The following is a 230,686-nucleotide window of genomic DNA, read 5'->3' on the forward strand; positions in this document are numbered from 1 at the left end:
ACATCGAGTAGACAAGGGGAATTTCACCCCAAGCCTCTCACAGAACCGTGCTTGAAAGTCTCCCCTCACACGGCTCTTGTTGTACAAATCTAAGCGATAATGTTTATCTGAGAAAAGTTCCAATGGTAAAACAAAGTAGGAAATTGCTTTCTTACCGTTGCCAACCATTTGTACCCTTTCCTAATACTGGTTTTATAACGCTTATACCTTTTCCTTGCCCACCAAACTAATCGTTTACTTAGTAATCGAAAGACTTTTGTAAGTTCATACATCTTAAATTTACCATAGTAACGCACCCATCCCCTAATCATTGGATTAAGGTATTGTGCCACTCCTACAATGCTTTTAAACGTAAGTTTATTTACCTTGAGTTCTTCGAGCTTGTCTGCGATTCGTTTTCTTGAACTAATACTTATAGCACAATCATAACCTAAAAATAGCTTTCTCTTTTTCTTAGAATAAGCTGTTCTTGGTTGAAAAGAGTATCCCAAAAAATCAAATCTGACCATTGGGTGATTTTCTTTTCTTCTGTAATCTCGGCAATAGACAATTTTTGTCTTTTTAGGATGTAATTCTAATCCTACCGATTCCATTCTTTGATGTACTAATTGCAGTATTTGTTCCGCATGAGCTTTTGTATTACAGTGTAATATCACATCATCGGCATAACGAGTGAAAACTACATTTTTGTCTACCTTTTCCAACCATGTATCAAAAGCGTAATGCAGAAAAAGATTTGCCAGTAAGGGACTGATTACTCCGCCTTGTGGCGTTCCTTTTCCTTTCCTTTGGGTCAGTTTTCCAGACTTTGTAACAACGGGTGCTTCCAGCCATCGTGTGATGTAGAGTTTAACCCAATTTTCAGGTACATGTTTCTCTACTGCAAGCATCAGTTTGTTATGGTCTATATTGTCAAAGAAACCTTTGATGTCTAAGTCAATTACCCAGTTTTTCTTCCAACAGTTCTCTCTTACCCTTGATAATGCTTGATGAGCACTTCTCTTTGGTCGATAGCCGTAAGAATTTGGACTGAATACTAACTCTAATCTTGGTTCAAAAAACATTTTAACCACCATTTGCCCTACTCTGTCACTAATAGTGGGTATACCCAATTTACGGATTGTACCGTCTTTCTTTGATATCTCTACTTCTTTGACAGGTGGGGGGAAATAACTCCCTGATGCCATCCGATTCCAAAGTTTGTAAAGGTGTTTACTGCGGTTGGCATCAAATTCTTGCATACCAATAGCATCTATTCCCGCACTTCCTTTGTTGGAACGCACTTTTTGATAAGCCTCCCAAACCATTAGGCGACTTATCGGTATTGATTTTGTTTCATTCCATAAATTCATCCTCACATTTTGTAAGTTGATTCGTAAAATGCAACTGTACAACTTAACCCCTTTGCTCCAGTTTCATTACAAAACCTTCTTCACTACTACGGATTAATCTGCCTCTGCTTATAACTTCGGTATTCTATCTCTCGATTGTTTCGATTGTATATTTCCCTTTGACTTGTAGCGAATCCTAATGCGGTAGCCTTACACAAGTCTATCATTCATAAGCAGTTTCCCAAGTTCCGTAAATAAGCCTGAATAAAGTTCTTGCCATCTGAATGACGCCAGTCTTACAGAAAATAAATAGGTTATCTCTGTAATTAATAGTATCAATACTATTACTTTTCACTCCATATCATACTTCGTAGCTTTTGACTGGAGGTTCCTACTTCTCGACACCTCTTCAATGGTTCACTTTAGTTCAACTCCTTTATTCGTACCTGCTAATCTCCAGGACTAGATTCTCCTAAACGCTCAATACCAAGACTATTAATCAAAGCACCTTTAGGTGGTTTAAAGCCATCGCCTATACAACGACTCTGATGGACCTACCATCATCTTAATTACAGCATTCAACCATTTTATTTATTGCCATGGTTGATTCTTGGCACACTATGATTAGTACAGGAATAAAAGTGAGTTTTTGTTTCCGTTTAAGCGATTAGCCGAATCTTTTTGTTTGTTTTTATTTTTTTTTGTTTATAAGCCAAAAGACTTAGCGGACATTATAAATATACATAGACCTTAACTAAAACCCGTATTAATTATAGCCATCGTTGGCAATAATTAATTTGCACTCAGTAATTCAGAAACATCACTTGTCAGATTGACTAGAGCCTGTTCAACTTGTGATTCTTTTAGAGAACTTAGTGCTTCGTCAGGTGGATTCACAGATTGAAATTCTGATAGGTTTTTATCTTTTGTAAATAAGCAAGGTCTAACTATTAAGGGTAAAATTCTTGTTCCATTTTCTTTTGCGTTTCTTAATAAAGTAGGAAGTTCATCACTACGAACGAAGTCAGAGGCTAAGAAGTCTGTAGAAATAATAAGTATAGCAATTCCTGAATCGGTAAGAGCATTTTCAATTTCAACCTTCCATTTATCCCCTGATTTAATTCTTGTATCATCCCACAAATCAAAAGAATGGTCATTATGTTTTAAAACTTTTAGATTTGTTTGGACTTTTGTTAGCCATTCCTTGTCTTTGTGCGAATAACTTATAAATATTTTATTTTTAACAACCTGTTTAGTTTTCATTTTTGCTACGCTGTTTTTACTTAATATCGTTGCCTTTTGTGCATTTTTAAGATAATTTATTGAGTTTCCTTTTAACTTTGTTAAGTCCAAATACGTCCTATCAATATTATTAGAGTTTTGTAAATTTCCGAAGCAATAAATTGCTTTTAATGCACCAAGACTTTCAGCAATCGATTTTTTAGGAAATGTTTTTAGATTTAAATTGTTTAGCCATAGATTCTTTAGTGCTTCTAGCCTTAGAACCTCAAGTGGAAAAATTTCAAAATCATTTTTAGACAAGTTCAATTCTTGAAGTTTTTTTAGATTATCAGTTGTTGCAGGTAATTTTGATATTTTATTGTTAGCAATTTGTAGCACCTTAAGTGCTTCTAAATCTCCAATTTGTTTAGGTATTGTTTTAATTTTATTGTTATTAAGATTTAATACCTTAAGTCTCTTCAGGGAACAAATTTTCGAATAAAAGTTAATAATAGAGTTGTTCGATAAATCAAGGAGTTCTAAATATTTCATTGACTCAATTTCCTTCGGTATTGACTTAATTTTATTATTACTTAAATTTAATTTTTTAAGATTTTTAAGTTCAAATATTTCTTTAGGAAACTGAGATAAATTTTGATTAGATAAATCTAATTTTGATATTTTTTTTGAAGGAATGTTAATCATATGAAGTTGAAATCTTTATTCTCTAAATATACTTTTAAAATTATATATTTGTTCTACCCTTAGGAGGAAAGGGGATTAATAAATTAACTGAGGAGATACTAATAGCGGTTTCATGCATAATATGGTGAAAAAATCTAGATGTATTTAGATTTCGTGTTTTTACTATATACTCAGTCGTTTCGACAACCTCACGATAGATATTTATAAATATTTACCCGAGCCGTCTAATGACACTCGGGTTTTTTTATAATTACCCACAACGGTCTTGTGGTCGAGTAGACAAGGGGAATTTCACCCCAAGCCTCTCACAGAACCGTGGTTGAAAGTCTCCCCTCACACGGCTCTTCTAATTTAGTATACAAATATAAGCTCATCCTTTTTCAAGTTGGCAAATTGTAAATTAAAATTAGCTCATCCCTTTGCTCCAGTTCCATTACACTCCCGATCGCTATCGGGATCAACACTACTACGAATGAGTCCGCCACTGCTTATAACTTCTCCCATTACCTAACGGGACTATCTCTCGATTGTTTCCATTGTATATTTCCCTTTGACTTGAAGCGAATCCTAATGCGGTAGCCTTACACAAGTCTATTAACTTCGAATCAATAGTTCTTTATTTATAGTTAAATATTTCGTATATTTATAGATGGAAAAAATAGACTTAAGGAGTGTTTCTGATCAGGAAAGAGGTATAATTCGAAGGGATGCTGTAAAAATGATAAAACGTGGAGATAAAAAAAAAGACATAGCTCTGTTTTACGGTGTTCATGTAAATACTGTTAGAGATTGGTGGAAGCTTTACAATAAAGAAGGTCATAAATCTTTGTCATATCAAAAACGAGGAGTCAAATCAGAAGATCGAAAACTACTCAATAAAGATCAAGAAGCTGCAATCCAAAAAATGATTATTGATGTAATGCCCGATCAACTAAAGTTAGATTATGCTTTGTGGACTACAAGGGCAGTAAGGGATTTGATAGCAAGAGAGTTTAGTATTACAATCGGAAGAAGAGCTGTCGGTAATTATCTCAACGCTTGGGGATTCACGCCTCAAAAGCCAAAAAAGAGAGCTTATGAACAATGTTCCAAAAAAGTTCAAAAATGGTTAGACGAAGAATATCCAGCAATAAAAGAGAAGGCAAAACAAGAGAAGGCAACTATTCATTGGGGGGATGAAACGGGTGTAAAAAACAATAATCATCATGGACGTTCCTATGCTCCAAAAGGAAAAACTCCTGTTAAAAAACATATGTCGAAGCGGTTTTCAATCAACATGATTTCTACAGTTACAAATCAGGGTTTAATTCAGTTTATGATATATAAAGAAAATATGAACTCAGATGTATTTATTCAATTTTTAGAACAGCTCATCAAATCGCAAGAAACCAAAGTATTCTTAATCCTTGATAATTTACGAGTCCATCATAGTAAAGTTGTAAAGAAATGGGCGGAAGAAAATGGCGAAACCATAGAACTATTTTACCTGCCATCATACTCACCTGAGCGAAACCCAGATGAATATCTGAATTGCGATTTAAAGTATGGACTCTCGGATAAACCGGCACCAAAAACACAAGAAAAAATGAAAGAAAATTTAGAGAATCATATGAAAATGCTTCAAAATGATAGCGAAAGGGTAGCAAAATATTTTAAACATGAGAGCATCAAATATGCTGCATAAAATTAAAGATCTTTAAGTGCGAGGTTAATATCATCCATAAGCAGATTCCCAAGTTCCGTAACTAAGCCCAAGTAAAGTTCTTGCCATCTGAATGATCCCGAAAGATATTGGGACCTTACAGAAAATAAATAGGTCATCTCTGCAATTAATAGTATCAATACTATCACTTTTCACTCCGTATCGCCCCCTCGCGCCTGCCGGCTCGTTCACTAAAAATGTCCTCGGGACATTTTCTTTACGTTCCGCCCTTTAGCTTTTGACTGAAGTAGCAACTTCTCTGCCTGCCCCTTTTTTCGGGGACACCTCATCGATGGTTCACTGAAGTTTATCCTGAACTTGACGAAGGGTTCAACTCCTTTACTCATACCTTGCCAACCTCGTGGACTAGATTCTCCTAAACGCTCAATACCAAGACTATTAATCAAAGCACCTTTAGGTGGTTTAAGGCCTCGCCTATGCAACGACTCTGATGGATCTACCATCATCTTATCTACAGCATGAAGCCAGTTTAATGCCATAGCTGATTCTTTCCACACTATGGCAAGTAGGGCTTGAAACGTACTTATTTTCCGATTAAGCACTTAGCCAAATTTACAATTTTTCGCTTTTATTATTTCTTCTATAAACGCCAAATTAAAAATTTAGCGGACTTTATTAATAAGCACAGACCTTTCGGTTTAGCACAAATGCCCTATGTTTTATACATTGTTACCCACTAGCTTTTATCCGTAAACTAGCTAGCGTTGGCAGAAGCGATACTCTTTAACAAGTTTTGGCTCGTGCGGTTGGCTTTTGAGCGACTTGGCAATGTGTATGGCTTTGTGCGTTGGCTATTACACTCTGGTTAATTCATCCATTAATGCTCTACGCTGTGGATACTGTTTCCTAAATAATTCTATCAACTCATTTACTTGTTCATTCCCACCTAGTTTTTTCATTCTACGTAAATATCTACAAGCTGTTTGGTAGTGATTTCGCCCAATATATTTTTCTACATAATTCGTAATTCTTTCGCTGTACAACTCAATTAATTCTGGAGAATAGCCTTTTGATAAATACTGTTCATTTTGTTGGATGTTTTCCATTGAAAGATTTTGTTTAAGCATAATAAACAATCTATCCCACCATTCTTCTTTTATGTAAATATTTCGTGTTAACTCATTGTAAGTCCATCTGCTTTTAGGGGTTACCTCTTTTATTATTTTTTCTAAAAATGAATGCCAGTTTTTATCCTCAACATTCTCTTTTAAAATTTGATAATAATCTTGTTCAGGATGAAAATTGTCAATAAAAAGAAACCTTGAATATTCAATGATTTTTGAAGTTTCCTTTTGTGATTGAGCAACTTTCAGTAACCAATTATACCAAACCTTAACCAATCCTGGTTTATCTTTTTCGTCAGATTTAATTCCATCTTCGGAAAGTTTTATTACTTTTTCAAAGTTCCCATTTGCAAATGCCTTTTCTATCTCTTGTTTTCTGATGGATGAGTTTGATATATGCTTATTGATGTACGTTTCTACTTCTTTTTTATCTTTAAACTTTCTTAATAGGTCTAATTTAAGAGATTGAGCTCTTTCTCCTTCATAATCTCCATTAACAGTATCTAAGCAATCAAGAATAATATCTGCATCACCTTCTTTCTCAATTAATTCACAAGCAATATGAAGCATTCCTAAATGCCAATCCCAGCCTTCAAATAGTTTATGCTTAAAAGCAGTAATACAATATTTAAAGATTCTCTCTATTAATTCTTTTGGAAGTTTCTCTTTGGTCAAATTAGAAAGCAACTCCATGGCAGATTCTATAAAATAACCTATATCTCCATTACTATCATCTCCATACTGAAAAGCTTCTGTCATTTCTTCCAATACAGCGGTACTGATGAAGAATACATTTTCAAAATTATTATTTACCAAATACTTTTGGGCGTTTTCTAAAAATGGTTCTGTGGTATTGACAACATATTTCATATCTGACCAGTCTATCCAACCTTCTTTTCCTGCTGCTGTTTGTAAAATAGAATGAATCTGTTTTTGATAAAATTCTTTGGATTGATCTTGGCTTAAATGACCAAAGGATGCTAAAAAGTAATTTCTGAATTTCTTGTCTTTTTTGCTATTTTCCTGTACAAATTCTATTAATTCTTTATGCGAAATTGCCTTTAACAATTCTTTTACTTGTTGCGGAACGGATTTTGTCTTTTTCTTTTTTGGCTTTGAAATCTTTGTTTCATTTAATTCCAATTTATCTTGTTGCAAATGAAAAATTACTGCAACTACGTGTTTACAAATAGGACCTATATCATAAGGGCAATCGCAATTATGAACTACAATAGTATTATTTCGAATCTCTAATTGGACGGTGTACTCCTCCGTACTCGAAACAGTGGCTTCATATTCTCCGTTTGAAATTTCTGAAAAATCGGTTATTGCTCCTCCTTTAAAATAGGATAAACCTCTTTTTAGGATTTTTTCATCAATGAGTTGCTCAAATTCGTTTAAAGGTATTTTCATTTTTGAATATGGAATGGTTATTTACTCTGATTTTAGAATTGGATTTTTTTCTAAATCATAAATATTTTCTGATATTTCAACTCGAAACCAAAGGGTAAACATTTTATAATTACGCTTTTGAGGCCATTCTTTTTTGTTGGTGTGCCATTCACCTAATTCCATCATAAAGAATTTATCGAATTTCTTTTTCAACCATTTTTCTGGTTCATTAATGGAATCATCAATTAAATAAGTTTTTGTTTCTTTAAAATCTTCATCAAAATCTTCTTCTGGGTTTAAATTAGAATACCAGTCTAAAAAAGGCTGTTGCGGCCTTAGGGTAATTGCAGTTCGGTTAATATAATTTTCTTCAAAATCATCTGAGGTACTCTCATTTTCTAAAGAATCCATCATATTAGCCAAATAAGCGTCTTCTTCTTGGGTCACAATACTTAGAATGGGGTCTTTACCTGCTTCAACTTCTTTTAATTCAAAATCTACTATAAAATGTGTAAAGGCTTTGTACTTTTTTGTCTTATGAGCTATCATTTTTTTTAATAATGAAATATTTTCACCTTCTTTTGTTATTGAATCCATTGCTTCTTCAATATTCTCTTTTGGCATAATAGCATTTATATTCGCCATATTCCAAGCATTTATTGCAAATTCAAATATTTCTTCAGTGTATTCTGTATCTATAAATTCATTGGCAAAGGGTGTCATAAACTGTTCTAATAGTTCAGAATATTTTACACCTTTATTTGGTACTAGCTTGCTTCCAAACATATTAATCACTTTATTTTTCATCTTTTTTTATTTTAAAATGCATTAAACTTATCTCCCATAGCGTGTTTTAAATTCCATTTTTTGGTGGTGTCTAAAGCACGCTCGAGTACAATTAACTTTTGGTCTATGTTGGCTTTGAAATGCTCTACAGTTTCATCTTCAATAATGACGTCTAAACAAATTAAAGTCTCTTTGTTTCCATCTGTAGCAAATAGCATCTCATTCTTTTTAAATTCGGCTTGCTTCGTTAACGTATAATTGAGTTTAAAACCGTTTTTTATTAATATTTCAGTAACCAATTCGTCTCGGTTAAAAGCATTTACCAATTGTGCTTCTTTGTCTTTAATGTACTTTTTAAGCAGCTCAATATTCTCTTCTTCTGTTTTTTCAGGGTCTGGTGCAAACTCTACTCTTGTAAAGTTTGATTTTTGAAGTTTGAATACTTTAAAGCCAAGGGGCTTTAGTGGTAAGTCATTAGTTGATGAGTCGTTAGTAAATAAATCTTTAGTCTCCTTTAACTTATGACTTTCAGACTTACGACTAAGTTCTATTTTTTCTATCACTCGTTTGTTACGTTCAATAGTAATGTCCCATTCTCCCATTCCACAACCGTGAAGTGAGATTAAAAGTCCGAAACAAAATATTTTAACGATGTCTTTCAATTTGTAAACTGGTGTTTTTTTATTCTGAGTAACATTTTTTCAATTATCTAAAATCAATTACTTATGTTTATTATTTTCAGATGCATTTTCCTTTTTTTCGAGGCCCAAAAGTTACCTTAAAGTAATTATTTTCCTTCCCGAAAAAAGAGAAATTACCCCCAACGTATAGATAAAACAACACGTTGTGTTATCCACTTTGTCTAAAGAATAAACTTAGTGATTTTTTTATTGTCTTAAAAGTCTTAACATTAAATACCTGTTTTAATAAACAGTGAAATCTCGGAGGTAATTAATCTACCTCTCAAATCACAATAGTAGAATACACTCTATTATAAATACTTCAATACTACCCTAGTAACATTTATAAATATGACATTTTATAGCTACTAATAGGTGAATTACTAGTTGATTAATGACATGCCATGGCTTTATAATTATCTTGGATAGGGAGACCCGCGGGTTAACAGAAAACCATTGCTTCACCGTTGGTTATAAAGTTGAAAGTTTCTTTTTTGTCTAGATAGGCAGAATAAAAACAAAAAAAGACTCAGAGATTTACAAATGCGAATCTCTGAGCCTAGACTTCTAATGTTTCAAATTAAAATAATAAAGAGTTGTTTTTTACCAAAGTTCTTTGCTGGCTTTTTGTGCTTTTCTTATTTCATTGTCACGATTACTTTTCCAACAGTTCTACCAATTTCAAGGTGTAAGTGAGCATCTCCCATCTTTTCAAAAGCAAATGTTTTAGAAATATGCGGTTTTATAGCTTCACTTTCCAGCATGTTTTTAAGAGTGTTCATATCATCTCCATTGGATTGCACCATAGTGAAGGAAACGTCAACATTGCGTTCTTTTGCTAATTTCAAAATTTCATCAGAGAAGTCAGCTGTTGGTAATGAAATAATTGTGCCTCCTTTTTTTGTAACTTTTATTGAATTGAGTAGAATATCTCCATTAAACATATCCAGCACAAAATCTACATCTGTAAGAATTTCTTCAAATTTTCGAGAATTGTAATCTATATGCTCGTCAGCACCAAGTGATAGTATAAAACTCTTATTTTTTGCAGAACTTGTAGAAATTACATAAGCACCTAATGATTTTGCAATCTGAATAGCAAAATGACCCACGCCACCAGAACCACCATGTATTAGTACGCGATCACCTTTCTTAACTCTTGGTTTTAATGTTTGTAAAGCGGTTAATGCAGCCAAAGTTGTAGCTGCTGCTTCATTGAAAGATATGTTTTTAGGGATTTTAGCCAATTGATCTTCAGGTGCTGCCACAAATTCTGCATAAGCCTTACCACTTCCTGGAAAGTTAATCATGCCAAATACATTATCTCCAATTTCAAATTTTGTTACATTATTTCCAATAGCAACAATAGCTCCAGATATATCCCATCCTATAATAGCTGGGCGTTCTGCTCCATTTAATGAATTTAGGAAGTCTTCAAGAACTCTTATTTTAAAATCTACAGGATTAATACTTATTGCTTTTACTGAAATAAGAACTTCATTTTCTTTTATTTCTGGTTTTTCAATATCCTTAATTATAAAATTTTCTACACCGCCTGCTTGTTTTAATACTATTGCCTTCATTTTTTTTATTTTATATTTGTACTATTGTTTTTATAGTTGCAAAATTAAGTATAGTTTTTAGTTTGCACAATAACGGTCGGAAAGGATAGTTTAAAATTTATTTAAAATAAGGAATTATGCATTTAATAAAAGGAAAAGAATATCCTTGCCATTCAAGTGTTACCATGGCATTAATAGGTGGTAAGTGGAAAACGGTAATATTATTTCATTTAATAGAAAAGCCGTTGAGGTATAATGAACTTAGAAAAGGAATGCAAACTGTTACGGAAAGAACACTCAGCTTGCAATTAAAAACTTTACAAGAAGATGGGATTATTAAAAGAAAAGTGTTTTCTAAAAAACCACCTTTAAAAGTCGAATATTCTCTAACCGAATTTGGAAAAACACTGATCCCTCTTTTGACATCTATAGCTAATTGGGGAGATTATGTTACTACAAAGTTTTTAAAATAATATTTCTATCTTAGATGTGCTTGTTACTAAATTGTATGGATTTAGTGATTTTCTTATCGTCCTAAAAGTCTTAACATTAAAAACATACTTAAATAAATGGTGAAATCTCGGAAGTAATTAATCTACCCCTCACATCATAATAGTAGAATAGACTCTATTATAAATACTTCAACACTACCCTAGTAACATTTATAAATATGATGTTTTATAGATACTAATAGGCAAATTACTAGTTGATTAATGGTATGCAATGGCTTAACAATTAGCTTGAATATGTAGACTCGCGGGTTAATAGAAACCCGTTGGTTATAAAGTTAGGTTTCTGTTTTGCCTAGACTACTAGTGTTTCAAATCAAAGTAGAAAAGAGTCGTTTTTTACCTCAGTTCTTTGTTGTCAGTATTAATTCTTTTTATCTTCTCCAGTACTTGTCGTACTTTATCTTGATTTAGTGGTTTTTCTATATAATCTACCACACTGCTAAATTTGCTTGCCTGATTCTTGTCCTTTTGGCGAATGGATGAGGTAAGTATGACCACTTTCATATGCATGCACAAAATCTCTTTTTCTGCTCGGGTAAGAAAAGAAAAACCATCCATAACTGGCATATTTAGGTCTAAAAACACTAAGTCAGGACAGTCCTCTTTTTTTAATCTGTCCAAAGCTTGTTTACCATCGGTGACTGTGGTGATATTGTTAAAGCCCATTCTTGTTAGTACCTTTTTTGATAAAAAATTTCCAATATCGTTATCGTCTACTAATAGTATATTTGTCTCAGTCATAACCTAAGTAAATTTTAAATGTTGTGCCTTTGTTTATTTCGCTAGTCACCTCAATGGTCCCTCCATGTGATTCTACAAGTGAATTGACAATGTACAATCCAATCCCGCTGCCTTCAACGTGTGTATGCTGCCGTTTGAAGAGTCTAAATATATTGTCCGTTGAACTACTTAAGTCCATACCCAGACCATTGTCTTTGATAATAAGGTAACTGCCCTCATCTTTCTGCATTGTCTTAATCTCGATAAGTGACACTTTATTCGGTTGTCTGTATTTGATTGAATTTCCGATCAAATTTTGTAAAATACTTTGAAGATAAAGCTGTGGATAGTATATGTCTGGCGCCTTAGAAAAGTCTGCTCGAATTTTCACCTTAGCCTCCTTAATTTGTGCAGCGAGGCTTTCTGTTACGACATTGAATACCTTTCTAAATTTGAGATGCTCATTATTGGGAAGATGAGACTCCTGTATTGCAATAACCTCATTTAAAACGTAAACGGTATTGCTTATGCTTTCAATAGAGGTAATGACCTTGTCAAATAGCCCCTGACAGTTTTTTTTTATACAGTCTGTTTCGCCAATAAACTGAATAAGTGACTGAAGGTTGGTGAGCGGCGATTTCATATCATGAGCAGCTATAAAGGTCAGTTCTTCCAATCGTTGATTCGTTTTGAGCAGTTCCCTCTCTGTTTTTTTTAATGCTGTGATGTCACGAGTAACTATCGCAAGACCTTTTCCTGTCATAAAAGCTCGAACGCTAAATTGTTTTTTTCCAAATTTTTTAGATTGGCATACATCCTCACTCATAAACGGATTGCCGCCGCTTATAACTGCTTTGTATGCCTTCAAGCGGCCGGTTCTTTGAACGTCTGGGAAAAGTGATTTTAGATTCTCACCAATGATTTGCTTGCGGTTCATTTTCATTAGCTCTAGACCCGCATCATTAATTTCCAGTAGATTAAATTTCTCATCGTATAATGAAATTGAGTCAGGCGAATTTTCTATAAAATCTTTTAAAATTTTCATGTTTGTTCAATAATGACTTGCTGCTAAAAATATTTAGCTTAGGAGACTTGTAGATACAAATTAAAGCATTTTTATATAATTTTGTGCATTTTTAAGTAATTTTATGGGAAACAATTGGTGATTATTTAGAAAAAAAAAATTAAATATAACACAAACTCCTCCAATTTCCCCTTACTGGCAAATCCCAGATCAGTCAACAAATCACATAGAGAACCCCCCTGAGCCTGCCTATGTGTTAGCCTATCGGCATGCCGTATGTTTAATTATTATATGAAGTTAAACCAAGGCTAAAGTACTTTATCAATTGTCCTATTCTTTTAAAATTTGCATGTTAGATGGAATATATTTGGTAATCTCAGACAAGAACTACTGAATAAAAATATTAATTATATATCACTTCGAATTTTGAATGACAAACTCACTAATATCGCCTAATACCAAATTAGACCTTTAATGACGCAATAAATCGTTTCTTTTCCGCCTGCTTTTCATCAAAAATAATTGCCGTAGCTAAGGCTATGCTAGTTATTTTTGATTTCAATCAATCAGTCAAAAAATAATTCAATTTATTCATACGGCATTATAAATATAATTTGGTATAAGATATCTTTGACGAATGCTCGCTTTCCAAATAATTTTAGTTTAACTAAAAAGCCAACCCCTGGATGCATAGCATTAAAATGTTTACTCTTCAATAAACTGTGTGTTGCTTCTGGAGATATTTTCAAGTGGTAATTATCCTTATTATTTGTTAAAAAAATACGCTCATAAGTTTGATGAGATTCTTCAAAGTCAACATTCAAATCTTCTGCACCAAATGCACCAAAAACAGGGCATCGAATATTTTTTAAATCTTGCTCTGCGTCACTTGAAATATTTTTTTTGACAAAATAAAATCGGTCTTCGCTCATAAAGTCACACTCCTCTTCTTGTTCATTTTTACATTCTTCTTTCTGGTATGCTACATAGTCGGGATAAGTACTAGTAGCATTAAAAAGATTAAAATCAACTTCATTCTGTTTTACTTCTGCTTCAATCGCCTTCTCGTTAGCACCTTCTAGCTTCATTCTTGTTCGAGTTAAATAGTTGCTTTGTCGTTTCCAATTAATCGCACCAGAGACGCTAATGATAAAATCAGGATAATCTGATAAGGTCGCTACTTTCGGCATTACCCATCCTGCTTGACTAAAGCCAATTAATCCTATAGAAGAAAAATTAAAACGAGTATCTGCTTGAATAAAGTCAATAGCGGCAATCACTTCATTTGCTCGGTCTTCCATGGATTGATTGAGCCATTTTCCTGTACTTTGCCCTATGCCTTTTTTATCCCAAGACATACTAGCAATACCTTTTTCAGCTAATTCATTCCAGATATGTTCGTAATAGCCATAGGCATCACGTTCTAGTTCTCCGTCGCCATGAACAAAGATAACTAAAGGGGTTTTCTCTTCAAGGATATATTTTTTCTTGGGTAAATTCACGACTCCTTCAATGGTGTCAGATTGAAATTGAAACTGGATAACTTGACTTTGATAATTCGTTTTCCCCCACAAGAAATTCATGGCAACTAAAGGTATAATTATGAAGGAAATTATTTTTGATATTTTATTCATTGTATAAATTCAAGTAATAAATACAACTTTTTAGAAACATTAATTTAAAGTAATTAAACTTTCAATAACGCACAGAGCATTTTTTTTATTTTGCTATTATCTTTTTCTCATTCTGAATAAAAATAATACTATTAAAATGTATATGCCTTAATAATCAATGGTGCTTATTTTCATTTTTATAGCTTTACATATCATGCTTCAAATTCAATTAGTTGATGTGTCATTACGGATAAGAACATTCTATGTATGAGACCTTTTATCAAAATAGGATATCATACCAAATTAGACCTATAATGTCGCAATAAATTGTTTCTTTTTCGCCTGCTTTTCATCAAAAATAATTACCGTAGCTAAGGCTATGCTAGTTATTTTTGATTTCAATCAATCAATCAAAAAATAATTCAATTTATTCATACGGCATTATAAATATAATTTGGTATCGATCCCAGCACATTGAAAAATTCTGTTAACTATGGCTTGCCTTCTTAATTTTTTAAAGCAGCAACTAAATCAAGCGTTAACTCTATTCTTTTTCGGTCACTGAATTTTTAAATTTTAATTCTATTTTTAAAAAAGGTTTTAACAAAGCTAGCAGTAAGACCATAAATTTTTAAATCCATTCGTCTACACTTAAAAGCATTTCATCTAAGGATAACTTGTGATTGAACAAACCTCAACATTAATTTTTTAAAAATAGAGTAGCTTTATCTATTAAACAATAATTTTAGATATGCTAAAAAAAAAAATAAACGTTTTATTGGTTGAAGACAATATTATTGAGGTGATGAAAATGGACAGAACCATTTCATTATTGAAGTTAAAGCATAAAATAACCAAAGCGAAAACGGCAGATGAAGCCTTCGAAATTTTAAAACAAAAAGAGAGTTTTCCAGATATTATTTTATTAGATCTAAATATGCCAAAAATGAGTGGCATAGAATTTTTATCAATCTTAAAAAGCAACGACAGTTTAAAGCACATTCCAACCATAATTTTGACAACATCAGACAATGAAAAAGATTTAAATAAATGCTACAAAATCGGTGTTTCTGGATATATCTTAAAGCCTTTAAAGTATGAAGATTATGTTAAAAAAATAGAAATAGTGTTATCTTACTGGTGTATAAATGAATTAAAAAAATATTAAATAAGAAAGGCTAAGTCTTTACTAAATCCTTAGACTTGGTTGATGAAAAATTAGTTTCGAAAATAGTTAGCCTGAACATCCAATAGTGTGTAAATCATATGCACTCAGAAACACATAAGTTTGTCCTAATTCAAAATTACCTATCTTTATTATTGAAGAAAAATTGGAATTTATAAACCAATTGGGGTAAATGCATCATTTTGGACTTTAATTAATCCATGAAAAGTTTTAACACTAAAGTAGCATCGCTACTTGTGTTATGGAAAAAGTCCTGAGGCAAAAATTATCATTAACAAAAAATTAATGAACCAAAACAAAATTGACATATTACAAAGGGATTTAAAAAAAGAAAAAATCGCAAGAAAAGCGGCAGAAAAAGTAGTAGAAAATAAATCTAATGATTTATTCCTTTTAGAGGAACTAAAAAAAAGAAACTTAGAGTTAGAAAACCTTTTAGAGCAAAAATCTTCTCAATTAGAAGGTGTTTTCGAAAATATTAATGACGCTTACATTTTAATGGATATGTCCGGCAATATTCTAAAAATGAATGACATTGCTATTGCCTTTTTTGGATATAATATTGAAAAAGAAAAGCTTAATGTTTGTGATTTAATTTATCACGAAGATTTAGAATATGGATCTAAATCATTTGTTACTTTAAAGGAAGAGGGATTATTCACTAATTACAGGACAAGAGTTCTAACGAAAGATAAGCAAGTAAAATGGGTGCAAATTAATGGAAATCTTATTGTTGATAAGGAAAATAAACCCACTGGTGCACAAGGAATTATTAGAGATATTACCTCTGAAAAGAGAGCTGAAGATTTATTGAATGAATCTGAAAACAGGTTATCATCTCTTATTAAAAATTTAGATAGTGCTGTATTGCTAGAAGATGAGAATAGAAAAATAATCTTAACGAATAACAAATTTTGCGAACTGTTCAATATACCTATTTCGCCAGATTTACTAAAAGGGGAAGACTGTGCTACTGCTGCAAATGACAGTAAAATTTTATTCAAACAGCCAAAAGAATTTATCTCTGGAGTAACAAGCCTCTTAGAAAAAAAACAACAAGTTTTAGGAGATGAATTAATTATGGCTGATGGAGAAATCTTAGAACGAGATTTTATTCCAATCTTAAATGGAAGTGTATACAAAGGGCATCTTTGGACCTATAAAAATATAACTTTACGAGAAAAATACAGAGAGAGTCTAGAAGCCGAAAAAGAAAATTATAGCAATATTATTGCGAATATGAATCTTGGAATAGTAGAGTTAAATACTAATGATGAGATTTTATTGGTCAATCAAAGCTTTGCTCAAATGTGTGGGTACTCCCAAAAAGAACTTCTGGGTAAAAAAGCTAAAGACGTATTTGAACTGTTAAACGAAGCCGATCCTACAAAAATAGAAATGGATAAACTCGGAAAACGTGAATCCAACTCTTATGAACTTAAAATAAAAAATAAGTCTGGTGCTATTAGAAATTTGTTGGTAAGTCGCACACCTAACTTTAATATTAATGGAGAGGTTATTGGCTATGTAAGAATTTATTTAGATGTTACAGAGGCCAGAGAAAATGCAAACTTAATTCAAGAAAAAAAAGAGGAGTTGGATATTATTGTACATAATTCTTCCATAGGTATAGCTTTAACTCGGCATGGTCGAATCATAAAAACAAATGCTGCACTTCAAAATATGCTAGGATTTTCTGAGGAAGAATTAAACACCTTTGCAATAAAAGATTTATCCTTTGCCGAAGATTCCCCCTCTTTTAAAAAATATATCAATCAGATTACTCTAGATAAAATCAATAATTTTACGTTCACAAAAAGATATAAAAAGAAAGACGGCACAATTATTTGGACAAAGACTGATGTTAATGTTGTAAGGGACAAGGATAGAAATATAAAGCACCAAGTCACTTTTATTGAAGACATTACCTCACATAGAGAAAAAACCCTAATCATTGATTTAATAAATAATCTTACCAAATCAATATTAGGTAAAACAGATATCATTGAGATTGCTTGGGAAATTGTAAATAATATTGCAGCGTACTTGGATACTGACGATTGCGTTATTTATTTGGTGGATCACGAAAAAGAAACGACAGAACAGATAGCAGTTTATGGAGCTAAATTGAACAATGACAGTCAAATTATCAATAAGTTATATCTTCCAAAAGGAAAAGGAATCGTAGGAAGTGTTGCTAAATCGGGGAAGTCTCAACTCATAAACGATACCTCTAAAGATGACCGTTACGTCATAGATGAAGAAAGACGTTTTTCTGAAATAACCGTACCTATTATGAGTAACGGTATTGCTATTGGAATTATTGATTCTGAACATAAAGATAAAAATCACTACACGCAAGAGCACATTAAAACACTCGAGAGTATTGCCGGTTTGGCAGCAATAAAATTAAGAACAGCCATAAGCATAAGAGAGCATAAAAAAGTAGAAATACGAAATGAACAGCTACTTAAAAAGTTAGAAGAAAGCAATAATGAATTGAATGAATACGCCCATGTGGTCTCTCATGATTTAAAATCACCTTTACGAAGTATCGATGCCTTGGTGTCTTGGATTAAAACCGATAACGCAGATTTATTAAATGGAAATACACTTCAGAATTTCAATTTAATTGAAGACACCTTAGAAAAAATGGAACTATTAATTTCAGATATTTTATACTATTCTAGTATCGACGCGATAACTTCAAAAAAAAGTAATGTAAATTTAAATAGTGTTGTAGAAGACTTGCAAAAAATTCTTTTTATTCCAAAAAACATATCCGTTCAAATACTTAATAAATTACCTGTCGTAAGAGGTGAGAAAACTAAATTTCAACAACTTTTTCAAAACTTAATTAGCAATGCCATTAAATTTAATGATAAGGACAAAGGCCTTATTCAAATAGATGTTTTAGAAAATAAGTCATTTTATCAATTTTCAGTAAAAGATAATGGAATTGGAATTGAAAGCAGGTACCTGGATAAGGTTTTTAAATTTTTCCATTCATTAAAACCAAGTAAGGAATCATCAGGTATTGGGCTTTCCATTGTGAAAAAAATAGTTGAACTCTATCAAGGCAAGATTTGGATAGAATCTGAACCAAAGATAGGAACGACTTTTTATTTTACATTAAAAAAATAATTATGGAAAAACCCAACTTAGACTATGTAGAAAAACTGGCAAGAGGAGATGAATCTTTAAGGAAAAAGCTCATCGATATTATAAAAAATGAGTTTCCTGAAGAAAAAGAAGCGTATTATAAAAGTTTAAAAGATAAGGACTTCAAAAAAACAGAAGAGAATGTTCACAGACTTAAACATAAAATTATTATATTGGGACTTGAGGAAAGTTATAAAATAGCCAATAAATTTGAACATGATCTAAGAGAACTTAATTTGGGCAGAGTTAAAGATTTTGATAAAATTTTAATAGCTATTTCATCTTACTTGAAAACTATTTAGGTCTTATGGATTGTATTATCGTTGATGATGAACAGATGGCAAGAGTTATTATTAAAACTCTTTGTGACGAGATAAAATTTTTAAAAGTTGTTGGTGAATTTTCAAACGCAATGCAAGCGATTAAGTTTTTGAATGCAAACGAGATAGACCTCATTTTCTTAGATATCCATATGCCAGATTTTAGTGGTGTAGACTTTATTAAAACATTAAAAAACCCTCCAAAAATAATCTTAACAACTTCAGATTCACAATTTGCCATTGAAGCTTTTGAGTATGATTTTATCGTAGATTATTTACTAAAACCTATAGAGTTAGCACGATTCCAAAAAGCGATTCTAAAGGTCCAAAAACATGAACCTACCTCAAACGAGGTAAAATTAGATTCAGAAATAAAGAACGATTTTTACGTTAATATTGATAGGAGACTTATAAAAATACATTTGGAGAGTATTTGTATTGTAGAAGCAAAAGGCGATTATATCCATATAAAAACAGAAGAAAAAAATTATGTAGTCCATTCTACACTAACAAGGATAGAAGAAAAACTACCGAATTCATTATTTTTAAGAGTACACCGCTCTTTTATTATTAATGTTAAGAAAATTGTTGATATAGAAGATAATACTGTTGTTATAAAAAGAGAAGTCATCCCTGTAAGCCGATCTAAAAGACCTGAATTAATGAAACGCTTGGATTTATTATAACATTTCGCCAATGCTTAATTAGTAAAGACCAAAAGAAGCCTCTATAGTTTTTAGATTTTTAGTAAATACCTAAATCATAAAAAATAGTGTTTATCACACTACCTATAGATACTACTTCTATAGATTTTAATCTTTATCAAAACATCAATTTTGGTATAGCAGCTAATTTTAGTATTTGATAATAGCCTTTTGCTGTTTATTTTTTTAGGCAGGATTATAAGATGCTGATATGCCTTTTGATTTATAGTATTTTAGTTTTTATTTATACCAAAATAAATAATCCTCGGGGCATTCTCACGGGGCATTTAAAGGGCTTTTTTTGATTGATGAAAACCAGCTGTTTTCAAACTTTCCTCAAAACACGAGGCAAGCCTCTGGGAATTAAACTCAGCTGAAATTAAAACAAAATCAGGAGTAGTATCTAACGGTACAGAAGCTGCTTCAATTCTAGGAATTTTTATATGCTTTTCACCACACTGCTTTGTCGTAAATAGCTATTCCTCTTTCTTCAGATGAATTAGATTCTTTGTTTTACAGGAGACACTTCGGAAATCGGAAGGTTGAAATAAAATGTTGTTTCTACATTAGGAATGCTTTTTAAATAAACTTGTCCATTATAATGAGAAATAATTTTTTTAGCCATGCTTAATCCAATTCCTGCGGATTTAGTGGATTCCATTGCTTCAAACATGTTGAATATTTTCTTGTGGTATTTTTCGTGTATTCCAATCCCATTATCTGTGATTGAAAAAACATAATCTTTCTGGGTAATATCACAGGCTATTTCAATAAAACCGGTTTTTTTATCAATATGGTTTAGAGCATTTCCTATTAAGATTTTAAATACTTTTTCCACCATATTTTCGTCAACAAATAAGGTAGGTAATTCATTTTTTATTTTAATTGTTACAGCAGACGGTTTATGGATTTCATTTATAATCCGTTTTACAATAGTATTACTATTTACTAATTTGTTTTTAAAAGTAGCCGACGTGATATTGTTATAGTGTTCTAGTTTTGCTAATAGTAGATCCATTTTTTCTATTCTGTCCTCCATCAATTGAAAGTTGATAGTAGAATCTTGAAAATTATTAGTTTCATCCCGATCCTCTTGAGACCAAGTTAATAGATCTGAAATATTTCTTAAAGAAGATTTTAATTCATGTGAAATTAAATGAGAGTAATTATCTAGTTCATTTTTCTGACTTTGAAGAATCTTAGATAATGCTCCAGTTTTAGCACTAATAGTTTGGTCTATTATTAATTTTTTCTTAATTTTATTTTTAACAGCATTCAGCAGATCGTCTACATTTGTAGGTTTGGTTAAATAATCTTCAGCACCTAGATTCATCCCAATTCTAATATCTTCCTTTTCTGCTTTTGCTGAAAGGAAGATTAATGGAATACTCACCGTTTTATTATTTGTTTGTAGTTTTTCAAACATTTCAAAACCGTTAAGCTCTGGCATAAGTATATCTGAAACAATAAGATCTGGCTGCTCTTTTAGAGCTAATTCAAAACCGATTAATCCGTTTTCAGCCTGAAAAACCTCATAACCCTCCATGAGCAGGATATCATAAATCTCCTCTCTTATCGCTAAGGTGTCTTCTACAATTAATACTTTATACATGTTGTTTTTTTAAAATCTTTATAATAAAGGATGTTCCATTTCCGAGGGTACTATTCACAATTATCTTTCCTCCTATTGCATCTATTGCTTCTTTTACAATTGTTAAACCAAGACCTGTTCCCTGGATTAAATCAACATTCTTTCCTCTAGAAAAAGGCTTAAAAATAGTTTTAAGCTCTGATTTGGAAATTCCTATTCCATAATCTGTTATCGTAATAACGGTGTATTTTTTTTCGGAGGACAATGCAACAGTAATATTTTTAGTGGTTGGAGAATACTTTACAGCGTTACCGATTAAGTTGATGAAAATGTTTCTACCTGATTTTTCATCAATAAAAATATCAGTCATTTTTAGACCTTCGGCATCAATTAGTTTGATATCGTGTGATTTTTCACAGGCGCTAGAAACTTCGTCAATTATTTCAGACATAAAGTCTCCAATATTTATATCTACAGGATGTTGTATAATTTTACCTGCTTCGGCCTTACCAACAATTAAAATATCGTCTAGTAGTTTTGTCATATGCAAAACCTGATCTTCAATTTTGTCTAGTTTTTTTTGTATTAAAATTGGCTCCATTTTAGACCAGTATTTTTTAATAGAGCCTGCAGCAAAATTAATTGATGATAACGGAGTTCTAAATTCATGTGAGGCCGTTGAAACGAATCTCGATTTTAACTCGTTTAATTCTTTTTGCTTTTCTAAGGCTTGGTTTAATTTTAAGGTTCTTTCATTTACCTTCAATTCTAACTCGTTACGATAACCATCCAACTCAGTGATATCTTGTCCTACTCCTAATACACCCGTAATTTCTCCTTTAGCATCTCGACGCGTACTTGAATTTAATAATACCATTACACGCTGTCCATCTTTAGCAAATAGCGGGAATTCATAGTTGGCAGTTTCTTGACCAAGCAACGCATCGTCCAATACTTTTTTAACCGACTCCCTATACTCTTTGGTGATGTAGTTTTGCACCAAATCTTTCCCTAATACTTCGTCTTTTGTAAATCCAGTAATTTTTTCAGAAGTCTGGTTCCACTCATTGACGAGTCCTCTACTATCAATTCCAAAAATAGGAGCATTCGCAGTATCAATTAACAATGTCAAATCATGCGCGACATGTTCCATTTCAAAGCGGTAAACTTCAAGTTCAGTTTGATAGGCAAGTTCTTTGTTAGCAAGGATAAGTTCATTTGCACGTTTTTGCTTCTCTTTATTGGCCAGAACTAACTCGTCAGCACGTTTTTGTTTCTCTTTGTTGGCTAGAATTAATTCATCTGCCCTGTTATCTTTCTCTTTATTCTGAAAGGCAAGTTCGGTATTGGCGATGGCTAATTCATCCGCACGTTTTTGTTTCTCTTTATTCTGAAAGGCAAGTTCAGTATTGGCAATGGCTAATTCATCTGCACGTTTTTGTTTTTCATTATTCTGGAAAGCAAGTTCGGTATTGGCAAGTATTAACTCATTTGCACGTTTTTCTTTTTCATTATTCTGGAAAGCAAGTTCGGTATTGGCACTATTTAAATTATAGATATTTTCTTGTAACTCTACTCTCTTTTCTTTGAGTAAGTACTCAGTTTTAGAGCGTTCTTTTTGTTCTTTTTTAAGATTTTTTTTTAATTCAATTTTGGCCTTTTCAGCTTCTGTAATGTCTGACATGGAGATACCAACTCTATTTTTGGAAATTTTCCATGCAGTAACGCGATAAAACTTATCATATGCAGCGCCATAACTTTTAAATCTAATTTCCTCTCCTGTTTTATCAACACTAGCAAAAGAAGTAAACCAATTGTCTTCTATGACATCAACGATTGAGGATATTTTTTTGTTTACTAATTGCTCCTGGGTTTTACCAAAAAACTTTGAGAAACAAATATTTGTTGCCCGATTATAGAAATCGATAGGTTGACCGTCCGTATCATAAATAAGCTCTATGACATTAACCATGTCTGCCATATTATCAAAGAACTCTTTATATGACAGCTCTTTTGAAGAAACAATAGCATTTTCTTTTAACGCAATGAGCTCCATTTCCAGTTCTTTATACGACGGTTTACTCATAATTTTATAATTTTAAATTAAACCTAGTACGCTTTTGTTTTTATAAGTTTATTTACTTTCTGCTCACACTATTATAACCCGTTATTTCTCAACCCAACTTTAAACAAAAGGGCTACACACTGACAAAAGGCAAATAACATTAATCTACTAAAATTAATATTATTTACCACAGTACACACACATAATTTAGTAGAAAAGTATATTTCGTTTTTCTAGTATCTGCCTTATAGGCTAGACCTATATTTATTTCGATTTTATCTTTGGTTTCTACCAAGACTTTAGTAATCCTAAGATCATTACATTCTTGTTCTATAGTCCATTCATCGACATTTAAATGCATCTCATCTGTATAAAACGTGTAATTCATAGGACGTAATAATTTATGATTAAGAAATTATTTATTTTCACTCATTAAAATTATTTTATCAATTTTGAAAACAAATTATATGTCTAAATAAGCATTTATGATTTCCCACGATATTCCACTGAATGAAAGTGAAAGGTTGAAAAGTTTATATAAATATAATATTTTAGATACTTTACCTGAAGAGGATTTTGATGCCATTACAAATATTGCTGCTAGTATTTGCAAGACCCCTATTTCACTCGTCTCTATTATTGATAAAGACAGGCAATGGTTTAAATCTCATCACGGATTAAATAGCACAGAAACACCAAGAGATATTTCTTTTTGTTCCCACAGTATTTTAACTCCAAATGAATTATTTATTGTTAACGATGCTACAAAAGATGAACGCTTTTATGATAATCCACTAACTACAAATTACCCTAACGTTATTTTTTATGCAGGGGCTCCATTAAATAGTTCAGACGGTCATTGTTTAGGCACTTTATGTGTTATTGATAAAACAGCGAGAAAGCTAAATAAAGATCAGAAAGAGAACTTAAAATTATTAGCAAAACAAGTCGTTAATTTATTGGAGTTAAGGAGAAAGAACGCAGAATTATCGCAGGCAAATGAGGAGGTTTTAAGGTTAAATAAACAATTAAGTGCATTTGCTTACAAGTTATCGCACGACATCAAGACCCCAATAAGTGGAATAAAGCATCTTTCTGAGATAATACAGGAAGATTATGCCCTCGCATTAGATAGTAAAGGAAAATCGTGGCTCGCGCTAATTTCTTCTAGCAGCACCTATTTATATTCTTTGGTTGAAGGAATGTTGAATTTTACAAAATCTACAAATGCTGAAATAGTTTTTGAAACGTTTAATTTTCAAAAACTACTCGAACAAATTAAATCATCTTGTAATTGGGAGCATACATATATTATCAACTATACTAATTGTAATATTACTTTAAAACAATCAAAAATAGCTTTCATTCAAATATTTCAAAATCTACTCTCTAATAGCATAAAGTTTGTAGGTGAATCGCAATCTATTATTTCTATTTCTTTAGAGGTTGACTCGAAATTTTACAAGATAATTTATAAAGATAACGGTCCTGGGATTGATAAAAAATACCATAAAAAAGTATTTGAACTTTTTGAAACTTTAGAGAAGAGCAGTAGTACTGGAATTGGTCTCCCTACTGTTTCAGATCTATTACAAAGGTTAGAAGGAAGTATTGAAATAGAAAGTCCAAAAGAAAAGAAATTAGGAATTGAGTTTTGTATAAAAATTCCAATTATAAAAGATTGAAAGTGATCTCTTTTTAATCTTTTATTTAACATCTAATTTAAGGAGCAAATTATAGCATAAAAATTGGCGTGTCATCTCTGCTACATTTTTCAATGATAGAATTTACATATATCCTGCTTGTTTTATAATACCCCTAGCATTTTTTATTCTCTAAACCGAACTATGTTTTTATTGAGATTCATTTTAGAGGGGCTTAAGTTTAAGAACATAGGAAATGCTTTATGAATAAAACAACTAGATCACTTATGCGAAAATTAATTTTTATAATAGCTAGGTAACACACTATTCCTGCTTTTGGAAACTCTAGAAAATTGACTTCCGGTGGTTATTCAAACTAAATTGCTGACCTCGGATATGTTCAAGTCGGGGTGTCGAAAAAATGTTTAGTGTGTACATATTTCAGGACGTGTCATTATGGTTGTTAACTGTCGAGTTTTACAATAGTGTATAAGATTAGTTGAGTAGTTTAAGCTTCGTAAACCTCTTGAGGTATCAAAAGGCATTGCCATGTGAAAAAGGTATTGGTATAAAATAAATCAGTGGAATACATCTTTGTATAAACTCCTAATTATTAAAAAAACGCTCAAGTCAAACAAAGCCTATAGAATCCTTAGGGATCATATAAGCGGTGTTTGACGAATCTTAAATAAAGAAACCTTACACCTTAGCTTGACAGGTATACTCATCGGTAATAAAGCGCCTTAATTACCCCATACACTGTTCATCTGCAAAATCTTACCCTCTAACTATCCTCTAATTACACTCAACGAATATTAAATTAATTTATCCTAAAAGTTTTTAGTTTTAAAAAATGATAAAATATAAAAACCATGAAAACAATTATTCTCTCCATCGCTATTATCGCATATAGTTTTAGTTCTATAGCGCAAGATGAACAGCCACCAATAGATATCTATCTTGGCACGGCAGCTAATTTTATACTGTTTACAGGAGCTGGAGCAGTCGCCAATACTGGAGTTTCTGAAATTACTGGTGATGTTGGATCACACGCAGGAGCGATAGCTGGGTTTGGACTACCTACAGTTTTAAATGGAACTATACAAAACACAAATTCTATTACTGCGCAAGCTTTATTAGATTTAGCAGCAGCCTGCGTTCAACTTCAAAATATACCAGCAACCATAACAGACCACAGTGGAATTTTTGGAAGTCTAGAAGGGGAAACTATTTATCCCGGAGTTTATAGTAATGCTGCTGCAGTATCACTTACTGGAACGCTAACTCTAGATGCTCAGGGAGATCCTGATGCTATGTTTATTTTTAAAATTACAGGAGCGCTTAACTCGGTTGCTGGTGCTACAGTTCTTTTGGCCAATGGTGCCTCCTCTGAAAATGTGTATTGGATTGCCGTTGGTGCACTTGCTTTGGGTGCAAACACAACTATGAAGGGAACCGCAATAGCATATCCTGGAGCTGTTTCATTAGGAGCAGGTGCAAGTATAGATGGAAGCTTATACTCTACAGTTGGCGCGATCGCAATTAATTCAACAGTTGGAACAAAACCAACCTATAATACTCCGTTTGGTTGTGATATAAATGCTTATCTATTTCAGGACAACGATGTATACACTATAGATTTAGCATCAGGAAGTTCTTATGAAATTGCAACGGATATTACTACAGGAGATATAAATGCAACGGGGTACAATCCAGTAGACGGATATATCTGGGGATCTTTAAGTTCACCTGAAAAAACGATAGTGCGTGTTGGTAAAAATTTCAATACAACTAGTTATTATATAGATGAATTACCAAGTAGTGATACAAAGATTGGAGATGTAAGTGCAGATGGTATCTATTATTTAAAAGGAGAAGATACTACCTATTATAAAATAGACCTTAATCCTAGTTCTGCAGATTTCGCTCAACACCAATCGACAGAAAGCTTATCTCAAAACATAAGTATAGATGACTGGGCTTTTAATGCTGTTGATGGAAATTTATACGCAATAGAGAAAATCTCGAATATTTTATACCGCATTGACCCTTCAGATGGAAACGTACAAACTATGGGTGAAGTACCTATCTTATCTGGATCAACCTATACCTATGATGCAGTCTATTTTGATGTAGATGGTCGTTTCTACATCTCAGCAAGTGAAATAGGAACTATATTCGTAGTGCAAGATGTTCAAGATCTAGATGGCTCAAACGCTATAGATTCTAATCTGTTTGCCTTTGGACCTTCAAGTTCAAATAGCGATGGAGCACGTTGTCCAACAGCTCTTGTTGCTCAAGAAATTTGTGATAACGGTATAGATGATGACGGTGATGGTTTAATTGACTGTGAAGACCCTTCCTGCTCTGGGTATGGAAGTTGTCCCATAATAGAATCGAATACCTCTGGAGGTAATGATGGTGGTTTAGAAAGCAACAATCGACTGTCCGATAAGATTAGTCAAAGAAATTATAATCGAGCAAAAATCAATTATAGATTTGATAGAGGTGTTGCTAGACGAGTCTCAAAATCATCAAATTATGCGAAAAGAAGTCCAAATTCAAATTTTCAATTGCAAAACTTCATTCCACTCACAGTGATTGATGAAGATTATGTTATCGATTCCACTCCTATAGATTTATTAGGAATCACTAATGCAGTAGACGTATATTCTGTTGATTAGATTAAAAATGAAGAATCTATAGCGTCTGTTCTAGCTTTAAAAACTGAAAATGGTGTTTATGAACACACAAAATATATTTGTGATCGGTTATTAGGAGCCGAACTAATTTCTGTTTCGACTATAGAAATAAATGGGCATAGTTTTATTAAATCTATCATTAGAAACACAAATAATTCTAGTGAGTTTGTCTTAAGCCTTTCGGCAAAAATTACGAATAACGAAAAAAATTTTTCAATTGAAAGCCACTGGAATATAGATCAATATGAAGAAAACATCACCTTTTATAATTTTCAAATTTGGTCCAATTCAATAGATAATTTATTGTTGTTAGGACAAGAGGTTCTTAACTTATTAGATATTGAAAAACCGATTTCTGAGTATAATAATTCAACACCTCCAACTGTTTTTGTTAGAAAAGGAAAGTATTTTAATGGAAACTTAAAGTTGCAAATTGTGAATACTAATGCAAGTGAGACGATTTCTTTTGCAGCTGGATTAAGACAAACTGAAACAAGTACAGTCGAAAATATGACGTCTTCAATTGATTTAAACAAAGGTAACTAATCAGTCTACCCGTTGAAACTCAAATTTAGCGATAAGCGCTAATTCATCCAAGACATTTAGCCCATTTTTAATTATGGTGTCTATGACAGATCGTATTTGCGCAAAATTTTGTGCGGCTTGTTCAATTTTAAATTGACCAGATATTTTTTGTTTTACCTTTACATTTCTAATAGCTCTTTCAGAGGCATTATTGTCTGCTGGCACATTTTCTAGGAAAAGAAAGGTGAATAAATGCTGTCTTTCACGCCGCATCCGTTTATAAAAGCTAAAGAGTTCTTTATGAGTTTTATCAGGCGGTTTTTCTAATAAGCATTGGAGTTTTTGAATTATTTTTGCGCGCTCAATGGTGTACTCTTTATTTTGAAATGGCAGTGTTTTTTTAAGTTCTAAAGCATCATAGAGAAGTTTAGAAAAATCAAGACCCCAAGTAGCAGATTTATATTTTAGATTCAAGTAATTTAATCTGCGCTGCAAGTGAGGCAAACAACTTTGATGATTTTTAGCAAACGTGTTTAGGTGTGGTTTCCATCCATCATGTACTAGTGTACTATTGGGAAATCCATTTGGAAAATGAGTTGTTACCGTTTCGCCTTTTCTGTTTCTTGAATGCGTAATATAGTTAGATTAGGGTTTGCCAAGTCCAAAACCAGTGTTTGCTTCTGTTTACTTTCACCCCTGTTTCATCTGCACAATAACTGTACTATTTGCAGACCCTTTGTTTTATAATTTCATAAATTGGTTTTGTTTTATCGGAAAAACGATTTAACAAACAATGAATTCCACCTTCACTAATATGGATGTTAAAAACAGCGTTAAAGACTTCTTGCATTCTTGCAAAAGGCAAGAATTGACGCGCATGAAAATAAGCGACAAGTCCTTCTATATTTTCGCCATAGCTAATAGAAGTGTTTACTCCAGATGGAAAGTCTGCGGTAGATGTACATCCACAATTACAAATTTTACTAAAAGTTTGATATTCTTTAAAAACAGCCTTGATAGGCGGAATATCAACTATTTGACGGGATTGTTCTTTCTGTGGAGAAAAGTCTTGTAATGCGTTTCCACAAGAAGTACAATAATCGGGTACTAATTCTATAATCTCATCGGGATGAGCTGTCATCTCTAAAGTTTTGCCTTTTCGTCCTTTTTGACCGCCTACTTTTCGATCAGATGATTTGCGCAAACTTTGATTTGGTTTAGGATGGTTTTCATCCTTTGAAGGAGGCATAGAGCTGTTGCGACTGTTTTTTGGATTTTCGTAGGTAAATAATTTATCCTTTAACTGTCTATTCTCTTTTAACAGTAGCTGATTTTGCTTTATGATACCTCGGTTCTCTTTAATTAATCCTTGATTCTCTTGGATCAATGCTTGGTTCTGATTTGCCAAGCCTTCAAGTTCATTTACTTGTCTAGCGAGAGAAGTAAACGTCGCATACAACTCTTGATATGTTGGCTTTATTGACAAAAAACAGTTTTATTCAAAGTACCTACAATACAGCTAAAATAGCGGTGTAAAAAACCACGAGTTATCAAGAAAACAAAAGAAGTTGTTAACTGATATGGATAAAATCAATGTTTTTCCAATTTGAAAAAAAACAGAAACAAAATCTTGTTAATAAGACAATTAAAAATGTTAATAACCTAAGGACTTCCTAAAATAACCATCCGAAACTTAGTACTGATTAGTTACAAACAAAGATTATATAATCGATTTAGAGTTTCCGACAGGAAGTTTATTTGACATTGGTTTTAGAATTAGTGATGGTTTAGCGACACCAGATGATTTATTTATGTCTGATGGACCTTGGGGATATGATGATTCTGCTGTAAGTTCGAATATTACTGCTTTTTTAATTGAACCTAATGAAATCATTTTTGAAGCTGATGAGTTTCCGGTTGAAAGAAATGTATCTCTAAAAGCAATAACAAGTGAATATGTTGCAGTATACAGGGCATTAACGCCTCGATTTAATCCAGTCAATTTATCAGATTTTAACAGTCTTAAACTAAATGCAAAAGGGACAGGGAGCCTACAAATAACATTTGTTAAAAAGAGTATCCTTAAGTGGGAAGATCAGTACAAAACAACGATTGAATTAACTGATGAGATTCAAGATTTTCATATTTCTTTTTCAGATATTCAATCTATACTAGAGTCTGAATTAGTCTTAGATGATTTGGTTACTATTGTATTTACTATGATTTCTGAAAATGGAGAAATGGTCGAAAAAGGGATGACCCTTGAAGATATTAGATTTTCAGTAGAAAACAATGAAATCACTACTACTAATGATTTTAATAAATTACAAGCCATCCCTAATCCAATGGGATCGAATACCAGTATTTATTTTGCTTCAAATCAATCTGAAGATATCATATTCATGGTATATGACCAAACAGGGAAACTAGTCTTACAAAACAATTTTAAGACTTCTGTAGGCAAAAACCAACTCATATTCAACAGACAAAGTTTAAAGAGTGGGTTATATATCTGCCTGATAAAAAACTCAATAATCAATTACAGTCCGCTAAAATTATTAGTTAAATAAATGGCTTATAATGAAGAAAAAGGGCAAAAGAGAAATCTTTCGCCCTTTTTCTTTATTATAATTTAAGGTGAAAGACTGTTTTACGTGCTACAGTTGTTTTAAAACCAGTTTATAAAAGGCTTATACCAAATTAGACCTATAATGACGCAATAAATCGTTTCTTTTTCGCCTGCTTTTCATCAAAAATAATTACCGTAGCTAAGGCTATGCTAGTTATTTTTGATTTCAATCAATCAAAAAATAATTCAATTTATTCATACGGCATTATAAATATAATTTGGTATTAGAAATAAACTCAAGACCCTTGTCATGTCTTGCCTCTTAATTTTTTCTATTCCTACTTATAGAGTTTTTAATGTTTCGACAACAACCCTTACCAAATAGGATAGCCCTTCATTTATAACAAATACTTTATGGTTGCAATCGTCAATCACATTAAAAAGAAGCACCTTTCTGGAATTGGTATGGGCGCCACTCATAAAATTCCCAGGGGAACATTCATTGACTTTTGAAGCTCTTTCTAAAGGTTGTTTTACGGGTTTAACCAAGTGCCTTATTTGCTTAAACCTTAAACTGATTTTCATCTCACGATCCAAACCTAAGACTCATTTTCTGTTCCATTTTAGGTCTTCACTACGAATTTTTTGATCCTACTCATCATACCTCTTGAGAGGTATGACTCAGTGAGCTATTGTTCTCTTCTTCATGCTCTTATAAATGCTTTAATTGCTGTTGCTCCATTCCTCCACATTTCTTTGGCTAATAGCAGAATAGACTCTTATCGATTCCTAGTTCTCTCGATAGATCACCTACACCTATAACTCATTTATTTTCATAGAGATATCATATGTTTTGACTCTCACTAAATTTGCTGACATTCATTCTGATGGTTTGAATTTAAAGTTGGTAAATTCAAACCCACTCGGAATGAATGTCCTGTTTTTAGCGTAGGCTAGAATAAGATTATCATTTAACACTGTAAAATAAAAGTATATTTCTTCGCCTTTGCACTTGTAGTAGGTGGAATCGAAAGAGGTTACAAGTATTTCAGCAAGTAATAGGGGAGCAGTCGCTAATAAAGTAGCTAACAAGATCAAAATTTTAACCTCAACAGGCTAGCATTTCTGGTTACTGTACAATTCTTTGTTTTAAGCTGGTATTTGTAGATGGTAATGTTCCATTTAATCATTGAATTTCCTAAAGTCTTATTTGAGTAAGTAACTTTTTTATAGAGGTTATATCTACTTTCTAAAAATGGGCTTTTTAAATAAAAACCATTTAAACCGTAACCCAGTTTCTACAAATGTAAAACCTGCAGCCGTTGCAGATGCAATATTACTATTCGTTCCATATAGGTTTACTAGACAACGATCTGAAAATTTATACCCTACTTTACCATGCAGTCTATAGGTGCTTTGGCTATCATAATCTTCTATATACTGCAATCCAAAAGCCACAGTTAACTCATAAAACCACTCCTTAGGTTTAGCTATTACTTCATCTTTAATCAAATTGACAAAAATTTCACCTGCATTAAATTTTTCTGGACTAAAATAAATAGTTGGAACTTGATTTTTAAAGGTGATGTATTGATAATTTAATCCCACTTTCAAAATTGGTTTACTCAATAGGTTGTAATATAAAGAAGTGAAAAACAGGTTTCTGATATTGTCATCATTTTGTGACGTAAAATAGTACTGTGTAAACAAACCTAATTTAAAATTAGTGCTTAAATTATAATTTACAAAAAAATTATTCATCACAATTTCTCGGTCTAATAATTCCGCATTAAAATTTTGAATTTCACGATTATAATTTAAATCTAATGTTTGTAATTTAAACGGCTTTATGTTAAGAGAAAGATTAGCTAAAAGTTGATTGTACTTGTTATTTTTAGAATCTACAGAAATAATCCCTGCTGTACCTTTTAGAGTTGCGTTTGGTAAAATTTGATATGATATTCCACCATTAAAATCATATGAAGTAGCATTATCATCAGTCACATTATTATCTGTGGTTCTGTAATTATAGCTTCCTAACAGTTTAAATTTAGTTGAGAATGGAATTTCTACCCTATTTTTAACAGCAAATGCTTTGTTATCTCCATTATCAAAGGTATATGAAGCTTTAATTTCGTAGAAGGGTGTAAAGGTAGTGTTGAGGTTTCTTATAAAATTTAATGCATCTTTTTGGTTGTCATAAAAAGTCAATGTGTTTTCGGCAGATTTATAGGCATCATCATAATGTCCTAAGGCTTTTAAGGCATTTGCTTTTCCTAAGTTACCATCAAAAGAAGTGCTGTCATTTTCTAAAACTCGATTGTAATCTTTTAGGCTATTTTTAAAATTGCTTTTGTAAATATTTAAAGTTGCTTGTAAAGCTAAAATCCAATTTTTATTTGGTTGTTCTTTTAGTAAAGCGTCGATTAACTCTTCAGACTCATTATATTTTTTATTCCAGATCAAGGCTTGTATGTAACGCTCTTGTGTTTGTTTTATATCTGATGTATTTTTTAGAATGGGTAGGCTATCGTATGCTTTTTGACTTATAATTAAAGCCTCTTTATTCTTGCCGTTTAAGTGTGAGACTAAGGCTAAGCCATTTAACGCTGCTACTTTATTATCAAGATTTTCTGCTAACAACTCATAAGTTGCTTTGGCATCGTCTAATCGATTGGCAATTAAATACAAGTTTGCTAAGTTTAATAAGGTAGCTTTATCATTATTAAATAGGATTAGATTTTCTTTTAACAAAGCTTCAGCTTCATCATACTGTTGAGCTTGTTGTTTTTGGTAGGCATAGCCTAAATACATGTACTTTTTAGAGTTTAATGCATTTGGATTTCCTGGTAAAACGGCTAAGGCTTTATTCACATAAAGCAAAGCGCCTTCATATTCTTTTAAATTGGACAGTGTGTTCGCATAACTTAATAAGGCTGGAAAACTTTTAGGATCTTCTTTCACCAATCCTTTAAAATAGGTTTTGGCTTTTAGGAAGTTACTATTCCATAATAAGGCCTCTCCATAATTTAATTTCACTTCAAAATCTGAAGGGTAATCCGCTAACAAATCGGTGAAAAGTGTCTTGGCGTCCTCTGTTTTTCCGTTTAGTCCAATAGCACGACCATAACACAACCGTGCAGTCTTATTATCTGGGTATCCTTCCAAGATACTTTCGAAAAATAGTTCAGCTTGCAGGTATTCACCTGTCTCTAAATAAGTATACCCTTCTTGCATATCTTGAGAGAAAATAGAATAAGAGACGAAAAATAATAATATGTAAGGTTTCATTTTCATTGGGATTTTTATACACTGTAAGTTAGGCATTCGCATTCAATCATTTATCTACAGAAACGGTCTACTCGTCGAAATTTAGAAGTTACCTAGGGATATCTAGAAGATATTTGTATCAGAAATCAGAATACTAATCCTAAAAAAGAAACTATTATGGCATTACAAATTTTAGAAAAAAACGGAATTTTTGAAGCATACGGGAATTTAAATACTCATACTTCACGCTCATTTATTGTACATTTTGAATATTTGATGACTACCTTAAAAGAGGTAACTATAAATATTGATAAAATAAAAGCAATCGATGCCAGTGGAATTCGAGCGTTAAGAACACTTTTTGCTATTTCTTTAAAAAATAATAGAATATTACATATTATTGGAAAAGGGTATAAAGATATCTATGCGGATACTAGTAAAACATTTGCTATTTAAGAATAATAAAATATCAGACAAAGATGTATTTAGTTTCAGTTTTAAAAAGAAATCGCATTTCTCAAGAGCATTTATTTATGTTCAGTGTTTTGGTTGTAAATGGAGGGAATTATCTATATAATCTTATCCTTGGTCGTTTATTAGGTCCAGAGCAATTCGCAGATGCTGCAGTATTAATTACATTTTTATTGGTATTATCTTTTGTAGCGATGAGTTTTCAACTAGTGACTGCTAAATTTTCAGTTGTTTTTGAAAACAATTTGTTTGCAAGTTTTATTTCAAAAGTATATAAGAATGCCATTATAGTAGGAATTAGTCTTGGGGCTATAATTATTATCTTCTCAAAACAATTACAAGACCTATTTAATACTGCATCATCAACTATGTTTGTTGTTTTTGGGATAGGGGTACCACTCTATTTCTTAATGAGTGTAAATAGAGGGGTGTTTCAAGGAAAAAAAGCATTTAAACTCCTATCCATTACCTATCAGACTGAAATGTTAAGTAGGTTGCTAATCACACTAGGCTTGTTATTCTTATTTAATATACAATCATCACTAGTCATCGCTATTGGAATTTTAATTTCTTTCGGTTTTGGTTTAATCCCCTTTAAGTTTGAAAATCTAAATTTTAAATCTTCTAGTGTTATTGAAGCTAGTCATTCAAAATTAGTAAGAAACTTTTTTATAATCACAGCATTTTATGAATTCACTCAAATCATAATTAATAATAGTGATATCCTTTTAGTCAAACATTATTTTGAATCTTACGAAGCAGGATTATATGCCTCATTAGCCTTAATTGGTCGTATTGTATATTTTATTGCTTGGATGTTTGTTATGCTATTATTACCAACAGTTGTTCAACTTAAAAAAGAAGGAAAGCCTACTGCTCCAATTTTATTTAAATATGTAGGTTACATAGCGACTATAGCTTCCGTTATTGTTTTATGCAGTTCATTATTCCCTGAAACTGCAATTACTCTATTGTTCGGGAAAAGCTATATAACAATAGCTCCTTTGCTATGGAAATATGCTCTAGCAACTGGATTATTTGCTGTCTCAAACATATTTGCATATTACTATTTATCATTAGATAGATTTATGCCTGTAGTCTTTTCTGGGATTTTTGGAATGCTTCAAATGGGGCTTGTCATTTTCTTTCATGACAGTTTAGAACAAGTAGTCCATATGCAAATTATAGCGATGATATGCTTACTCGTTTTCCAAATTATTTATTTCGTTTTAGATTCTAAAATGAAATAAACAAAAAGATAAATCTAAGATTCTACTCCATTCACCTTCGGCAAAGAGTATCCCATCTAATGTTCTCAATTTTACTAAACTTTATAACGCAAATTTATATCATAATAAAAACGAGCCTTATGAAATTAGCAATAGTAACAGCATACCCGCCAAGCAAGGTCACCTTAAATGAATATGCGTATCACTTGGTAAAGCACTTTAGACAAAAAGAAAGTGTTACAGAAATAGTATTATTAACTGATAAAACCAAGGGTGAAAAAGACATTTCTTTTATCGAAGAAGGTTGTAAAATAACAGTTAAAGAGTGTTGGGAATTTAACAGCTATTTAAACATAATCACTATAACAAAAGCTATTGATTACGCGCTTCCTGATGCCGTATTATTCAACTTACAGTTTATGAAGTTTGGCGATAAGAAAATCCCTGCTGCTTTGGGTTTACTGTTGCCTATCGCCTGTAAATTAAAGCGTATCCCAAACATCGTATTATTGCATAATATCTTAGAAGAAGTTGATTTGAAGTTAGCTGGTTTCACGTCGAATAAATTATTGCAAAAAGTATATGAATTCATAGGAACTACCTTGACGAGGTTAATATTACAATCAGATTCAGTTGTCTTAACGATGCAAAAATATGTTGATGTTTTAGAGAAAAAATACAAGGCTAAAAATGTTTCTTTTATTCCACATGGATCATTTGATGTTTCAAAAGAGAAACCAGATTTTTCAATTACAAATAGACCCTTACAAATTATGACTTTTGGAAAATTTGGCACTTATAAAAAGGTGGAATCTCTAATTGAAGCTGTTGAAAAGGTCAGAAAAACAACAGGCTTAGATTTAGAAATTGTTATAGCAGGAACAGACAATCCAAATGTATCGGGTTATTTAGCGAGAATCCAAGAGGAGTATAAACATGTACCACAATTAAGATTTACTGGCTATGTCGAAGAGCATGAGGTCTCTACGCTATTCAAAGAAAGTGATATTGTTGTATTTCCATACACATCTACAACAGGAAGTTCTGGTGTCCTACATCAAGCCGGTAGTTATGGTAAGGCAATTGTAATGCCAGATCTAGGTGATTTAGCCTTATTAGTTAAACACGAAGGGTACCAAGGTGAATTTTTCGAACCTAATAGTATTGAAAGTTTAGCATTAGCGATTGAAGTTTTACTAACAAATAATGAACATAGACTAACTATTGCTAAGGCAAATTATAAAGCTGCAACAGCTTATCCAATGGAAAAAATAACCGACATGTATATGGATAAATTTTATCAAATTAGTTGTAAAAAAGTGACTAAGAAATTAATGGTGCCCGAATCTGTTTCTATTGACTAATGAATTTAAAAGCGGCCTTTTTTGTTCCCTTACTATCTATGAATCCAAATCGCTTTTGAACATTTTTACGCCAAGGAAGACTCCCTACAACAGCCTTTGGTACTGTTTCAAAATCATATAAAGTCCAAGACATAAATTGTAAATTATAGGCTGCAATTATCTCTTGGGCTTTTTTATGATAGTTGGCTTGATCTTCTTCAGAGCTGCCAAAGGGTTTCCAAATACCAGCATAAGAAGACATGCCAAATTCTTGAAGTACGATAGGTTTCTCGCCTACTTCTTTTTTAAGGTTTTCAATTGCTAAGTCTAAGGTTTTTATGTCTTCATAATAATGAAACGAAACAATATCTACTTTATCTTTTAAAATAGAGGCACTTTGCACATTAGACCAACCGATAGTTACAGGATGGTTTGGGTCTATGGATTTAACTAAATCAATCATAGTATCAAGCCATGAAATAACATTGACTTTTCCTCTTGAATCAAAATCTAAGTTTGGCTCATTTTTTATATCCCAAGCAACAATTGCTTTATGATCTTTTAATCCAGATATAATTGTTTTGGCATGACGCCTATTCAATGTCCAGTTCAAAACCGAATAATCACCATAAAAATCAAAAAGAGTTACAACAACTTTTAAACCATTTTCTTCAGCAGCATCTAATGTTAGCCTTAATTTTTCTAGTTTTTCTTTGTCAACATCAGCCTTACCAAAATCATCGTATTGCACAAAAACACGAATAGAATTTAAGCCGCTATCTTTTATGATTTTAAAATCCTTAGAAATAGTGCTTATTAAAAAAGCCTCTCCAAACATGTCCCAAGGGGTTGCTTGAGGATAGTAATTAATTCCTTTAATGTTTAGGTGTTCTGCGGCTATTAGATCAGGTTCGGTTTTAAAACGTTCACTTCTTTCCTTAACAAAATGTCTAATTCTCCAAAAACCATCTTCTAATAAAACTATAATTTTATATGTAGATTTTTCTGTAGTTTCTAATACCAGTTTTTCATCTTTAAAAACACGTTTATATTCTATCACATCTTTATCTGTAATAACTGCTAATTGACCATCTTCACTAAAGAATTCTAGTGTTGGATGGTGATTTAAAGTTGTAGATTCAACCGTAACCTTTTCCTTGGCATTTAATTCTATAAAAGCGAAAATATTTTCACGAGCATTATCTGTATAATAGTCTTTAATGCCAAAGGTTGTGTTTGTTTTATAAGCCACGAGTTTTACATACCAGGCATCTAAATAATCATTTTCTATTTTTTTTAAAACCTCTTCATCCATCGGCCTGCCTTCGTTATTTAATGGCGACCAAGTAACTTCAGGAATATATTGCTCTATTTTTTCTAATTTAACATGTAGCATACTGCTTCTATCTGCTCCAGTATTTAAATAGGCAAATAATGAACTAAGACCCGAGATAATAATTATAATAATTAGAACGTAGGAAGGAATTAGAATGCTGCGTATTATATTTTTATTTAGGTTTATCATAGTATTTTAGAATTAAATGTTTTTTCTAAACCTGCAGTTTTAACGACTATAGTATAGTTGTCTTTTTTATAGATATCTGGTTTTAAATTAAAATTCACCAATCCTTCAAACGAAGTTTTAGTTTCAGTTTTAAAAAGTGTATTGTTTTTATAAATTAAAAGTTTGACCTGAAATCCGTCTGGAATTATTTGCTTCATAAAGCTTTGAAGAGGGCCTACTGTTATTTCTCTATTGTTTTCTGAAAACACAACCTCAAAGTCTTTAATAACCTGCTTGTACCTCAAAATAATTAATTCACTTTCAGCGATTCCGTCAACATATGCTTTAACACTCCACTCCGTTTCATAATCGGGATGAATCATTTTAGAAGTAGCAATTCCATTAATAGTAGCCCCTGAAGTTTTTAAAATATTCCCTTTTTCATTGGTAATAAAAAAAGTGACATAGGTGGCATCGCTAACAATATTGTTGTGTTGATCAACTAGAATAGAAGTAGAAAATGTTGTCACCTGATTTCCATCTGCGTAATCATGGGGACGTGTAGCAGAAATTTTAAAATCGATTGGAATTGCTGGAAAAACAGCAACTGAAAATTCTTTAGAATTAATGCCCAATGCTTCAGAAGATACCAATAGGCGACCACTTTCTTTTTGAGAATAAATGGTCTTATAAGAGATTAAATCTTTAGTAAAAATCTCTTCATTTTTTTCTGAATTTAAAAACTGATGCTTTGCTAGAACAAGTGTGTTCTCAGGAAAGGGATTGTCTAAGGAGTCTGTTGGGATAACAACTAACATTGTATAGTCCGTTCCTCCAGCTTCAATACTTGGAGGCCCAATATAGGTTTCCATCGATGAAACTTCTTTTTTTGGATGTATCTGGAATTTACCAGACACTGATGAATCTTCATAAATTAGTTTCCAATTCACGAGTCCAATTTTGCTGCTTATATTAAAGGGTATATCATATATCAGGAATTTGCTTTTATATGTTGGAACTATCAAAGTAGAACCATAACTGCTTGAACAATATAAAAGAGGCGCTTTTTCTCTTGAAGTTGAGAATTTTAATGCTATGCGACTTCCTGCTTCAAATTCTGTTTGAGTGGTTTCCAAAGTAAAATTTTGGGTGACCTCACTATTTTGTATCAGCGTAAATGATGATGATAAAATCAGAGCTAAAAGAGAGAGATATGTATATTTATTTTGCATTAATTTGGATTACCAATATATGAGTTTGTTTCTATTTTTATATAACTAAAATCTGGATGCTCAATTTTTTGTAATTCGGCATCAGTATGATTTTCAATTCTATTTGGTATTATTTTATTTGAAATAGATTCGTTAGGTAGACCATTTACAAAAACATTCGCCATTCCATCATTGATAATTTTTACGCTACCCTCTTTTAAAATTTGATATTCAAAACCTTTTTTACGCTGTTGTCTTATCCCTTCTTTCATAAATAAATGATCTACCCAAAGCATTGTTTTGCTCTCGTCATAATATGTGATTAAAAGCTGTGGAACTGTAACTTCTTGAGTTCCGCTATTAAATAGATTTCCATTAATAATTTTACCATTAATAATTACTTCACTCATCGCTATATTTTTATAGAGATCAGATCCTGACACATTTCCAGCTGCTTGCAAATTAAATTTTGTGGGTTGCTCGTCCAAATCTACAGGTGTAAATTCATCTGGATTAAATGTATCTGGAATAGAGTCCTCCGTTTTTGACCATGCGATACCCTCAAAATTAATTCTAAAAGAACTTGATTCTTTTGGTAACAACTTGTGCTTTACATGATATTTAGCATTGTATACAGCTAGCGATTTATCATCATCATTATATAAGGTGCCCTTTAGCACAACATCTGCAGGGACATTATCTATATTTTGGATTTCGCCAATTATTGCATAATGATTTTTATACTTTACAAGTTTGGCGGAGAGCACTTCTAGAACTGGCTGTTTTAAAACATCTTCATGATGGGTTTGCTCAGTTGTTACTCTTCTCCTTCCTTGATTAAAAAAACTAGTATTATTGCTTGAATAAAACTGGTCTGGGGGTAAATCCGTATCCAAACTAACAGGTAATATATACCATTTATTATTGTGTTTTGATAATGATTTATAATCAACACGATTAATTTTCTCGAGAGGAGTTATCCAATCTGTTGTTACTTTTGCGGTTGCCAAACTATCATTTCTATTTGTGATAACTGTTTCAATGGCGTCAAGTTTTGCATAACTACTCAATAAACCATCAGTGACCGCATTTTCAAGCATATATTGAGCAATTGTAATATTACTTTCAGGATCGATTAAACTATAAGCTTTTTCAAATTCTTTAAAATCTAAAGCATCGTAATATGCAAGTATTACATTTTCTGGAATACGTTGCGAATCATTTTTTAAATAGAATTGATAGACACTATAAAAAACAATCGCCGCTAAAATAATTGACCAATAGTGTGTAATCTTAAGAATAGAATTTGAAAACTTAGAGTAGCTATTCGAATGGTTTAAAAACGCAGTATTTTTTTTTGGCCGTGTCTTTAATGCATTAATCAATGGCATTTGAATGTTTAAGATAAATGTTATTAAAACCACTGAAAAAGGCAAAATTCCCCAACTAATTTTTTGCCATTTAGCGACATCCTCTTTATATAGAATTGAAGAAACTGGCGCTATATTTAAGCGTTCCCAAACCATAATTCCATTTTGTAATTGCCGTAATCTTTGCCAACCAGAGAAATAAAGAATAGGGTCATAGAATTTATCGTTTGAAAAAATATACTTGAGATTGTATTTTTCTGGTGTTGTTAAAAACTGCTGTAATGAACCAATCCCCGCGACACCTTTAAACTTCGAATTCTCCAAGCGTTCAATAGGCCTAGTTGTTAATTCTGGCAGTCGTCTTGCAGAATGGTAATTTCCATCTACAGTCATTGCATTCGTTTGCGCACTTAACCAAGCCATTTGATCACCAAAACCTAAAGTTAAGAAGCGCCATTTATGATGATCATCCTGATTTAGAAAATTAACAATAGGTAGCATCTTTATTTTCTGCGGTTGTAGTGGCCTAAAATACCCAAGACTCATAGTGAAAATAGTCATAAATATAAATAATCCTGCAAGTAGCCCTCCAAAAATCCGATGGTAAATAGACCCGAATTTCGATTGAATGAGTTCTTTCAAATCCCCTTCAATAAATCGGTATGCAAATTCACCTAATAGTGGTAAAGACATAATAGAAGCCCAGAAAGTAAATCTATCTAACGTAAGTATATTAAATGCTGTTTCACCTAAAATCAGTCTTGGGATAGGTGTTGTTCCTCCTGTTCCTAAAATAGTTAGTATAGTTATAGATAGACCAAAAAAGAGATAGCGTTTACTATAAAATCTAAAAAATATGTAAGGCAATAGGATGAGTAAAATTCCCCAAGGAATTAAAAAGAACACTAGTCCAGAAGATGTAATCTCTAAAAAATTATCCCGTGACCCGTGCGGAATTGGAACTTGTGTTATTGGATTATTTTTAGAATTAATCCAATAGGGTAGGATGCACCCAATAATAATAATTAAAGAGGCTATTCCAAAAGTAATAATCCTTTTAAAGAGTTTAAAGAAATTATTTAAAAAAACTTTAAAAGTAACTTCTTTCATTGATTTTACTTCCTCTCTAGAAACATCCATAATGACCATTCCTATTAACGGAAAGATAAAAAACACCATCCCAAATATTGGTGTCACATGATGAGAAGTAACCGTAACGGCAACTAAAGATAACGAAGTTGCTAAATACCAGAGTTTCCCCGTTTTTAGCCACGAATAGATTTCAGGTAAGGCATGCAGTAAAAGTGAAATCCCTATAATACTTGGGAGTTGACCAAATATGTGAAGTGTTTCTACAAAAGAAGATGAAAATACAGCCAATATAGAAGCATAACCTGCAACCGTTCTGTTTGATGTGATTAATAAAGAGAAACGATAAATACCTGTTATAAAAAGTAATATCGATAAAAGTGCAACTGTAAATAAGCCAAATTTTAAACCACCAATGAGAGATAATAATCCAATAGATTGATGCACTAATGGCGGGTAACTCATTACGGTAAACCCAGTATACCATTTGTAATTCCATGGTTCAAACCAACTATTTGCATAATGATCCGCAAAAAAAACATGTATCAATGCATCATACGTAGTTTCTAAGGTAAAAAAAATAGAGGTACCATGAAAAGCTAATCCTAAAAGGATCGCTACAATTAAATATTTATTTGATGCTTCTTTCATTTATTCCTTTATAATGGCAATAACCTAAATATACATAATTTTAATAGCGATTCGATTTTAACTATCTATAGAAAACTACTCTTCGCCTATACTTAGTGATAGGTTAAACTAAATAAGGATTTTAGGAGAAGCTTACAGCCTACTTTTAAACTATGTGAAACAAAAAAACATTTTTATCATGAAAGTTTTAGCAATAGATGATCAACAATTAGTTTTACTTCCTTTACAAAAAGGAATGGAAGAGTTAGGCTACGAAGTAATAATAGAAACTGATGCTTTTAAAGCAATTGGATATTATAATTCTTTCAATCCAGATTTAGTGATTGTTGACATAAATATGCCAAAAGTTTCAGGTTTAGAAGTCATAAAACATATAAGAAGCAAAGAAAACTCTCAAATACCAATAATGGTTTTATCGGGTGACACACAAGATGAAACCATCACAGAAGGTTTTGAATTAGGAATTAATGACTATATGAAAAAGCCTTTAAGCTTAAATGAAATTAGTGCACGTGTAAAAAGATTAATAGGCGCTCCTAAGGTTAAAAATACAATTTCAAAAAGTGATGTTATAATTCAGGAGCGTTGTGTAGGAGTCGTGATTCCTTGCTATAACGAAGAAGAACGTTTACTAAGTACCGAATTTACAGACTATATAAATAAAAACTCTGGATATCATTTATGTTTTGTTAATGATGGAAGCACCGACAAAACATTAGAAATTCTTAAAGAATTACAAAAAGGAAGAGAAAATTTTATTACCGTTTATGACTGCAAAAAAAATGGAGGAAAAGCTGAAGCTGTACGTTTAGGAATGCTTCATATGGCTACTAAAGAAGATTTAGATTATATCGGTTTTTTAGATGCCGATTTATCTACAGATTTAGCTGATTTTGATGATTTGGTAAAAACAATAGAGCATTCAGAATTTAAAATAGTAAGTGGTTCTAGAATTGCAAGAATGGGCGCAAATATTACTCAAGAGTCTGCAAGAAAGATAATAAGTCTGACCATTAATTTTTTCATTAGAAAAATATTATGGCTCTAGTTTAATACAGCTATTATATGTATATTTAGATTATGAACATAGATAATCTAAAAGAGGAAATACTATCACTATCCACTCTAGATCGTGATAATCTGTTAAAGGATATTACAGATTCACTTGAGCATAATCAATTGGTTGAGCGGGCTTCCCGTCGCCATATTTTAGATAATAAAATGGGCGGATGCCCACATTGTTTACATGAAAAATATGTTCGTTTTGGAGTTGACAAAGGCTCGCAGCGCTATAAGTGCAAGTCTTGCAATAGAAGCTTTACTGAATATACTGGCACTTGGATGGCGGGACTTCAAAGAAAGGATATGATTTCATCTTATTTAAGTCTTATGGTTCAAGAAAAAAGTTTAGATAAAATAAGTTCAGAATTAGGCATCAATAAAAAGACAGCCTTTGATTGGCGTCATAAGATATTAGCTTCATTCGATACTAAAAATGACGATGACCAAGACAACTTTACAGGTATTACAGAGAGTGACGAAACCTTTTTCCTAAGATCAGAAAAAGGTATGGAGGTAAAAGATAGGGAATCAAGAAAAAGAGGCGGTAAGTCTAAAAAGAGAGGTATAAGTAAAGATCAAGTTGCGGTAATTGTAACACAGGATAGAAAATCAACATTAGACCTTAGCGTGGCTAAACTCGGTCGAATAGGAAAAGTAGATATAGAAAATGCTATCGGTAAACGTGTTATAAAGGATATAACCATATTGTGTAGCGATGCCCATCACAGTTATAAAGGGTTTGCCAAAGATAGCGAAACAGAGTTCCACATCGTAAATGCATCAAAAGGAGAAAGAGTAAAAGGAAAGTATCACATACAACACGTTAATTCTACTCACAATAGAGTTAAAAAATGGATTGAAAATACCTTTTGGGGAGTATCAACAAAATATCTACAACAATATATGAATTGGTATCGAATAAAGGAAAATATAAAGTCTAGAAGCGATAGAGCCAACGCCTTTGTGGAAGAAACAATTGCTCTAGGTACATTGAAACGGTATAATCAAATCGAATCTAGATATGAAAACTTAATATCAACGCAGACCTAAACTAGAGCCAATATTATCAATGGATTTTAAAGACACACAATGTGGTGCAAAAATCTTTCATAAGGATGTTATAAATATTGCTTTCCAGAAAAAGTTTGTGACAAAATGGATTTTTGACGTTGAAATTTATAAAAGGATGAGTCTTTATTATGGATTAAAGGAAGCAAAAACGATGCTTTGTGAACAACCCTTAAAAAGATGGATCCATGCGGATGGTTCAAAATTATCTATAAAAGATTCAGTAAATATTGTTGGTAAACTAGCACAAATAGCCTGGGTATATAGATCGAAACAACCATTAAATCATCTACAGCAAGCGAATTAGACGCTGTAAAATAATAAGTTCGGTTAATAAAAAATGAGGATAGGCATTATTGTCATAGTGCACAATGAAGAAAATGACATCAATAAATAGTTATTCAGTAAACGGATAAAAATTCAAACTTAATCTTGGGATTAATATAATTGAAAAAATATTAATCCCAAGATTAATAACTGCAAGTGGTATTATACCAAATTAAATTTATAATGTCGTATAAAATCAGTTTATTTTTCACTTTTTAATCATCATAAAATAGAACCGTAACTATGGCTATGCTTATATTTTCGTCCTCAACTAAGTAAAAAACCTTTGCTGAGCTACGTCGTAGTATAATTCAAATTTTTGATATAACATTTAAAAACTAAATGGGTATAACTACAAGAACTCTTCTAATCTCAATTAATAATACTGTTTTTGATTTGACAGATGCTGTTTTCATTATGCTGTATTTTACTTTTAATTGAAACTAAAATTTTTAAATAGTCCTTTTGATGGATATGCACTAGTTCCACTTGGCAATTGAAGATTCAGAATCATTTCTAGGGTTTCAGAAACGCTACTACTTTAAGGGATATATTCTTTGTTATTTCATTGACTACTTCTCCAGTGTGCAAAGTTGTTTTGTTTTCATACCTCTTTTTGCAATTCTCAATATAAAGATCCACGATATCAATAACAGAACCGATAAATTCATTTTTGAATCGAGTGGATTGCAACCATACTCTAATAGGTCGTTAATATGCGCCATCTTAATATTGGCATACTTTATTCTCTCTCTTCCTTGTTCTCAATGAATTTAACTCTACGTCTAAATCTTCTCATTTTTCTCGTCCCCTTTGGTGGGCTTCCAGTAAAAAACAATGATCTAGTTTTCTTCTGATTGTTTTTTGAGTTTTACTGGCTTAAAATCTAGGTAAGGAGTGCGCCCGTTTGTCTTTTTGTACTTCTTTAATTTTTGCATTTTCTTTCAGTTTTTTAGGCTAAAAGAGGTTGTCGAGTGACACGAAAGTAGCTCAGTTATTAAGAAAAAACCCCTAAAGCCTTAGCAATAGGGGTTTTAATCTGTACCTAGGGCGGGAATCGAACCCGCACATCGTAAAATACTGGGTTTTGAATCCAGCGCGTCTACCAATTCCGCCACCTAGGCATTTGGAAATGCGAAAATATGAAATTATTTCTTTTCTCATCGAAAATAGTGCTGTTATTTATCCCCAACTTCAATTATTTATTTAAATTTGCAATCCATAAAATCAGATATCCTCCAAAAGGTCAATTAGTTATGGCAGACTTAGAAAAAGTAGCAAAAATTTTCGCTTGTTCACAAAGCAAAACTCTAGCAAAATCCATTGCAGAATCCTATGGTATTCCATTAGGGAACATCAATACAATGCATTTTAGCGATGGAGAGTTTCAACCTTCTTTCGAAGAAAGCATAAGAGGCTCCAGAGTATTTATTATTGGCTCTACCAATCCTAACGCGGACAACTTGATGGAGATGCTCCTGATGTTGGATGCAGCGAAGCGCTCTTCGGCAAGACATATTACGGCTGTCCTACCCTATTTTGGTTGGGCTCGACAAGACAGAAAAGATAAGCCAAGAGTTCCTATTGCTGCCAAAATGGTGGCTAAAATGCTAGAAACTGCTGGAGCAACCCGTATTATAACTATGGATCTTCACGCAGACCAGATCCAAGGCTTTTTTGAAAGACCTGTAGATCATCTCTATGCCTCTACTGTCTTTTTACCCTATCTCAGAAGCCTCAACTTAAGTGATCTTACAATAGCTTCACCAGACATGGGAGGATCCAAAAGAGCTTATGCCTATTCCAAGTTTTTAGAGAGTGATGTCGTTATCTGTTACAAACAGCGGGCAAAAGCCAATAAGATTTCCCATATGGAATTGATTGGTGACGTCACTGGTAAAAATGTAGTGTTAGTCGATGATATGGTAGATACTGCAGGAACTTTGACCCATGCTGCCAATTTGATGATAGAGCGAGGTGCAAAAAGTGTAAGAGCAGTATGCTCACACCCTGTATTATCTGGGAATGCTTATGAAAAGCTAGAAGAATCCAAATTAGAAGAATTGATTGTCACGGATAGTATTCCGTTAAAAAAAGACAGTCCAAAAATAAAAGTACTTAGCTGTGCAGATTTGTTTGCAGATGTGATGAAAGCCGTCCATTATAACAAATCCATCAGCGGTAAGTTTTTAATGTAGTTTAATTTAATTTAATTTTTATGAAATCGATTACGATCAATGGATCTAAAAGAGAAAGCGTAGGCAAAAAAGCTACGAAAGCCTTACGTAATGCTGGAGAGGTCCCTTGCGTTATTTACGGGGGGGATAATATCGTGCATTTTGCTGCGTCAGAAGTGTCGTTCAATAAGTTGATTTACACACCCGATGTGCACACAGTAGTTGTAGATATAGATGGTAACAAGACTACCGCTGTACTTCAAGATATCCAATTCCACCCTGTAACAGATGATATTTTGCACATTGATTTCTACGAGTTCAGTGAAGGACAGGAAATCACTATGGAAATTCCTGTTCATTCTGAAGGAAGTCCTAAGGGAGTGAAAAATGGTGGTGTTTTAAGATTTAACTTAAGACGTATGATGGTAAGAGGTCTTGCAAAAAACCTCCCAGATTTTATCTTAGCAGATGTAACTCCGCTTAAAATCGGACAAAAAATGTATGTCACAGCGGTAGCAAATGAAGGTTACAAAATCATGCACCCAGACAATACAGTAATTTGTCAAGTGAGAACATCTAGAAATGTTTCGCTAATCGACGTTGATGAAGACGAAGAAAGCGAAGAAGGAGATGAAAATGCTGCTGAAGCTAGCAAAGAATAAATCTTAAGCTTATATTTTATAAAAAGCATCCTGTTTTTTCAGGATGCTTTTTTATTTTTACCAAAAATTGAATGAGAGCTTTTTTTGCCAGACTTTTAACCAAGGATAAAAAAGAAGAGGAAAACCCTATGAAGAAATTTTTGATTGTTGGTCTAGGTAACCCCGGCCCAAAATATGAAAATACCCGACACAACATCGGATTTAAAATTCTGGATACCTTGGCAGAAAAAAAAGAAGTGAGTTTTGAACCAGATAGGTATGGAGATAAAGCTGAAGTCTCTTTTAAAGGGCGTAAGTTTATTCTCATAAAACCTAGTACATTTATGAACCTGAGTGGTAAAGCGGTAAGGTATTGGCTCGAAAAAGAAAACATCGCCATAGACAACCTTATAGTGATCACCGATGACCTTAACCTCAACTTTGGGATTTTTCGCCTTAAGGCAAAAGGAAGCGACGGTGGACATAATGGTCTTAAACATATCCAAAGCATACTCCAAACTACTCAATACCCGCGATTCCGATTTGGAATAAGTGATGAGTTTTCCAAAGGAAAACAAATTGATTATGTACTAAGCAATTGGGATGAGGAGGAAAAAACCCAACTCAAAGAACGCTTGGATGCCTCTGCAGAGTTAATTTTATCTTTTGGAACCGCAGGAATCCATAATACTATGAACACCTTTAATGGAAAATAGATACGTGTGAAAATTTACAATAATGTTTCAGAATTTGATTCTAGTATTCAAACGGTAGTGACCATTGGAACCTTTGATGGGGTACACATGGGTCACAGAAAGATCATAAAACGCCTTATTGATTCTGCAGAAAACGGTCACTTGCAAACTGCCCTACTCACCTTCTACCCTCATCCTAGAATGGTCTTGCAACAAAGCGAAGATCTGAAATTGATCAATACCATTGAAGAAAGAAAATTGATCTTGGAGGAAACTGGCTTAGAACACCTCATCGTACACCCCTTTACTATGGATTTTTCAAGACTTTCTGCCAGAGAATATGTCGAAGAGATCTTAGTGAAATCTTTAAATGCTAAAAAAATAGTGATAGGCTACGATCATCACTTTGGAAGAAATAGAACTGCAAATATCGAAGATCTTAAGGAATTTGGTAAAGAGTTTGATTTTGAAGTTCTTGAAATCTCAAAACAAGATATCGAAGATGTAGCCGTGAGTTCTACCAAAATTCGCCGATCCTTGGAAGATGGTGATCTTGAAAGTGCCAATACATATCTTTCCCTTCCTTTTTTTCTCTCTGGAGAAATCGTAAGAGGAAAAGGACTTGGAAAAAATATGGGATATCCAACTGCTAATATGGACATAAAAGAATCTTATAAACTCATCCCCAAACAAGGGGTTTATGTGGCCGCATCTGTCATAAACGGCGATAAGCACTTTGGTATGATGAATATAGGGACCAATCCCACCGTTGGCGGAAAAGACCGCAGCATAGAAACCTTTTTCTTTGACTTGGACAAGGACTTATATGGGCAACACCTTCATATCCAATTGCTGAAACGCATACGAAGTGAGGTAAAATTCGATGGATTAGACGCCTTGATTGAAGCTATGAATGCCGATGAAGTCTTTGCAAAAAACTACATAAAGGTCTTCACTAATGAATAAAACCCTGTTTAAGCAAGTTGATAATTCTCCGCTCATCGTATTTAGAATTATTTTTGGTTTGCTTATTGCCTTAGAAGCTTGGGGAGCTATTGCTACTGGTTGGGTACGCAGAACCCTAGTTGAACCTAAGTTTACCTTCAACTTTATAGGATTCGATTTTTTACAGCCTATTCCAGAGCCCGGGATGTATATTTACTTTGGACTCATGGGGTCCTTTGGCATCTTAATCATGCTTGGAGTCAAATATAGATTGAGCATAATTGCCTATACTGTGTTGTGGACTTGCGTCTACTTAATGCAAAAAACCTCATACAATAATCACTATTACCTTCTTATCCTCCTCCTTATTTTTATGTGTATTGTTCCTGCACATACTTACTTTTCTTATGATGCTAGAAAAAATCCGAATCTGAGGTCTATAAAAATGCCCAATTGGGTCGTCCTATTTTTAATAGCTCAAGTCTGGATTGTGTATACCTATTCAAGTCTGGCAAAATTTTATCCAGATTGGTTAGATGGGACCTTTCCAGAACTTTTAATGAAAGGGCGAGCACATTATTGGCTCATTGGAGACCTCCTCCAAGACCAGTGGGTACATGTGTGCATCACTTATTTTGGCGTTTTATTCGATTTACTCGTCGTTCCTCTACTCTTATGGAAGAGAACCCGAATAACTATCTTCTGGATCAGTGTATTCTTTCATCTCTTCAACAGCATCGTGTTTCAGATTGGAATTTTTCCCTACATGTCGCTGGCATTTTCAGTATTCTTTTTCCCAAAGCAATATATCCAACAGACGTTTTTAAAATCCAAGCCGTTTTATAGTGACGAAGCCTACGCCCCCCCGAAATCAGCTCCATTAATCAAAACTTTTTTTGCAGTGTGGTTTATACTCCAGCTGATCTTGCCACTACGACATCATTTTATAAAAGGAGAGGTTCTTTGGACCGAAGAAGGCCATAGAGCGAGCTGGAGAATGATGTTAAGGTCAAAAACAGGTTATGCAAGCTTTAAGGTGAAAGACCTCTCTACAGGTGTAACCAGTTACGTCAAGCTTGAAGAGTATTTAACTCAAAAACAAAGACGACAACTTATTAAACCTGATGGGGTTTGGCAATTTACTCAACACTTGAAACAAGACTACGCAGCAAGAGAAATTCCTATCGAAATATACGCTCGTATAAAAGTAGGTGTTAACGGAAGACAGCCTGAATTCCTTATAGATCCAAAACTTGATTTGACCAAAATCACTTGGAATTATTTTTCTCATAATGATTGGATTTTACCTCAACCTAAATCGATGCCTTAAACCAAATTAGACCTATAATGACGCAATAAATCGTTTTACCGATACGAATTCGGCACAGGTTTTTTTCGCCTGCTTTTCATCAAAAATAATTACCGTAGCTAAGGCTATGCTAGTTATTTTTGATTTCAATCAATCAATCAAAAAATAATTCAATTTATTCATACGGCATTATAAATATAATTTGGTATTAAACCAATTTAAGCCTTATTCTCTAATTGGATGCCTAGGGTTTTTGACGTCCAATCCATACGTATTGTTTTGCCTTTGTTGGTTTGTGTATGATCAAATTCTGGAGGAACGAGATCATGGTCTTTAGCTTTTTTAATATAATAAGCTTGCTTAGAAAGTTTAATGGTTTCTACACCATGATAAATGTGCCCGAATTCATCTTGATTTATCACTTCTAAAATCAATCGAATACAGTTGGATAAATGAATCAAATTTACGGGAGCCTCTGGATTTTGTAGGCCTTTTCTTCCTGCAAGAAATTGAATAGGATGCCTGCCTTCTCCTACTAAACCTCCAAATCTTAACACACTAGCTTTGGCCATGCTTAAATTCAGGACAAGCTGTTCTGCCTCTATAAGGGGATTAGCCTTAATTTCTGAAGTGCTAAATAGATAGTACTCAGTATAACCAGGAATGGATTCATGATCTTCAAAAATACCTGTAGAACTGATGTATAAGACTTTTGAAAGTGATGAAACTGAAATAGCCTGTAACAAAGGCTTAATCTTAGCAATATAATCGGAAGTGGGATTTCGCCTTAAGCCTGGTGGAATATCGATGATCAAAATTTCAGAACCCTCAAGGAAGCTAGCGATATCACCGATGACTTTCCTCTCCTTCAATTCAATTTTAAAAGGCTGGATGCCTTCTGACTTAAGTACTTCTAGTTTTTCGCTAGAAGTCGTAGACCCTTTAATTTTATAGCCTTTTTGGAGCAAGGCCTTAGCTAAAGGAATTCCTAACCAACCACATCCTAAAATAGAAATCTGAGTGGACATTATAAATTTAAACTTTGATGGGTTATAATAGCATCATTCACAATAAATGGCTTGGGTATTTTGTCTTCAGGGCGCTCTTTTACTGAAAATAATGGATGACTCAACAAATCAAAGCTGATTTCGTTAAAGGTAAACTCAACAGGTTGTGTCTTGTCCACTTCAAATTCAAATGACAATGGAACTTGGTTCACTACATAATAGTCAATGACATTTTTCTGAAACCGATTGGTGTGTATATGTGAACTCTCTTTATCATTAGCATCATAAAAATCGGCGGTAACTCCATTAACCGTAAAGGATTTAAAATTAGTTTTTGTAGTTTCAGACACTACAATTCTATTTAAATTTCGTTGATAGTCTAATTGTATTCTGAATTTTTTAAACCTAGGACTTGAAGCTTCTAAGGTATCCACTCGAATTTGAGAATTTGGGATGGCTTTCAAGTCGGCTATTGACGATTTGGTATAGGCTGAATTGTATTTACTCTGGTAATCTAGTGAAGCGGTTAAGTCCTTTGCTTCTTTAAAATAAGGTGAAGTCCACGAGTCTAGGTCATCGTCGTATGTAAACCAATGAGCTGTATCGGTGCTAGAGTCTAAAGCATACACTAAGCTATTAGGACGCGGCTGCGTTACATCAAAACCAGACGAAAGATGCGCTTTTATAAAAAAGCCTATCGCCATCAGCAGGGCTAAAGTGGCAACCCCTTTTTTAATAGAGAAATAGCCGAAAATGGGCAATAAGTTACCAAATAACAAAACGGTAAAAACAGCACTCACCACCCCCATTTTAAGACCTAATCCCACAGGGAAAAATTGAATAAAAGGAGCTATAATGCTTAAAGAAGGTAGTATTAAAATCAGAAGAAAAAGATAAGACGGCACTTGAAACCTCACCATTAAGAAGAAAGCAAAAAGCGTAAAAAGTAAAGGGATAATAAAAAAGGCTGCTCCTTTAAGAAAGATATTCAATAAAAACAAAACTATAAACCAGGTTATAAGAGGAGCAATCATAGCATTTTTTGGGTTTAACCTATGATCGAAGAACTGATAAATGCTAAATACCAAAAACAAAGTAAAGGCAACAAAGACAACGATATAATCATGCCCATTATAGGGAAATCCTTGCAAAATAGAGGAATACTCTGGATAAATCTGAAGTAATAATGGCCAAGCAAAATAGATGAGGAGTGCAGATAAAAGTAAACTTAGCAACCAAGGGACAAAACCTAAGAAAATTTCTTTTCTGGTCAGAGACTTGGTTTTTAGTCCATAAATCAGGATGAAAATGAAGATCGCAAAAGCAACAGCATAAATGACCCACACCCCTGAAAATGGATAATGGAAAAGTCCCAATCCTGTTACTGTAAAGTAGACTTGATCCCGCTGAGAGGTTAAGTCTGAAAGATCTGTATTGGAAAAGCCTTTTAGTGAAGACATCAGATAATCCCCTTGATGGGATAAAGAACCTTTGTCCAACCGACTTGGTGTATCCAAGGCGGTATGGTAATCGAAATGATCGTCTATAAAGGCAAAGAAAAAGCTGGGGACGTCTGCAATTTCTCTAAATACTGTAGAGTCTGTATCGTTGGGTAGAAGTTTATACACGCTATACATAAGAGAGTTGGCGAGCGGATGTTGGCCTTGAGATTCTGCAAAAAGGTCTATCAATTTAGAATTCCCATTAGTGGTCTCCACAATCATATTACTTGGGCCCCCGCTTCCACGAGATTCAAAATTCAGGACCAAACCAACCTCATTGATCCAAGGGTGTTCTTTGACAAACAATTCTGCCCCAGAAAGGCCTACTTCTTCACCATCGGAAAAAAGAATAATAATGTCATTTTGAAAAGAAGGCTTGCTCGCTTTAAAAGCTCTTACTGCCTCTAGAATGGCAGCTACTCCAGAAGCTGCGTCACTTGCTCCTGGCGAAGAGTGAACGGCAGAATCGTAATGAGAAAGAAGCAATAAAGCCTTAGAGTTTGGCGAAGAATCTGTGGCTTCTAGCTTTGTAATAATATTTTCTGGAGCTGTGAGAACTCCCTTCTTGGAAAGCACAAAACCTTGCTGAGTTTGAACTTGAAGATCCATTTTTTCAAGTTCATTTACGATATAATTTCGTTTGGAATTATGAGCATCAGAACCTATGTAGTGCGGTTCGTCACCAATATTTTTGACATGCTCGAAAGCCCTGAGTGTTGAAAACTCTTTAGATTGAGTGGATAAATCGGTGATTTCTGAAGGATAAAGATCATAAAAAACATACCAAACGGCAGTGATTATCACTAGTAAACTTATAATAGCTTTATAATCTTTTTTTCTCATTAGTCCCTTTTTACTAAAGCATAATAATCATCTTCCAAAGGTAAATAACCTTGGTCATAAATAAAGTAATACACCCGACCAGATTTTGTGGTGTAGAGATTCGTGAAATAAGTGAAATTAAAACCTTTTTCTAAAAGTTTGTCTCGAGTGGTTTTCGTTTTTTGATCTGTATTGATGCTTTGTAAAATTCTGTAATTTTTCTTAAGCTTATTGTTGACGTTCCTTACTATCTTTCTAGACTCGCTATTCAATCTATTATTATAGGTACTCCTACAATAATCGGAACAGAACTTTTTGTCGATTCTTCCCGACAGCGGTTCTCCACAAGAGAGACATTTCGGTTTTTCCATAGCTTAAGAGATTAAGTGTAGAGTAAATATAAAAAAATCCCTCAATAGTTATATTAAGGGATAGGAAGACTTTATATAAAGATTTAGTCTACAATTTTGAATTCTGAACGCCGATTTTCTTCGTGTTCTTCCTCACTACATCCAGAAATACAATCTTTTATAAGTTCACTTTTCCCTTTACCTTCAGAAGATAATCTTTCAGGATCAACTCCGTTTTCAATTAAGTAGGCTACTGTACTTCCAGCTCTGTCTTGAGATAATTTCATGTTGTAAGCCCCTGAACCTCTTTCATCGGTATGGCTAACCACTTGAATGTTTATATTTTCATTTTCTTTAAGGATTTCAATTAGCTTATCCAATTCAAAAGCAGCTTCTGGCTTTATATTGACTTTGTCATAATCAAAAAAGATGCGTTCTTGAAGGATTAAAATCTTAGCTTCAGTAGATGTCATCTCTGGCACTAAAGCGACTCTAACTACCATTTGTAGCTGAGGAACTTCAAATGAGTTGGATTGACTCTCATAGCCTTCAGCATTCACTTGCAAATCAAATTTCTTTCCAGTTGGTAAAAAGTTATTGCTATTACCAGTAGCAGCTGTTCTGCTCCTAGAATATTCATTTTGGGTAGTATCGTAGAAAATAAGTTGAGCTTCTTGGATATAAACTTCAGTATTGGCATCTACAACTTCAACCAATACAGAAGTTTGTTCTAGTGGACTTACCAATTTAGCCCGGTATATATTGTCGGTTCGTTCTTCTTTTTTAGTACTGGTTCTATTAGAAGACACAAAGCCTAATTCTACGTTGCCATTATAAGTAAACGCAAAATCATCGGCATTACTGTTTAATGGGTGACCTAAGTTTTGAGGAGGTGTAAAGTCACCAGAATCTACTTTAGAATAAAAAACATCCAAGCCTCCAAGACCTAGATGTCCATCGCTGGAGAAATAAAGCATATCCTCTTCATCTACGAATGGAAAGTTTTCTCTTCCCTCTGTATTGAGAGTGGGCCCTAAATTTTGTGGAGATCCGTAAGTTCCATCGGCATTAATATCCACAACATAGAGGTCTGAAGATCCATAACCTCCGGCTCTATCACTTGAAAAATAAAGCTGACTCCCGTCTGGGCTTAACGCTGGGTTTGAATTGGAAAATGAAATATCATTAAAAGGCAAGTCTTGGATATCTTGGAACATTCCGTTAACTAGTGTTGCTTTATAAATTTTAAGATTGTTCACTCCGTTGTCATCTTTTCTATATTTTTCGTATAAAAAGTCGTTTCTAGTAAAGTATAAAGTCGATTTATCCTTAGTGATAGCAATAGAGCCTTCGTGGTATTTGGTATTGATATATCCTGTGATTTCAATTGGATTTTTAAACGTCCCCGCAACATTTTCAGCCACAAAAATATCTAAAGAAGGTTCGTTATCCCATCCATATTTTTTACGAGATTCGTTCCTTGCTGAAACGAAATAGAGCTTTCCATCGAACTCGTATGCTCCAAAATCTGAGAAATCAGAGCTTAAGCTGAGTTTATTTAATTCAAATCTTGGGGTCATCGATTGTAAATCCATCAGGTAATCTGGATTTTCTAGAAAGGCCTTTGCTCTTTGATCCGTTGGCGCTTTATCGACAAAATCAAGCATAGCTTTTTTGAAGTCATCATACTCCTCGTTAATCAAAAGAGTTTGAGCGTAATTGAAGTAATCTATAGCCTCTGGATTCCGATTACTTCTTAGATAACGCTTAAATAATCGTTCAGATGCTTCGAAGTTGGAAGTCTTCATATTTGCTATTGCCAATTGCTTATAAACATAAGCATTAGCTTTTCCCTTTTGAATTAATTTTTCGTAAGCATCAATCGCATCGACATACGCAAAGCTTTCGAAGTATTTATCTGCTTTTTGGGTATCGCTGTTCTGGGACCAAAGCATGGTTGATGCGAAGCAACAAAAAATACTTAGTATAAATAGGTTTTTCATAATCATGTGGATTTGGGTTTAAAAATAGCGAGGAGAAACGTAAGTTTTCTTTTTGAAGAAAATATCGAAAATAATGAAGGCCTCGTAAGAAGGATTGTTCAAATTACTTTTAGTTGTATCGATAGCAAACCCTATTTGCACCAAATCTGTAGCTCTTATACTTGCCAAGGCACTTATAGCATCTTCATATCTATAGGAAACGCCTACTTCAAGCTTTTCGTGAAATAAGAAATTGGCATTCACATCAAAGGAGACTGCTGAATTCAGTTCAGATTTCACTAAAGTAGAGGGTTTGAATTTGATATAATCGTTGATATCAAACACATAACCTGCTGTCACGAAATAGTGTTGTTCTTCTGAACCAAATTCTCTTCCATCAACTTCTAGGTGAGTAGAACTTAAGAAATTTGGCATAGAAAGACCTAAATAAAATTTATCTGTATAATATAAAACTCCAGCACCTACACTAGGATAGATTTCGCTAAGATCTTCTTGAAAAGCAGGATCCATTTCATCTTGGAGATACAAATCTGTAAAGTTACTATTTTGTAATGTTGCTCCAGCTTTTATACCAAAAGCCAATTTGCTATTTTGTCCAACATCGATAGTGTAGGAAATATCTGCATAAAGATTGGTTTCGTCTACAGGTCCTATTTGATCAGTAATAGCTGACAATCCAACGCCAAAACCATCTCCTAAGGGGGTATGTGCATTAAAAGTAAAAGTTCGGGGTGCGCCATCAATTCCAGACCACTGCCCTCTGTACAAAGCACCAACAGAAAGGCTTTCTTTAGAGCCAGCGTAAGCTGGGTTAATAACGTTCATATTGTACATGTATTGCGTATATTGGGGATCTTGCTGCGCTGTTACGTTAGTGATAGTAAATAAGCACAAGATGGCGAAAAGAGGTATATATATATTTTTCATGGATAGGGTTTTCTTCAACTAAGCTATAAAGACTTATTGTTCTACGTTAATGTATAGGGCTCCTTTTGTACTGAAACCATATTCGAGATCTTCGATTTCGAAAGCAATCTCATAAAAATAAGTCCCAGTCACCAAGCTATTTCCATTATCGGATTCTCCGATAAATTCGTCTCTATAATTGTCTTTCTCGTAAATTTTTCGACCATTTCTGTCGAAAATTTCTAAAGTGGCAATTCCTGTTCGGTCTGCAAGACAAGTCAAATCAAAATTATCATTAAGCCCATCTTCATTTGGAGAAATTCCTTCAGTAATTTTACATTCATTTCGATCCGCATTAAGTTCACCTGAATCATCTGAGCTACACGAAAGAGATAAAATTAAGCAAGATAAAATAATAAGGTAGGTTTTGAAATTCATTAAAGTTTGATTATTCATAATAAACGAATTAAGGAAAATTTTAGTGTTTAAAGGCTAAATTTAGTCAAAAAAGTTAGAAGAAAAATAAAAATCCACCCCCGTTTTTTTAAATTTCCAATATCTTAAAGTGATAAGTGAACTGAAGTATTTTTCATAATTTTGTTTTTATAATATAAACTATGCTAGACGCTCAAAATATAAACTATGAAACAACAGTCCTTATTGGGATTGTTAATCAGTTTCAAAATGAAGAAAAATCCAAGGAATATCTAGATGAGTTAGAATTCCTTACTTATACTGCTGGTGGAGAAGTTTTAAAACGTTTTCAACAAAAATTAGAGGTTCCAAATCCTAAAACTTTTATAGGAAAAGGAAAACTAGAACAAGTAAGAGATTATGTGGAAGAACATCAAGTAGGTACTGCTATTTTTGATGATGAATTATCTCCTGGTCAACAAAGAAGTATCGAAAAAATACTCAAGTGCAAAGTGGTCGATAGAACCTACCTTATTATGGACATTTTTGCTCAACGCGCAAAAACAAGTAACGCTAGCACTCAAGTAGAACTTGCTCAATACGAATACTTGTTACCAAGGCTTGCCGGTCTTTGGACCCACTTGGAAAGACAGCAAGGTGGTATTGGTATGCGAGGCCCCGGTGAAACTGAAATTGAAACCGATAGACGTATTGTAAGAGATAAAATCACCTTGCTTAAAAAAAAGCTAAAAACCATAGACAAGCAGATGGCTGTTCAACGTGGGAACCGAGGAAGCCTTGTAAGAGTAGCTCTCGTTGGCTATACCAATGTTGGTAAATCTACGCTGATGAATGTGATAAGCAAAAGTGAAGTTTTTGCAGAAAATAAGTTATTCGCTACCTTAGACACTACGGTTAGGAAAGTAGTGATCCGTAATCTTCCTTTCTTGCTTACCGATACAGTAGGTTTTATAAGAAAGTTACCCACTCAACTTGTGGAGTCGTTCAAATCCACCTTAGATGAAGTCAGAGAAGCCGACTTGCTTTTACATGTAGTCGATATCTCTCATGAAAATTTCGAAGATCACATCGAGTCAGTGAATAGTATTTTAGACGATATTAACGCTAAAGATAAACCTTGTATCATGGTCTTTAATAAAATTGATAACTACGAACCTGAAGTGATCGAAGAAGATGATTTGATGGTTGAAAAATCCTATCAACATTACACCCTTGAGGAGTGGAAAAAAACATGGATGCAGCGGGAAGGCGATAATGTTTTATTTATCTCGGCAACAGAGAAAGAAAATATTGAAGAATTTAGAAAAAAAGTCTACGAAACTGCCAGAAAAATACACATTAAACGTTTTCCATATAACAACTTCTTATATCCAGAATACGAAGCTTATACTGGAGATGAGGAGGAGGAGATGTAGAATTAAAGCCAGCTCTTAATTTTCAAAAAAGGGCTTAAGCTGTTTGAGATTTTTTAATTCCTTGAGTTTTTCGATATTAATAGGTTTTTCTACAAAATCGATAACTACTGGATAGGTTTCCGATTTTTCTTTATCGGAAAGATCTATTGAAGAGGTAACGACCAAAACATGACAGTATTTGTTTAATCCAATTGATTTGAGTTTATCCATAAATTGCCAGCCATCAAGGTTTGGCATGTTTACATCTAGGAAAATCAAAAACTTTGTATCCTCGTTCTTGTATTCTGAAATATAATCTAAAGTCTCGTATCCGTTTGAAAAAGACTTAGGATGGCTAGAAAAATCTGCATGACCCATCATTTTCTCGTAGATAAAAAGGATCATTTTGTCGTCGTCCACATTTAAAACATCTAATTTCATAATTTATTTTATTGAATTTTTAAGAAGGGTAATAATAAACTAAAAATATTTTGGCTCATTAGACTTGTTTAAGAAGATTAAAGCTAAACGTACTTCCGCTTCCTGGTTTAGAAGTTACCCAGATGTCACCTCCTAGGTTTAAAATAATTTTTTTACAAACAGCTAGCCCCATCCCTACTCCAGCATCGCTTTGGGAGTCTTCCTTGTAGAAGGGTCTAAAGATTTTATCTAGATTGGATTCTTTTATACCCAAACCATTATCAGAAATATGAATAACCCATTGATCAGACTCATTCTCGATCTTTATTTCAATGACTAAAGGTTTTACTTTAGATCTGTACTTTATAGCATTACCTATTAAATTCCGTAAGACTATTGAAAATGAAGTTTTAGAGGTATGAATTTTAGGAAGTTTAGAATAGTTTATGGCAATAGTGTTAGATTTGATAATTGGTAGATTAAGATCTATAATACTTTCAATAATTGGCTCTACATCTACACGCTCAATGACATTTTTCTGTGAAGTCAATTTGGCAAAAGCAAGTATCTCATAGATAAGCCCTGTCATTTTATGAGTGCTTTGTGTGGCGTAGTTGATGTATTGCAAAGCCTCTTCACCAAGACTTGTTCCTGTATCAATTTGTAATAGTTCTAAAAATCCCTGAATGCTATCTAAAGGGTTTTTAAGATCATGAGCTATAGAATATGCAACTTCTTCGGTTTGATTCTTTTGAACTTCCAATTGAGAATAGACTTTTTCTAACTCTAAAGATTTCTTACGAGACTCAAAGAGGCGTTCTACAAGTTTTGCAAGAGATTTGAGGGCTTGTATTTGTGATGCAGATAAAACTTTAGGTTTGTGATCGAAAACACAAAGCGTACCTAAGGCATAGCCTTCTTTACTCATAAGAGGCATGCCCGCATAAAAAGCAATTTTCGGGTCTTTTGTAACTAAGGGGTTTTCTTTAAATCTTTCATCTAAAGTAGCATCATTGACAATAAGTAATTTTTCTGGAGTATTAATAGCGTGTGCGCAGAAAGCTATATCTCTTGAGGTTTCCTTCAAGTCTATTCCTTGCATAGATTTAAAGACTTGCTTTTTGGAATCAATTAATGTGATAAGTGATATTGAAGTACCACAAATGTCTGAAGCTAGTTTTGTAATCAAATCATAATCTTCATCTGGAAGATCATCAAGTAATTGGTGACTTTGTAAATCTTTTAAGCGTTCTACTTCATTATCTGGAATCAGTGGCTTTTTCATATTAATGTGACTTTTAGGGAATCTTTTGTTTAAGTTATCCCTTCATCAACTTTTAAATTGAGATTAATTCATATCGACAAAATTAAGCATATTTTCTAAAAAAGAGGCAATTAAAGACCTTTTTTAAAGGTATTGTTTTGAAGGGAGAACCAGCTCAAAAATTTAAAGTATGATTTTGGTTTTCTGCTTTTTTTTGTCGGAAATATCTTGCAAACTTCCAACCATTCTTAAAGCTTTTCCTCGATCATCTCTAATGATAGTTCCTCTATCCAAAACAGAAATATAAGCCCCATCACTTTTCATAAGACGGTAAGGTTCATTCCAATGATCCGCAGTTATATCTTTAAGTGAAGTTTCAAAAGAAATTTGAATTCTTTCTCTTTCTTCTGGATGGATCTTGCTTAACCACATTTGTTCAGTGTCCCCAAACTCTTTGGGATCATATCCAAAAAGCTTTTTAAGACCAAGACCCCATGATATAGAATTGTTTTGAATATCAAGATCCCAAACGGCATTTATACCGGTTTCTGAGAGAATTTCAAACTTTTCAATTTGTGTTCTTAGATCTTCAACAATCGCCTTCTTCTCTGTTGTGTCTCTAAAATAGATTGAAAGTTGCTTCTCAGAAGGATAAGCACTCACCTCAAACCATTTCTGTAAATTTTCAAAATAGGTTTCAAAATGAATGCTTTCTTGTTTCTCCATAGATTCTCTGTACTTTATATCAAGTGCATTTCTTCTAAAATCATCAAAAACCTCCCATAAATGTTTTCCTAGAATTTCAAATTTTTGCACAGATAAAATCTCCTCAGCGCTTTTATTCCAATATTTAACAATCCATTGTTCATCAACCACTAAAAAACCATCGGTAATATTATCTAGAATCTGATTTTTTTCCTGAAGGAGTTTCTTCTCTTTCAATTCAGACTCCTTATAGCCATGTATATTTTGTAAAGATCCAAACAACTTGACTAGAATGTTATTCTTAAATTCTTGCTCTACGACAATTCGAAACCAATTCTTTGTACCATCAGGAAGGTTAATCTGAGTGTCAAACTCCTCAACTTGTTTCGTTTTAATTTTTGAAGACTCTAGTATAGCTAGGTCTTTATTTAAATTTAACAGTGAATTCATTTCTGATACCTCACCGACAAAACTATCTTTTAGACCAAGCAAGTGCTTTGCATTTTCACTTAAATACGTTTTATTGTTTTCTAAATCAATTTCCCAAGTTCCCGTTTTAGTGAGTACATTAGTTTTTTCAAGTAACTCTCCTAGCTTTGCTTTGTCTGTAATATCTCTACCAACACAAAAGACATCGTCACTATCTTTCAGGCGAAACAAAGTCCAAGAGACGTAAAAGGTGTTGTTATTTTTAGAGTTCACGCGTATTTTTGCATACTGTTTTCCTGGCAATTGAATAGCTGCAGAAAGGGTTTCTAGAGCTTCGATTTGATCTTCACTATGGATAAACTTAAAAAAAGGTATAGACAAAAACTCCTCTTCTCTGTAACCGAGTAAGTCGGTTGCGCGTTTATTTACTTTTTTTAAATAACCATCTTTTCCAGCGATACCCATAAAATCTGGGGCATATTCAAAGAAACTAGTCAACTCATTTTCAGCTTGTTTTCTAGAAATTTCATTGGCCAATTGTATAGAAAAATCATCAAAAACAGAGCGAAGGCTTTGTTCTCGAGAATAAGCATGTGTGAAGCCTAAGTGCACTACTCCCATAATGGAACCATGATACTGAATTGGGAAGGCATAACTCAGTTTAATATTTATGCCTTCTTCCAAATGTATATCCTCTTCATGAATCGTGATAAGAGGTTGATTCGTTTTAAATATTTTCTCTATAACACTTTTGTAGAATAAGCCAGTGTCGTGGCTTTCTAAATCGACAACTTTTCCTCCAATAAGCTCTACAGATTTAGTTAATTTTTTTGAATAAGGATCAAAAAGCCAAACCTCATTGACATAAGACCCTAATTGATTTTCTATCTCTTGCAGGACCTTTATTAATAGAGCATCTAAAGGCATGTTTTCTGTAAAAATTTTATGAGTCTGAGTGAGGAGCTGACGCTTTATTATACTATTCTTTAGGTCATTAATATCTCTATTGATCACTACCCAATGTGTGTACCAGCCTTGATCATCCATGATGGGAGTGATAGATAGATTGTTCCAAAACTCTACGTTTTGTTTTGTAAAATTTAAAAGATCAATTTCTACTGGATCCCAATTTTTCAATTTTTTATTTAAATCTGTAAATCCTGCTTTGTTTTTATCGGTCACATAAAATTCGAGTGGGGTTTTCCCGATGATGTCTGAGCTATCATAACCAAATAACTCTTTGAAGCTAGGATTGGCATAAATAATTTCTGAGTCTAGAAAATTATCGTTGTGAACTTTGGCCATCAAGATGGCATCTTTTGCTCCTGCTACCAATTTTTCTAAAAGACCCAGGTGGTCTTCTCGCTTTACCGCTTTAGTGATATCTTGCAGAGCTCCAACAAGTCGAGTAGCTTCTCCCTTCTCATTTCTGACGATGATCACGTTCTCTCTAACATTGGCAAAGGAAGCATCCTTTTTCAAAAATCTATAATCAAACGTCCATTTCTTCAAATTTTTATCTTCTATTGCTAGTTTTAAGCTATTTAAAAAAGGGTGGAGGTCATTAGGATGGATTTTAGATTCCCAGAAAGACATTGAAACTATATCACCTCCTCTTTTGTAACCAAAAAGGTACTCAAAACCCTCACCCCAATACAATTTATCGCTTTTTAAATCACATTCCCATACAGCATCTGAGGTGGCTTGAGAGGCAAGGTCAAACCTGCTTTTTGCTTGCTCTAGTTCTTTCCTTGCATAATAACTTTCAGTGACATCGGTCACTGTAGAAATCATAAAGTTGTGATCATAAAGAGGGATGTTTTTAGCATCAATAATTTTTACCTCATTTAATTTTGTGGTGATCTTTAAATTTTGCCACTGCATTTTTTCAGGATTTCGAGAGGCGATATCACTTAAGATTCTTTCCGAAATCTCTTTCCTGTAGTTAACCTCTGGATATACTTTTTCAAAAAATTCTGATACATTTTGAAGGTCTTCAGCTTCCCAACCATATGTGTCTTCAAACTTTTTGTTGACGTAAACCGTGGTATTGTCGTCTATTTTATTAACAGCAATGCCTAAGGGAAGAGATTCAAAAATTCTTTGAAAAAAAGCCTTATCTAAAGTTTTGTTGGTGTCACTAAAGTGGGATTTCTCTTTGTAGCTTTGAGTGACCGTAACAAAGAAATATGGAGTCTTATTGATCCCAACGCGTTCACATTTAAAATAAAAATCTTTGTGATTAAAGCTTAAGTGAAACTCTGCTGTTGATATTGGCTTTTCGGAAAGTGACTCTAACTGAGATTCAATGAATTTTAAAGATTTATTATCGATCCGTAGTGTTTCTGATAAGAATAATGTCAAGTTGATTGATTCCTCCTTTCTTTCTAAACAATCAAAGAGTGTTTTAAATTTTTGGCTACACCCTTCTACTTTAGAATCTTCCCCAGAATAACGTACTAAGAATGCAGGAGATTCAAAATAATCCAGTATCTTCTTTAATTCAATAAACTCTGTTGACATATATTGGTAATATTAATTAAATGTGTTTTCGGCAATAATATAAAAATTAAAGCAAAAATAATAAATATATTAAGCATAAGACCCACTATAATTACATAAATTTAAATTATAATAATTTAGACGGACTTAAGTTATCTCGTGATATTCTGCTTTACAGCTTTTTGAAAGGATTATGGTCAAAATCAGGCTAATTTAGATAAATTTGCTCATATATTTCATATCCTCAGTTAAAATGCTACTACAGGTGATATTGTTTTATGTTTGCAAAGTTATTGGTTTTCTGTAGGAACTGTGGTCCCTTGGGAAAAATTTGTGGTAGAAGTTGATGCCATCATCAATAAGAACGCCAAAGCTGAGCTGAAAGCTCACAATTCCTCAGAAAACTTACTGCCCAATAACGAGGGACTTAAATTCTGGAAGGCTGTTGCCCTTGTGAAATCAAGTTTAGATATCTTTTCCTATTTTTGAATGTCTATTCTTGAATAAAAAAGATCGCAATGCCTCTTTAAACACTTACCAGAGTCTGACTTAATATCAACATTGGATTACTCATTAAACTTATAATGTTATGAAAAATTGTCTTTTATTACTTGCCAGTATATTACTTATCGCATGTCACGATACCCCAAAGCTTAGCAAAGAAAAAAACGTCCCTAAACCCCCAAAATTTGGTATTGTTATACATGGTGGTGCTGGTGTTATCAAAAAAGAATACATGACAGACTCTTTGCAAAAAGCTTATGAGGACAAATTAAAAGAAGCCATAGAGGTTGGACATAGCATACTTTCTGAAGGAGGTACTGCTTTGGAAGCGGTCCAAAGAACTATTAATATCATGGAAGATTCTCCTCTATTCAATTCTGGAAAAGGAGCAGTCTTGAATGCCGATGGTATTGCCGAATTAGATGCTTCGATAATGGATGGAAAAACCAGAAATGCAGGAGCTATTTCTGGTGTACAACATATCAAAAATCCTATTAACCTCGCTTTTAAAGTCATGGAAGAATCCGATCATGTGATGCTAAGTGCTTCTGGCGCTGAAGATTTTGCCAAGCTAAATGAACTAGAATTTGTAGAAAACTCATACTTTATAACAGACCGTAGAAAAAAAGCTCTGGAAGATTCCAAAGCAAAAGAACAAGGGGTCTCTGATGGAGACGAGTTTTTCTTGAGCAATGAAAAATTTGGGACTGTTGGCTGTGCTGCTTTAGACCAAGAAGGCAACTTAGCCGCTGGAACCTCTACTGGAGGAATGACCAACAAGAAATATGGAAGAATTGGAGACTCGCCTATCATAGGTGCTGGTACTTATGCCAATAATAAAACCTGTGCGATTTCTGCAACGGGTCATGGCGAATATTTTATGAGAGGTGTGGTTGCTTACGACATCTCTGCACTTATGGAATACCAAGGCATCAGTCTAGAGCAAGCAGCAAAACGCGTGATCCAAAAGAAACTTACCGATATGGGAGGAACAGGCGGCATCATAGGCATTGACAACAAAGGAAACATGGTCATGGAATTCAATACTCCAGGAATGTTTAGAGCATCTAAAACTATGAAAGGTGAAACCCTTATTAAGATGTACGAGGACTAACCTTAACCTTTGATTTCTAGTTGTTTTCTGGCGACATCAACATGTGTAGTAGGCTGTTGACATGTTTTGTTTTCACAGACATAGAGTATAGTTTCCGAAAGATCTTGAGGTGTCTTTCCTTTTAAAAGGGCCAAATTTTCTTCGTGTCCACCCAAGAAAATAGCATTTTGACAGAAGCTATGCTGAAGCTCCAATGCTTTTATTTTAGCCTCTTTCCCCATGATAGCTACTTCATAGAAGGGATGAGAAAACCACCCAGACAGAATTTGCCAATTGGCATAGTAAGGCCCCGATTTATGAAGTTTTGATTTGACCTGATTCCACATTTTCTCTGATGCTTTAGTATAAGTGGAGTCGTTGAAAAAGTGCCCCATCAAAAACAAAGATTTAGCTAAAGACGAGTTGGAAGCAGGAATCACATTATCATTAATTTCAAATGTTTTTGAAATAAGCTGTTCTCCTTTGGTCGATGAATAATAAAACAGTCCTGTTGAAAAGTCCAAAAAATCTTCTAGGCAGCTATTCACCAAATCTTTAGCTGTATTTAAATAGTGGATATTAAAAGTTACTTGGTATAATTTAATAAGCGCTTCCACCAAAAAAGCATAGTCATCCAAAAAACCATGTATGAATTTAGAGTCTGAACTCTTGGTTCGTAATAATGTTCCGCTTTCAGTAACCATAGACGCTAATAAAAACTGCGCATTCTTCTCTGCTAAGTCTAAATATTCAGGTTCTTTTAAAGCTGTATAGGCATCCACAAGTCCAATGGTCATCATCGCATTCCATGAAGTAATAATCTTATGATCTAACGGAGGATGGGGCCTCTCCCAACGAATTTGAAATAATTTGTACCTCAGTTGATTTAGATCACTTTTAAATTTTTCAGGGTCTAGATCTTTAATTTTCGCATAAGAGTCTGGGGTTTGCTGACTAAACAAAATATTCCTTGGTGATTCCCAGTTACCTCGCTGAGTTACATTATAAAAACTTTCAGCTAGGCTTAATTCTTCTTCGGTTAACACCTCAGAAAGTTCTTTATAAGACCACACATAATACTTTCCCTCTTCCCCTTCACTATCGGCATCTAAAGATGCATAAAACCCATAATCCTCACTCATGAGCTCTTTGCTCACAAAATTGATAGTATCTGAAATCACTTGCTTGTATATGGGCTTAGACGCCAACTTAAGCGTATTTGCGTATAAACTAATCAACAAAGCATTATCGTAAAGCATTTTTTCAAAATGTGGCGCAAACCATTCAGCATCTACAGAATATCTTGAAAATCCACCACCAATTTGATCATAAATACCTCCCAGAGCCATTTCATCTAAAGTTTTCGTTATCATCTCTAGAACCAAATGATCTTTGGTGAAATCATAATATTGAAGTAAAAACTGCCAAGAATTAGCCATTGGAAATTTAGGAGCCCCCCTAAAACCCCCGCGATCTCCATCTACTGTTTTTCGCCAGTTGACCATTAGGTCTTTATATTCTGTTTTGGAAAACTGAATGTCTGCTTGCTCTGCTGGACTTAATTCTTGAGCCATCTGTATACCGTCTGTTACCTTTTCTGCAGTGTCCAGAAGAGACTTATAATCTCTAGAATAGGCTTTAGCGATATTTGACAACACTTTTTTCCAGTTTTCTTTAGGAAAATAAGTGGCTGCATAAAAAGGTCTACCGTCTGCTAAGGCAAAAGCATTCAGCGGCCAACCTCCACGACCTGTTAGCATTTGAGCAGCATCCATATAAATATGATCAATATCTGGGCGCTCTTCTCTATCGATTTTTATACAAATGAAGTGCCTGTTCATTAGCTCGGCTACTTCGTTATCCTCAAAAGATTCATGAGCCATCACATGACACCAATGGCAAGCAGCATAGCCAACACTAATCAGTATAGGCTTATTTTCTTGCTTTGCACGCTCCAAAACTTCGGGACTCCATTCTACCCAATGCACAGGATTCTCTGCATGTTGCAATAGATATGGACTTGAAGCAAATTGAAGATCATTTTTGAATCCAGACATAGAATACTTTTTTACCAAAATTACATTTTCTTACTGCCTTCTGAATGTTAAACAGTCTTAAAACTGATGATTTTAAAACTTAACCTGATTGAGTTAAGTTCACTCAACAGGCTCTATAAAATTGGAAAGCGTTTTAAAATTCTGTATTTTCAACCTAAATTAATAAACTCATGATCAATAAAACTGTAAATAATGTTACCAAAGCTTTAGAGGACGTTCACGATGGAATGACCTTTATGCTTGGAGGCTTTGGCCTTAGTGGTATTCCCGAAAATTGCATACAAGAACTTGTGAAACGCAATGTGAAAAACGTGACTTGCATCTCAAACAATGCTGGTGTTGACGATTTTGGACTAGGGCTACTTCTGAAGAAAAAACAAATCAAAAAAATGATCTCTTCTTATGTAGGAGAAAATGCTGAATTTGAGAGACAAATGCTCAGCGGAGAATTGGAAGTAGATTTAATTCCTCAAGGCAGCTTAGCCGAGCGATGTAGAGCTGCTCAAAATGGTATTCCTGCCTTTTATACCCCAGCAGGATATGGCACCGAAGTAGCCGAAGGAAAGGAAGTTAGAGATTTTGATGGAAAACCTCATATCATGGAAGAGGCTTTCAAGGCTGACTTTGCGTTTGTAAAAGCATGGAAAGGAGATGAAGCTGGTAATCTCATTTTTAAAGGGACAGCTAGAAACTTTAACCCGTTGATGTGTGGAGCTGCTAAAGTTACTGTTGTGGAAGTGGAAGAACTGGTAAAACCAGGAGAACTCGATCCTAATTTCATCCATATTCCAGGTATTTTTGTTCAGCGTATTTTTCAAGGAGAAAAATACGAAAAGCGAATTGAGCAGAGAACCACACAATCTTAAAAATCAACTTTTGAAACCAAAGACTTATGTTAGATAAAAATGGAATTGCAAAACGGATTGCCCAAGAAGTCCAAGATGGCTTTTACGTAAATCTGGGCATTGGTATACCTACTCTCGTAGCCAATTATGTAAGAGACGACATTGAATTAGAATTCCAAAGCGAAAATGGAATTTTGGGAATGGGGCCTTTCCCGACGGAAGAAGATGTAGATGCAGACCTCATCAACGCTGGAAAGCAGACAATTACGGCATTACCCAGCGCTAGTTTTTTCGACTCAGCTCTTAGCTTTGGGATGATACGCGGACAACACGTTGACTTAACCATTTTAGGGGCGATGGAAGTCGCTCAAAATGGAAATATAGCCAATTGGAAAATCCCAGGTAAAATGGTGAAAGGAATGGGCGGCGCTATGGATCTTGTAGGCTCTGCAAAAAAAATAATTGTAGCCATGATGCACACCAATAAAGCTGGAGACTCTAAGCTTTTAAAGACCTGTTCTTTACCTTTAACAGGAGTTGAATGCGTTACTAAAATAGTGACCAATATGGCTGTGCTTGATATTGTAGATAAAAAATTCAGACTCTTGGAAAGAGCTCCTGGAGTAAGTGTAGAGGCTATTCAAAAAGCAACCGAAGGAGATTTAATCGTGGAAGGAGATATTCCTGAAATGGAATTATAGGCTATTTATTTTATAAAAACTAAAAAGCGCTAACCTTAGGATTAGCGCTTTTTTTTATGAAACCAAAGTTGTTTAATCTATAAGAATAACAACTTTATTGTCGTTCAATTCTATAACACCTCCAGAAATATCAAAACACATTTTTGAATTTTCTTGATAAAACTTATCCTTTGAACCCTTAGGTAAGTTTACAGAAGAGTCTAGCTTTATAGATCCATTTTTTAAGACAGAAACCACGGGTGCGTGATTATCCAACATCTGGAACTCTCCATTGATTCCTGGAACGCTGACGGTTTTTACCTCGCCGCTTAGAATAATTTGCTCTGGACTTACTATTTCTAAATGCATGTGCTTAAGTTTCAGACTAGTTTTCGTTCAACATTTTCTCACCTGCTTCAATCGCCTCTTCAATAGAGCCTTTCAAGTTGAAGGCAGCTTCTGGGATATGATCTAATTCACCATCCATAATCATATTAAATCCTTTGATCGTCTCTTTAATATCCACCAAAACTCCTTTTAGACCTGTAAATTGCTCAGCAACATGGAAGGGCTGTGAAAGGAATCGTTGTACACGACGTGCTCTAGACACAGAGAGTTTATCCTCTTCAGACAATTCTTCCATCCCTAAAATGGCGATAATATCTTGTAATTCTTTATATTTTTGAAGTAATTCTTTCACTTTTTGTGCACAGTCGTAGTGGTCATCTCCAAGAATATCTCTCGTCAAAATTCTCGAGGTAGAATCCAATGGATCTACAGCTGGATAAATACCAAGTTCCGCAATTTTTCTAGATAATACAGTAGTAGCGTCCAAGTGAGAGAATGTTGTTGCTGGAGCTGGATCGGTTAAATCATCTGCAGGAACATAAACCGCCTGTACGGAAGTAATGGATCCTTTTTTGGTCGATGTAATACGCTCTTGCATAGCTCCCATTTCTGTCGCTAAGGTAGGTTGGTAACCAACGGCAGAAGGCATACGTCCAAGTAATGCAGACACTTCTGAACCTGCTTGGGTAAACCTAAAGATATTATCGACAAAGAAAAGAACGTCTTTTCCTTGGGACTCCCCTGCACCATCACGGAAATATTCTGCAATAGTTAAGCCCGATAAAGCCACACGAGCACGAGCTCCAGGAGGTTCGTTCATTTGTCCAAAAACGAAAGTCGCTTTTGATTCTTTCATTCCAGCTTTGTCTACTTTTTTCAAGTCCCATCCACCTTTTTCCATAGAGTGCATAAAATCATCTCCGTATTTGATAATACCAGATTCGAGCATCTCCCTTAACAGATCATTTCCTTCTCTTGTTCGTTCCCCAACGCCAGCAAATACAGAAAGACCACCGTGACCTTTAGCGATATTGTTAATCAATTCTTGAATAAGAACGGTTTTACCAACACCAGCACCACCAAACAGTCCAATCTTACCCCCTTTTGAGTAAGGTTCGATCAAATCAATAACTTTAATCCCAGTAAAAAGCACTTCCGTAGAGACCGCTAAATCCTCAAACTTAGGAGCCTCTCTATGAATAGACATTCCATCTTTTCCAGTTTTTGGAAGATCTCCTAATCCATCAATAGCATCTCCTGTGACATTAAACAAACGGCCATAGATATCTTTACCTATTGGCATTTGTATGGGATATCCTGTACTCAAGACTTCAACTCCACGGCTTAATCCATCTGCAGAATCCATCGCAATGGTTCTCACAGTGTTTTCACCAATATGAGATTGAACTTCAAGAATTAAGTCAGATTTGTTTTCACGTTTAACTTCCAGTGAATCGTAGATTCTAGGCAAGTCTTTAGTGTTTTCGAATTCTACATCGATAACTGGACCTATAATTTGGGTGATTTTACCTTTAACTTTAGACATTAACTAAGGATTTTATTTGATGACTTTTCTAAAAAAGACGTATTTAAAATTTTTGCAAATATATATTATTTAAATAAACCTTTTATGACTGAAACCTTTTTTATAAAAAATTGATCGATTCTATTCTACGGTTACAGATTTTGCAAGATTCCTAGGTTGATCGACGTTCTTACCAAGCATAACTGCAATATGATAAGAGAAAAGTTGTAAAGGAATTGTCGTTAGCAAAGGAGTAAGCGCTTCAAGAGTTTCGGGCACCTCTATAACGTGGTCTGCCATGTTCTTCACAGACGTATCCCCTTCAGTGACTACCGCTATAATTTTACCCTTACGAGATTTAATTTCTTGGATATTACTTACTACCTTTTCATAATGCCCTTTTTTAGTAGCAATAACTACTACAGGCATATGTTCATCTATAAGAGCAATCGGGCCATGTTTCATCTCGGCAGCTGGGTAACCTTCTGCATGGATATATGAAATTTCTTTAAGCTTAAGCGCCCCTTCAAGAGCAACAGGGAAGTTATAACCTCTACCGAGGTATAAGCAATTTTTTGCATTTTTATAAACAGCAGCAACTTCCATGATATGATCGTTGGACTGTAAAGCTTTCTCTATTTTTGAAGGTATTTGCTCCATTTCATTCAAATACATATGATAATCTGAATTGGAGATTGAGCCTTTAGCTTTTCCTAGTTTTAGTGCCATTAAACTCAAAATCGTAATTTGAGTGGTAAAGGCTTTTGTCGAAGCTACGCCTATTTCTGGACCAGCATGGGTATAAGCACCTGCATGGGTTTCTCTAGATATTGAAGATCCTACTACATTACAAACTCCAAAAACAAAAGCTCCATTTTCTTTAGCCAATTTGATGGCCGCCATCGTATCTGCGGTTTCACCACTCTGGGAAATTGCAATCACGACATCGTCTTTGTTAATAACAGGGTTACGATACCTGAATTCTGATGCATATTCAACTTCAAAAGGGATTCTAGCCAAGTCTTCAAAAATATATTCAGAGACCAAGCCAGCATGCCAAGAGGTCCCACAAGCCACGACTATAATTCGTTTAGCGTTTAAAAATTTTTCTAAATTATCGTCAACACCTGCCATTCTTATGATTCCACGATCTGCAAGCATTCTACCCCTGTAGGTATCTTTAATGGCGCTAGGTTGCTCATAAATTTCCTTCAGCATAAAATGCTCGTACCCCGCTTTCTCTATTTGACCGAGATTCAATTGAAGCTTTTGAACATAAGGATCTACTAAAGAATCATCCTTGATCTTTCTAACCTTCACCTTCTTTCCTAGTCTCACAACAGCCATTTCACCATCTTCAAGATATATGGCCTTTTTGGTATATTCAATAAATGGGGAAGCGTCGGAAGCTATATAATATTCGTCGTCACCTACTCCAATAGCTAAAGGGCTACCGAGTCTAGCTACCACAATCTCATTGGGTTTGGTTTTGTCAAAAGCAGCTATAGCATAAGCCCCTATGGTTTGGTTAAGAGCGATTTGTACTGCTTTACCAAGCTTTACTTCCTCATTGATCATGATATCTTCTATCAAATTGACCAACACTTCAGTATCTGTATCTGATGAAAATGTATAACCCCTATTTTGCAATTCTGTTTTTAAAGATTCATAATTTTCAATAATTCCATTATGAATAATCGCTACTTTACCAGAATTAGAAAAATGAGGATGCGAGTTCGCGTCATTAGGTTCTCCGTGAGTAGCCCAGCGGGTATGACCTATTCCAACGGTTCCTTTAAGCTCAATTTCAGAATCACATTTGAGTTGTAAATCGGCCACTTTACCCTTTGTTTTACAAATATTAAGGTCTTTACCATCATAAATAGCAATGCCAGCACTGTCATATCCTCTATATTCAAGGCGCTTTAAACCTTTTAATATGATAGGGTAAGCTTGCTCTTTTCCTATGTAACCTACAATTCCACACATAATATAGTATTTAGTTAGTTTCTGTATAAAGTATTTTCAACTTGAGTTTTTTTGCTTCTACAGCAGATTGATTACCATGAATAACAATACCTCTAGGAGTCTCTATCATGCTTCTTGGAACAAACTCAAAAGCCTCTGATTGAGAATTTCTAGTTTCGACAAGTTCAGTTTGATTCACGTTTGGAGAAACATAAAGGCCAAGTCTAACGTTAGTTGAATCGTTGTTAATAATATTATTGATATGAAATGTTAACCTTATTTTATAGAATGGATCCCCATTTTCATCAATATTTAAAGGACCTAGATGAACTTGTCTAGATATGTTAGGATTATCAGCACCTGTAGGGTCTCTTCTATAATCCTCAAGGACTGTCTCATCTTCTAAGTTTATTAAAAAGACTCTATTAATTCTATTTTTTGTAGATGGTGTTAGTTCTTCATTGATATAAAGATTTAAATTCGCCTCGTTAATCAACCAGTTGTTTTCTCTTAATTGATCTAACTCATCGGATACGCCATTACCATCTGTATCTGGCCCCGTAAAAAGCTCGATCACTGCAGAAGACCCTTCTCCTCCTTTCAAATAAATATTTTCTTCTCCTTCTTCTAGATTTTGATTAGACAAATCTACATTGAAATTGTTATCGTATAAATTCAACTTATTTCCACTAAAACTCAAAGCATACTGACTATAAAGGGTGTCAGTTGTAGTCGTTCCGTCCTCTTCCTCAACCTGAGTTTCATTGTTATAATAAATCGTGATATTTGCATCTGCATCTGCAAGATTGAACATTGACATGGAATATACTGGCTGTTGTTGCTCCGCCTCAATTAAAAAACCTCTTAAATAGTTTCTAAACACGTTATTACTAACTAAAAATTGAGAATTATCAGGGTTCAATATTTTTTCTTGAAAATACTCTGTTGGCATATTAATACGAATTCTAGGAGAAAGATTTAAAGTATCGACAGCATCTGCTTCTATTTGCTCAAAAAGAATAACGCTGCTTGTTAGATCTGATGGCTTTATTACATCTGAAGTGACCAATGGCGTATTTTCTATATTTGGACTGAATTCAGTCTCTTGATCTGAATAGTAGTTTTGATTCTCTTCAAACTCTCCATTTTCACCAGGATCTAAATCTCTAAGGAATTGATTGGACTCATAAATATTGATTTTGAAACTTCCCTCTCCGTAAATAGAATCCAATTCATAAATCCCAGATTCTACCTCTCTACTAAAAAAAGGAAGAGTAAACACAACTGAATCTATTGTAGGATTTTCTCCAAAATCAGGTCTTGTTTGTGATAAACTCACTTGTGTAAGAATTTTGGTTTCAAAAATACCAAAGACGGGGTCTACGTATCCTCCTAAAAAGTAATTATTAAATCCGTTGGTTTGTATCGAAGTATATTTTTCGCTGTAAGCAACTATATTTTCCAACTCGTAAGGTGGAGGTACTTCTAAACTATTAATAAAGTCTATGCCGACTTCTGAATATTCATTTTCACAGGATAATAACAAAACTAGGGCAAAAACTGAGGCTAAACTTCTTAAGGTAACTTTATACATAGAATTAATCTTCTTCTTCATTTAAAATATCTTTCAAGTAGTAGGTTTGATAGGCATTTGACATTTCTTCTCGTTTTATGTAAGGCAAAGTAGGAAGATCTAGCTTTTCGATATACGCCTTTAAATCTTCTGAAATTTCCTCGCTTCCAATCACCAAACCATCAGAGTTGTCTATCGCAACTTTTAGTATATTGCTGTAAGTTGGATTATCCAAATGAGCGATAGCATCATCTTCTATTCCATCAAACAAAACTTTCTTTTTCATATCTTCATCTAACGCGCCATCAAAGCTTTGATTGTATATGGACGTCACAATTTTAGATTCAGAAAACAAGGGCTCATTTCCATAATAATGCCTCAAATACATAGGAAGTAAAGAAGACATCCAACCATGAACGTGAATAATATCTGGAGACCAGTTCAATTTCTTTACGGTTTCTATAACTCCTTTTGCAAAGAAAATTGCTCGCTCATCATTATCTTCAAATAACTCACCATCTTCATCAGAAAACGTAGCTTTCCTCTTGAAGTAGTCTTCATTATCGATAAAATAAACTTGCATTCTTTCTTTTGGAATAGAAGCCACCTTTATAATTAGGGGCATATCTAAATCATTGATTACCAAATTCATTCCAGACAAACGGATGACCTCATGAAGCTGATGCCTCCTCTCATTGATATTACCAAACCTTGGCATAAAAATACGCGTTTGTCCACCAGCGGCGTTTATCAATTTTGGAGCTTCAAAAGCAGTTGAAGAAATATCGTTTTCTGGCAAGTAAGGCACAACCTCGGATGAAACGTATAAAATGCGTTTATCTTTCATAAAATATTTACATTACAGATTAATGTCAAAAAGTTGGCAAATTTACAAAAATTTATGTGGATTCCCGTTAAAATATTAATATTGCAAATCCAAAACAGATACATTACTTGTGGTTATAAAATCAAAAGAATCCCTTCATAAGACTTTGGAGATTCATAAGAATAAAGAAAAGACTATCGGGCTAGTACCAACAATGGGCGCTCTTCACGATGGGCACCTTGCCCTTATCGACTTTGCCTATAAGTTTTGCGATGTCGTCGTCGTTAGTATTTTTGTAAATCCAACGCAGTTTAATAACTCCTCAGATTTGGAAAAATACCCTAGACATGTAGAAAAAGATGCTGCTTTCTTAAAAAAACACAACTTTAAAACTCTAGTTTTCACTCCAAATGTAGAAGAGGTGTATGCAGATGGCCTTAAATCTGAATCCTATAACTTTGGCAGCATTGTGGACCATATGGAAGGCGAGTTTAGAGCTGGTCATTTTGATGGTGTTGGTAGTGTCTTAAAAAGATTATTCGCTATTGTTAGTCCAGACAAAGCCTTTTTTGGTGAAAAAGACTATCAACAGCTCATAGCAGTCAAAACACTGGTAAACATCACTGGGCAGAAAGTCGAGATTATAGGATGCCCAACAAATAGAAACGAATTTGGTCTTGCACAAAGTTCTCGAAACTTCAGGCTTAGCGACACTCAGCTTAAAGAGGGTGAATTGATTTTTGAAGCTTTATCTCAAGCCAAAAGTATGTTTGATGATTATAGTATTCTAGACATTGAAAGAGAAGTCAATAAGAAGTTTCAACAAAGCACACTGAAGCTGGAGTACTTTTCGATTGTAAAAACGAAAGACCTTATCCCAACAACAACCAAAGAACCAAAAGAAGCCTACAGAGGATTTATAGCCGCATTCCTTGGCGATGTAAGACTTATAGATAATATGGCTCTTAACTAATTTTAATATGCAAATACACCTTATTAAATCTAAAATACACCGAGTGACCGTCACTGGTGCAAACCTCAATTATATTGGGAGTATCACTATAGATGAAAATCTTATGGATGCTGCTAACCTAGTAGAAGGAGAAAAAATACAAGTTGTTAATAATTCTAATGGCGAACGACTTGAAACCTATGCAATACCTGGTGAAAGAGGAAGTGGTGAAATCACTTTAAATGGTGCTGCTGCTAGAAAAGTATCGCCTGGAGATATTCTTATCTTGATGGCTTATGCAATAATGACTCCGGAAGAAGCGAAAACATTTCAACCAAAGTTAGTCTTCCCTAATGAGAAGAATCTATTGAAATAATCTTTATGAAAAAAGCCATAAAAAAATGGGTAAGAACACTTGGCCCAATGGTATTAGGCCTATTTCTTATATGGTTTTCCTTATCCAAATTTTCCTCGGAAGAACTCGGTCAATTGTGGTTTAATATTCGAAATGTAGATATCACATGGGTTGCTTTGTCCTTCGTTATGGGTATTGCCTCTCATTTGTCTAGGGCATATCGCTGGAGGTTTCTACTGGAACCTGTTCAAATCTTTCCAAAGTTTTACAATTGTTTCCTATCCTTAATGCTAGGGTATTTGGCGAATTTAGGCATCCCCAGATCTGGCGAAGTTTTAAGAGGCGCTACTTTAGCTTCTTATGAAGACGTGAAGTTCGAAAAAACATTTGGGACAATCATTACCGAAAGGCTCGTGGACCTTATCATGCTGCTTTCTATTGTAGGAATAGCCTCCCTCTCACAAAGTGATAAAATTTTTGGTTTTTTCAAAGACCAAAATATAAATCCTTTTTTTGGAGGAATTATTATTGTCTCTATGATTTTAATGCTTGTCATCGGCTTTAGAATTATAAAAAATAGCGGAAATACCTTAATCCAAAAAGTCAAAAGTTTCATTGAAGAACTCTTTAAAGGAATGAAGAGTGTGTTTTCAATGAAGAAAAAAAAGCAGTTTTTACTGCATACGTTTTTTATCTGGGGACTCTATTTAGGTATGTTTTACGTCTTGAAATTTGCATTCCCAGATACACAGGATTTAGGATTACAGGCCACTTTGGTCGCCTTTATCTTTGGAGCCTTTGCAATGTCTATTACCAATGGCGGTATAGGCTTGTATCCTATCGCCATTGGTATAGCGTTCAATACTTTTGGTGTCTCCAACGCCACAGGAGAAGCCTTTGGATGGGTGATGTGGGGAACACAAACTGCGCTAGTGATTGTCTTGGGAGGGCTTTCCTTCATAATTTTACCCCTATTAAATAGACGATAATTTTAGTACATTTGTGATTTAAACCAAGACCTATGAGGTTAATTTCAATTCTATTAATTTGCTTTTTATTACAACCCTCTAAAGTTGTTTCGCAAACTGAATACATAGATGTAAATTCATCTATTTTGAAGGAGTCCCGACAAATCAAACTTCAATTACCCAGAAATTATAACGCAAGTGAAAAAGAGTATCCTATTCTTATTGTCTTGGATGGTGATTATTTATTTGAACCCTTTGCAGGCAATGTTGACTATTTGAGTTATTGGGGGATCATTCCAGAAGCCATTGTTGTAGGAATAAATCAAGTTGGACACCGTCGTAAAGATGGACTTCTAGACGAAGTTGAAGAGTTGCCCACATCCACAGGAGCAGATTTCTATGAGTTTATTAGTTTAGAAGTTTTAAAGTATCTAGACGATAACTATAGAACTACTCCATTTGCTATTATTGCAGGCATGGACTATATGGCCAACTTTTCAAACTTTTTCCTTCTAAAACAAAACCCTCTTTTCAGCGGCTATATAAATTTCAGTCCAGACTTCACCCCATTATTACCAGAACGGCTTAAAGGAAAATTAGATAAAATTGACACTAAGATTTGGTACTACCTAGCCACTTCAGAAAACGATATCCCTGAATTAAAAAACAAAATCAAAACCGTGGATTCCTACTTAGCGATTTGTAACAATCCTAACGTCAATTATCGCTTTGAAATTTTTAAAAATAAAGATCATTTTAGCTTTGTAGCAGATGCGATTCCAAAAGCCCTAAACTCTATTTTCGAAGCCTATGGACCAATCTCTGACTTAGAATATCAATCTAAATTGCTCACATCTTCATCTCCTACAAATTACTTAGAAGACAGATATTTTACAATCCAAGAACTATATGCTTTAGAAATCCCAATAAGAATTGTTGATTTTCTTAAAACAGCTGATGCTATAGAGGAAAAAGAACTGTGGGATGATTACCAAAACTTGAGTAGACTAGCCAAAAGGGAAGTTTCTGATACTGTTTTATACCACTACTTTCAAGGGCGTTATTTTGAAAAATCTGGCCAGCCAAAAAGAGCTATCAGAGAGTATCAAGGGGCTTATGGCCTAGAAAGTGCTGGATACCTCGACAGTGATGTTCTGCTAGGAAAAGCAGATGCACTCATACAAACATTTGGATATTAGTTTTATGGCAAAAACCAAAACCACCTATTTATGTCAAAACTGCGGGGCTCAATATGCCAGATGGCAAGGACAGTGTAATGCCTGTAAAGAGTGGAATACGCTAGTAGAAGAAGTCATAGAAAAGAAACCTGAGAAAACCTGGAAACCCTTCACCTCCAGTACCCCAAAAAAGATTTCGAAACCACAACGTATCAATGATATCAAGATTGGAAAAGAAATAAGAATTCCGACTTCCAATCAAGAATTCAATAGGGTTTTAGGAGGGGGAATAGTCCCCGGCAGCATCACTTTACTAGGAGGTGAACCCGGTGTTGGTAAAAGTACATTATTACTCCAGCTATCCTTGAGCTTCAAACAAAAAGTCCTCTATGTTTCGGGAGAAGAAAGTCAACAGCAGATTAAAATGCGTGCAGAACGAATCAATAAACAGGAGTCCAACTGTTTTATTCTTTCTGAGACCAAAACCCAACATATTTTCTCACAAATAGAAGCTTTAGAGCCAGAAATTTTAATCATAGATTCTATACAAACCCTACATACAGATTACGCGGAAAGCTCGCCAGGGACTGTATCTCAAATAAGAGAATGTACCGCCGAACTTATAAAGTACGCCAAAGAGACCAATGTCCCCGTCATTTTGATAGGACATATCAACAAGGAAGGGAGTATTGCAGGGCCCAAAGTTTTAGAACATATGGTAGACACTGTCCTTCAATTTGAGGGAGACAAAAACTACGCCTACAGAATTCTAAGAGCTCACAAAAATCGGTTTGGCTCCACCCATGAATTGGGTATATATGAAATGCAAGCAGGGGGATTGGTAGAAGTTTCCAACCCCTCAGACTTGCTTATTTCAAAAACTGAAACTCACCTAAGTGGAACCGCCATTGCCGCGACTCTAGAAGGGATGAGGCCTATGATGATTGAAATCCAAGCACTAGTTAGCTCTGCTGTTTACGGCACTCCTCAACGCTCGGCAACAGGGTACAACCTCAAACGGCTCAACATGATTTTAGCAGTTTTAGAGAAGAGAGCAGGATTTCGACTAGGAGCCAAAGATGTGTTTTTGAATATCACAGGAGGTATTAGTATAGACGACCCCGCCATAGACTTGGCAGTCGTCGCTGCCATTTTATCTTCCAATGAAGATATTTCTATTTCAAAAGATATTTGCTTTGCAGCCGAAGTCGGATTAGCTGGGGAGATAAGGCCGGTAACTCGCGTGGAACAGCGCGTTATAGAAGCAGAAAAACTTGGCTTCGCCTCCATATTAATCGCTAAACAGAGCAAGCTTCCTAAAACCGATTATAAAATTAATATCCTTCGTGTCGCTAAAATTGAAGACGTCGTCGATGTTTTATTTTAAAGATTTTTTATGGATGCTTTTTTCTTCGGAATTTAAGGCAGCTGGTTTAAAAGCCTATGTACCTCCCTCAACTTTTTTTAGGTTTTAATCTTGCGTCTGGAGATCACAAACTAAATTTGCATCAATTTAAAGTATCTAAATTCATGGTTTTTAGCTTTATCCTCGCCACAAAAATTTAATATAAAGTTCATTTTAGATTTTCCAATTACAGCAGTGTCATTTAGATAAAATCCTTATTTTTGCGACCTATTTGAAATCGAGCAAAAATGAGCAACAAATTTCCTGAGTATAAAGGACTTGACCTTCCAAGAATCGCAGATGATATCATCACTTTTTGGGATGAAAATGCTATTTTTAAGAAAAGTGTAGACGAGCGAGAAGGCGCGGAGCCCTTTATTTTCTTTGAGGGCCCACCATCTGCTAACGGGATGCCTGGAATACATCACGTGATGGCTCGAAGCATTAAAGACATTTTTTGCAGATATAAAACTCAAAAGGGATTTCAAGTTAAACGTAAAGCAGGGTGGGATACCCATGGTTTACCTGTAGAACTTAAAGTTGAAAAAGAACTTGGAATTTCAAAAGAAGATATTGGAACCAAAATTTCGGTAGAAGATTACAACAAAGCCTGTAAGGAAGCTGTAATGCGATACACCGATGTATGGAATGACTTAACCAAGAAGATAGGCTATTGGGTAGATATGGAAAATCCATACGTTACCTACAAGTCAAAATACATGGAAACCGTATGGTGGTTATTATCCGAGATTTATAAAAAAGGTTTAGTTTACAAAGGTTACACTATACAGCCTTACTCGCCTAAAGCAGGAACTGGACTAAGTTCTCATGAACTTAATCAGCCAGGAACCTATCAAGATGTTACCGATACAACGGTGACCGCTCAGTTCAAAGCTATTAAATCTACATTGCCAAAAGACTTACACGATATAGAAGGGGAGATTTATTTCTTAGCTTGGACCACAACACCTTGGACACTGCCAAGTAATACTGCACTTACCGTAGGAAAAAAGATTGATTATGTCGTGGTGAAATCTTACAATCAATACACGTTCGAACCTACCAATATTATAGCTGCCAAAGATCTTATCTCTTCGCTCTTCAAAAAGAAGTTTTTGAAAGTCGACTCAGAAGAAGAACTTAAAAGTTATAAAGAAGGCGATAAAAAAATCCCTTATTTTATTTCCAAAGCTGTTAAAGGAAAAGATCTAGTAGAATCTAGATATGAGCAATTAATGAAGTTTGCTCAACCCTATTACACCCCAGAAAACGCATTTAGAGTTATCGTGGGTGACTTTGTTACGACACAAGATGGGACAGGAATAGTTCATACCGCTCCTACTTTTGGTGCAGATGATGCCATGGTTTGTAAACAAGCTCAACCAGAAGTTCCGGGGATGCTGGTGAAAGATGAGAATGATAACCTGGTTCCTCTTGTCGATTTGAAAGGAAGATTCCGACCAGAAGTTGGTCATCTAAGTGGCAAATATGTCAAAAACGAATACTACGAGGATGGAGAAGCTCCCGAAAAATCTGTAGATGTTGAAATAGCCATTCAGATGAAGGAGGAAAATAAAGCCTTTTTAGTAGAAAAATATGTTCACTCTTATCCAAATTGTTGGAGAACTGATAAGCCTATCCTTTATTATCCTCTAGATTCTTGGTTTATTAAAGTAACTGACTTTAAAGATAGAATGCACGACCTCAACAAAACAATCAACTGGAAACCGGTTTCTACTGGCGAAGGTCGTTTTGGGAACTGGCTTGCAAATGCTAACGATTGGAACCTATCTCGCTCAAGATACTGGGGAATCCCTCTCCCGATTTGGAGAACTGAAGAAGGCAAAGAAGAAATCATCATTGGGTCTATAAAAGAGCTTAAAGAAGAAATTCAAAAAGCTATAGACGCAGGTGTCATGGAGTTTGATCCTTTTGCAGAATTCGATATCAACGACCTCAGTGATGAAAATTATGAAACTGTAGACCTACATAAAAACATCGTTGATCAAATCACCTTGGTATCTCCTTCTGGACACCCTATGAAGAGAGAGGCAGACCTGATAGATGTGTGGTTCGATTCTGGATCTATGCCTTATGCACAATGGCATTATCCTTTTGAAAATAAAGAAAAGGTCGAAAACACCTGGCGATCTGCAGACTTTATTGCTGAAGGTGTAGACCAAACCCGAGGTTGGTTTTATACCTTACATGCCATTGCTACTATGATTTTTGATGATGTAGCCTATAAAAATGTAGTCTCCAACGGACTGGTTTTAGATAAAAAAGGACAAAAAATGTCCAAGCGTTTAGGGAATGCTGCCGATCCTTTTGAAACTTTAAAAACCTATGGCCCAGATGCTACTCGCTGGTATATGATTACCAATGCTAACCCATGGGATAATTTGAAGTTTGATTTAGATGGAATTGGAGAAGTTCAACGTAAATTTTTCGGAACGCTTTACAACACCTATTCCTTTTTCTCTATGTATGCCAATTTGGATCATTTTGAGTACAAAGAAGAGGATATTGAATTGTCTAAGCGGCCTGAAATTGACCGTTGGATACTTTCAGAATTAAACACGCTTATACAAACCGTTGATGAGTTCTTTGCGAGTTACGAACCTACAAAGGCCACACGAGCAATTTCAGAATTTGTTCAAGAAAATATGAGTAACTGGTATGTGAGATTGAGTCGAAGACGCTTCTGGAAAGGAGAATATGAAAGCGATAAAATTTCAGCCTACCAAACCTTGTTCACCTGTTTAAAGACGATTGCACAGCTTTCTGCTCCAGTAGCCCCTTTCTTTTCAGACAGACTCTATAAAGATTTAACATCAAGTACACATGGGGATCACAAAGAGAGTGTACATTTAGATAAATTTCCAAAACAAGATCTTGTATATATTGACAAAGAATTAGAACACAAGATGCAGATGGCACAGAGCATCTCATCGCTTGCTTTATCCTTGCGAAAGAAAGAAATGATTAAAGTAAGGCAGCCTTTAAAAAGGATAATGATTCCAGTTTTGGACTCTAATATTAAAGAACAAATCGCTGAAGTGGCTGAGCTTATTAAATCTGAAATTAATGTGAAAACAATAGAGTTTATAGATGATACCTCCGGCATTCTCGTGAAAGACGTTAAGCCTAACTTTAAAGTATTAGGCCCTCGATTTGGCAAGGAAATGAGGCATGTAGCACAAGCTATCCAAAAGATGGATGCTAAGGATATCTCACACATTGAAAGCCAAAAAGTGATTGAGCTACAGGTAAATGGAGAAGCTACTATGATCAGCCTCGAAGAAGTTGAAATCCTTTCTCAAGACATTGAAGGATGGTTGGTTGCTAGTGGAAATGGATTGACAGTGGCACTTGATGTCACTCTTAACGAAGAACTTATAAATGAAGGAATTGCAAGAGAGCTGGTCAACAGAATTCAAAACTTAAGGAAAGATTCTGGCCTTGAAGTGACCGATAGAATCGCTATCAAACTTCAAGATGGAAAATTTCTTTCTAAAGCTGTTCACGATAACTTAGACTATATAAAAACAGAAACCCTAACCAATACTATAAATCTAACAGAGAAAGTTGAAAACGGAATACCGATAGAATTTGATGATGTGGTTACCGTTTTAGCTATTGAAAAACAAACATAAAATGACAGAACAAAGAAGACAAAAGGAATATTATTCCGATAACGACCTAGCAGAATTCAAAAAACTGATTCTAGACAAAATTGAAAAAGCTCAAAAGCAACTTCAGTTATACGAAGATGCTTACAAGAACGGAAGCAACAACGACACAGAAGATACCGCTCCAACCTTTAAATCGTTTGACGACGGGAGTAACACCTTAAGTAAAGAGGCCAATTCTCAATTGGCTATTCGCCAAGGTAAATTTATCCGTGATTTGAAAAATGCTCTAATCCGTATTGAAAATAAGACATATGGAATCTGCCGTGTGACTGGCAAATTGATTCGTAAAGAACGTTTGATATTAGTCCCGCATGCCACCTTGAGCATGGAGGCTAAAAACAAACAATAATAAGTTTAGAAGTCACGGTCCTAACCTATCAAGACTGGACATAAAAACCTCCCTTTTAGGAAGTTTTTTATGTCCACTGTTTGTAGGGAGTTTTAGAAAGCATTGAATTGAAATACTTGACCTCGCCTGTAACCTCTTTGGCTAACCAATCAGGCGTCTCAAAAGTTTCATCCTCAGTAGAGAGTTCAATTTCAGCGATGGTTAATCCTTGGTTTTCTCCATAAAATTCGTCGACTTCAAAAATGTGTTTTCCCACATTAACATAATAGCGCCTCTTTTCAATTTGACCAGGCTCGCATAATTTAAGTAGGGCTTTAGCCTCTTCATAAGGAACTTCAGTTTCCCACTCAAATCTAGATAATCCGGAAGCTGAGCTTAGCCCCTTGACCGTCAAAAATCCTTTTTTATCAGTAATACGAACCCTAACTGTTCTGGACTTTTCAGAATTGAGAAAGCCCTGTGCAATTTTTGAGCTTTTAAAAGCTTCTCGCTTATAAACATCGGAATGGACTAGAAATTTACGTTCAATCTCTTGCATTAAATAGTTATTTTTTCTCTAATCGATTTGGCTAACTCTTGAAACTCATCTTCTGTTAAAGACACTTTCTTTTCAAAACGCATATCATCCATCGTTTGTAAAGGAATAAGGTGAACATGGACGTGTGGGACTTCAAGACCAACTACAGCCATACCAATTCGTTTACAATTGACGACAGACTCAAGACCATGAGCTACTGTCTTGGAGAAGGCCATTAGACTTAAATAGCTCTTATCGTCTAGATCAAAAATCTTATTAACTTCCTTCTTCGGAACGCAAAGTGTATGGCCTTTAGCATTAGGATTGATATCCAGAAAAGCGATAAAGTCATCGTCTTCTGCTACTTTATAAGACGGTATATCTCCTGAAATAATTTTAGAAAATAATGTTGGCATAGGTTTCGGTTTAATTAGAGTTACGTTGTTCCAATTCGGCCTGAAATTCTTCCATAACAGGCCTCACAGTACTTTCAGGGATATCTTCTATAAGAATATACATTAGCCCGTCTACAGAATTATTGAATAGTGGATCGACATTAAAAGCAACAACTTTAGCATTTTGCTTAATATACTTTTTGATGAGAACTGGAAGCCTAAGGTTACCAGGTTCAATTTCATCTATAATTTTATCAAATTTATTTAAATTAGCCTTAGTAGAATCAAAAATAAAATCTTTGTCAGCATCTTTTAGCTTGACTTTAAACTCTTTTTTGGGTCTTACAAATTGAGCCACGTAGGGATCGTAATAATTGGATTTCATAAATTCAATCATCATGGATTTTGAAAAGTTAGAGAATTTATTACTGATGCTCACTCCTCCAATAAGGTATTTATGTTCTGGATACCTCAACGTACAGTGAACAATTCCTTTCCAGAGTAAGAAAAGAGGCATTGGCTTTTGTTGATACTCAGCGGTTATAAACGCACGACCCATTTCTATGGACTCGCTTAACATCTTATGCAATTCGGGTTCAAATCGGAAAAGCTCATTGAGGTAAAAACCATCAATCCCATGTTTTTTATAGATATCCTTTCCTAGACCCATTCTATAAGCTCCCGCTAATTTCTTGGCTTGATTATCCCACAAAAACATATGCTGATAGAAATCATCATAACGATCTAGGTCTACCGATTTATTAGTTCCCTCCCCTACAGACCTAAAGGTAATTTCCCTTAACCTACCTATTTCTAAGACTATATTTGGGATGTACTTACGCTCTGAAATAAAAACCTCATAATTATGACTCACCAAAAGCCGTTTTGACTCATCTCTACAGGCTTGTACTTCTCTTTCTAGGGCTTCACAAGCTATTTCGTTAGCAATGGTCTTTGGTTGTCGTTTTATAGGAAATATAATCTGCTTAGGGAGATTTTTCAATAGCGATTTCTTTTCGAATGAATTTGCTAGGAAATAGGTTTTTTGCCTTAAAAAACTTGAATAATCATTCAAATCTGGTAAATCATTTTGATCTGCTACCGAAATTGGATTTCCTATCCTTACACGAATAGGTCTATGCCCTTGATTAAGCATTTCGCTGGGAAGCTTTGCAGTTCTGAGCGCGTCATTCAGCTTGGATAAGCGATAAAAAGAAGCGGAATTCCTAGCGTGAAAATATACTGGAATCACAGGGACTTCTACTTTTTTAATCAACTTAATCGCCTCGTCAGACCAGGGTTTATCAACCACCCGTCGACCTTCCTGATAGGTCGAAACTTCTCCTGCAGGGAAAACCCCAAAAGGACTTCCCGACTTTATGTGAGCTAGGGCTTGCTTTAATCCAGAAAGGCTCGACTTGACCTCTTTTCTAGTTTCAAAAGGGTTTACTGGCATGATGTAGGGCCTTAAAGGCAATAACCGATGAAGCAAAAAATTAGCGACTACCTTAAAGTCAGGACGGCGTTCTAAAAATAATTTAATAAGGATTAAGCCATCTACAGCTCCTAAAGGATGATTAGAAATCGTAACAAAAGGTCCTGTTTTAGGAATACGCTTGAGGTCTTTTTCGGGAATTTCAAACTCTACATCGAGATGCAGAAGAACAGCATCTACAAATTCAAGCCCTTTCAAGTGAGCATATTGATCATAAATTTCATTGAGTTCTGAAATCCTAGTCGTCTGCATAATGAAGTTACCCATTACATTCCCAAGTATCCCAAATTTGGATAAATTGAGACCATTTGCAATTTCACTAGCAGTAATAAAACCCATAGATGTATTGATTAAAAAAGTAAAGATACTAAAGATTAATAATTCGTTTAGGATTGTTTTACTTTATAAATCATGGATAGGTATTATTTCTAAGACTTATTTTGTGCCTTCAGTAAGTCTCGAATTTCAGCTAAAAGCTCAATGTTTTTGGGAGTAGTTTCAATAGTATTGGTTTGATCCTCGGATTTTGTTCTCTTACCAAATTTAATTTATAATGTCGTATAAATAAATTGGTGTTATCTATTAAAGATCTTAATCACTGCTAGTGTACATAAAGTGATGATTAAAAATCTGTAAGGGTTTGGATAAAGTTACCGTAGGAAAATTCTAAAACTGGATACAGCACCACTCCATCCTTTTGTATTTACTCTCGTAATATAATGCTTAACTCCTTGAAGTTGACTTTACCTAATAATACTCCTAGAATGGGCATAACCAAATCATTCACTTAAGAGGTGACAATTTTACTAAAAGCCGTTCAAATAATAATAGCTATATCGAACCTATTCCCTTTAATAGCGAACTCTTTAAATTCTTTAATAATTTTCATTTAAACTGAAAAACAAAAAAGTTAAGTCTTTAATAAAGATGTATTTCAGTAGGCATTTCAAAAGTAATAGGCTTGGAGGTAAGGTCTTTAGACTCCAGTCTATTAATGAGTAATTCAGCAGCTTTAGATCCAATTTTCATTGCATTTTGATCTATATAGTCGATTCTTGGGTAGCTCAAAAGTGAGTTTTTCTCATCTGAAAATCCAATCAGCGGGATTTCAGAATTGGTATCAGGCCTTTCTGATTTTAAAATACTCTTAAACATCAGGGAAGAGGTATTATCTGCTGAAATGACACCATCGATCTCCTGCATAGACAGGAAGGCTTTAATAAGACCATGAGGGTCTGAAGATCCCGTAAGATCCAAATTTAAACTGTAGTTAACTTCTATGCCATGATCCCTAAGTGCATTTTCATAGCCTTCTTTCCTCAACTGACCTAAGTTTAGGTCCTCTATATTGCTTACAAAAGCAATTTTGGTTTTGCCTTTAGAAATTAAAATTCGTGTGGCATCATAAACCGATCTCTTATCATCAATGACGACCTTGTCGCAGTCAACTTGATCTGTAGTCCGATCAAATAAAACTAATCCTTTTTTATTTAGTGCAATTTGGTCTATGTGTAAAAAATTATCCTGAGCTAGACTTTCTGAAGATAAGGAAAGAATAAACCCATCCACTCGTCCTTGCATCAATAAATCAAGGCTTTGCGCCTCTTTTTTCAACTGATCATGGCTTACGCAAACAATGGTATCGTAATTATGTTCTGTTGCATAATCTTCGATGCCATGAAGTACTTGAGCAAAAAAAGGATTTAAGATATCAGGTATAATGACCCCTATCGTGTTGGTTTTATTAACTTTAAGTGCAAGAGCCGTTTTATTGGGTCTATAATTATAAAGTTGCGCAGCTTCTTTGATGCGCTTTTTGGTGCCTTCACTGATATCTTTAGCATCATGAAGTGCTTTAGACACGGTAGAGACAGAGACATTTAGTTGTTTAGCAAGTTCCTTTAAAGTGATCATAACAGAGTAGCATAAAGTTAAAATTATCAAACATAAGCTATTTTAAGAAGTCTTTAAATTTAATTTTTTATTAATTTAGTACAATTCAACACACCATTTACCCGATTATTAGCCTAGTAGGCTTCTCAATTATTGTATCCCAAACACATAATCTTGGGAAAACAATACCAGTATAGTTATCCTACAAATAGAGGCATTTACACAACCCCCTTCAAAACTTTTAAAGTTCAAAAGAATTTGAAAGCTGAGCTTGAGAGTCTTCACCAACATAAACTTGGAAACCACCTTCTTCTATTAAAAATTCACCTTCGTTGTTATAAAATCCAAGCTCTTTATCTTGAAGTTGGAAGCTTAAAACCCTACTTTCTCCCGGGTTTAGGTCCACCTGTTCAAAAGCTTTTAATTCTCTAACGGGTCTAGTGACGCTTGCAAATTCATCCTGCAGATAAAGTTGTGTAGTGACTTTTCCTGATTTTCGCCCCGTGTTAGTCACCTTTACTGAAACACTTACTGTTTTGTTTTCTGTATATGAATTATCAATTGTTAACTCCTCAAAATCAAAAGTGGTATAACTTAATCCAAATCCAAAAAGATATAAGGGCGTGTGCTTTTCATCGGTGTAATGTGACCAAAATACTTCTCCAGGAGAGGGGAGCTTAGGTCTGCCGGTCGATTTATGGTTGTAATAAATAGGAACTTGCCCGACATGACGCGGAAACGTCATCGGTAATTTTCCACTAGGATTGTAATCTCCATAAAGGATTTCAGCAATAGCGTTACCACTTTCAGATCCTAAATGCCATGCTTCTAATATAGCGGGAATGTGCTCATCTGCCCAAGGTAAAGCTAAAGGTCTTCCATTTTGTAAAACCAAGACAATATTGGGGTTTACCTTATACACTTCCTCTAAAAGGTCTTGTTGTACTCCTGGTAAATCCAATCGAGTTCTGCTTCGGCCTTCTCCGCTCTGTAAACCATGCTCTCCTAAAACCATGATGACTACATCTGCAGATTTAGCTGTAGCAATAGCCTTAGAAAAACCACTTTTATCGGTGTTGTTTATAGTTAGCTCTCTGGTAAATCGCTTTTCACCCGTAACCACATCTGCACCTTTAGAATAAGTATAATTGTTTTTATTATACGCATTTAATCCTTCTAAAACAGAAACAGCAGTGCCATCATCTGCAGCGATTCTCCAATTTCCCAAAGGAGACGTTTTATCATCAGCTAAAGCTCCAATTACTGCAATGTTTAGTCCTGAAGATATTAGAGGTAACGTATTGTTCTCATTTTTTAAGAGAACAATTGATTTTTTAGCCATATCCAAAACATCTTTTTTGAATTTTGGATTGTAAATTGTTTCCTTTTCCCTTTCTACTGAACAATATTTATAGGGATCTTCAAAAAGACCTAATTCGAATTTAACTTTCAGAATACGACGTGCAGCATCAGTGATAAGTGCTTCGTCGACTTCACCATCCTTAACAAGGCTAGCCAATTGCTCTACATAGTGGTAGGATTCCATATCCATATCGGATCCTGCAATGACTCCTGACTTAGCTGCTTCACGGCCATTTTTTGCAAAACCATGCGCAACCATTTCACCTACGGAATCCCAGTCTGAAACCACAAAGCCTTGAAAATTCCATTTCCCTTTAAGGATATCTCTTAGCAGAAATTTATCTCCAGTAGAAGGAATCCCATTAACCACATTAAAAGCGTTCATCACTGTCTTTACCTCTGCTTCTAAAGAAGCTCGAAAAGGGGGGAACACCACATTATAAAGAGTTGAAGTTCCAATATCTACTGTGTTATATTCTCTACCTGCCTCAGCAAAACCATAGGCTGCAAAATGTTTTGCAGTAGCTGCAACCGTGTTAACAGCAGATAAATCATCACCTTGAAACCCTTGTATTCTAGCTTTAGCAATTTCACTTCCTAAAAAGGGGTCTTCACCAGCTCCTTCCATGACACGGCCCCAACGGGCGTCTCTAGAAATATCAACCATGGGTGCAAACGTCCAATTAATTCCCGCCGCTGAAGCTTCTTCTGCTGCAACTTCTGCAGATCTTTGGATGGCTTTTAAATCCCAACTTGCCGCTTCAGCAAGAGGAATAGGGCTTACAGTCTTATATCCATGAATCACGTCGAAGCCAAAAATTAGCGGAATCCCCAATCTGCTTTCTTCAACTGCTATTTTTTGAACAGCCTTTATGTTTTCTACTCCATGAACGTTTAGCATCGAACCAACCAAACCTTTTTTAATCTGTTCTAACTTATTGGCCGCTTTTCCTTCATTGGGTTGAGGACCTGTAAAGTCCATAAAGCCAGAATATTGATTCATCTGACCGATTTTCTCCTCTAAAGTCATTTTAGAAAGGAGTTCATCGACCTGTTGATCTATTTCTTTTGAGGCGTCTTTTTCACTGTTTGGAGAGTGTTGGCATGCTAAAAACAATACCACAAGCCCCAAATACATCAATCGTAAATACTTCATTTATTGATAAACTTTTATGTAATCCACTTCCATTGTGCTTTCTGTGAATGCAGGATCTGCTGCACCACCAAAAGTACCACCCATTGCCACATTTAAAATTAAAAAGAATGGATTATTGAAGGGCGTCCCTGATGTATTTTCGAATTCATGATACACAACATCATTAACAGCAAATAAAATACGTTCTGCAGACCACTCTACTGTGTAATTATTAAATTCTTGTGAAACTCCAGCTACAGTTGTTGATTCAGTAATAGCATTACCCCCAAAGTTACCTGGCAAGTGTAAAGAACCATGAATCACATCTTGTTGATTTCCTCTATGCTCCATAATGTCAATTTCTCCAGTTTCAGGCCAGCCAACATCAGGGAAATTTTCTCCTAGCATCCAAATCGCTGGCCATGTCCCCCCTCCTTCAGGAAGTTTTGCTCTGACTTCTACTCTACCATATTCATAAGAAAAATTATTTAAAGTCGTCATACGTGTCGATGAAAAATCAAACCCATTAGTAGGTTCTCTTTTAACTGTGATTTTCAAAACACCATCTTCAACAGTCACGTTATCTTCTGTATAATATTGTAATTCTTCGTTACCCCATCCATTATCACCATTACCAATTTCGATATTCCAAATGTTTGGATCTGGAACACCATCTACATTAAATTCCTCTTCAAAGAGTAAATTTTCATATTCAGTTTCTAAGAGATTAGGTCCCCCATCACCTCCCTCTACAGATCCATCAGGATTGGTAGTGAATTTCTGATACCATGCTAAAGGTCCTCCTGGTGATCCAGAAATTGCTCTGACGTAAAGGTAGCTTTCGCTAATTTCTAAAACTTCATAAGAACTTGTATTGATATAATAACCCATAAAGCCTCCATCTGTAACAGAGAATTGAGTTCCAGTACTCACTCCTTCTGGTAAGCCAGAGGTCGCTGAAGATAAACTTAAGGATTTTTCACCAGAAACATCAAAAGGTAAGCATTGATCATCTGGGCCACCACCACCACCAACAGTATTAAACTCAGCATTAAAAAATGTGACTCCTACCCCATCTGGATCTAGATTGAAGTGGTTAAATGACATTCCATTTGGTGCGTTTGCTATGGTAAAATTATCATCATAAAAGCATTGAGCTAACCCATTAGCAGGAGCTGCAAAGAAGTCTGGCGTTGAAGAATCAAGTGGACCAACTCCTAAGTGACCTGGCTCCTGAAAAGCAACATACCACGTTTTTGTAGCAACAGGGTCATTATTGTTATCTTCTGGAGGATTATCTCCAATAAGAAAGGCTCTAGTCGCGGGATCGTCAAATAAACTTAAAACAGTCACCTCTGAAGAAGTGCTGGTTTGAGTTCCTCCTTTACCAGAAGCTATGACCGTAACCGTGTACGTATTTACTCCATTTAAATTAAAAGTATGCGAAATACTGCCATTGGTTTCTGGAGCTTCTTGGGTATCTCCAAAAATGTATTTGTAATTGATAGCATTATCAGCAGTGGCAGTAAATTCTACAGCACCACTTCCATCTCCAAATTCATTTTCTGTATCGGCATTAACTATAGAAAAGTCAATCTGTAAATTGGAAGGAGCTTCTGTAGTCCCGAACTGATTATCGTCATCTTGACAACTTATAATCAAAATGAAAGCTAATAAGCTTAAAGTAAAATACCTGTAATTTTTCATTTAAATATATTTTAATTATAGAAGTAAAAGTTGTCTATATACACAGTAATGCTAGCATCATCTTCCACTAAATTATCAAAAATTAGCTGTGTGACTTGAGACCTATCCATGTCAAAATCTGCTAAAGGAATATCTACACTAACCCATTGTCCTAAGCTTACATCACCAACCGAAGCTAAATCTTCCTGAAGTGGATCTAAAGCTGTATTGACAAGTTTTATTCCGAGCCCTTGAGCATCTGGGGTCCAGTAGTCAAAATGCAAGTGAGTCATGGCTGTTAAATCTGTTGGATTATCATAATCTGTTACAATACCCGTAAAATCGAGATCAAAATATCTTATTGTATTATTACCCTCAATTTGAACTTCTTCAAAACCTGAACCTGACCAAGGAGTAGGAAACTCAGTTGTTGTAATGGACGTGTATGTATCACTGTATATTGAAATCACATTTGCTGCATCCACAGTAGGCTCCGGGGCTGGTAATAGCGGTTCTGTAGGAGCATCGGTATAAAAGTAGATATTATCGATGAAAACGGTAGATAGGTTACCTAAAGTATCAAATAACAATTGTGTGACTTGAGACCTGTCCATATCAAAATCATCTAGTGGGATATCAACACTCACCCATTCCCCAAGAACAATTGAACCAGCAGATTCAATATCTTCCTGAACTGGGTTTAAAGCGGTATTGACAAGTTTAAAGCTTAACGCAGTAGCATCTGTAGACCAGTAATCAAAATGAACAAAATCCATGTTAGTTAAATTCGTTGGATTCTCATAGTCTGTAACGATACCTGTAAAAGCTAGGTTCGAATACTTGACAATATTATCGCCTTCCACTTGTATTTCTTCAAAACCAGTATTGGACCACTCAGTTGGAAATTCATTCACAGTAATAGGTGTATATGCATCACTATATATAGCAATAACATTAGGTGCAGGTGTTGTTGGTGTAGGAGCTGCCACTACGGGTTGTAGTACTTCAGTAACCTCAAAACCTTCTTCAACAAATGTGGTTGATTCAGAAGAGGATCCACTCACAACTAAAGTAATTGTATAAAAGCCAACCTCTTGATAAGTGAAAGAAACAGTTTCTTCAATATTTCCAATTAAAATTGAATCGTTTCCATCTTCTCCAAAATCGACTTCGAAACTAGACGCGAAATCAGCATTTACGGTAACGTTAACTGTTTTAGATTGTATATTATCGTTTTCTATGACCACTTCTAGGTTTTCTGGGGGTAAAAACGAAATTTCTACAGGTTTAATAAGTTTAGTGGTTTTTCCCGAGACATTTAAGGCCACAATGATCAAATCGAAATTTCCTTCTGAATAAATATGGGAGAACGTTTCTCCAGAGCTCAATGTATCTGAAACTGGACTTCCATCTCCATAATCAATAAAAAAAGTATTGGCATTTTCCGCTGAAGGAAGGACTTCTACATTTCCAGAATTGTCCTGAGATAACGTGACTTTAGCTTCCACATTAGAGGGTGCTGCTATAGACACCTCTTGTAGGCCTTCATCCTCAGAGCATCCCACGGTGAACACTGTGATGATGCTAAGCCAAAGTATATAAATATGCTTTTTCATGTTTGTTTTTTTAGTAGTTAGGATTTTGTTCCCAATTGCCTTGAGAAAATTGAATTTCTTCTAGGGGTATTGGAAAAACTTCATTTTTCCCTGCTGTAAAGCCCTCTATTTGTTGAGCAGCTCTGCCCGTTCTTACCAAATCGAAAAAACGATGTCCCTCACCAACTAGCTCTAAGCGCCTTTGTCTGTATATTTCATCTGTAAGCTGACTTCCAGAAACATTTATATCTGGCAAGCCTGCTCTATTTCTAACTTGGTTCACGTAATCTAAAGCTAAAACATCATTGATGTTTCCTCTATTTAAGGCCTCTGCAGCCATCAGTAAAACATCTGCAAAACGTATAGCTCTATAATTATTAGGCTGTGTCAAATTAGGATCTCCAAGATTATCGTTTTGCCGAGGAATATATTTTCTATTGTAATATCCTGTATGACCTGTTTGTGGGTCTTGATTTCCTATAGTAAAAGTTGCTCCAGTGTCTGCAGCCCAAGTTTCAATATCTAAAATACTTAGTTCTCTTCGTAAATCGTTTGTTTCAAAAGCATCAAACATTTCTTGTGTAGGCAAATTAAATCCGAAGCCAGATTCATAACGCGGTCCATCATACCCTCTTACTCCACTAAATCCAACCATCACATTTCCTTCACTACACTGAAGACAACCAAATCCAGCACCTTCTGTACCTGTATATTGAATTTCAAATACAGCTTCAGCGCTATTTTCTGCTTCATATTCGAATAGATTTAAAACATCTTCTTCTGGTATGGTTCCATAAAGACGGAATCCTGAATTTACAACATCGTTAAGTTGAGCTGCTGCTAAGCCAAACTCATCCTGAAATAAGTGTACTTTGCCGAGTAAAGCCTGGGCAGAAGCTTTGGAGGCCCGTCCAACTTGAAGTGGTTGTGGGGATAAATTTAGAATTGCTAAACTCAAATCATTTTCAATGTAGGCATAAACATCTTCAACAGAAGCTCTTGGTATAGAAGTCTCTTCTCCTAATTCAAAACGCCCTTCTGGTTTAATGGGGATAGGTCCAAACCATTTCACTAATTCGAAATTGAAGTAAGCTCTTAAGAAGCGGACTTCAGCTATAATCTGTTCTTTTCCGTCAAAGTCTATCTTATCTTTATTTTCAATAATATAAGACGCTCTAAACACACCAGCGAAATTAAAATCCCAAACATTATCAATATCGTCATTTACAGGAGTATGTATCATTCTGTCCACTTGCTGCCATCCTACAACATCTGTAGCACTTTCTCCTCCAGCATTGGCATTATCAGATGCTATTTCTCCAAGTATCACATTGATGTATGTCGCTTGCAAAAGATCGTAAGCGCCTACTAGAGAATTTCGAAAATCGTCTTCCGTTTCAAAAAATGTTCCCGAAGTTAACTGAAAAGGAGGATCTACATCTACAAAATCATCACTACAAGATACCAAAGCAAATGCTATTAAAATCAATACGCATTTATTATAAAAAGTGTTCATCATTGTTCTGTATTAAAGTTTAACATTTAGTCCTAATGTATATGTTCTAGGAAGGGGGTAAAAGCCTAAGTCAATTCCACCTCCTATTGGAGCACCAGTAGATGCAGTTGGGTCGTAACCTGAGTATTCTGTAAATGTAAAAGCATTATCTACTTTTGCATAGATTTTTACAGAAGTGAGTCCTACAGTTTTTAAAGCCTCCGTTGGTAAAGAGTATCCAAAAGAGATGGTCTGGATCCTAAGGAAAGAACCATCTTCAACAAAATAGTCTGAGAATAATTTGTTTGCAGTTGCCCCTGCGGAAACTCTAGGCTCTGTAGAGGAAGTACCTGGCCCTGTCCAACGATCTAATCTGCGACTTAACATGTTCACATTAACTTGATCACGCTCAAAATTTCTTACAATTTCGCTACCAAGATTAGCAAATGAGTAGGCACTAAAATCAAAGTTTTTGTAATTGAAAGATAAATTAAAACCCATAGTAACGTCAGGAATAGGATCTCCAATATAGGTTCTATCATCTTGGCTTATTGTCCCGTCACCATTTACATCCACAAACCTTATATCACCAGGTCTTGCCGTTGCTCCAAGCAAAGCTTGAGAAGGATGTGCATCTACTTCAGCTTGGGACTGAAAAATCCCATCGGTTTTTAGACCATAAAAATAACCTATTGGTAGACCAACCTCCATTCTTGAGGGTGGAAGTTGTCCTACACTAAACTGTCCACCTTCAAGAAATGGTGCTCCGTTTATTTGGGTAACTTCGTTATCTACAGTACTCAAATTATAATTCACACTAAAGGAGAAATCATCATTAACTTCTTTACTATAGTTTAAAGACAATTCAATACCCTTATTTACAACAGTACCTGCATTAATTGTAGGAGCTAAACTCCCTGGCGCGGAAGTTCCAAAAATACCAGAGGTTGGTATACTAGGTATTAACAAATCCTCTCTTTCATTTCTATAATAATCGAATGTTACTCGTAAGTCCCTGTTTAAAAATTCAAGATCAAGTCCAAGGTCTAATTTTGTTGAAATTTCCCACTTGACGTTCGGATTAGCCAGAGGACCTAAAGCTTGGCCTTCTGTTAAACTTTGGTCTTCTCCAAAAACATAGGTCGCTTCGCCGTTGAGTCTTGAAAGAAAAAGAAAATTACCAATTTGATCATTTCCTAATTGACCGTAACTCCCTCTTAATTTTGCAAAATTTATAAAATTATTAGTTCCTATAAAATCTTCTTCAGTCATAATCCAACCTGCAGTAACCGAAGGAAACCATGCAGAGGCATTATTTGGTCCAAAATTAGAAGAGGTATCACGGCGTATAATCCCCGATAATAAATAGCGATCTAAATACGAAAACTCTACTCTACTGAAATAAGATAATCTCCTGAATTCGTTAACGAATGAACCATTGGTTTGATTATCTCCAACTCCAATAGCAGAATCTAAATCTGCAAACTGAAAGCTATTTCTAGGGACTCCTGTTCTAGAACCAAAAAGTCCCTCACCATGAGCTCTAAAAACTGTTGTTCCTAGTGTAAAGTTTACATCTAAATCGTCGAAGAACGTTTTTTCGATCGTATTAAATAAATCAAACGTATAATCGTAGAAATCTTGTTGGTTGAGATTGACTTGATTAAAGGGACGATTAAAAACCTTTCCATTACCAAAATTAAACTCTGGGAAGAACTCCCTATTGTTTAGTTTAGAAGAATTGAATCCATATCTGGCAGTTAATTTAAAATCCTTGATATATTCCAATTCAGCTTTAAAAGAACCACTTAATCGATTGCTCTCAAAATCATTGAAGGTATTATTAATTTGCGCTAGTGGGTTAACCACTTCGTTTCCCAAATCTATAGTTCCATCCAAATTATTCTGGTTCCGATTGATTACTGGGGCAATATTAATGGCGTTAAAAAGAACAGAGCCAAGTCCAAATGAATTTATGCCTTGAGATCTATTATTTGTAAAAAACACATTAGCACTCACATTTAAAAAATCCCTCACATCTGTGTTTATGGAGATGCTGGCTGTGGACCTCTTAAAATTAGATTTATCTGGAGCAACAATACCACCTTGGTCTAGGTGAGATGCGCTGAAGGAGTAATCTGTATTCTCAGACCCTCCTCTTATGGATACATTATTGCTAACAACTGTAGGAGTTTCAAAGACTTGATCTTGCCAATCTGTATTATTGTTAATTTGAGATAGATTAGTAAATGGCAAATCCTGACCTGCGTTAGCATATTTTTCATTGGTCAGTAGCACATATTCATTGGCATTCAATAAAGACAATTCCCTTGTTGTTTCTTGTATGCCAACATAAGTATTATATGTTATCACTGCAGATTGATTTCTTTCTCCTCTCTTAGTTTCAATAAGAACAACCCCGTTGGCTCCTATGGAACCATAAATGGCAGCTTGTGCATCTTTTAAAACTGTGATTGACTCAATATCCTGTGGATTAATGGAGTTTAAACCTCCGTCGTACTGGGCACCATTTAGGATAATTAGTGGAGAACTATTTCCGTTGGTTGACACTCCTCTAATTCTAATATTAGATTCTGCCCCAGGCGCACCAGATTGAGGAGTTACAGTTACTCCTGCAGAAGTTCCCTGTAGTGCAGTTGCGGCATTGATAGGTTCAAGATCCTGTATTGATTCAGAGTTAACAGTAGAAATAGAACCCGTGATTTTTCGTTTACTACTCGAACCATATCCAATAACGACTACATCGTCTAAAGCTTCAGTATCTGCCTCTAGTTGGACTTCAAATTGGAATTTTCCTGCCACTTTCCTCTTTAAAGTTTTAAACCCCAAATAGGAAAATACAAGAGTTGCGTCCTCTTGGACGGAAGGCAATATAAAGTTACCGTCAAAATCTGTGGTTGTCCCTTGTGAAGTGCCTTCTACAATGACATTCACCCCTAATAATGGCATCCCAGATTCTTTATCTGCCACACTGCCTTCAATATCTCTCACCTGCGAAAACAGACAAAGCGAAAAAAAGCAAAACGTCGATAACAAAAAATTTTTAATCATATCTGTTGTTTGTTTAAAGTAAATCTAACACTAAGTACGTCACAATTAGTTTTATAGGAATTACAAAAAAACTACAAGATGTTAAAATTCTGGATTTCTGAATTATAACACTACCTCATAGCCCATTTGTAGTAAGCTAAATAGAATTGTTAAATTTTTAACTACAACGTTATATTTGTGTTTTTTAAGCCTTTTGTAGTGGTAATGTAGAGTTAAAATTAGCAATTGTATTGGTTCTAAATTTCCAAAATATAATCTGCTAAGCCAATTTCACGCGGTAAGTCCATTTTTTTACGCAAACGATATCGCTTCACTTCAACACTTTTCGTAGATATGTTGAAGAGCGGTGCGATCTCTTTGGACGATAAATTCAAACGCAAGTAAGCGCTAAGTCTTAAATCATTTGGTGTTAGAGAATTATGTTTGGATTTCATCTTTTTCAAAAAGTCTTTATCTGCATTATTAAAGGCTTCTTCGAAGATCTTCCAATCGTCTGAATTGTTGATATTTTTATCGATAATCTTAATCACATTCCTAGAAGAAGCTTGTAATGGTTTTGATTTTTGGAGTTCCTCTTTAATTGAATTTAGAAATTCATTTTTCTTGATTAAGCTCATCGTAGAGACAGCCAACTCTCTATTCTTAGTTTCTATGTCCTGTTTGAGCTGTTCATTTTTAACTTGCATAAGCTCTTGCTCACTTTCTAGTTCTTTAAGTTCTAATTCTTGATTGGCTTTCCGCTTTAGTTCAATTTTTTGTTTTTTATAATAGCGTTTATAAATAGTGTGAATCACTAAAAAGAAAACAATTGAAGTTAAAAGATAAACAATAAGCATAAGGTTTGAAAAAGAAAAAGGACGCTCTACAGTAAATATAAACGATTTGGAGCTCTTTTGATAACTCTCTCCAATTCTTGCTCTCACCTGAAATTCGTAATCGCCGGAAGCCAGATTACTGTATGTTATTTCATTTTGTGACCCCCATGCGGTCCAGTCTTCTAAAAACCCCTTAAGCCGAAATTGATATTCGGAAGAAAAGTATTTTTCAAAGTGTGGTACACTAAAATTAAAATGAATATTATTGAACTTATTCTTTAATACTGCTGGTTGATCTTTAGCCAGAAAGACGGATTCTTTTCCATTTTCCCAGTACTTTATAGAAGTTAAATTTAGAGGTTGATCAATTTTTGATTTAGAAAATTTATCATAATTGATGACCATATAGCCTTGTGTAAAGCCTAATAAGTATTCATCGTCACTTAACTGAAGAATATTTTCATAACCAGCCATCGTTCCTCTAGAATCCGAGGTAATTGGAATGGAAGCTAACCTGTAATTCTCATTCAATTTACCTTGTAAGGTAAAATCTACACTATTTTTATTAAAACTCCAGAGTCCAATTTCTCCTTCAGTTACTGACAATTTCCCAGAGGAATAAGTCTCTTCAGAATACATCTGGCTTAATAAACTGTCTTTTTGAAAAGTATTATTTTCCATCTGAAATTTCCAAATGCCTTTTTGTTGGGCGTAATAGACTTGGCCTTTAAATTTAGCCAAACTAGAATATAGGCCTTTTTCTAGATCTACGTATTGGTGAATTTTAGAAACTTGAGTAAAATCTTTATCTAAGCTTATGCGATAAACACCTTTATACTCGTGATCAATTAAAACTTCAGTGGGTGATATAAATTCAACAAATTTTGAAGACACGTCAAAATTTTTGATTTTGTTACGAAACTGCCATTGACCAGTCACCTTCTCTAAAACACTCAATCCTGAATAATTACCTTGTATAATAAGGCTTGGTTGGTTTGGAACCGACTTGAAACACCATGTACCTAGCAACTCAGAAAGTTGCTCAAAGTCGGTATCTCCCACCACAAACGTCCCGTTGTTATGGCCACAAAATAAGGTGTCATCAATGGTTTTAAGAGTCCATACTTGTCCCTTAGACCCTTCCACAAGTTGAAAGTCCTCGCCAGGACTTTCAACTGTTCTAAAGAAAAGACCCTGATTTGTTCCTAAATAGAGACGATTATGGTGAACGATGGAAGTATATATGGTGCCTAAAATTCCTTTATCATCATTAAAAACACTAATTGAAGAGTTTATATTAACACAATCAATACCATTATCGAGTCCAAGCCAAATATTACTGTCTTTATCCTCAAAGACAGATAAAACTGTATTATTGGTAAGGCCCTCTTGCTGTGAAATTTGATTCGTAATAAGACCTTCGGGAGTAAGAAAAATAACGCCCTGAGAAATAGTCCCTAAAACTATACCTCCGTCAGTCTTTTGTAAACTCGCATATACATTAAAGGTGTTAAGGCTAGTAGAATTTGAAGGCCATAATTGAGGGACTTCCTCTAATGTATAAATGCCTTCTGTTTCGGTTTGCACCAAGATTTGATTCTTATAGGTATAAAGATTAGTGATAAGATTGGTTGTAAAGAAGGCATGATCTGAAACCAATAAAGGGTTGCCATCTTCAATTTTGAAAAGCCCCTTATTTACAATCTGAAAATAAAGATCTGACTCTAACTTAAACATTTTTGAAATTGAACCTTCAATAGGAATTTTATTTACGAACTTATCATCAGTATGGTAAGTGTATATATGATCTAAAGATTGAAAAATGATCCAGTCTTCAAGCCTTTCAATGGTCCAGAATTGTTCATCTGTACCAATAGAATCGATAATATCGAGAGATAGTGAATTGTAGACTAAAGCACCTGTAGACTGTTTTTCCCAAAATCCAAATTCCCGATAACTCCCTGAATATATTTTGTCATCATGAAAAAAAACAGAGCGAAGAATGGTTTGGTTAGGAGAAAGGTATAGCGCCCATGCCTCCCCATCATACTCCAATAGTCCTTTATTATTGGCTATATAGATGTGCTTGTTTTCTCCTTGTGTAATGGACCAGTTCTGGTTATCAGCTTGATAGTCTTTTGGCGAAAAACTTAAAACAGGAGGCAATTCCTGAGAGTGACTGGATCCTAGAAAGCAAAAGAATAGGCAAACATGTAGGGATACATGAAACTTAACATTGTAAAGATTGTAAGTCTTAATCCCAAATATCCTCAAGCTCTTCAAGTGATTTGTTTTTGGTTTCTGGTAAAAATTTGTAAGTAAACACTATGATAAGTATTATAAATCCTATAAAAATAAAATAGGGTAATGATCCATTCCAAAAGCTATTCATATTAGTCTCACTTTCAGAAACAACAGGAAAAAATTGTGATACAACGTAATTCGAAGCCCATTGGGCTGCAACAGCAATAGACATGGCGGCACTTCTAATTCGATTAGGAAACATCTCGGAAAGCAAAACCCAAACTACAGGTCCCATAGACATGGCAAAAGAAGCGATAAAAAGCAATACGCCTATCAGAGAAACCAACCCAACACTTTGTTGTTGAAGACTAATACCGAGTAAAGAAAATCCAATTATCATACCGACGCATCCAATATAAACCAAAGGTTTTCTTCCAAATTTATCTACAGAGAACATAGCGATAAAAGTGAAAATCAAATTAATAAAAGCTAAAAGAATTTGTTGTTCAATAACGTCATCTTTCCCAAAACCTAAAGCTTTTTCAAAAATATCTGAGCCATAATATAACACGGCGTTAATCCCAGTAAATTGTTGTAACATTGAAAATATAGTCCCTATGAGTATAATACCTAAAATTGCTTTCGAAAAAAAGTTGACTTTAGGCTTTTCTAGATTTTGATCAATCGAATCCTGAATTTGATGAGCCTCTATCTTGGCCAATTCACTACCATGGATTTTTAAAAGAGTGCCATACCCTTCTTCAGGTCTTTGCATCAGGTATAACCATCTTGGACTTTTAGGGACAAAAAATAGCAGAACCAAAAACAAGCTACTAGGAATTAACTCCGACCAAAACATTCGTCGCCAGCCAAAGGAAATGTTCTCAGCGACACTTAACTTATCACCAATAAAGTAAGTTACCAAAAACACTACAAAAAAACCAATAACAATAGCCAATTGGTAAAAGGTAACTAAAGTTCCACGCCTGTGTGAGGGGGCAATTTCGGCAATATACATAGGAGCAGACATAGAGGCAATACCTATACCAAGCCCACCTATAATTCTAAAAACCACCAATAAGCTAACTGAATCAGGTAGAAAAGAAGGTAAGCCTGAGCCCCATGCTGAAATTGTAAATAAAGCTGCAGAGATAATTAATGAGTACTTTCTACCAATTTTCATACTTAGGTAACCCGCACTCAGGGCCCCTACAAGACACCCTATTAAGGCCGACCCAACGACCCAACCCTTTAAAGCTGGATCTAAGTCAAAGTGTTGACTCAGAAAGTATTGAGCACCATTAATAACACCTGTATCATAACCAAACAAAAATCCACCAAGTGCAGATACGGAGGTAATGAGCAATAAAAACGTTTTGGACTTCATCTATTAATTTTTGTTAAGCAAAATAGAAAACATATTTCAAATATACATCACTATATCGATAGAGATTTTTGTAGTTTTAATCTTGTACAGGTTCACAATTATACACTACTATGGTGGAAGTTACTAATATAAAGATTAAACGAGTAAATAATAATAATTTTTAGAGCTATCCGATCTAGAAATGACGGCTAGCTACTTTGAGTTTAAATCTCTCTAGCAAAAGGATAAATTATAGTTGAAGGCAAATTGAGAAATCTCAAAAACAACTTACATCTCTATATTGGCCTTTTAACTTCTGTATGATATACCAATAAAAGAAAAATTAATAAAGATTTAGTGTTTAGGTTAAATCGAAGTCAAAAATTATAAAAACTGCCAAATACATCTTATATTGAAAAAAATGGAAATTTATGAGTCAAGTAAAAGCCTATGGCGCTGAAGCCAATGATGCAGATTTAAAACAGTTAGACATCAAAAGGAGAGAAATTCTTCCTAATGATATACATATAGAAATAGATTATTGTGGTGTTTGCCATAGTGATATACACCAAGTTAGAAACGATTGGAAAAATTCTAAATATCCCGTTATCCCAGGTCATGAAATAATAGGGCATGTTGTCGCTGTTGGAAAAGAGGTTACTAAATTTAAAGAGGGACAAAAAGTAGGGGTTGGATGTATGGTAGATTCTTGCCAAGATTGTGACGCTTGTGATGAAGGCCTAGAACAATATTGTGAAAAAGGAATGACAGCTACTTACAATAGTCCTGATAAACATTTAGGAGGACACACTTTCGGTGGTTATTCAGAGGAAGTCGTAGTAGACGAGAAATTTGTATTAAATGTCTCAGAGAAATTGGACATGAAAGCAGTAGCCCCTTTATTATGTGCTGGTATTACAACGTGGTCACCACTAAAACAATGGAACGTACAAAAAGGAGATAAAGTTGGTGTTGTTGGTCTTGGAGGTCTTGGACATATGGGGATTAAATTCGCTCATGCCCTTGGAACTCATGTCGTTATGATTACAACTTCACCAAACAAGAGTGAAGATGCGGAACGCCTTGGAGCAGATGAAGTATTGGTTTCTAAAAATGAAGAAGACATGAAGAAGCATGCCAATTCATTCGACTTTATATTAAACACTGTCCCTGTGGGTCATGATGTGAATCCATATTTAAACTTACTTAAGCGAGACAAAACCATGTGTTTGGTTGGCGCCATTGAGCCACTCAAAGGAGTGAATGGCGGAGCTTTAATCGTAAAAAGAAAACGACTAGCAGGTTCTCTTATTGGAGGAATTCAAGAAACTCAAGACATGTTAGATTTCTGTGGTGAACATAATATTGTTTCCGATGTGGAGATGATCGATATGCAAAACATCAATACTGCCTTTGAACGAATAGTGAGTTCAGACGTCAAATACAGATTTGTCATTGACATGCAATCTTTAAAAGACTAAAAACGAGTATTCGTTAGATACAAGTTTAATCCCCTTTTGAAATCATTTCAAAAGGGGATTTTTTTTACTCCTTATATTCCCAAGCCTTCAAAGTCTCTAACGAGACATACTCAAGCATTTTTTCATTACAAGATTCTAATCGAAGGTGAAGAGGATGTCCGGCTTCTTTACTTTTTAACCACACTCCCATACAAATACACCACCAATCTCCTGGTTTCAGACCTGGAAAACTCCATTGCGGTTTAGGGCTTACCAAATCGTTCCCTCTAGCTTTGTTCCACTCTAAAAATCCCTCAGTCACTTTTGCCGCAACAATATGGAGACCGGGATCGAGATCGGAATATTTACAAAACCCATCTCGGAAAGCCCCAGTCATAGGATCGTAAGAGCAGGCTAATAACTCAGTACCTAATATATTTTTTATCATTGTTTTTTCTTCTGAATTTGCTGTAAGTTAATCAATAATAGGGAAAGTTAATTAGTTTTAAGGTGAAGAAATGACTTGGATAGGATGCTGAAATTCAGGAAAAGTAAGCTAGTAAAATTCAAATGATGTGTTTAGGTAAACTGAAGTCGGCATAACAAAAAGTCTTTAAAATTAGTGAATACATGTACTTCAATTTAACTTACATAAAATGGGTTTATAATCTAAAAAAAAATCATTTGTTCAAAAATTTTTAAAACTTCAAAATGATGAAGTTATAAACAGTCTTCAGAAATTAAGGCAAGAACAAAACTGAACTCAAAAAAATAATTAAATCCAATAAGTAGAGGTCAACTACAATGCAAGATTGATTGAGCAATGGTAGATTCTAAAAATGGCAAAATGATAAAAACGACAGATTTAAAAACAATAATTCAAAAGTGGAATTAGAAGTTTATTAGTTAGAATTTGCCAAAAGTAAACTCAAAAATATTAATAGTAATTATTCTGTAAAAGCTTATAAAAGAGTAACTCAAAAATTTAGTTAATGGAATTGTTGACACCAAAATGTGTATTAAAGGCAACTAAAAATAGGTCGGATCGAGACCTTAATAAAAGCTTTTTTGTAAGTGAATAAACATGACATACTATTAGAGTTAGTATCTAAAAAATCATCCTATCTATAAAAATATTGAAGATCAAAGAAGTCGTCTGGACTAAGGAATGAAAAACTACCTGCATACCAACAAAGTCAGGTTTGAGTTATACGATAGCTTGACAAGTTAATTTTAATCGGTGGCAACTGAATTTAGGAGTTTTTTTATAGTAAGACAAGTCATTCCTGACTACCTAAGGATGCAGGAAGGTTTTTTTCTACAGAAATACCATTCATCAGCCTAAATCATTCCCTCAAGTGTATAAATCTATTTGCTCCATCGCTTTTCTGATTTTATGTACCATTGCCCAAAAAGGCTCTTAGTGTTTTAGTCCTAACTGTCGTTCAATCTCCGTACTTAAAAAACCCCTTTTTTGTTGAAGTCATAAGGCAAATGGTCTTATACCAAATCATAAAAGAAGGATTAGAATTTTCCATTAGTGTTCCGCTTTTCAAAGTCTATCTAGCCTCACAAGATTTGTACTAATAAGCCCATTTATTTCTTAGCCAGTAGTGCTGGGAATCCCAGCATCTATTTCAAATAACTCCCTCTTTGTCGGTCTGTTTTTTATAGTGTAATTTACAACTCTGCTCATTTGTAAAATGGTACTACAAATGAAAAAATATCCTTATATTAAACTCAATTCTAACAAATATTAGGAATTAGTCAGTAATATTGGAACAATTATGGATATGCACCTTATTCCTAAAATGACGAATAAACCCGGATTATATCATGACAAATTAATATGCACTTAAATAACAAACTCCATAGATGTTTTCAAAAAATTATGTGGCACAACGAGAAGTCTTAAGGAAAAATCCGACTCCCTTATTTTTCCGAAAACAAGATAGCCTGAATGAATTCAATTCAGCTAGGAGAACGGGTCTGCTATCAAATCTGATTTAGTGAATACATATGCAAAGTACAAATATTAGTATCCTTTTTTTAATAATTTACGTTGTGGGAATCATCGCCGTAGGTATTTGGAATAGAAAGAGTGAAAGCAGTGAAGATTTCTTTTTGGCTTCTAGAAAACTCCCTGCTTGGTTATTGGCCATTACTTTTATAGCCTCTTGGTGGGGCGGTGGTTCTGCTATAGATCTTGTAGATCATGCTCACAGAAATGGCATTAGCTCTTTTTGGATTTATGGAGTACCTGTATTGATAGCGACTGCCCTTTTGTTTCTATTTGCGAGAGGAATTAGAAATATAGGTTCTATTTCGCAACCACAACTTATGAAGCAGCGCTACAACAGCACAGTTTCACTGCTACTTACTATTTTTATTATCATTTTTATGGTAATTGCAACAACAGTTCAGGTCATTGTCGTGGGTAAATTCTTCCAGGCATTTTTTGATCTCAGCTATCAAACCGGGGCTATTATAGGTACTCTAATCGTATTGACCTATTCCTTATTTGGCGGCTTTAAAGGCGTAGTGCTCACAGATTTACTTCAGTTTGTATTCTTTTTATTTACCGGTATATTTTTGTTTTATACGGCCTACACCCAGTCTGGCGGTATGGAAGCTGTAAAAGCGACAGCACTTCTCAATAATAAAAGCGGGTACACTTCATTTTTTAGTGACGTTTCTGATAATTTGGCCTATGTTATAACTTTTGGTACTTCGTGGATGATTCAGGCGAATATTTGGCAACGCATTTCTGCTGCAAAGAAATCTACAGACGCCAGAAAGATGATGATCATTAGTTTTTTCGCTTTTGTTCCGCTCTATCTTATGGTGACCTATACAGGCATGTTTGCTTCTGTATTTTATGAAAGCGTTCCAAAAAGCGGAATTGTTCCCAATATGATTAGTAATATTTCAAATCCAGTAATTAGCGCTCTTCTTTTTGTAGGTCTAAGTGCGGCAATTATGTCTACCATGGATTCTCTTATCAATACCGGCGCGCTTTCTTTAACCTTGGATATTTATAAGGTGTATATAAATCCTGGGGCGAGTGCTGCTCATAACGTTACTGTAGGAAGAATCTCTACCTTTATTGTTGGTGCCATCGCTTTATTGATAGCTTTAGAGATAAAATCTGTTTTAACCATCGCATGGATAGGATCTGATTTTTTAACTAGCGGAGCATTTATACCTCTTATACTCGGATTTTTATGGGCAAGGGGTACCGCTACAGCGGCTACAATTTCTATGTTATTCGGGTTGGTGTTTTCTAGTTATAATCTCATGGTAGCTCTTGGTGCTCCCTTTCCCGTTGCCTGGGAAATAGCATCGATTTCACAAGCCGTAATCGGCATTTCCATTTCACTGATTTTGTACGTGGGCTTCAGTTTTATAACTAAAAACGATATGGAAAAAAGCAGAAGCTTTATAAGAAAAGCGAATATCTTAAACAAGAGATACGATTAAAACTCTTTCAGAAAAAAAAATACAAAATTGATAATGTTAATGTGTGCAAATAACGTTCACGTGAAGAGCTTAAGAAAATTATAAGTGTTGTGCGAAAAACAATGTCTTTTTCATAAAAAGTTTGGAATAAATTGGCGTTTTGTAAGGATTGCGTTAAGAGGGTGATAAGTAAAAAAGTAGTAGATAAAACCAATTCCGAAAGCCTCATAGATTTCATTTAACAAGAATCTAATAATAACTTAAGCGTGCTCATCCGTACTTAACTAGGTCATGTCTTTAGCTAAACTTTCTTATATTCATTTTCGGGATAAAATCCATTTCTTCTGTTTAATTAAAGTAATACCAATTTAGTTTTTAAATGTTGCATTAAAAATTTGAATTATACTACGACGTAGCTCAGCACAGGTTTTTTACTTAATTGATGAAAAAAATATAAGCATAGCCATAGTTATGGTTCTATTTTATGACGATTAGTAAGTGAAAAAGAAACTGATTTTATATGACATTTGAATGCTAAATTGGCATAAGCTGGCTTTTGTGATTGCTTTATGTATCTATAGTAATATAACCTTAAGAAAGTCTGTGATTCTTTTTTATTATTCAAAATTTATTTAGAATTTTGAATAATAAAATCAACCCGAATAGCTATTCCGTGCACTTTATGAAAAAACTACTGCTACTTTTTGTCATTTTAAGTCTTGGCGCTTGTAAGAACACCGAAAAACCAATAAATACTTCAGAAACTAAATTTGGACCTATTTCCGATAGTGCCATGGTGGTTTCAGCCCGAGAAGAATCTTCGAGTATTGGACTAGAAATTCTAAAAGAGGGAGGTAATGCCTTTGATGCCATGATGGCTACCGAGATGGCCCTAGCAGTTTCTTATCCTTTTGCTGGAAATTTAGGAGGAGGAGGATTTATGGTTTACCGAAAAGCTAACGGAGAAACGGGATCTTTAGATTATCGTGAAAAGGCACCTCTGGCATCTTCAAAAACAATGTACCTGGATAAAGAGGGTAATGTTATTTCTGAAAAAAGCAAGTTGGGAGGTCTTGCAGTAGGGGTACCTGGTACTGTGGCGGGAATTTTTGCTGTTCACCAGAAAATGGGCTCTATGCCCGTAGGGGAAATCTTAAAACCGGTAATTGCGTTAGCAAAACGAGGATTTGTCGTGACTGAGAAGCAAAGTAAAACACTGGCTAATTACCGGGATTTATTTCTTAAGGAAAATAAGGATACCATTTTATTTGCCAAACCTTATAAGGCAGGCGATACTATTAAAAATCTACAGTTGGCCAAAACCCTAGAACGTATAGTTGCAAACGGCAGGGAGGAATTTTATGGTGGAGAAACAGGTAAAATTATGATTGAATACCTGAAAGAAAAAAATGGAATTATGAGCATGGAAGATTTGCAAAGCTATCAAACCCACTGGCGTGATCCCATCAAGATAAAATATAATGATCTTAGCATAATTTCTATGCCGCCACCTTCAAGTGGTGGAATTGTGCTGGGTCAAATCTTAAAAATGCTGGAATCGCATTCCCTAAAAGAATTTGGTCATAATTCTATAAAAAGTATACAGTTGTTAGTCGAAGCCGAAAGAAGAGCTTATGCCGACAGAAGTTTCTATTTGGGAGATCCAGATTTTGTAGATATTCCTGTTGATACTCTTTTAAGCGAAGCTTATCTTTCTGGCAGAATGGACGATTTTAGTTTTGATAAAGCAACGTCTTCTTCAAGCATAAGCTATGGAGAAATTCCAGGCTATGAAAGCGATGAAACGACCCATTATTCTATAGTAGATAAATTTGGAAATGCCATAGCAGTGACCACCACCTTAAATGGCGCTTATGGTTCTAAAATGTATGTAGAAGAACTTGGCTTTTTTCTGAATAATGAAATGAACGATTTCAGCTCCAAACCTGGAGTGCCCAATATGTTTGGACTTATTGGTGCTGAGGCAAACTCTATAGCACCCGGTAAAAGAATGTTAAGTTCTATGACACCAACCATCGTAGAGAAAAAAGGAAAACTATATATGACGCTAGGCTCTCCCGGAGGTTCTACTATTATTACATCTGTTTTGCAGACCATTCTTAATGTGGAAACATTTGGAATGAGTATGCAAGAAGCTGTAGATGCTCCTCGTTTTCACCACCAGTGGTTGCCAGATGAGGTGCTTTTTGAGCCAAATTCATTTGATGCCGCAATCTTGGATTCTTTAAAGCGAAAAGGCTTCAATATTGATGAAGGAGAATCTAGGATTATTGGGAAAGTAGATGCCATAAGAGTATTACCCGATAATCGATTAGAAGGGGGAGCAGATAGACGAGGGGATGATTCTGCGAAAGGATACTGATTAAAAATACTATAAGGGGAGTTAAATAGCAGTCTTTAAATCGTTATTAATCTACTGAGGCAGTGAAAAATTTTAGATTTGCCGAAAAAATTATAATGAAAAATTATTTGTTAATCTGCTTTCTTTTTTTGGGAAATCTTGTTTTTTCACAAGAGTCAAAAATTAGTGGAACGGTGTTAGATAATCTATCGCAACCAATGCCTGGAGTATCTATAGCTATTAAGGGAACTAATAAGGGTACTATAACAAATTTTGATGGAGAATATGCTGTTGAAGCTTCTCTGGGGCAAACCCTTGTTTTCACTTTTATGGGGTTCGATCCTCGTGAAGTAGTAATAGATCAAACCCTCATAGATATACAGATGGTCGCTGGAACAATGTTGGGGGAAGTAGTCTTGATAGGTTCCCGTAGCCCTAGCCGAACAGTCATAGAATCGGCTGTGCCAGTAGATGTTCTCGATATTAAGAAAATTTCAACAGCTGTACCTCAGGTGAATCTCAATCAGATGCTTAATTATGTGGCCCCCTCATTTACTTCTAATACCCAAACTATTGCAGATGGTACAGATCATATTGATCCAGCGTCTTTAAGAGGACTTGGACCAGATCAGGTTTTAGTGCTTATCAATGGCAAAAGAAGGCATAACTCTTCTTTAATAAATGTGAATGGTTCATTTGGCCGTGGAAGTGTCGGTACAGACCTTAATGCAATCCCAGTTGTAGCTATACAAAGAATTGAAGTCTTAAGAGATGGTGCTGCAGCACAATATGGATCTGATGCCATTGCGGGAGTAATCAATATTGTATTGAATGAATCCGTTGGAGAACTGGACCTAAATATAACTTCGGGAGCAAATTTTTCTAAAAATGCGAATAAGCAAACCGGTGGTATAGATGGAGAAACCATAAACGTTGCTGCCAGTTATGGAATAGGTCTGGGAGATAAAGGTGGGTTTATAAACTTTTCTGGGGATTTTGATTATCGCGAACCTTTTAATCGCATGGCAGAATGGGAAGGCTCTATTTTTAATGCGTATAATGCCATAGAGCGTGTAGGATTGAGCAATGGAATTGATATTTCAAATTTAAGCAATAGCCAAATTCAGCAATTAGGACAGCAAGTTTCTTATTTCGACTCCAATTTTAAAAATGAGATTGCATCCGCGAATGATAGGTCGGCTTTGCAGGATTTACTCAGTATGGATGTAACCGAATCTGAACTGGATGCACGAGGGCAACAACGCAGTGATTATAACATGAGAGTAGGACAATCCGCCCTTCGTGGGGGACGTTTTTTCGCTAATCTTTCCCTACCAATCGATGATGCGGGGACAGAACTTTATTCTTTTGCAGGAATTAGCTCCAGAAGAGGGGAATCTGCAGGTTTCTACAGATTACCAAATCAAAGTCGAACGTATACACCGGTTTATATCAACGGATTTCTTCCACGAATTAATTCAAAAATAAAAGATCAATCTTTAGCAGTTGGTATTAAAGGTATAGTGGGTGATTGGAATGTAGACTTTAGCAATACCTACGGGCAAAATCGGTTTGACTATTTAATTTCAAATACTTCCAATGCCTCTTTAGAAAGTGCATCACCTACAAGTTTTGATGCTGGCGGATTTTCTTTCGCCCAAAACACGACGAATCTAGATATTTCTCAATATTTTGTAGATATCTATAAAGGTCTTAACGTAGCTTTTGGTGCAGAACATCGTTTGGAGAAATACGATATTGTTGCAGGGGAAAGAGCTTCTTACGAGCAGTATACAGAAAATGGTGATGTCATAAACAATGCTACTCAAATTCCAGCACAGGATTTCTTCGGAAATACAAGGAGAGGAGGTTCTCAGGTATTTCCAGGGTTTAGTCCAGAGAACGAAATTTCACGGGAACGTACTAGTATAGGTGGTTATTTTGACGTGGAAGTCGACTTTACAGATAAATTTTTATTGGCCTTTGCCACGAGATTTGAGAACTATTCAGATTTTGGATCTACTATTAATTTCAAGATAGCCTCACGGTATAAACTCAGTGAAAACGTAAATATTAGGGGTTCAGTCAATACTGGTTTCAGGGCGCCATCTTTACATCAATTAAATTTCAATTCAACCTCTACCATTTTTAACGATGAAGGGGAACCCGTACAAGTGGGCACATTTTCAAACGATAGCCGCGCAGCACAATTACTTGGTATTCCAGAGTTGAAAGAAGAAACTTCCAGTAGTTTGAGTGTAGGACTTACCGCAAAAATTCCCGATGCCAATCTTTCTTTCACGGTAGATGGTTATTTTGTTGCTATAGACGACAGGGTGGTTTATACTGGGCAATTTAGAGGGCCAGGAACGGGTACAGAATTAGATCAATTGCTTTCTCAAGCCAATGCAACAGCGGCCGCCTTTTTTGCCAACGCCATAAATACCGAATCTAAAGGTATAGATGCGGTGATTACCCATAATACTGTTTTTGGTAAAAATCTTCGGTTAAAATCAGATCTTGCTGCCACTTTTTCTAAGACAAAACAAGTTGGCGATATTCTGGCTTCTCCCGAATTGGAACGGGCCGGTTTGGTAGACACCTATTTCCCTGAAGATAGCCGCATTTATTTAGAAGAGGCTGTGCCGAGAACAAAGGTTAATTTAAGCAATAGCCTTGCTGCTGGAAAATTCAATTTTTTCCTTAGAAATGTTTACTTCGGAAAAGTGACCGAAGCATCATCAGACCCCTTGAGGCAACAGGAATTTAGTGGAAAAGTAATTACCGACCTGTCTGTAAGCTTTAAAGCAACTGAGGCCTTAACGCTAACCATTGGATCAAATAATATTTTCGATATTTATCCTGAGGCAGCAGATCCTGCTTTTGGAAATCGAAGTAGTGGAAGGTTTGATTGGTCCAGAAGTGCCCAACAATTTGGTTTTTCTGGACGGTTTTTATTTGCAAGGGTAAGTATAAACTTGAAATAGTATCATTAAAAATTTAAAGTAGCTGTTTAAAAGCGAAATATACATCGATAATTGAAGCAAGTCTAAAAGTTATTTTTCAAGGCTTAACAGTTCTGTAGCTTCAGTGATCATTAGACTTCTAAATCGTTTTAAACAGCTACTTTTTTTATTGATCAGAACCAGGAAAATCACTTAAAAATGATCCTTTAAATACCTTGAGAATTGCAGGAAATCTTTCGCTTTTCAGAATTATTTAAAGAGGAATTTTAAGCTGGAAGATCTGCGATTATAACACAAAGTTTTTGGCCTTAAGTTTTAGAATTCTGTAAGTTTAGCCACAGATTTAGATAAAGAGGCGAAATCTCATAAAGAGCTATCCAACCTTGATTTCGAGTTTATAGAAATTAGCACGCTTACGCCAAGGCTAAAATTGGGTAATGAAAAACGACTTTTAAACTGAAGAAAAACCAAGCTGTTATGTCTACCATGGATTCCCTTATCAATACCGGTGAGCTTTCTTTAACCTAAGATGTTTATGAAAATTCATGAATCTTGGGGCGAGTGTGACTCATAACGTTACCATCTTTAGAATCTCTACCTCTATTATTGGTGCGATCGCTTTATTGATGGCTTTAGAAATAAAATCTGTTTTAACTTTCGCATGGATAGAAACTGATTTTCTGACTAGCGGAACATTCATAACTTTAATCCTGGTTTTTTTATGGGCAAAGGGAACAGCTACAGCTGCTACAATTTCTATATTATTCGGGTTGGTGTTTTCAAGTTATAATCTCTTGATAGCTTTTGGTGCTCCCTTCCCGCTGCCTGAAAAATAGCCTCGGTTTCACAAGCCTTAATCGGCATTTCCATTTCACTGATTTTATACGTGGGCTTTAGTTTTGTAACTAAAAACGATCTGGAAAAAAGGAGAAGCCCTATAAAAAAGCGACTATCTTAAACAGGAAATATAATTAAAACTCTTTCAGAAGAAAATATACAGAATTGACAATAAATACGCTAAGATTAAAGTCAATTGTAGGATAACTTAAGTCGTAAAAAAAAGTCAGATATCCAGTTTACAAAAGTTATAAAAAATATTACTGGATAAATTTTGACTTTCCTCGTGTAGAGATGGCAGATATCTTTAATACTAGCCAAGATCCTAAAAAATAAATTTATCTAAAGTTAAGAATTAGTCAACTTCGTGACCCCGTGAAGCCTCCAATATCAAAAACCAATCCTGTAAACTTAACTCCATAGCTAAAGCTTCTTTTAGAGCCTCTAACCTTTTAGGTTGTGTAGTGCCCACAACAGACCTAATCCCAACAGGATGCTTATTTAAAAATGCGATAGCAAGTTGAGCTTTTTCACACTCATACCTTGTTGCCATTTCTCCTAGCACTTTATCTAGAGGTAGATTATCTTCATGTAGCCTATGTAAGCTTCCTAAAGGACTCCAAGCCATCGTTAGAATTTGTTTAGAAAGATGGTGCTGAAGGATATCATTTGTAAAAGGCTTACAATAGTTTAATGAACATTGCAACTGGTGTCCTTCTACTTCGACATGCGCGCTTAATAAATCGATTTGCTGTGCTGTAAAATTAGAAACACCAAAGTGTTTAATTTTGCCTTGTTCTTTCAAATAGATAATAGATTTAGCAATCTCTTGCAGATCCATCAACGGACTTGGCCTATGGAGTAGAAACGCATCTAAATAGTCACAATTCAAATTAGAGATAGATTGCTCTACTTGTGCTATAATATATTCTGAGTCATATTGATAGTGCTTCACTCTATTATTTCGAGCGGAGTTTGACAATTGTAACCCACATTTAGAAATTAACTGAATGGATTCTCGTTTGATTTTACTTTCTGTAAAAGCTATACCAAACTCTGCTTCTGTGGTATAATCACCATAAATATCAGCATGATCGAAGGTGGTTACACCAAGGCTGAGACAGTCTTCAATTTGACTTGCCATTTGGCTGGTGGACAATTGTTTCCCCCATCTACCCCAAGTCATACATCCTTGTATAAGTTTAGAAGTATACATCCGTAATTTTTTTGTTGTTAATAACCAAGTTTATGTCTTACCCGATCTAAGACTCCTCCAGCAACCTCTTTTGCTTTACTAGCGCCTATATTTAACAGTGCGTCGAGTTCTGGTTTATTGTTCATAAAATAATCAAACTTTTTCCGTTCTTCAGAATAAGTAGTGACAATCAAATCGAATAAAGCTTGCTTCGCATGACCATACCCAAAACCTCCAGCTAAGTAGTTTGACTTTAACTCTTCGACTTGAGTTTTAGAGCCTATTAATTTATAAATCTGAAATACATTACACGTTTCAGGATCTTTGGGGTCTTCTAATGGCGTACTGTCCGTTTCGATCTGCATGATTTGTTTGCGCAATTTCTTATCGGTCTGGAAAATAATAATCGCATTGCCTTTAGACTTACTCATTTTAGCACCATCGGTCCCAAGGACATATTTTGAAGATTCAGATAATTTGGCTTCAGGCAGCACAAAGGTCTCGCCATATTGAGCATGGAAACGTTCGGCCACATCTCTGGTCATTTCTATATGTTGTAATTGATCTTTACCAACGGGAATAAATTCAGCATCATAGAGCAAAATATCTGCTGCCATCAACATAGGATAGCTGAATAAGCCAGCATTAACATCGCTCAACCGATCTGATTTGTCTTTAAACGAATGAGCTAGAGTAAGGCGCTGGTATGGAAACATACAGTTTAAGTACCACATGAGTTCAGTCACTTGTGGGACGTCACTTTGCCTATAAAAGGTGGACTTTTCGACATCTAATCCAAAGGCAAGCCAGGTGGCAGCAGTTGCATAGGTGTTTTCTTTTAAGACTTCAGCGTCCTTTATTTGGGTTAGAGAATGTAGATTAGCAATAAATAGAAACGACTCATTCTTTGGAGAATTAGCCATTTCGATAGCAGGGATAATTGCCCCTAATAAATTTCCCAAATGTGGAGTCCCAGTGCTCTGGACACCCGTTAATATTCTAGACATAAAATGGATATATTACAAATTGAGTCAAAGATAAATGTTTTGTTCAACCGAACCCATTCAATTTATTAAATTTGCCATCTATGACATGGATTAAGAATATTTTGATAGTTGTTTGGAGGATTTGGTTTTACGTCATTGTGTTTATAACCCTTGTAATTCTATTGCCTTTTCTACTCGTCACCACATCAAAAGAAAAATGGTATCCTGGTACCTTCCGTATTGGTAAATTTTGGGCGACCATCGTATTATATGGCATGGGCTTTTTTCCAAAAGTAACCTACAATACTCATCTCGATAAGCGAAAGAGCTATATGCTCACCGCTAACCACTCGAGTATGATCGATATTATGATGATGATCTATGTCTCCAAAACTCCTTTTGTATTCATCGGAAAGGGAGAATTAGCAAGACTTCCTGTTTTTGGATTGATCTTTAAACGCTCTTGTATCTTGGTCAACAGAGGAAATGCAAAAAGCAGAAAAAATGCTTTTGTTGAAGCCCAAAGACGCCTAAAAAATGGGGTTAGTATCTGTATTTTCCCTGAAGGTGGCGTCCCCGATGATATTACAAAGGTTCTAGATGAATTTAAAGACGGTGCCTTTCGACTCTCCATAGAGCATCAAATTCCTATTGTGCCCATCTCATTTCCCGATAGTAAAAAAAGATTCCGCTATTGCTTTACCTCAGGAAGTCCAGGTGTTTTAAGAGCTGTTGTTCACCCTCTAATTCATACCAAAGGAGTTGAACTCACTTTTAAAAACCGTAAGCGTCTTAAACAAGAAACTGCTGAAGCTATAGCCTCCAAACTTTACTGGTAACACTTACTTCCTATTATATTTACGCTAAGCTTTTGATATGGCATAATGCCAAGTTATCTTAGGAATAGTATACAAATTGAAAATGAAGATAGGTTTTATGTTGATTTATCCATTAATTATAGAACATCATAAGTAGAGTTTTTTAATAAAAATCAAACAATTGATTTAAATGAACCTGGGATCTTTAAGATGTTGCAAAACTCGAACTTTATCAATTCCATAGTGGCCCAAGCATCGGTTATTCTATGTTTGCTTCTGATAATCATAAAGAATCTGTTAGATTTTAGATAAGTGACGACATAAACTCCTCCACTAATACCTGGGATCCTGACTATTTGATAGTATGGAAAAACTGAAAACCACTTGAAATTTCAAGCAATCTTGGGTCAAGATTTATTTTAGGGGGATTCGTTTATCTTAGCCTTATAAAATAATAGAATTTGAGTCTAGATTTAGTTAGTTATTTATTGCCAAAAGGCATCTTAGAGTACTTTGATATTATAAAACATGAGTCTACTGAGGATAAGATTCATTTCTATTTGGAAGAGAAGAATACACTACCCCAAGACTATGAATCGGAACTCTCTCATTCCAAAGGTTTCTCCCCTGAAATAATAATTGAGGATTTTCCACTCAGAGGAAAATCAGTATTACTTCACATAAAACGGAGGCGCTGGACGCTTGTTGATACAGGTAAGATTGTAAAAAGGGATTGGAATTTAATAGCAAAAGGCACTCGTATCACCAGCGAGTTTGCCTCTTTTTTAAAAGGTATCGCTTGATACCCATGCTGTGAGTGCCAAGCGTTTTGGAGATTATTATAAAATCAATGGTAGGATTCTTCAATATCATTACAAAAACCATCTTAGCGATTTTAAAGATTGGATACAAAAAGAACATGCACAAGATTGGCTACTCTACCCAGAGAATATCGGCACATATTTAAGTCTAGACGAAACCTCTTTATCTAATGGTGAGCTATACACCATCTTAACCAACAAGAATGCTCAGGGTAAAAAAGGGAGTATAGTTGCTATTGTAAAAGGAACCAGAGCCATTGATGTCATTAATATACTCAATAAGATCCCTCTAGAGAGACGAAATGTGGTAGAAGAAGTTACAGTTGATATGGCAGGTAGCATGAATTTAATTGCTAAAAAATGTTTTCCTAAAACAGAACTAGTTACCGATAGATTTCATGTCCAAAAATTAGCCTCAGAAGCAGTACAAGAAGAGCGTATACGATTAAGGTGGGAAATCATGGAGCAGGAAAACAGCGATATACTAGAGGCTCGTAAGAAAGGACGTACATATAAGTTTGAACTTCTGGGCAATGGAGATACGCACAAACAACTACTCGCTAGAAGCAGATATTTATTGTTCAAATCCAAAACAAAATGGACAGTAAGACAGAGAGAAAGGGCTGAAATTCTATTTAAATTATACCCAAGCATTGAAAAAGCATACAATTTAGCGCAAGGATTAACCTATATCTTTGAAAACAATACACATAAAGATGTTGCCAGATTAAAGTTAGCACATTGGTATGATAAAGTTGAAAAATCTCAGTTCAAATCATTTAGTACGATTGCCAGGTCTATCCAAATGCATTATGTACCCATATTGAACTACTTCAATAATAGAAGCACAAACGCTTCAGCAGAATCTTTTAATGCCAAAATTAAAGAGTTCAGAGCACAGTTTAGAGGCGTTAGAGATGTGAAATTCTTTCTATATAGATTAACTAAATTATTTGCTTAATCGAGACTGCTCCCCTAAAATATTGTTTGATCCGCAATCTTTCCATTCTGGCTATATCAAGGCTTTTTATTCTTTAGAACTAACGCGATGATTGCCGAAAAGAAAACTCCAGATCCTAAGTTATTAAAAATCGCTTGACTGATATAGCTGTTGAGATTGTAAATTTGTTCTAAGCCTTCCCTCGGAATCCCTTGCGCTGCTCTTACCTCTACAATATTTGAAAAGAATTCTGGGGTCACAAGTTCTACCATGGTGTAAACAGATGCTGGAGACAAGCCTCCAATTACCGCTGAAAGGACTACACCTGAAATAAATGCCTTTTGCCAGGTAATTTCACCTTTGTAATAACGCTCTCGCTTTTCACGTATCGCTAACACATACACCAAAATTTGAGGAACCATCAGCCAGAACGAAAATATAGCTTGACTACTGACGTGTTCATCATGGTAGCCTAAGTATTTTTCTAAATAAACCCAAGCGATACTAATAGCCGTGTATACAGAAGCCCACTTTAATTCAATTTCAAATTTCTTCATCCTTGAATCTTGACATTAATGGTTCATCAATACCCACTCTCCTTTATCGATTAAAGGAATCGCTTGCTTATACTTCATGGATTTTTCTTCTCCAGAACCCACATGCTTTATAGTCACTTTATCATTTCTCCCAATTTTTGGCTGCTCTCTAACAATGGTTTCGACAACCTGCTGTTGTTGGCTAGCCTGAGCACCAGCCTTTCTAGATTGAGCTGCACGCTCGTCTAAATTTTGGATCTCTTCTTTTTCTGTCTGTAGCTGCTCTTTGGAATTTCGCTGCCTAGCCTCGGTGATTTGATCTGGTTCACGCTGCGGTAACTCTCCTTTCAACAAGAAAGAAATCACCTCTTTATTCACCTCTTCAATCATGACTTTAAAAAGTTCAAAAGCTTCGAACTTATAGATCAATAAAGGGTCTTTTTGTTCGTGAACAGCCAATTGAACACTTTGCTTTAACTCATCCATTTTACGAAGGTGGTTTTTCCAAGCTTCATCGATAATGGCTAAAGAAATATTCTTTTCAAAGTCTGTAATCAAGTCTTTACCTTCAGTTTCGTAAGCTCTCTTTAAGTTTGTAACGACTTGAAGTGTCTTTTGGCCATCGGTAAATGGAACTGCAATACGTTCAAATTTTTCTCCCCGCTTCTCAAACACTTGTTTGATCACTGGAAAAGCCTCTTCAGCATTGTTTATCATCTTAGCTTTGTAGTTTTCATAAGCTTGTTTATAAACAATTCCAGCCGTTTTTTGAACAGGTTGTTTTTCAAATTCTGCTTTAGATACTGGAGAGTTCATCGAAAAGAAACGAATCAACTCAAACTCAAAGTTTTCAAAGTCAGTATTGGCATTATTGAAATCTGTGATCACCTCGGCAGTGTCGAAAATCATATTGGCAATATCGATTCTCAATCGCTCACCATAAAGTGCGTTATAACGTCTCTTATAGATAACTTCTCTTTGAGCGTTCATCACATCATCATACTCCAGCAAACGCTTACGGATGCCGAAGTTGTTTTCTTCTACTTTTTTCTGAGCGCGTTCTATAGATTTTGAGATCATAGAATGCTGGATCACTTCTCCCTCTTCCAAGCCCATTCTATCCATCAATTTGGCAATCTTCTCACTACCAAATAAACGCATCAAATTATCTTCTAGGGATACATAAAACTGAGAGCTTCCTGGGTCTCCTTGACGACCAGCACGTCCTCTCAACTGTCTATCGACACGTCTAGAATCGTGGCGCTCTGTACCGATGATAGCTAAACCACCAGCATCTTTTACATCTTTAGACAATTTAATATCCGTACCACGGCCAGCCATATTGGTTGCTATAGTTACAATACCTCCTTTACCAGCTTCCGCGACAATGTCTGCTTCGCGTTTGTGCAATTTAGCATTCAATACATTATGGGGAACCGAGCGTAATTTCAACATACGACTCAGTAATTCTGAAATTTCTACAGAAGTAGTTCCTATTAATATAGGTCTGCCTTTTGCCGAAAGTAATGCCACTTCGTCGATAATGGCATTGTATTTTTCACGCTTAGTCTTAAAGACTTTGTCTTGTTTATCGTCTCTAGAGATGGGCTTATTAGTTGGAATTTCCATGACATCCAACTTGTAGATCTCCCAGAATTCTCCAGCTTCCGTCATTGCTGTACCCGTCATCCCAGATAACTTGTTGTACATTCTAAAGTAATTCTGAAGTGTTACCGTAGCAAATGTTTGGGTTGCATCTTCAATCTTTACATTTTCTTTGGCTTCAATCGCTTGATGAAGACCATCAGAATAACGACGCCCGTCCATAATCCTACCGGTTTGCTCATCCACAATTTTCACCTTGTTTTCCATCACCACATATTCGGTGTCTTTTTCAAACAAGGTATAGGCTTTCAGCAACTGTCTTAGCGTATGGATTCGTTCACTCTTAATGCTAAAATCTCTATATAACTCTTCTTTTTTCTCTGCTTCTTCTTCTTTAAGTAAACCTTGCTTTTCGATTTGAGCGATTTCCACCCCGATTTCAGGCATTACAAAGAAGTCTTTATTATCCTCTCCAGAAAGGAAATCGATTCCTTTATCGGTCAGGTCTATCTGGTTGCTTTTCTCTTCAATAGTAAAATACAGTTCGGCATCAACCTTATGCATTTCCCTATTGTTGTCTTGCATATAAAAGTTTTCAGTTTTCTGGAGCAATTGCTTCACCCCTTCTTCACTTAAAAATTTAATTAAGGCCTTATTTTTTGGCAAACCACGAAATACTCTCAGCAGTTGTAGTCCACCTTCTTTGGTTTCGCCTTCTTTGATCTGTTTTTTGGCTATTGCTAAAACACCAGTTAAGTGTTTACGTTGAACTTCAACAATTTGAGCAATTTGCGGTTTTAAATTTTCAAACTCATGCACGTCTCCTTTTGGGACCGGTCCAGAAATAATTAAAGGTGTTCTAGCATCATCGATCAACACAGAATCCACCTCATCCACAATCGCATAATGGTGTGGACGCTGTACCAAATCATCTGGAGAATGACTCATGTTATCTCTCAGATAATCAAAACCAAATTCGTTGTTGGTGCCATAGGTGATATCAGCATTATAAGCTTTCCGTCTAGCTTCGGAATTAGGCTTATAGTAGTCTATACAATCCACGCTTAAACCATGAAATTCAAACATAGGGGCCATCCAAGCACTATCTCTTTTAGCCAAGTAATCATTCACTGTAACTAAGTGAACGCCATCACCACTTAAAGCGTTTAGGTACATCGGCAAGGTCGCCACTAAGGTTTTACCTTCTCCCGTTTGCATTTCAGCAATTATGCCTTGGTGCATAGCAATACCTCCTATCAATTGAACATCATAATGAATCATGTCCCAAGTAATTGGCTTACCAGCGGCATCCCAAGAATTATTCCAAATGGCTTTGTCGCCGTCTAGGCTCACATAGCCTTTGGAAGCTGAAAGTGTTCTGTCAAATTCTGTAGCACTGGCTTCTAGACTTGTATTATGAAAAAAACGTTTGGCAGTTTCTTTCACCGTCGCAAAAGCTTCAGGAAGAATATCATTAAGAACCTCTTCAGTCGTTTTATAAATTTCAGCCTTTAAATCATCGATTTCACCATAAAAGTTTTCTTTCACATCAATATCTGGCTCATCTTCAGCCTTCTCCTCAAGCGCATCGATTTGAGACTGCAAGTCTGCTGTGGCTTCTTTAATAATCGTCTTAAAACGAGAGGTGTTTTGACGGAGTTCGTCTATGCTTAGCGCTTCAAACTGACTTTCGAAACTTTTGATTTGATCAACAATTGGAGTAATAGCTTTAAGATCTTTCTTGGTCTTATCGCCTACAAATACTTTTAATACAGAATCTAAAACACCCATATGTGGTTTTATTAATTTAGTAATCCAAAGGTAACGAAAAAAAAAAGTCTCTTTACGAGACTTTTAGTGTGAATTTGAGAAAAGGAAAGTTAATATTCGTCTTCGTTCCAAAGATAATCGTCATCTGTGGGATAATCTGGCCAGATTTCCTCTATAGAGTCGTACGTGTCGCCTTCATCTTCTATGGATTGTAAATTTTCTACAACCTCAAGTGGTGCACCAGTTCGTATGGCATAATCAATCAATTCATCTTTGGTTGCTGGCCAAGGGGCATCACTTAGGTAGGAAGCAAGTTCTAAAGTCCAATACATTGTAAGGATATTTTAATTTTTGCAAATGTAATTTTTTTAGCTAAACGGTCAACATTTTTAAGAATTATTTCAACCTAAAATTTAGCTAAGCCTCTGATTTCAAAATGCTTTTGAATTTGATCATTTCAAATTTCAAATTTAGTAGTTAAAGGATTTTAAATTTAGTTGCTTCTGAATATACTGGATGGTAAACGGAATAATTAATGTCGAATACTGAACACTGAATAACGAATGATGAACAGTGAATAGTCTTGAGAGGTGAGTGGTGAGTTAAAATAATTTTGAATTCTTAATTAAAAATTATTAATTTAACGAATGTCCGTTCGAGTGAATTTTGCTTTTGAAAAAAGTGGGATTTGTATCGAGAACTCTTTTTAGCTCATAACTTCAAAGCACTTCTCGATACAATTTTCTGTCGAAAATCACTCGAAGTGACAAGTGAGTCGTGAGTCTTGAGAGGTGAACTGGTAGACTAGTGGCTGAGATCTCTCGTCACTGCGTTTCCCTCGAGATGACAATTGCAGCCTCGAGGCTTAAAGTTTCTCGAAAGCTAGGAAACGGCCTACTAAATTAAGCCGTAAAAATTGAAGCAAAAGCCTCGTAAAATTTTAGACTGTTTGAAGCTGTTTTTTACAGCTGAGTTTCTAAAATTTAGAGGGTGAGCGATAATTTTAGGAAGAATTTCGTAAGCCTAGATTTTTTTGGTTCGTTTTTTCATCAATGGAAAAAATGAATGAAAGCACTAATTTTATCTAGAACTCGATAAAACTCATAACTTCAAAGCACTTCTCGATACAATTTTCTAACGAAAATCACTCGAAGTGACAAGTGAGTCATGAGTGGTGAGAGGTGAACTGGTAGACTAGTGGCTGAGATCTCTCGTCACTGCGTTTCTGTCGGAATGACAATTTCAGCCTCGAGGCTTAAAGTTCCACGATACAAAGAAAACCGGCCTACTAAATTAAGCCGTAAAAATTGAAGCAAAAGCCTCGCAAAATTTTAGACTGTTTGAAGCTGTTTTTACAGCTGAGTTTCTAAAATTTAGAGGGTGAGCGATAATTTTAGGAAGAATTTCGTGAGCCTAGATTTTTTTGGTTCGTTTTTTCATCAATGGAAAAAATGAATGAAAGCACTAATTTTATCTAGAGCTCGTCTAATCTCAAGACTTCAAAGCACTTCTCGATAAAATTTTCTATCGAAAATCACTCGAAGTGACAAGTGAGTCGTGAGTGGTGAGTCTTGAGAGGTGAACTGGTAGACTAGTGGCTGAGATCTCTCGTCACTGCGTTTCCCTCGAGATGACAATTGCAGCCTCGAGGCTTAAAGTTTCTCGAAAGCTAGGAAACGGCCTACTAAATTAAGCCGTAAAAATTGAAGCAAAAGCCTCGTAAAATTTTAGACTGTTTGAAGCTGTTTTTACAGCTGAGTTTCTAAAATTTAGAGGGTGAGCGATAATTTTAGGAAGAATTTCGTGAGCCTAGTCTTTTTTGTTTCTCCCGACCCTTCGGGATTGGGCGATGCAAAAAAGAAAAGGAAAGTAATTTTATCTAAAGCTTAAATAAGCAGTTACGCTTAAAGCCAAAATACATCACCTAAAAAGATTCCGCATCGCGGCTATCACCTTGCACGGAATAACAAGTTTCTCGAAAGTTAGAAAACGACCTATTGAATAAAGATTGCTGAATACAGAATAACGAATAAAAAATAACGAATAATGAACAGTGAATAATGCGAATCAAGAGTTAAACAATAGTGTTATAAATGCTGCTGCCAGTCGACCATAAACATGTAGATTTAAGCCTTTAGTAGATCTTACTTTGCTAGCTTTTTGTATGTCTGATTTTTCAATAAGCCAACTAAATAGCGCTTCAATTGGTTGTCTAATTTTGGATACAGCTCTTGAATATAAATCGTTTGCAGCGCGATCAAACTTTTTTAAAACATCGGGCATTCCTTTTACAGCCTTCACTGGTGTTAACATTTCCGAATTAAAATTAGCATACATATCTGTGAAAAAACTTTTAGATTGATATATTTTATCCCCAAAAAACGTTCGATTTTCTTTTTCTGACCAAGCTTCTTTAAATAGCGCAAAGTCGTTTACAGAAGCCGCAGTAAATATAATTTGTTCTGGATGTGGTAATTTAGTTGGGTTACAAAACCCTAAAGCATGCAATTTCATTCCATAATAATACATGCTTTTTGTGGAGCAAAATCCTTTATCTGTAATCTCGGGTGCAACTTTACCCGAGCGTTTTCCAGAGCAAGTGACAATAGGCATTGAATCTAATACGCTAAATTTTGTCGAACATTCCTTTGGTGTAAATTCGGTTAAAATCATACTTACAAGAGTATTCATAACATTAGAAAGCCTATTTATTCTGCGGTTAAAAGCTTGATAGCTACCTAAATCTGGAAACCAACTCAATAAATACTCACTTGCAAATTGATGTATTTTATTCATTTTAAAAATCCCTTGATGCTCCATTACAAATAGATAAATCGTGACGATTTCTTGATCTGTAAGTTTTGGAGTATTATTATTGCTAAAACGCATAGATTCGAATTGTAGCTGTTCATCAAACTTTTTACATACATAATCATATAATTTTACTAACTTATAATCCTTGTTATTGCTCTTTGTATTCAAAATAATCTCGTTGAAATTGACTATTAAGATACTGAAAATCAACCTCTTAAACAAGTTTAAGAGGTTGATTTTCAACTAATTAAACTTGTTTTTTATCTTTATTTCAAACCTTGATTCGCATGAATAGTCTTGAGAGGTGAGTTTGAATATATGTCAGTTCGAGTGAAATTTGTATCGAGAACTCGATAAAACTCATAACTTCAAAGCACTTCTCGATACAATTTTCTGTCGAAAATCACTCGAAGTGACAAGTCAGTGGTGAGTCTTGAGAGGTGAACTGGTAGACTAGTGGCTGAGATCTCTCGTCACTGCGTTTCCTTCGAGATGACAATTGCAGCTTCGAGGCTTAAAGTTTCTCGAAAGCTAGGAAACGGCCTACTAAATTAAGCCGTAAAAATTGAAGCAAAAGCCTCGTAAAATTTTAGACTGTTTGAAGCTGTTTTTTACAGCTGAGTTTCTAAAATTTAGAGGGTGAGCGATAATTTTAGGAAGAATTTCGTGAGCCTAGTCTTTTTTGTTTCTCCCGACCCTTCGGGATTGGGCGATTCAAAAAAGAAAAGGAAAGTAATTTTATCTAAAGCTTAAATAAGCAATTACGCTTAAAGCCAAAATACATCACCTAAAAAGATTCCGCATCGCGGCTATCACCTTGCACGGAATGACAATTCAAATTTTAATAAAAAAAGACAAAAGGATAGTTAGAAAACGCCCTATTGAATAAAGATTGCTGAACACTGAACACAGAATAAAGAATATCGAATTAGAGACATTTAAAATTACACTTTCGTTTTATCATTCGACTATGCGGTTACTCGAATACACAAAACTCCTCAACTCGATAAAATAACGAATAGTGAATAATTAATATTGAAGTAAAGAAATTTAAAAGAATACTTCTATTTTATAAGAGTCAAAACAAAAACAAATACTGAATATCGAATAATTAATATTGAAGTAAAGAAGTTTAAGAAAACACTCCTGTTTTATAAGAGTCAAACACTTCAAAATAATCAACTATGCAATTACTCGCTAACTCGAAACTTTTTAACTCGCAAACTCACCACTATTAAACCATCATCTCCTACTTAGAAGTATCAGGAATCCACTTTACCTCATCGGCATTTTTCTGCTTAGCGATACATCTTGCTAAGACAAAAAGGTAATCTGAAAGTCGATTTAAATACTGAAGTACCTTATCATCGAAAGGCTCTAAATTGAACAAGGCCGTACAAACACGCTCTGCACGTCGACACACTGTTCTGGCAACATGGCAATGAGACACTGATGCATGTCCACCTGGCAAAACGAAATGAGTCATTTCTGGTAAATCTGCATTCATCCTGTCGATTTCATTCTCCAAAAAGAGAATGTCTTCTTCTTTAAGCTTTGGAATTTTATTTGCATTGGAGGCTTTCCCCGGATCTGAAGCCAAAATAGCACCAACGGTAAATAGCTTTTCTTGTATAATGATTAAACCCATTTTAGAGTCTGCATCTAGATCCTGATCACGGACCAAGCCGAGGTTTGCATTTAACTCATCGACTGTTCCATAACTATCGATACGGATATTGTGTTTAGCAACACGTTTACCGCCAAACAGCGAAGTCGTCCCTTTATCTCCAGTTTTAGTATATATTTTCATTGCTCTCAATTTTTCATCAAAGATAACGATATGAAGGGTATAAGAAGACCTCTAAACAAATTCATAATTTTGAATTTTTAACTGGATAAATGTCAGTTCGAGTGAATTTTGCTTTTGAAAAAAGTGAAATTTGTATCGAGAACTCTTTTTAGCTAATAACTTAAAACTACTTCTCGATACAATTTTCTATCGAAAATCACTCGAAGTGACAACCTTGAGGCGTCAAATTTCTAGATACAAAGAAAAACGGCCTACTAAATTCAGCTGTAAAAATTGAAGCAAGAGCCTCGTGAAATTTTAGACTGTTTGAGGCTGTTTTTCAGCCGAGTTTCTAAAATTTAGAGGGTGAGCGATAATTTTAGGAAGAATTTTGTAAGCCTAGATTTTTTTGGTTCTCCCGAACCTTCGGGATTCATCAATGGAAAAAATGAATGAAAGTAATAATTTTATCTAAATCTTAAATAAAGAGTTACACTTTAAACCTAAATACATCAATTATAAAGATTCCGCATCGCAGCTATCGCCTTGCACGGAATGACAGAAATTTCTCAATAGTTAGAAAACGGCCTACTTTTAATGGAGGTTAGAAAACAAAAAAGTGGTGAAGAAAGGATGAAGGAGCAAAGCACTAGTGAAACGGTTTGCTTTGCGTGGAGGAAACGCTTTTGTAGTTTTCTAAGACATAAAAATAAGCCTAGATTTTTTTGGTTCTCCCGACACCTCGGGATTCATCAATGGAAAAAATGAATAGAAGTACTAATTCTATCTAAAGCTTAAATAAGCAGTTACACTTTAAGCCTAAATACATTAATTCCATCTAAATCTTAAATAAAGAGTTACACCTAAAAAGATTCCGTGTCGCGGCTATCACCTTGCACGGAATGGGAGAAATTAAAACTCCTGCTTAGCTTCTTCGTAATACTCCCTGAACAATTCAAGTAAAGCAATAGAAGTTTTAGTCAAATTTTTGGTCTCGAGTAAAATTCCAAAGTAAAGTTTAGAATTTTTGGGACTATTTTCAGTGTCCCGAATTCTTTCAATTTGCTTCTGTAACAGATTGGATATTTTCTCTAAAACTTTACGTTCGTCTGCGATAAGCTGTTGAATACTGTCGAATTCTTGTGATTGAAAAGCTTTTACAAGATGACCGTAAACCTCATCAAGATCCCTTTGTACACTTTTTAAATCCCGAATTTGATTGAATAACAGATTCTTGTGATTGTTGCTCACGTGAGTATGACTACTTCTTGTGATATGGGCCAAAGACTGAACCATATCCTGAAGATAATCTAAAGTCAGCACATAAAACTTGGAGGCTTCTACGTTGGTCTCTTCTAAAGACTTGATGTAGTAAAAAACATTATCTTTCAATTCATCAATCACAACATCTAACTCATCCTGACTTTTCAAGCTCTTTTTAAGTCGACTTAAGTCATGATAGCCCAAGTTATTCACAACGTCTAAAAGCAAATTATTAATTCCTGAAATCACCTTTACAATGTTTTCAGAAGATTCTTTGGTGATTTCATTAATCGTAATGATATCAGTTTTATTGAATTTCTTATGATCTCGTTCAAACTTGACCCGTTTAGAGTGTTTTAAAGCACTTTTAATGATGGACACTAAGGCAAAAACCAATAAAACTGCAATCGCATAGTAGGAACCAAACCAAATGATAAGCGATAAAACTCCTGCTGCGGTAAAGGCGATGGCCGCTGTGGCGATCCAACTTCCAATAACATTAAACACCCCTGAAACCCTATAGACGGCGCTTTCTCTCCCCCAAGCTCGATCTCCAAAAGAAGTTCCCATAGCTACCATAAACGTGACGTAGGTGGTTGATAGAGGCAAAGTATAACTTGTCCCCAAAGAAATCAGAATACTCGCTAAAACTAAATTAACGGACGCTCTCAACAAATCAAATGCTGGCTTAGCAACTCCCTTTTTATAACCAAAAGCCTTTTCAGGATAGGTAAACCTACTGTTGATTTTATTTTGAACAGGTTCAGACAGCACTTGAGAAAACGTCTGACCAACAAAAACAGAATACCTTACCACGGTTCTAGATAAGAAGTTAGGTTTAAAGCGTTCCTGGCCCTCTCCTTGTCTACCTAAGTTGACTCCTGTTTGAATAACATACTGAGCTTTACTAGAGAACCAAAGGGTCACCACCATAATTGCTCCAGCAATCACCAACAAGAATACAGGCGTTTGGACTTCACCCGATAAGCCATCCATCAGAAACTCTGAAGGTAATACCCCCGAGGTTAAAAAAGCCTCTTGCCATAAGATAAAGGATTGCCAAGCGGCGATGCTCACTCCAATAAAGTTGACTAAATCGTTTCCTGCAAAAGCTAGGGCTAAAGCAAAAGTACCTATAACGACAATCACCTTCAGAATATGACAACGAAAAACTTGAATGAGAATTTGGGAGATTGCCACCCAGAACACAAAACTAAAGCCAATAATTAAGAGCTTATTATCTAAGACACTCTCTATGATATTTTGGTCTAAAAAGGTGATAGAATTGGTTCCTTTCAGAAGTATAAAATAAGTAATCGCAGACAGAGAAACGCCCCCGTAAAGAGCGCCAATGTATTTTAGTTTTCTATGGTAGTCAAAAGTAAAAATCAATCTGGAGACAAACTGAACCACAGCGCCAACCCCAAAAGCAACGAAGACCGAAATCAAGATGCCAAAGCTAATTTCAGAGGCTTTTTGGACATTTATAAACTGCTTAAGGCCTCCAAGGCCTTCGCCTGTTTCATATAGCTTAAGCAATGAAATCACTACGGCAGCGCCCAACAATTCGAACACCACGGAAACGGTTGTCGACGTAGGAATGCCAATAGAATTAAAAAAATCCAGCAAAAGAATATCGGTGATAAGGACCGCTAGAAAAATGATGATGATTTCATCAAAAAAGAAGAGTTCAGGATTAAAGATTCCCTTCCTAGCTACCTCCATGAGACCTGAAGAAAAAACAGCCCCAACCAACACACCAAGACCTGCTACAATCAGAATCGTACGCATGGGAACTGCCTTGGAGCCAATCGCAGAATTTAGAAAATTTACCGCATCATTACTTACCCCTACCACCAAATCGGCGATAGCTAGTAAAAATAAGAGAACAATAAGGGAAATATATAGCGTTTGCATTCCAAAAAATCAACCGCAAAAGTGCTGCTTTTCTTCGATCTAAGTCATGTATTTACTGTTATGAAATGATTAAGTTAATGGGACGCAAAATAATTTCGAATTCATAATTAAGAATTTTTAATTAAATGAATGTCAGTTCGAGCCTGCCTGCGTTCCTTGGTAGGCAGGTGAATTTTACTTTTGAAAAAAGTGAAATTTGTATCGAGAACTCGGTTAAGTAGCCAACTTCAAAGCACTTCTCGATACGATTTTCTATCAAAAATCACTCGAAGTGACAAGTTTCTCGAAAGTTAGAAAACGGCCTATTGAAAAAAAGTTAAAAATCAAGGAAGCAGCTTGGGAAAAGAGATGAAAATCTGTTTGAATTACGCTTTTGCGTGATGAGTTATTTTTCATCTGTGGCTGGGGGTTCCGTAGGATTTTCTAGTTTTTTTCAAACAGCCTAGTCTTTTTTGTTTCTTTTTTGGGCGATGCAAAAAAGAAAGAGAACATAAATGATATAGAGAGCTTAAATAAGAAATTACACTTAAAAAGATTCCGTATCGCGGCTACCGCCTTGCACGGAATGGGAGAATGACAATAGTGAATTGGTGGCTGAGTGACCCGCTTTTTTTGTAGCGGGGTGCATCGAAGCCACGTTGAGAAACGTCATTTCGATACATTCTGTTTGTCAACAGAACACTCAATGACCAGATTTCATATTTAAAATTTCAAAATTGACAATTCAAATTTAATAATGACTTATTATTCAAATACACGACTTGTGACAAAGATCTCTCGTCACTGCGTTTCCATCGAGATGACAATGCTGGCTTCAAGTTTCACGAAAGTTAGAAAACGGCCTACTTTTTATGGAGGTTAGAAAACAAAAAAGTGGTGAAGAAAGGATGAAGGATTAAAGCACTAGTGAAACGGTTTGCTTTGCGTGGGGGAACCGCTTTTGTAGTTTTCAAAGACATAAAAATAAGCCTAGTCTTTTTTGGTTCTCCCGACCCTTCGGGATTCATCAATGGAAAAAATGAATGAGAATATAAATGATATAGAGACCTCAATTAAGCTAATAACTTAAAACCACTTCTCGATACAATTTTCTAACGAAAATCACTCGAAGTGACAACCTCGAACTGGTAGACGACCTATATTTAAAAATTGACAATTCAAATTTTAATAAAAACAACAAAAAGGTAGCTATAGCTTAAATAAGAAATTACATCACCTAAAAAGATTCCGTATCGCGGCTATCGCCTTGCACGGAATGGGAGAGATTCCGCATCGCGACTATTGTCTTGCACGGAATGCCAAATAATAGCCTTGCTTTAAAACTGTCCTAAAAATCCGATTACTCAGCTGAAAAGATTGGTAGCTAGGCATGCTAAGTCCATTATAAGCTTTTGGACCGAAGTGAACCTGAAAATTGGTTGGGGCAGCAATTGGCTCGTAGCCCAGATCGCGATAAATATCCATAGCACGTGACATATGCATAGCATCTGTGGCAATGATGACTTGAGCAGAGGTTCCAAATCTCGATTTGAAAGCTTGGGCTTCTTCCAAAGTAGTGGACGGGTTTTCTAACATTCTGATATGTTGCGAGGAAACACCCAGTTCAATTGCTGCTTTTCGAGTGACTGAAGCCTGACTTTCTAAACCATATTTAGAATAGGCTGAAGTTACTAATACAGGCTTGTCTAGTAAGCGAAAGACACGTATCCCTTCACTTAAACGAGAAAGACTTGTGGATCCTAGCTGTGTTAGTGCCGGTAAATCTGGGTTTAGATTATATCCTGCACCGAGAACATGAATAAAGTAGGTTTTATTTTGATCTAAAGCTTGAGGGTCAAGCACTGAATAGTGCTTTTCGATAGTTGTGACTATCAATTTCGGGACATAACTTGTTATGCAAATCAAAAGACATATAGACCCAGTAATCAAGACTAATCGCTGAAACTTATATGTTCTGAATCGAAGCCACAAATACAATAACACCCAGATAACGAATAGATTACTGAGTGTAGGTAAGGATTTAATAAATTCCATCATCAACTTTGATTTAGCAGTTAAATTTATGTAAAAGTCTCACTAAACCTCGCTGTTTTAGTAGCCAAAATTGAATATAAAACAGGTTGGATGAGGTCTATAAGAGTGTCATCTTTCATTTTAATAAAAAATTTAAGTTTGCAAGAAAGCGATTATATTTTAACTTGCACTTTCATAAAATGATGCAAAATTAAATTTATAATATCCTGCGAATAAATTGAATCATACTACGACGTAGCTCATCACAGGTTTTTTGATTGGTTGAAATTAAAAATAATTATCATAGCCTTAGTTATTGAAATTATTTGTGATTAAAAAGCAGATAAGAAAGAAACGATTTATTGCGACATTATAGGTTTAATTTGGAAAAAAAACTTCAATCCTAAATTAATAATGCAAAAAGACGCTAAAAAAAAATGGTTTGTACTTTACACAAAACCACGTGGAGAAAAAAAGCTATCAGAGCAATTAAATAGGTCAGGTATTGAAGCTTACTGCCCAACTCGAACTGAAGTTAGAGTTTGGAGTGATCGGAAGAAAAAAGTAGAAATGCCTGTTTTGCCATCAATGCTATTGGTGAAAATTGAAAATAAGCAAAGAGCAAAGGCTTTAGAATCGCCTTTGGCTATCCGTTACTTATTCTGGAACGGCAAACCTTCTGTAGTCACGCAAGTGGAAGTTGATACTTTAAGGTCAATTTTAGGAGATAGCAAATTCGAGTCTCACGAACTAGACCAGTTGCGTCCGGGTCAAAAATTAGACATGACTGAATTAGGCTTTGAAAACATAGAAGGGACTGTCCAATATGTAAATAAAAAAGAATGTTGGGTGGTACTTCAAGGAATTGGATATGTGGTCAAGTTTAAACGGTGACTTTAAAGATTAGTAACTTTGAATTTTCTAAATCTGGTATTTTGATTTTTGATCATAAGCTAGTTATTGATCACTTCTCTAATATTCTACTATTTTCGCTTATCTGCAATGTTCAAAAAACTACTGACTTTTACTTTAAATTTGGAGTGATAAATACTAAAACAGAAAAACCCCACACAATATGAAAAACTGTAGGGTTTGAAGTTCGAGAATCTTGAAAAGTATTTATTCTTTCTTTACAATCAATCTTTCCTTATGTCTAAATAAAACGGTGCTATCATTTTCAATAGGTTTATAAATGACCATTCCAGCCGCAATTTTATTATTATTTCCTATTTTCATTCCTGGAATTGTACAGGCATTTGTCCCGATTAAATTCCCATTTCCAATACTAGTATTACCAGAGATCGCTACTTGTGGACTGATGAAATTGTAATCTCCCATTTTCGTATCATGCCCTATTGTACATCTTGAATTTAGCATGTTATAGGCACCTATTTCAGCTTTAGCACAAACAGAAGCATTATGAGAGATAACAGTGAAGGGGTAAATTGATGCAGATTTTAAAAAAATAATTTTATGAAAAAATAACAGTTTTATTATTGTAGACCATCACTTTACTTTTCTATCTGCATGTAATTTAACCGCGTTTGAAAGGACAATTTTTTCTAAATCTCGACCTTTTGCTATTAGATCTTCTATAGCAAAAGTGTGGGAGACATGTGCAACATCTTGAGCAATAATGGGACCAGCGTCTAGCTCTTCTGTAACATAATGACTCGTAGCCCCTATTATTTTTACTCCACGTTTAAAAGCAGAGTGATAAGGTTTAGCACCAACGAAAGCGGGTAAAAAGGAATGGTGTATGTTAATAATATTATAGGGATATTCACTTATTATTTTATTGGTAATAATTTGCATATATCTAGCCAAAACAATAAAATCTACTTTATACTTTGAAAGTAGTTCAAGCTGCTTTTCTTCAGCTATTGCTTTTGTATCCTTAGTTACAGGAATATGATAGAATGGTATATTGAACTTTTCTGCTATATGTTTTAAATCTGTATGATTACTTACAATAAATGAAATTTCTAAATTAAGCTCTTTAGAATTATAACGACCAAGTAAATCATATAAGCAGTGGTCATATTTTGAAACAAATAGGCCCATTTTAGGCTTTTCTTCGCTCGTAAATAACCGCCACATCATATTAAACTTTTGTGCCAATTTATTTTTAAAATTCAACTTGAAATTTTCTGGAGAAAAATTTATTTCATCAAATTCGAACTCAATCCTCATAAAAAATATATTTTGTTCTCTATCAACATGTTGATCTAGATAAACAATATTTCCCTTTTTATTGACTATAAAATTTGTTACCGAAGCAATGATGTTGAAACTATCTTTGCAATGTATTAAAAGTGTTCTAAGTACATGACAAAAAACGAAATATATCAGTATCATCTTGATTTTCAGAGTTTAGTAGAACATTAGCTAAAAAAGTTAGTCCATATTTAAAAATACTTTTAGCCCTTCTACCATGTTTCTTAATTTTAATTGGATTTATTTGATGCAGATATATGCCAATTTTATAACACCACACAAAGGCTATCATAACAAGTAAAATTAATTTTTCTATTCTTTGAATATCTTGTAGATGTGTTTTTTCAATATCAAATCCACTAGACTTCATTGCTTTAAAACACATCTCAATTTGCCATCGTTTTTGATAATCTTGTTGTGCATTTTTAGGTTTATTAAAGGATACGATGATTAAAAATTCTTGTTTTAAGGTCTTTGGATTGAGTTTACAGCCTGACAAATAGCAAAGTTCTCCATTTACTCGTACAATCTTATGATAATACACAAACTCATTGGTTTTAAATCTATTAAACAAGTGAGATGCTTTAATTTCTTTGTTTTTGTGCGGTAGAAACACCTTGAAATTATTGCGAATACGAATGTAATATCTAATCTCATTTCTGTTTAAAAATGCTAACCAGTCTTTACCTACAAATTCTCTATCTGCAACAACAGATTCAATAACATGCTTACCAAAAAGGCGTATAAATCTATTGAGTAAATCAATCCGTTCCTGACTATTAGAATTCCCTCTTTTATCAAGCATCGTAAACAATAACGGAAAGGCAACACCTTTATAAACAACACCAAGCATGAAAATATTAATGTTCGTTTGTCCAAACTTCCAGTTCGTTCTATCAATACTTAAAATGAGTTTATCTCGAGAGGGAAGTAGATTAAAAACAAGGAGCGCAATGAGATCAGAATCCAAACTATAGCTTGCTATAAAGCGCTGTATGCGTCTCAAGGACGACCCTGAATCTGATTGGCTGTTAAAAGCATTCGCAAGCTTTTCAAAAGTAACTGTTTGCACTTTACACAAAGCAATGACAAAGTGTGAAATGAGTTTGAGTCTTGCTAAATTAATTTTTAGAGGTAGCTACTTAAGTACATATTAATTTGGATTGATATAATTTCGGTTTTTGCATCATTCTAGAAACAAGGTTATGAAAGATGGTTTTCTTACTTCTAGACCTATTCAATCGATAACAAAATTCATCAAAATATCCACTAATATGGAAAGAACTTACATATGAATAGGTAGTTCTAATCCACGATTTGATTTGATGAATCATAGTGTGTAAGATTTTGAAGTTTTTCCCAGAATTACTAGGTATCTGTTCGATATTAAATTCTTTAGCTATAGGTCTATATCCGCGCCACAAATCCGTGTTGATACTTGCCGTTTTTGAGATATGCTTATCAAATATTGGACGCAATTCTTTAGCAGAAAAGTCATTTATTTGATTCACGTACATTCTTTTCACTTTTCCATTTTCTGTTAGTTCAAGGGCTACTACAGCTTTTTATTTCTTGGTATTATAGCTTCTCCCAACCTTACCATCTTCTTTTCCACCTACCACAAATTCATCTACCTCAACGCGATTCATCATTGGAAAGTTCTCACTAGACTTCATAGCATCACGAACCTTGTACATGAACATTCGGGCAGTATAAGGTGTAACTCCTACTCGTTTTGCCAAATAACTTGCTGATAAACTACGAGTAGTCGTTGCCATTTCAAAACAGATGATAAAAGCCTTATCTAATCCAAATTTTACTTTATGAAAAAGCGTGTTTGCAGATGCTGATTCTGTATGACTACATTTATTACAGGTACGATCATAATTGGAACGAATTTGACAAGCACTATGACTACATTTTACACATTTGAAACCATTTTCCCATTTTATTTCTGATAGGTATTCCTTACAAGAAAGCACAGAATTGAACCGAACATAAAACTCTTGGGCATTTTGCCCTTCAAAATTAATCATACAACTCTTATTTTATTCACATTCAAGATACAAAAAACTATGAAACTAAATAGCTACCTCTATTAATTTTTCCTTGTAAATGAGTGTTCAGGACTGAAGTTAATTCACTATTTTTAGTGAATGCATTGGTTTTCTTCATTAGAAAATAAGTGAGATTATTCATCTAATATACTGAAAATCAATGCTTTATTCTAATTTCTTGGCACCTAATTTGTTGGTTTTCAATGAATTATATTTTTGTCATGTACTAAAAAAAGTGTTATTTTTTTCATTGTTATGAAATGTTAGGATAAAACATCTTGAATTTGACTATTACTAAATTAAATTTATAGAGGTCAGTAGTTAGTTACTTATTAATTCTGATTGATATATTTTGTCTCCTTCCACCATTTTGACAATTAGATTATTGAATATAGTTGCTTTACTCCGTGATCGATTTATTCTAAAACAAAATTCACTGAAATATCTATTTAGATTATTATCACTTACCCAAGAATAGGTCGTTCTGATCCAAGATTTAACTTGATGTATCATTATATGGAGCGCTTTAAAATTCGATCCTCTGTTACTCTCAATCTGTGTTATGTCATAAGCTTTTGAAATGGGTCTATATCCTCTCCATTTATCTGTTGTGACCATCGCTTCTCTGCTAATATGATTGACAAAAATATATTGCAATGATCGGGCTGAAAAATCATCTATTTTCATAGCATACATCCTCTTTACCTTACCCTCCTTTGTAAGCTGGATGGCCGTTATCGCCTTCTTTTTCTTGCTATCATAGCTTCTTCCTGTTTTCCCTGCTTCTCGGCCCCCAAGGACAAACTCATCAACGTGAACATCGCCATCCATAGGGTTTTTCCCACTAGAAGCCATAGCCTCTCTGACTTTCAACATAAATAGTCGAGCAGTTTTTTCAGTCACACCATAACGCACACCCATATAACTTGCTGATAAACTTTTAGTGCTAGTAGCCATTTCGAAGCAGATAAAAAATGCCTTTCTGACTCCAAACTTAACTTTGTGAAAAAGAGTGTTGGCAGTAGTAGATTCTATGTGCCCGCAGATGTTGCACTGCCTTGCAAAATCAGTACGAACTTGACAAGCAGTGTGATTACACCTGAGACATTTATATCGAATTTCTGACTTCACTGAAGCTAAATATTTCTTGCAATCTTCGTCTGTTTTGAACCGATCAGAGAACTCTAAAAGATTTTGACCCTTAAATACGTCCATAATTATATATATTTACTAACACTAAAATAGGTATTTATATACTTACCTCTACTATTTTAATTTCATATAAATAAATTTAATTATACTACGACGTGGCTCAGCACAGGTTTTTTAATTGATTGAAATTAAAAATAATTAGAATAGTCTTAGTTACGGTAATTATTTTTGATAAAAAGCAAGCGAAAAAGAAACGATTTATTGCGTCATTATAGGTTTAATTTGGTATTACTTTGAATTTGAAATAATAAATTTTAAAACAAAAACCCATACAATATTAAAAACTGTAGGGTTTGAAGTTTGAGAATCTTGAAAAGTATTTATTCTTTCTTTACAATCAATCTTTCCTTATGTCTAAATAAAACGGTGCTATCATTTTCAATAGGTTTATAAATGACCATTCCAGCTGCAATTTTATTATTATTTCCTATTTTCATTCCTGGAATTGTACAGGCATTTGTCCCGATTAAATTCCCATTTCCAATACTCGTATTACCAGAGATCGCTACTTGTGGACTGATGAAATTATAATCTCCCATTTTCGTGTCATGCCCTATTGTACATCTTGAATTTAGCATGTTATAGGCACCTATTTCAGCTTTAGCACCAACAGAAGCGTTATGAGAAATAACAGTCGTAGGATGGATAACACACGAAGGTGATATTATAGCTGTGGGATGAATAAGTCCTCTAAATCTCGCACCCTCAGACACTAATGTTTCAATGATTTTTTTTCTATACTCTAAGTTTGCAATGCCCATTAGGTATTTGGCATTCTCTAGGACTTTGTGATCCTTAATCCCTCCCAAGTAAGGTTCTGAAAATCCATAATGTTCGTAGGTTGATTTGTCATCATCAATATAACCTATGACTTCAATGCGATCTGCTGGCCTTGCATTATTGTTATGGTTAATATAGTCCCTTAATTCTGCGGCATGTCCACCTGAGCCTACAATGATTATTCTGTCCATATTTTTTATATTTTTAAAGTTAATTTTTTGTATTGTGAGTTAGCAACGGGTAATTGGTTTAGGGTGAGCAAGCTCACTGGTTTAGTTGAAGACTACGTCTTCTGTTTAGAGCGAACGATTTTGCTAGTTTAGGAGTTGGTTTTGGAGCAAGCTCCTTGTTTAGTTAAGGACTACGTCCTCTGTTTAGAGCGAACGAGTTCGCTAGTTTACTTGTGCATTTTATTATTTAAATACTAGCCTATGGCTAAATTCATGAACCAACAAAGTAAGCTGTGCCTAAACAAGTAGCGCAAGCTACCTACTAAACTCCTAAACTAACAACGAAGACATGTTTAAACAAACAACGCCAGTTGCTGACTAAACATTTTGCGATGGCAACGAGTAACTGATTTAGGAGTTTTGTCGTCAACAAGTTGGCTGTTGAGTTGAAGACTACGTCTTCTGTTTAGAGCGGACTAGTTCGCTAGTTCAGGAGTTGATTTTGGGCGAACATTCTCTAAAGCGTAAGCTATACTAAACTCCTAAACCAACAACGAAGTTGTGCCTAAACAACTAACATAAGCTACTCACTAAACTCCTAAACTAAGAACTAAGATATGTCTAAACAAACAACGCTAGTTGCTAATTAAACAATTTACGATAGCAAAACGCTAAACAAACAGCGCAGCTGTTAACTAAACTACTGCGCAGTATATCCACCATCCAGAACCATTTCAGTTCCAGTCACCCATCTTGATGCATCAGAAAGCAAATAGGCGCAGGCATTAGCTACATCTTCTGGCTCACCAAAGCCTAGCGGATATTTGCTTAAAGTTAATTTTAGTAATTCTTCATTCTTTTTATAGGTTGCAGAGGCCGTCATCGGCGTATTTACGATTCCTGGTGCAACAGAGTTAACTCTAATTCCTTTTGCTGCCAATTCAATAGCCATAGATTTTACTCCAGCAGAGACAGCACCTTTACTAATAGCATAAAGTGTTTTTGCTTTTTCGCCATGTGTTGCCATGATAGAGCTTATAAAAACGATACTCCCCCCTGATTTACTCATCTTTTTAAGCATCAATTTGCTTAAATAAAACGCCGCATGAACATTGATTTTTAAAAGTCCCTCAAGTTTTTCTGGTTTAAACAATTTAAATGGGAAAGTAGATGTAACACCAGCAGCATTGACTAAACCATGAATTGCCCCTGTGCTTTCTAAAAAAGGTTTTAATACCTGTTCTAGAACTTCAAAATCTGACAAGTCAACAACTAAAGATTTATGCGCACCCAAAGATAATTTGGATTTAACCTCTTCTAAACGCACCTCATTACGACCCAATAAAAGCAAAGTTGCGCCTAATTGATCACAAACAATCGCCGTTGCTTCACCAATTCCAGATGAAGCACCGCTGATTAAAATTGTTCGTCCTTTAAGTGTAAATGGGTTATTCATTCAACTTCTATAATCTCTGAAATTTTTATATTACTTACAGGCAAACATGCTGATGCCCATGACATTCCTACGCCAAATCCACATAAAAATAGTTGTTTTTCACCTTCCAACTTATGTCTCAGTTGATCGACAATAGTAATGGGTATAGATACAGAAGAGGTGTTACCATATTTAGCTATTGTTGAAGGAACTTTTATTACATCTAATTTTAGTTTCTTAGCTAGGTAATCATTCATGAATTTATTGGCTTGATGAAAGATTAAATAATCAAAATCATCTATGCTTTTGTCTGCAAACTTTAAAGTCTCTTTAATGTTCTTGGGGATTTCTCTCAGCACAAAATTAAACACATCTGCACCATTCATATATCCATGCTCATCTGTCCGGATATTACCATGTTCATCAACTACTTTTTCCTTAATTGTTTCAGCCGAACTCGGATTTCTGTAGCCACCAGCATCTATTTTTATCAGATCTGCTTTTGACCCATCAGAATTCAATGAAAAATAACTTTCTCCTATTCCTGTCTGTTTTTCAATAATGGCAGCCACTGCAGCATCTCCAAAAATAAAACCAGTTTTTCTGTCTTTAGGATGATAAACCTTGGAACGGGTTTCGCCATCCAATAAAAGCACTTTTCTTACGCCTGGCATTTGAGCATAAGCATAAGCAGTAGATAGACCGTATATAAAGCCTGAGCAGCCTAAACTAATGTCAAATGCCGCTGTAGATTTTGGTAAACCCAACCGATGTTGCAAATTTATAGAGGTTGCAGGCATTCTGTAATCAGGGGTTTGAGAAACAAATAAAAGTATATCAATTTCAGATTTATCTATTTTCAAATCATCCATTAATTTCGTTGCAGCTGCAAAGCAAAGGTCTGAAGATGTCATGCCGTCTGGTGCAAAGCGCCTCTCTTCTACACCTGTTTTGTCAACAATCTCACCAACAGTATCTTTATCGAAATGGGCTGTATAGTTTCTATTCACTATGGTGTGCTTTGGCACAGCCCCCGACATCCCTAGTATGGATACATCCTTAAATTGTAAATTAGCCATCAGCTTGAACTTTGGTTTGAACTTTATCGTATAAATCTTGAACTGTGGTCATGTTCTCAAATTCATCATCACTAATTTCTATTTCAAAATGTTCATCGAGTAATGCAATAAGAGACAATCTAGACATAGAGTCCCAAGTGTCAAAATCTGACATAACATCACTCATTTCAACTTTGTCTTCTTCAATTTCTAAGGCTTCTTTAAATGCATTGAGGAATTTTTCTTTCATAATCTAAGATTTATAATTGTAAATTTAATGGTTTTTTTGGAGTTGAGTAGTTTGTGGTTTATTTAGTTGCAAATTCGTGTTTGCTGGTTTAGTTTGGGCAGCAAGCTACCTGTTTAATTGAGGACTGCGTCCTCTGTTTAGACGCAAACGAGTCCGCTGGTTTAGTTTGGGCAGCAAGCTGCCTGTTTAGTTGAAGACTTCGTCTTCTGTTTAGACGCGAACTAGTTCGCTAGTTTAATTGTGTATTCAATTATTTTATTCTTTAACCATTAACCTGTGGCTAATTTCTCAAAAAAAAGTATAAAACACTTACTAAATTCATGAACCAACAGCATAATTTGTACCTAAACAAGTAGCGAAAGCTACTCACTAAACTCCTAAACCAACGACGAAACTGAGTCCAAAAAAGTAGCGAAAGCTACTCACTGAACTCCCAAACCGACAAAGTAAGTTGTGCCTAAACAAGTAGCGTAAGCTACTGACTAAACTCCTAAACTAACAACAAAACTGTGTCCAAACAAGTAGCGTAAGCTACTGACTAAACTTATAAACCAACAGCGTAAGCTGTGTCTAAACAAGCAACGCCAGTTGCTGACTAAACAATTTGCAGCAGCAAACCACTAAACTATATCCTTAAACTTTTCGTTAAGGCGTCCAACATGGCTAATATTTCATCGATTCTTACTCTGCTTTTTTGGAGGTCTTTGTTTTTGATGTAACCTAATTCTTCAGCTATTAAAAGTTGGTTCAACACTTCAATCATTGAACTATAAGATATGATATAGAAACGTCTTTGGTCTTTTGGTGTTTTCCTCGAAGATCCTTCTGCAATATTTGAACTCACTGAGACACTTGCTCTTCTTAATTGTGAGACCAAACCATACTTTTCTTCTCTAGGGAATGCTTCAGTCAATTTGTAGAGGTGAATTATCCATTGTTTAGATTTTTGCCACACTTTGAGCTTCTCGAAACTGTAGGTTTTCATTTATGTTGAGTTGGCAACAAGTTGCTGGTTTAGTTGAATACTTCGTCTTCTGTTTAGACGCGAACGGGTTCGCTAGTTTAGTTTGGGCAGCAAGCTGCCTGTTTAGTTGAAGACTGCGTCTTCTGTTTAGACGCGAACGGGTTCGCTAGTTTAATTGTGTATTCAATTATTTTATTCTTCAACCGCTAGCCTGTGGCTAATTTCTCAAAAAGGCAATATAAGACACTTACTAAATTCATGAATCAGCAGCATAAGACACAAACTAAACTCCTAAACCAACAGCGAAGCTGTTAACCAAACAAGTAGCGTAAGCTACTGACTAAACAGTTTGCAGAAGCAAACCACTAAACTTTAGTTCCAATAAAAGGCTTGGTCGTTGCTTGTCCTTTGGTATTGATACCTTCAGATTTTATAACTTTGAACACCGTGCTAAAAAGAATCTTTAGATCCAGAGCGAAGTTTTGGTGTTATACATACCAAACATCAAGATTAAATTTTTGTTCCCAAGAAATGGCGTTTCTACCATTGATTTGTGCCCAGCCTGTAATTCCTGGTTTTACCAAATGCCTTTGCTTTTGAAAATCTGTATATAAGGGTAAATAATTCACCAATAATGGACGTGGCCCAACTAAACTCATATCCCCTATGATGACATTTATCAATTGTGGAATTTCATCCAAAGACGTTTTCCGAATGAAACTTCCGATTCTAGTATTAATATTTTATTTGGAAATAAATTACCTTTAACATCTTTCATGGCCCTTAATTTAATCACTTTAAATAATCTATCGTTTTTTCCAATCCTAGAATCAAAACAAGGAGATCTATTAAAAAACCAACTAAATGTTTAAATATTTTGGGCTCTAGTTTAGGTCTGCGTTGATATTAAGTTTTCATATCTAGATTCGATTTGATTATACCGTTTCAATGTACCTAGAGCAATTGTTTCTTCCACAAAGGCGTTGGCTCTATCGCTTCTAGACTTTATATTTTCCTTTATTCGATACCAATTCATATATTGTTGTAGATATTTTGTTGATACTCCCCAAAAGGTATTTTCAATCCATTTTTTAACTCTATTGTGAGTAGAATTAACGTGTTGTATGTGATACTTTCCTTTTACTCTTTCTCCTTTTGATGCATTTACGATGTGGAACTCTGTTTCGCTATCTTTGGCAAACCCTTTATAACTGTGATGGGCATCGCTACACAATATGGTTATATCCTTTATAACACGTTTACCGATAGCATTTTCTATATCTACTTTTCCTATTCGACCGAGTTTAGCCACGCTAAGGTCTAATGTTGATTTTCTATCCTGTGTTACAATTACCGCAACTTGATCTTTACTTATACCTCTCTTTTTAGACTTACCGCCTCTTTTTCTTGATTCCCTATCTTTTACCTCCATACCTTTTTCTGATCTTAGGAAAAAGGTTTCGTCACTCTCTGTAATACCTGTAAAGTTGTCTTGGTCATCGTCATTTTTAGTATCGAATGAAGCTAATATCTTATGACGCCAATCAAAGGCTGTCTTTTTATTGATGCCTAATTCTGAACTTATTTTATCTAAACTTTTTTCTTGAACCATAAGACTTAAATAAGATGAAATCATATCCTTTCTTTGAAGTCCCGCCATCCAAGTGCCAGTATATTCAGTAAAGCTTCTATTGCAAGACTTGCACTTATAGCGCTGCGAGCCTTTGTCAACTCCAAAACGAACATATTTTTCATGTAAACAATGTGGGCATCCGCCCATTTTATTATCTAAAATATGGCGACGGGAAGCCCGCTCAACCAATTGATTATGCTCAAGTGAATCTGTAATATCCTTTAACAGATTATCACGATCTAGAGTGGATAGTGATAGTATTTCCTCTTTTAGATTATCTATGTTCATAATCTAAATATACATATAATAGCTGTATTAAACTAGAGCCATATTTTGTAATAAATAATCAAGTTTAATATTATTTATTATTGAATACGTGTTCGCTTTAAATCAAGTTGAAATAATTAGTGTAAGGTCGAAAACAGACACTAATTATATTATTGTTAAAAACTAAACAATATATTGTTTTTCGTATATTATTGGAATTTGTATAATGCAGAACCCCAAGCCATACCTGAACCTACTGCAGCCAATAGTATATATTTAGCATCCTTCAAAAGGCCTTTTTGTAAAGCATCGTGATATGCAAGAGACACAGTAGCACCAGATGTATTTGCATATTTATCCATGTTAGTGAATACTTTTTCAAAGGGTAAGCCTATATCTTTAGCTATCGATTTTAAAATACTAATACTAGGTTGATGAGGTATTAACAAATCAATTTCATCAATAGAAAAATTATTTTTAACTAATAATTTATTTATAGCTTTTGGGACTGCAGTTGTAGCCCCTTGATAAATTCCTTTTCCATCCATGTGAAAATAAGATTTAGATTCAGAATTTTGTGGTTCTTTATTTTCTATAGTAAATATTTCTGCACCTCTACCATCAGAAAATAGATTAAAATCTATAAAACCTTTATTCTCCTCTGTTTGACTTAAAACTATAGCGCCAGCACCGTCACCAAAAAAAACTGAATCTCTTCTTTTCCAATCTGTAACTTTTGAAAAAGTGTCAGCACCAATTACTAAGACATTCTTATAAGTACCAGTTTTAATAAATTGATAAGCAACTGACAAAGCATATAAAGCACCTGTACAAACTGCCGAAATATCAAAAGCACCAGCATTAAAAGCTTTTATTTTATTTTGAACATAAGACGCACAAGATGGCGCTTGTTTGTCTGGAGTCGAAGTTGCTACTATAATTAATTCTATATCATCTGGTGTAAGACCCGCATTAGAAATTGCTTCAATACCAGCCATAGATGCTAAATCGCTTGTGGATTCATTTACTGTGATTCTCCTTTCTTTTATTCCTAAGTTATTAAATATCCAATTATCTGAGGAGCCTACTTTTTCAAAATATAAATTTGAAATAATTTTTTTTGGAACACACATCCCAGTACCATTTATAAATACATTCATATGTAAATTTTGAAACAATTTTATAACATATATTTGATCTAAACAAGAATATGTAATAAAAATCAAACTAAAAAACTTTGTTTTTATTACATCAAAAATAACTTACTTACGAATGAGAAGTCAACATGTAGATTAAATTTTACTACTTTTTTAAGAGTAATTAACTATTGAATAATTAACTTTTGATTGTTCTAATTGTCATAAAGGCTTCAGCTCTATTAAAACCGACTGTTGAACCTCTGAACTTGGCTAGTGACTCTATAGTTTCCAAAGATCTTGTACTTGGAAAATCTCTTATCTGACTTTTGAAACATTGCATCGCTTCAAATTTATAAGACATCGTTTCAGAAATGTTTACGAAATGATTTGGAATAAAAGCATCATCACTAAATGGTGCTGCCCACTCTGTTTCGGAAAGGGTTTCATATGCATAAATAGCTTTTACCGTAAAATTTCCAACTGGTCTAGCCGCTACTAAAGAAGCCTCAAATACTTTTCTATGATCATTGTGTATATCTCCTCTGTGTGGGATAAATAAGTCTGTTATTTTCCATTTTGAAATGTACTCTGAAATAGCTTTAGAAATTTCTGCATTGCTAGTCATATCTAGTTCAGGTGCATGAAAATCTAAAAAAACAGTTTGCCTAACACCTAGAATTTTATGTGCCTCTAAGGCTTCATTACGAACATTTTGTATTTTTTCGTCAGAATAATACTTTGGTGTGCCTCTTGTTATTACCAAAACATAAACTTCATGGCCTTCTTTACTAAATTTTTTAATAACTCCGCCAGCACCCAACACTTCGTCATCTGGATGAGGTGCAATAATTAACTTTTTTTTCATTTTTTTTGTTTAAAATACATCTGAATCACTCATTGATATGTACCAATTTTTATAATTAGTAAATAGTTCTGGCATAGAATGATGTATTCTAGCTGCTAAATATGTTTGAGGTAAAACAGGAACAAATCCCTGTCTTTCTAAAAGTAAATGATTTGGATCAAATAAATTTGTCCACATAGATACCCTATCAAATTCGAGTTTTGATTCCTTAATAATAAAATCAATATAATCGTGTATTTCTTCATAATTATCCATGTAGCAATCCACTATATTTAAATCGTATTTATTGTTATTCCCTGTTGGATAAAATTTAGTTATAATCACTGCTTTTCCGGAGTCAGATTCAAACTCATAACACCAATATTTCGTAGTTGGTTTATCTGTAAATCGCCAATTTAAGTATGCTACATCTTTTTTTACATAAACACTAGCGAATGAAGTAATCTTTTCATTTATAAAGTTCGCGTGAGGTTCATCAAATTTATCAATTATTTTTACTTTAAATTTAACATCTTTTTTTTGAATTTTTTTTATGTCTAAACCTAAGGTGTGTAAAACAGATAAATTGGACCACTTTAAACTTTTTACAAAGCCGTAATGGGAATTGTTATTTGGAAAACCCCATACAGCTTTACAATTCAAATTGTTTTCTAATTCATCATATAGCGATGTTGATAATTGTTTAAAAATACCTCTACCTCCATATTCTGGATGGGTCATGGTAGATAGTGAATGAGTTGTTAATACATCTTCGCCGTCAACTTTCATAATGATTGGAGATACAGCATATTGGCCGATTAATTCATCTCCATCCCACATCAATTTAATCAAATGTTTACCTGCTGGGTTATACCTAAAGCGCCACATCCAATTTTCAATACTGAATTTTTGTTTAAATACTAATTCGAATAACTCTAGTATTTTGACTTCATCTCCTTCAACATAATTTCTGATTTCCATATTTATAATTTTGGCTTGTTAATAAATTTATCTTCACCTTGAAATATGATTAAAAATGTTTTTAGAAAAATCTTTAAATCTAATAGAAAGTTTAAATTCTCTACATAGTATTTGTCATACCACCATTTTTCTTTCCAACTCAAATAAATACTCCCGTTAACACCAGCAATACTGCTTAAACCTGGCCTAACTTTAAACCTATAATCATCTAAATTATACTTTTCTAATACATTTGGAAGACATGGTCGAGGCCCTATGATAGCCATATCCCCTAAAAATATATTAATAACTTGAGGCATCTCATCTATTTTAAATCTACGTAAATAATAACCAACGCCTGTAATTTCTGCATCATTCTTATACACCTGTTCAATTTTTCTTTTCTTATGTGACATTGTTCTTAATTTATAAACATTGAAAGGTATCTTGTTTTTGCCTAGTCTTTCTTGCATAAAGAAAATAGATCCTTTAGAATCAATTTTAATTAATATTGAAACGATTATAAAAGGAATAAATAATATTAGGATCATGAAAAATGAAAAAAGCCAATCAAATAATCTTTTAAAATATAATTCGTACATATAATGATTTGTTAACATTATTTATATTAAATAATATTAGTTCTTGTGGCAATTTTATAAAATTAAAGACCGGACTAACTTAAACCATTTGTTTTATTTAGAATACATCAGGCTTATTTTTTCGGTTTTAATTGCGAGCATCAAAAGTAAAGCGATGAAGTCAAATCAAGATTTATTAAAGAAAAGATTTTGCATTTTCTTTAGTAAAGCTAAACGATGCCTTTTTTGCATTTTCTGCATAATCATTATACTTTTTTTGATTTATACTTAATTCAATTAAAAAGTCTTTAATCAATAATAAATCTCTAGACTTGAAAGATTTTCCGCACGCTCGGGTATCAATTAATTTTGCTAAAGCAGATTCTTCTGAACAAATTGCAAGAATAGGTTTCCCAACGGAAAGTAAATTATAAGTTTTACTCGGTATGCTGAGATGCGATGCATAATCCTCTAGGGTTACCACATTTACATCGCCTGCTTGCATATTGTGAGGTAATAATTCTATCGGTTGCCATGGAAGTAGTGTAATATTTGAGATATTTTTTTCTGCAATTAAAGATTTAATTAATTCAAATTTATGCCCCCCCCCAATAATGATAAAGTAGAAATTTTCTTCAATGCAGACTTCTGCTAATGCCACAATTAATTCTACTGGATGGGTTTTACCTAAGTTTCCGGAATAAGTGACTACAAATTTGGATTTATCGATTTGTAGCTTATCAATAATTAAATTTTCATCTTTATTAATAATTTTAAAGAAGTCATTGTTGGTCCATATCGGTACTATTTTAATGTCTTTATCTGTATAGTTTCGGACTTGTTCGGCAAGTTCAGGTGTAAGAGTATAAATATTTTGAGCATTCTTAAACATTTTTTTTGAGAGACTTTCGGCTCGTTCAACAATCCAACTTTTCTTTTTAACATATGAAAAATTGACCAAAGCATCTAAAATTAAATCATAGACAAGTACGTCATAATTCAGTTTTAACATATAAGGAACAAAGGGCGCAAAAGGTGGATTAGTAATCGCAATAACCCTTGCTGCTCTATATTTAAAAAGCAACAAACAAAACATTTGTAGAGAAGCTAGCACCCATGTATAAATTCTACGTACAGGTGTTTTTTTATCATATTTAACTATTTTATGCCAAACATAATCTTCTGATAGTTTTGTTTCTCTCTCTACGATTGTTCCTGCAATAATAACACACTTTTTGTATTTTTTAGACAGCGCATCTAGCATATCTATTGAAGATAGCCAGATGCTGATCTAAAATTACAACAGTATCGTCTTTGCCATTTATTTGTTTGAAGTTTTACCTGTTCGTCAATCCATTCAAAAGTAGTCTTCATGCCTTCAATTAAGGTAAGATTTGCTTCCCAACCCATTTTTTCCTTGAAAAGTTTGTTGTCACTATTACGCCCTTTCACACCAACAGGACAAGAGAAACCATATTTTTCTATGAATTCTTCACCTTCAAGATTATCAATTGAAATATTTTTACCTGATAATTTAATAGCCATTTCTGCCAATTGATTAATCGTAACCATCTCTTCCGAGCCAATATTTACAGGCCCATTGAAGTGGTCTTGTCTCATAAATCTCAGAACAGCTTCAACGCACTCATCAACATGTAAAAATGATCTTGTTTGTTTTCCATCACCCCAAACTTCAATTGAACTACCATCGGCTGTTTCTGCAGCCTTACGACACATGGCAGCTGGTGCTTTTTCTTTACCTCCAATCCAGGTTCCCATTGGGCCAAAAATATTATGAAATCTTGCTACTCTCACGCTTAATTTATAGTTCCTGCTAAAAGCTAAGAATAAACGCTCTGAAAAAAGTTTTTCCCAACCGTATTCAGAATCAGGGTTGGCAGGATAGGCCGAACTTTCTTCACAGTTTGGATTATCTGCATCCAATTGGTTGTGTTCTGGATACATACAAGCAGAAGATGAGTAAAAGACCCTTCCAATTTTATTTTTAACACATTCATGGGCAACATTTAGATTGATTAATGCTGAATTATGCATCACATTGGCATCATTCTCACCCGTAAAAATATAAAGTGCTCCACCCATATCAGCAGCTAGCTGGTACACCTCATCATAGGACACATTTTGTTTGTTTTCAAAAGCTTTTTCAACTATGCGAGGGTCTCTTAAATCCCCTTCCATATATTCATCACAAATCAATTGGTGATCCCAAAACTCATGATTTGGCTTTATATCGACTATTTTAACATAGAACCCTTCTTTTTTTAATCTCTTCGCTAAATGGCCACCAATAAAACCGCCACCTCCTAGAACTAGTGCATTTTTCATAAAATTTCAATTATATAATTATTTGATTATGTATCTCTTATTTAATTTGTAATTCAAACAAAGGTCTAAACCTTATTATAACATTTTGTCAAAATTAACATTTTACAGTATAAAAATTCAGCTTTTACAATTTTTATTCTCTGTTGTAATCATCTTCTATTCTAACAATATCATCCTCGCCAAAGTAGGTTCCCAGTTGTACTTCTACAAAAACAAGAGTTTCTTCACCAATGTTCATAATACGATGTTTTGCATCTAATGGAATTTCAATGACATTTCCTGCTGCATGATCCGTATCCACATCATTTAGTGTGATTCTCGCTTTACCTTGAACAATTGTCCATACTTCAGAACGTTTGTGGTGGTATTGATAAGAAAGTCTCCCACCTGGTTTTACTTCAATTCGTTTTACTTTATGTGTTGGTGCATCTTCAAGCACAAAATACTTTCCCCAAGGACGCTCTTCGTGTTCCATATTATTCAATTAGTTTAGTATTTGTTTTCAATAATCTTTGATAAATCTTTTTCACTTCTTGCGATTGCTCAATAGGCATTACTAAGATAGCTTCTCCGCTTTGAATAACCATCGTGTTTTCTAACCCATGTAACTCAACATGAGCTGTTTCTGCAATGACGAGGTTTGAATCTTGGACATAAGCATTTTTTGAAGAAAAATAGTCGAACAATGCTTCAAAAGAACCTAAATCAGACCATTCAAAAGTACCTTTAACCACCTTTATCTTTTTGGAGTGTTCCATCACTGCATAATCAATACTTTCTGATGGAATTTTTTTTGATTCAACAGCATCTAAAAAATCTGTCTGCTTCAAATTCATCACGCTTTTACAGGCCTCTAGAATATCGGGGCGGAATGCACTTAATTCCTCAAGGTATGTTTTGGCTTTAAAACAAAAAATACCACTGTTCCATAGGTAATTCCCAGCCTCCACAAATGATTTTGCTGTGTCTTTATTAGGTTTTTCATGAAATGCAACCACATTGGAACCCTCACTTTGAATGTAGCCATAACCTGTTTCTGGTTTTGTAGGTTGAATTCCAAAAGTTACTAAGTAGTCTTTTTCTGCAAAATCAAAAGCTTCGTTTAGGGCTTTTTCATAGGCTTTTTCATCTTCTATAACATGGTCAGAGGGCGTCACGAGCATAAAATCATCTTCTTCTAAAGATAGTGCTGCAAAAGCAATGGCTGCCGCTGTGTTTTTAGACAATGCCTCTACAATAACTTGGTACGTATTGGTGACGTTTTCTTGTAAAGCACTTAACGACAATTCGTAGTTATCGATATTGCCTACCACCAAGATTTCATCGCAAAACTTTTGGTTATTGTCTAAGGTAATTTCAAATAAGTTTTTCTTATCGAAAAGTGGTATGTACTGTTTGGTTCTAGACTTTTTTGACAAAGGCCATAAACGACTTCCTGAGCCCCCTGATAGTATGACATGAACTTTATTTGACATTTTTTGTTTGTTTAATCGTTTATGCGCTTTACTGCATTGTTTTTTTAAGCTTAGGTTTTATAGGTTTTCTTTGTAAAATGTACTTCAACTATACTCAAAAGAGCTATCGATGACTTCTCGATACGTTTTCAATAGATTTCTGCGAATCTCTTCAAACCAACTGCCTACCAAGGAACTCAGGCAGGCTCGAAATGATAAGTCTTCTGACATCTATTTGGTTACCTTAATGTCCTTAATAGTGTCAATATGACTTTGAAACCAATCGTATCTACTTTGAATACCTACATCTAGATTGATTTGATGACGCCACCCTTCTTGATGCAGTTTAGAGACATCTAATAATTTTCGTGGTGTCCCGTCTGGTTTGCTAGAATCCCATTGAATTTCACCTTTGTGTTTAACGATATGTTGTATGGTTAGCGCTAATTCTTTAATACTTAAGTCAGTTTCAGTACCTGCGTTATATGATATATGACGACGATACTCTTCATTTCGGCCATTAGCATTACCCTTTATTCCCCTACTAATAACAGACTTGCTCTTGTTGATGGCTTTAGCAATTTCTTTTGTGAAAAGCTAGCTTAAAGCATACTTGAAATTGTATATCTCTGTTTATTGTTAAGTTGTTTCATTGCAACTTTATTTTAGCGATTTGAAGCAGTAAACATAGCCTCACTTTCAAAATACGAATGAGAGATTTTCTTCTCTTTTTCTATTTTGAAAAATATTTTAACTCAAATCTGAAAATTGCATTTATTAGTTGAATTCAAGTTTTATTTAAAACCATCTTTTGTAAAACCGCATAAGATTCTTCCTACTTAATTTTGTTTTATTAAAATTTAATTGATTATCAATATGGAAAGCCAATGTGTTATATTGCTTTATTAATGGACTAGATTTCAAGCTCATCTCCCTTTTAGGCTCTATACTTTTAAATCTTGGCCAAATATTTTTTTTAACGTAATCATACAATATTTTATCCTCTTTATTCATGTCCATAATAAAACCAGCATATTTAGCTTTCATTAATTCTTTATCTTCCTTATTTGCTATACTTTGATTGGTGATTATGTTTTTATAATCTAAATCTTCTATATCAAAATAGGTTTTAAATGAATTAATACCGCTTTCAAATTCTTCTGTAATGCCAACCCATTCAAATTTATTTTCAATAATATCTATAGCTTTTTGAGCATTAGCTTCACCGGAGATGAATTTACATTGGTAATTGGAATTTTGGTCTATTTTTTCCCACTCTTCAATATTTAATTCACTCATCCCATTATAACGTTTGTTTTTAAAGTTATTAGACGTAAAGTGGTAAGAATGATAATAATGTGATAAATACCGTTTGTTAGGTTCTCTTAAAAAAGTTGACCACCGAAAGTTATAACCAGATACATTAAAATTAATATGAGGCCTTATACAATGTCCAAATAAAACCTTTGTTATACCTTTTTTCTTATCAAGATCTCTCTCTAGATAATCAGTACTATATCTTGTATCTTCTATACGAGATCCTTTATTAATATATAAAACTTTAGGTCCATAATATTGTGCCAAAGATCCTAACAATGCACTACCCGCTGTTTTCATTAAATGAGAAAATACTATTACATCTTTCATATAGAGAATATTTATTTTATTTTAACTTCCTTAAATTCATTTTCTAAAAACCAATTATAAGTCATTTTTATACTTCCTTCTAAATCAATTTCATGTATCCAACCTTGTTCATTTAATCTTGAAACATCTAATAGTTTTCGTGGTGTCCCATCTGGCTTACTAGAATTCCATTGAATTTCACCTTGGTGACCAACAATTTTTTGTATTTTTTCAGCTAGGTCTTTAATACTCAGGTCTGTACCTGTCCCTACATTATAAAGATGTTCTTCTAGAGGATTTTCTAAAGCATAGTAAACCGCTTGCGCTGAGTCATCTACATGTAGAAATTCTCTTTTTGGACTTCCTGTCCCCCAGAGTTCGACAGGCTCACTCATCCCTGTTTTTCCTTCTTTGATTTTTGCATCGTGGAACTTTCGTAACATGGCTGGTAAAACGTGGGACTTTTGCAAATCAAAATTATCGTGCGATCCGTATAGATTCGTCGGCATTAAACTCACATACTCTTTTCCATATTGTTGACGTATGGCCTGACATGCTTTTACCCCAGCAATTTTGCTATCGCGTACCATTCATTTGTTGGCTCTAGTGCACCTGTAAGCAAATATTCTTCTTTAAGCGGTTGTGGTGCCAATTTGGGATAAATACATGAAGATCCTAAAAAAATAAACTTTTCAACTTTTGTTTGATGTGCTGTTACAATCAGGTTGTTTTGAATTTGCAGATTCTCCATCAAAAATTGATAAGGATACTCTTTATTGGCTAAAATTCCACCCACACGAGCCGCTGCATCAATCACAATCTTTGGTTTTTCAGTTTCAAAAAAAACAGTTACTGCTTGTTGATTTTTTAAATCTAATTCCTTACTTGTTCTTCCTATAAGATTGGTAAAGCCTTTACCCTCTAATGCCCTCCAAATAGCAGAGCCTACCATACTGCGATGACCTGCGATGTATATTTTAGTGTTTTTCATTAAAAACTAAGGTTATTGTTTGAACAATAGATTGATTTATGTGTCTTGAATCTTCTTGAAATTAAAAAGATATTATTTAATCGTACCTAAATAATGTGCTAGGTCACCATGTTGTACCAACTTATTTTTTAAATGTCTTATATAACCAATGACAATGAGTGCAGTAAAACGTTTAAAAAATGCATATTGATATTCTTGCAAAATTTTAGTCTTAACTCAACAAAACATAAAACGAATCATTTTTATTATTTAGATTTGTCGTTAGTAAAACCTTCTAATTTTTGTCTTCGCTACTACATAGCATCTCCTAATTGGGTTGAGGTTACAAACCTGACCTCTGGCCAGCGCTTTAATACTTCTTTTAAAAGTTTTTCTAGAGCTTTTAATCCGTGCTCTCTATTATTTTGAATTAGTGAGCCTATGTAATTTGTTCTGTGAGAGCTAATTACTGCTGGTTTGTTCCATTTAAAAGCATAGTATATGTTGTTAAGACAGTCATTGTGCCAATCTTTATTTGGGGCGTTGGGTTCAAAAAAAGCATTCCTAGTTAAATAAATTTGTCCATGTTTATTTTTTTGTCCGAGCCAATGAAAGTGCTTTTTGAATTTGTTATTACCTCGAGATTCACTTTGTACTTTTGATGCACCCATAAATTTGATGCCTTTCTGCGCTGAAATTTCCTCTAATTGGTTGTTGAACTTTCCATTTGGTGGTACAAAAAATACTGATTTGTAACCATGAATTTGTTCGAATAAATCTAATCCTGTGCTTATAATTTCCTTTTGATTCTGGATATCTTCTACTTTCTCGACATCAAATGCCGCTTGGTAATTGATATTATAGGGTGTTTTTGTATTGATTGCCCAACAGCCTTCATCAAAAGCTAATCGAGTTGCTTTGTCGTTGGCCTGTAATTGTCTTAACCAAACATTAGCATTTAAATGTTCTCGTCCATGAAATTCAGGATAAAATAAGTTTTCATCTATTCCTTGCTTCCACATAGATATGGCATTGCTTTGTCCATAACGTTCTAGAGTAGTTGTGAATGGCTCAAATTCAAATTTTTCGAAATTATTTTCTTTTATTTTGTCAAAATCTGGATTTGCCACTACGCTGACCGCTGTGAATACTGGTGAGTTGCCATCGTTATCTTTAAATTTTGAGAGCGTATCATATAGATGCTCAAAATCTTGCTTAGACGCTAATGTATCTGTATTATTATACCTTTTGCTTTCACCCTTTTCAAGCGAAAGTCCTTTAGATTTTAGTCGTTCTAATGCTGCTAGTGAAGGCATCCTAATACTTCCCCAATCGTCACTTTCAATTACTAAATATTTTTGTTTGACAGATTTGCCAATTATATTTTTGAGGTTATTTACAACTTTAGACATTTTATACTATTTTAAAATTATATTGGAAATAGTTCTTAACTTTTTTATTAAATAAGAGGCTTGCTTTCAATTTAGGCAAGCCTATCTGAAACTTTATAACGCTCACACAATTCAAGGTATTTTCTTGCTCTCATCTTTGGAGAATCAAATTTATTAAGCTGTTCTCTGCCCTCTTGAATAAGTTGATTATGTAGGCTTTCATCTTCAAGTAATTGGATAATACACTTTGCTGCGGAAGTAGCCTCTTTAGGCTTAAAATAAAGTGCTGCATTTCCACAAATACTTTTAGCAAAACCCAAATCGGTCGTAATAATTGGTTTCTCCATCATCATCGCTTCTGGATAAGAAGCTGAGAAACATTCTGCTAATGTTGGTAAAAACAAAGCATCACACTCATTGTATAATGAAGGACAAACCTCAGGAGACACTGGTCCAATATTATAGATTTGCTTATGTTGTCCGATATTTGTTTTAAAATCATTCTCTTTAAGCGTCACTACAAACTCAACATTGTTAATCTCTTTTTGTGCTAAAATTTCAAGTATTTTAGGAATCAATTCTAAATTCTTATGTGGATAATAGGAGGATATACAAATAAATCGAAAGACTTTAGCTTTCTTTTCGGGCAATAGATTAGGATAAATCTTCCAATTTTTATAGTAATTACTTGCAGTATTGGTTACGGTAAACACTTTATCTGTGTGTAATACTTTACGAACCTTTTGGTTTACATCATCAGTTTGGGTGACATAAGCGATGGCATCCCTCTTAAAATAATGAAAATGCACTTTCCTTTTTAAAGCTAATTTCAACTTGGCTTTCCAAGACATCTCTTGAATGTAAGGTGATTCTGGATAAATATACAAGGGCAAATTAAAACCTATGATCTGAGGGGCTTTGGAGTGAAAATAAGTTGGTCCAGTGGTTGAGATGATTACTTCTGGATTGATTTTTAGTTCTAATACACTTAAGGTATTTTGAATTTCTCTAATTTTTTTAAAATTGATAGGTCCAAAATCAAATTCATAAAAGTAAAAATTACTAGGGAAATCTTCTGTTCTTAAGGACTTTCCCACACCATGGCCAATCCATACATGGTAATCATGTTCAGGGAAATTTTTGCACTCGGTAATAAATGATAGCGCCACTTGTATTGCTCCCCCAAAACGTTGGTGCGAAGTATTAATAACGAGTCTCATAAAGTAATAGTTTTATAAAATTCTAGTGCTATTTTATCTGCTTGAAATATTTTCATTTTTTCCTTAGCCTTAAGGCTAAATTCTTCTCTTAGAACTTGATTTTGCATTAAAATTTTTAGTTTTTGTTGAAATAAATCTTTATTACCTATAGGAATTAAAAAACCATTCTCACCATCATCTATCATATCTGATGGTCCTGCCACGCAATCATAAGCGATACAAGCACAACCAGCTGCCATGGCTTCTCCTAAGGCATTGGGAAAACCTTCGGAAGTAGACATGAATGCAAATATTTTGCTCTTGGCTAAATAATATTCAACATCTTTTTGTTGACCTAATAATTTTATTTGTTCGGTTTTCCCCAAGATTTTTACTTGAGTTATGTATTGGCCTAACAAATTTAATTGTTTGGCGTTGCCCCCAACCACTTGTAATTGCCAGTCCTGATTATTAATATTTGAAAAAATGTTTATGAGTTGATCAACATTTTTAGTAGGAATAAGACGTCCTACGGTCAATACTAAATTTTCTTTCTCAACATCAGGTAAATCTAAAACTCTTATGGGGTTCCCAATAATCGCTATATTCTTATTCCAATTGTTATTTTTGGCAATTGTTTCTGCCTGTGATGTCTGGGCAATAAATCCGCTGGCATTGGGGTAAAGTTGATTTCTTAAGGTATTATGAAGTCTTCCCAAATTTTTATTGGGTTGGCTACGGTCAGAAATATAGACTTTATTTTTTTTACCTTTTAGTGACATCAACACTAAATTATTCCACATTTCACCAAAAGATAAGATACAATCAGGTTGAATCCGCTGAATGTTTGTTCTAATAAACCACATAGTCTTTAAAGTAGACCAGTTTCTTTTGGTGTGATCAAACGTAAATTTTGGTCTGAATATTTTTATGTTTTTGTCCAAATCGAATTCTACCACTCTATCTCTACCTATCAATAAAAGAGTAACTTCAATATGTTCCCTTTGCACAAAATCATTGAGCAAAATGGACATTACCCGTTCCATACCGCCAATACCTAGTGAATGAATAATACAAGTTATTTTATACATTTATTTAAAGAATATCATATTTTAATTTCCTAGCCTTTGTTAATATTCGATACTCAATTTTAGTCTTAAGCGTTAAGGATTTTGAACTAGGTGGTATAAAAGTTCAAGTTCTTCTTTATAAGTCTGTTAAGGTTTAGTGTATGAAATTATCCATCGTATCAATTCCAAATAGTCAAAAATATATTTAGGAAAACGTCTTATTTCTTTCATTATTATTCTAAAAACATCAATATTTACATATGATAAATAGGCTTTGTTTGAATCGACGCAAGATAAAATTTAATCATGCGGTTCTTAAACTGTACAATGTCTGTTTAGTTGTGCAACTTTTTTCTTCTGTTGTTCTGGTATATCTTTATTATACATAAACCGCTTGCCTGTTCTTGCCTAGGAGACTTCAGGAATTTTATTTGAAAAATTTTTAACATATTAATACACTTTATCATTCCGTACACTTACCTCTAAAGATCGCATGTAAGCAATAACGTTAGGGCTCGTAAAAATTTTAAAAAGTGGTGCTTTGTCATTAATTACCTCCATACAAAGGTTAAGCATCCGACGCATGTAATGTAATTAATTGTCAATTTCATCCTCTTGATAAGCTTTTTCTTTTTTAAAAATAGTATGATATTTATTGATATCTTCTAAAATTAACGCTTTGGATGCTTTGAATACTTTTGAATTTAATGAGCCAACTTTGTTATTTAATTTATTTTTTTTGGCGAAAGCTTATAAATTTTAATTCCTGAGTATTTTGCACTCCCTAGACTATCACTATAACCCAAACATCATTAATTTCACCAATTTGTGGCATAGCATGAAGATGAAGTCTTGAGTATTTGAAGTCTCTAATAAATAAGGTTATAACAATTAGATATTTTTTCTAATTAGGATGTTATATTTTGGTTAAACTCTAAGTGATAAGCTTTACATTAAGTGTTCCTTTTTTTCTTCGTTTTTATTATCATCAATAAGTTTAATTAGCTCATTGCTACTCATAAATTCAACATTAGGCCATCTTTTAAGGATTTTTTGAATTAGTTCTTCTAATAATTTTAAGTTATGTGTTCTGTTATCCTCTTCAATAGAGCCAATAAAGTTTAACCTGTGACTTGTTAATATTGCAGGTTTTTTCCAAAAGAAAGAATTACTGATTTCATTTAAACAATTTCCTATATTATCATAATTAATAGGCATTTGTGACGGCTCAAAAACACAATTCCGAACTGTATAAGTTTGTTTTAAGCTATTTTTCTTTCCGGTATAAACAGGTTTTAAAGTTGGATTACCCTTTTTATTAGGAATTTTGTGATATCTCATACTTTGAATTCCTCTAATACCAGAATCATGTAATACTCTATAAAGCGATTTTGGAAAGGTATAATTATTAGCGATAAAAGTATCAGATTTAAATCCAAATATGTTTTCAAACATTTTAGTTCCTACCATAATATTGTTTTTGTAAAAATCTAGATGCTCTTCATCCGCTGAGCTAAATGCTGCTTGAATATTTATTCTATTTTCGCCATATAATTCTTTTGGTATACCCCAGAAATGTAAATCAAAAGCAGCGTTCAAAGCTGGATTACTATTTTTTAATTGATTTAGCCAAATAGGTACATTTACGTGTTCTCTTCCATGAAATTGGGGATACATTAGACCATCACCTATCGCTTGTTTCCAAAGATTAAATACATTTTCTTTAGGGTAATAATCCTCGATTGTTTTTGTAAAAGGTTCATAAAAGTATTCATTAAATCCTGTTGCCTTAATTTTGTCAAATTCAGGATTTACCATTACTGTGTTAAAAGTAAATTTTGGATGTGTTCCCTTTTCATCTTTATAGCGACGTAACACTTCAAAAAGTGAACTTAAATCGGCTGAATCTGCTAGTGTATCATACCTGCAATATGGATTTTTATTCAGATTATACCCTAGAGAGATGAATTGTTGCATCGCATTGTTATTGGGCATTCGAATACTACCCCAATCGTCACTTTCAAATACAATTATTTTCCTATTGGTTTTCCAACCAGGAATATTGATTATATTTTTTTTAAATTTGGTTAAGATTTGCATTTCTGTGTTTTAATAATAATTCAACTTAAGCAGATCTCGGTTAAGTAATTCCTCTAATTGTATATTCGATTTTTTATAATGATTCCACAGCTACAATTTTAAGATAGCAATGAGCAAAATTTTATTACCTCGGTTTAAATTCAGAGATTTATTTGCATAAAACTTACATAATAAATTTCTGATTCTTAAACTTACGGGCAATTTTAGGCCAGCAGCTATTGTATGTTGACATAATAAACCTAGATAGTTGTTAACTTGAATTTTTGCTTTTTCAGAAGGGTCATACTCCTGAAATTTTCAACTATTCTTAGATCACTTTTTTGAGTATAGAAAAGCATCGTTTGTATATTTAAGTTTTTCAGGCTAAAAAACTTTTAGCATCATACTTTTAAACTCATAGAATAACAAAATTAATTAAAATTTATGTATGATAGATTTAATTTTTTTGAGTTACACACTTGGACTCTATTTTATATCTTTATGATAAATCGGTTTAGCTATTCCCATTCCTTCAATAGTCTTATGAAAAATACTTTGTTTGAATTGAGATCGATTAATTATAAAACAGAATTCGTCGAAATAGCTTTGCACATGCCATTTGCTAACATAAGTTGGTATAGCCCTTAACCAAGATTTCAACTGCATAATTACCACATGTAGTTCTTTAAAGTTTCTCCCTTTATTACTTAGTTTTTGCTCTATATCGTAGCTTTTATTAAGCGGAGCATAACCTCTCCATTTATCGGTAACGATTTTTGCTGAAAGACTTATATATTCTTTAAGTATTGAAATTAATGATTTCGCTGAATTATCATCTAAAGACTTAACGTACACTATTTTTATTTGATGTTTTACGTTTAATTTTACTACTATTACTGCCTTTTTCTTTTTAGAACCATAGCTTCTGCTTTGCTTTTTTTCCCTCCTACAATAAATTCATCAACATGAACTATTTCATTTAGAGAATATTTTTGACTACTCTTCATTGATTTTCAAACTTTCTGCATAATATACAAAGCTGTGACTTGTCAAATATCATATCTCTTCCCATTTGAATACTAGAAACACTTTTAGTTCTCGTACTTATCTCAAATACGACACAAAATACCTTTTGCAAACCAAATTTTACTTTATGAAATAAGGTGTTTGCTGTGGCATTTTCGACATGATTGCAACCGTAGCAATGATATATAACCCGCTTTTTCACAGCCTTTGGTATGATCACATTTCATACATTTAAAACCATCTTGCCATTTAATTTTAGCTAAATATGTTTTACAAGCATCATCATTTGGTAGTTCATTTACAAAACTAGGTATATTTTGAACTTTGAATACTTTCATAACCATTGTTTTTATTGAGAATAAGATATGGAAACTAAATGACTAACTCAATAAATTGATTTTTTTGAGTTGGGGTTTTTAACCAATACTTCAATAGTATATAGCTTGAAAACAAATCATTAATGTAAATCTTCAATTAAACTATAATATATTTTATCATAATGAATTAATTCTATAGAGTCAGAAGATGTTTCTATTTTCTTTTCTTTTCTAATTCTGATATTGGGTATGTTTTTTATTAAAATCTTACTATACCATAAACCTTTAAGAGATTTTGAAAATGGGATTTTATGAATGATTATTGAAATTTTTTGTTTTAAAGTCATTTCCTTAGAATATCGCTGTCTATTTTTGTTTTTTGAAATATTTGCTTTTTCAGGATTAACTTTAATAATATTATCCTCCTTAAGATTATTGATTATTTCATTTAATCTATAATAACCTGTGATTAACTTGTTGTAATCTATTAAAATTATTATGACTATTTAAAGCATCTACTACCAGTTCGAATTTATATATTTCACAAGTTTAAATAATTATTTCCTCAGAAATTGGAACATTAACATTTTTATTGAGATCTCTAATTATTAACTTTAAAATATAGTCTTGACATCAGAAACTAGCTTTTGAGTAAATCCATTTTCTTTTCATTTCTAGGTAGAAAGGCACCATAATATTTAATTTTTTGATGTTTTAAGTCTTGAAAGAAAATCTGTAAAGAGGATGTTGTTGTTTTTGGAGAACCCAAATACAAAAATAAATTAGCCATCTTAACGTTTTTTAAAAATTATTTATTTCGTTTATTATAATAGATTGCAATAGGATAAAACAGCAAACAAATTAGTTTATTTGAGTTTTTTTCTATTTTAGGTAATATCTGCCAAATGGACTTTCCTGATAAAATACCATGAGAAACACAAGCACCAACCCCTCTATATCTTCTCTTTTTATTTTTAATATGATATTGAAATTCATTCACCCAAGTTACATGATAATTAAAAGTCATATTTGGGTTAGACTCTCTATTTGAAGTTGCTGTTATTGAAGTTTCAACGTTTGTATAATATGTCCTTAATACTTTGTTTATAAATATACTTTGGTATTTCATACCAAATTTCCCCCACAACCATGAGCTTGATTGGCCATTTGGTTTTTTTGTTGGTAATGGATAAAATTCCCTTAAATAGTCTGTTTTCCAACATTGAAACTTTTCAGCCTCATTTCCGAGGTCAAAAAATTGTACCCAATAATTAGAAATAAACTCATCTTTAGGATATTTTTTTCCTACGAGTTTACCAGTCTGATCTTTAGCTAAGGCATATATAGAACCAATATTTGGACTATTATATTTGGTAAAAAGAGAATCAAATGTTTCTAGAGCATCTTTGCTTATTTCATCATCATGCCCATAAAGAATAAAAAATTCACCATTAGCATCACTTATAGCTTGATTAATATTATTATACAAACCTTGATTTTTTTCTAAATCATGAAAAATCACAGGGAAATCTACTGTTTCTGAGAATTTCTTAATTTCATGACTAGTTTTATCAGTTGATGCATCATTTATCACATACCATTCAAAATTCTTAAAAGTTTGCTTTTTAAGACTATCAAAAACCCTCTTTATAAATTTTTCTGAGTTATAACAAGGAGTAACAACTGTAAAACGATATTTTTTCATTTATAATGTATTTAAATTTCATAGAAATTTATGCTTAAACTTCTATTTTCAATATTTCCTATTTTTTGATTTTATTCTGTCAATCTATCCAATTTAATGGATAGCTTCTTTACTCCAATTTCTGACAAATGATTGGAATATTCAGCACAATTATCAGCAATTACTACTTTTTTAAATAACCCTAAAAGTATTTGTCTTAGTCCGTCTGCTGCTAAGTTAGAGTCAAATTTTCTTTTTTTATAGAACTGAGGAAGTAAATGTGTCGCCCATTCAATTGGCCCTGCAACTAATAAAGGAAAAAAACTAACAAAAGCAGAAAATGCAATAAGATCTTTTGTTGGTTCTAAGTTTTTTTTGTAAACATCTATGTTATAACTTAAGGTTTGAAATGTATGGAAACTTATTCCTACAGGTAGTATTATATTTAATCTATTTGGACTTATTTCTTGACCAAAAAATCAAAATACTGTGATAAAATTATCTAGAAAAAATATTATAATATTTGAAAAGTCCAAAAAAAAATTAATTAAAATACTAATGCATAATAAAAATTTTCATCTCTTTATATATTCATTTTTTAATAATCTTCCTACAGTATAATCAACTAATGTACTGGAGACGATTAAAGACAGGGATTTCCAATCCCTCCAGCCGTAAAACAGATAGCTTGCAAATACAATTAGTAAGTTCTGCAGTTTTAAATTTTTATTAGTTACAAACCAATAAAGTACAAAAACAATAGGTAGAAAAAACGCAAAGTCAATCGAGTTAAAAAACATACAAATCTTGTTTTTTTATATTTGAAACTAGCTATTGGAGTTTAGTTCGGTGTAAAAAAGTTTAAGATGAACAGAAGCTTAAGTTATAATCTAACGACAATTAGTTCATTTTAAAAAATAGTGGTTTTTACAGAAATAATTGTAAAAATGATTTAATATTAATAAGATAGCCTTTTACAAACCCTTCTAAGCAGTAAATAATTTGTTGATACAATTAAAATATGCACTTAACTTAAAAATCATTTAAAACTTTTATTACTTGATCTTGTTCTTCTCTAGTAATTACTGGACTTAATGGAATACTTAATACTTCCCGGTGTATTTGCTCCGTAATTGGGAAACTAAAACTATTCCAAGCTTTATAAGCTTGTTGTTTATGTGGTGGTATGGGGTAATGTATAACCGTCTGAATACCATTTACAGTTAAGTAGTCTTGAAGCTGATCTCTTTGTTCACAGCGAATAACGAATAAATGAAAAACATGATTGACGGTCTCTTTGTCCCATTTTGCTAAATTGATTTTGGGATTGGTAATGTGTTTAGAATAATAAGTCGCTGCTTTGCGACGCTTTATAATATCCTCATCTATATATTTCAGTTTAACATCAAGTATTGCAGCCTGTAATTCATCTAAGCGACTGTTAATACCTGGCAACGAATTATGATATTTTTTTTCACTCCCATAATTTCCTAATTGACCTATGAGTTTTGCAAGTTCCTTATCATTAGTGGTAACTGCACCCGCATCTCCTAAGGCCCCTAAATTTTTACCAGGATAAAATGAAAAACCGGCTGCTATGCCGAAACTACCTGCTTTTTTTCCATGCTCAGTCCGAGCACCATGTGCTTGTGCAGCGTCCTCTATTAATAATAAGTGGTTTTCTTCACAAAAGCTACTTATATCCTCAGCCAGTTGTCCATACAAATGAACACTTAAAATAGCTTTGGTACTATGTGTTATTTTTGATTTAACTCTATCTAAGCTTAAATTAAAACTAGTCTCATCAGGCTCTACTAAAACAGGTATTAAGCCGTTTTGAGTTAAAGCTAAAATACTTGCTATATAGGTATTTGCTGGCACAATGACTTCGTCACCTTCTTCTAGCTTTCCTTGTAAAATTAAGCCTCGAAAAATTAGAATTAAGGCATCCAATCCATTGGCAACACCTATACAATGATTGACACCGCAGTAGTTTGCGAAGTTAATTTCAAAGTCTTCAACTGCTTTACCTTTAATGTACCAACCTGAATCAATTACTTTCTTAATAGCTGCTTCTATTTCAGATTGGTATTGTAAATTAATGGCTTTTAAATCAAGAAATTTTATCATTATTTAAGTTTAATTAAATTTTCACTTTCATATTTATAATTGAAACCATCTTCACCAAGCAAAGCAACACTTACTCTAATACTATCAGGAGTGATATAACCAATTAACTTAGCTGGATTTCCTATGACAACTTGATGTGCTAAAACATTTTTAGTTACTACTGCGCCAGCACCTATCATTGCGTATTTACCTACGTTTATACTCGGTAAAATAGTAGCGTTTGCTCCAATTGAAGCAAACTGTTCAATGATGATATGTGGAAATTCTACTGGATAAACTTTTGATCTTGGTTTTTTGTCATTTGTAAAAGTTACGTTTGGTCCAATAAAAACATTGTCTTTAATTCTTAAGCCATCCCATAGTTGCACACCAGACTTAACGGTTACATTATTACCAATTTCAACATCATTTTCCACGAACACATTACAATTTATATTGCAATTTGAACCTATTATAGCCCCTTTCAAAACTACCGAAAATTGCCAGATATCTGTATTTTCACCTATCGATTTGGATTGCACATCTGCTAGATTATGTATCATTTGAATTTGTAATTTATAAATTCATCAAAGTCTCTTATATAATCATCTTCAACATAAATTTCAGATGCCAAACAAAGTAAAACAGCGTTATGAGAAAATTTAATTGTCCTCCAATACATTTTCGGTATGTACAATCCTTTTTCAGGTGAATCTAAAATAAAATTTAGTTTTTCTCCATTTGGATTAATTAACTCGAACTCAATTTTACCACTTACAGCAAAAATACACTGCTGCAAAACTTTATGGGCATGATGTCCTCTTGTAACTTGGTTAGGTGTATAATACGTCCAGTATACTCGTTTAATTTCAAAAGAAATTTGATTTTGATACTCAGCAACGGTTATATAACCTAAGTCAGAACTACCTATTGACTTTAAGTTAAATACATGCGGTTTGTTTGATTCTTGTATCACTTAGTTATTGTTTTTAATATTATTGTGAAATGTAATCTAGATTAATTTACAGCAACTCAAGTAAATTTTACAGCTGTTTTTTTATTAATTTAAATACTTTGCAAAAATGCTTTGATATATTTATTTCTTTTACTATTTTAATGTATATATCTATGTGATTGGATATGTCTTTGCTGTTTGATCATCATATTTAATTTAAACAATTGACTTTAAGAATATGATTTGATTTATATTAAACTTTAAATTGAGAATTTGTAAATACTGTAGTTTTTAGTGAATTTATTTAAAGCAGCTAAAAAATTGCGTCCTTTTCATCTACACTAAACCAAATTAACGTTTAAGAAATTATATCAGCTAATCATCCACTATCTATAAACTCAACGACTGGGTATTTCTTAACCAATTGTTGTAAAACCTCTCTCAGCATTGCTAGGTTTTATCTTTGTGATTTTGGTCTAGCCTGCCTGCATAATTAATACGATGACTTCCAATAATGGCAGGTTTTTTTTGTCAAAAGCAGTTTGTATTTCTTTTAATGTTGAATTAACTCAGTCTTTATGCGGAGCTAAATAAGGTTCGAAAAAGCCATTCCTAGGCGCATGGATGATACCACTAGATTTATCTCTTTCACCTATATAATGAGGTTTCCTGTTATAATTGGTTTTTTTATAATGCCTTGGCTCATATTGTAACTTGATGCCTTGCAGTGTCTTTATTTCTGCTAGCATTAAGTTAGGATGAATATCTGAATGCCATGTATAGGCTAGAATAATAAAGCTTTTTGTTTTAAAACTAAATTGGTTTTAAAATTTTTTCGCACTGTCTAACACCTACTTTTTATGGTAATCGATTTCAGCTTCCACATTATAAATATCTAAAGATGCTTGTAAATTTAAACGGTTTTGTTTTACGAGCGCTTGATAAGGAATTCCCCAAGTTTCCAAATCAAAAGCTTTTAGCAATTCTTTATTTCCTGCTCTTAGTTCAGCTAACCACGCCAAGGCATGAAGATGTTCTCTACCATGTAATTGAGGTATAAATAGTTTTTTTTGTACCCCGTTTTGCCAAAGACCAAATAAATCTTCTTCTTGGCTATATTCCTTTAAGGTCTCTGTAAACTGTAAACGGTTTGTAATAAAATTCCTCAAAATTTGAAGCTTTATTTACCTCGAAAGCGGGTTTGAAACCCATAGGCAGTTAAAAGCAGGATTTCTTTTAGCATCTTTAGCCGAAACAAGCACATCAAATAAAGCTGTTATATCCTCAGCTTTTAAACTACTGTCTAATTGAGTGTATAGAACACTGGTTACCACACTTATTATCTCATTTAATTTATCTGGTGTTTTTTTATCTTTAGTTCTTATACTTCCCCAATCGTCTGATTCAATGATTAGAATTTTACTTTGGATTCGCCAACTTGGAATATTAGATAGGTTTCTGATTATATTTTTTAACCTTAAAATCTACTAATTTTTAATTCTTTTTCAATCAAAAGCTGGATTCAAGTCTTAAATATACGATCCCATTTTTTATAAGACTCTTCGTAAGAGAACTTAGTTACGTGTTCATAACCGTTGACGGCTAATTGATTCAACTTAGAAGAGTTCATTATCAAATCTTTGGTTTCCTCTACATATTTATCGATATTAAAAGGAGTAACTAAGATGCCATTTTCATTATGTATCACAATGTCTAGAGCCGCTGCATACGAGTTAAAGAGCACTGGCACGCAACCAAAGCTTTGGGCTTCGACCAAGACATTTCCAAAACCTTCATACGCAGAAGTCATGTGAAAAATTTTAGCTCTTTTATAATATTCGTTGGGGTTATCTTTACCAAAGAAAATTACTCTGTCTAGCTTATGTGCTTTGCAAAAGGCTTCCATTTTGTTCCTTTCTTCACCATGCCCAACTACCCAGAATTTCCAATCTGGAATTTCACCATGTAGCTTTTTCCAAATTTGTAGCAAAAGGTCCACTCTTTTCTGAGGAACATTTAGACGTCCCACGAATAACACGATATTTTCTTTATCTAAAGTAGCAATATCTAATTTCGGCCTTTGGAAAGGATTTCCTATACCGAAGATTTTAGCATCAAATTTTTTAAGTGAAGGTGCTAGAAAAAAGAGTTCAGGCTTAAATCTTTCAGATAGCATCACGAAAGCATCAGTGTTTTTAACAATAAAACGCAGTTCAATATTTTGTTTTAAAATATGGTATCCTAAAATAAATTTTCTGGTAAGGAAGATATTTAAAAAATCTATTTTTTTACTTTTAAACAGTTCTTTTATAATGTCTTTATGGTTGCCATAGAAATTGAGCGGGTTGATCCGCAAGGTATTGATCATCTTTGTTTTTAATGGTTTATTTTTAAGTAGTAACTTGGTTAAACTCAAAGAATATCCCTTTTGATTTATAATAAAATCAACAGCCTCTTTTTCTAAAATAATTTTTAATTGATTTTCATCTTTTATATTAATATAATAAAGTGTGATCCCTTCAAAATCTTCTTGTGCAGTGGCGTGGTTTCCAACAGAAATAATAATGGAATAGTGTTGGTTTGATTGAAAAATCTTAGCTAACTTAGATGAGCTCCTTTGAACCCCACCAGCATTTGGATCCAATTTTTGAGTTAAAAATAGTGCAATATTCATAGTCGATTAGTTTTATAAAAATATTCCTATAGCCGTTCGTATTGAAAAGTCGTCATCTCCCAAAAACCAAGACACCTGTGGAAGAAAGACAGAAAATAGACTAAAATTTTCGAGTAAATAAGAAACTTGAAACAAAAACATCGGGATAGAGAAAATTAAAAACAAACTCAAGCCTTTGTTTAGGCAACTTATACTCTTTCTACTCCAATTGCAACTTTTTAGAGTTAACTGTAAATGAATGGCTGCAGCCAAAATAAAAAGAGAGGCTATCATTTTTGCTCTACCTTGTATTGATGGTGAGAAGTCTAAAAAATTGGCGAGAGTATATATACCAATTCCTACTGAAATAAGAGAAATTAAATTAGGATCTGCTCGTTTATTCAAATAAAAAAAGAGTAATATTAAAGTTAAACCTACAATATTAAAAGTCTGATAGAAACCTGGCCCATACCTTTTATAAAAATTTTGACTCCCTGTTTCTTGCTTATCATTTCTTTCACTATATCTTTCAGCATCTGCTTCCGAAGCTATAACATTTGACTGTGTCTGATTTTCAACTAACGATGTTTGAGGCAAATAAGACTCTATGCTAGTAAAACTAAGGGAGGCAAAAAATGATATTATGTATACTGATATTAAGATATACTTTCTATATCTTAATAAATAGGCAAAGGCAGCGGGGATTATAAAAACCACATAAGAAAAGTGTACAATTATTGAAAACAGGATAATGAAAAGATATTTTTTCTCTTTTGTTAAGGCAAAGCTGTAGGTTCCATAAAAGAAAACCCACATCCCTGTCCACATACGTATGGAATTTAAAGCACCAACACTCCTTATAAATAAAAACAAAACTATAAAACCAATTAGAATAGCCCCTTTTTTTGTGGTTAAGTGGTTCTTCAAAACCAACAAGACCGATTTAGTGAAAAAATAACCCAATACAAAACCAGAAAATACATGAATTAATTCTGGGGCTTGTAAAACGGATGCGGACAGATAGGAAATGCTATGCATGTAAATATCTTTTGCTCCTTCCACTTGCTGAAGTGCTAATAACTGAAAGGTTTGAATAAAAAAGTCTGCTAATGAAAGATTGAGGTATTCCTCTTTCGCATTCATAAGGTGAGAATGCCCATCTGAACCTGGTCTGTAAACATATACACTTCCTACAATTCCCATAAATAAGGTCCCAAAAAATGTAATAAATTTTTCGCTTTTACTTTTTAATAAGATGATGATACCAAAAAGAGGGGACACTAAAAAAAGTAATATTAAATTACCTTTTTGAAAATTATTCGTCATTCTAAATTTTAATTTGTGTGCTATATTTTATTTATCTGGCAAGATACTCAATAGCTTTTCTTGGATGCTAAAATAGTCAATAGCCATTTGGAAACGTTCTAAAATTACTTCAGTTCCGGGTTGGTCTTTAGGTTTAGTCTCGTTGTTTTGAGGTATGGCTATTCCTAAATTATAGGAAGTAGGTACTCCCAAGCAGAGCTGTTTTGTATCAACTGCATGTGCTGCCGCCCAGAACCAAAAATCAGAGCCTCTACCTGGCACAATACGATGGACAGCTTCCATATGGAGTACACGTTCATCTAGACTCTTTGGCGGATAATAAATGCCTCCCCATCCTATTAAATATACCTGCTCTGATGGGGTTGTTTTTGAAGCGGGAAGTTTTTCCCTGTAATACATGTGTACTTTGCTATCTTTTTTAAGCATTGCCTTACCTACATAGCCAATAACTGAATTTGGTGATTTCTTAGCTTCTGTAATTAATCCTTCTAGTAAATTTGGATGATAAATAATATCATCATCTAAAGTGATAATACTAAAGTGTGGATATTTCTCGATGACTGGAATCAATTTTTTAACGGCATAGGGATTGTCTTTTACCCATAAAATTTCTAGTCCTAAATTTTCAAGCTTTATTAAGTGCTTTGGCAAACCTTGTGGGTAATCCTCTTCAGATAAGACCAAGATCCATTTTTTAGGCAATGAATTTTGCCTTTTTAAGGCTTCATATACGGCAGTTAATAAAGGGTCTCTTTTCGGGTAACTCGCGATGGAGACCACAAAATTAGCTTCAGGATTTACGCGAAAAGGAGTTTTGTTCACTTTGGCTAAAAAATCATATTTTTTAAAAATTAAGAAGTTTCTTATCGTAACTAATTTTTGTTTTAAAGTTTTTACCACTTTTTAAATTATTTGTAGATTATTATTCTCTAAAGTCTTTACAAAAGCATGAAGGGATTCTTGATTCTCAATTTCTATGACTTTTTTAAAATAATTTTGACATTTATTGCTGTAGACATCCGCGAAAATATTCAGCAAATATTTTGAATATTATGTTGTTTACCATTATTAATAGGATCAAAATAAAATATTTTGTTTTAAAGAATACTCTCTCTAGCAGTGCCTTAGAATTGTCTGTAATTATAAAATAAAAATTATTATTTTATAATATTTATAACTAATTTATCAAAACCATTAATTGAGTCAAATCTTGTTTTTTTTTTGTTTTTCATTAAATGGATCATGGAATAACCATCATGACCAAATATGCTGGCATACATGAGTAAGGATGAAACAAAGCCTACCACTTTCAAGTTTTGAGAGTTTAAAAAAAGCCCTTCTGCTAAAGTGTTATTAGGAATAATATTAAATTTAAAACCTAACTCATCTAGCAAGCCTGTTAACCTTGAATCCAGATCTTTTTTAGATGGTCTCAACTTTAGGTATATTTCACTATTATCTTTCGCAATAACAAGCCTCTTGAAAGTGAGTCCAAGAATTCTCTTATACTCTTCATCAGTTATTCCATATTTATCGGGATAGGTTTCCTCAACTATTACAATAGCATTATTTAATTGAATTGATGATGATAGTATATTTAGTTCTTCCTTGTCGAAATTGGGCTTAACCTGAATCTTTTGGGCAGAATTGATTTCTGGGTAGCAATAATTGCTTAAACAATAATAACTTCTAGTTTTTTCATATTGATAGGACTGCGAATGGTATGGTAGTGAATGCAAGGCTGAGGTATAGCCACGAAGTAACCTAAGGACTTCTCTTAAAGTGTTAGGATATGTTTTGTTTCTGAATTGATCTGAAACAGCAGTTCTTGTAAAATCCTCTAAGGATTGGGGTAACATATAGCTGTCGGTTCCTTCTTCAAAAAAATGAAAAGCTTTACAATTTTCATGAGTCACCAATAACTTTTGGTAAGTATGCATGATATCAACATAGGCTGTAAACTTACTTGAACCAATTATATCTTTAACGTAAAAATCAAATGCTTTTCCAACATTAAAACTAGCGAATTTAGACCACCAAGACTGGTTAATCTCTGAAAATGCCGGTATCACCATACCAAAGGGGATAGGTAAGGTATAGTTTGATGAAATAACCACCACATCTTCTTGATTCAATTTTTCCTGACTTACGATAGAAAAGGCCATTAGAAAAGTGATGGGTGAATGTATAGTGAATATGTGCTTCATATTATAGTGTTCAGGAATCTTAATTGCGAAACTTTAACTCTACATCGCTCTTAGCCATTAAGCTGCGGTTAGTATTGTACGCCATAAAATATATATTATTAGCACGTGCCGCTTCATAATCATTTATTGCATCTCCAATTAAAAGAGTCTTAGATAAATCATAAGCCATCGCTTTGAGTAAATCTTTAACAATTTCATTTTTAGGCTTTGGAGAACCATGAATACTGATGAAATTGTCGGATATGCCTAATTTAGAACATAAAAATCTTAATTCTTCTTGGTCTGAACCTGAAGCAATATGGAAGTTATATTTTTCTACATTACTTTTTATGAAGGAAACTGTTTCTTCAATAAGTATCTCTTTATTCGTCATCAGTTCTTTCATTATTCTACTGAACTTTTCTGCATAAATTTTAATTGTTTTGTCATTTACATTTTCTTTTCTAATTTCTTCAAAAAAGTAATGAAATTTCACATACCTAGAGAGTCCCCCATTTTCCCTGTGGAACTCAAGCAATGCTTTTACTTCATCTTTAGGAAAAGTCGCAAGAACCGCTCTAAATCCTTTTTCTCTAATGGAGTTTGATTCAACAATTACGCCATCAAAATCCCAGATGATATTTTCTATCTTTGGTTTTGCGCCCATGCTATCATTTTTTTTATACCTGTAATGTGTTTGATTTTAGGTTTCCACCCAAAATCTTTCATCAAACTATAATTAGAACCAAATATGCCGAATTGATCGCCCTGTGTCCCTTCAATTTCCTTTACCGATATATTACCTAAAACAGCTTTAATAGAAGTAATCATCTCCTTAACCTTCACGGGATATGCATTTGCCACATTGTATACACTGTAGGGATTTGATAAGTCTGTAGTTACTAATAGGGAAACCACTTCCACTACATCATCAATGTAAACTAAGTCTCTAAAGCGTTCTAGGCTTCCTTTTACTTTTATTTGGCCGTCTTTGAGGGCCTGTGCTAGATATATACTAAGCATACCTTGCTTTAGATTAGCGAGGTTCTGCCCGGGTCCATAAACATTAAACAGCCGCAATGAAACCACTTTTAAATCACTATTGCTATAAATGTTTAAATAGTGTTCACTAGCTAGTTTTCCAACGGCATATAAGGATTTAGGCATTGTAACGGATTCTTCTGTTACTGGCAAATTTTCATGGTCTCCATAAACAGACATACTGCTAGCATAAATAAATTTTCTTATGCCCTTAAGTTTGGCATAATTCAATAGAAGTAAGGTAGATGTGGTATTACTTTTTTGATCAGCTAATGGATCATTAAAACTCACTTCTCCTGAACTTTGACCAGCAAAATGAAGAATTGTGTCAACATTATAGTTTTGAAGTTGACTTATGGTTTCGGGATCACCACAATCTCCTTCAATTAAAATAGTATTCTTAGGTAAATTAGACCTGTAACCCGTAGAAAAATTATCTATAGTTAATGTCTTGAAACCCAAATTATTCAAGCTATGGGCTATTGCTGAACCGATAAAACCGGCTGCTCCAGTTATTAAAATCATACTATATTATTTTTTATTAACCACTCTTCAGATTTTTGAATATCTTCTAAGGAGTGAACATCAAAAGCTTCTTCCACTTCAAAATGTTTAATTTTATCTCCCATAAATGTCCATGGTTTTTGTCCTTTAGCTCGATCAATGGTATCTAGGTTTAATACCCAAAAATTATGGGAGAGAAAGTAAGCGGGTGTTAAATCTTGTCTATTAGTACTTATAAATTGATTTGAAAAATCAAAAAACGGTTCTAGATATCCATCCTTATTAAGTCTTTTACACCTAAAAGGGTGATGGTCCATTTCCTGATATACAGGGACTGCTGCCGTAGCATGATTATCATTTAAAAGTAACTCAATACAAGCATCTATCCACTCTGTTTTGATAGTTACAGAATTAGCAAGCATTACGACCAATATTTTGGGTTGAGCGCCATTTTCAGTCATTACTTTTAAGGCATGGTCTATGGCATCAATATGTTGAGAAGTAGGAAGAGCTAGTTCTTCAGGTCTTTTTATGCGCTTATATTCGTAAGTTTCTGCTGCATTTAAAATTTTCTCACAATCACTAGATACCCAAAGTGAATTAATGAATTTTGAACTTTTAGCGGCATTAGCTGGATATGAAAGCAAGGGTCTTTCCAAAACTGGAAGAACATTTTTATCAGTTAACGTATTGTTGCCCCTACCTGTCAGTAAAGCTGCTATTTGCATAATTCTGATTTTAGATTTTTTAACCCATTTATAAACAAATTGATATCTACTGAATAAGCAATGTAATCGAAACCATTATTCACTAAAAATTGATAAGTCTCTATAGTATCTGCAAAGGAACCTAATCTGATATTTTTAGATTTTGCCATATCCTTGATTTTCATTATTTCTTTTTTAACTTTTGGGTGCGAAATTTGGCCTGGAAAACCCAAAGATTGTGATAGATCATAGGGACCTATAAACAAAATATCGAATCCTTTTAAGGATAAGATCTCCTTCAAATTTTCAACCCCTTCTTTACCTTCAACTTGTAAAATTAAAAGATTTTTATTTGATTCTGTGAAATATTCTGCTTTGTTTTTTTCACCATAAGAAGCTGCAGAAACAAATCTACAAACCCCTCTATTTCCAATTGGATAAAAGCGAGAAGCATCAATTGCTGTTTTTGCTTCTTCAGCTGAAGAAATATTAGGGACTTGAACACCAAGAGCTCCTGCATCAAGAGCTGAACCTATCAAATTATGATTATTTCCACTCACTCTTACTATTGGGTTGATTTGACCTGCTTTAGCAGCTCTTATATGATCATAAAGCCTTTCGCGTTGGACTGGTCCATGCTCTTGATCAATAATGACAAAATCTAAACCAGACAAACCAATTGCTTCAATAAAAGAACTGTCTGTTGTTTTTGAGAATATCCCTAGCATATTTTTAAATTTAAAATCGAATGTAATTATTCTTAAGCATCATAAAGCAAACCACCTGTTTGACTAAACAAAAAAACTTGTTTTGGCAGCAATAATTTATAGTTAGTGTCTGGTTGGAAACTTAACAATATTAAAATAGACTTAAAAAAATCTGTTTTAATATTGTTCTTGTCAGCTTATGTTGCATTTTAACTGGTTCAATACTACTGGCAAGCTTTGTGCAGCGTAATGACATGTGGCACATCTCCTATATAAATAGAATTAAAATATTTCTGATCCTGAAAACAATATGGAATTAAAATTTTCTATTTAAGACCCAACAATAGATATTTAATTCTGCATTAATTTTAATGCTCAGATCTTCAAATAAATATCTTGACCCAACATGTTTAAACTAGATTATGTATATATGTATATTCTAAATTTTAGAATATACAGAATCTCCCTTAAGCTCAGTATATTTTGTTGGAGTAAGGCTTACTAATTGAATGTTAAAATGATCTTTAATCTTAGAAAATAAGTGCTGGTTTTCTAAAAACAACTCTTGTTCTTTTTCACCTATATGATTTCCACTATACCCATCATATCCTGTTATGAACACCTTTTCAATTTTTAATGCCAATATACTTTGTAAAGCTAATGCTGTATGAGAATCTCTGTATAAGTCTGTAAACTCAACGCTTTCCAATTCAAAAGCATTATCTGTTAAGGATTTTGGAATATATGTCCCCATTTCTCTAGGATATGGAGGTAAAATACACTTCCCTTTGATATTACTACCTTGAAAAACTTCTTCCAAACGATGACCTTCATTACCCACTAAGCAAAAATATTGGTCATTAGGTACATTCTCAAAGGACAAGGCATTTTTAGAACTTGCATGAATTACTATGATATTTGGATTGTTTATTAAAAAACGATCTATGGATTGTGTGTGGCTTGTGGCACTAGGACCACCTCCAACAATTAGTGCTCCCGCATAGGTTTTTTCTTTACCAAAGTCTAATTCAGGCAATTTAGTGTTGTCAACCTTACCTTGACTTTGGTTATTCAATGCACGTATGATCGAATTAAATGAGTAGTACCGCTTGCTTACCCATTCCATGACTTGCTTTTGCGGAAGGGAATTGGCTCCAGAAACCATATAGGGTAAATTTGTACCCCATTCATAGTGTTTTTGTAATTTTGTAAAATCATCTACTGTTTTACTTAATTCATTGTATGGAAAATCCAGTAGACCTTTTGCATTTAAAACCGTTAGCAACAATTCTGTTTTAAGATTACCAGCACCGCGACCCATTCCAGTTACAGTGGCGTCTACTATATCTATCCCTTCATGAATAGCCGTTAACGTATTGGCCAATGCCATTTCTAAGTTATTATGACCATGGAATCCTAGTTTCACTTTGGTCTTAGAACGCACTAATGCAATAGTGTCTTTTACGTCTTGAGGATATACTCCTCCAAATGAATCCACCATATAAAAGTAATCTGCAACTTCGTCTACTTTTGGAATTAATTCTAAAAATTCTTTTTCATCTGCCCAAGTGGACATATACATCACATTGAACGCTACTTCAAAACCCAAACGTTTTACCTCCGCCGCTAAACTTAGAGCACGCTTAAAGTTTTTAGGATCAATTGCCATTCGCACCATTGTAACTAAACCTGTTATAGGACTCAGTAAAGATTCTGCATCTGCTGCACGCACATCTTTTTCGTTCAATATAATCACAAGCTTTTTCTGACTAATGCTTTTTAAGCGCTGAAGTGTTTCTACAGGACAATAGAAATATTCTCCCAAATATTCTCCCATGGGTTGAGAACGATAACCAACTTCTAAGTATTCTACTGGTAGTTGATTAAAACTTTCTAAATAGGTTTTAACGATGTCTTGGTCAAAATCCCAATTGGTATAATAACCACCATCTCGGATGGTACAGTCAAGTATTTTCATATTAATTTAGTCTTGAATTTTTATTCCTTGAATTTTTAACTATAAGATTTAAAATTTTATCAAAAAATTTATCACGTAATTTTTATGCTCATCTTATTTCTTAATGAATTAAAACTAGTGTTCTATTTTAATATTTTCTTATGAAAAATAAAGGCTCTTTTTTTATTTTTTGATTTGTTTATGAGTATTAAAAATATCCACATCAATCATATGCATTAGAGTTTAAGGATTTTTTTTAATTCTAACATATTTTAGAGCAGAAAGGTTAAGTATATAATCATACTTTTTATCTGATTTTATAAAAGCATTATACTCTAATGATCTAATGTGGAAGTTTGAAAATCAGCTTCTATATAACCAAAAGAGTTGTGGATATTTTTTACTAGCCTTACTAGATTTTCTTTTTAATATTTACTTTATATAATTTAAATGGATTTTTTTTGAATATTTATTTAGTTACAGCTTGTTTAATATAATCGGCTTTACTAAGTATGAGAAAAAATTACTAACAAATTTTAATCTTCGTTAATAATGTTTTGAAATATCATTTTCAAACAGTTCTTTATTTCGACCTGCAAAAGCTATAGTTTCATTTTTTTATAATTGTTGACTACTAATCATTGTCGCAAACTCAGATGAATTTTCAATTAGTGTTTTATAGTCACCTTTTGCTTTAATCTCACCTTTATCTAATAAAACTATTTGATCACAAGTTTTGACAGTACTTAGTCGATGGGCGATCATAATTATGGTATATTCTCCTTTTAAATCATCAATACTTTTTTGGATATTTTTCTCTGTTTTGGTGTCCAAAGCAGAAGTAGCTTCGTCCATAAGCAATATATCTACGTCCTTGTATAATTCTCGGGCGATGGATATACGTTGCTTTTGGCCACCACTTAAAGTCACCCCATTATTACCTATCCTCTCCTCTTCCTTATCGGATAGATCACTTATAAAGCTACTCAGTTGTGATTTTTTTATAGCTTCTTGAAACCTTATTAAGTTTTCTTCATTCTTTTGGTCCCATAAGGTGACATTATTAAACAAAGTATCATCAAATATAATAGGTTCCTGAGTGATATAGCCAATGCGTCTTCTATAATTTACTAGCTCTATGCTGTGTATTGATTTTTGATTGATCAATAAATCTCCGTTGCTTGGTTTTAACAAACCTGCGAGAAGGTTGATTAAAGTAGTCTTCCCCGAACCACTTTCTCCAATAAACGCGATACTTTGTTTTGGTTTAATATTTAAATTTATGTTTCTTAAGACGGTGTTCTTTTTATTATAAGAGAAGCTAAGGTTTTTAAATTCAATGTTTTGAATTGAACTTACTTTATCATCACCATTTACTTCAGGGGAAGCTTGTAAACTTTTAGTAAAACTTTTCATATTATCTATAGAACCTGAAAAGCTTAAAAACTTGTTGTAAGACGTTTGTATGCTTGATAGTGCTGTTAACCCCCTGTAAAAAAATAATAAACTCAACATAATTGTAGCTAAGCTTCCCTCTAATAATTCAACTTGTATTAAAATAACAGCTACAACAACTCCAATCATAAGAGGTTCTCTCATTCCTAACATAATACTGCTAAGTATGCCCATTTTTCTAGTAATAAACTCTATTTCATTAACTTTTTCTTTTAAAAAACGTTTGTAATCTATAATACTGGCAGTCGCTTTTAAATATTTATAAAAAGCTACGGATTGAATAATAAAACCCTGGAATAAATTATTGCTTTTCACTAAATCAAAAGATAAGAGTTTTGTCTTTTTGTACATAGAACTAAATAACAGGTTTGTTAAAAAACCTCCCATAACTATTAACATCGCAAATTGTGGACTAGATATAACTGCTAAAGCGGCATAAGTCAACAACATGACAGATTGCTGAAGCATATCACTATAGGTTCTAAAACTTTGCATTACTCTTTCCACTTCGCCACTTAATGTATTTTGAATTTTACCAGCATCAGCACTGGTAAAAGCTTCATAATTGTAATTGACTAATGCATCAATGTTTTCAAATCGTATTCTTGAAATAAAATATTGTTGGTATACCACTCTTAGATACCGTTCAAAGAATTTAGCAAACCCTTTGCCTACAAAAAAGACAAGCATCGTCATCAGCACTACAACTAAATTTAATTCCAATCCAATGTTGTTTAAACCCTCTACAATAAATCCAAAATTCCCTAAAGCACTTGAACTTGCCTCTGCTTGATCTGAGGCAATCATACTTAATAAAGGTATAAACATAGTTAGCCCTAAACCATCTAGAAGACCTACCAAAATACTGGTGATTAATAAAAACCACATTCTGTATCCTAGATAAGAATAATAGTATGCGAAAGAACCCATGTACTTTTTAATAATATTTTTAATTAATTTCATTAAAGTTCTTGCTTAAAGAATTGTAGTATGTTATACTTATATAGCTTCATATATTTTAAGCTTGAAGATTGGCTTATATCTCGTGCATTTTTTTTCTTAGATTTCGACTTGTTTGCCAAACTTTGAGATCTTCAAAGGTCTTGATAGCTTTTTGAAGCGAGATAACCGCAAACATCCAGCAGCTAACTATTCAAAAAAATCACTGCTTCGCCTTACTGGATCCCATAAATGGGTCAGATGAGGCTTTTCATGTTTTACTCTAGAGCTTCTTGGTTACTCAGCTTTAGAATTGGCTAAAATACACTTGCTATGTTATGCGAAAGTTGACTAAACGTTAGTTTTATAGGCAATTTATATTTAACGCCTCATGACCTGCAAATAAAAGCGTTTTCTTAAAGAAAACAAAAATAAAGTGGATAATTTTTTGATGAATCTTGCTGCGTCTTAAGGTGGCGGTTGTTTTTTTGCTGTATTGTGAAATTATTTGATGAAGAGATGGGTGTCACTTCGAGCCTGTCATTCCGTGCAAGGCTATAGCCGCGATGCGAAATCTTTGTAGGTAATGTTCTAAATATTGAAAAAATCTATCTCAATGTGGCTTCGATACACCTCGTTACAAAAAAGCGGGTCACTAAGCCACCTATTCACTATTGTCATTCCGACAGAGAAGTTCTTTTTACTTCGACAAGGAATCTTTCCTATTCCGTTCAAGGCGATAGCCGCGATGCGGGATCTTGTCTTTCCGTGCGAGCGATAGCGAGATGCGGAATCCTTATAAGTGATGTAATTTCTTGTTTAATTTCTGGATAAAATTAGTGCTTTTATTCATTTTTTCCATTGATGAAAAAACGAACCAAAAAAATCTAGGCTTACGAAATTCTTCCTAAAATTATCGCTTATCCTCTAAATTTTAAAAACTCGGCTTAAAACAGCCTCAGACAGTCTAAAATTTTACGAGGCTTTTGCTTCAATTTTTACGGCTTAATTTAGTAGGCCGTTTTCTTTTTATTGATAAACTTGTCACTTCGAGTGATTTTCGATAGAAAATTGTATCGAGAAGTAGTTTGAAGTTTTACGTTTAATAAAGTTCTAGATACAAATTTCACTTTTTTCAAAAGCAAAATTCACTCGAACTGACAGAGTCTAAATATTTATTACCCTGAACTTGTTTCAGGGTCTAAGCTTAAGTTAATGAAGATCCTGAAATGAATTCATCATAACAAAACTCATTACTCACCTCTAACGACTATTAGAGCCTTGAACATTTATAGTAAAGCCGCGCAAAAAAAGTAATACTCAAATTAATATAAAAATCTAAATAACTATAAAGGAATTTTATTTTGATAACCAAATTCAATATCATCTGAAACCATAACTCCTTGCTGAGAGGCAATCATATAAATACCATAACCCAAAGTTATCTTCTCAATCTCAGCACTCATGGTATTTTACATACGCCCTGCATCTGATATCATAAGTACTTTAAACTTGATATTGTTTGAAGCATAAAGCAATTCAGGTCTGAGTTTTTTAACAAAGCTTTATTTAAAGAAAAAATTTATAAGCAGTTGATGCAAAATTTTGACCGCTTCATAGTATAAAATCATAAATAAATTAAGCCTAAATTTTTAATATCATCCAATAAAAACTTAAATTTCTTATCTCTTCTGGATTTACTCGCTCACTTCCTCCTACCATTTGCAATAAGGGTAAAAACATAAAAAGACCAAAACCGTCTAAACGGCTACTTATATGCTAAGGCTTAACGCTAGAAATATGCGGTAGCCTAGAGGACTATAAAAATAGTAAAATGTAGAAAATTGCTTAGCTAATATTTTTTTGATGCTTTGCATTTAAATTGGATTAATTGACCTAGTACTAGTTTGGGTAGTTGTTAAGTTTTAGGTTGTTTGATTTCAAATTATCTTGAAAATTAATAAGTTAAAAGCTTCAGCTTAAAGGCTGCCTATTGATGTATTAATCTATTATGCTGGCTAGATAGCTATAATATTCTCCTTTTTTCCCTTCTAAGTCTTTTGAAATATCAGCTTTATTAAGCCATTGCATTTTTAAGCCAATCTCTTCTAAGCAAGCAATTTTTAAACTCGTGCGTTTTTCAACTACTTTTACAAATTCTGTAGCTTCTGTAAGAGCTTCGTGTGTCCCCGTATCTAACCAAGCAAAACCACGGCTTAAAATTTGCATTTTTAAATTTCCTTGTTTTAAATAAGTCTCATTTACAGTGGTTATCTCTAGTTCACCTCTATGGGATGGCTTAACGTTTTTCGAAATTTCTACCACTGAATTGGGATAAAAGTATAAACCTACTACTGCAAAATTTGATTTTGGTTTTTCGGGCTTCTCTTCAATACTCACCACATTTTGATGTTCGTCAAATTCTGCAACACCATACCGCTCAGGATCATTTACATAGTTTCCAAAGACTACTGCTTTGTTGTCTTGTTTAACAGTTTTTACTGCATTGGACAATAAGTTTTGTAATCCAGCACCGTAAAAAATATTATCGCCTAAAACTAAACAGACATCATCGTTACCTATAAATTCTTCTCCTAAAATAAAGGCTTGTGCCAATCCATCTGGTGATGGCTGTTCTTTATAAGTCAAGTTAATCCCAAATCGAGACCCGTCCCCCAAAAGGCGTTTAAAATTTGGTAAATCGTGAGGTGTAGAAATAATTAGAATCTCTCTAATCTCTGCTAGCATTAAAACCGACAACGGATAATAAATCATCGGCTTGTCGTAAATAGGTAAAAGCTGCTTGGACGTCGCAAGGGTTAAGGGGTGTAATCTAGTACCTGAACCCCCTGCTAGGATTATTCCTTTCATTTTTTTGTTGTTAAGTAGTTATGTTGTTATGAAGATTGTTAAGTAGTTATGGTGTTATGGTGTTATCGAGTTATGAAGATTGTTAAGTAGTTATGGTGTTATCAAGTTATGAAGACTGTTAAGTTGTTATGCTTTTAATCAATTTTGCTAGCATTCTTCTAATATAAATAATTTTTTCAAAGGTGGATTGAGTATCGACTTCGTTTGCGATGTAGTTTAATCTTATCGAAATTTCAAATTGTGTCTCTAGTTCCGATAACGAGCCTAATGCTATATATAAAAAACGTGCAAATTCTTTTTCTCCTTTTCTACCTGCTCCTTCTGCAATATTTGACGGTATAGAAACTGCACATCTTCTCATTTGACTTGTTAATCCATACATTTCTTCTTTGGGAAATGATTTTGATATGGAGTAAATGTCTTCAACTAGATTCATGCTTTCTTTCCATAGGTTGAGGTCTTTGTGGCTTTTGACGTTCATTTTATAGTTATGGAGTTGTGAATACTGTTATGGTGTTATCGAGTTATGAATACTGTTATCATGTTATCGAGTTATGAAGATAGTTATGGGGTTATAAAACAGTTATGATGTTATCTTGTTATAAAAACTGTTATCATGTTATCGAGTTAAAAAAGAGTTATGGTGTTATAGTATTATAGTACAGGTATGATGTTGTCGAGTTAAAAAATAGTTAGGATGTTATGGACGGTAAACTGGTTCTAATAGACATAAACCCCGTAGCTACTTAACAACGTAACAGCATAACAATTTACTTATACTGCTCCTCATAATAATTCTGATACTCCCCACTCGTTACTTTCTTCATCCATCCCTTATTCTCTAAATACCAATCTATTGTAATACTCAAACCTTCTTCGAAAGTTACTGTTGGTTTCCAACCTAGTTCTTTATTTATTTTGGAGGCGTCTATTGCATATCTTAAATCATGTCCTGGTCTGTCCTTAACGTAGGTGATTAGTTCTTCACTTGTCCCCACTGGATTTTCTAACTTCTCATCCATTTGTTGGCAAAGTAATTTTACTAAATTGATGTTTTTCCATTCATTAAATCCACCGATGTTGTAGGTTTCTTTGACTTTTCCTTTTTCTAGAATCAAGTCAACTGCAAGTGCATGATCAATAACATATAGCCAATCTCTTGTGTAGTTGCCGTCTCCATAAACAGGAAGTGATTTTTTATTAAGAATATTGTTTATGAAAAGAGGGATTAGTTTTTCTGGAAACTGGTTTTGACCATAGTTGTTCGAGCAGTTAGAAATGATAAATGGTAAACCATAAGTTTCTCCATAGGCTCTCACAAAGTGATCGCTACTCGCTTTAGAGGCTGAGTAGGGGGAGTTAGGATCGTAGGAAGTTGTTTCTGTAAACAGTCCCGTTTCTCCGAGTGTTCCATAAACTTCATCCGTACTAATGTGGTAGAACATTTTATGACTAAAATCTTCTTTCCAAATTTCAAGTGCAGCATTTAATAGATTCATCGTTCCCATCACATTTGTTCTAACAAAAGAAACTGGGTCAGAAATAGATCTATCTACATGTGATTCAGCCGCAAGATGGATAACTGTATCAAATTTATATTTTTTAAATAAATCAGATATTTTTTGTGTGTCATTTATATCTTCTCTAATAAAAGTATAATTCTCTTTATTTTCAATATCCTTTAAGTTCTCGAGATTTCCTGCATAGGTGAGCGAGTCTAAATTGTAGATGTTTTGATTTGGATATTTATTTACAAATAGACGAACAACATGTGACCCGATAAATCCAGCTCCTCCAGTAATTAATATATTTTTGTCCATTTTTTGAGATTAATTATTCTACGCTAATCGTTTTAAATTATTCAGAAATAAATTCTTTTTACAAAATATATTAATATAATCTATAAATTCATGTGATAGTCTTTATACCAACGAACAAACTCTTCTATTCCTTTATCAATTTTAGTTGTTGGCTTATAATTGTAATCTTTAAAAAGTGCACTTGTGTCCGCCCATGTTTGTTCGACATCTCCTGGTTGCATAGGCATCATTATTCTTTCAGCTACTTTTCCAGTAGCAACTTCAATTTCTTTAATGTAGTCATTTAATTTAACAGGACTTCCATGACCAATGTTGTATAAATTGTACAGACTTTTATTCGGATTTTTCTTTTCAATAGTATTTATCACACCTTCTACAATATCGTCAATATAAGTAAAATCACGTGAAAGATTTCCTTCGTTAAAAACCTTAATAGGTTTATTATTCAGGATGGCATCAGTAAATAAAAACATGGCCATGTCAGGTCTTCCCCAAGGTCCGTAAACGGTAAAGAATCTTAAACCAATTGTTTTTATACCAAATAAATGACTATACGTATGCGCCATCAACTCGTTACTCTTTTTAGTAGCAGCGTACATGCTAATTGGGTTGTCCACATTATCATTAGTTGCAAAAGGTGTTTTTTCGTTTAAACCATACACACTAGAGCTACTTGCATAAACGAGTTTTTTTACTTTTGTATTTCGCACACACTCTAATAGATTGGCGAAACCCATGATGTTACTTTCTACATACTTCATAGGTTTTTCGATACTATATCTAACACCTGCTTGAGCAGCAAGATTACAAACTACATCGAAACTGTTTTCTTCAAAAAAAATAGGTAAATTTTCTTGATCTTCTAAATTAATTTTGATAAACTTTAGTTTATCACCATGTGAATTACTATTTATACCTTTATTGTATTGAATTTCACTCTCTGAAATACCTAATTCTTTTAGACGAGCATATTTTAAGTTGACATCATAATAATCATTGATATTATCTAATCCGACAACATCATGTCCTAATTTTAGAAGTTGCTCGCAAAGATGGTATCCAATAAATCCTGCTGCTCCAGTGACTAATATTTTCATTCTGTATTTTATTTCTCTGAAAAAGTCTATTTATGACTTTTTCTACTTTTTTTTAAAATTTTAATAAAATATTTAGCAACAAACAAAAAATTTAATTTTCTCATTTCTTCTTGCACTCTACGTTTCTCTATCTTAAAAAAGTTCTGCTGATGTATTGTAAAATTATTTGATGGGTATAGTTGGCATTTTGGAGTGTGGGAGACTTCTTACTTCAAACCAACTTTATTAATATAATACTATTTCTCTGAAAAGTTTAAATCAAATTATTTAAGCTCACCTCTCACTACTATTTACTCACCACTAATAGCTTCCTTAGGCTTAATCGAGTTCTCGATACATATTTCACTTTTTTCAAAAGCAAGATATACTCGAACTGACGGCAGTTAACAACTCAAAAAAATTACAGCTTCGCCACCCTGAGTCCCTTAAATGGGTCAGATGAGGATTTTCATATTTTAACTCTAAAGCCTTGGTTACTCAGCTTTAGAATTGGCTAAAATACACTTGCTATGTTAAGTAAAAGTTGACTAAATATTAGCTTTATGTGCAATTTGTATTTAACGCATAAGCGAATGCAAATAAAAGCGTTTTCTTAAAGAAAACAAAAATAAAGTGCATAATTTTTTTGATGAATCTTGTTGAGTCTTAAAACAGTGTCATTCCGTGCAAGGCGATAGCCGCGATACGGAATCTGTTTAAGTCATGTTCTAAATATTGAAAAAACCTATCTCAACGTGGCTTCGATACACCCCGCTACAAAAAAGCAGGTCACTAAGCCACCTATTCACTATTGTCATTCCGACAGAGAAGTTCTTTTTACTTCGACAAGGAATCTTTCCTATTCCGTTCAAGGCGATAGCCGCGATGCGGAATCTCTTCATTCCGTGCAAGGCGATAGCCACGATACGGAATCCTTATAAGTGATGTAATTTCTTGTTTAATTTCTGGATAAAATTAGTGCTTTTATTCATTTTTTCCATTGATGAAAAAACGAACCAAAAAAATCTAGGCTTATTTTTATGTCTTTGAAAACTACAAAAGTGGCTCCTCCACGCAAAGCAAACCGTTTCACTAGTGCTTTGCTCCTTCATCCTTTCTTCACCACTTTTTTGTTTTCTAATCTCCATAAAAAGTAGGCCGTTTTCTAACAGTCGAGAGGTGCTTCGAAATCAGTTACTCAGTCGAGTTCTCGATACAATAGTTTTGGTCTTTCGCCACAAACCCATTACTCGAACTGACATTTATTGAATTAAAAATTCTTAATTATAAATTAATAATTAGTTTAACTCACCTCACACGTCTAACCACTCAAGACTATTCGCTCATCCTCTAAATTTTAGAAACTCGGCTTAAAACAGCCTCAGACAGTCTAAAATTTTACGAGGCTTTTGCTTCAATTTTTACGGCTTAATTTAGTAGGCCGTTTTTCTTTGTATCGTGTAACTTGAAACCTCGAGGATGTCACTTCGAGCCTGCCTGCGTTCCTTGGAAGGCAGGTGATTTTCGATAGAAAATTGTATCGAGAAGTGCTTTGAAGTTATGAGATTAGACGAGTTCTCGATACAAATTTCACTTTTTTCAAAAGCAAAATTCACTCGAACTGACATTCATTCAATTAATAATTTTTAATTAAAAATTATTAATTGAATGAATGTCAGTTCACTGTTCGTTATTCTGTGTTCAGCAATCCTTATTCAATATTCGGTATTCACCACTCACCTCTCACGGCTACTCACTACCGACTAATATCTCCCTTAGGCTTAATCGAGTTCTCGATACAAATTTCACTTTTTTCAAAAGCAAAATTCACTCGAACTGACATTGACAGAAGAAAATTTGAATTGTAAATTTTGAAATTTTAAATATGAAATATACTTCACCACTCACCTCTCACAACTAACGACTCACTTATCACTTCGAGCCTGCCTGCGTTCCTTGGTAGGCAGGTGATTTTCGATAGAAAATTGTATCGAGAAGTAGTTTGAAGTTTTTAGCTAAAAGAGTTCTCGATACAAATTTCACTTTTTTCAAAAGCAAAATTCATCTGCCATATCGTCCACAAATAAAAACTCCCGAAAAGGAGTTCCAGAAATTATATTCAAAGTTAAGTAAGTAAAAAACTTCTTAGGTCTTGGGTCTCGATTCCTGCAACTGTATTTCCGGAAAAGCTTTCCATGGTAACTACCTTTTTGGGATAATTATCTTTAATTTGTTTTAGATTGCCAAACTCACGTTCTAGCGTAGCAGGATCATTAATAGTTAAAGCCACCTGCACATATAATTTTTCTCCTTCTTTTTCTGCAATAAAATCTACTTCTTTGTTCCCCAGCATTCCTACCTGTACTTTATATCCTTTAAAAAGCAGATGATTATATACTACGTTCTCCATGATCTTTCCCCTATCCTCCAACCTGAATCCCCAGAGTCCGTTCCGGATGCCCAGGTTTTCAAAATAATACTTTTCGCCTATCTCGAACAACCGCTTCCCAATTAAATCGTAGCGCCCCACTTTATGGACTAAAAAAGCATTTACCAAATGCTGTATATAATTCTGTACTTGGTTGGGCGCCATCTTTACGCGCTGAGACTTTAAAAAATCACTGATCTTTTTTGCAGAAAAGATGCTGCCTGTATGTGCCGCTAAAAACAAAACCAACTGTTCCAGAAAATTAACATTCCGAATAGCATAACGATTAATGATATCCCGGTAAACAATACTCTGGTAGATATTCTTTAAATATTCAAATACCACTTCGTCTTTCAGTTCCAAATGAATGAGATAGGGAAGCCCACCGAATTTGAGATATTTGTTTAAACTCTCCTCATTTTCTGTTAGCCCGTGAAAAGATATAAACTCTGGGTAAGCAAGACTAAAAACCTCTATGGCAATATATCTACCACTGAGATGTCCTGCGATGTCCCCCGACAATAAATTAGCGTTGCTGCCAGTACAATAGAGATCCAGATTGGTTTGAAGTAATAAGGAACGAAGGGCATCCCCAAAATTTTCAATATCTTGGATCTCATCAATAAAAACATAGGTTTTTCCAGATTTCGCTTTATGAGCCTGTACATATTCATGTAAATCTTGGGCAGTCTTTATAAATGAAAAAGCTAGATCTTCTTTATTGATATAAATAATCGTTCCGCTGCTATCATTTTCTTTGATCCATTGTATGATCTGAAAAAGCAAATAGCTCTTACCTACACGCCGCTGACCCGTTAACACCTTAATAATATTCTGCCCGATGAATGGCCGCACCTTCTCTAAATAATGAGAACGTTTATGTATATTATCTGGAATCACTAAATTATTTTCTATCATTATGATTATAACTTTTTACAAATATAGCAAAAGTTATAAGTATGTTTATGTCTTTTGGGTTGTGGTTAGTGAGGAGTGAGCTTTATTGCTCATTGTTTATTGCTATTAACTGCATTTACAATTTCACTTGTTTATACTTATTTTCATTCTCTAAAAACCAATTATAACTACTTTCAATCCCATCTTCCAAATTAGTAGAAGCCTGCCAACCTGCTTTTTTCATCTTATCTACATTCATCAATTTTCTTGGAGTACCATCTGGTTTAGAACTATCCCAAACGATCTCGCCATTATGCCCCACTACTTTTTGAATGGTTTCTGCTAGTTCTTTTATAGTGAGATCCTTACCTGTTCCAATATTATATAAGTGTTCCGGCAATTTATTTTCTAAAGCGAAGACTACCGCATCTGCCATATCGTCTACATGTAAAAATTCACGTATTGGAGTTCCACTACCCCATAATTCAACGGGCTCGTTATTATTAAGCTTGGCTTCGTGAAACTTACGAATCATGGCAGGAAGAACATGTGACGTTTTTAAATCAAAATTATCGTTAGGACCATATAAATTCGTAGGCATAAGACTCACAAAATCCCTACCGTATTGCTTGCGGATAGCCTCACAGGCCATCACCCCTGCAATTTTTGCAATGGCATACCACTCAGTAGTGGGCTCTAAACTACCCGTTAACAAATACTCTTTCTTCAAGGGTTGGGGAGCCAGTTTAGGATAAATGCAAGAGCTTCCTAAAAAGATAAATTTTTTAGCTTCCGTACTATGAGCAGTGTCTATAAGATTATTTTGAATTGTAAATTTTGGAATTTTAAATATGAAATCTGGTTTACTTCTCAAGACTATTCACTTACCACTAACGACCCATTTTCAGTCACAAATAACTAATCCACAAAAGTTTCTTTTAAAACTTCTTTACACTTGTCTATTTCAGATTGTTTTAGTGAGTCAAAAACTTTGAGGACTCTTTGTTTGTCGATGGTTCGGACTTGATCTATGACTATCATTCCTTTTTTACCATTGGATTCAACAGGTACTCGAGTGGGATAAGCTTTTAGAGTTGTTGTCATGGGTGCTACAACAATGGTCTTTAGAAATTTGTTCATTTCGTCTGGTGAAATGATGACACAAGGCCTTGTTTTTCTGATCTCACTTCCCGTTGTGGGATCTAAATTGACTAGAACAATTGAATATTGATTTAGTTCCATTCTTCAAAGGTATCCTCTTCAAAAACATCATTGATAAGAAGGGTATCGTCATCATTTTTCGACATTTCTTTGAACTTTTTGTCCCAGTTTTTTCTAGGATTATGTATAGGTCTAAGAATAATTTGACCTTTTTCTAAAATGAGCTCAACTTTATCTTTAATCTGGTATTTTTCTAATATAGTTTTACTCAACCTTAATCCTTTAGAGTTTCCTATTTTTATAATTGATACTTCCATAAGTTATAAAATGTGTATACAAAGTTATTACTTTTATTGTTGTTTTGTTCTATTATTTTAAAATTTATACCAAACTCAAGACTTATTTTAATATGGCTCCGATACGCCCCGTTATAAAAAAACGGGTCACTCAGCCACCAATTCACCCTTGTCATTCCGACAGAGAAGTTCTTTTTACTTCGACGAGGAATCTCTCCCATTCCGTGCAAGGCGATAGCCGCGACGAGGAATCTTTCCCGTTCCGTGCAAGGCGATAGCGAGATGCGGAATCTTTATAAGTGATGTAATTTCTTGTTTAATTTCTGGATAAAATTAGTGCTTTTATTCATTTTTTCCATTGATGAATCCCGAGGTGTCGGGAGAACCAAAAAAGACTAGGCTTATTTTTATGTCTTAGAAAACTACAAAAGCGGTTCCTCCACGCAAAGCAAACCGTTTCACTAGCGCTTTGCTCCATTATCCTTTCTTCACCACTTTTTTGTTTTCTAACCTCCATAAAAAGTAGGCCGTTTTCTTTGTGTCGAGAAGCCTAAAGGCTCGAGGCTGTCACTTCGAGTGATTTTCGATAGAAAATTGTATCGAGAAGTAGTTTAAAGTTAGGAGATTAGTTCATGTCTCTATATCATTTTCTCTCTCTTTTCTTTTTTGCATCGCCCAATCCCGAAGGGTCGGGAGAAACAAAAAAGACTAGGCTTATTTTTATGTCTTAGAAAACTACAAAAGCGGTTCCTCCACGCAAAGCAAACCGTTTCACTAGTGCTTTGCTCCATTATCCTTTCTTCACCACTTTTTTGTTTTCTAACCTCCATAAAAAGTAGGCCGTTTTCTAACTATCGTGGAACTTGACGCCTCAAGGCTGTCACTTCGAGTGATTTTCGATAGAAAATTGTATCGAGAAGTAGTTTGAAGTTATGAGATTAATCCAGCTTTCTATATCATTTACTCTCTCTTTTCTTTTTTGCATCGCCCAATCCCGAAGGGTCGGGAGAAACAAAAAAGACTAGGCTTACGAAATTCAGTCTAAAATTTACGTTTGCTGTCTAAATTTTAGAAACTCGGCTGAAAAAAACAGCCTCAAACAGTCTAAAATTTTACGTCATCTTCACTTTAATTTTTACGGCTGAATTTAGTAGGCCGTTTTTCTTTGTATCGTGAAACTTGACGCCTTGAATTTACTATTGTCATTCCGACAGAGAAGTTCTTTTTACTTCGACGAGGAATCTTACCCATTCCGTGCAAGGCGGTAGCCGCGATGCGGAATCTTGTCATTCCGTGCGAGCGATAGCGAGATGCGGAATCCTTATAAGTGATGTAATTTCTTGTTTAATTTCTGGATAAAATTAGTGCTTTCATTCATTTTTTCCATTGATGAAAAAACGAACCAAAAAAATCTAGGCTTATTTTTATGTCTTTGAAAACTACAAAAGCGGCTCCTCCACGCAAAGCAAACCGTTTCACTAGTGCTTTGCTCCTTCATCCTTTCTTCACCACTTTTTTGTTTTCTAATCTCCATAAAAAGTAGGCCGTTTTCTAACAGTCGAGAGGTGCTTCGAAATCAGTTACTCAGTCGAGTTCTCGATACAATAGTTTTGGTCTTTCGCCACAAACCCATTACTCGAACTGACATTTATTCAATTCAAAATTAATTTTACTCACGTCTAACCACTCAAAACTATTCGCTCACCACTAATATCTCATTTAGGCTTAATCGAGAACTGACATTTATTCAATTCAAAATAAAGGCATTTTCATCTTACGACGAAAACACCCTATTTATAGATATTAGTTGCCAATAATATTCAAATTAAATCCGAGTGCTTCCATCCTGATTTGGTCTAGTATTCGTCGACCATCAAAAACAAAAGCTGGTTTGTACATATCGTCATAGACGCTTTTCCAGTCTAAAGATTTGAACTCATCCCATTCTGTCATCACCGCAATAGCATGGGCATTTTGACAAGCCTCTTTAGCGGTTTTGACAACTTTCACTCGTTGGCGAATGGTTTCAGAATCATGATGACCTAAATACTCCAAGTCAGCATAAATTTGTTCTGTCTTAACTTTCGGATCATAAACAATAACATCAGCTTGCTCACTAAGGAGATAATCTGATACATAAATCGCCGCCGACTCCCTCGTATCATTGGTATCTTTTTTGAAAGCCCAACCTAGCATCGCTATTTGCTTACCAGAGACTGTATTATATAGTGTTTTAACAATATTTTTGGCAAAACGGAGCTTTTGGTGGTCATTGAGTATAATCACTTGCTCCCAATAATCCGCCACTTCTTGAAGTCCTAAGGACTTAGATATGTAGACTAGATTGAGAATATCCTTTTGAAAGCAAGAGCCCCCAAAACCAACAGAAGACTTTAAAAACTTAGAACCAATTCTGGAATCCATACCTATAGCACGTGCCACTTCATCGACATTTGCGCCTGTTTTTTCACAAATTTCACTCATGGCATTAATACTTGAGATCCGTTGTGCTAAAAATGCATTGGCAGTGAGTTTGCTCAACTCCGAAGACCAAACATTGGTCGTCAAAATTTGAGCCTTTGGTACCCAATGGGCATAGACATCTACTAAAGTCTGCATAGCCGCTTGACCTTCTGCTGTATGTGTATCGCCACCTATCAAGATACGATCAGGATCTAATAAATCATCAATAGCCGTCCCTTCAGCCAGAAACTCTGGATTAGACAAAATTTGAAAATTGACACCATTCCCAGTATTATGAAGTATATCCTTAAGCGCCTCTGCTGTTCTCACTGGCAATGTTGACTTTTCGACGATAATTTTGTCAGTCTTCGCTACACGCGCAATTTGGCGAGCGCATAGTTCGATAAATTTAAGATCAGCGGCCATACCTTTACCGATACCATACGTTTTAGTTGGGGTGTTTACTGAAATAAAAATAATATCCGCTTGATCAATAGCTTCATCTACTTTTGTGGAGAAAAATAGATTTCTGTCACGTGTTTCCGCGACAATTTCAGATAAGCCAGGTTCATAAATCGGAATGTGTTCTACATTGGGATCATTCCAAGCTGCCACTCGTGATTCGTTGATATCAACCACATGAACTTTAATTTCTGGGCATTTCTGGGCAATTACAGCCATTGTTGGTCCACCTACATAACCTGCTCCAATACAGCAGATGTTTTTTATTGTTTTAGTCATTGTATTTGTTAGTGAAATCATTAATTAATAATAGATCTTTATGTTTTTTAATTCTAAGTTATTGTCATTGAAAGCTTAAAGATTGTTTTATTAAATAAATTTAATAAAACAAGATTACGAAATTATAGTTTTTTTATAAGTAATTGTTCTAGTCGTCCAAATTTTAGATGAAAAGTTCAAAACATGAAATGATATCTAGTCCACCGATCACTTCGAGGCTTTCATTCCGTGCAAGGCTATAGCCGCGATGCGGAATCTTTGTAGGTGGTCTTCTGAATATTGAAAAAATCTATCTCAACGTGGCTTCGATACAACCCGCAACAAAAACGGGTCACTCAGCCACCAATTCACTATTCTTCCCATTCCGTACAAGGCGATAGCCGCGATGCGGAATCTTTGTAGGTGGTGTTCTGAATATTGAAAAAATCTATCTCAACGTGGCTTCGATACAACCCGCAACAAAAACGGGTCACTCAGCCACCAATTCACTATTCTTCCCATTCCGTGCAAGGCGATAGCCGCGATGCGGAATCTTTGTAGGTGGTGTTCTGAATATTGAAAAAATCTATCTCAACGTGGCTTCGATACAACCCGCAACAAAAACGGGTCACTCAGCCACCGATTCACTGTTGTCATTCCGACAGAGAAGTTCTTTTTACTTCGACGAGGAATCTTTATTATTCCGTGCAAGGCGATAGCCGCGATGCGGAATCTTTTCAAGTGTAACTCTTTATTTAAGATTTAGATAGAACTAGTGCTTTTATTCATTTTTTCCATTGATGAATCCCGAGGTGTCGGGAGAACCATTCTGCCTTCTCAACCGCAGGTAGGCAGGAAAAATCTAGGATTATTTTTCTTTGAAATTTTTCTTGAATACTATTCATTATTGCTTATTGTGTTAAGCAATAATAGATAATAAATGCTTGTTACATTAAGCAGTGTGATTTCAAAAATTATTTAAACTCACCTCTCACCACTGTTCACTCATGACTCATTGACCCTTAGTCTTAATCGAGTTCTCGATACAAATTTCACTTTTTTCAAAAGCGAAATTCACCTGCCTACCAAGGAACGCAGGCAGGCTCGAACTAACATTAACAGAAAAAAATTTGAATTTGAAATATGAAATCTGGTTTACCAATCTACCCATTATGATTTCAATACATCAATCCAAAATGCCATAGGGGAATGGTATTCAGAAAACCTCTTTCTATGTCATCTTTAACTAAAAATCCTTTTTCAGCATTTTTAATTTGTTTTAAGTCTTTATTTTTTCCTCCAATTTCAAAATCCATGGTATCCACTTTAAAATCACCTAATACCGATGAAGATACTTGATGATTCACTCTTAACTGATTCAGAAAGAAGGTTTCCCTTACATTTCCTGTATTTTGATGTTCTTCAGCTAAATTATATACTAAATTGGTGTTGTCCAAATACACTTTATCTACCTTTCCCAAAGCCCGAATTCCTTTTGTAGGACCTCTCAACTGAGCAACCATACCTGCTTCTTCCATATAAAGAAGATAATCGGCTATGTTATTTCGACTGATTTTAAGCATTTCGGCAATTTTACTCATATTCGGTTTAAACGGTACGCTCTGAGCCACAATAGCTAGTAATTGCTTCAATTTTCTGCCTGTCGCTACATTCATTTCTGCATAAGTAGGAATATCTACTTCCAATGTTTGATTGACGACCTGCTGTAATTTCAAACCGAAATCATCTTCTTTGGCATAGGGGTAGTAACCTTTCTTAAGATAGTCAGCAAACAAAGGAAGCGGGTGGGGAATTTGCGGCACAACTACCTGATGATTCACGATGTCCTCCAAGGTAAATTTCGGCACTTGTTTCTGATGAAACAGCGTTAAATATTCACGAAAAGATAAGCCTTGCATAGTATAAACCACAGCTCTTCTACTCAAATCTGAACTGCCTTTTTTGATATCAAGCACTGACGAACCAGTAAAAACCACTTTCAAATCTTGATGATAATCGTAAATTAATTTCAGCTCTTTAGACCAATCAGGATATTTGTGTATTTCGTCTATAAACAAATATTTGCCTCCCGATTTTACAAAATCCTCAGCAAGATCAGTTAAACGGTTTTTGGCAAAATAAAAATCCTCGGCTGTAACGTAAAGTGTTTGTTGAAAATTCAGATTGCTTTTGATGTATTGCAAAACTAAAGTAGTTTTACCAACACCCCTTGGACCTATAAGCCCAACTAGTCTGTTTTGCCAATTCATCTGATGGTAAGAATAGCGAATAAATTCTGTATCTACCCGGGCAATCAATTGATTTGAATATTCAAATAAACTATCCATTGCTATTTATTTATGCAAATATACAATTATTTGCACTTTCGTAGTGCGTTTTATATAATAATTTGCACTATAATAGTGCGTATTTAGGCATTAGCTTGTCATCTCGAGTTCCTGTAATTGTCATTCCGACAGAGAAGTTCTTTTTACTTCGACGAGGAATCTCTTCATTCCGTGCAAGGCGATAGCCGCGACACGGAGTCTCTCCCATTCCGTGCAAGGCGATAGTCGCGATGCGGAATCTTTTCAAGTGTAACTCTTTATTTAAGATTTAGATAGAACTAGTGCTTTTATTCATTTTTTCCATTGATGAATCCCGAGGTGTCGGGAGAACCATTCTGCCTTCTCAACCGCAGGTAGGCAGGAAAAATCTAGGATTATTTTTCTTTGAAATTTTTCTTGAATACTATTCATTATTGCTTATTGTGTTAAGCAATAATAGATAATAAATGCTTGTTACATTAAGCAGTGTGATTTCAAAAATTATTTAAACTCACCTCTCACCACTGTTCACTCATGACTCATTGACCCTTAGTCTTAATCTAGTTCTCGATACAAATTTCACTTTTTTCGAAAGCAAAATTCACTCGAACTGACATTTTTTCAATTAAAAATTCTTAATTAATAATTCAAAATTATTTCAACTCACCTCTCACGACTAACTACTCAAGACTCACTTGTCACTTCGACCCTGCCTGCGTTCCTTGGAAGGCAAGTGATTTTCGATAGAAATTTGTATCGAGAACCGATATTTATTTTACTCAAAATAAAGGCGTTTTCATTTAACATAAGAAACGCCTTATATATAGATTAGTTGCCAATAATATTCACGTTAAATCCGAGTGCTTCCATGCTGGTCTGGTCAAGTATTCGTCGACCATCAAAAACAAAAGCGGGTTTGTACATATCGTCATAAATGCTTTTCCAATCTAAAGATTTGAACTCATCCCATTCTGTCATCACTGCAATAGCATGGGCATTTTGACAAGCCTCTTTAGCGGTTTTGACAACTTTCACTCGTTGGCGAATGGTTTCAGAATCATGATGACCTAAATACTCCAAGTCAGCATAAATTTGTTCTGTCTTAACTTTCGGATCATAAACAATAACATCAGCTTGCTCACTAAGGAGATAATCTGATACATAAATCGCCGCCGACTCCCTCGTATCATTGGTGTCTTTTTTGAAAGCCCAACCTAGCATCGCTATTTGCTTACCAGAGACTGTATTATATAGTGTTTTAACAATATTTTTGGCAAAACGGAGCTTTTGGTGGTCATTGAGTATAATCACTTGCTCCCAATAATCCGCCACTTCTTGAAGTCCTAAAGACTTAGATATGTAGACTAAATTGAGAATGTCCTTTTGAAAACACGAGCCCCCAAAACCAACAGAAGACTTTAAAAACTTAGAACCGATTCTGGAATCCATACCTATAGCACGTGCGACTTCATCGACATTTGCACCTGTTTTTTCACAAATTTCACTCATGGCATTAATACTTGAGATCCGTTGTGCTAAAAAGGCATTGGCAGTGAGTTTGGACAACTCCGAAGACCAAACATTAGTCGTCAAAATTTGGGCCTTTGGTACCCAATGGGCATAGACATCTACTAAAGTCTGCATTGCCGCTTGACCTTCTGCTGTATGTGTATCGCCACCAATCAAAATACGATCAGGATCTAATAAATCGTCAATAGCAGTCCCTTCAGCCAGAAACTCTGGATTAGACAAAATTTGAAAATTGACACCATTCCCAGTATTATGAAGTATATCCTTAAGCGCCTCTGCTGTTCTCACTGGCAATGTTGACTTTTCGACGATAATTTTGTCAGTCTTCGCTACACGCGCAATTTGGCGAGCGCATAGTTCGATAAATTTAAGATCAGCGGCCATACCTTTACCGATACCATACGTTTTAGTTGGGGTGTTTACTGAAATAAAAATAATATCCGCTTGATCAATAGCTTCATCTACTTTTGTGGAGAAAAATAGATTTCTGTCACGTGTTTCCGCGACAATTTCAGATAAGCCAGGTTCATAAATCGGAATGTGTTCTACATTGGGATCATTCCAAGCTGCCACTCGTGATTCGTTGATATCAACCACATGAACTTTAATTTCTGGGCATTTCTGGGCAATTACAGCCATTGTTGGTCCACCTACATAACCTGCTCCAATACAGCAGATGTTTTTTATTGTTTTAGTCATTGTATTTGTTAGTGAAATCATTAATTAATAATAGATCTTTATGTTTTTTAATTCTAAGTTATTGTCATTGAAAGCTTAAAGATTGTTTTATTAAATAAATTTAATAAAACAAGATTACGAAATTATAGTTTTTTTATAAGTAATTGTTCTAGTCGTCCAAATTTTAGATGAAAACTTCAAAATATGAAATGAGATCTAGTCCACCGATCACTTCGAGGCTTTCATTCCGTGCAAGGCGGTAGCCGCGATACGGAATCTTTGTAGGTGGTGTTCTGAATATTGAAAAAATCTATCTCAACGTGGCTTCGATACAACCCGCTAAAAAAAAGCGGGTCACTCAGCCACCAATTCACTATTCTTCCCATTCCGTACAAGGCGATATCCGCGATACGGAATCTGTTTAGGTGGTGTTCTGAATATTGAAAAAATCTATCTCAACGTGGCTTCGATACAACCCGCTAAAAAAAAGCGGGTCACTCAGCCACCAATTCACTATTATTCCCATTCCGTGCAAGGCGGTAGCCGCATTGCGGAATCTGTTTAGGTTATGTTCTGAATATTGAAAAAATCTATCTCAACGTGGCTTCGATACAACCCGCAACAAAAACGGGTCACTCAGCCACCAATTCACTATTCTTCCAATTCCGTACAAGGCGATAGCCGCGATGCGGAATCTGTTTAGGTGGTGTTCTAAATATTGAAAAACTTGTCACTTCGAGTGATTTTTGATAGAAAATTGTATCGAAAAGTGCTTTGAAGTCTTGAGATTAGACGATGTCTCTATAACATTTATGTTCTCTTTCTTTTTTGCATCGCCCAATCCCGAGGTGTCGGGAGAAACAAAAAAGACTAGGCTTATTTTTATGTCTTTGAAAACGACAAAAGCGGTTTCTCCACGCAAAGCAAACCGTTTCACTAGCGCTTTGCTCCTTCATCCTTTCTTCACCACTTTTTTGTTTTCTAACCTCCATAAAAAGTAGGCCGTTTCCTAAATATCGTGAAACTTGTCACTTCGAGCTTCAATAAAAATAATTTTTCAATTGAAAATTCTTAATTAAAAATTAGTTTAACTCACCTCTCACGACTAAACACTGACATCCATTAGATGTATCAACTAAGCTACAGATAGAATTAATGCTTTCATTCATTTTTTCCATTGATGAAAAAATGAATGAAAAAAATCTAGGCTTACGAAATTCAGTCTAAAATTTACGTTTGCTGTCTAAATTTTAGAAACTCGGCTGAAAAAAGCCTCAAACAGTCTAAAATTTGACGGCACCTTCACTTTAATTTTTACATCCTCTTTTCGTAGGCCGTTTTCTAGCTATCGTGAAACTTGAAGCATTTTGGCTGTCACTTCGAGCCTGCCTGCGTTCCTTGGAAGGCAGGTGATTTTCGATAGAAAATCGTATCGAGAAGTAGTTTGGGGTTGTGAGCTGGAAAAAGTTCTCGATACAATAGTTTTGGTCTTTCGCCACAAACCCATTACTCGAACTGACATTTATTCAATTAAAAATTCTCAATTATAAATTAATAATTAGTTCAACTCACCTCTCACGGCTACTCACTACCGACTAATATCTCAACTTGGCTTCGATACACCCCGCTACAAAAAAGCGGGTCACTCAGCCACCAATTCACTATTGTCATTCCGACAGAGAAGTTCTTTATACTTCGACGAGGAATCTTTCCTATTCCCTGCTATGCGAGAGCCGCGATGCGGAATCTTTTCAAGTGATGTATTTAAGCTTTAAGTGTAACTGCTTATTTAAGCTTTAGATAAAATTAGTACTTTTATTCATTTTTTCCATTGATGAATCCCGAGGTGTCGGGAGAACCAACCTGCCTGCACAACCGAAGGTAGGCAGGAAAAATCTAGGCTTATTTTTATGTCTTAGAAAACTACAAAAGCAGTTCCTCCACGCAAAGCAAACCGTTTCACTAGTGCTTTGCTCCTTTATCCTTTCTTCACCACTTTTTTGTTTTCTAACCTCCATAAAAAGTAGGCCGTTTTCTAAATATCGTAAAACTTGTCATTTCGGGCTTCAATAAAACTACTTTTTGAATTAAAAATTCAAAATTATTTCAACTCACCTCTCGCGACTAAGCACTGACGGCTATTAATACTTTCAATTAAGCTCTAGATAAAATTATTGCTCTCATTCATTTTTTCCATTGATGAAAAAACGAACCAAAAAAATCTAGGCTTATTTTTATGTCTTTGAAAACTACAAAAGCGGTTCCTCCACACAAAGCAAACCGTTTCACTAGTGCTTTACTCCTTTATCCTTTCTTCACCACTTTTTTGTTTTCTAACCTCCATAAAAAGTAGGCCGTTTTCTAAATATCGTGAAACTTGTCATTCCGTACAAGGCGGTAGCCGTGATGCGGAATCTTTTCAAGTGATGTATTTTGGCTTACAGTGTAACTGCTTATTTAAGCTCTAGATAAAATTATTGCTTTCATTCATTTTTTCCATTGATGAAAAAACGAACCAAAAAAATCTAGGCTTACGAAATTCAGTCTAAAATTTACGTTTGCTGTCTAAATTTTAGAAACTCGGCTGAAAAAAGCCTCAGACAGTCTAAAATTTCACGACATCTTCACTTCAATTTTTACGGCTTAATTTAGTAGGCCGTTTTCTAAATATCGTGAAAGTTGATACTTCGAGGCTGTCACTTAGAATGATTTTCGATAGAAAATTGTATCGAGAAGTAGTTTGTAGTTGTGAGTTGGAAAAAGTTCTCGATACAATGGTTTTGGTCTTTCGCCACAAACCCATTATTCGAACTGACATTTATTCAATTAAAAATTCTCAATTATAAATTAATAATTAGTTTAACTCACCTCTCACGACTAACTACTCAAGACTAACTTGTCACTTCGAGTGATTTTCGATAGAAAATTGTATCGAGAAGTGTAATAGGGTTTTGAGCTAGAAAGAGTTCTCGATACAAATTTCACTTTTTTCAAAAGCAAAATTCACTCGAACTGAGATTAATTCAATTGAAAATTCTTAATTAAAAATTAGTTTTACTCACCGCTCAACTCTACTGACTCACAGCTCACCTAAAAACTACTTTAAACTTTTTTGTTTATTTTCAGTCCTAAATATAAACTCTATGAAATATCTATTACTCATCGTTTTTGGATTGAGCTTGCAGCTTGGAGTTGCCCAAGACAAGCCCATAAAAAACCTAGACTCCATTCTGAATACAATGCCCAAGAGCGAAGGGCTCCTCACTACTTATTTTGATGGAGATAAACTTTACCTGGAGTTTTCAAAAGAAGCTTTGGAAAAAGACTTACTCATGGTCACTCGCCTTAAGCAATTGCCGTCCAACTATTCAGCCTACAGAAATGCAGGATCTAAAACGTCAGAACAACTGATTCATTTGGTGAAAGTAGGAAAATCAATTGATCTCATCCAGGTGTCTACCACCAATGTCGCCGATGAGGACGATCCCATACAGCTGAGTGTCGCTCAAAATAACTTAAATCCCATTTTAGTGACCTTCCCTATAAAATCTGAGGAAGGTGAGAATATTGTTATTGAGGCCTCTTCGTTCTTCAATTCTGACTCTCCTTCTTTTAATATTATCCCCGACGGATTAAAAAAAGACTATAAAATTGGCAAAGCTGACGATAAACGTAGTCGTATCAATTCTGCTAAAAGTTTTCCTCAGAATACAGAAATCACCCACACGCTAACCTTTCCCACCGATAACCCACCACGGGGAAATTCTACCAATACGTTTACCTTTCAAGTGAACCATTCCATTATCGCTTTACCCGAAGATCTTATGCAAGTCCGCTATGAAGACCCTCGTGTTGGCTGGTTTGGGTTGAGAAAATACAATTATAGCTCCGATGCTTTAAAATCAGATGAAGTTCGACTCATCAGACGTTGGAGGCTGGAACCCAAAAACAAAAAAGCTTATGCTAGAGGCAAGCTCACAGAACCCGTTAAACCTATTGTATACTATCTAGACCCCGCCACTCCAGAGAAATGGAGACCTTATTTTATAAAAGGGATTGAAGACTGGAATTCAGCTTTTGAAAAAGCGGGTTTCAAGAATGCTATTCAGGCTAAAATAGCGCCAACCGCAGAGGAAAACCCTGACTTTAGTCCTGAAGATGTTCGCTTTTCTACAGTAAGATATGTAGCGTCGACGACCCGAAATGCGGTTGGACCAAGTGTTTCCGACCCGAGGACCGGTGAAATTATAGAAAGTGATATCATTTGGTATCATAATCACTTAAAGTCTTATCGCAATCGCTATTTATTGGAGACTGGGGCAGCCAATCCTAAAGCTAGAACTTTAGACACCCCAGAAGAAGAAATTGGAGAGATGATGCGCCGTGTGATTTCTCACGAAATCGGTCACGCCTTAGGCTTACCTCATAACATGAAAGCAAGTTCTGCCTATCCTGTAGACTCTCTCAGATCTGGAAGCTTTACCCAGGAAAACGGAATTGCGACTACGATCATGGACTATGCACGGTATAATTATATCGCACAACCCGGCGACGAAAACATCCGTTTTGTAAGACAGCTTGGTCCTTACGATGACTATGCGATAGAATGGGGTTACCGCTATTTCCCAAACAGTTCTGCGGAAGAAGATCAAAAGATTTTGAAGAGTTTTGTAGATGAACGTAGCACCGACCCTATGTATATGTTTGGTGGGAGAGGTAATGACCCCGATGCACAGACCGAAGATATTGGAGATAATTCTGTACAAGCAAGTACCTATGGTTTGAGTAATCTTAGAATCGTAGCCGAAAATCTAGAGCAATGGACCACCACTTCAGGGCAGAGTTATGAAGATCTGGAAGAGCTCTATGGTGAAATGCTAGGCGTGTACCGCCGCTATATTTATCACGTGGCTTCAGTTGTGGGCGGAGTTCATGAAACCTTGTTAACAAAAGGTCAGCCTGGAGAGCCTTATCAAGTTGTGAATAAAGCCGAACAGGAAAAGGCTCTTGAATTTCTGAATGAAAATGTCTGGACACCTCAATATTGGTTGATCGAAAATGCGCTGGTTTCCAAATTTTCAAAATCAGGAAAACTCAAGAGTGTCATCAGCTTAAATAAAAGAATGTTGAATCGGCTTATGGATGCGGATCGACTCAACCTCATGTGGGATACCAACTCCTCTTTAATTGGAAATGGTCTTTCCCCTCAAGAGCTTTTGGATCGTTTAGCGGGGGATCTCGTCTATGGGAGAACCACTCCAGACCAAGTTGAACGCGAGTTACAAAAGTATTTTGCACATCAACTTAAGGAATTAATGAGTGATGACGGCTTAGCGCTTGAACTTAAAGGTAAGAGTCTAGCGCTTCAAAATGAACTTAAATCCTATGTCAAAACCAAAAAAGAATCAGAGAATGAGACTTTAAATGCACATTATGCTTATATCCTAAACGTATTGGAGGAGGAAAATAAGGGCTCTAAATAAAAATTTACGGTTTAACCGTAATACATGTACGGTCAAACCGTAACTCAAAGTGATAAAATCTAAGGTTATTTGTATAACTATCCATTTAACTTGAATATCACAAATTTCATCCAATTTTGAGATTGTTCAAAAATTAAAGCAAGACTCTAGGGTCTTGCTTTTTTTATGCATTAATGTTTTCCTTCTGAATTTATGCAGAGAAAATCTCTTAGTTTTTAGACATCCAGCATAAGACATAAAGTTGATTTATAAGTTTCGTCTGGGGTTGAAAGTTTTACCTGAAGCATTTTCGTAACGGGATCAAATTCAGAATAAATGAATGTCATATCAAGAGTTATATAACTGCATTAGAAACTGAAAAACCTTTGTTTTACTAAGTTGAATTAAGCACCAACAGCTATAATAGTTTATGGTTTTCACGTCGACTAGTCTACTCTTAAAAGCTAAAATCGCAAACAGGTGAAACCTAATCTTTAGGCTCGAAGCTCAACAAATCTTCAGGCTGGCAATTCAACACCTCGCAAATGCGTTCTAATACCAAATTATATTTATAATGCCGTATGAATAAATTGAATTATTTTTTGATTGATTGAAATCAAAAATAATTAGCATAGCCTTAGCTACGGTAATTATTTTTGATGTAAAGCAGGCGAAAAAGAAGCGATTTATTGCGACATTATATGTCTAATTTGGTATAAGGTCGATAACCTTATGGCTTAGGCTTTTGCTGTTTTTAAAATGGATAAATTAGCTAAATCTACCGATTGCATGTGACGATCTTTGAGAACCTGATCCAGATTAATTTTAATAGACATGGCTTAGATTGTTAAGTCTTGTTCCTGCTTCGCTTGAATAGATAATTTGAGCATTTTGCTTAAACGTATAAAACTAAGTCCGATGACAATCAACAGTAGATAAATCATTGAATTGAAAAAAGGGGGAAGTCAATTCAAAATAATACAGTAAAAATATTTTTTTAACCACTAGACTTAATCCTAGAATTATTAAGAATTGACCACTGCGTTTAAGATTTTTCACCAAATTGAACGATTTGAATTCTCCGTTAATCATAAATAGTCTAGCTGCTCGACGCAGATGATACGCTACAAAAACAAAGGCCACAGAAAAAATAATTTCGCTGATTAACGCAGATAAATAATACAATATTAGAAGTGCGATATACAAAGTACGATACTAGAAGTAAAATATACAAGGTATAATATTAGAAGTAAAACATATAAAGTATAAAATACGAATTAGATCTTACCCATCTTTTGCGACCTTAGCGTTTTAGCTTTGCGGTCTTTGCGTGAAATAGAAGTGAGTTTAAAGTATCAAGTACAATGTAGAAAGAGAGATCATATTATCCAACTTTCGCTTTAGGGACTTTGCGAGAGAAAACACTTATAAATTGGTTCTCATTAAAAGATAAGTAGAAAATTCTTGATGATTTTTGAGTCAAACTTTGCAGTCATTCAAAAGAACTTAGAGTGCTTTGCCTGAACCTTTATTCATTAACACGCTTCTTCCAGTAGTCCCTAAAAAAGGGGAGACGCTTAGGTTTGCTCCTAGCAGAATTACTTTAAATAGCCTAAATTACACTGATTATGTTTTTTAAAGAAAATAGGGTAAGTTTTATTTAAAGAAATAATACAACGGATAAGCAGTTAAACTATCCTGAAAAAATAAAAAAACAGACTAAAATAAACCTTATGAAAATCAAGTACAAATTAGTATTATCAACGCTTTGTATTTTTATACTGCCGTTGTTCTCTTTTAGCCAAATCACTAAACTGATGCATCAACCTGCATTGAGCGATACACATATCGCTTTTATTTATGCTGAAGATTTATGGGTTGCCAACAGAGATGGGTCAAACCCGAAAAGACTTACAATAGATAAAGGCATTGAAGCCAACCCCGTATTTTCTCCAGACGGAAGTAAAATTGCCTTTGAAGCAGAATATGATGGCAATGTAGATGTTTTTATAGTTTCAGCAAATGGAGGAGTTCCAAAACGCCTTACTTGGCATCCTTATAACGATTATGTCAGAGATTTTTCTGCAGATAGCAAGACCGTTTTATTTGTCTCTCAACGCAATTCTTTTACCAACCGCTATATGCAAGTATTTTCTGTTTCAACTGATGGTGGAGCTATAACGCAATTGGATATTCCAAATGCATTTTGGGCTTCCTATTCAGATAACGATCAAAGCATCGCGTATACGCCTATTGCTGATCGGTTTAATCAATGGAAACATTACCGGGGAGGAACCGTTGCTCGTATTTGGCTTTACAATACCCAATCACACAAAGTATCGGAAATTCAGAAACCAGAGGGTGGCAGTAATGATTCGCAACCACAATGGATGGGAGAATTCGTATATTTTAAAAGTGATAGAGATGGCGAATTTAATTTGTACAGCTACGAAACCAATTCAAAAGCAATTAAAAAACTGACAGATTACAAGGATTTTCCGGTTATCAATCTCAAAGCGCACAATGGTGCTGTAATTTACGAACAAGCTGGGACGCTTCATATTTACAACACTAAAACGAATACAGACAACGTATTAAACATTAGCATCACTACAGATTTACTAGAATTGCGGGAACGTTTTGTTTCTGGTGAAGATTATGTGCGTTCAGTTGGTGTTTCACCTTCTGGTGCTAGAGCAGTTGTAGATTTTAGAGGAGATATTGTTACGGTTCCTGGTCAAAAAGGAGATCCCAAAAATATGACTGCTACAACTGGGACTCACGAAAAATATCCAGAATGGTCTCCAGACGGCAAATTCATTGCTTATTTTTCTGATGCAACTGGCGAATATGCCTTGCATATTAAAAATAATGTTTTAGGAGATGTAAGTGCCATTCCGTTAACTGGTTCTGGATTTTATGCTGATATACATTGGTCGCCAGACAGCAAAAATGTAAGTTATGTAGATAATGGTCGTAGGTTGTATGTTACTGACATTTCGACAAAGAAAACAACTAAAATTGATGAAGACATTTTATTTGTCCCTGGAATATTTAGGGAACTTTTTGGTTCTTGGTCACACGATTCCAATTGGATAGCCTACACCGTCATTACCGAAACCAATTTTGAACGTGCTTATGCTTATTCCATTTCAGAAGACAAATCCTATCCACTTTCAGATGGGTTGTCTAATGTTTCTGAACCCGTTTTTGATCCAAGCGGGAAATATTTATACATGACAGCTTCAACAGATGCAGGACCACTTGTCAACTGGTTCGATCAATCTAATATAGATAAAGAGCTTACACAATCTATCTACTTAGTCACACTTCAAAAGGAGGTGATTTCGCCTTTAGCAAAAGAAAACGATGTAGAGCAGCCAAAAGAAGAAGAACCTAAAGAGGATAAAAAGAAAGAAGATAAAAAGGAAGTAGCAGAAAAGTCAGATTTAAAAATAGATTGGGACGGTTTTCAGGAGCGAATAATCAGTTTACCTATTGAACCAGGTGTATATAGTAATTTGAGTTTAGCAGGAGAAGGGGAATTGTATTATATCTCTTCCTCATTTCATTCTCCTAAGTCAAGCCTTCAAAAATTCGATTTTAAGACCAGAAAAAGTGAAGAATTAATGCCAGCAAGTTCTTTTTCAATTTCTGCTGATGGCAAGAAAATGTTATATTCAGTTGATGGATCTTACTTTATCTCAGACCTCGGTCAGAAATCTGAAGAAGCCCCTTTGAACTTTAATGCCATAAGTGTAAAGATAAATCCGAAGGAAGAGTGGGTAAATATTTTTAATGAAGCATGGCGGGTAAATAGAGATTTCTTTTACGATCCAGGAATGCACGGTGTAGATTGGAAGGCCATGAAAACAAAATACCAACCTTTTCTGAAAGAGGCTTCTTGTAGAGGAGATGTATACAGAGTGATGCAATGGATGTTTAGCGAGCTTTCTGTTGGACACCACCGTTTTTCTAGTCGTGGTGATAGATTAAATGAACCAAAAAGCATAGGAGGAGGTTTGCTAGGTGCTAACTATATGGTTAAAAATGAGCGTTATCAAATCGCTAAAATATTTGGGGGTCTTAATTGGACACCCAGTTTGCGTTCGCCACTTACAGAACCGGGCGTTGGTATAAATACCGGCGATTACATTATCTCCGTTAATGGTGAAAATGTAAAAGGAAGCGACAACCTGTATAGCTTTTTTGAAAATACAGCGAATAAAATAATGTCACTGGAAGTGAGTAAAAAAGCGGATGGTTCAGAGTCTAGAACCTATAAAGTGACCCCACTAGCAACCGAATGGGCTATTAGAAATAGAGATTGGGTAGAAGGCAATATGAAAAAAGTGCACGAAGCCACAAATGGAGATGTAGCTTATGTGTACGTTCCCAATACAAGCGTGGCAGGCTTTAACTTTTTTAAACGCTATTTCTATCCGCAAGCCAATAAAAAAGCCATCATTGTAGATGAACGCTTTAATGGAGGTGGCTCTTTAGCAGATTATTACATAGATATATTAAAACGCCCAATGCAAGCAAATTGGAATTTCAGATACGGTAAAGATTTAAAATCACCTAGCGCCTCTATACAAGGTCCGCGAGTGATGATAATAGATGAAACTGCAGGTTCTGGAGGCGATTATTTGCCTTGGATGTTTAGGAGATTTAAAATGGGAACCATTGTAGGAAAAAGCACTTGGGGTGGTTTAGTTGGCGTATTAGGTTATCCGGAATTTATTGATGGGGGTAGTGTAACCGCGCCAAATCTTGCCTTTTATTCTGAAGAAGGATTCAACGTTGAAAACGAAGGCGTACCCCCAGATGTAGAAGTAGAACAATGGCCAGAATTAGTAATACAAGGCCGAGACCCACAACTAGAAAAAGCTATTGAAATTGCAATGAAACAACTTAAAGAAAATCCACCAGTAAAAGTTGAAACACCAGCTTATCCCATCAAAACTAAAAATTAGTATAGTTTTTATGTAGGTTGAATTTAGGTTTGTTTTTTAGTTGAGGTGAGATTTTAGATTTTTTGTGTTGTTTTATGCGAAGTCTAAAATGGATAAAATTTGAATGAGTGTATTGTGATAATTATTTTGTTTGGCTTTTATGAAAAAGTTTTGAAGACTTGGAGGTGAATATTAGTTGTGTGCATTTTAGTCGTCCTAAAATATGGATATATTAATAAAAGTATTCTCTTTTAGGTAAATTATTGATTAAGCGACAATAATTTAACATAAATTATAAAAACTAAAATTACTTTAATGACTGGTTCTAGATAACTTGTAGGGATTAAGTCTATCAAATTTTTATCGAATGATTTTGATTTAATCATGGGCAAAACAAGATTTAAAGTAGAGCCTATCTTTGGAGGTATAAAGTTTTGGTACTCTGGCGGAGTAGCAGGATATAAAGGTAGTACAAAATTGCATACTCAAAATCTTATGGAAGCTATGTGTTAAAATTCACATCGAAGTCTAGGGATAATAGTGTTCAATTTTATAAAATAAAAATAAATGAGCATTTAAAACGAGTATCCAAAACTGAAAATTAAATAGAAATTAAGTTGATTTATGAACTAAAAAAATGAAACTTAAAATATAAAGGAATTCACCTTGATTTATGCAACGGTCTTACAATGTGAAATGCTACGGCCATAGCTTACTATCCTTCCGCGCATTTTGCCTAGTAATACCAAATAATATTTATAATGCCGTATGAATAAATTGAATTATTTTTTGATTGATTGATTTAAATCAAAAATAACTAGCATAGCCTTAGCTACGGTAATTATTTTTGATGAAAAGCAGGCGAAAAAGAAACGATTTATTGCGTCATTATAGGTCTAATTTGGTATAAGTTGCATCCTGAGGTCAGACCATATAACATTATTATTAAGTGCTAAAATGTTGAAAACTATTTGCAGTAATGATCCGATTTGAGCAATAAACCACGTGCTGTTTTACTTTTATTAAGCGTACCTATTATTTAATTGAATTTCAGGTATTAAAAAAAATAATGCTTTTACCCGTAGTTGAAATTTCTGTCAGATATTAATTCTTCCATAAACGAAAAAAAACTCAATTTTTGATGCTTTTTTCATAGAACACTAGCATCAAAAAATCTATTTAAAACAAATTAAGGGTGAAATATGTTAATTATCAAATAATAATATATATTTGTCCTTATCCTTTATATATTATAAAATGAAATTTTTCATATTTACATTCATTTTTCTTGTTTTTGCTAATCTTTCAGCCCAACGTTCAGGTCAAGCTGAAAATTGGTCGACATCGCTAGAATTAGGTGTGGCTTCTTCGAGTGGAACGTACACTTCGGGCTATTCATCTTCAGCTTTAAATAATTTTTCTACTTCTATTGGGTTAAGGTATCTTTTTAATTCAGAAAGACGCCTCTATAAGCCTTACGGTATTCGATTGAAAGGTGGCTTTACAAACCTCACTGGAGACAACGATTCAAGAGATTTCGAAACTACCGTCTATCACATTACACTCGATGGTGTTTTAAATATTAAAGATCTATTGAAGCTAAGATCCCCAGATTGGCCAGACGGTTTTAATCTTTTCGTTAATTTAGGAGTTGGAGCTTCTCACTATGAACTATGGGATGAAGCTAGATACTCAGACGCAGATGATGGATATATCTTTGATGGCGATGATTTAGTGACGGTAAATTTTGGTACTACAGCAGAATATGAAATTTCAACAGATTTTTCTCTTCACTTAGATTTGACTTATAGTTTGTTTACCACTCCAGATTTTTCAACTGATGGTAATAGCACAGTAGAAAGTATAGGTTCAAGTAGAGGTAATTTTGACCCTAGAATGTTTCGTGCATCTATAGGTGTAACCTATTATATCCCTTTTAGATAATTTATTTGTTTTTTAGTTCAAGTTTAATCAAATTATCATTTTTATAGAAATACTCAACAAGTATATAGTTATTCGAAAATCAGTGACTTATCCTCTTATAACTTTGTGCATTTTTTATAATTTAATGTGGTGAAATGCTTAAAATAATTGTAGATGTTAATAGTTGACTACATATAATTTGATTGTGATATATTTTTTCATTCTCAATCATTCTTATACCAATTTAGTTATTAAATACCGTATTAAAAGCCTTTAGAAAATGATGATTTCCTGTTATAGATTTAATGGTTTCAGGTTTCATTTCGCAGACCATTTCGCTTAGCCATTCTTTTAAACTTTTCATCGATTCAAATCTTTGATTCTTAAATCGATTTTTAATGTATTGCCATACTTGTTCGCATGGGTTTAGTTTAGGATTGTACGGGGGTATTCTTAACAAGATTATATTTTGTGGCACCTCTATATTTTTTGTAGAATGAAATCCTGCATCATCAATCACTACAATTTTATATTCCTTTGAATTATGTGTTGAAAATTCTCGCAGATAAGCTTGAAATATGTTAGTACTTACACCATTTATTTCCCAAACAAAAGAGTCTCCGTTTATTGGCGAGTAATTAACGTAGTGGTATGTTGTTTTATAAACAAGCTGGTAATTAACTAGGGGTTTGATTCTTGATACTGTAAGATATGGGTCTAAATAGTTCATCATTACAAATCATGCTTCATCTTATAAAGATAAATTTACAGAGTCAAACTTATCTTTATTTCGACTTAATTTAATCTGATATAGCTCATTAGGGATTTTTAAAAAAAATTCACTTCCATATCTTTTTTATAATTATATTTTCAAAGGGTTTTAAGCTTTGTCTTAAAATGCTGTATCAAATAATGCCGCAGTAAATGATATTTAACATCCACTCCGTATTGTTCATATACCCATGACTTGGCTTCCCAATAGCCTAGAAAAGGTGTCATGCTCGAATTAACACTCTCTTTTAAACCTTGATGAATTTCTGAAGTTATTATTCTTGATTTAATAATCTTAGGTTGATCAGTCAATAAACCTTTTATTCCTAAGGCTACATATTTTTTAGCCTAACACTATTGGGTTCTTGGACTAATTTTTAAATAATCTGCAAGTTCATTTCTAGTTTTAAAACGCTTTGTAAGAATAGGTCCTAGCCAGATTATTCGTTTATCAAGCCTATGACTCGATTGCTTTTTACTATCCGGAATTCATAAGGTTTTGCCATTGTTATATTTAAACAATAATAACGACATTAATTATTTAAATTGGTATTGAATTAATTTTACCTAACAAAAGGAGTTGAGCTTGTAGCAGACTATATTTTTCTTCTGAATTTACTCCTGATGCTACTAATGGTGAACTACTCATTTTAATAGTTTAGTTCACTTTTCCCAGCAACTCAAATAATTGACAGTATTGAAACTTGATAGTATACATATAATACCAAATAAAATTTATAATGTTGTAAAAATAAATTGATAGAGGTAGCTACTTAAGTACATATTAATTTGGATTGATATAATTTCGGTTTTTGCATCATTCTAGAAACAAGGTTATGAAAGATGGTTTTCTTACTTCTAGACCTATTCAATCGATAACAAAATTCATCAAAATATCCACTAATATGGAAAGAACTTACATATGAATAGGTAGTTCTAATCCACGATTTGATTTGATGAATCATAGTGTGTAATATTTTGAAGTTTTTCCCAGAATTACTAGGTATCTGTTCGATATTAAATTCTTTAGCTATAGGTCTATATCCGCGCCACAAATCCGTGTTGATACTTGCCGTTTTTGAGATATGCTTATCAAATATTGGAAGTAATTCTTTAGCAGAAAAGTCATTTATTTGATTCACGTACATTCTTTTCACTTTTCCATTTTCTGTTAGTTCAAGGGCTACTACAGCTTTTTTTTTCTTGGTATTATAGCTTCTCCCAACCTTACCATCTTCTTTTCCACCTACCACAAATTCGTCTACCTCAACGCGATTCATCATTGGAAAGTTCTCACTAGACTTCATAGCATCACGAACCTTGTACATGAACATTCGGGCAGTATAAGGTGTAACTCCTACTCGTTTTGCCAAATAACTTGCTGATAAACTACGAGTAGTCGTTGCCATTTCAAAACAGATGATAAAAGCCTTATCTAATCCAAATTTTACTTTATGAAAAAGCGTGTTTGCAGATGCTGATTCTGTATGACTACATTTATTACAGGTACGATCATAATTGGAACGAATTTGACAAGCACTATGATTACATTTTACACATTTGAAACCATTTTCCCATTTTATTTCTGATAGGTATTCCTTACAAGAAAGCACAGAATTGAACCGAACATAAAACTCTTGGGCATTTTGCCCTTCAAAATTAATCATATAACTCTTATTTTATTCACATTCAAGATACAAAAAACTATGAAACTAAATAGCTACCTCTATAAATTGAATTATACTACGGCGTAGCTCAGCACAGGTTTTTTGATTGTTTGAAGTTAAAATAATTGGCTTAGCCTTAGTTACAGTAATTATTTTTGATAAAAAGCAGACGAAAAAAGCCTGTGCCGAATTCGTATCGGTAAAACGATTTATACGACATTATAAATTTAGTTTAGTGCAGAAAAAATATCGAGCTAGGTTTTAAATTTTATCTATCTAGTGATAGTCGACTTTATACAACCTAAAAACTCCTGAAGACTCAGGAGTTTTTAGGTTGTATAAAGGATTAGAATCTATTCTATAATAAGCTTAGTGGTTTGACTGTTTTTAGCATCAGATAATTTTAAGACATAGACTCCAGAAGAAAGGCTATTATTTAGATTCACTGTCATCCTAAAAGAGTTGATCAACTCTTGATCTAGCACCATTCGTCCTTGAAGGTCAAATAACTGAAGACTTAAGACCAACCCGTTAAAGGCTTGTTGATGAAAAATACTGAAGCTGTTTCCTCTTACTGGATTTGGATACACCACCATTGAAGAGTCCAAAACAACATCCTCTGTTCCTAAGTTGACTTGTTCGAACTTAACTACAAATCTATCCGTAGCTATTGATTCTGGTATAATTTTGTCCACATCAAATGAAATAGAGGTACTTTCATCTGGAGTTAATTCTACACTAGACTCTAAATAGTTATCGTACAAATACCCTTTAGTACCAGAAAAATTTTCAGGTTTCACCTCTAGACGGTAAGCGCTTCGAGTGAAGTTTCCTAAGTAAAAAGGAATACTATCTTGTTCTGTTGGCATCCCCCGAGTTTCTATAGACATATAGTTTGGAAATCTATCGATAGCAAACCACTCATCATAATTCCAAACCTTTGTGGCATCCAAGCTGTCCTTGGCATTATTTGCTTCTGACCTAAACTCTACTCTTAAGGCATCAACTGGACTTGTATCTATGCCATCGTAGAAAAGGTTGATATTTAGGTTAGTCAATGGTTCTGGGACTTTAAAGGTCGTATTATTTCCTGTTGCAGTTGTTTTAAAAGATTCCTTAAATACAACCACTGGATTTGTTGTCGTTGTTTCCACAAAAAAGGCTTGATTGGGTTCTAAAAATTGATTGGCATTAGAGGTTTCAGGAACTGCAGCTGTATTACTTCCTTCTGCCAACGTTACTGTAGCGTAACCACCTCTTGTTCCAAGGGTTGGGTCATATATATAAACAAATTGTGAACTGACACCAGAAGAATTTCCTGAGGAAAGTAAATCTGCCATATTCACTTTAGCTTGATAAGGATTACCGATTAATGAAAAACCTCCTAAGGTTGAAGATAGGTTAGTAACAGTCTTGGAACCAACCACCAATTTTCCAGTTGCTCGTAAGGTAGTCGCTGGACCAACTGCTATATTAGAATTGAGTGTTGTCGACCTATCTCCTCTTATCAATAAAACATATGCATCTCCTGCTTTAAAGGTTTTAGTATCTGTATTGGGAATTGAGTTCCATTGAGCGTTTGCGGCGTTCCACTCAAACATAGATGGATTTCCAGTTAAAGTTGCATCAAACCCGTTAGCACCACTAGTTGATCCTGTAATATGAGTTCCAAAACCTGAGTTAAGATTACTATTATTGTCATCTCCAGTTTGGGTGTTGTTTTGACCGTCTTGCCAATTGTCTCGGATAGAGCTTGTTGTGGTTACTGAAGTGGATAAAAATCTAAAAGCCCTATTACTTTTAGGAATATATCGTTCTATCTCATAATTTTCACCTGCTAATCTTCTATTTTCAAAATTAAATGGCCCTAAAGCAGCTGTTTTAGAGACTGTACTCCGGAAGATAACTTTCCCAAAATTGACAAAATCTCCATTCAAGGTAATTGCATCTTCAAGAATTAATGTTGCCCCTGCCCTTACGACGACATCTGAAATGGTATTTGTTCCAGATAATGTAGTTTCAGCGCTTTCTATGAAAATGCTTTTATCTGTATTTGCTCCGTCAAAAGGAGGAGCTTCTGGATCTCCAAGTCCAGATGTTGTCCAGTTTTCTCTATAAACAAAGTCATTATCCCCAATACCAGTTGTAGCATCACCACTTGTAGCAGAAATTTTAGTCCATTCAGTTGAATCATATAAGGGATTTGCTTCTCTTACTGTCGGGTAATTTCTAAAAGCACGAGCACCTGAAAACTCCCAAGTTGTGCCTATAGTTCCAGACTCTGCTAAGACACCATAAACGTCCATTAACGATTTCTCAGTATTCGCAAAAGAAATATAATAAACATCTTGACCACCAGACGCTGTAGCAATTGAAGCTTCAAAATCTGGGTTTATACCATAAATTCCATTGAAAGTTGCCGCATCTGTAAAACTAATAATGTAGTAAGATTTTGGAGGAATTACGCCTGTTAGTTGAATACTTTGACCTGTTCCTGTAGGGTTATGCAAATAATAATTCTGATCGCCAAAATCTAAAGCCTCTACATCGGTATTGAATAATTCCACATATCTACCGTCAACATTATCGCTAGGGTCAACAACCTCTGAAATAAGAAGCACTCGTTTTTGAGAAATGTCAAAAGTTGTACTCGTTATAGAACTAAACACGCCTGATGAAGCGGTTAACTGGAAGTCAAAACCAGGCTGGGTGTGATTGATCGCATTAAAATTAGCATAACCGTCGGTTCCAATAATGGGTTCTATTGGACTCTCCAAAAGCGTTCCTGTAGAAGTAATCGACACATTTTCACCACTATTAGCCAAATCTAAGTTCCCATTGTTATCTGTATTGGCAACTCTTATAGATGGGGACATATCGGTATTCACCAATGTCGTCGTTGGTTGAACAACAAATTCTAAACCATTACCCACTACATCAATAGTAAACACGACACCTTCAAAAGCTGTAATATCTCGTGAAAAAATAGACCCGTCAACAGAGGCGATTTGATCTTGATTACCGTCATCTATAGCTAATTGAATAACTGATTGATCTATAATGTCAGATTGTTTTAAGAACACTCTAATCGTATAGGTCTTGGCATCTCCATCATCAATAACGAGTATATTATCAGGATCTGCATCGATATCCAATAAAATTTCAGTTGGCGTTATCAATAATGTCTGGTCAGCTTGATCGAGTATAGTGGTTCCATCTGAAATAGAAATTCCTTGAACCGCATCTTCCCATTTAGCCGTATTCAGAGATCCAGGCACAAATCTTAATCTAGTGATATTAGTTGATAGGTTGTCAAAATTACCAGAGTCTACTATACCAAAACTAAACACATCAACAGAGCTCCCCGAATTATCATTTATGTCTGCAATAATAGTTCCCTCTGCAATTTGCATTGGTGGCGCTATAATTTGCGTGTCTCTTGCATTGGAATCTCCTGTTAGCTTTACGTTATCAAGACCTGAATAACCATCAGCCCCATTATTTTGAATAAAATATTTAAAAGAGACATCAGAAACTGTATCTGGGATACTTAAACTAAGTGTTCCTGAAGCAACATCTGTAGCTCCTCCTTCAAATAAAAATAGACGATCTTGAGACACTCCATCATAAACTACTTCATACTCTATTCTATCACCAGATACATTATAGCCACTAACTTCCCAGTCAAAAGTAAGGTCAACAGTGGAGTATCCGGAAATATCAACAGTCACAAAATCTAATGAGGCGAAACCTGTTGTTCCATTTGGGGAATTTAAATCGTTTTCTCCAAAAATATTATTGATAAAACTCCCACTCACCAAAGGTGAAGCCTCATCAGAATTAATTATTCCAAAAAAATCAGCCCCCCATCCTTCGTCAAATAGTGGAATACTTGTAGTGTAAAGCCATTCTGATGGCGTCCCATCAAAGTCTTGAATAGCAATCACAGGAATAGCGGCACTAAAAGTGGAACTTATAATTGAATTAGGAACTATTGAACCCTGCAACGCTTCTGCGGTTAAGTCTAGACCATTAGCTTGAGCAGTGTAAGCTATGTTAGGAAAAGTAGCTGCACCATTCACAGCAGGAACTGGATGAAGGAGGTTGACCAAAGCACCTCCAGAAGACGTTAAGTTAATATCTGTTGTGATAGACGTATCTACATTCCCATTTTCATCAACATAGGCTACCTGGACAGGTGGAGTCATAAAAGTATTCACTTCCACATCACTAGGTTGTTGTATAAAAGCTATTTCTGTCGCTATAACATCAAGAGTGATATTATTTCCAACCACGTCCCCGGCTGTAAAAGAAGAGCTAAATGAAGACCCAGAAAGGTCTGCTTCAAAACTAGAATTAGTTCCAGCAACCTGAAACTGGATTACACTTTCATCTACAATGTTAGACTGATCCAAAGTGACATTCACCGTAAAATTGTCTGAAGCACCATCAGCAACAATTACAGAACTATCGGGCGTAAAAATAACTTCATTGGTCGTAATAACAGCTGTTCCTGGAATTTCAATTAATAAAGCATCCCGTATAGCAACATTCGAGAATGTTGACCAATCTACAGTATTATTAGCTCCAGCCACAAAACGCATTTGAGTTACAGTCGTAGGCAAAACATCACCACTGCCTAAATCTTCAATATCAAAGCTAAAAACAGATAGTGTACTTGTATTGGCAGCAATAACAGTACTTACTCCCACTTGAGTTGAAGGAACAACAACTTCTGAGGTCCTATCATTATTTGAAACATTAAAAAGAGTGCTAATCATTTCAGAAAAAGTGTCTGCATCTGCAATGAGTTCCAGATCAATTCCAACATGAGTATGAATTAAGTTTGAAAAAGTAGCAACACCTTCAACTGCAGATACACTAACGGGGTCTCCTTCAAGATCACCGGTCGAAGAAATATCTACTAAAGAAAAATTACCCGTATCCAAATTCCCATTGACATCCACAAGGCTAACCTCTAAATCTGGTTGCATCACTTCATCTAAACGCGTGTTAGTGGGTTGTTGTAAAAAGGCCATTTCTGACGCGACCACATTGAGAGTGATATTATTTCCAACCACGTCCGCGGATGTAAAAGAAGAGCTAAATAAAGACCCCGAAAGATCTGCTTCAAAACTAGAATTAGTTCCAGCAACTTGAAACTGGATTACACTTTCATCTACAATGTTAGACTGATCCAAGGTGACATCAACCGTAAAATTGTCTGAAGCACCATCAGCAACAACCACAGAACTATCTGGCGTAAAAATAACTTCATTGGTCGTAATAACAGCTGTTCCTGGAATTTCAGTTAATAAAGCATCCCTTATAGCAACATTCGAGAATGTTGACCAATCTACAGTATTATTAGCTCCAGCCACAAAACGCATTTGAGTTACAGTCGTAGGCAAAACATCACCACTGCCTAAATCTTCAATATCAAAGCTAAAAACAGATAGTGTACTTGTATTGGAAGCAACAACAGTATTTACTCCCACTTGAGTTGAAGGAGCAACAACTTCTGAAGTTTGATCATAAAGAAATTCCCCCTGAAGTTTAACGTTGTCAATACGATTATTACCACCTGCATTAGTCGCACCATTAAAGGTGATTCGAATAATTAAATTGGGTTGATTGTTTGCAAGAGGAGCTTCGTTTGAAATATCTAGACTTAAGATTGCCCCTGGATTAAGAGCTGGGGTGTAATCAAGATTAGAAAGATTTGTAAAGTTTAGACCTCCATCAATAGAATATTGTATTTGGTTATCATCAAATCCTGTTGGTGTGCGTCTTGACCAAAATGAAAGTGATAAATTTTCATAACCCTCTGAAGAAAAATTAAAATCAATATGTCTACCGTTATTAGCCAGACCAGCGGCACCAGTTGGTCTAAAAGATTGTCCTACAGTACTACCAACACAGGCATTGGAACTAGTGCCAAGATTAGATTCTACACTTACAAAATTATGAGTAATTATGCCATTCCCAGTTGCTCTATTCGCATTAGAGAGAGGAGTGGTATTGAAATTTGCACCTCCACCATTAAAATCCCAGCAATGGATAACCTCTTGGGCATTTGTGACTTGAATGGATAGAAAGAATAAAACCAATGACCCTAATAATTTGGTAGATAATAGTTTTCTCATGATTAGAGTCTATTTGTTCCAAAAATTAAAAAATTAGATTTAAAAAGTCTATTAAAGATAACCTAAAAAGGTATACTTCCCTCACAGTCAGATATTTTTAAACAGTAAGAGTTAATTGACATGACTATCAGATTCTCTACACCTTACTTTTCCATTTACAAGAAACGGCTGCTATAACTGTCTTTTCAAAGACCAAATCAAAAGATCTTCTGTTGGATTTGTAATGAAATTCATTGAGATAACTCTGGAGGTAATCGCTTCCAATAGACTGGTGTATGTCCCTTAGAACTCTCTTTGCATTACTAATTGCAATATGCACCCAATGTAAAAAATTCCCTGTTTGGCTTTTTATATCCATTACAACTGATACCAAATTAAATTTATAATGTCATATAAATAAATTTAATTATACTACGACGTAGCTCAGCAGAGGTTTTTTGATTGATTAAATTAAAAAGTAATTAGCATAGCTTTAGTTACGGTCATTATTTTTGATGAAAAGCAGGCGAAAAAAGCCTGTGCCGAATTCGTCTTGGTAAAACGATTTATTGCGACATTATAGGTTTAATTTGGTATGATTCATAATTAGCTAAATTTTCCTTGATATCATTATAGTTGTTCACCCCATCTGTTGTAGCTGATGATTGTCTATCAATTGCTTTATCTATTTGCTTATTAGTAGTTTCTAAAGAAATATTTCCAATAACTGCACTTTTATATGCCCTACCTTTTTATTTAGCTTATTTTTATATTTTTCCGATGGCTCGACAGTCTTCGATTTCGGCATTAACAATACTCCTATTTTTTTTTGGATTCCCTTTCCTCGTTTATATTTACCCTTATTTTCTTTAAGTTCAATAGCAATTCTTTCACAGCTATGCTTACCAGGCTCTATTTCAAAAAAACCTCATCAAGTTCATCGACAAGAGTGTGTCTATCATCTCTTTTACTCATTTCATAGCGTATTTTTTGAAACATCTACCGCATAGGCTTATAGTAGCAATGACTTAATTGTAGATATACCTCTAAAGAAAAATAGCTTTTTTCTACCGTGGAACATCATTAAGCATCATTACAAAATTAGATTAATAGTATGCAAGCTAAGTTCTGTGCTATAGAGTATCATTTTTCAAAGATGTTCTATGCTCACAGTTCTTACATTGGTATTGATCTCTCCTAGAAAGCCAATAATGCTCTTAATGATTACATTTATTGCATTTGATACCCAGTTTTCCATTTCTAATTTAAAATGGACCTTATACCATAGAGAAATTGCATAACATCTAAATAATTAAATGTTATGCAAGGAATCCAATAGTCATATTAATTTAAGTAATAAAGACAAGCAACTAAAATAAAATCTTCAATACCACAATTAATCCCGTATAATTTCAGGATTTATAAAGTTTGGATTTGAAAAAGCAGACTTTACGTTTTTAATTGATTTTAAATTTAATATTTTGTTCAGACAATTCATCAATCAATTCATTACAAATTTGTACTTTTTGTGTCTTGCTCGGCATGTGAATTTTAATCTTGGCTTGCATTTCATACACCACAAAATTGAGCAAGTGATCTCCCGAGTGAGTTTTGAACAAATCCTCTAAGGCTTTTATTTGAAACTCGTTAAGGTCATCTACATTCATTTGGATCGTTAATTTTTTGGCATTTTCCTTTAGGACATCTTGAAGTTGTTTAAAAGACACAAAACCAATACGCGTTCGCCCAGGTTCTCCAGTATCTCTATTTGTAAATTGGGTTGCCCTCAATTTAAGATGAACGAAATTATCCTGAATTAAAAAGTGCCTAAATTTCAAATACTCTTCGCCAAAAATCCAAAATTCATGACTTTCGTTATAATCTTCCAACACAAAAGTCGCAAAGCCTTTACCGGTTTTACTTACCTTGTGATTTACATCTGTCACCACTCCTGCTAGGGATAACTCTTTATTGAGGTGATTTTCAATTTCTGCAACTTCCTTTAGGTTTGACCTGCAAAAGGAGTTGATTTCCAGTTTAAAATCATCCAATGGGTGACCCGATAAAAACAGACCTACAACTTCCTTTTCTGCTTTTAAGGTTCGCATGGAATGCCAAGGCTCGCAAGGCGGTACTTCTGGTTCAGGAATTTGGACTTCACTCGACTCACCAAACAAACTCACTTGGGATGAGTTTTTATTCTCTTGGTACCTTGCCGCATATTTAATCACCTTTTCCAGAAAGGTTAAATCTCCGTCGGTAGCTTGAAAATATTGAGCTCTATGCACTTCTCCCAAGCTATCGAAAGCTCCCGCATAAGCCAAGCTTTCAAAAGCTTTCTTGTTGGCAGCTCGAAGATCGATGCGTTTGGACAAATCAAAAATAGAGAGGTAATGACCTTTCTTCCGGTGTTCTACGATGGTATTCACCGCTCCTCCGCCAACGCCTTTAATAGCGCCCATGCCAAACCGAACAGCATCGTCTTTGTTCACTGAAAATTTATAATAAGATTCATTCACGTCTGGTCCCAAAACTGGTAAACGCATTCGCTTGCATTCCTCCATAAAAAAGGAAACTTTCTTGATGTCACTCATATTATTAGAAAGGACAGCTGCCATATATTCTGCTGGATAATGAGCTTTTAAGTATGCTGTTTGGTAAGCAACAAAGGCGTAACAAGTCGAGTGGGATTTGTTGAAAGCATAACTGGCAAAAGCTTCCCAGTCTTTCCAGATTTTCTCTAGCTTTTCTTCATTGTGCCCATTGTCTTTTGCTTGATTAATAAACTTTGGTTTAAGTTTAGCTAAGACATCTTTCAACTTTTTACCCATGGCTTTCCTCAAGACATCAGCTTCACCTTTCGTAAAGCTGGCCAATTTTTGCGAGAGCAGCATCACTTGCTCTTGGTAAACCGTAATCCCATAAGTTTCCTCAAGATATTCTTGCATTTCAGGCAAATCGTAAGAGATGTCCTCCTCCCCGTGTTTCCGTTTAATAAAACTCGGGATATACTCCATTGGCCCAGGTCTATACAAAGCATTCATCGCGATAAGATCTCCAAACACCGTTGGCTTTAGATCTTTCATGTGTTTTTGCATTCCTAGAGATTCATATTGAAAAATCCCAACGGTTTCTCCACGTTGAAAGAGCTCATAGGTCTTTTCATCATCTAGTGGGAAAGCTTCAGGATCTAGATCGACTTCGTGGCGTGCTTTTACAATCTCAACGGTATCTTTAATTAGGGTTAAGGTCTTTAACCCCAAAAAGTCCATTTTCAAAAGACCTGCATCTTCTACCACTGAGTTGTCGAATTGGGTAACATAGAGGTTGGAATCTTTTGCGACAGAGACGGGAACAAACTTAGTAATATCATCTGGGGTGATAATAACTCCACAAGCATGAATGCCTGTATTCCTCACAGAACCTTCCAAAATCCTAGCTTGGTTTACCGTTTCAGCTTCTGGAGAATCTTGTTCTGAAATAGCAATAAGTTCTAAGACTTTATCCACTTCTTCGGATCTAAATTTCTTCCGAATTTCCTTTTCGTTCATACTAAAGATTTTCCCTAGCTTGGACATATCAGGAATTAATTTGGCAATGCGATCAGCCTCATACAAAGGCAAATCCAAAACTCTTGCGGTATCTCTTATAGCAGATTTAGCTGCCATTGTTCCATAAGTGATAATTTGTGCAACTTGATTTTGACCGTACTTCTCAATCACATAATCCATTACTTTACTTCGTCCTTCGTCATCAAAATCGATATCGATATCGGGCATACTCACTCGCTCTGGATTTAAAAACCGCTCGAAAAGTAAGTCGTATTTTATAGGATCTATATTGGTAATCTTCAAGCAATAGGCTACTGCACTACCCGCTGCAGAACCACGTCCTGGACCTACCGAAACTCCCATCTTTCTCGCTTCGCGAATAAAATCTTCCACGATTAAGAAATAACCAGGATAACCTGTATTGGCAATGACCGAAAGTTCAAAATCCAATCGGTCTTTGATCTCTTCACTTAATTCTCCGTAACGCCTTTTAGCCCCCTCGAATGTGAGGTGCTTTAAGTATGCATTTTCTCCACGCTTACCAGCATCTGTTTTATCCGCCTCGTCCAAAAATTGTTCTGGGATTACAAAAGCCGGTAATAATACCTCTCTAGCCAGTTCAAAGGCTTCAACCTTATTGGCGATAGCCTCTGTATTGGAAATGGCTTGAGGTAAGTCTTTAAAAAGAGATTTCATCTCCTCAGCAGACTTGAAGTAGTACTGGTCATTCGGAAGTCCGTAACGGTAACCACGGCCACGACCTATAGGAGTGGCTTGCTTCTCCCCTTCTTTAACACACAATAAAATATCGTGCGCATTGGCATCTTTTTGATCTGCGTAATAGGTATTATTAGTCGCTACTAAATTGATATCGTGCTTATTGGCAAGTCGAATTAAAGCTTCATTGGCGCGCTCTTCATCTTCTTGCTGATGACGCATAATTTCTACATAAAAATCATCGCCAAAAGTCTCCTTCCACCAGACCAAGGACTCTTCTGCTTGGTTTTCTCCAAGATTTAAAAGTTTACTAGCAATTTCACCATAGAGACTTCCCGATAAAACTATGAGGTCATCTTTATAGGTTTCAATAAGCTTTTTATCAATTCTAGGGATATAGTAAAAGCCTTTGGTAAAGCCCATAGAAGACATTTTTGCTAGATTGTGATAGCCTTTTTTATTCTTGGCTAGAATCACCATTTGGTAGCCATTGTCTTTATGAGTTCTATCGGTATGATCTTCGCACACAAAAAATTCACAACCAATAATCGGTTTTATAGGTTGTGAAGTGTTTTCAGAATCATTGGCAATGGCGGAATTGTGTTTTTTAACAGCATTCACAAAGTGAAATGCCCCCATCATATTAGCATGGTCAGTTATAGCTACTGCTGGCATATTGTGTTTTGCCGCTGCCGCTACCAGATCTGGGACAGCCATCGTAGATTGCAAGACGGAGAATTGAGTATGGTTATGAAGATGAACAAAACTAGACTCCTGTAGTTGTTCTAAATTCTCATCAAGCTCTGCTTTAGAAGGTCCGCTTTCTTCTGATTTTGCTTCTAATTTTGCTTTTAATTGAGCAGAAGCTTTTTTAAGGTTAATATGATTAAGACCAACCTTACTTAGAGGCCCCGTATGCCTAGACTTAAATTCTTGAAGATAACTACGCTCTGCCTGTAGTTCATTTTCTGTGTAATTTCCCGTGCGGATCAGCTCCAGAAAACAACGTGTCGTCGCTTCCACATCTGCTGTCGCATTATGAGCCTCATTAAAAGGCTGTCCAAAAAGATATTGGTGTAATTCAGTTAATGTAGGGAGTTTGAATTTTCCTCCACGCCCCCCAGGAATTTGACAAAGCTTAGCTGTTTTTTCTGTACAGGTATCCAATACAGGCATGGATGCCATTAAAGATTCTAGTTGAGCTCTATGGAATTCGGCTCCCATCACGTTTACATCGAAACCAACATTCTGCCCAACCACAAACTTAGATTCTGATAAGGCTTCATTGAACTCTGCTAATACCATGTCCAAAGACTCCCCTTTTTGCAGAGCCAAGGCAGTAGAAATACCATGAATGCGCTCTGCATCGTAGGGGATATCAAATCCCTCAGGACGAATCAAGTAATCTTTAGCTTTTACAAGATTTCCCCACTCATCATGAACTTGCCAAGCGATTTGTATAGCTCTAGGCCAGTTGTCGGTATCAGTGATTGGCGCATTCCAACGCTTAGGTAATCCTGTGGTTTCGGTATCGAAAATAATATACATGAAGCAGTTTTTGAAGTATAAAATTAGCGAAAAACAGAGTTTAAAATAGCATTATTTTGATTTTATCTGTACTAAATTATGAGATTTTGAAAGGGCTAACGCCCCCCAACTAAGATATCAGGGCTACGCCCCTCTAACTAAGATATCAGGGCTACGCCCCCAACTAAGATGCTAGAGTTAACGCTCGTTACCCTATAATATAGGGGCGTAGCCCTGATCTCTTCATAACACAGACTGCAAAGCCCCAACTAAGATATCAGGGCTACGCCCCTGACTAAGATGCTAGAGTTAACGCTCGTTACCTTATAATCTAGGGGCGTAGCCCTGATATCTTTCTTAATCATACCATTCAAATAAATATTTTGCATCATATTCGACTTCAAATTTTTTGAGAAGTGACAAATATTCATCTCTGAACGTTTGCTTTTTATGATGTTCAGGCTGATTCAAAATATATTTTACCACCCTGTCGATATGGGATTTGGAATAGGTAAAAGCCCCATAACCATTTTGCCAATAAAATTTACCAGAGATGAATTTTTTCTCATTAAGCCATTTAGAAGAGCCTGATTTTACCTGTTCCATAAGCTTAGATGGAGAAATCGCTGGATGCATCCCTACGAAGATGTGTGTATGGTCAGGATTGCAATAGATCGCATAGGTTTTGCATTTTTGGTTGGTAATTATGCCGCACATCACCTTTTCCAATTCGTCTCTGAAGGATTCTTTGATTAGGTTTTGTCGTCTTTTTACAGAAAAAACAAATTGGACGTATAATTGTGTGTATGTATTTGCCATCGGTACCAAGATTACAGGGCTAATGCCCCTAGGTTACTAAGATTACAGGGCTGACGCCCCTAGGTTAATGAGATATCAGGGCTACGCCCCTTACCAAGATTACAGGGCTAACGCCCCCTACTCATGATGCCACTCATCAGCCCGACGATCGCAGGGCTACGCCCCTAAGTTAACGAGATATTAGGGCTACGCCCCTTCTACATCCTAAATATAAGAATATCATCATTAATCATATCTTTTTAAGAAGAAGCAAAATTAAAAAGATCTCCTTTTCTTTTGGTATCGATCTTCAACACTATTCACTTATAATTTTATGCTGGTGACCGATGGATTCCTCATGAATGGCCTTTAAAAATTTGGTTATAAATTCTTTGCTTAAATTGTTTTCAGCTCCGGCAGCAATCATAGTATCCAGAATAGAATTCCAACGTTTGGTCTGAAGAATTGCTACATTGTTTTTCTTCTTAAGGTCACCTATCTCGTCTGCTATTTTCATTCGCTTTCCCAAGAGGTCTATCAACTGATGATCAACTACATCTATTTTGGTCCTTAGGGTTTGAAGTTTATTTTGGAAAGCTGTAGCTTCTGTAAACTCCTTTCTCATTCTCAAGTCTACCGTCATTTGATCGAGGGCTTTAGGAGTAATTTGTTGCTTAGCGTCACTCCAAGCATTATCTGGATCAAAATGAGTTTCCACCATAATTCCGTCGAAATTAAGATCAAGTCCAGTCTGGCAAATGTCAAAAATAATATCACGTCGCCCTGCAATATGGGAGGGATCCAGAATGATAGGTAAATCTGGGTATTCCGACTGTAAATCGATAGCAATTTGCCATTCGGGATTATTTCTATATTTAGTTTTCTCGTAAGTCGAGAAGCCTCTGTGAATAACTCCCAAGTTTTTGATACCCGCATCGTAAAGACGTTCTACAGCTCCCAACCATAAAGCTAAATCTGGATTGACAGGATTTTTCACTAAAACTGTTTTATCAGTTCCTTTTAAGGCATCTGCAATCTCTTGAACAATAAAAGGACTTACTGTACTTCGAGCTCCAATCCAAAGGACATCAATATCAGCTTTAAGCGACATTTCTACATGAGTTTTATTGGCTACCTCAGTCGCCAATTTAAGACCAGTTTCCGCCTTAGCGGTTTTCAGCCAATCTAAACCAATAGCTCCAACACCTTCAAAATTCCCTGGGCGGGTTCTAGGCTTCCAAATTCCCGCTCGCATGATACTGGTGTCAGTGTCTTTTAATTGCTGAGCTATTTTGACCACTTGCTCTTCTGTTTCTGCACTACAAGGTCCAGCAATAACTAGAGGATGATCTAAATTAAAGTCAGTTAACCATTGTCTTTGTGTTGTGTTAATTTCCATTCTCTTCTTTTTTTATGATTCCGTTTAAAATGGGTTTCAAGTCATTGACCTCCGCCAATTGTTGATGTATACCCTTATAATTTTGAGTTTCTAGTTGCTTCTGAAAAGCTTTTAAATTCTGTATGTATTCTTCCAAGGCGTATTGGACTTCTTCTTGATTTTCTTTAAAAATAGCCGTCCAGGTTACAGGGTTGGATTTGGCTAGTCTAACCGTAGAGGCAAAACCACTCCCTGCCAAATCGAATATATCTCGGTCGTTTTTTTCAATGTCCAACACTGTTTTACCAAGCATAAAGGAGCTGATGTGTGACAAATGAGAGACGTAGGCTAAATGCTTGTCATGGGCTTTGGCCCCCATATATTTTAACGTCATGTGTAGAGGAGCAATTAAACTTTTAGCTATCTGTAAGAGACTAACCTCTGTGTGTTCAGCCTCACATAAAATCATGGTTTTGTGATCAAATAAAGAATCAAAAGCAGCTTCAGGTCCAGAAAATTCAGTCCCTGCGATAGGGTGAGCAGCCAAAAACTGATGCCGCTTCGGGTTTTTGGCGACCGCTTCACATAACTGTCCTTTTGTAGACCCCATATCCATCACCAAAGCTTGAGGATGAATTTTATCTAAAATTTCTTGTAATAATAGAGAGGCATGGTCCACAGGGATACTGAGGATGACAACATCCATTTCAGACCATGCTGACTCTTCCAAAACTTGGTCGATAATATTCAAGGTTAAGGCCTTTTGTAGATGCTCAGAATTTTTATCCATACCAAAAACTTGGACATCTGAAAAATTTCTCTTCATGGATAAGGCAAAAGATCCTCCTATTAAACCTAAACCTATACATCCTATTTTCATACAGTTTCAAGTTTTGAGATTCTCTCTTTACAAATGCTAAGTTCCTCCTCAGAAACACATAATGAAAAGCGGAGATAATTAGACCCATTAGATCCAAATACATCACCGGGGGTTACAAATACATTTCTTTTGTATAGGAGCTCATCTGCCAGTTCTTTTGCAGATTGAGAAGAATTCACTTTGCCCCACACAAAAAGTCCAACTGCAGATTTATCAAAACTCAGGTTTAACGTTTCACACATCTCCCAAAGGATAGCCCTGCGTTTTTTGTAAACAGTATTCTGAGCATCAAACCAGTCGTTTTTTAGCTCCAAAGCTTTGGTCGCTGCCTTTTGAATAGGAAAAAACATCCCACTATCCATATTGCTCTTCACCTTTAATACGGCTGAAATAAATTCAGAATGACCCACTAAAAACCCAACTCTGAATCCTGCTAAATTGTAAGACTTACTGAGCGAGTTTAATTCCAAACAGACCTCTTTGGCTCCTTCCAGTTGAAAAATAGAGAATTTATCATCGGTGAGGACCATGCTGTAGGGATTGTCATTGACCAACAAGATTTTATTAGCTTTTGCAAAATGAATCAGCTCTTGTAGTTTTACTCTATCTGCTGCTTGACCTGTGGGCATATTTGGATAGTTGATCCACATCAACTTCACCTTGGCTAGGTCTAATTTTTGAAGCGCTTCAAGATCTGGATGCCACGCATTTCCTTCTGTTAAATCATACGAGATAAGTTCAGCATTCAAAAGCTTAGTCGCTGCTTGATAAGTGGGATATCCTGGATTAGGGACTAAAACCTGATCTCCTTCGTTTAAAAAAGCCATTGAAATTAAAGAAATTCCTTCTTTAGACCCCATCAGCGGAAGCACCTCGTTTTCTTTATCAATTTGGACCGCATACTGATTTCCATAAAAACCACACATCGCTTGTCTCAATTCATCTAAACCTTTATAGGCTTGATATTGATAGGCCCCATGTTGTGTTGTCGCCTTCACCAATTCGTCAACAACCTCTTGAGGGGGCGCTAAATCTGGACTTCCAATTCCTAAATTGATGATCGGTTTTCCTGCTTTTTTAAGTTGAGCAACTTCTCTCAGCTTTTTGCTGAAATAGTACTCTTCTGTCTTCTGGAGTCGGTTGGATACTGAAATCATGACTTTCCACTTTTATATTGACCTACACAGGTCGGATTGATACTAAGGTTTGATATGGCTTTAAAAGCGTCTTGAAAATGTTCTAGACTTGTAAATGCAACGTCCACAATAAAGGCATACTTCCATACTTCCTCAGGAATGGGGATACTTTGGATCTTCGTTAAGTTTAATCCATGATCTGCCATGACATTAAGGACGTTTGCTAAGCTTCCCGATTCGTGGGCTATTTCAAATTTTAGAGTGGCTTTGTTCACTTCTTTAATTGAGTTCCCTAGTTTTTCGATAACGACAAAACGGGTTTCGTTAGCGCTATAGTTTTGGACATCTTCCACAATCACTTTTAAATTATAAAGTTCTGCAGTCCCTTTTGGCACTAAGGCTCCGACACCAAACAGGC

General features: G+C 34.6%; 160 protein-coding genes, 1 tRNA gene and 9 pseudogenes (1 of these 170 running past the window's edge). 46 read left to right on the plus strand and 124 right to left on the minus strand.

Annotated features, from left to right (window positions below; all coding sequences use genetic code 11):
* Positions 1 to 89 precede the first annotated feature (89 nt).
* Both ltrA and P700755_RS18685 read right to left on the minus strand, forming a co-directional pair.
* Positions 90 to 1,352, minus strand: coding sequence for a group II intron reverse transcriptase/maturase (ltrA, locus tag P700755_RS06780; RefSeq protein WP_015023976.1), 1,263 nt, complete (start codon positions 1,350 to 1,352; stop codon positions 90 to 92).
* Positions 1,353 to 2,123: 771 nt separating this feature from the next.
* Positions 2,124 to 3,257, minus strand: coding sequence for a leucine-rich repeat domain-containing protein (locus P700755_RS18685; protein ID WP_015023977.1), 1,134 nt, complete (start codon positions 3,255 to 3,257; stop codon positions 2,124 to 2,126).
* 649 nt (positions 3,258 to 3,906) lie between these two features.
* On the opposite strand from P700755_RS18685, the gene P700755_RS06795 reads away from it, so the two are divergent.
* Positions 3,907 to 4,941, plus strand: coding sequence for an IS630 family transposase (locus P700755_RS06795; RefSeq protein ID WP_015023751.1), 1,035 nt, complete (start codon positions 3,907 to 3,909; stop codon positions 4,939 to 4,941).
* An 833-nt stretch (positions 4,942 to 5,774) separates the two neighbouring features.
* On the opposite strand, the gene P700755_RS06805 is transcribed toward P700755_RS06795, so the two are convergent.
* The 4 genes from P700755_RS06805 to P700755_RS06820 all read right to left on the minus strand — a co-directional run bounded on the left by P700755_RS06805 (position 5,775) and on the right by P700755_RS06820 (position 10,485).
* Positions 5,775 to 7,457 (minus strand): SWIM zinc finger family protein, encoded by a 1,683-nt coding sequence (locus P700755_RS06805; RefSeq protein ID WP_015023979.1) that lies wholly within the window; start codon positions 7,455 to 7,457, stop codon positions 5,775 to 5,777.
* Between the two features lie 21 nt (positions 7,458 to 7,478).
* Positions 7,479 to 8,243, minus strand: a complete 765-nt coding sequence (locus P700755_RS06810; RefSeq protein WP_015023980.1) for a hypothetical protein — start codon at positions 8,241 to 8,243, stop codon at positions 7,479 to 7,481.
* An 11-nt stretch (positions 8,244 to 8,254) separates the two neighbouring features.
* On the minus strand, positions 8,255 to 8,884 hold the full coding sequence (locus tag P700755_RS06815; protein WP_157609264.1) for a hypothetical protein: 630 nt from the start codon (positions 8,882 to 8,884) through the stop codon (positions 8,255 to 8,257).
* Between the two features lie 656 nt (positions 8,885 to 9,540).
* Positions 9,541 to 10,485 carry an NADP-dependent oxidoreductase gene (locus P700755_RS06820; RefSeq protein WP_015023981.1) on the minus strand — a complete coding sequence of 315 codons (945 nt, stop codon included), beginning with the start codon at positions 10,483 to 10,485 and terminating at the stop codon, positions 9,541 to 9,543.
* A 116-nt stretch (positions 10,486 to 10,601) separates the two neighbouring features.
* Between P700755_RS06820 and P700755_RS06825 the strand changes: the two genes are divergently transcribed.
* A complete protein-coding gene (locus P700755_RS06825) occupies positions 10,602 to 10,937 on the plus strand; it encodes a winged helix-turn-helix transcriptional regulator (RefSeq protein ID WP_015023982.1) in 336 nt (111 codons plus the stop codon).
* Between the two features lie 375 nt (positions 10,938 to 11,312).
* Here the strand turns inward: P700755_RS06825 and P700755_RS06830 are convergent, their stop codons facing one another.
* The 3 genes from P700755_RS06830 to P700755_RS06840 form a co-directional block, all read right to left on the minus strand.
* Positions 11,313 to 11,717: a response regulator gene (locus tag P700755_RS06830; RefSeq protein WP_015023983.1), complete on the minus strand. Its 405-nt coding sequence runs from the start codon at positions 11,715 to 11,717 to the stop codon at positions 11,313 to 11,315.
* Entirely contained in the window at positions 11,710 to 12,741 is a 1,032-nt protein-coding gene (locus tag P700755_RS06835) for a PAS domain-containing sensor histidine kinase (RefSeq protein ID WP_015023984.1), read from the minus strand. The genes P700755_RS06830 and P700755_RS06835 overlap by 8 nt, the downstream gene beginning before the upstream one ends.
* Positions 12,742 to 13,307: 566 nt before the next feature.
* Positions 13,308 to 14,354: an alpha/beta hydrolase family protein gene (locus P700755_RS06840; protein ID WP_015023985.1), complete on the minus strand. Its 1,047-nt coding sequence runs from the start codon at positions 14,352 to 14,354 to the stop codon at positions 13,308 to 13,310.
* 730 nt (positions 14,355 to 15,084) lie between these two features.
* Here P700755_RS06840 and P700755_RS06845 point away from each other — a divergent pair.
* The 4 genes from P700755_RS06845 to P700755_RS06860 all read left to right on the plus strand — a co-directional run bounded on the left by P700755_RS06845 (position 15,085) and on the right by P700755_RS06860 (position 19,687).
* Entirely contained in the window at positions 15,085 to 15,501 is a 417-nt protein-coding gene (locus P700755_RS06845) for a response regulator (protein WP_015023986.1), read from the plus strand.
* Positions 15,502 to 15,804: 303 nt separating this feature from the next.
* Positions 15,805 to 18,663, plus strand: coding sequence for a PAS domain S-box protein (locus P700755_RS06850; RefSeq protein WP_015023987.1), 2,859 nt, complete (start codon positions 15,805 to 15,807; stop codon positions 18,661 to 18,663).
* Between the two features lie 2 nt (positions 18,664 to 18,665).
* Positions 18,666 to 18,983 (plus strand): hypothetical protein, encoded by a 318-nt coding sequence (locus P700755_RS06855; RefSeq protein WP_015023988.1) that lies wholly within the window; start codon positions 18,666 to 18,668, stop codon positions 18,981 to 18,983.
* A 5-nt stretch (positions 18,984 to 18,988) separates the two neighbouring features.
* Positions 18,989 to 19,687: a LytR/AlgR family response regulator transcription factor gene (locus P700755_RS06860; protein ID WP_015023989.1), complete on the plus strand. Its 699-nt coding sequence runs from the start codon at positions 18,989 to 18,991 to the stop codon at positions 19,685 to 19,687.
* A gap of 517 nt (positions 19,688 to 20,204) precedes the next feature.
* Here the strand turns inward: P700755_RS06860 and P700755_RS18690 are convergent.
* From P700755_RS18690 to P700755_RS19895, 3 genes are all read right to left on the minus strand, one after another.
* Positions 20,205 to 21,317: a sensor histidine kinase gene (locus P700755_RS18690; protein ID WP_015023990.1), complete on the minus strand. Its 1,113-nt coding sequence runs from the start codon at positions 21,315 to 21,317 to the stop codon at positions 20,205 to 20,207.
* The gene (locus P700755_RS06870) at positions 21,310 to 23,382 is read right to left on the minus strand and encodes a sensor histidine kinase (protein WP_015023991.1); all 2,073 of its coding nucleotides are present in this window, start codon (positions 23,380 to 23,382) and stop codon (positions 21,310 to 21,312) included. Before P700755_RS06870 ends, P700755_RS18690 begins: the two co-directional genes overlap by 8 nt.
* 163 nt (positions 23,383 to 23,545) lie before the next feature.
* Positions 23,546 to 23,749, minus strand: a complete 204-nt coding sequence (locus P700755_RS19895) for a hypothetical protein (RefSeq protein WP_015023992.1) — start codon at positions 23,747 to 23,749, stop codon at positions 23,546 to 23,548.
* Between the two features lie 97 nt (positions 23,750 to 23,846).
* Between P700755_RS19895 and P700755_RS06875 the strand changes: the two genes are divergently transcribed.
* From P700755_RS06875 to P700755_RS18695, 3 genes are all read left to right on the plus strand, one after another.
* The gene (locus tag P700755_RS06875; protein ID WP_015023993.1) at positions 23,847 to 25,046 is read left to right on the plus strand and encodes a GAF domain-containing sensor histidine kinase; all 1,200 of its coding nucleotides are present in this window, start codon (positions 23,847 to 23,849) and stop codon (positions 25,044 to 25,046) included.
* An 830-nt stretch (positions 25,047 to 25,876) separates the two neighbouring features.
* Positions 25,877 to 27,688, plus strand: coding sequence for an ice-binding family protein (locus P700755_RS20625; RefSeq protein WP_015023994.1), 1,812 nt, complete (start codon positions 25,877 to 25,879; stop codon positions 27,686 to 27,688).
* A gap of 321 nt (positions 27,689 to 28,009) precedes the next feature.
* Positions 28,010 to 28,252, plus strand: a complete 243-nt coding sequence (locus P700755_RS18695) for a hypothetical protein (protein ID WP_157609265.1) — start codon at positions 28,010 to 28,012, stop codon at positions 28,250 to 28,252.
* Here P700755_RS18695 and P700755_RS19180 read toward each other — a convergent pair.
* Positions 28,253 to 29,717: pseudogene (locus tag P700755_RS19180) on the minus strand (IS66-like element ISPto7 family transposase).
* 325 nt (positions 29,718 to 30,042) lie between these two features.
* On the opposite strand from P700755_RS19180, the gene P700755_RS06895 reads away from it, so the two are divergent.
* Entirely contained in the window at positions 30,043 to 30,801 is a 759-nt protein-coding gene (locus P700755_RS06895) for a T9SS type A sorting domain-containing protein (protein WP_041758201.1), read from the plus strand.
* Positions 30,802 to 31,142: 341 nt separating this feature from the next.
* Here the strand turns inward: P700755_RS06895 and P700755_RS20255 are convergent, their stop codons facing one another.
* The 3 genes from P700755_RS20255 to P700755_RS06910 all read right to left on the minus strand — a co-directional run bounded on the left by P700755_RS20255 (position 31,143) and on the right by P700755_RS06910 (position 34,097).
* The gene (locus P700755_RS20255) at positions 31,143 to 31,385 is read right to left on the minus strand and encodes a hypothetical protein (RefSeq protein ID WP_051007946.1); all 243 of its coding nucleotides are present in this window, start codon (positions 31,383 to 31,385) and stop codon (positions 31,143 to 31,145) included.
* Between the two features lie 294 nt (positions 31,386 to 31,679).
* Positions 31,680 to 31,892, minus strand: a complete 213-nt coding sequence (locus P700755_RS06905) for a hypothetical protein (RefSeq protein ID WP_015023995.1) — start codon at positions 31,890 to 31,892, stop codon at positions 31,680 to 31,682.
* A 150-nt stretch (positions 31,893 to 32,042) separates the two neighbouring features.
* A complete protein-coding gene (locus P700755_RS06910; RefSeq protein WP_015023996.1) occupies positions 32,043 to 34,097 on the minus strand; it encodes a tetratricopeptide repeat protein in 2,055 nt (684 codons plus the stop codon).
* Positions 34,098 to 34,247: 150 nt separating this feature from the next.
* On the opposite strand from P700755_RS06910, the gene P700755_RS06915 reads away from it, so the two are divergent.
* The 3 genes from P700755_RS06915 to P700755_RS06925 all read left to right on the plus strand — a co-directional run bounded on the left by P700755_RS06915 (position 34,248) and on the right by P700755_RS06925 (position 37,134).
* Complete coding sequence (locus P700755_RS06915; protein ID WP_015023997.1) at positions 34,248 to 34,526, plus strand: hypothetical protein; 279 nt, start codon at positions 34,248 to 34,250, stop codon at positions 34,524 to 34,526.
* Positions 34,527 to 34,549: 23 nt separating this feature from the next.
* A complete protein-coding gene (locus tag P700755_RS06920) occupies positions 34,550 to 35,791 on the plus strand; it encodes an MATE family efflux transporter (RefSeq protein WP_015023998.1) in 1,242 nt (413 codons plus the stop codon).
* 119 nt (positions 35,792 to 35,910) lie between these two features.
* Positions 35,911 to 37,134: a glycosyltransferase gene (locus P700755_RS06925; protein ID WP_015023999.1), complete on the plus strand. Its 1,224-nt coding sequence runs from the start codon at positions 35,911 to 35,913 to the stop codon at positions 37,132 to 37,134.
* Here the strand turns inward: P700755_RS06925 and P700755_RS06930 are convergent.
* Genes P700755_RS06930 through P700755_RS06940 form a run of 3 tightly spaced genes read right to left on the minus strand, consistent with a single transcriptional unit; the run spans position 37,124 to position 42,938 of the window.
* Complete coding sequence (locus P700755_RS06930; protein WP_015024000.1) at positions 37,124 to 38,638, minus strand: cellulase family glycosylhydrolase; 1,515 nt, start codon at positions 38,636 to 38,638, stop codon at positions 37,124 to 37,126. The two genes, P700755_RS06925 and P700755_RS06930, sit on opposite strands and share 11 nt — an antisense overlap.
* Positions 38,635 to 39,849, minus strand: coding sequence for an Ig-like domain-containing protein (locus tag P700755_RS06935; protein ID WP_041758203.1), 1,215 nt, complete (start codon positions 39,847 to 39,849; stop codon positions 38,635 to 38,637). The genes P700755_RS06930 and P700755_RS06935 overlap by 4 nt, the downstream gene beginning before the upstream one ends.
* Complete coding sequence (locus P700755_RS06940) at positions 39,849 to 42,938, minus strand: membrane protein (protein WP_015024002.1); 3,090 nt, start codon at positions 42,936 to 42,938, stop codon at positions 39,849 to 39,851. Before P700755_RS06940 ends, P700755_RS06935 begins: the two co-directional genes overlap by 1 nt.
* Before the next feature lie 178 nt (positions 42,939 to 43,116).
* Between P700755_RS06940 and P700755_RS06945 the strand changes: the two are divergent.
* From P700755_RS06945 to P700755_RS06955, 3 genes and pseudogenes are all read left to right on the plus strand, one after another.
* Positions 43,117 to 43,977 (plus strand): annotated as a pseudogene (locus P700755_RS06945) (response regulator); the annotation flags it as partial.
* A gap of 41 nt (positions 43,978 to 44,018) precedes the next feature.
* Entirely contained in the window at positions 44,019 to 45,050 is a 1,032-nt protein-coding gene (locus tag P700755_RS06950) for an IS1595-like element ISPto1 family transposase (protein ID WP_015022784.1), read from the plus strand.
* A gap of 19 nt (positions 45,051 to 45,069) precedes the next feature.
* Positions 45,070 to 45,375, plus strand: coding sequence for a glycosyltransferase family protein (locus P700755_RS06955; RefSeq protein ID WP_041758204.1), 306 nt, complete (start codon positions 45,070 to 45,072; stop codon positions 45,373 to 45,375).
* A 1,062-nt stretch (positions 45,376 to 46,437) separates the two neighbouring features.
* Here the strand turns inward: P700755_RS06955 and P700755_RS06960 are convergent.
* A tRNA-Leu gene (locus P700755_RS06960) sits at positions 46,438 to 46,519 on the minus strand.
* Between the two features lie 132 nt (positions 46,520 to 46,651).
* Here P700755_RS06960 and P700755_RS06965 point away from each other — a divergent pair.
* The 5 genes from P700755_RS06965 to P700755_RS06985 all read left to right on the plus strand — a co-directional run bounded on the left by P700755_RS06965 (position 46,652) and on the right by P700755_RS06985 (position 51,183).
* A complete protein-coding gene (locus P700755_RS06965) occupies positions 46,652 to 47,593 on the plus strand; it encodes a ribose-phosphate pyrophosphokinase (RefSeq protein WP_015024004.1) in 942 nt (313 codons plus the stop codon).
* Between the two features lie 20 nt (positions 47,594 to 47,613).
* A complete protein-coding gene (locus P700755_RS06970) occupies positions 47,614 to 48,234 on the plus strand; it encodes a 50S ribosomal protein L25/general stress protein Ctc (protein ID WP_015024005.1) in 621 nt (206 codons plus the stop codon).
* A 71-nt stretch (positions 48,235 to 48,305) separates the two neighbouring features.
* Complete coding sequence (pth, locus tag P700755_RS06975; protein ID WP_015024006.1) at positions 48,306 to 48,929, plus strand: aminoacyl-tRNA hydrolase; 624 nt, start codon at positions 48,306 to 48,308, stop codon at positions 48,927 to 48,929.
* Positions 48,930 to 48,935: 6 nt separating this feature from the next.
* Positions 48,936 to 49,874 carry a bifunctional riboflavin kinase/FAD synthetase gene (locus P700755_RS06980; protein WP_015024007.1) on the plus strand — a complete coding sequence of 313 codons (939 nt, stop codon included), beginning with the start codon at positions 48,936 to 48,938 and terminating at the stop codon, positions 49,872 to 49,874.
* Positions 49,867 to 51,183, plus strand: coding sequence for an HTTM domain-containing protein (locus tag P700755_RS06985; protein WP_015024008.1), 1,317 nt, complete (start codon positions 49,867 to 49,869; stop codon positions 51,181 to 51,183). The genes P700755_RS06980 and P700755_RS06985 overlap by 8 nt, the downstream gene beginning before the upstream one ends.
* A 197-nt stretch (positions 51,184 to 51,380) precedes the next feature.
* Here the strand turns inward: P700755_RS06985 and P700755_RS06990 are convergent, their stop codons facing one another.
* The 6 genes from P700755_RS06990 to P700755_RS07015 form a co-directional block, all read right to left on the minus strand.
* The gene (locus P700755_RS06990; RefSeq protein ID WP_015024009.1) at positions 51,381 to 52,190 is read right to left on the minus strand and encodes a Rossmann-fold NAD(P)-binding domain-containing protein; all 810 of its coding nucleotides are present in this window, start codon (positions 52,188 to 52,190) and stop codon (positions 51,381 to 51,383) included.
* Positions 52,190 to 54,514, minus strand: a complete 2,325-nt coding sequence (locus P700755_RS06995; protein WP_015024010.1) for a M20/M25/M40 family metallo-hydrolase — start codon at positions 54,512 to 54,514, stop codon at positions 52,190 to 52,192. Before P700755_RS06995 ends, P700755_RS06990 begins: the two co-directional genes overlap by 1 nt.
* Entirely contained in the window at positions 54,514 to 54,864 is a 351-nt protein-coding gene (locus P700755_RS07000) for a hypothetical protein (protein WP_015024011.1), read from the minus strand. Before P700755_RS07000 ends, P700755_RS06995 begins: the two co-directional genes overlap by 1 nt.
* A gap of 83 nt (positions 54,865 to 54,947) precedes the next feature.
* A complete protein-coding gene (locus tag P700755_RS07005) occupies positions 54,948 to 56,846 on the minus strand; it encodes an OmpA family protein (protein WP_245536012.1) in 1,899 nt (632 codons plus the stop codon).
* A gap of 18 nt (positions 56,847 to 56,864) precedes the next feature.
* On the minus strand, positions 56,865 to 57,773 hold the full coding sequence (locus P700755_RS07010; RefSeq protein WP_015024013.1) for a PorP/SprF family type IX secretion system membrane protein: 909 nt from the start codon (positions 57,771 to 57,773) through the stop codon (positions 56,865 to 56,867).
* Positions 57,774 to 57,806: 33 nt separating this feature from the next.
* Complete coding sequence (locus P700755_RS07015) at positions 57,807 to 58,208, minus strand: T9SS type B sorting domain-containing protein (protein WP_041758206.1); 402 nt, start codon at positions 58,206 to 58,208, stop codon at positions 57,807 to 57,809.
* Positions 58,209 to 58,369: 161 nt separating this feature from the next.
* Here P700755_RS07015 and hflX point away from each other — a divergent pair, with 161 nt between their 5' ends.
* Positions 58,370 to 59,602, plus strand: coding sequence for a GTPase HflX (gene hflX / locus P700755_RS07020; RefSeq protein WP_015024014.1), 1,233 nt, complete (start codon positions 58,370 to 58,372; stop codon positions 59,600 to 59,602).
* 15 nt (positions 59,603 to 59,617) lie between these two features.
* On the opposite strand, the gene P700755_RS07025 is transcribed toward hflX, so the two are convergent.
* The 3 genes from P700755_RS07025 to P700755_RS07035 form a co-directional block, all read right to left on the minus strand.
* Positions 59,618 to 60,022, minus strand: coding sequence for a response regulator (locus P700755_RS07025; RefSeq protein ID WP_015024015.1), 405 nt, complete (start codon positions 60,020 to 60,022; stop codon positions 59,618 to 59,620).
* A gap of 58 nt (positions 60,023 to 60,080) precedes the next feature.
* Positions 60,081 to 61,286 (minus strand): sensor histidine kinase, encoded by a 1,206-nt coding sequence (locus tag P700755_RS07030; RefSeq protein WP_015024016.1) that lies wholly within the window; start codon positions 61,284 to 61,286, stop codon positions 60,081 to 60,083.
* Positions 61,287 to 61,448: 162 nt separating this feature from the next.
* Entirely contained in the window at positions 61,449 to 64,922 is a 3,474-nt protein-coding gene (locus tag P700755_RS07035; protein WP_015024017.1) for a PAS domain S-box protein, read from the minus strand.
* A 261-nt stretch (positions 64,923 to 65,183) separates the two neighbouring features.
* On the opposite strand from P700755_RS07035, the gene P700755_RS07040 reads away from it, so the two are divergent.
* Positions 65,184 to 65,390, plus strand: a complete 207-nt coding sequence (locus P700755_RS07040) for a hypothetical protein (protein ID WP_015024018.1) — start codon at positions 65,184 to 65,186, stop codon at positions 65,388 to 65,390.
* 100 nt (positions 65,391 to 65,490) lie between these two features.
* The gene (locus tag P700755_RS07045) at positions 65,491 to 66,519 is read left to right on the plus strand and encodes an isoaspartyl peptidase/L-asparaginase family protein (RefSeq protein ID WP_015024019.1); all 1,029 of its coding nucleotides are present in this window, start codon (positions 65,491 to 65,493) and stop codon (positions 66,517 to 66,519) included.
* Positions 66,520 to 66,521: 2 nt separating this feature from the next.
* Here P700755_RS07045 and P700755_RS07050 read toward each other — a convergent pair whose 3' ends face one another.
* Positions 66,522 to 68,555: a thioredoxin domain-containing protein gene (locus tag P700755_RS07050; RefSeq protein ID WP_015024020.1), complete on the minus strand. Its 2,034-nt coding sequence runs from the start codon at positions 68,553 to 68,555 to the stop codon at positions 66,522 to 66,524.
* A 170-nt stretch (positions 68,556 to 68,725) separates the two neighbouring features.
* Here P700755_RS07050 and P700755_RS07055 point away from each other — a divergent pair, with 170 nt between their 5' ends.
* Together P700755_RS07055 and P700755_RS07060 are read left to right on the plus strand one after the other, a co-directional pair.
* Entirely contained in the window at positions 68,726 to 69,421 is a 696-nt protein-coding gene (locus P700755_RS07055) for a CoA transferase subunit A (RefSeq protein ID WP_015024021.1), read from the plus strand.
* Positions 69,422 to 69,447: 26 nt separating this feature from the next.
* Positions 69,448 to 70,101 (plus strand): 3-oxoacid CoA-transferase subunit B, encoded by a 654-nt coding sequence (locus P700755_RS07060; RefSeq protein ID WP_015024022.1) that lies wholly within the window; start codon positions 69,448 to 69,450, stop codon positions 70,099 to 70,101.
* Between the two features lie 72 nt (positions 70,102 to 70,173).
* Here P700755_RS07060 and P700755_RS07065 read toward each other — a convergent pair whose 3' ends face one another.
* The 5 genes from P700755_RS07065 to P700755_RS07085 form a co-directional block, all read right to left on the minus strand.
* Positions 70,174 to 70,449, minus strand: coding sequence for a F0F1 ATP synthase subunit delta/epsilon (locus P700755_RS07065; RefSeq protein ID WP_015024023.1), 276 nt, complete (start codon positions 70,447 to 70,449; stop codon positions 70,174 to 70,176).
* A 16-nt stretch (positions 70,450 to 70,465) separates the two neighbouring features.
* Positions 70,466 to 71,974 (minus strand): F0F1 ATP synthase subunit beta, encoded by a 1,509-nt coding sequence (gene atpD, locus P700755_RS07070; RefSeq protein ID WP_015024024.1) that lies wholly within the window; start codon positions 71,972 to 71,974, stop codon positions 70,466 to 70,468.
* 120 nt (positions 71,975 to 72,094) lie between these two features.
* Complete coding sequence (glmS, locus tag P700755_RS07075; protein ID WP_015024025.1) at positions 72,095 to 73,942, minus strand: glutamine--fructose-6-phosphate transaminase (isomerizing); 1,848 nt, start codon at positions 73,940 to 73,942, stop codon at positions 72,095 to 72,097.
* Positions 73,943 to 73,952: 10 nt separating this feature from the next.
* Positions 73,953 to 75,536, minus strand: coding sequence for a BamH family beta-barrel-assembly machinery protein (gene bamH, locus P700755_RS07080; RefSeq protein ID WP_157609266.1), 1,584 nt, complete (start codon positions 75,534 to 75,536; stop codon positions 73,953 to 73,955).
* Positions 75,520 to 76,341, minus strand: a complete 822-nt coding sequence (locus P700755_RS07085) for a glycogen/starch synthase (RefSeq protein WP_015024027.1) — start codon at positions 76,339 to 76,341, stop codon at positions 75,520 to 75,522. Before P700755_RS07085 ends, bamH begins: the two co-directional genes overlap by 17 nt.
* A gap of 109 nt (positions 76,342 to 76,450) precedes the next feature.
* Between P700755_RS07085 and panC the strand changes: the two genes are divergently transcribed.
* The 7 genes from panC (at position 76,451) to P700755_RS07120 (ending at position 85,222) form a co-directional block, all read left to right on the plus strand.
* Positions 76,451 to 77,293, plus strand: coding sequence for a pantoate--beta-alanine ligase (gene panC, locus P700755_RS07090; protein WP_015024028.1), 843 nt, complete (start codon positions 76,451 to 76,453; stop codon positions 77,291 to 77,293).
* A 7-nt stretch (positions 77,294 to 77,300) separates the two neighbouring features.
* Positions 77,301 to 77,648 carry an aspartate 1-decarboxylase gene (panD, locus tag P700755_RS07095; RefSeq protein ID WP_015024029.1) on the plus strand — a complete coding sequence of 116 codons (348 nt, stop codon included), beginning with the start codon at positions 77,301 to 77,303 and terminating at the stop codon, positions 77,646 to 77,648.
* Between the two features lie 5 nt (positions 77,649 to 77,653).
* The gene (locus P700755_RS07100) at positions 77,654 to 78,616 is read left to right on the plus strand and encodes a lysylphosphatidylglycerol synthase transmembrane domain-containing protein (protein WP_015024030.1); all 963 of its coding nucleotides are present in this window, start codon (positions 77,654 to 77,656) and stop codon (positions 78,614 to 78,616) included.
* A gap of 32 nt (positions 78,617 to 78,648) precedes the next feature.
* Positions 78,649 to 79,794, plus strand: a complete 1,146-nt coding sequence (locus P700755_RS07105) for an alpha/beta hydrolase (protein WP_015024031.1) — start codon at positions 78,649 to 78,651, stop codon at positions 79,792 to 79,794.
* Between the two features lie 4 nt (positions 79,795 to 79,798).
* Positions 79,799 to 81,160, plus strand: coding sequence for a DNA repair protein RadA (radA, locus tag P700755_RS07110; RefSeq protein WP_041758207.1), 1,362 nt, complete (start codon positions 79,799 to 79,801; stop codon positions 81,158 to 81,160).
* A gap of 266 nt (positions 81,161 to 81,426) precedes the next feature.
* Positions 81,427 to 84,834, plus strand: a complete 3,408-nt coding sequence (gene ileS / locus P700755_RS07115; RefSeq protein ID WP_015024034.1) for an isoleucine--tRNA ligase — start codon at positions 81,427 to 81,429, stop codon at positions 84,832 to 84,834.
* Between the two features lies 1 nt (position 84,835).
* Entirely contained in the window at positions 84,836 to 85,222 is a 387-nt protein-coding gene (locus tag P700755_RS07120) for a TraR/DksA family transcriptional regulator (protein ID WP_015024035.1), read from the plus strand.
* Positions 85,223 to 85,289: 67 nt separating this feature from the next.
* On the opposite strand, the gene P700755_RS07125 is transcribed toward P700755_RS07120, so the two are convergent.
* The 11 genes from P700755_RS07125 to P700755_RS07175 all read right to left on the minus strand — a co-directional run bounded on the left by P700755_RS07125 (position 85,290) and on the right by P700755_RS07175 (position 104,313).
* Positions 85,290 to 85,760: a CYTH domain-containing protein gene (locus P700755_RS07125; protein ID WP_015024036.1), complete on the minus strand. Its 471-nt coding sequence runs from the start codon at positions 85,758 to 85,760 to the stop codon at positions 85,290 to 85,292.
* Entirely contained in the window at positions 85,760 to 86,155 is a 396-nt protein-coding gene (locus P700755_RS07130) for an HIT family protein (protein ID WP_015024037.1), read from the minus strand. The genes P700755_RS07125 and P700755_RS07130 overlap by 1 nt, the downstream gene beginning before the upstream one ends.
* 10 nt (positions 86,156 to 86,165) lie before the next feature.
* Positions 86,166 to 87,968 carry a GNAT family N-acyltransferase gene (locus P700755_RS07135; RefSeq protein ID WP_015024038.1) on the minus strand — a complete coding sequence of 601 codons (1,803 nt, stop codon included), beginning with the start codon at positions 87,966 to 87,968 and terminating at the stop codon, positions 86,166 to 86,168.
* Positions 87,969 to 88,547: 579 nt separating this feature from the next.
* Positions 88,548 to 89,573: a LacI family DNA-binding transcriptional regulator gene (locus P700755_RS07140; protein WP_015024039.1), complete on the minus strand. Its 1,026-nt coding sequence runs from the start codon at positions 89,571 to 89,573 to the stop codon at positions 88,548 to 88,550.
* A gap of 190 nt (positions 89,574 to 89,763) precedes the next feature.
* Positions 89,764 to 92,040 carry a beta-glucosidase BglX gene (gene bglX / locus P700755_RS07145; protein ID WP_015024040.1) on the minus strand — a complete coding sequence of 759 codons (2,277 nt, stop codon included), beginning with the start codon at positions 92,038 to 92,040 and terminating at the stop codon, positions 89,764 to 89,766.
* Positions 92,041 to 93,726 (minus strand): family 16 glycosylhydrolase, encoded by a 1,686-nt coding sequence (locus P700755_RS07150; RefSeq protein ID WP_015024041.1) that lies wholly within the window; start codon positions 93,724 to 93,726, stop codon positions 92,041 to 92,043.
* Between the two features lie 11 nt (positions 93,727 to 93,737).
* Positions 93,738 to 95,321, minus strand: coding sequence for a hypothetical protein (locus P700755_RS07155; protein ID WP_015024042.1), 1,584 nt, complete (start codon positions 95,319 to 95,321; stop codon positions 93,738 to 93,740).
* Positions 95,322 to 95,331: 10 nt separating this feature from the next.
* Positions 95,332 to 96,816 (minus strand): RagB/SusD family nutrient uptake outer membrane protein, encoded by a 1,485-nt coding sequence (locus tag P700755_RS07160; RefSeq protein ID WP_041758211.1) that lies wholly within the window; start codon positions 96,814 to 96,816, stop codon positions 95,332 to 95,334.
* Positions 96,817 to 96,828: 12 nt separating this feature from the next.
* Entirely contained in the window at positions 96,829 to 99,867 is a 3,039-nt protein-coding gene (locus P700755_RS07165; RefSeq protein WP_015024044.1) for a SusC/RagA family TonB-linked outer membrane protein, read from the minus strand.
* Positions 99,868 to 100,103: 236 nt separating this feature from the next.
* On the minus strand, positions 100,104 to 102,965 hold the full coding sequence (locus tag P700755_RS07170; RefSeq protein WP_015024045.1) for a helix-turn-helix and ligand-binding sensor domain-containing protein: 2,862 nt from the start codon (positions 102,963 to 102,965) through the stop codon (positions 100,104 to 100,106).
* On the minus strand, positions 102,937 to 104,313 hold the full coding sequence (locus tag P700755_RS07175; protein ID WP_015024046.1) for a sugar porter family MFS transporter: 1,377 nt from the start codon (positions 104,311 to 104,313) through the stop codon (positions 102,937 to 102,939). Before P700755_RS07175 ends, P700755_RS07170 begins: the two co-directional genes overlap by 29 nt.
* Positions 104,314 to 104,723: 410 nt before the next feature.
* Between P700755_RS07175 and P700755_RS07180 the strand changes: the two genes are divergently transcribed.
* Entirely contained in the window at positions 104,724 to 105,773 is a 1,050-nt protein-coding gene (locus P700755_RS07180) for an NAD(P)-dependent alcohol dehydrogenase (RefSeq protein WP_015024047.1), read from the plus strand.
* 64 nt (positions 105,774 to 105,837) lie between these two features.
* On the opposite strand, the gene P700755_RS07185 is transcribed toward P700755_RS07180, so the two are convergent.
* Both P700755_RS07185 and P700755_RS20630 read right to left on the minus strand, forming a co-directional pair.
* Positions 105,838 to 106,200 (minus strand): DUF2237 family protein, encoded by a 363-nt coding sequence (locus P700755_RS07185; protein WP_015024048.1) that lies wholly within the window; start codon positions 106,198 to 106,200, stop codon positions 105,838 to 105,840.
* An 896-nt stretch (positions 106,201 to 107,096) separates the two neighbouring features.
* A pseudogene (locus tag P700755_RS20630) lies at positions 107,097 to 107,477 on the minus strand (IS1595 family transposase); the annotation flags it as partial.
* Between the two features lie 294 nt (positions 107,478 to 107,771).
* Between P700755_RS20630 and P700755_RS07190 the strand changes: the two are divergent.
* From P700755_RS07190 to P700755_RS20635, 4 genes are all read left to right on the plus strand, one after another.
* Positions 107,772 to 109,232: a sodium:solute symporter family protein gene (locus P700755_RS07190; RefSeq protein WP_015024049.1), complete on the plus strand. Its 1,461-nt coding sequence runs from the start codon at positions 107,772 to 107,774 to the stop codon at positions 109,230 to 109,232.
* 661 nt (positions 109,233 to 109,893) lie between these two features.
* Positions 109,894 to 111,594: a gamma-glutamyltransferase gene (ggt, locus tag P700755_RS07195; protein WP_015024050.1), complete on the plus strand. Its 1,701-nt coding sequence runs from the start codon at positions 109,894 to 109,896 to the stop codon at positions 111,592 to 111,594.
* Positions 111,595 to 111,689: 95 nt separating this feature from the next.
* Positions 111,690 to 114,560, plus strand: coding sequence for a TonB-dependent receptor (locus tag P700755_RS07200; RefSeq protein ID WP_015024051.1), 2,871 nt, complete (start codon positions 111,690 to 111,692; stop codon positions 114,558 to 114,560).
* Between the two features lie 524 nt (positions 114,561 to 115,084).
* Entirely contained in the window at positions 115,085 to 115,375 is a 291-nt protein-coding gene (locus P700755_RS20635; protein WP_041758213.1) for an SLC5/6 family protein, read from the plus strand.
* 356 nt (positions 115,376 to 115,731) lie between these two features.
* On the opposite strand, the gene P700755_RS07210 is transcribed toward P700755_RS20635, so the two are convergent.
* Positions 115,732 to 116,592 carry an aldo/keto reductase gene (locus P700755_RS07210; protein WP_015024052.1) on the minus strand — a complete coding sequence of 287 codons (861 nt, stop codon included), beginning with the start codon at positions 116,590 to 116,592 and terminating at the stop codon, positions 115,732 to 115,734.
* A gap of 17 nt (positions 116,593 to 116,609) precedes the next feature.
* A complete protein-coding gene (gene trpS, locus P700755_RS07215; protein ID WP_015024053.1) occupies positions 116,610 to 117,578 on the minus strand; it encodes a tryptophan--tRNA ligase in 969 nt (322 codons plus the stop codon).
* An 80-nt stretch (positions 117,579 to 117,658) separates the two neighbouring features.
* Between trpS and P700755_RS07220 the strand changes: the two genes are divergently transcribed.
* From P700755_RS07220 to P700755_RS07230, 3 genes are all read left to right on the plus strand, one after another.
* Positions 117,659 to 118,396, plus strand: a complete 738-nt coding sequence (locus tag P700755_RS07220) for a lysophospholipid acyltransferase family protein (RefSeq protein WP_015024054.1) — start codon at positions 117,659 to 117,661, stop codon at positions 118,394 to 118,396.
* Positions 118,397 to 118,836: 440 nt separating this feature from the next.
* Entirely contained in the window at positions 118,837 to 119,178 is a 342-nt protein-coding gene (locus tag P700755_RS20410; RefSeq protein ID WP_015024055.1) for an ISAon1 family transposase N-terminal region protein, read from the plus strand.
* A gap of 10 nt (positions 119,179 to 119,188) precedes the next feature.
* Positions 119,189 to 120,157, plus strand: coding sequence for an ISAon1 family transposase (locus P700755_RS07230; RefSeq protein ID WP_015024056.1), 969 nt, complete (start codon positions 119,189 to 119,191; stop codon positions 120,155 to 120,157).
* A gap of 56 nt (positions 120,158 to 120,213) precedes the next feature.
* Here P700755_RS07230 and P700755_RS07235 read toward each other — a convergent pair whose 3' ends face one another.
* From P700755_RS07235 to P700755_RS07265, 7 genes are all read right to left on the minus strand, one after another.
* Entirely contained in the window at positions 120,214 to 120,693 is a 480-nt protein-coding gene (locus P700755_RS07235) for a DUF4199 domain-containing protein (protein ID WP_015024057.1), read from the minus strand.
* 15 nt (positions 120,694 to 120,708) lie between these two features.
* Positions 120,709 to 124,068 (minus strand): preprotein translocase subunit SecA, encoded by a 3,360-nt coding sequence (gene secA / locus P700755_RS07240; RefSeq protein WP_015024058.1) that lies wholly within the window; start codon positions 124,066 to 124,068, stop codon positions 120,709 to 120,711.
* A gap of 89 nt (positions 124,069 to 124,157) precedes the next feature.
* The gene (locus tag P700755_RS07245; protein WP_003441576.1) at positions 124,158 to 124,379 is read right to left on the minus strand and encodes a DUF2795 domain-containing protein; all 222 of its coding nucleotides are present in this window, start codon (positions 124,377 to 124,379) and stop codon (positions 124,158 to 124,160) included.
* A gap of 1,735 nt (positions 124,380 to 126,114) precedes the next feature.
* The gene (locus P700755_RS07250; protein WP_041758681.1) at positions 126,115 to 127,029 is read right to left on the minus strand and encodes a transposase; all 915 of its coding nucleotides are present in this window, start codon (positions 127,027 to 127,029) and stop codon (positions 126,115 to 126,117) included.
* Positions 127,030 to 128,110: 1,081 nt separating this feature from the next.
* On the minus strand, positions 128,111 to 128,671 hold the full coding sequence (locus P700755_RS07255) for a cob(I)yrinic acid a,c-diamide adenosyltransferase (protein WP_015024060.1): 561 nt from the start codon (positions 128,669 to 128,671) through the stop codon (positions 128,111 to 128,113).
* 891 nt (positions 128,672 to 129,562) lie between these two features.
* Entirely contained in the window at positions 129,563 to 131,830 is a 2,268-nt protein-coding gene (locus P700755_RS07260; RefSeq protein WP_041758215.1) for an inorganic phosphate transporter, read from the minus strand.
* Between the two features lie 1,278 nt (positions 131,831 to 133,108).
* The gene (locus P700755_RS07265) at positions 133,109 to 133,672 is read right to left on the minus strand and encodes a YdcF family protein (RefSeq protein WP_157609267.1); all 564 of its coding nucleotides are present in this window, start codon (positions 133,670 to 133,672) and stop codon (positions 133,109 to 133,111) included.
* 585 nt (positions 133,673 to 134,257) lie between these two features.
* On the opposite strand from P700755_RS07265, the gene P700755_RS07270 reads away from it, so the two are divergent.
* The gene (locus P700755_RS07270; protein WP_015024063.1) at positions 134,258 to 134,737 is read left to right on the plus strand and encodes a UpxY family transcription antiterminator; all 480 of its coding nucleotides are present in this window, start codon (positions 134,258 to 134,260) and stop codon (positions 134,735 to 134,737) included.
* Positions 134,738 to 134,962: 225 nt separating this feature from the next.
* Here P700755_RS07270 and P700755_RS07280 read toward each other — a convergent pair whose 3' ends face one another.
* The 56 genes and pseudogenes from P700755_RS07280 to P700755_RS07565 all read right to left on the minus strand — a co-directional run bounded on the left by P700755_RS07280 (position 134,963) and on the right by P700755_RS07565 (position 199,420).
* The gene (locus tag P700755_RS07280; RefSeq protein ID WP_245536013.1) at positions 134,963 to 135,220 is read right to left on the minus strand and encodes an LbetaH domain-containing protein; all 258 of its coding nucleotides are present in this window, start codon (positions 135,218 to 135,220) and stop codon (positions 134,963 to 134,965) included.
* A gap of 94 nt (positions 135,221 to 135,314) precedes the next feature.
* A pseudogene (gene purU, locus P700755_RS07285) lies at positions 135,315 to 136,201 on the minus strand (formyltetrahydrofolate deformylase).
* Complete coding sequence (locus tag P700755_RS07290; RefSeq protein WP_245536014.1) at positions 136,164 to 137,132, minus strand: IS4 family transposase; 969 nt, start codon at positions 137,130 to 137,132, stop codon at positions 136,164 to 136,166. Before P700755_RS07290 ends, purU begins: the two are co-directional and overlap by 38 nt.
* A 70-nt stretch (positions 137,133 to 137,202) precedes the next feature.
* A pseudogene (locus P700755_RS07295) lies at positions 137,203 to 138,096 on the minus strand (IS1595-like element ISPto10 family transposase).
* Positions 138,097 to 138,438: 342 nt separating this feature from the next.
* Positions 138,439 to 139,332 (minus strand): IS1595-like element ISPto11 family transposase, encoded by an 894-nt coding sequence (locus P700755_RS07300; protein ID WP_015024067.1) that lies wholly within the window; start codon positions 139,330 to 139,332, stop codon positions 138,439 to 138,441.
* A gap of 317 nt (positions 139,333 to 139,649) precedes the next feature.
* On the minus strand, positions 139,650 to 140,300 hold the full coding sequence (locus P700755_RS07305; protein ID WP_015024068.1) for an acetyltransferase: 651 nt from the start codon (positions 140,298 to 140,300) through the stop codon (positions 139,650 to 139,652).
* Between the two features lie 679 nt (positions 140,301 to 140,979).
* Positions 140,980 to 141,735 carry an SDR family NAD(P)-dependent oxidoreductase gene (locus P700755_RS07310; RefSeq protein WP_015024069.1) on the minus strand — a complete coding sequence of 252 codons (756 nt, stop codon included), beginning with the start codon at positions 141,733 to 141,735 and terminating at the stop codon, positions 140,980 to 140,982.
* The gene (locus P700755_RS07315) at positions 141,732 to 142,793 is read right to left on the minus strand and encodes a 3-oxoacyl-ACP synthase III family protein (RefSeq protein WP_015024070.1); all 1,062 of its coding nucleotides are present in this window, start codon (positions 142,791 to 142,793) and stop codon (positions 141,732 to 141,734) included. The genes P700755_RS07310 and P700755_RS07315 overlap by 4 nt, the downstream gene beginning before the upstream one ends.
* A complete protein-coding gene (locus tag P700755_RS07320) occupies positions 142,786 to 143,022 on the minus strand; it encodes an acyl carrier protein (protein WP_015024071.1) in 237 nt (78 codons plus the stop codon). Before P700755_RS07320 ends, P700755_RS07315 begins: the two co-directional genes overlap by 8 nt.
* 625 nt (positions 143,023 to 143,647) lie before the next feature.
* Positions 143,648 to 144,007 (minus strand): four helix bundle protein, encoded by a 360-nt coding sequence (locus P700755_RS07325; RefSeq protein ID WP_015024072.1) that lies wholly within the window; start codon positions 144,005 to 144,007, stop codon positions 143,648 to 143,650.
* A 344-nt stretch (positions 144,008 to 144,351) separates the two neighbouring features.
* Positions 144,352 to 144,809, minus strand: a pseudogene (locus P700755_RS19195) (sugar transferase).
* 66 nt (positions 144,810 to 144,875) lie between these two features.
* Positions 144,876 to 145,907, minus strand: a complete 1,032-nt coding sequence (locus tag P700755_RS07335; RefSeq protein WP_015022784.1) for an IS1595-like element ISPto1 family transposase — start codon at positions 145,905 to 145,907, stop codon at positions 144,876 to 144,878.
* A 188-nt stretch (positions 145,908 to 146,095) separates the two neighbouring features.
* Positions 146,096 to 147,064, minus strand: a complete 969-nt coding sequence (locus P700755_RS07340; protein ID WP_245536015.1) for a 3-oxoacyl-ACP synthase III family protein — start codon at positions 147,062 to 147,064, stop codon at positions 146,096 to 146,098.
* Positions 147,065 to 147,221: 157 nt separating this feature from the next.
* A complete protein-coding gene (locus tag P700755_RS07345; RefSeq protein ID WP_015024074.1) occupies positions 147,222 to 147,890 on the minus strand; it encodes a PIG-L deacetylase family protein in 669 nt (222 codons plus the stop codon).
* A 9-nt stretch (positions 147,891 to 147,899) separates the two neighbouring features.
* The gene (locus P700755_RS07350) at positions 147,900 to 148,850 is read right to left on the minus strand and encodes a GNAT family N-acetyltransferase (RefSeq protein WP_015024075.1); all 951 of its coding nucleotides are present in this window, start codon (positions 148,848 to 148,850) and stop codon (positions 147,900 to 147,902) included.
* A 2-nt stretch (positions 148,851 to 148,852) separates the two neighbouring features.
* Positions 148,853 to 149,449, minus strand: coding sequence for a sugar transferase (locus tag P700755_RS07355; RefSeq protein WP_342626347.1), 597 nt, complete (start codon positions 149,447 to 149,449; stop codon positions 148,853 to 148,855).
* 157 nt (positions 149,450 to 149,606) lie between these two features.
* Positions 149,607 to 150,674, minus strand: a complete 1,068-nt coding sequence (locus P700755_RS07360) for a glycosyltransferase family 4 protein (RefSeq protein WP_015024077.1) — start codon at positions 150,672 to 150,674, stop codon at positions 149,607 to 149,609.
* 2 nt (positions 150,675 to 150,676) lie between these two features.
* Entirely contained in the window at positions 150,677 to 151,756 is a 1,080-nt protein-coding gene (locus P700755_RS07365; protein WP_015024078.1) for an NAD-dependent epimerase/dehydratase family protein, read from the minus strand.
* A 133-nt stretch (positions 151,757 to 151,889) separates the two neighbouring features.
* The gene (locus P700755_RS07370; RefSeq protein WP_015024079.1) at positions 151,890 to 152,231 is read right to left on the minus strand and encodes a phosphomannose isomerase type II C-terminal cupin domain; all 342 of its coding nucleotides are present in this window, start codon (positions 152,229 to 152,231) and stop codon (positions 151,890 to 151,892) included.
* Between the two features lies 1 nt (position 152,232).
* Positions 152,233 to 153,231 (minus strand): mannose-1-phosphate guanylyltransferase, encoded by a 999-nt coding sequence (locus P700755_RS07375; protein WP_015024080.1) that lies wholly within the window; start codon positions 153,229 to 153,231, stop codon positions 152,233 to 152,235.
* A gap of 777 nt (positions 153,232 to 154,008) precedes the next feature.
* A complete protein-coding gene (locus P700755_RS07380; protein WP_015024081.1) occupies positions 154,009 to 154,857 on the minus strand; it encodes a sulfotransferase family 2 domain-containing protein in 849 nt (282 codons plus the stop codon).
* 11 nt (positions 154,858 to 154,868) lie between these two features.
* Positions 154,869 to 155,827, minus strand: a pseudogene (locus tag P700755_RS07385) (GDP-L-fucose synthase family protein).
* A gap of 293 nt (positions 155,828 to 156,120) precedes the next feature.
* Entirely contained in the window at positions 156,121 to 157,218 is a 1,098-nt protein-coding gene (locus P700755_RS07390; RefSeq protein WP_015024082.1) for a polysaccharide deacetylase, read from the minus strand.
* A 71-nt stretch (positions 157,219 to 157,289) separates the two neighbouring features.
* Positions 157,290 to 158,417: a glycosyltransferase gene (locus P700755_RS07395; RefSeq protein WP_015024083.1), complete on the minus strand. Its 1,128-nt coding sequence runs from the start codon at positions 158,415 to 158,417 to the stop codon at positions 157,290 to 157,292.
* Positions 158,414 to 159,487, minus strand: coding sequence for a glycosyltransferase (locus tag P700755_RS07400; protein WP_015024084.1), 1,074 nt, complete (start codon positions 159,485 to 159,487; stop codon positions 158,414 to 158,416). The genes P700755_RS07395 and P700755_RS07400 overlap by 4 nt, the downstream gene beginning before the upstream one ends.
* A 927-nt stretch (positions 159,488 to 160,414) precedes the next feature.
* Positions 160,415 to 161,443, minus strand: a complete 1,029-nt coding sequence (locus P700755_RS07405) for a hypothetical protein (RefSeq protein ID WP_157609268.1) — start codon at positions 161,441 to 161,443, stop codon at positions 160,415 to 160,417.
* A 588-nt stretch (positions 161,444 to 162,031) separates the two neighbouring features.
* Positions 162,032 to 162,909 (minus strand): annotated as a pseudogene (locus P700755_RS07410) (IS1595 family transposase).
* Between the two features lie 619 nt (positions 162,910 to 163,528).
* Positions 163,529 to 163,678, minus strand: a complete 150-nt coding sequence (locus P700755_RS19905) for a hypothetical protein (protein ID WP_015024087.1) — start codon at positions 163,676 to 163,678, stop codon at positions 163,529 to 163,531.
* 18 nt (positions 163,679 to 163,696) lie between these two features.
* The gene (locus tag P700755_RS07420) at positions 163,697 to 164,593 is read right to left on the minus strand and encodes a glycosyltransferase family A protein (protein WP_015024088.1); all 897 of its coding nucleotides are present in this window, start codon (positions 164,591 to 164,593) and stop codon (positions 163,697 to 163,699) included.
* A gap of 125 nt (positions 164,594 to 164,718) precedes the next feature.
* Positions 164,719 to 165,372: pseudogene (locus tag P700755_RS20640) on the minus strand (MBOAT family O-acyltransferase); the annotation flags it as partial.
* A 232-nt stretch (positions 165,373 to 165,604) separates the two neighbouring features.
* A complete protein-coding gene (locus tag P700755_RS07425; RefSeq protein ID WP_015024089.1) occupies positions 165,605 to 166,702 on the minus strand; it encodes a DegT/DnrJ/EryC1/StrS family aminotransferase in 1,098 nt (365 codons plus the stop codon).
* Positions 166,702 to 167,244, minus strand: a complete 543-nt coding sequence (locus P700755_RS07430; protein ID WP_015024090.1) for an acyltransferase — start codon at positions 167,242 to 167,244, stop codon at positions 166,702 to 166,704. The genes P700755_RS07425 and P700755_RS07430 overlap by 1 nt, the downstream gene beginning before the upstream one ends.
* Complete coding sequence (locus P700755_RS07435; RefSeq protein WP_015024091.1) at positions 167,241 to 167,657, minus strand: sugar 3,4-ketoisomerase; 417 nt, start codon at positions 167,655 to 167,657, stop codon at positions 167,241 to 167,243. Before P700755_RS07435 ends, P700755_RS07430 begins: the two co-directional genes overlap by 4 nt.
* A gap of 548 nt (positions 167,658 to 168,205) precedes the next feature.
* On the minus strand, positions 168,206 to 168,385 hold the full coding sequence (locus P700755_RS07440) for a hypothetical protein (RefSeq protein WP_041758220.1): 180 nt from the start codon (positions 168,383 to 168,385) through the stop codon (positions 168,206 to 168,208).
* Positions 168,386 to 168,487: 102 nt separating this feature from the next.
* On the minus strand, positions 168,488 to 168,805 hold the full coding sequence (locus tag P700755_RS07445) for a hypothetical protein (protein WP_041758222.1): 318 nt from the start codon (positions 168,803 to 168,805) through the stop codon (positions 168,488 to 168,490).
* A 353-nt stretch (positions 168,806 to 169,158) separates the two neighbouring features.
* A complete protein-coding gene (locus tag P700755_RS07450) occupies positions 169,159 to 170,310 on the minus strand; it encodes a glycosyltransferase (protein ID WP_015024092.1) in 1,152 nt (383 codons plus the stop codon).
* 12 nt (positions 170,311 to 170,322) lie between these two features.
* A complete protein-coding gene (locus P700755_RS07455) occupies positions 170,323 to 171,615 on the minus strand; it encodes an EpsG family protein (RefSeq protein ID WP_015024093.1) in 1,293 nt (430 codons plus the stop codon).
* A 27-nt stretch (positions 171,616 to 171,642) separates the two neighbouring features.
* The gene (locus P700755_RS07460; protein ID WP_015024094.1) at positions 171,643 to 172,515 is read right to left on the minus strand and encodes a hypothetical protein; all 873 of its coding nucleotides are present in this window, start codon (positions 172,513 to 172,515) and stop codon (positions 171,643 to 171,645) included.
* 257 nt (positions 172,516 to 172,772) lie between these two features.
* Positions 172,773 to 173,822 (minus strand): polysialyltransferase family glycosyltransferase, encoded by a 1,050-nt coding sequence (locus P700755_RS07465; RefSeq protein ID WP_015024095.1) that lies wholly within the window; start codon positions 173,820 to 173,822, stop codon positions 172,773 to 172,775.
* A 19-nt stretch (positions 173,823 to 173,841) separates the two neighbouring features.
* Entirely contained in the window at positions 173,842 to 174,468 is a 627-nt protein-coding gene (locus P700755_RS07470; RefSeq protein WP_015024096.1) for an HAD family hydrolase, read from the minus strand.
* A complete protein-coding gene (locus P700755_RS07475) occupies positions 174,447 to 175,367 on the minus strand; it encodes an NAD-dependent epimerase/dehydratase family protein (protein ID WP_015024097.1) in 921 nt (306 codons plus the stop codon). The genes P700755_RS07470 and P700755_RS07475 overlap by 22 nt, the downstream gene beginning before the upstream one ends.
* Complete coding sequence (locus tag P700755_RS07480; protein ID WP_015024098.1) at positions 175,364 to 176,074, minus strand: acylneuraminate cytidylyltransferase family protein; 711 nt, start codon at positions 176,072 to 176,074, stop codon at positions 175,364 to 175,366. Before P700755_RS07480 ends, P700755_RS07475 begins: the two co-directional genes overlap by 4 nt.
* On the minus strand, positions 176,065 to 176,781 hold the full coding sequence (locus P700755_RS07485; protein WP_015024099.1) for an HpcH/HpaI aldolase family protein: 717 nt from the start codon (positions 176,779 to 176,781) through the stop codon (positions 176,065 to 176,067). The genes P700755_RS07480 and P700755_RS07485 overlap by 10 nt, the downstream gene beginning before the upstream one ends.
* A 418-nt stretch (positions 176,782 to 177,199) precedes the next feature.
* Positions 177,200 to 178,738 (minus strand): aldolase catalytic domain-containing protein, encoded by a 1,539-nt coding sequence (locus P700755_RS07490; RefSeq protein WP_015024100.1) that lies wholly within the window; start codon positions 178,736 to 178,738, stop codon positions 177,200 to 177,202.
* Between the two features lie 597 nt (positions 178,739 to 179,335).
* Positions 179,336 to 181,135 (minus strand): ABC transporter ATP-binding protein, encoded by a 1,800-nt coding sequence (locus P700755_RS07495; protein WP_015024101.1) that lies wholly within the window; start codon positions 181,133 to 181,135, stop codon positions 179,336 to 179,338.
* A gap of 1,977 nt (positions 181,136 to 183,112) precedes the next feature.
* Complete coding sequence (gene rfbA, locus P700755_RS07500; protein WP_015024102.1) at positions 183,113 to 183,982, minus strand: glucose-1-phosphate thymidylyltransferase RfbA; 870 nt, start codon at positions 183,980 to 183,982, stop codon at positions 183,113 to 183,115.
* A 118-nt stretch (positions 183,983 to 184,100) separates the two neighbouring features.
* Positions 184,101 to 184,463: a four helix bundle protein gene (locus P700755_RS07505; RefSeq protein WP_015024103.1), complete on the minus strand. Its 363-nt coding sequence runs from the start codon at positions 184,461 to 184,463 to the stop codon at positions 184,101 to 184,103.
* Between the two features lie 289 nt (positions 184,464 to 184,752).
* Positions 184,753 to 185,802: a dTDP-glucose 4,6-dehydratase gene (rfbB, locus tag P700755_RS07510; RefSeq protein ID WP_015024104.1), complete on the minus strand. Its 1,050-nt coding sequence runs from the start codon at positions 185,800 to 185,802 to the stop codon at positions 184,753 to 184,755.
* Positions 185,803 to 185,882: 80 nt separating this feature from the next.
* Positions 185,883 to 186,899 (minus strand): NAD-dependent epimerase/dehydratase family protein, encoded by a 1,017-nt coding sequence (locus P700755_RS07515; protein ID WP_015024105.1) that lies wholly within the window; start codon positions 186,897 to 186,899, stop codon positions 185,883 to 185,885.
* Positions 186,900 to 189,003: 2,104 nt separating this feature from the next.
* A complete protein-coding gene (locus P700755_RS07525) occupies positions 189,004 to 190,224 on the minus strand; it encodes an ATP-binding protein (RefSeq protein ID WP_015024106.1) in 1,221 nt (406 codons plus the stop codon).
* A gap of 115 nt (positions 190,225 to 190,339) precedes the next feature.
* Complete coding sequence (locus P700755_RS07530) at positions 190,340 to 191,077, minus strand: GDP-L-fucose synthase family protein (RefSeq protein ID WP_015024107.1); 738 nt, start codon at positions 191,075 to 191,077, stop codon at positions 190,340 to 190,342.
* Between the two features lie 44 nt (positions 191,078 to 191,121).
* Positions 191,122 to 191,445 carry a type II toxin-antitoxin system PemK/MazF family toxin gene (locus P700755_RS07535; protein WP_015024108.1) on the minus strand — a complete coding sequence of 108 codons (324 nt, stop codon included), beginning with the start codon at positions 191,443 to 191,445 and terminating at the stop codon, positions 191,122 to 191,124.
* Positions 191,436 to 191,681 carry an AbrB/MazE/SpoVT family DNA-binding domain-containing protein gene (locus P700755_RS07540; RefSeq protein ID WP_015024109.1) on the minus strand — a complete coding sequence of 82 codons (246 nt, stop codon included), beginning with the start codon at positions 191,679 to 191,681 and terminating at the stop codon, positions 191,436 to 191,438. The genes P700755_RS07535 and P700755_RS07540 overlap by 10 nt, the downstream gene beginning before the upstream one ends.
* A 1,782-nt stretch (positions 191,682 to 193,463) precedes the next feature.
* Entirely contained in the window at positions 193,464 to 194,885 is a 1,422-nt protein-coding gene (locus P700755_RS07555; protein ID WP_015024110.1) for a nucleotide sugar dehydrogenase, read from the minus strand.
* Between the two features lie 1,136 nt (positions 194,886 to 196,021).
* Entirely contained in the window at positions 196,022 to 197,191 is a 1,170-nt protein-coding gene (locus P700755_RS07560) for an ATP-binding protein (RefSeq protein ID WP_015024111.1), read from the minus strand.
* Positions 197,192 to 197,998: 807 nt separating this feature from the next.
* Positions 197,999 to 199,420, minus strand: a complete 1,422-nt coding sequence (locus tag P700755_RS07565) for a nucleotide sugar dehydrogenase (RefSeq protein ID WP_015024112.1) — start codon at positions 199,418 to 199,420, stop codon at positions 197,999 to 198,001.
* A gap of 3,101 nt (positions 199,421 to 202,521) precedes the next feature.
* On the opposite strand from P700755_RS07565, the gene P700755_RS07580 reads away from it, so the two are divergent.
* Positions 202,522 to 204,861 carry a zinc-dependent metalloprotease gene (locus P700755_RS07580; RefSeq protein ID WP_015024113.1) on the plus strand — a complete coding sequence of 780 codons (2,340 nt, stop codon included), beginning with the start codon at positions 202,522 to 202,524 and terminating at the stop codon, positions 204,859 to 204,861.
* A 466-nt stretch (positions 204,862 to 205,327) separates the two neighbouring features.
* Here the strand turns inward: P700755_RS07580 and P700755_RS19220 are convergent, their stop codons facing one another.
* On the minus strand, positions 205,328 to 205,402 hold the full coding sequence (locus tag P700755_RS19220) for a helix-turn-helix domain-containing protein (RefSeq protein WP_281015270.1): 75 nt from the start codon (positions 205,400 to 205,402) through the stop codon (positions 205,328 to 205,330).
* A gap of 1,171 nt (positions 205,403 to 206,573) precedes the next feature.
* Here P700755_RS19220 and P700755_RS07585 point away from each other — a divergent pair.
* From P700755_RS07585 to P700755_RS07595, 3 genes are all read left to right on the plus strand, one after another.
* Positions 206,574 to 209,816: a S41 family peptidase gene (locus P700755_RS07585; protein WP_015024114.1), complete on the plus strand. Its 3,243-nt coding sequence runs from the start codon at positions 206,574 to 206,576 to the stop codon at positions 209,814 to 209,816.
* Between the two features lie 363 nt (positions 209,817 to 210,179).
* A complete protein-coding gene (locus P700755_RS20975; RefSeq protein WP_281015091.1) occupies positions 210,180 to 210,308 on the plus strand; it encodes a hypothetical protein in 129 nt (42 codons plus the stop codon).
* A 744-nt stretch (positions 210,309 to 211,052) separates the two neighbouring features.
* Positions 211,053 to 211,739 carry an OmpA domain-containing protein gene (locus P700755_RS07595; RefSeq protein ID WP_015024115.1) on the plus strand — a complete coding sequence of 229 codons (687 nt, stop codon included), beginning with the start codon at positions 211,053 to 211,055 and terminating at the stop codon, positions 211,737 to 211,739.
* A 223-nt stretch (positions 211,740 to 211,962) separates the two neighbouring features.
* On the opposite strand, the gene P700755_RS07600 is transcribed toward P700755_RS07595, so the two are convergent.
* The 10 genes from P700755_RS07600 to P700755_RS07645 form a co-directional block, all read right to left on the minus strand.
* Positions 211,963 to 212,451 (minus strand): transposase, encoded by a 489-nt coding sequence (locus P700755_RS07600; RefSeq protein WP_015024116.1) that lies wholly within the window; start codon positions 212,449 to 212,451, stop codon positions 211,963 to 211,965.
* An 811-nt stretch (positions 212,452 to 213,262) separates the two neighbouring features.
* Positions 213,263 to 214,156 (minus strand): IS1595-like element ISPto10 family transposase, encoded by an 894-nt coding sequence (locus P700755_RS07605; RefSeq protein WP_015024117.1) that lies wholly within the window; start codon positions 214,154 to 214,156, stop codon positions 213,263 to 213,265.
* A gap of 353 nt (positions 214,157 to 214,509) precedes the next feature.
* Entirely contained in the window at positions 214,510 to 220,302 is a 5,793-nt protein-coding gene (locus P700755_RS07610) for a T9SS type A sorting domain-containing protein (protein WP_015024118.1), read from the minus strand.
* 136 nt (positions 220,303 to 220,438) lie between these two features.
* The gene (locus P700755_RS07615; protein WP_041758236.1) at positions 220,439 to 220,660 is read right to left on the minus strand and encodes a transposase; all 222 of its coding nucleotides are present in this window, start codon (positions 220,658 to 220,660) and stop codon (positions 220,439 to 220,441) included.
* A 1,078-nt stretch (positions 220,661 to 221,738) separates the two neighbouring features.
* On the minus strand, positions 221,739 to 226,097 hold the full coding sequence (gene dnaE, locus P700755_RS07620; RefSeq protein ID WP_015024119.1) for a DNA polymerase III subunit alpha: 4,359 nt from the start codon (positions 226,095 to 226,097) through the stop codon (positions 221,739 to 221,741).
* A gap of 336 nt (positions 226,098 to 226,433) precedes the next feature.
* A complete protein-coding gene (tnpA, locus tag P700755_RS07625; protein WP_015024120.1) occupies positions 226,434 to 226,895 on the minus strand; it encodes an IS200/IS605 family transposase in 462 nt (153 codons plus the stop codon).
* 295 nt (positions 226,896 to 227,190) lie between these two features.
* Positions 227,191 to 228,273, minus strand: a complete 1,083-nt coding sequence (locus P700755_RS07630) for a bifunctional 3-deoxy-7-phosphoheptulonate synthase/chorismate mutase type II (RefSeq protein WP_015024121.1) — start codon at positions 228,271 to 228,273, stop codon at positions 227,191 to 227,193.
* Positions 228,263 to 229,132 carry a prephenate dehydrogenase gene (locus P700755_RS07635; RefSeq protein ID WP_015024122.1) on the minus strand — a complete coding sequence of 290 codons (870 nt, stop codon included), beginning with the start codon at positions 229,130 to 229,132 and terminating at the stop codon, positions 228,263 to 228,265. Before P700755_RS07635 ends, P700755_RS07630 begins: the two co-directional genes overlap by 11 nt.
* Positions 229,129 to 230,289: a pyridoxal phosphate-dependent aminotransferase gene (locus P700755_RS07640; protein ID WP_015024123.1), complete on the minus strand. Its 1,161-nt coding sequence runs from the start codon at positions 230,287 to 230,289 to the stop codon at positions 229,129 to 229,131. The genes P700755_RS07635 and P700755_RS07640 overlap by 4 nt, the downstream gene beginning before the upstream one ends.
* A protein-coding gene (locus P700755_RS07645) for a prephenate dehydratase (protein ID WP_041758237.1) crosses the window boundary here: on the minus strand, positions 230,286 to 230,686 show its final stretch. It continues 424 nt past the right edge of the window; 401 of the gene's 825 nt are visible here — the last part of the coding sequence; the start codon falls outside the window, past its right edge; it ends in the stop codon at positions 230,286 to 230,288. Before P700755_RS07645 ends, P700755_RS07640 begins: the two co-directional genes overlap by 4 nt.

Origin of the sequence: Psychroflexus torquis ATCC 700755 (assembly GCF_000153485.2) — a bacterium.
GTDB lineage: Bacteria > Bacteroidota > Bacteroidia > Flavobacteriales > Flavobacteriaceae > Psychroflexus > Psychroflexus torquis.

Coding starts and splice junctions, on each gene's coding strand:
- ltrA (WP_015023976.1), bottom strand. CDS start 1,352: ATGAATTTATGGAATGAAACAAAATCAATACCGATAAGTCGCCTAATG.
- P700755_RS18685 (WP_015023977.1), bottom strand. CDS start 3,257: ATGATTAACATTCCTTCAAAAAAAATATCAAAATTAGATTTATCTAAT.
- P700755_RS06795 (WP_015023751.1), top strand. CDS start 3,907: ATGGAAAAAATAGACTTAAGGAGTGTTTCTGATCAGGAAAGAGGTATA.
- P700755_RS06805 (WP_015023979.1), bottom strand. CDS start 7,457: ATGAAAATACCTTTAAACGAATTTGAGCAACTCATTGATGAAAAAATC.
- P700755_RS06810 (WP_015023980.1), bottom strand. CDS start 8,243: ATGAAAAATAAAGTGATTAATATGTTTGGAAGCAAGCTAGTACCAAAT.
- P700755_RS06820 (WP_015023981.1), bottom strand. CDS start 10,485: ATGAAGGCAATAGTATTAAAACAAGCAGGCGGTGTAGAAAATTTTATA.
- P700755_RS06825 (WP_015023982.1), top strand. CDS start 10,602: ATGCATTTAATAAAAGGAAAAGAATATCCTTGCCATTCAAGTGTTACC.
- P700755_RS06830 (WP_015023983.1), bottom strand. CDS start 11,717: ATGACTGAGACAAATATACTATTAGTAGACGATAACGATATTGGAAAT.
- P700755_RS06835 (WP_015023984.1), bottom strand. CDS start 12,741: ATGAAAATTTTAAAAGATTTTATAGAAAATTCGCCTGACTCAATTTCA.
- P700755_RS06840 (WP_015023985.1), bottom strand. CDS start 14,354: ATGAATAAAATATCAAAAATAATTTCCTTCATAATTATACCTTTAGTT.
- P700755_RS06845 (WP_015023986.1), top strand. CDS start 15,085: ATGCTAAAAAAAAAAATAAACGTTTTATTGGTTGAAGACAATATTATT.
- P700755_RS06850 (WP_015023987.1), top strand. CDS start 15,805: ATGAACCAAAACAAAATTGACATATTACAAAGGGATTTAAAAAAAGAA.
- P700755_RS06855 (WP_015023988.1), top strand. CDS start 18,666: ATGGAAAAACCCAACTTAGACTATGTAGAAAAACTGGCAAGAGGAGAT.
- P700755_RS06860 (WP_015023989.1), top strand. CDS start 18,989: ATGGATTGTATTATCGTTGATGATGAACAGATGGCAAGAGTTATTATT.
- P700755_RS18690 (WP_015023990.1), bottom strand. CDS start 21,317: ATGTATAAAGTATTAATTGTAGAAGACACCTTAGCGATAAGAGAGGAG.
- P700755_RS06870 (WP_015023991.1), bottom strand. CDS start 23,382: ATGAGTAAACCGTCGTATAAAGAACTGGAAATGGAGCTCATTGCGTTA.
- P700755_RS19895 (WP_015023992.1), bottom strand. CDS start 23,749: ATGAATTACACGTTTTATACAGATGAGATGCATTTAAATGTCGATGAA.
- P700755_RS06875 (WP_015023993.1), top strand. CDS start 23,847: ATGATTTCCCACGATATTCCACTGAATGAAAGTGAAAGGTTGAAAAGT.
- P700755_RS20625 (WP_015023994.1), top strand. CDS start 25,877: ATGAAAACAATTATTCTCTCCATCGCTATTATCGCATATAGTTTTAGT.
- P700755_RS06895 (WP_041758201.1), top strand. CDS start 30,043: ATGTCTGATGGACCTTGGGGATATGATGATTCTGCTGTAAGTTCGAAT.
- P700755_RS20255 (WP_051007946.1), bottom strand. CDS start 31,385: ATGAAAATCAGTTTAAGGTTTAAGCAAATAAGGCACTTGGTTAAACCC.
- P700755_RS06910 (WP_015023996.1), bottom strand. CDS start 34,097: ATGAAAATGAAACCTTACATATTATTATTTTTCGTCTCTTATTCTATT.
- P700755_RS06915 (WP_015023997.1), top strand. CDS start 34,248: ATGGCATTACAAATTTTAGAAAAAAACGGAATTTTTGAAGCATACGGG.
- P700755_RS06920 (WP_015023998.1), top strand. CDS start 34,550: ATGTATTTAGTTTCAGTTTTAAAAAGAAATCGCATTTCTCAAGAGCAT.
- P700755_RS06925 (WP_015023999.1), top strand. CDS start 35,911: ATGAAATTAGCAATAGTAACAGCATACCCGCCAAGCAAGGTCACCTTA.
- P700755_RS06930 (WP_015024000.1), bottom strand. CDS start 38,638: ATGATAAACCTAAATAAAAATATAATACGCAGCATTCTAATTCCTTCC.
- P700755_RS06935 (WP_041758203.1), bottom strand. CDS start 39,849: ATGCAAAATAAATATACATATCTCTCTCTTTTAGCTCTGATTTTATCA.
- P700755_RS06940 (WP_015024002.1), bottom strand. CDS start 42,938: ATGAAAGAAGCATCAAATAAATATTTAATTGTAGCGATCCTTTTAGGA.
- P700755_RS06950 (WP_015022784.1), top strand. CDS start 44,019: ATGAACATAGATAATCTAAAAGAGGAAATACTATCACTATCCACTCTA.
- P700755_RS06955 (WP_041758204.1), top strand. CDS start 45,070: ATGGATTTTAAAGACACACAATGTGGTGCAAAAATCTTTCATAAGGAT.
- P700755_RS06965 (WP_015024004.1), top strand. CDS start 46,652: ATGGCAGACTTAGAAAAAGTAGCAAAAATTTTCGCTTGTTCACAAAGC.
- P700755_RS06970 (WP_015024005.1), top strand. CDS start 47,614: ATGAAATCGATTACGATCAATGGATCTAAAAGAGAAAGCGTAGGCAAA.
- pth (WP_015024006.1), top strand. CDS start 48,306: ATGAGAGCTTTTTTTGCCAGACTTTTAACCAAGGATAAAAAAGAAGAG.
- P700755_RS06985 (WP_015024008.1), top strand. CDS start 49,867: ATGAATAAAACCCTGTTTAAGCAAGTTGATAATTCTCCGCTCATCGTA.
- P700755_RS06990 (WP_015024009.1), bottom strand. CDS start 52,190: ATGTCCACTCAGATTTCTATTTTAGGATGTGGTTGGTTAGGAATTCCT.
- P700755_RS06995 (WP_015024010.1), bottom strand. CDS start 54,514: ATGAGAAAAAAAGATTATAAAGCTATTATAAGTTTACTAGTGATAATC.
- P700755_RS07000 (WP_015024011.1), bottom strand. CDS start 54,864: ATGGAAAAACCGAAATGTCTCTCTTGTGGAGAACCGCTGTCGGGAAGA.
- P700755_RS07005 (WP_245536012.1), bottom strand. CDS start 56,846: ATGAAAAACCTATTTATACTAAGTATTTTTTGTTGCTTCGCATCAACC.
- P700755_RS07010 (WP_015024013.1), bottom strand. CDS start 57,773: ATGAAAAATATATATATACCTCTTTTCGCCATCTTGTGCTTATTTACT.
- P700755_RS07015 (WP_041758206.1), bottom strand. CDS start 58,208: ATGAATAATCAAACTTTAATGAATTTCAAAACCTACCTTATTATTTTA.
- hflX (WP_015024014.1), top strand. CDS start 58,370: ATGCTAGACGCTCAAAATATAAACTATGAAACAACAGTCCTTATTGGG.
- P700755_RS07025 (WP_015024015.1), bottom strand. CDS start 60,022: ATGAAATTAGATGTTTTAAATGTGGACGACGACAAAATGATCCTTTTT.
- P700755_RS07030 (WP_015024016.1), bottom strand. CDS start 61,286: ATGAAAAAGCCACTGATTCCAGATAATGAAGTAGAACGCTTAAAAGAT.
- P700755_RS07035 (WP_015024017.1), bottom strand. CDS start 64,922: ATGTCAACAGAGTTTATTGAATTAAAGAAGATACTGGATTATTTTGAA.
- P700755_RS07045 (WP_015024019.1), top strand. CDS start 65,491: ATGAAAAATTGTCTTTTATTACTTGCCAGTATATTACTTATCGCATGT.
- P700755_RS07050 (WP_015024020.1), bottom strand. CDS start 68,555: ATGTCTGGATTCAAAAATGATCTTCAATTTGCTTCAAGTCCATATCTA.
- P700755_RS07055 (WP_015024021.1), top strand. CDS start 68,726: ATGATCAATAAAACTGTAAATAATGTTACCAAAGCTTTAGAGGACGTT.
- P700755_RS07060 (WP_015024022.1), top strand. CDS start 69,448: ATGTTAGATAAAAATGGAATTGCAAAACGGATTGCCCAAGAAGTCCAA.
- P700755_RS07065 (WP_015024023.1), bottom strand. CDS start 70,449: ATGCATTTAGAAATAGTAAGTCCAGAGCAAATTATTCTAAGCGGCGAG.
- atpD (WP_015024024.1), bottom strand. CDS start 71,974: ATGTCTAAAGTTAAAGGTAAAATCACCCAAATTATAGGTCCAGTTATC.
- glmS (WP_015024025.1), bottom strand. CDS start 73,942: ATGTGTGGAATTGTAGGTTACATAGGAAAAGAGCAAGCTTACCCTATC.
- bamH (WP_157609266.1), bottom strand. CDS start 75,536: ATGAAGAAGAAGATTAATTCTATGTATAAAGTTACCTTAAGAAGTTTA.
- P700755_RS07085 (WP_015024027.1), bottom strand. CDS start 76,341: ATGAAAGATAAACGCATTTTATACGTTTCATCCGAGGTTGTGCCTTAC.
- panD (WP_015024029.1), top strand. CDS start 77,301: ATGCAAATACACCTTATTAAATCTAAAATACACCGAGTGACCGTCACT.
- P700755_RS07100 (WP_015024030.1), top strand. CDS start 77,654: ATGAAAAAAGCCATAAAAAAATGGGTAAGAACACTTGGCCCAATGGTA.
- P700755_RS07105 (WP_015024031.1), top strand. CDS start 78,649: ATGAGGTTAATTTCAATTCTATTAATTTGCTTTTTATTACAACCCTCT.
- radA (WP_041758207.1), top strand. CDS start 79,799: ATGGCAAAAACCAAAACCACCTATTTATGTCAAAACTGCGGGGCTCAA.
- ileS (WP_015024034.1), top strand. CDS start 81,427: ATGAGCAACAAATTTCCTGAGTATAAAGGACTTGACCTTCCAAGAATC.
- P700755_RS07120 (WP_015024035.1), top strand. CDS start 84,836: ATGACAGAACAAAGAAGACAAAAGGAATATTATTCCGATAACGACCTA.
- P700755_RS07125 (WP_015024036.1), bottom strand. CDS start 85,760: ATGCAAGAGATTGAACGTAAATTTCTAGTCCATTCCGATGTTTATAAG.
- P700755_RS07130 (WP_015024037.1), bottom strand. CDS start 86,155: ATGCCAACATTATTTTCTAAAATTATTTCAGGAGATATACCGTCTTAT.
- P700755_RS07135 (WP_015024038.1), bottom strand. CDS start 87,968: ATGGGTTTTATTACTGCTAGTGAAATTGCAAATGGTCTCAATTTATCC.
- bglX (WP_015024040.1), bottom strand. CDS start 92,040: ATGAAGTATTTACGATTGATGTATTTGGGGCTTGTGGTATTGTTTTTA.
- P700755_RS07150 (WP_015024041.1), bottom strand. CDS start 93,726: ATGAAAAATTACAGGTATTTTACTTTAAGCTTATTAGCTTTCATTTTG.
- P700755_RS07155 (WP_015024042.1), bottom strand. CDS start 95,321: ATGAAAAAGCATATTTATATACTTTGGCTTAGCATCATCACAGTGTTC.
- P700755_RS07160 (WP_041758211.1), bottom strand. CDS start 96,816: ATGAACACTTTTTATAATAAATGCGTATTGATTTTAATAGCATTTGCT.
- P700755_RS07165 (WP_015024044.1), bottom strand. CDS start 99,867: ATGATTAAAAATTTTTTGTTATCGACGTTTTGCTTTTTTTCGCTTTGT.
- P700755_RS07175 (WP_015024046.1), bottom strand. CDS start 104,313: ATGAAGTCCAAAACGTTTTTATTGCTCATTACCTCCGTATCTGCACTT.
- P700755_RS07180 (WP_015024047.1), top strand. CDS start 104,724: ATGAGTCAAGTAAAAGCCTATGGCGCTGAAGCCAATGATGCAGATTTA.
- P700755_RS07185 (WP_015024048.1), bottom strand. CDS start 106,200: ATGATAAAAAATATATTAGGTACTGAGTTATTAGCCTGCTCTTACGAT.
- P700755_RS07190 (WP_015024049.1), top strand. CDS start 107,772: ATGCAAAGTACAAATATTAGTATCCTTTTTTTAATAATTTACGTTGTG.
- ggt (WP_015024050.1), top strand. CDS start 109,894: ATGAAAAAACTACTGCTACTTTTTGTCATTTTAAGTCTTGGCGCTTGT.
- P700755_RS07200 (WP_015024051.1), top strand. CDS start 111,690: ATGAAAAATTATTTGTTAATCTGCTTTCTTTTTTTGGGAAATCTTGTT.
- P700755_RS20635 (WP_041758213.1), top strand. CDS start 115,085: ATGAATCTTGGGGCGAGTGTGACTCATAACGTTACCATCTTTAGAATC.
- P700755_RS07210 (WP_015024052.1), bottom strand. CDS start 116,592: ATGTATACTTCTAAACTTATACAAGGATGTATGACTTGGGGTAGATGG.
- trpS (WP_015024053.1), bottom strand. CDS start 117,578: ATGTCTAGAATATTAACGGGTGTCCAGAGCACTGGGACTCCACATTTG.
- P700755_RS07220 (WP_015024054.1), top strand. CDS start 117,659: ATGACATGGATTAAGAATATTTTGATAGTTGTTTGGAGGATTTGGTTT.
- P700755_RS07235 (WP_015024057.1), bottom strand. CDS start 120,693: ATGAAGAAATTTGAAATTGAATTAAAGTGGGCTTCTGTATACACGGCT.
- secA (WP_015024058.1), bottom strand. CDS start 124,068: ATGGGTGTTTTAGATTCTGTATTAAAAGTATTTGTAGGCGATAAGACC.
- P700755_RS07245 (WP_003441576.1), bottom strand. CDS start 124,379: ATGTATTGGACTTTAGAACTTGCTTCCTACCTAAGTGATGCCCCTTGG.
- P700755_RS07255 (WP_015024060.1), bottom strand. CDS start 128,671: ATGAAAATATATACTAAAACTGGAGATAAAGGGACGACTTCGCTGTTT.
- P700755_RS07260 (WP_041758215.1), bottom strand. CDS start 131,830: ATGCAAACGCTATATATTTCCCTTATTGTTCTCTTATTTTTACTAGCT.
- P700755_RS07270 (WP_015024063.1), top strand. CDS start 134,258: ATGCAAAAAGACGCTAAAAAAAAATGGTTTGTACTTTACACAAAACCA.
- P700755_RS07280 (WP_245536013.1), bottom strand. CDS start 135,220: ATGCTAAATTCAAGATGTACAATAGGGCATGATACGAAAATGGGAGAT.
- P700755_RS07300 (WP_015024067.1), bottom strand. CDS start 139,332: ATGGACGTATTTAAGGGTCAAAATCTTTTAGAGTTCTCTGATCGGTTC.
- P700755_RS07305 (WP_015024068.1), bottom strand. CDS start 140,300: ATGGACAGAATAATCATTGTAGGCTCAGGTGGACATGCCGCAGAATTA.
- P700755_RS07310 (WP_015024069.1), bottom strand. CDS start 141,735: ATGAATAACCCATTTACACTTAAAGGACGAACAATTTTAATCAGCGGT.
- P700755_RS07315 (WP_015024070.1), bottom strand. CDS start 142,793: ATGGCTAATTTACAATTTAAGGATGTATCCATACTAGGGATGTCGGGG.
- P700755_RS07320 (WP_015024071.1), bottom strand. CDS start 143,022: ATGAAAGAAAAATTCCTCAATGCATTTAAAGAAGCCTTAGAAATTGAA.
- P700755_RS07325 (WP_015024072.1), bottom strand. CDS start 144,007: ATGAAAACCTACAGTTTCGAGAAGCTCAAAGTGTGGCAAAAATCTAAA.
- P700755_RS07335 (WP_015022784.1), bottom strand. CDS start 145,907: ATGAACATAGATAATCTAAAAGAGGAAATACTATCACTATCCACTCTA.
- P700755_RS07345 (WP_015024074.1), bottom strand. CDS start 147,890: ATGAAAAAAAAGTTAATTATTGCACCTCATCCAGATGACGAAGTGTTG.
- P700755_RS07350 (WP_015024075.1), bottom strand. CDS start 148,850: ATGGAAATCAGAAATTATGTTGAAGGAGATGAAGTCAAAATACTAGAG.
- P700755_RS07355 (WP_342626347.1), bottom strand. CDS start 149,449: ATGTTAACAAATCATTATATGTACGAATTATATTTTAAAAGATTATTT.
- P700755_RS07360 (WP_015024077.1), bottom strand. CDS start 150,674: ATGCTAGATGCGCTGTCTAAAAAATACAAAAAGTGTGTTATTATTGCA.
- P700755_RS07365 (WP_015024078.1), bottom strand. CDS start 151,756: ATGAAAAATGCACTAGTTCTAGGAGGTGGCGGTTTTATTGGTGGCCAT.
- P700755_RS07370 (WP_015024079.1), bottom strand. CDS start 152,231: ATGGAACACGAAGAGCGTCCTTGGGGAAAGTATTTTGTGCTTGAAGAT.
- P700755_RS07375 (WP_015024080.1), bottom strand. CDS start 153,231: ATGTCAAATAAAGTTCATGTCATACTATCAGGGGGCTCAGGAAGTCGT.
- P700755_RS07380 (WP_015024081.1), bottom strand. CDS start 154,857: ATGAAAGATGTAATAGTATTTTCTCATTTAATGAAAACAGCGGGTAGT.
- P700755_RS07390 (WP_015024082.1), bottom strand. CDS start 157,218: ATGTCTAAAGTTGTAAATAACCTCAAAAATATAATTGGCAAATCTGTC.
- P700755_RS07395 (WP_015024083.1), bottom strand. CDS start 158,417: ATGAGACTCGTTATTAATACTTCGCACCAACGTTTTGGGGGAGCAATA.
- P700755_RS07400 (WP_015024084.1), bottom strand. CDS start 159,487: ATGTATAAAATAACTTGTATTATTCATTCACTAGGTATTGGCGGTATG.
- P700755_RS07405 (WP_157609268.1), bottom strand. CDS start 161,443: ATGCAACAATTCATCTCTCTAGGGTATAATCTGAATAAAAATCCATAT.
- P700755_RS19905 (WP_015024087.1), bottom strand. CDS start 163,678: ATGGCTAATTTATTTTTGTATTTGGGTTCTCCAAAAACAACAACATCC.
- P700755_RS07420 (WP_015024088.1), bottom strand. CDS start 164,593: ATGAAAAAATATCGTTTTACAGTTGTTACTCCTTGTTATAACTCAGAA.
- P700755_RS07425 (WP_015024089.1), bottom strand. CDS start 166,702: ATGATAAAATTTCTTGATTTAAAAGCCATTAATTTACAATACCAATCT.
- P700755_RS07430 (WP_015024090.1), bottom strand. CDS start 167,244: ATGATACATAATCTAGCAGATGTGCAATCCAAATCGATAGGTGAAAAT.
- P700755_RS07440 (WP_041758220.1), bottom strand. CDS start 168,385: ATGCTAGCAGAAATAAAGACACTGCAAGGCATCAAGTTACAATATGAG.
- P700755_RS07450 (WP_015024092.1), bottom strand. CDS start 170,310: ATGAATATTGCACTATTTTTAACTCAAAAATTGGATCCAAATGCTGGT.
- P700755_RS07455 (WP_015024093.1), bottom strand. CDS start 171,615: ATGACGAATAATTTTCAAAAAGGTAATTTAATATTACTTTTTTTAGTG.
- P700755_RS07465 (WP_015024095.1), bottom strand. CDS start 173,822: ATGAAGCACATATTCACTATACATTCACCCATCACTTTTCTAATGGCC.
- P700755_RS07470 (WP_015024096.1), bottom strand. CDS start 174,468: ATGGGCGCAAAACCAAAGATAGAAAATATCATCTGGGATTTTGATGGC.
- P700755_RS07475 (WP_015024097.1), bottom strand. CDS start 175,367: ATGATTTTAATAACTGGAGCAGCCGGTTTTATCGGTTCAGCAATAGCC.
- P700755_RS07480 (WP_015024098.1), bottom strand. CDS start 176,074: ATGCAAATAGCAGCTTTACTGACAGGTAGGGGCAACAATACGTTAACT.
- P700755_RS07485 (WP_015024099.1), bottom strand. CDS start 176,781: ATGCTAGGGATATTCTCAAAAACAACAGACAGTTCTTTTATTGAAGCA.
- P700755_RS07490 (WP_015024100.1), bottom strand. CDS start 178,738: ATGAAAATACTTGACTGTACCATCCGAGATGGTGGTTATTATACCAAT.
- P700755_RS07495 (WP_015024101.1), bottom strand. CDS start 181,135: ATGAAATTAATTAAAAATATTATTAAAAAGTACATGGGTTCTTTCGCA.
- rfbA (WP_015024102.1), bottom strand. CDS start 183,982: ATGAAAGGAATAATCCTAGCAGGGGGTTCAGGTACTAGATTACACCCC.
- P700755_RS07505 (WP_015024103.1), bottom strand. CDS start 184,463: ATGAACGTCAAAAGCCACAAAGACCTCAACCTATGGAAAGAAAGCATG.
- rfbB (WP_015024104.1), bottom strand. CDS start 185,802: ATGGACAAAAATATATTAATTACTGGAGGAGCTGGATTTATCGGGTCA.
- P700755_RS07515 (WP_015024105.1), bottom strand. CDS start 186,899: ATGAAAATATTAGTCACTGGAGCAGCAGGATTTATTGGATACCATCTT.
- P700755_RS07525 (WP_015024106.1), bottom strand. CDS start 190,224: ATGATAGAAAATAATTTAGTGATTCCAGATAATATACATAAACGTTCT.
- P700755_RS07535 (WP_015024108.1), bottom strand. CDS start 191,445: ATGGAACTAAATCAATATTCAATTGTTCTAGTCAATTTAGATCCCACA.
- P700755_RS07540 (WP_015024109.1), bottom strand. CDS start 191,681: ATGGAAGTATCAATTATAAAAATAGGAAACTCTAAAGGATTAAGGTTG.
- P700755_RS07555 (WP_015024110.1), bottom strand. CDS start 194,885: ATGATTTCACTAACAAATACAATGACTAAAACAATAAAAAACATCTGC.
- P700755_RS07560 (WP_015024111.1), bottom strand. CDS start 197,191: ATGGATAGTTTATTTGAATATTCAAATCAATTGATTGCCCGGGTAGAT.
- P700755_RS07565 (WP_015024112.1), bottom strand. CDS start 199,420: ATGATTTCACTAACAAATACAATGACTAAAACAATAAAAAACATCTGC.
- P700755_RS07580 (WP_015024113.1), top strand. CDS start 202,522: ATGAAATATCTATTACTCATCGTTTTTGGATTGAGCTTGCAGCTTGGA.
- P700755_RS07585 (WP_015024114.1), top strand. CDS start 206,574: ATGAAAATCAAGTACAAATTAGTATTATCAACGCTTTGTATTTTTATA.
- P700755_RS20975 (WP_281015091.1), top strand. CDS start 210,180: ATGGGCAAAACAAGATTTAAAGTAGAGCCTATCTTTGGAGGTATAAAG.
- P700755_RS07595 (WP_015024115.1), top strand. CDS start 211,053: ATGAAATTTTTCATATTTACATTCATTTTTCTTGTTTTTGCTAATCTT.
- P700755_RS07600 (WP_015024116.1), bottom strand. CDS start 212,451: ATGATGAACTATTTAGACCCATATCTTACAGTATCAAGAATCAAACCC.
- P700755_RS07605 (WP_015024117.1), bottom strand. CDS start 214,156: ATGATTAATTTTGAAGGGCAAAATGCCCAAGAGTTTTATGTTCGGTTC.
- P700755_RS07610 (WP_015024118.1), bottom strand. CDS start 220,302: ATGAGAAAACTATTATCTACCAAATTATTAGGGTCATTGGTTTTATTC.
- P700755_RS07615 (WP_041758236.1), bottom strand. CDS start 220,660: ATGGATATAAAAAGCCAAACAGGGAATTTTTTACATTGGGTGCATATT.
- dnaE (WP_015024119.1), bottom strand. CDS start 226,097: ATGTATATTATTTTCGATACCGAAACCACAGGATTACCTAAGCGTTGG.
- tnpA (WP_015024120.1), bottom strand. CDS start 226,895: ATGGCAAATACATACACACAATTATACGTCCAATTTGTTTTTTCTGTA.
- P700755_RS07630 (WP_015024121.1), bottom strand. CDS start 228,273: ATGGAAATTAACACAACACAAAGACAATGGTTAACTGACTTTAATTTA.
- P700755_RS07635 (WP_015024122.1), bottom strand. CDS start 229,132: ATGAAAATAGGATGTATAGGTTTAGGTTTAATAGGAGGATCTTTTGCC.
- P700755_RS07640 (WP_015024123.1), bottom strand. CDS start 230,289: ATGATTTCAGTATCCAACCGACTCCAGAAGACAGAAGAGTACTATTTC.